Origin of the sequence: Jiangella alkaliphila (assembly GCF_900105925.1) — a bacterium.
GTDB classification, from domain to species: Bacteria; Actinomycetota; Actinomycetes; order Jiangellales; family Jiangellaceae; genus Jiangella; species Jiangella alkaliphila.
Genome location: NZ_LT629791.1, coordinates 4,677,698 through 4,904,538, shown reverse-complemented (window position 1 = coordinate 4,904,538; position 226,841 = coordinate 4,677,698). Strand labels below are relative to the sequence as shown.

At 72.9% G+C, this 226,841-nt stretch carries 205 protein-coding genes (2 of these 205 running past the window's edge); 132 read left to right on the top strand and 73 right to left on the bottom strand.

Features of this window, described 5'->3' with window-relative positions:
* Positions 1–689, bottom strand: partial view of a calcineurin-like phosphoesterase C-terminal domain-containing protein gene (locus BLV05_RS22400; protein WP_046772708.1) — the 5' portion only. 1,177 nt of this gene lie to the left of the window's left edge; the window shows 689 of its 1,866 coding nt (coding positions 1–689); it begins with the start codon at positions 687–689; its stop codon lies beyond the left edge, outside the window.
* Between the two features lie 234 nt (positions 690–923).
* Between BLV05_RS22400 and BLV05_RS22395 the strand changes: the two genes are divergently transcribed.
* Positions 924–1,823, top strand: coding sequence for a siderophore-interacting protein (locus BLV05_RS22395; RefSeq protein ID WP_197683259.1), 900 nt, complete (start codon positions 924–926; stop codon positions 1,821–1,823).
* A 19-nt stretch (positions 1,824–1,842) separates the two neighbouring features.
* Here the strand turns inward: BLV05_RS22395 and BLV05_RS22390 are convergent, their stop codons facing one another.
* Positions 1,843–2,424, bottom strand: coding sequence for a dihydrofolate reductase family protein (locus BLV05_RS22390; protein ID WP_046772709.1), 582 nt, complete (start codon positions 2,422–2,424; stop codon positions 1,843–1,845).
* A gap of 66 nt (positions 2,425–2,490) precedes the next feature.
* Positions 2,491–3,360: a helix-turn-helix domain-containing protein gene (locus tag BLV05_RS22385; RefSeq protein WP_046772710.1), complete on the bottom strand. Its 870-nt coding sequence runs from the start codon at positions 3,358–3,360 to the stop codon at positions 2,491–2,493.
* A 97-nt stretch (positions 3,361–3,457) separates the two neighbouring features.
* Between BLV05_RS22385 and BLV05_RS22380 the strand changes: the two genes are divergently transcribed.
* Entirely contained in the window at positions 3,458–3,667 is a 210-nt protein-coding gene (locus BLV05_RS22380; RefSeq protein WP_046772711.1) for a hypothetical protein, read from the top strand.
* On the opposite strand, the gene BLV05_RS22375 is transcribed toward BLV05_RS22380, so the two are convergent.
* Positions 3,643–4,437: an AraC family transcriptional regulator gene (locus BLV05_RS22375; RefSeq protein WP_046772712.1), complete on the bottom strand. Its 795-nt coding sequence runs from the start codon at positions 4,435–4,437 to the stop codon at positions 3,643–3,645. The genes BLV05_RS22380 and BLV05_RS22375 overlap by 25 nt on opposite strands.
* A 119-nt stretch (positions 4,438–4,556) precedes the next feature.
* Here BLV05_RS22375 and BLV05_RS22370 point away from each other — a divergent pair, with 119 nt between their 5' ends.
* Both BLV05_RS22370 and BLV05_RS22365 read left to right on the top strand, forming a co-directional pair.
* A complete protein-coding gene (locus tag BLV05_RS22370; RefSeq protein ID WP_052763156.1) occupies positions 4,557–6,224 on the top strand; it encodes an ABC transporter ATP-binding protein in 1,668 nt (555 codons plus the stop codon).
* Positions 6,217–7,899, top strand: a complete 1,683-nt coding sequence (locus tag BLV05_RS22365) for an ABC transporter ATP-binding protein (protein ID WP_046772713.1) — start codon at positions 6,217–6,219, stop codon at positions 7,897–7,899. Before BLV05_RS22370 ends, BLV05_RS22365 begins: the two co-directional genes overlap by 8 nt.
* Here BLV05_RS22365 and BLV05_RS22360 read toward each other — a convergent pair.
* Positions 7,892–8,629 (bottom strand): hypothetical protein, encoded by a 738-nt coding sequence (locus tag BLV05_RS22360; RefSeq protein ID WP_046772714.1) that lies wholly within the window; start codon positions 8,627–8,629, stop codon positions 7,892–7,894. The two genes, BLV05_RS22365 and BLV05_RS22360, sit on opposite strands and share 8 nt — an antisense overlap.
* A 66-nt stretch (positions 8,630–8,695) precedes the next feature.
* A complete protein-coding gene (locus BLV05_RS22355) occupies positions 8,696–8,971 on the bottom strand; it encodes a hypothetical protein (protein ID WP_046772715.1) in 276 nt (91 codons plus the stop codon).
* 146 nt (positions 8,972–9,117) lie between these two features.
* On the opposite strand from BLV05_RS22355, the gene BLV05_RS22350 reads away from it, so the two are divergent.
* The 3 genes from BLV05_RS22350 to BLV05_RS22340 all read left to right on the top strand — a co-directional run bounded on the left by BLV05_RS22350 (position 9,118) and on the right by BLV05_RS22340 (position 15,695).
* The gene (locus BLV05_RS22350; RefSeq protein ID WP_152691113.1) at positions 9,118–13,104 is read left to right on the top strand and encodes a metallophosphoesterase; all 3,987 of its coding nucleotides are present in this window, start codon (positions 9,118–9,120) and stop codon (positions 13,102–13,104) included.
* Positions 13,105–13,433: 329 nt separating this feature from the next.
* Complete coding sequence (locus tag BLV05_RS22345; RefSeq protein ID WP_083421359.1) at positions 13,434–14,573, top strand: glycosyltransferase family 4 protein; 1,140 nt, start codon at positions 13,434–13,436, stop codon at positions 14,571–14,573.
* A gap of 36 nt (positions 14,574–14,609) precedes the next feature.
* Positions 14,610–15,695, top strand: coding sequence for a fatty acid desaturase family protein (locus BLV05_RS22340; RefSeq protein WP_046772716.1), 1,086 nt, complete (start codon positions 14,610–14,612; stop codon positions 15,693–15,695).
* Positions 15,696–15,711: 16 nt separating this feature from the next.
* Here the strand turns inward: BLV05_RS22340 and BLV05_RS22335 are convergent, their stop codons facing one another.
* Positions 15,712–16,122, bottom strand: coding sequence for a RidA family protein (locus BLV05_RS22335; RefSeq protein ID WP_046772717.1), 411 nt, complete (start codon positions 16,120–16,122; stop codon positions 15,712–15,714).
* Between the two features lie 81 nt (positions 16,123–16,203).
* On the opposite strand from BLV05_RS22335, the gene BLV05_RS22330 reads away from it, so the two are divergent.
* Positions 16,204–16,575: a winged helix-turn-helix transcriptional regulator gene (locus BLV05_RS22330; RefSeq protein WP_046772718.1), complete on the top strand. Its 372-nt coding sequence runs from the start codon at positions 16,204–16,206 to the stop codon at positions 16,573–16,575.
* Here the strand turns inward: BLV05_RS22330 and BLV05_RS22325 are convergent.
* Positions 16,552–17,430, bottom strand: coding sequence for a LysR family transcriptional regulator (locus BLV05_RS22325; protein ID WP_046772719.1), 879 nt, complete (start codon positions 17,428–17,430; stop codon positions 16,552–16,554). The genes BLV05_RS22330 and BLV05_RS22325 overlap by 24 nt on opposite strands.
* 70 nt (positions 17,431–17,500) lie before the next feature.
* On the opposite strand from BLV05_RS22325, the gene BLV05_RS22320 reads away from it, so the two are divergent.
* The 7 genes from BLV05_RS22320 to BLV05_RS22290 all read left to right on the top strand — a co-directional run bounded on the left by BLV05_RS22320 (position 17,501) and on the right by BLV05_RS22290 (position 24,044).
* The gene (locus tag BLV05_RS22320; RefSeq protein WP_052763159.1) at positions 17,501–18,070 is read left to right on the top strand and encodes a class I SAM-dependent methyltransferase; all 570 of its coding nucleotides are present in this window, start codon (positions 17,501–17,503) and stop codon (positions 18,068–18,070) included.
* Positions 18,067–18,486 carry a hypothetical protein gene (locus BLV05_RS22315; RefSeq protein ID WP_152691114.1) on the top strand — a complete coding sequence of 140 codons (420 nt, stop codon included), beginning with the start codon at positions 18,067–18,069 and terminating at the stop codon, positions 18,484–18,486. The genes BLV05_RS22320 and BLV05_RS22315 overlap by 4 nt, the downstream gene beginning before the upstream one ends.
* A gap of 38 nt (positions 18,487–18,524) precedes the next feature.
* Complete coding sequence (locus tag BLV05_RS22310) at positions 18,525–19,031, top strand: MFS transporter (protein ID WP_152691115.1); 507 nt, start codon at positions 18,525–18,527, stop codon at positions 19,029–19,031.
* 35 nt (positions 19,032–19,066) lie between these two features.
* Complete coding sequence (locus BLV05_RS22305; protein ID WP_083421358.1) at positions 19,067–21,775, top strand: LuxR family transcriptional regulator; 2,709 nt, start codon at positions 19,067–19,069, stop codon at positions 21,773–21,775.
* 78 nt (positions 21,776–21,853) lie between these two features.
* The gene (locus BLV05_RS22300; RefSeq protein WP_046772721.1) at positions 21,854–22,537 is read left to right on the top strand and encodes an alpha/beta fold hydrolase; all 684 of its coding nucleotides are present in this window, start codon (positions 21,854–21,856) and stop codon (positions 22,535–22,537) included.
* Between the two features lie 82 nt (positions 22,538–22,619).
* The gene (locus BLV05_RS22295; RefSeq protein ID WP_046772722.1) at positions 22,620–23,429 is read left to right on the top strand and encodes an SDR family NAD(P)-dependent oxidoreductase; all 810 of its coding nucleotides are present in this window, start codon (positions 22,620–22,622) and stop codon (positions 23,427–23,429) included.
* 30 nt (positions 23,430–23,459) lie between these two features.
* Positions 23,460–24,044, top strand: a complete 585-nt coding sequence (locus tag BLV05_RS22290; RefSeq protein ID WP_046772723.1) for a TetR/AcrR family transcriptional regulator C-terminal domain-containing protein — start codon at positions 23,460–23,462, stop codon at positions 24,042–24,044.
* Between the two features lie 75 nt (positions 24,045–24,119).
* Here BLV05_RS22290 and BLV05_RS38240 read toward each other — a convergent pair whose 3' ends face one another.
* The 4 genes from BLV05_RS38240 to BLV05_RS22270 all read right to left on the bottom strand — a co-directional run bounded on the left by BLV05_RS38240 (position 24,120) and on the right by BLV05_RS22270 (position 30,118).
* Positions 24,120–27,008, bottom strand: coding sequence for an AfsR/SARP family transcriptional regulator (locus BLV05_RS38240; protein WP_157524283.1), 2,889 nt, complete (start codon positions 27,006–27,008; stop codon positions 24,120–24,122).
* Positions 27,009–27,033: 25 nt separating this feature from the next.
* A complete protein-coding gene (locus BLV05_RS22280) occupies positions 27,034–28,539 on the bottom strand; it encodes a tripartite tricarboxylate transporter permease (protein WP_046770504.1) in 1,506 nt (501 codons plus the stop codon).
* A gap of 9 nt (positions 28,540–28,548) precedes the next feature.
* Complete coding sequence (locus BLV05_RS22275) at positions 28,549–29,010, bottom strand: tripartite tricarboxylate transporter TctB family protein (RefSeq protein ID WP_052762754.1); 462 nt, start codon at positions 29,008–29,010, stop codon at positions 28,549–28,551.
* An 82-nt stretch (positions 29,011–29,092) separates the two neighbouring features.
* Positions 29,093–30,118, bottom strand: coding sequence for a tripartite tricarboxylate transporter substrate-binding protein (locus BLV05_RS22270; RefSeq protein ID WP_046770503.1), 1,026 nt, complete (start codon positions 30,116–30,118; stop codon positions 29,093–29,095).
* A gap of 135 nt (positions 30,119–30,253) precedes the next feature.
* On the opposite strand from BLV05_RS22270, the gene BLV05_RS22265 reads away from it, so the two are divergent.
* Together BLV05_RS22265 and BLV05_RS22260 are read left to right on the top strand one after the other, a co-directional pair.
* A complete protein-coding gene (locus BLV05_RS22265; RefSeq protein WP_046770502.1) occupies positions 30,254–30,949 on the top strand; it encodes a response regulator transcription factor in 696 nt (231 codons plus the stop codon).
* A gap of 3 nt (positions 30,950–30,952) precedes the next feature.
* Positions 30,953–32,359, top strand: a complete 1,407-nt coding sequence (locus BLV05_RS22260) for a HAMP domain-containing sensor histidine kinase (protein ID WP_046770501.1) — start codon at positions 30,953–30,955, stop codon at positions 32,357–32,359.
* 586 nt (positions 32,360–32,945) lie between these two features.
* Here the strand turns inward: BLV05_RS22260 and BLV05_RS22255 are convergent.
* Both BLV05_RS22255 and BLV05_RS22250 read right to left on the bottom strand, forming a co-directional pair.
* On the bottom strand, positions 32,946–33,914 hold the full coding sequence (locus tag BLV05_RS22255) for a TAXI family TRAP transporter solute-binding subunit (protein ID WP_152690895.1): 969 nt from the start codon (positions 33,912–33,914) through the stop codon (positions 32,946–32,948).
* Between the two features lie 39 nt (positions 33,915–33,953).
* Positions 33,954–35,201: an MFS transporter gene (locus tag BLV05_RS22250; protein WP_046770500.1), complete on the bottom strand. Its 1,248-nt coding sequence runs from the start codon at positions 35,199–35,201 to the stop codon at positions 33,954–33,956.
* A gap of 208 nt (positions 35,202–35,409) precedes the next feature.
* Between BLV05_RS22250 and chvE the strand changes: the two genes are divergently transcribed.
* From chvE to mmsB, 3 genes are read left to right on the top strand one after another with little or no spacing between them, the layout of a single operon-like run.
* On the top strand, positions 35,410–36,549 hold the full coding sequence (chvE, locus tag BLV05_RS22245; RefSeq protein WP_046770499.1) for a multiple monosaccharide ABC transporter substrate-binding protein: 1,140 nt from the start codon (positions 35,410–35,412) through the stop codon (positions 36,547–36,549).
* A gap of 10 nt (positions 36,550–36,559) precedes the next feature.
* On the top strand, positions 36,560–38,101 hold the full coding sequence (gene mmsA, locus BLV05_RS22240) for a multiple monosaccharide ABC transporter ATP-binding protein (RefSeq protein WP_046770498.1): 1,542 nt from the start codon (positions 36,560–36,562) through the stop codon (positions 38,099–38,101).
* Complete coding sequence (gene mmsB / locus BLV05_RS22235) at positions 38,098–39,357, top strand: multiple monosaccharide ABC transporter permease (protein ID WP_046770497.1); 1,260 nt, start codon at positions 38,098–38,100, stop codon at positions 39,355–39,357. Before mmsA ends, mmsB begins: the two co-directional genes overlap by 4 nt.
* A gap of 126 nt (positions 39,358–39,483) precedes the next feature.
* Here mmsB and BLV05_RS22230 read toward each other — a convergent pair whose 3' ends face one another.
* Positions 39,484–41,586, bottom strand: coding sequence for an RICIN domain-containing protein (locus BLV05_RS22230; RefSeq protein ID WP_046770496.1), 2,103 nt, complete (start codon positions 41,584–41,586; stop codon positions 39,484–39,486).
* 131 nt (positions 41,587–41,717) lie between these two features.
* Here BLV05_RS22230 and BLV05_RS22225 point away from each other — a divergent pair, with 131 nt between their 5' ends.
* From BLV05_RS22225 to BLV05_RS22175, 11 genes are all read left to right on the top strand, one after another.
* Positions 41,718–42,740, top strand: a complete 1,023-nt coding sequence (locus tag BLV05_RS22225; RefSeq protein ID WP_046770495.1) for a LacI family DNA-binding transcriptional regulator — start codon at positions 41,718–41,720, stop codon at positions 42,738–42,740.
* 89 nt (positions 42,741–42,829) lie between these two features.
* Positions 42,830–44,098 carry an ABC transporter substrate-binding protein gene (locus BLV05_RS22220; RefSeq protein ID WP_046770494.1) on the top strand — a complete coding sequence of 423 codons (1,269 nt, stop codon included), beginning with the start codon at positions 42,830–42,832 and terminating at the stop codon, positions 44,096–44,098.
* 5 nt (positions 44,099–44,103) lie between these two features.
* Positions 44,104–45,063 carry a carbohydrate ABC transporter permease gene (locus BLV05_RS22215; protein WP_197683257.1) on the top strand — a complete coding sequence of 320 codons (960 nt, stop codon included), beginning with the start codon at positions 44,104–44,106 and terminating at the stop codon, positions 45,061–45,063.
* Positions 45,060–45,890: a carbohydrate ABC transporter permease gene (locus tag BLV05_RS22210; RefSeq protein WP_046770493.1), complete on the top strand. Its 831-nt coding sequence runs from the start codon at positions 45,060–45,062 to the stop codon at positions 45,888–45,890. Before BLV05_RS22215 ends, BLV05_RS22210 begins: the two co-directional genes overlap by 4 nt.
* A complete protein-coding gene (locus BLV05_RS22205) occupies positions 45,887–47,116 on the top strand; it encodes a family 1 glycosylhydrolase (protein WP_046770492.1) in 1,230 nt (409 codons plus the stop codon). Before BLV05_RS22210 ends, BLV05_RS22205 begins: the two co-directional genes overlap by 4 nt.
* Positions 47,117–48,631 (top strand): arabinosylfuranosidase ArfA, encoded by a 1,515-nt coding sequence (gene arfA, locus BLV05_RS22200; RefSeq protein WP_046770491.1) that lies wholly within the window; start codon positions 47,117–47,119, stop codon positions 48,629–48,631. It begins immediately after the preceding gene.
* A 4-nt stretch (positions 48,632–48,635) separates the two neighbouring features.
* Entirely contained in the window at positions 48,636–48,941 is a 306-nt protein-coding gene (locus tag BLV05_RS22195) for an antibiotic biosynthesis monooxygenase (RefSeq protein WP_046770490.1), read from the top strand.
* 465 nt (positions 48,942–49,406) lie between these two features.
* Positions 49,407–50,150: an SOS response-associated peptidase gene (locus BLV05_RS22190; protein WP_046770489.1), complete on the top strand. Its 744-nt coding sequence runs from the start codon at positions 49,407–49,409 to the stop codon at positions 50,148–50,150.
* 74 nt (positions 50,151–50,224) lie between these two features.
* On the top strand, positions 50,225–50,635 hold the full coding sequence (locus BLV05_RS22185; RefSeq protein ID WP_052762751.1) for a DUF7144 family membrane protein: 411 nt from the start codon (positions 50,225–50,227) through the stop codon (positions 50,633–50,635).
* A gap of 17 nt (positions 50,636–50,652) precedes the next feature.
* Positions 50,653–53,388: a cation-translocating P-type ATPase gene (locus BLV05_RS22180; RefSeq protein WP_046770488.1), complete on the top strand. Its 2,736-nt coding sequence runs from the start codon at positions 50,653–50,655 to the stop codon at positions 53,386–53,388.
* Positions 53,389–53,392: 4 nt separating this feature from the next.
* On the top strand, positions 53,393–54,313 hold the full coding sequence (locus tag BLV05_RS22175) for a PPK2 family polyphosphate kinase (protein WP_046770487.1): 921 nt from the start codon (positions 53,393–53,395) through the stop codon (positions 54,311–54,313).
* Here BLV05_RS22175 and BLV05_RS22170 read toward each other — a convergent pair whose 3' ends face one another.
* The gene (locus BLV05_RS22170) at positions 54,314–55,060 is read right to left on the bottom strand and encodes a metallophosphoesterase (RefSeq protein WP_046770486.1); all 747 of its coding nucleotides are present in this window, start codon (positions 55,058–55,060) and stop codon (positions 54,314–54,316) included.
* On the opposite strand from BLV05_RS22170, the gene BLV05_RS36645 reads away from it, so the two are divergent.
* Positions 55,059–55,361, top strand: a complete 303-nt coding sequence (locus BLV05_RS36645; protein ID WP_160312774.1) for a hypothetical protein — start codon at positions 55,059–55,061, stop codon at positions 55,359–55,361. The two genes, BLV05_RS22170 and BLV05_RS36645, sit on opposite strands and share 2 nt — an antisense overlap.
* A gap of 128 nt (positions 55,362–55,489) precedes the next feature.
* A complete protein-coding gene (locus BLV05_RS22165) occupies positions 55,490–55,870 on the top strand; it encodes a VOC family protein (protein ID WP_052762750.1) in 381 nt (126 codons plus the stop codon).
* On the opposite strand, the gene BLV05_RS22160 is transcribed toward BLV05_RS22165, so the two are convergent.
* The 5 genes from BLV05_RS22160 to BLV05_RS22140 form a co-directional block, all read right to left on the bottom strand.
* Positions 55,867–56,046: a hypothetical protein gene (locus BLV05_RS22160; protein WP_046770484.1), complete on the bottom strand. Its 180-nt coding sequence runs from the start codon at positions 56,044–56,046 to the stop codon at positions 55,867–55,869. The genes BLV05_RS22165 and BLV05_RS22160 overlap by 4 nt on opposite strands.
* A gap of 72 nt (positions 56,047–56,118) precedes the next feature.
* Positions 56,119–57,561 carry an MFS transporter gene (locus tag BLV05_RS22155; protein ID WP_046770483.1) on the bottom strand — a complete coding sequence of 481 codons (1,443 nt, stop codon included), beginning with the start codon at positions 57,559–57,561 and terminating at the stop codon, positions 56,119–56,121.
* A 98-nt stretch (positions 57,562–57,659) separates the two neighbouring features.
* Entirely contained in the window at positions 57,660–58,475 is an 816-nt protein-coding gene (locus tag BLV05_RS22150; protein WP_046770482.1) for a mycofactocin-coupled SDR family oxidoreductase, read from the bottom strand.
* A gap of 64 nt (positions 58,476–58,539) precedes the next feature.
* Positions 58,540–59,511, bottom strand: a complete 972-nt coding sequence (locus tag BLV05_RS22145; RefSeq protein WP_046770481.1) for a serine hydrolase domain-containing protein — start codon at positions 59,509–59,511, stop codon at positions 58,540–58,542.
* Positions 59,512–59,572: 61 nt separating this feature from the next.
* Entirely contained in the window at positions 59,573–60,586 is a 1,014-nt protein-coding gene (locus BLV05_RS22140; protein WP_046770480.1) for a PIN domain-containing protein, read from the bottom strand.
* Positions 60,587–60,692: 106 nt separating this feature from the next.
* Between BLV05_RS22140 and BLV05_RS22135 the strand changes: the two genes are divergently transcribed.
* Positions 60,693–60,974 (top strand): hypothetical protein, encoded by a 282-nt coding sequence (locus BLV05_RS22135; protein WP_046770479.1) that lies wholly within the window; start codon positions 60,693–60,695, stop codon positions 60,972–60,974.
* 9 nt (positions 60,975–60,983) lie between these two features.
* Here BLV05_RS22135 and BLV05_RS22130 read toward each other — a convergent pair whose 3' ends face one another.
* Positions 60,984–61,943 carry a GlxA family transcriptional regulator gene (locus tag BLV05_RS22130; RefSeq protein WP_046770538.1) on the bottom strand — a complete coding sequence of 320 codons (960 nt, stop codon included), beginning with the start codon at positions 61,941–61,943 and terminating at the stop codon, positions 60,984–60,986.
* 105 nt (positions 61,944–62,048) lie between these two features.
* Between BLV05_RS22130 and BLV05_RS22125 the strand changes: the two genes are divergently transcribed.
* From BLV05_RS22125 to BLV05_RS22115, 3 genes are all read left to right on the top strand, one after another.
* The gene (locus tag BLV05_RS22125; RefSeq protein ID WP_046770478.1) at positions 62,049–62,843 is read left to right on the top strand and encodes an alpha/beta hydrolase; all 795 of its coding nucleotides are present in this window, start codon (positions 62,049–62,051) and stop codon (positions 62,841–62,843) included.
* Positions 62,840–63,628 (top strand): MBL fold metallo-hydrolase, encoded by a 789-nt coding sequence (locus tag BLV05_RS22120; RefSeq protein ID WP_046770477.1) that lies wholly within the window; start codon positions 62,840–62,842, stop codon positions 63,626–63,628. Before BLV05_RS22125 ends, BLV05_RS22120 begins: the two co-directional genes overlap by 4 nt.
* 208 nt (positions 63,629–63,836) lie before the next feature.
* Positions 63,837–64,808, top strand: a complete 972-nt coding sequence (locus BLV05_RS22115; RefSeq protein WP_046770476.1) for an aldo/keto reductase — start codon at positions 63,837–63,839, stop codon at positions 64,806–64,808.
* A 185-nt stretch (positions 64,809–64,993) separates the two neighbouring features.
* Here BLV05_RS22115 and BLV05_RS22110 read toward each other — a convergent pair whose 3' ends face one another.
* Complete coding sequence (locus tag BLV05_RS22110; protein ID WP_082155481.1) at positions 64,994–65,338, bottom strand: PaaI family thioesterase; 345 nt, start codon at positions 65,336–65,338, stop codon at positions 64,994–64,996.
* A 4-nt stretch (positions 65,339–65,342) separates the two neighbouring features.
* On the bottom strand, positions 65,343–66,179 hold the full coding sequence (locus BLV05_RS22105) for a helix-turn-helix domain-containing GNAT family N-acetyltransferase (RefSeq protein WP_046770474.1): 837 nt from the start codon (positions 66,177–66,179) through the stop codon (positions 65,343–65,345).
* A 102-nt stretch (positions 66,180–66,281) separates the two neighbouring features.
* Between BLV05_RS22105 and BLV05_RS22100 the strand changes: the two genes are divergently transcribed.
* The 3 genes from BLV05_RS22100 (at position 66,282) to BLV05_RS22090 (ending at position 68,710) form a co-directional block, all read left to right on the top strand.
* A complete protein-coding gene (locus tag BLV05_RS22100; RefSeq protein ID WP_046770473.1) occupies positions 66,282–67,601 on the top strand; it encodes an FAD-dependent oxidoreductase in 1,320 nt (439 codons plus the stop codon).
* Between the two features lie 84 nt (positions 67,602–67,685).
* Positions 67,686–68,018 carry an ArsR/SmtB family transcription factor gene (locus BLV05_RS22095; protein ID WP_046770472.1) on the top strand — a complete coding sequence of 111 codons (333 nt, stop codon included), beginning with the start codon at positions 67,686–67,688 and terminating at the stop codon, positions 68,016–68,018.
* Positions 68,015–68,710 carry a cation diffusion facilitator family transporter gene (locus BLV05_RS22090; protein WP_046770537.1) on the top strand — a complete coding sequence of 232 codons (696 nt, stop codon included), beginning with the start codon at positions 68,015–68,017 and terminating at the stop codon, positions 68,708–68,710. The genes BLV05_RS22095 and BLV05_RS22090 overlap by 4 nt, the downstream gene beginning before the upstream one ends.
* Here the strand turns inward: BLV05_RS22090 and BLV05_RS22085 are convergent.
* Complete coding sequence (locus BLV05_RS22085) at positions 68,707–69,360, bottom strand: arsenate reductase ArsC (protein ID WP_046770471.1); 654 nt, start codon at positions 69,358–69,360, stop codon at positions 68,707–68,709. The genes BLV05_RS22090 and BLV05_RS22085 overlap by 4 nt on opposite strands.
* 25 nt (positions 69,361–69,385) lie before the next feature.
* Positions 69,386–70,057 carry an arsenate reductase/protein-tyrosine-phosphatase family protein gene (locus tag BLV05_RS22080; protein WP_046770470.1) on the bottom strand — a complete coding sequence of 224 codons (672 nt, stop codon included), beginning with the start codon at positions 70,055–70,057 and terminating at the stop codon, positions 69,386–69,388.
* Positions 70,058–70,105: 48 nt separating this feature from the next.
* Here BLV05_RS22080 and BLV05_RS22075 point away from each other — a divergent pair, with 48 nt between their 5' ends.
* Complete coding sequence (locus BLV05_RS22075) at positions 70,106–70,786, top strand: aquaporin (protein ID WP_046770469.1); 681 nt, start codon at positions 70,106–70,108, stop codon at positions 70,784–70,786.
* An 11-nt stretch (positions 70,787–70,797) separates the two neighbouring features.
* Complete coding sequence (locus BLV05_RS22070; RefSeq protein WP_046770468.1) at positions 70,798–72,195, top strand: FAD-dependent oxidoreductase; 1,398 nt, start codon at positions 70,798–70,800, stop codon at positions 72,193–72,195.
* Here BLV05_RS22070 and BLV05_RS22065 read toward each other — a convergent pair.
* Entirely contained in the window at positions 72,182–72,976 is a 795-nt protein-coding gene (locus BLV05_RS22065) for an NAD(P)H-binding protein (RefSeq protein WP_082155480.1), read from the bottom strand. The genes BLV05_RS22070 and BLV05_RS22065 overlap by 14 nt on opposite strands.
* A gap of 37 nt (positions 72,977–73,013) precedes the next feature.
* Complete coding sequence (locus BLV05_RS22060) at positions 73,014–73,463, bottom strand: SgcJ/EcaC family oxidoreductase (RefSeq protein WP_046770467.1); 450 nt, start codon at positions 73,461–73,463, stop codon at positions 73,014–73,016.
* Positions 73,464–73,577: 114 nt separating this feature from the next.
* Here BLV05_RS22060 and BLV05_RS22055 point away from each other — a divergent pair, with 114 nt between their 5' ends.
* Positions 73,578–74,366: a hypothetical protein gene (locus BLV05_RS22055; protein ID WP_052762747.1), complete on the top strand. Its 789-nt coding sequence runs from the start codon at positions 73,578–73,580 to the stop codon at positions 74,364–74,366.
* Here BLV05_RS22055 and BLV05_RS22050 read toward each other — a convergent pair.
* From BLV05_RS22050 to BLV05_RS22020, 7 genes are read right to left on the bottom strand one after another with little or no spacing between them, the layout of a single operon-like run.
* Complete coding sequence (locus tag BLV05_RS22050) at positions 74,355–74,861, bottom strand: DUF1269 domain-containing protein (RefSeq protein WP_052762746.1); 507 nt, start codon at positions 74,859–74,861, stop codon at positions 74,355–74,357. The genes BLV05_RS22055 and BLV05_RS22050 overlap by 12 nt on opposite strands.
* Positions 74,858–75,445, bottom strand: coding sequence for a hypothetical protein (locus tag BLV05_RS22045; protein WP_046770466.1), 588 nt, complete (start codon positions 75,443–75,445; stop codon positions 74,858–74,860). Before BLV05_RS22045 ends, BLV05_RS22050 begins: the two co-directional genes overlap by 4 nt.
* 5 nt (positions 75,446–75,450) lie before the next feature.
* The gene (locus BLV05_RS22040) at positions 75,451–77,289 is read right to left on the bottom strand and encodes a glycoside hydrolase family 15 protein (protein WP_046770465.1); all 1,839 of its coding nucleotides are present in this window, start codon (positions 77,287–77,289) and stop codon (positions 75,451–75,453) included.
* Entirely contained in the window at positions 77,286–77,585 is a 300-nt protein-coding gene (locus BLV05_RS22035; protein WP_046770464.1) for an SHOCT domain-containing protein, read from the bottom strand. The genes BLV05_RS22040 and BLV05_RS22035 overlap by 4 nt, the downstream gene beginning before the upstream one ends.
* Before the next feature lie 13 nt (positions 77,586–77,598).
* A complete protein-coding gene (locus BLV05_RS22030) occupies positions 77,599–78,036 on the bottom strand; it encodes a DUF6325 family protein (protein ID WP_046770463.1) in 438 nt (145 codons plus the stop codon).
* Positions 78,037–78,071: 35 nt separating this feature from the next.
* Positions 78,072–78,539 carry a DUF6069 family protein gene (locus BLV05_RS22025; protein ID WP_046770462.1) on the bottom strand — a complete coding sequence of 156 codons (468 nt, stop codon included), beginning with the start codon at positions 78,537–78,539 and terminating at the stop codon, positions 78,072–78,074.
* Between the two features lie 20 nt (positions 78,540–78,559).
* A complete protein-coding gene (locus BLV05_RS22020) occupies positions 78,560–78,760 on the bottom strand; it encodes a hypothetical protein (protein ID WP_046770461.1) in 201 nt (66 codons plus the stop codon).
* Between the two features lie 304 nt (positions 78,761–79,064).
* Between BLV05_RS22020 and BLV05_RS22015 the strand changes: the two genes are divergently transcribed.
* The 4 genes from BLV05_RS22015 to BLV05_RS22000 all read left to right on the top strand — a co-directional run bounded on the left by BLV05_RS22015 (position 79,065) and on the right by BLV05_RS22000 (position 83,853).
* Positions 79,065–81,608, top strand: coding sequence for a LuxR C-terminal-related transcriptional regulator (locus BLV05_RS22015; RefSeq protein ID WP_152690894.1), 2,544 nt, complete (start codon positions 79,065–79,067; stop codon positions 81,606–81,608).
* A gap of 133 nt (positions 81,609–81,741) precedes the next feature.
* On the top strand, positions 81,742–82,140 hold the full coding sequence (locus tag BLV05_RS22010; protein WP_052762745.1) for a DUF6325 family protein: 399 nt from the start codon (positions 81,742–81,744) through the stop codon (positions 82,138–82,140).
* Positions 82,137–82,361, top strand: coding sequence for a hypothetical protein (locus tag BLV05_RS22005; RefSeq protein WP_046770458.1), 225 nt, complete (start codon positions 82,137–82,139; stop codon positions 82,359–82,361). The genes BLV05_RS22010 and BLV05_RS22005 overlap by 4 nt, the downstream gene beginning before the upstream one ends.
* 4 nt (positions 82,362–82,365) lie before the next feature.
* Positions 82,366–83,853, top strand: coding sequence for a hypothetical protein (locus BLV05_RS22000; protein ID WP_152690893.1), 1,488 nt, complete (start codon positions 82,366–82,368; stop codon positions 83,851–83,853).
* A gap of 11 nt (positions 83,854–83,864) precedes the next feature.
* Here BLV05_RS22000 and BLV05_RS21995 read toward each other — a convergent pair whose 3' ends face one another.
* Together BLV05_RS21995 and BLV05_RS21990 are read right to left on the bottom strand one after the other, a co-directional pair.
* Positions 83,865–85,490 carry a SulP family inorganic anion transporter gene (locus BLV05_RS21995; protein WP_046770457.1) on the bottom strand — a complete coding sequence of 542 codons (1,626 nt, stop codon included), beginning with the start codon at positions 85,488–85,490 and terminating at the stop codon, positions 83,865–83,867.
* A complete protein-coding gene (locus BLV05_RS21990; RefSeq protein ID WP_046770532.1) occupies positions 85,487–86,164 on the bottom strand; it encodes a GAP family protein in 678 nt (225 codons plus the stop codon). The genes BLV05_RS21995 and BLV05_RS21990 overlap by 4 nt, the downstream gene beginning before the upstream one ends.
* Before the next feature lie 250 nt (positions 86,165–86,414).
* Here BLV05_RS21990 and BLV05_RS21985 point away from each other — a divergent pair, with 250 nt between their 5' ends.
* Genes BLV05_RS21985 through BLV05_RS21970 form a run of 4 tightly spaced genes read left to right on the top strand, consistent with a single transcriptional unit; the run spans position 86,415 to position 91,909 of the window.
* Positions 86,415–88,133, top strand: coding sequence for a SulP family inorganic anion transporter (locus tag BLV05_RS21985; protein WP_046770456.1), 1,719 nt, complete (start codon positions 86,415–86,417; stop codon positions 88,131–88,133).
* Between the two features lie 39 nt (positions 88,134–88,172).
* Positions 88,173–90,494: an arylsulfatase gene (locus BLV05_RS21980; RefSeq protein ID WP_046770455.1), complete on the top strand. Its 2,322-nt coding sequence runs from the start codon at positions 88,173–88,175 to the stop codon at positions 90,492–90,494.
* 19 nt (positions 90,495–90,513) lie between these two features.
* A complete protein-coding gene (locus BLV05_RS21975; protein ID WP_046770454.1) occupies positions 90,514–91,005 on the top strand; it encodes a DUF1269 domain-containing protein in 492 nt (163 codons plus the stop codon).
* Positions 90,989–91,909 (top strand): formylglycine-generating enzyme family protein, encoded by a 921-nt coding sequence (locus BLV05_RS21970; RefSeq protein ID WP_082155479.1) that lies wholly within the window; start codon positions 90,989–90,991, stop codon positions 91,907–91,909. The genes BLV05_RS21975 and BLV05_RS21970 overlap by 17 nt, the downstream gene beginning before the upstream one ends.
* Positions 91,910–92,018: 109 nt before the next feature.
* Here BLV05_RS21970 and BLV05_RS21965 read toward each other — a convergent pair whose 3' ends face one another.
* Positions 92,019–92,444 carry a DUF7144 family membrane protein gene (locus tag BLV05_RS21965; RefSeq protein ID WP_046770453.1) on the bottom strand — a complete coding sequence of 142 codons (426 nt, stop codon included), beginning with the start codon at positions 92,442–92,444 and terminating at the stop codon, positions 92,019–92,021.
* A gap of 116 nt (positions 92,445–92,560) precedes the next feature.
* On the opposite strand from BLV05_RS21965, the gene BLV05_RS21960 reads away from it, so the two are divergent.
* Entirely contained in the window at positions 92,561–92,911 is a 351-nt protein-coding gene (locus tag BLV05_RS21960) for a hypothetical protein (protein WP_046770452.1), read from the top strand.
* A 33-nt stretch (positions 92,912–92,944) separates the two neighbouring features.
* On the opposite strand, the gene BLV05_RS37775 is transcribed toward BLV05_RS21960, so the two are convergent.
* The gene (locus BLV05_RS37775) at positions 92,945–93,244 is read right to left on the bottom strand and encodes a DUF1905 domain-containing protein (RefSeq protein WP_046770451.1); all 300 of its coding nucleotides are present in this window, start codon (positions 93,242–93,244) and stop codon (positions 92,945–92,947) included.
* A gap of 264 nt (positions 93,245–93,508) precedes the next feature.
* Between BLV05_RS37775 and BLV05_RS21950 the strand changes: the two genes are divergently transcribed.
* The gene (locus tag BLV05_RS21950) at positions 93,509–95,227 is read left to right on the top strand and encodes a sensor histidine kinase (protein ID WP_046770450.1); all 1,719 of its coding nucleotides are present in this window, start codon (positions 93,509–93,511) and stop codon (positions 95,225–95,227) included.
* Here BLV05_RS21950 and BLV05_RS21945 read toward each other — a convergent pair.
* On the bottom strand, positions 95,209–97,602 hold the full coding sequence (locus BLV05_RS21945; RefSeq protein WP_046770449.1) for an HAD-IC family P-type ATPase: 2,394 nt from the start codon (positions 97,600–97,602) through the stop codon (positions 95,209–95,211). The two genes, BLV05_RS21950 and BLV05_RS21945, sit on opposite strands and share 19 nt — an antisense overlap.
* Before the next feature lie 22 nt (positions 97,603–97,624).
* Positions 97,625–98,329: a response regulator gene (locus BLV05_RS21940; RefSeq protein ID WP_046770448.1), complete on the bottom strand. Its 705-nt coding sequence runs from the start codon at positions 98,327–98,329 to the stop codon at positions 97,625–97,627.
* A gap of 50 nt (positions 98,330–98,379) precedes the next feature.
* On the opposite strand from BLV05_RS21940, the gene BLV05_RS21935 reads away from it, so the two are divergent.
* Positions 98,380–98,754, top strand: coding sequence for a pyridoxamine 5'-phosphate oxidase family protein (locus BLV05_RS21935; protein ID WP_046770447.1), 375 nt, complete (start codon positions 98,380–98,382; stop codon positions 98,752–98,754).
* 79 nt (positions 98,755–98,833) lie between these two features.
* On the top strand, positions 98,834–100,072 hold the full coding sequence (locus BLV05_RS21930; protein WP_046770446.1) for an MFS transporter: 1,239 nt from the start codon (positions 98,834–98,836) through the stop codon (positions 100,070–100,072).
* 91 nt (positions 100,073–100,163) lie between these two features.
* On the opposite strand, the gene BLV05_RS21925 is transcribed toward BLV05_RS21930, so the two are convergent.
* The 5 genes from BLV05_RS21925 to BLV05_RS21905 all read right to left on the bottom strand — a co-directional run bounded on the left by BLV05_RS21925 (position 100,164) and on the right by BLV05_RS21905 (position 106,060).
* On the bottom strand, positions 100,164–100,472 hold the full coding sequence (locus tag BLV05_RS21925; RefSeq protein WP_046770445.1) for a hypothetical protein: 309 nt from the start codon (positions 100,470–100,472) through the stop codon (positions 100,164–100,166).
* Between the two features lie 128 nt (positions 100,473–100,600).
* On the bottom strand, positions 100,601–102,880 hold the full coding sequence (locus tag BLV05_RS21920) for a glycoside hydrolase family 3 N-terminal domain-containing protein (protein WP_046770444.1): 2,280 nt from the start codon (positions 102,878–102,880) through the stop codon (positions 100,601–100,603).
* Between the two features lie 7 nt (positions 102,881–102,887).
* A complete protein-coding gene (locus tag BLV05_RS21915; protein WP_046770443.1) occupies positions 102,888–103,721 on the bottom strand; it encodes a carbohydrate ABC transporter permease in 834 nt (277 codons plus the stop codon).
* Positions 103,718–104,602, bottom strand: coding sequence for a carbohydrate ABC transporter permease (locus BLV05_RS21910; protein WP_046770442.1), 885 nt, complete (start codon positions 104,600–104,602; stop codon positions 103,718–103,720). Before BLV05_RS21910 ends, BLV05_RS21915 begins: the two co-directional genes overlap by 4 nt.
* 117 nt (positions 104,603–104,719) lie before the next feature.
* Positions 104,720–106,060, bottom strand: a complete 1,341-nt coding sequence (locus tag BLV05_RS21905) for an extracellular solute-binding protein (protein ID WP_046770441.1) — start codon at positions 106,058–106,060, stop codon at positions 104,720–104,722.
* A gap of 140 nt (positions 106,061–106,200) precedes the next feature.
* Between BLV05_RS21905 and BLV05_RS21900 the strand changes: the two genes are divergently transcribed.
* From BLV05_RS21900 to BLV05_RS21830, 15 genes are all read left to right on the top strand, one after another.
* The gene (locus BLV05_RS21900; protein ID WP_046770440.1) at positions 106,201–107,220 is read left to right on the top strand and encodes a LacI family DNA-binding transcriptional regulator; all 1,020 of its coding nucleotides are present in this window, start codon (positions 106,201–106,203) and stop codon (positions 107,218–107,220) included.
* A 104-nt stretch (positions 107,221–107,324) separates the two neighbouring features.
* Complete coding sequence (gene asnB / locus BLV05_RS21895) at positions 107,325–109,172, top strand: asparagine synthase (glutamine-hydrolyzing) (protein WP_046770439.1); 1,848 nt, start codon at positions 107,325–107,327, stop codon at positions 109,170–109,172.
* 90 nt (positions 109,173–109,262) lie between these two features.
* Positions 109,263–110,825, top strand: coding sequence for an amidase family protein (locus BLV05_RS21890; protein ID WP_052762742.1), 1,563 nt, complete (start codon positions 109,263–109,265; stop codon positions 110,823–110,825).
* Positions 110,826–110,986: 161 nt separating this feature from the next.
* Positions 110,987–112,282 carry an ammonium transporter gene (locus BLV05_RS21885; protein WP_046770438.1) on the top strand — a complete coding sequence of 432 codons (1,296 nt, stop codon included), beginning with the start codon at positions 110,987–110,989 and terminating at the stop codon, positions 112,280–112,282.
* Positions 112,283–112,286: 4 nt separating this feature from the next.
* Complete coding sequence (locus BLV05_RS21880) at positions 112,287–112,625, top strand: P-II family nitrogen regulator (protein ID WP_046770437.1); 339 nt, start codon at positions 112,287–112,289, stop codon at positions 112,623–112,625.
* Positions 112,559–115,033, top strand: coding sequence for a [protein-PII] uridylyltransferase (locus BLV05_RS21875; protein ID WP_152690891.1), 2,475 nt, complete (start codon positions 112,559–112,561; stop codon positions 115,031–115,033). Before BLV05_RS21880 ends, BLV05_RS21875 begins: the two co-directional genes overlap by 67 nt.
* Positions 115,034–115,500: 467 nt before the next feature.
* Entirely contained in the window at positions 115,501–115,965 is a 465-nt protein-coding gene (locus BLV05_RS35960) for a hypothetical protein (protein WP_152690890.1), read from the top strand.
* Positions 115,962–116,978, top strand: coding sequence for a phosphate ABC transporter permease subunit PstC (gene pstC / locus BLV05_RS21865; protein ID WP_046770435.1), 1,017 nt, complete (start codon positions 115,962–115,964; stop codon positions 116,976–116,978). The genes BLV05_RS35960 and pstC overlap by 4 nt, the downstream gene beginning before the upstream one ends.
* 4 nt (positions 116,979–116,982) lie before the next feature.
* A complete protein-coding gene (pstA, locus tag BLV05_RS21860) occupies positions 116,983–118,281 on the top strand; it encodes a phosphate ABC transporter permease PstA (protein ID WP_063932594.1) in 1,299 nt (432 codons plus the stop codon).
* Entirely contained in the window at positions 118,278–120,050 is a 1,773-nt protein-coding gene (locus tag BLV05_RS21855; protein WP_197683253.1) for a phosphate ABC transporter substrate-binding protein PstS, read from the top strand. Before pstA ends, BLV05_RS21855 begins: the two co-directional genes overlap by 4 nt.
* The gene (locus BLV05_RS21850; protein ID WP_052762741.1) at positions 120,047–122,632 is read left to right on the top strand and encodes a hypothetical protein; all 2,586 of its coding nucleotides are present in this window, start codon (positions 120,047–120,049) and stop codon (positions 122,630–122,632) included. Before BLV05_RS21855 ends, BLV05_RS21850 begins: the two co-directional genes overlap by 4 nt.
* Before the next feature lie 306 nt (positions 122,633–122,938).
* Complete coding sequence (locus tag BLV05_RS21845) at positions 122,939–124,012, top strand: hypothetical protein (RefSeq protein ID WP_152690889.1); 1,074 nt, start codon at positions 122,939–122,941, stop codon at positions 124,010–124,012.
* A gap of 103 nt (positions 124,013–124,115) precedes the next feature.
* On the top strand, positions 124,116–125,099 hold the full coding sequence (locus tag BLV05_RS21840) for a hypothetical protein (RefSeq protein ID WP_052762739.1): 984 nt from the start codon (positions 124,116–124,118) through the stop codon (positions 125,097–125,099).
* 107 nt (positions 125,100–125,206) lie between these two features.
* Positions 125,207–126,682, top strand: coding sequence for a WxL protein peptidoglycan domain-containing protein (locus tag BLV05_RS21835; protein ID WP_052762738.1), 1,476 nt, complete (start codon positions 125,207–125,209; stop codon positions 126,680–126,682).
* Positions 126,679–127,641: a sortase gene (locus BLV05_RS21830; protein WP_082155473.1), complete on the top strand. Its 963-nt coding sequence runs from the start codon at positions 126,679–126,681 to the stop codon at positions 127,639–127,641. Before BLV05_RS21835 ends, BLV05_RS21830 begins: the two co-directional genes overlap by 4 nt.
* 250 nt (positions 127,642–127,891) lie before the next feature.
* Here BLV05_RS21830 and BLV05_RS21825 read toward each other — a convergent pair whose 3' ends face one another.
* Positions 127,892–128,377 (bottom strand): hypothetical protein, encoded by a 486-nt coding sequence (locus BLV05_RS21825; protein ID WP_046770434.1) that lies wholly within the window; start codon positions 128,375–128,377, stop codon positions 127,892–127,894.
* Positions 128,378–128,466: 89 nt separating this feature from the next.
* Between BLV05_RS21825 and BLV05_RS37770 the strand changes: the two genes are divergently transcribed.
* From BLV05_RS37770 to BLV05_RS21805, 4 genes are read left to right on the top strand one after another with little or no spacing between them, the layout of a single operon-like run.
* Positions 128,467–129,327 carry an ATP-grasp domain-containing protein gene (locus tag BLV05_RS37770; protein WP_046770433.1) on the top strand — a complete coding sequence of 287 codons (861 nt, stop codon included), beginning with the start codon at positions 128,467–128,469 and terminating at the stop codon, positions 129,325–129,327.
* 50 nt (positions 129,328–129,377) lie between these two features.
* Complete coding sequence (gene thrS, locus BLV05_RS21815) at positions 129,378–131,351, top strand: threonine--tRNA ligase (protein WP_046770432.1); 1,974 nt, start codon at positions 129,378–129,380, stop codon at positions 131,349–131,351.
* A 2-nt stretch (positions 131,352–131,353) separates the two neighbouring features.
* Positions 131,354–131,860 carry an HIT family protein gene (locus tag BLV05_RS21810; RefSeq protein WP_231948584.1) on the top strand — a complete coding sequence of 169 codons (507 nt, stop codon included), beginning with the start codon at positions 131,354–131,356 and terminating at the stop codon, positions 131,858–131,860.
* The gene (locus BLV05_RS21805) at positions 131,851–133,323 is read left to right on the top strand and encodes a S10 family peptidase (RefSeq protein ID WP_046770521.1); all 1,473 of its coding nucleotides are present in this window, start codon (positions 131,851–131,853) and stop codon (positions 133,321–133,323) included. Before BLV05_RS21810 ends, BLV05_RS21805 begins: the two co-directional genes overlap by 10 nt.
* 138 nt (positions 133,324–133,461) lie before the next feature.
* Here BLV05_RS21805 and BLV05_RS21800 read toward each other — a convergent pair whose 3' ends face one another.
* Entirely contained in the window at positions 133,462–135,588 is a 2,127-nt protein-coding gene (locus tag BLV05_RS21800; RefSeq protein ID WP_046770430.1) for an elongation factor G-like protein EF-G2, read from the bottom strand.
* 210 nt (positions 135,589–135,798) lie between these two features.
* On the opposite strand from BLV05_RS21800, the gene pgsA reads away from it, so the two are divergent.
* The 5 genes from pgsA to pdxS are packed head-to-tail and all read left to right on the top strand — an operon-like array spanning position 135,799 to position 139,997.
* Positions 135,799–136,410 carry a phosphatidylinositol phosphate synthase gene (pgsA, locus tag BLV05_RS35955; RefSeq protein WP_046770520.1) on the top strand — a complete coding sequence of 204 codons (612 nt, stop codon included), beginning with the start codon at positions 135,799–135,801 and terminating at the stop codon, positions 136,408–136,410.
* Entirely contained in the window at positions 136,407–137,333 is a 927-nt protein-coding gene (locus BLV05_RS35950; protein WP_046770429.1) for a phosphatidylinositol mannoside acyltransferase, read from the top strand. Before pgsA ends, BLV05_RS35950 begins: the two co-directional genes overlap by 4 nt.
* Positions 137,330–138,469 (top strand): glycosyltransferase family 4 protein, encoded by a 1,140-nt coding sequence (locus BLV05_RS21790; protein WP_046770428.1) that lies wholly within the window; start codon positions 137,330–137,332, stop codon positions 138,467–138,469. The genes BLV05_RS35950 and BLV05_RS21790 overlap by 4 nt, the downstream gene beginning before the upstream one ends.
* Positions 138,466–139,008, top strand: coding sequence for a hypothetical protein (locus BLV05_RS21785; RefSeq protein ID WP_046770427.1), 543 nt, complete (start codon positions 138,466–138,468; stop codon positions 139,006–139,008). The genes BLV05_RS21790 and BLV05_RS21785 overlap by 4 nt, the downstream gene beginning before the upstream one ends.
* A 47-nt stretch (positions 139,009–139,055) precedes the next feature.
* The gene (gene pdxS / locus BLV05_RS21780; RefSeq protein WP_197683250.1) at positions 139,056–139,997 is read left to right on the top strand and encodes a pyridoxal 5'-phosphate synthase lyase subunit PdxS; all 942 of its coding nucleotides are present in this window, start codon (positions 139,056–139,058) and stop codon (positions 139,995–139,997) included.
* Positions 139,998–140,027: 30 nt separating this feature from the next.
* Here the strand turns inward: pdxS and BLV05_RS21775 are convergent, their stop codons facing one another.
* The gene (locus tag BLV05_RS21775) at positions 140,028–140,726 is read right to left on the bottom strand and encodes a hypothetical protein (protein ID WP_046770425.1); all 699 of its coding nucleotides are present in this window, start codon (positions 140,724–140,726) and stop codon (positions 140,028–140,030) included.
* The gene (locus tag BLV05_RS21770) at positions 140,723–140,977 is read right to left on the bottom strand and encodes a hypothetical protein (protein WP_046770424.1); all 255 of its coding nucleotides are present in this window, start codon (positions 140,975–140,977) and stop codon (positions 140,723–140,725) included. The genes BLV05_RS21775 and BLV05_RS21770 overlap by 4 nt, the downstream gene beginning before the upstream one ends.
* 90 nt (positions 140,978–141,067) lie before the next feature.
* Here BLV05_RS21770 and hrpB point away from each other — a divergent pair, with 90 nt between their 5' ends.
* Both hrpB and BLV05_RS21760 read left to right on the top strand, forming a co-directional pair.
* Positions 141,068–143,593 (top strand): ATP-dependent helicase HrpB, encoded by a 2,526-nt coding sequence (gene hrpB, locus BLV05_RS21765; RefSeq protein WP_197683249.1) that lies wholly within the window; start codon positions 141,068–141,070, stop codon positions 143,591–143,593.
* A gap of 94 nt (positions 143,594–143,687) precedes the next feature.
* On the top strand, positions 143,688–144,188 hold the full coding sequence (locus BLV05_RS21760) for an NUDIX hydrolase (protein WP_046770423.1): 501 nt from the start codon (positions 143,688–143,690) through the stop codon (positions 144,186–144,188).
* 2 nt (positions 144,189–144,190) lie between these two features.
* On the opposite strand, the gene BLV05_RS21755 is transcribed toward BLV05_RS21760, so the two are convergent.
* Complete coding sequence (locus BLV05_RS21755) at positions 144,191–144,766, bottom strand: TetR/AcrR family transcriptional regulator (RefSeq protein WP_046770422.1); 576 nt, start codon at positions 144,764–144,766, stop codon at positions 144,191–144,193.
* Between the two features lie 96 nt (positions 144,767–144,862).
* Here BLV05_RS21755 and BLV05_RS21750 point away from each other — a divergent pair, with 96 nt between their 5' ends.
* The 10 genes from BLV05_RS21750 to BLV05_RS21705 all read left to right on the top strand — a co-directional run bounded on the left by BLV05_RS21750 (position 144,863) and on the right by BLV05_RS21705 (position 153,632).
* Positions 144,863–145,912: an aldo/keto reductase gene (locus BLV05_RS21750; protein ID WP_046770421.1), complete on the top strand. Its 1,050-nt coding sequence runs from the start codon at positions 144,863–144,865 to the stop codon at positions 145,910–145,912.
* A gap of 47 nt (positions 145,913–145,959) precedes the next feature.
* Positions 145,960–146,568: a pyridoxal 5'-phosphate synthase glutaminase subunit PdxT gene (gene pdxT / locus BLV05_RS21745; protein ID WP_046770420.1), complete on the top strand. Its 609-nt coding sequence runs from the start codon at positions 145,960–145,962 to the stop codon at positions 146,566–146,568.
* A gap of 6 nt (positions 146,569–146,574) precedes the next feature.
* The gene (locus BLV05_RS21740) at positions 146,575–147,339 is read left to right on the top strand and encodes a YebC/PmpR family DNA-binding transcriptional regulator (RefSeq protein ID WP_046770419.1); all 765 of its coding nucleotides are present in this window, start codon (positions 146,575–146,577) and stop codon (positions 147,337–147,339) included.
* Positions 147,340–147,421: 82 nt separating this feature from the next.
* Entirely contained in the window at positions 147,422–147,946 is a 525-nt protein-coding gene (ruvC, locus tag BLV05_RS21735; protein ID WP_046770418.1) for a crossover junction endodeoxyribonuclease RuvC, read from the top strand.
* Positions 147,943–148,560: a Holliday junction branch migration protein RuvA gene (ruvA, locus tag BLV05_RS21730; RefSeq protein ID WP_046770417.1), complete on the top strand. Its 618-nt coding sequence runs from the start codon at positions 147,943–147,945 to the stop codon at positions 148,558–148,560. The genes ruvC and ruvA overlap by 4 nt, the downstream gene beginning before the upstream one ends.
* Positions 148,557–149,633, top strand: coding sequence for a Holliday junction branch migration DNA helicase RuvB (gene ruvB, locus BLV05_RS21725; RefSeq protein ID WP_046770416.1), 1,077 nt, complete (start codon positions 148,557–148,559; stop codon positions 149,631–149,633). Before ruvA ends, ruvB begins: the two co-directional genes overlap by 4 nt.
* Before the next feature lie 108 nt (positions 149,634–149,741).
* The gene (gene yajC, locus BLV05_RS21720; RefSeq protein WP_046770415.1) at positions 149,742–150,104 is read left to right on the top strand and encodes a preprotein translocase subunit YajC; all 363 of its coding nucleotides are present in this window, start codon (positions 149,742–149,744) and stop codon (positions 150,102–150,104) included.
* Positions 150,105–150,167: 63 nt separating this feature from the next.
* Positions 150,168–150,695 carry an adenine phosphoribosyltransferase gene (locus BLV05_RS21715; RefSeq protein WP_046770518.1) on the top strand — a complete coding sequence of 176 codons (528 nt, stop codon included), beginning with the start codon at positions 150,168–150,170 and terminating at the stop codon, positions 150,693–150,695.
* An 8-nt stretch (positions 150,696–150,703) separates the two neighbouring features.
* Positions 150,704–150,958: a hypothetical protein gene (locus BLV05_RS21710; RefSeq protein WP_046770414.1), complete on the top strand. Its 255-nt coding sequence runs from the start codon at positions 150,704–150,706 to the stop codon at positions 150,956–150,958.
* Positions 150,959–151,328: 370 nt separating this feature from the next.
* Positions 151,329–153,632: a RelA/SpoT family protein gene (locus BLV05_RS21705; protein ID WP_046770413.1), complete on the top strand. Its 2,304-nt coding sequence runs from the start codon at positions 151,329–151,331 to the stop codon at positions 153,630–153,632.
* 35 nt (positions 153,633–153,667) lie between these two features.
* On the opposite strand, the gene BLV05_RS37765 is transcribed toward BLV05_RS21705, so the two are convergent.
* Positions 153,668–155,674, bottom strand: a complete 2,007-nt coding sequence (locus BLV05_RS37765) for a DUF349 domain-containing protein (RefSeq protein WP_231948582.1) — start codon at positions 155,672–155,674, stop codon at positions 153,668–153,670.
* Between the two features lie 16 nt (positions 155,675–155,690).
* Positions 155,691–156,488: a peptidylprolyl isomerase gene (locus BLV05_RS21695; RefSeq protein ID WP_046770412.1), complete on the bottom strand. Its 798-nt coding sequence runs from the start codon at positions 156,486–156,488 to the stop codon at positions 155,691–155,693.
* A 152-nt stretch (positions 156,489–156,640) separates the two neighbouring features.
* Here BLV05_RS21695 and BLV05_RS21690 point away from each other — a divergent pair, with 152 nt between their 5' ends.
* Entirely contained in the window at positions 156,641–157,306 is a 666-nt protein-coding gene (locus BLV05_RS21690; RefSeq protein WP_046770411.1) for an MBL fold metallo-hydrolase, read from the top strand.
* A 4-nt stretch (positions 157,307–157,310) separates the two neighbouring features.
* Positions 157,311–158,573: a histidine--tRNA ligase gene (hisS, locus tag BLV05_RS21685; protein WP_082155471.1), complete on the top strand. Its 1,263-nt coding sequence runs from the start codon at positions 157,311–157,313 to the stop codon at positions 158,571–158,573.
* A gap of 111 nt (positions 158,574–158,684) precedes the next feature.
* Here the strand turns inward: hisS and BLV05_RS21680 are convergent, their stop codons facing one another.
* Together BLV05_RS21680 and BLV05_RS21675 are read right to left on the bottom strand one after the other, a co-directional pair.
* Entirely contained in the window at positions 158,685–159,914 is a 1,230-nt protein-coding gene (locus tag BLV05_RS21680) for an RNA polymerase sigma factor (RefSeq protein WP_046770410.1), read from the bottom strand.
* 15 nt (positions 159,915–159,929) lie between these two features.
* The gene (locus BLV05_RS21675; protein ID WP_046770409.1) at positions 159,930–160,538 is read right to left on the bottom strand and encodes a dihydrofolate reductase family protein; all 609 of its coding nucleotides are present in this window, start codon (positions 160,536–160,538) and stop codon (positions 159,930–159,932) included.
* A 124-nt stretch (positions 160,539–160,662) separates the two neighbouring features.
* On the opposite strand from BLV05_RS21675, the gene BLV05_RS37090 reads away from it, so the two are divergent.
* Entirely contained in the window at positions 160,663–162,198 is a 1,536-nt protein-coding gene (locus BLV05_RS37090) for an Rv2578c family radical SAM protein (RefSeq protein WP_046770408.1), read from the top strand.
* Positions 162,199–162,402: 204 nt separating this feature from the next.
* Entirely contained in the window at positions 162,403–164,163 is a 1,761-nt protein-coding gene (gene aspS, locus BLV05_RS21665) for an aspartate--tRNA ligase (RefSeq protein ID WP_046770407.1), read from the top strand.
* An 18-nt stretch (positions 164,164–164,181) separates the two neighbouring features.
* Here aspS and BLV05_RS21660 read toward each other — a convergent pair whose 3' ends face one another.
* Positions 164,182–166,137, bottom strand: a complete 1,956-nt coding sequence (locus BLV05_RS21660) for a ligand-binding sensor domain-containing protein (protein WP_046770406.1) — start codon at positions 166,135–166,137, stop codon at positions 164,182–164,184.
* Positions 166,138–166,196: 59 nt separating this feature from the next.
* Positions 166,197–166,622 carry a VOC family protein gene (locus BLV05_RS21655; RefSeq protein ID WP_046770405.1) on the bottom strand — a complete coding sequence of 142 codons (426 nt, stop codon included), beginning with the start codon at positions 166,620–166,622 and terminating at the stop codon, positions 166,197–166,199.
* A gap of 149 nt (positions 166,623–166,771) precedes the next feature.
* Between BLV05_RS21655 and BLV05_RS21650 the strand changes: the two genes are divergently transcribed.
* The 3 genes from BLV05_RS21650 to BLV05_RS21640 all read left to right on the top strand — a co-directional run bounded on the left by BLV05_RS21650 (position 166,772) and on the right by BLV05_RS21640 (position 170,227).
* Positions 166,772–168,412, top strand: coding sequence for an ABC-F family ATP-binding cassette domain-containing protein (locus BLV05_RS21650; protein ID WP_046770404.1), 1,641 nt, complete (start codon positions 166,772–166,774; stop codon positions 168,410–168,412).
* 129 nt (positions 168,413–168,541) lie between these two features.
* Positions 168,542–169,051: a Uma2 family endonuclease gene (locus BLV05_RS21645; protein ID WP_052762737.1), complete on the top strand. Its 510-nt coding sequence runs from the start codon at positions 168,542–168,544 to the stop codon at positions 169,049–169,051.
* A gap of 243 nt (positions 169,052–169,294) precedes the next feature.
* Positions 169,295–170,227: a ribosomal RNA small subunit methyltransferase A gene (locus BLV05_RS21640; protein WP_082155488.1), complete on the top strand. Its 933-nt coding sequence runs from the start codon at positions 169,295–169,297 to the stop codon at positions 170,225–170,227.
* Here BLV05_RS21640 and BLV05_RS21635 read toward each other — a convergent pair.
* A complete protein-coding gene (locus tag BLV05_RS21635) occupies positions 170,127–172,073 on the bottom strand; it encodes an NHL repeat-containing protein (protein WP_052762736.1) in 1,947 nt (648 codons plus the stop codon). The two genes, BLV05_RS21640 and BLV05_RS21635, sit on opposite strands and share 101 nt — an antisense overlap.
* The gene (locus BLV05_RS21630; protein WP_046770402.1) at positions 172,070–174,376 is read right to left on the bottom strand and encodes an outer membrane protein assembly factor BamB family protein; all 2,307 of its coding nucleotides are present in this window, start codon (positions 174,374–174,376) and stop codon (positions 172,070–172,072) included. The genes BLV05_RS21635 and BLV05_RS21630 overlap by 4 nt, the downstream gene beginning before the upstream one ends.
* Positions 174,377–174,570: 194 nt before the next feature.
* Between BLV05_RS21630 and BLV05_RS21625 the strand changes: the two genes are divergently transcribed.
* The 9 genes from BLV05_RS21625 (at position 174,571) to BLV05_RS21590 (ending at position 182,854) form a co-directional block, all read left to right on the top strand.
* Positions 174,571–175,833 (top strand): sugar ABC transporter substrate-binding protein, encoded by a 1,263-nt coding sequence (locus tag BLV05_RS21625; protein ID WP_197683247.1) that lies wholly within the window; start codon positions 174,571–174,573, stop codon positions 175,831–175,833.
* A gap of 42 nt (positions 175,834–175,875) precedes the next feature.
* On the top strand, positions 175,876–176,781 hold the full coding sequence (locus tag BLV05_RS21620) for a carbohydrate ABC transporter permease (protein WP_052762735.1): 906 nt from the start codon (positions 175,876–175,878) through the stop codon (positions 176,779–176,781).
* Positions 176,778–177,656 carry a carbohydrate ABC transporter permease gene (locus BLV05_RS21615; protein ID WP_046770399.1) on the top strand — a complete coding sequence of 293 codons (879 nt, stop codon included), beginning with the start codon at positions 176,778–176,780 and terminating at the stop codon, positions 177,654–177,656. Before BLV05_RS21620 ends, BLV05_RS21615 begins: the two co-directional genes overlap by 4 nt.
* Before the next feature lie 8 nt (positions 177,657–177,664).
* Positions 177,665–178,378 carry an amidohydrolase family protein gene (locus tag BLV05_RS21610; RefSeq protein WP_152690886.1) on the top strand — a complete coding sequence of 238 codons (714 nt, stop codon included), beginning with the start codon at positions 177,665–177,667 and terminating at the stop codon, positions 178,376–178,378.
* 5 nt (positions 178,379–178,383) lie between these two features.
* Complete coding sequence (locus BLV05_RS21605; protein ID WP_197683246.1) at positions 178,384–179,142, top strand: amidohydrolase family protein; 759 nt, start codon at positions 178,384–178,386, stop codon at positions 179,140–179,142.
* Between the two features lie 8 nt (positions 179,143–179,150).
* Entirely contained in the window at positions 179,151–180,335 is a 1,185-nt protein-coding gene (locus BLV05_RS21600) for a DegT/DnrJ/EryC1/StrS family aminotransferase (RefSeq protein WP_046770397.1), read from the top strand.
* 2 nt (positions 180,336–180,337) lie between these two features.
* Complete coding sequence (locus tag BLV05_RS35940; protein ID WP_152690885.1) at positions 180,338–180,685, top strand: hypothetical protein; 348 nt, start codon at positions 180,338–180,340, stop codon at positions 180,683–180,685.
* Between the two features lie 118 nt (positions 180,686–180,803).
* Positions 180,804–181,820 carry an NAD-dependent epimerase/dehydratase family protein gene (locus BLV05_RS21595; protein WP_046770396.1) on the top strand — a complete coding sequence of 339 codons (1,017 nt, stop codon included), beginning with the start codon at positions 180,804–180,806 and terminating at the stop codon, positions 181,818–181,820.
* Positions 181,820–182,854, top strand: a complete 1,035-nt coding sequence (locus BLV05_RS21590; RefSeq protein ID WP_046770395.1) for a dihydrodipicolinate synthase family protein — start codon at positions 181,820–181,822, stop codon at positions 182,852–182,854. Before BLV05_RS21595 ends, BLV05_RS21590 begins: the two co-directional genes overlap by 1 nt.
* 17 nt (positions 182,855–182,871) lie before the next feature.
* Here BLV05_RS21590 and BLV05_RS21585 read toward each other — a convergent pair whose 3' ends face one another.
* Positions 182,872–184,098, bottom strand: a complete 1,227-nt coding sequence (locus BLV05_RS21585; protein WP_046770394.1) for a response regulator — start codon at positions 184,096–184,098, stop codon at positions 182,872–182,874.
* 48 nt (positions 184,099–184,146) lie between these two features.
* Here BLV05_RS21585 and BLV05_RS21580 point away from each other — a divergent pair, with 48 nt between their 5' ends.
* Genes BLV05_RS21580 through BLV05_RS21570 form a run of 3 tightly spaced genes read left to right on the top strand, consistent with a single transcriptional unit; the run spans position 184,147 to position 186,844 of the window.
* Positions 184,147–185,412, top strand: a complete 1,266-nt coding sequence (locus BLV05_RS21580) for a DegT/DnrJ/EryC1/StrS family aminotransferase (RefSeq protein WP_082155468.1) — start codon at positions 184,147–184,149, stop codon at positions 185,410–185,412.
* Positions 185,409–186,125: an amidohydrolase family protein gene (locus tag BLV05_RS21575; protein WP_046770393.1), complete on the top strand. Its 717-nt coding sequence runs from the start codon at positions 185,409–185,411 to the stop codon at positions 186,123–186,125. Before BLV05_RS21580 ends, BLV05_RS21575 begins: the two co-directional genes overlap by 4 nt.
* Entirely contained in the window at positions 186,122–186,844 is a 723-nt protein-coding gene (locus BLV05_RS21570) for an amidohydrolase family protein (RefSeq protein WP_046770392.1), read from the top strand. Before BLV05_RS21575 ends, BLV05_RS21570 begins: the two co-directional genes overlap by 4 nt.
* A gap of 76 nt (positions 186,845–186,920) precedes the next feature.
* On the opposite strand, the gene thyX is transcribed toward BLV05_RS21570, so the two are convergent.
* From thyX to BLV05_RS21555, 3 genes are read right to left on the bottom strand one after another with little or no spacing between them, the layout of a single operon-like run.
* Entirely contained in the window at positions 186,921–187,706 is a 786-nt protein-coding gene (gene thyX / locus BLV05_RS21565) for an FAD-dependent thymidylate synthase (protein WP_046770391.1), read from the bottom strand.
* 4 nt (positions 187,707–187,710) lie between these two features.
* The gene (locus BLV05_RS36640; protein ID WP_046770390.1) at positions 187,711–188,463 is read right to left on the bottom strand and encodes an NAD-dependent epimerase/dehydratase family protein; all 753 of its coding nucleotides are present in this window, start codon (positions 188,461–188,463) and stop codon (positions 187,711–187,713) included.
* Between the two features lie 32 nt (positions 188,464–188,495).
* Positions 188,496–190,889 carry a ligand-binding sensor domain-containing protein gene (locus BLV05_RS21555; RefSeq protein ID WP_052762734.1) on the bottom strand — a complete coding sequence of 798 codons (2,394 nt, stop codon included), beginning with the start codon at positions 190,887–190,889 and terminating at the stop codon, positions 188,496–188,498.
* A gap of 165 nt (positions 190,890–191,054) precedes the next feature.
* Between BLV05_RS21555 and BLV05_RS21550 the strand changes: the two genes are divergently transcribed.
* Genes BLV05_RS21550 through BLV05_RS21535 form a run of 4 tightly spaced genes read left to right on the top strand, consistent with a single transcriptional unit; the run spans position 191,055 to position 198,474 of the window.
* Entirely contained in the window at positions 191,055–193,412 is a 2,358-nt protein-coding gene (locus BLV05_RS21550; protein WP_046770389.1) for an SMP-30/gluconolactonase/LRE family protein, read from the top strand.
* The gene (locus BLV05_RS21545; protein ID WP_152690884.1) at positions 193,409–196,102 is read left to right on the top strand and encodes an SMP-30/gluconolactonase/LRE family protein; all 2,694 of its coding nucleotides are present in this window, start codon (positions 193,409–193,411) and stop codon (positions 196,100–196,102) included. Before BLV05_RS21550 ends, BLV05_RS21545 begins: the two co-directional genes overlap by 4 nt.
* Before the next feature lie 34 nt (positions 196,103–196,136).
* Positions 196,137–197,087, top strand: a complete 951-nt coding sequence (locus BLV05_RS21540) for a dihydrodipicolinate synthase family protein (RefSeq protein WP_052762732.1) — start codon at positions 196,137–196,139, stop codon at positions 197,085–197,087.
* 37 nt (positions 197,088–197,124) lie between these two features.
* A complete protein-coding gene (locus tag BLV05_RS21535) occupies positions 197,125–198,474 on the top strand; it encodes a replication-associated recombination protein A (RefSeq protein WP_046770388.1) in 1,350 nt (449 codons plus the stop codon).
* Between the two features lie 8 nt (positions 198,475–198,482).
* On the opposite strand, the gene BLV05_RS21530 is transcribed toward BLV05_RS21535, so the two are convergent.
* The gene (locus BLV05_RS21530; protein ID WP_052762731.1) at positions 198,483–199,334 is read right to left on the bottom strand and encodes a Gfo/Idh/MocA family oxidoreductase; all 852 of its coding nucleotides are present in this window, start codon (positions 199,332–199,334) and stop codon (positions 198,483–198,485) included.
* 71 nt (positions 199,335–199,405) lie between these two features.
* On the opposite strand from BLV05_RS21530, the gene BLV05_RS21525 reads away from it, so the two are divergent.
* The 3 genes from BLV05_RS21525 to BLV05_RS21515 are packed head-to-tail and all read left to right on the top strand — an operon-like array spanning position 199,406 to position 202,691.
* On the top strand, positions 199,406–201,049 hold the full coding sequence (locus BLV05_RS21525) for a serine hydrolase domain-containing protein (protein ID WP_052762730.1): 1,644 nt from the start codon (positions 199,406–199,408) through the stop codon (positions 201,047–201,049).
* A 2-nt stretch (positions 201,050–201,051) separates the two neighbouring features.
* The gene (locus BLV05_RS21520; protein ID WP_046770387.1) at positions 201,052–201,723 is read left to right on the top strand and encodes a response regulator transcription factor; all 672 of its coding nucleotides are present in this window, start codon (positions 201,052–201,054) and stop codon (positions 201,721–201,723) included.
* Positions 201,720–202,691 carry a sensor histidine kinase gene (locus BLV05_RS21515; protein ID WP_046770386.1) on the top strand — a complete coding sequence of 324 codons (972 nt, stop codon included), beginning with the start codon at positions 201,720–201,722 and terminating at the stop codon, positions 202,689–202,691. The genes BLV05_RS21520 and BLV05_RS21515 overlap by 4 nt, the downstream gene beginning before the upstream one ends.
* A 99-nt stretch (positions 202,692–202,790) precedes the next feature.
* On the opposite strand, the gene BLV05_RS21510 is transcribed toward BLV05_RS21515, so the two are convergent.
* Positions 202,791–203,765 (bottom strand): helix-turn-helix transcriptional regulator, encoded by a 975-nt coding sequence (locus tag BLV05_RS21510; protein WP_046770385.1) that lies wholly within the window; start codon positions 203,763–203,765, stop codon positions 202,791–202,793.
* 95 nt (positions 203,766–203,860) lie between these two features.
* On the opposite strand from BLV05_RS21510, the gene BLV05_RS36635 reads away from it, so the two are divergent.
* The 10 genes from BLV05_RS36635 to BLV05_RS21465 all read left to right on the top strand — a co-directional run bounded on the left by BLV05_RS36635 (position 203,861) and on the right by BLV05_RS21465 (position 212,500).
* Entirely contained in the window at positions 203,861–204,301 is a 441-nt protein-coding gene (locus tag BLV05_RS36635; protein ID WP_046770384.1) for a VOC family protein, read from the top strand.
* Positions 204,298–204,852 (top strand): YdeI/OmpD-associated family protein, encoded by a 555-nt coding sequence (locus BLV05_RS36630; protein WP_197683245.1) that lies wholly within the window; start codon positions 204,298–204,300, stop codon positions 204,850–204,852. Before BLV05_RS36635 ends, BLV05_RS36630 begins: the two co-directional genes overlap by 4 nt.
* Positions 204,853–204,967: 115 nt before the next feature.
* On the top strand, positions 204,968–205,336 hold the full coding sequence (locus BLV05_RS21500) for a DUF948 domain-containing protein (RefSeq protein ID WP_046770383.1): 369 nt from the start codon (positions 204,968–204,970) through the stop codon (positions 205,334–205,336).
* On the top strand, positions 205,333–205,635 hold the full coding sequence (locus BLV05_RS21495) for a DUF6167 family protein (RefSeq protein WP_046770382.1): 303 nt from the start codon (positions 205,333–205,335) through the stop codon (positions 205,633–205,635). Before BLV05_RS21500 ends, BLV05_RS21495 begins: the two co-directional genes overlap by 4 nt.
* 2 nt (positions 205,636–205,637) lie before the next feature.
* Complete coding sequence (gene alaS / locus BLV05_RS21490) at positions 205,638–208,313, top strand: alanine--tRNA ligase (protein WP_046770381.1); 2,676 nt, start codon at positions 205,638–205,640, stop codon at positions 208,311–208,313.
* A complete protein-coding gene (gene ruvX / locus BLV05_RS21485) occupies positions 208,313–208,774 on the top strand; it encodes a Holliday junction resolvase RuvX (RefSeq protein ID WP_046770380.1) in 462 nt (153 codons plus the stop codon). Before alaS ends, ruvX begins: the two co-directional genes overlap by 1 nt.
* A complete protein-coding gene (gene mltG / locus BLV05_RS21480) occupies positions 208,767–209,918 on the top strand; it encodes an endolytic transglycosylase MltG (RefSeq protein ID WP_046770379.1) in 1,152 nt (383 codons plus the stop codon). Before ruvX ends, mltG begins: the two co-directional genes overlap by 8 nt.
* Positions 209,915–210,754, top strand: coding sequence for a shikimate dehydrogenase (locus tag BLV05_RS21475; protein ID WP_082155484.1), 840 nt, complete (start codon positions 209,915–209,917; stop codon positions 210,752–210,754). Before mltG ends, BLV05_RS21475 begins: the two co-directional genes overlap by 4 nt.
* On the top strand, positions 210,751–211,500 hold the full coding sequence (locus BLV05_RS21470; RefSeq protein WP_046770378.1) for a prepilin peptidase: 750 nt from the start codon (positions 210,751–210,753) through the stop codon (positions 211,498–211,500). The genes BLV05_RS21475 and BLV05_RS21470 overlap by 4 nt, the downstream gene beginning before the upstream one ends.
* A 34-nt stretch (positions 211,501–211,534) precedes the next feature.
* Positions 211,535–212,500, top strand: coding sequence for a zinc-binding dehydrogenase (locus BLV05_RS21465; protein ID WP_046770377.1), 966 nt, complete (start codon positions 211,535–211,537; stop codon positions 212,498–212,500).
* A gap of 111 nt (positions 212,501–212,611) precedes the next feature.
* Here BLV05_RS21465 and BLV05_RS21460 read toward each other — a convergent pair whose 3' ends face one another.
* The 5 genes from BLV05_RS21460 to BLV05_RS21440 form a co-directional block, all read right to left on the bottom strand.
* Complete coding sequence (locus tag BLV05_RS21460; protein WP_046770376.1) at positions 212,612–213,091, bottom strand: phosphatase domain-containing protein; 480 nt, start codon at positions 213,089–213,091, stop codon at positions 212,612–212,614.
* The gene (locus tag BLV05_RS21455) at positions 213,088–213,939 is read right to left on the bottom strand and encodes a polysaccharide deacetylase family protein (RefSeq protein ID WP_160312769.1); all 852 of its coding nucleotides are present in this window, start codon (positions 213,937–213,939) and stop codon (positions 213,088–213,090) included. Before BLV05_RS21455 ends, BLV05_RS21460 begins: the two co-directional genes overlap by 4 nt.
* Positions 213,940–214,023: 84 nt before the next feature.
* Positions 214,024–215,691 carry a substrate-binding and VWA domain-containing protein gene (locus tag BLV05_RS21450; protein ID WP_046770375.1) on the bottom strand — a complete coding sequence of 556 codons (1,668 nt, stop codon included), beginning with the start codon at positions 215,689–215,691 and terminating at the stop codon, positions 214,024–214,026.
* Between the two features lie 103 nt (positions 215,692–215,794).
* Positions 215,795–216,649: an ABC transporter permease gene (locus tag BLV05_RS21445; RefSeq protein ID WP_046770374.1), complete on the bottom strand. Its 855-nt coding sequence runs from the start codon at positions 216,647–216,649 to the stop codon at positions 215,795–215,797.
* Positions 216,646–217,623 carry an ATP-binding cassette domain-containing protein gene (locus BLV05_RS21440; RefSeq protein ID WP_046770373.1) on the bottom strand — a complete coding sequence of 326 codons (978 nt, stop codon included), beginning with the start codon at positions 217,621–217,623 and terminating at the stop codon, positions 216,646–216,648. The genes BLV05_RS21445 and BLV05_RS21440 overlap by 4 nt, the downstream gene beginning before the upstream one ends.
* Positions 217,624–217,731: 108 nt before the next feature.
* On the opposite strand from BLV05_RS21440, the gene BLV05_RS21435 reads away from it, so the two are divergent.
* The 3 genes from BLV05_RS21435 to BLV05_RS21425 all read left to right on the top strand — a co-directional run bounded on the left by BLV05_RS21435 (position 217,732) and on the right by BLV05_RS21425 (position 221,323).
* Positions 217,732–218,514, top strand: a complete 783-nt coding sequence (locus tag BLV05_RS21435) for a TetR/AcrR family transcriptional regulator (RefSeq protein ID WP_046770372.1) — start codon at positions 217,732–217,734, stop codon at positions 218,512–218,514.
* 109 nt (positions 218,515–218,623) lie between these two features.
* The gene (gene gndA, locus BLV05_RS21430) at positions 218,624–220,066 is read left to right on the top strand and encodes an NADP-dependent phosphogluconate dehydrogenase (RefSeq protein ID WP_046770371.1); all 1,443 of its coding nucleotides are present in this window, start codon (positions 218,624–218,626) and stop codon (positions 220,064–220,066) included.
* A gap of 21 nt (positions 220,067–220,087) precedes the next feature.
* On the top strand, positions 220,088–221,323 hold the full coding sequence (locus BLV05_RS21425) for a serine/threonine-protein kinase (RefSeq protein ID WP_046770370.1): 1,236 nt from the start codon (positions 220,088–220,090) through the stop codon (positions 221,321–221,323).
* Here BLV05_RS21425 and BLV05_RS21420 read toward each other — a convergent pair.
* Both BLV05_RS21420 and BLV05_RS21415 read right to left on the bottom strand, forming a co-directional pair.
* Positions 221,307–223,235: a vWA domain-containing protein gene (locus BLV05_RS21420; protein ID WP_083421355.1), complete on the bottom strand. Its 1,929-nt coding sequence runs from the start codon at positions 223,233–223,235 to the stop codon at positions 221,307–221,309. The two genes, BLV05_RS21425 and BLV05_RS21420, sit on opposite strands and share 17 nt — an antisense overlap.
* Positions 223,235–225,148 carry a vWA domain-containing protein gene (locus tag BLV05_RS21415; protein ID WP_083421354.1) on the bottom strand — a complete coding sequence of 638 codons (1,914 nt, stop codon included), beginning with the start codon at positions 225,146–225,148 and terminating at the stop codon, positions 223,235–223,237. The genes BLV05_RS21420 and BLV05_RS21415 overlap by 1 nt, the downstream gene beginning before the upstream one ends.
* 110 nt (positions 225,149–225,258) lie before the next feature.
* Between BLV05_RS21415 and BLV05_RS21410 the strand changes: the two genes are divergently transcribed.
* Positions 225,259–225,762 (top strand): DNA-binding protein, encoded by a 504-nt coding sequence (locus tag BLV05_RS21410; protein WP_231948580.1) that lies wholly within the window; start codon positions 225,259–225,261, stop codon positions 225,760–225,762.
* Positions 225,763–225,776: 14 nt separating this feature from the next.
* On the opposite strand, the gene BLV05_RS21405 is transcribed toward BLV05_RS21410, so the two are convergent.
* Entirely contained in the window at positions 225,777–226,655 is an 879-nt protein-coding gene (locus BLV05_RS21405) for an NAD(P)-dependent oxidoreductase (RefSeq protein WP_046772305.1), read from the bottom strand.
* An 87-nt stretch (positions 226,656–226,742) separates the two neighbouring features.
* Here BLV05_RS21405 and BLV05_RS21400 point away from each other — a divergent pair, with 87 nt between their 5' ends.
* Positions 226,743–226,841, top strand: partial view of a winged helix-turn-helix transcriptional regulator gene (locus tag BLV05_RS21400; RefSeq protein WP_046772304.1) — the 5' portion only. Its footprint extends 237 nt past the window's final position; the window shows 99 of its 336 coding nt (coding positions 1–99); it begins with the start codon at positions 226,743–226,745; its stop codon lies beyond the right edge, outside the window.

The window sequence follows — 226,841 nt, the reverse complement described above, 5'->3', positions numbered from 1 at the left end:
ACCTCGTCGTAGAGCGAGAGGTCGTCGCCGACCACGTCGCCGACGAAGAGGCTGCCGCAGCCCTGGTAGTCGTCGCGGCGGGAGAGGTCGCGAATGGCGCCCTTGCGGGCGTACTCGACCTCGGTGATGTTGTACGTCTGCAGGTCGCCGGCGATGATGCAGTTCAGGTCGCTGTCGTCGGTCAGGCGGCTCTCGACCAGCGGGAAGTTCACCGCGTCGGGGATCGGGCCGGTCGGCTCGATGCCGCCGTAGCGCAGCTCGGGCGAGCCGGCGGGCAGGTGGTTGTAGTGGAACTGCGCGACGTTGGAGTCGTCGACGGGCACCTGGTAGCCCGCGGGCTGGGTGACGAAGACCGTCATGTTGTCGTGGACGGGCAGCTGGTAGCGGCCGCGCGAGTCCGTGGTCACCACGTCACGCCCGTTGGAGACCTCGACGCCGCGCAGGCCGCGCTCGTTCCGGTCGTGGTGGCTGTCGCGGTCGCGGTCGTTGAAGACGGTGCCGTTCAGCACCGTGGGGTCGGCGGGGCCGTCGTCGCTGCGGACGACCTCGATCTGGCCGCGGTAGGCGGTGTCGTCCCAGTCCTGGTACCGCCCGGACGCCGCGGCGCCGGGCGTCGCGACAGTCGCCGCGACGGCGGCGATGCCGGCGAGGCCGGCCACCGCGGCGAGGACGCGATCTCTCGAAGACATGCAGGGTTCTCCCGGGTGTCGTCGGGTGTGCCGGCCGGACCCGGCCGGCACACCCGCGACCCTTCCGGATCATCCGGAACATCCCGGTAACGCAGCCCGACCAGACCGTGACCGCCGGGTTGTCTTCGGGTCGTCACGCCGGTAGCGGGACGGCAGGACCCGCGGCGTCGCGCCGCCACACGTTGGCAGGTTAGGCTTTCCTCACTTCTGTCGTCGTAGGTTCGAGGAGTGCGGATGGCCGTCGGTGCCGACCTGCCCATGCGGTTCTTCCGAGCGGAGGTGGTCGAGGCCCGGCCGATCTGCGCCGACATGGTGCGGGTCGTGTTCGGCGGGCCGGACCTGAGCGGGTTCGCGTCGACCCAGGTGGGCGACGAGTACCTGCGCATCTTCTTCCCGCCCGAGGGTGCGGAGCCGGTGCTGCCCGTGATCCACCCCGACGGCCGCTGGACCTACCCCGACGACGCCGAGCCGTCGCCGATGCGCACGTACACGGTCCGCGACTTCCGCCGCGGCCGCGGCGAGCTGGTCATCGACTTCGTCGTGCACGACGGCGGGGTGGCGGCGGCGTGGGCACAGCGGGCGGCGCCGGGCGACGTCGTCACCGTCAACACGCCGACCGGCATGTACGACCCGCCCGCCGACCTGAGCTGGCAACTGCTGCTGGCCGACGCCGCGGGGCTGCCGGCGGCGACGCGGATCCTGGATGCGGTGCCGGACGGCGTCCGCACCCGCGCGGTGCTCGAGGTGCCGTCACCGGCGCATCGGGTCGAGCTGCCGGGCGGCGCGGGCGTCGAGGTGGTGTGGCTGTACGGCGGCAACGGGCACGGCCCCAGCCGGCTGTCCGGCGCGCTGCGCACGGCGGAGCTGCCGAGGGGCAGCGGGTACGTCTGGGTGGCCGGCGAGACCGCGGTGCTGCGCGACGCCCGCCGCTACCTGCGGCACGAGCTGAAGCTGCCGCCGTCGGCGTACAAGGTGGTCGGCTACTGGACCGACAACGGCGAGGAGTACAACCGCCGCCTGGCCGCCCTCGACGAGGCCACCCAGCAGTGGTTGCTCGCGCCGTGGGAGTCCAGCGCCGACGAGGAGGAGCAGGAGGACGAGTACATCGCCCGGCTGGAGTCGCTCGGCCTCTAGCGCCGACCGCTCGGATCGGTCAACGGCGCACCGGATAGCGCAGGTGAAGCACCCGGTTGCCCTGAATCACCACGTCGGGATCCTCCAGCAGGTGCTGCGCGTCGACCGACCCGAAGTAGCGCTTGCCGGACCCGAGCACGACGGGTACGACGTCCATGCGCACCTCGTCGACCAGGCCCGCGGCAAGCGCCTGGCCACCGACGTCGCCGGCGGCGACCTCGACGATGCGGTCACCCGCAAGCTCCTGCGCCTTGGCCACGGCTGCCTCGACGCCGTCGACGAAGTGGAACGGCGCCTCGGGGTCCCAGCCCTCGGGCGCCGGCCGGTGCGTCACGACGACCACGTGGTCGATCCCGCCCGGAGGCTTCCCGTCCCAGCCGTCGGTCAGGTCGAAGACGTGGCGGCCGGCGATCGTCACCCCGATCTGGTCCCAGTACGCCCGGGTGTGGTCGTAGGACACCTGCGACACCTTCACCTCGCCGCTTTCATCCAACGGGACGTCACCGCTGGTCAACCAGTCGAACAGCGGCCCGGGCTGGTCGTTCTCGTCCGCGACGAAGCCGTCCACCGACACCGAGGCATACATGACTACGTTGCCCATGGGGCTCTCCTCTGCTTTGTGATGCCCCCATAGTGGCGTGTCGTGAGCTGTCGCTCTTGTAAGAAATCAATCGGCCGGCAGCGGCCAGCCGTACAGCGTGTGGCCGGGATGTTCGCGCAGGAACCGCCGCCGGACTTCGACGTACCGGGTCGGCGTGAGCCCGGTGAACTCGCGGAACTCGTGGCCGAAGTGGGCCTGGTCGAAGTAGCCCGCGCGAGCGGCGAGATCGCCCCAGTCGATCGGTTCGGCGGGGTTGATCGGGAGCACGGTGGCGGTGAAGCGTTGGGTGCGGGCCAGCCGCTTCGGTGTGACGCCGACGAGCTCCTTGAACCGCTGTGCCAGATGAGTGCTGCTGACACCGGCTGCCACGCTCAGGTCGCCGATCGCCACCGTCCCGCTGGTGGCCGCGATGACGCTGCTCGTATGGCGGACCAGCCCCAGGCCGGCGGTCTCGCATAGCCGTCGCATCAGCTCTTCCTCGAGCAGCGTCAGCATCTCGTGCGGTCCGTCCGCCGTGGCCAGCCGGTCTCGCAGGTCAGCAATGGCGGGCCGGCCCCAAACCTGCTCGATCGTCACCGGCCGGTCACACAGCTCCGCCGCGGGCATCGGCAGGAACGGCGCCAGCCCCCATGGCTTGACGTGCACGCCGACGGAACGTGTCCGGGGTGGGTAGCCGAACTCCAACGCGCGGGTGGGCATGGTGACCACGCAGCCGTCGGCGTACTCGGCCGTCTCGAGGTCGGTGCCGGCGCGGATGCTGAACGGCGCCCCGAGGTTGACGATGAGCAGCGCCGACGGGCTCGGCGGCAGCAACAGCCGGGCGTACGGCGGCGCACCCTCCAGGTAGTAGAGGTCGTCGATCAGCCCGTCCAGTGGCGGTCGCGGCGCTCTGGACACGTACTCCACGCGCCCAGTATCGCCGACCCCCGCCGACATCACCCCTCCGCGCTCTCACCCGGACCGGAGGAGGCGGGCGGGCGGCGACGGGGCGAACCTGGCCACGGACACTCGCGCAACGGTGAGGGGAGCCGTGATGACGTGGCCGATCGCGGCGAAGCTGCGCTACATCGACGAGACGCTGAGCTGGCTGGCCGACTACCGCCGCCGCTGCGACGACCCCGGTGAGCTGCTGCGCATCCACACCGCGATCGACGGCTGGCTGGACGAGCGGATCGGGCTGATGCGCCGGGCGGAGCGGCTGGGCCTGGCCGGCGGCCCTCAGGAACCGAGCAGCGTCGCGTAGCTGCCGGGCGTCCGGCCGAAGTGCCGGCGGAAGGCGTTGATGAACCCGTTGACGCTGCGGTAGCCGACCCGGCCGGCGACCGCGGCCACCGGCAGCCGGTCAGCCAGCAGCGGCAGCGCCGCGCGCAGCCGCACCTGGGTGCGCCAGTCGGTGAACGTCATGCCGGTCTCGGCGACGAACGCGCGGCGCAGGGTCTTCTCGCTGACGTGCAGGGCGGCGGCCCACTCGTGCAGGCTGCGGGGGTCGCCGGGGGAGCGGACCAGCGCCTGCGCCAGCTCGCGCGCCCGCCCGGCCGCCGGCATCGGGACGTCCGCCGCTGGGCCGGCGCCGGAGTGCAGGAGGCCGGGGTGCACCAGGCCGGGGCGCAGCAGGTCGGCCAGCAGCGCGCGGGCCCGCTGGGCGGCCGCGTCGGGCAGGTCCGGCCGGGCGAGGTACAGCATGACCTGCCGCAGCATCGGGTCGGCGGCGACGACCGTGGTGGTGGTCCAGGTGATCGGGCAGTCGGCCGGCCACAGGTAGAGGCAGTAGAGCTGGGTCGGACGGGTCGCGCGCAGCGCGTGCGGGGTGCCGGCCGGGATCCACACCGCCTGCGATGGCGGCAGCAGCCAGCTCCCGCCCGCCTCGACCACCAACTGGCCGTGCGCCACCCAGGACAGCTGGTGCTCGGCGTGCTCGTGGGTGGTGAAGCCGGTCTGCCGCGGGAGGTCGAAGCGGGTCAGCCAGAACTCCTCGGCGCCGTCGAGTCCGCCGCCGAACGAGCGCGCGAACACCAGACCTCCGACCGTCGACGTCCGCGGCGTGATGTGAGGCGACCGCTGGGTTGGACCACTACCAGGTTAGCCGAACCTAACCTGACGGTGACGCCCGACCCCGAGAGGACATCGCTGCGATGGCGGACCAGACCCGCGCCCCCGGACGCCGGCTGCTGCGGGAGATCTTCTGCCAGCGCCGGCGCGTGCTCGTGACCGGCCTGCTCTGCGGCCTGGCCGGTCAGCTCGGCTACCTGGCCACGCCCGCGCTCGTGCAGCGCGCCGTCGACGACGGGCTGGACGCGGGCGCGGCGGGCCGGACCGCCGGGTGGGCGCTGGCCGTCGTCGGGCTGGCCCTGCTCGTGCTCGTCGGCGGGACGCTGGGCGAGCGGCTGACCCGGCACGCGGCCAACGTGACCGCGCTGGACCTGCGCGAGCGGCTGCTGGACCGGGCCGGCGCCGCCGACGGCGCCGTGACCGCCCGGTTCGAGCGCGGCGACCTCGCCTCCAGGGCCGAGCGCGACGTCCTGACCGTCGCCGACTGGGTCGACAAACTGACGTACTGGACGCTGTCGCTGAGCACGATCGTCGTCGTGGTGCCGGCGATCGCGACGCTGCATCCGCGGCTGCTGGTCGTGACGGCCGCGATGGCGCCGCTGGTCGTCGCCACCCAGCTGATCTTCCCGCCCCGGTTCGCCGCCGCGGCCGAGAAGCTGGCCGGCGCGCACGCCCGCCGGGCCGGCGCGGTCGAGGAGCTGCTGTCCGCGGCCGGCGCGGTGCGCGGGCTCGGCGGCACCGGCCGGCTGGTCCGCCGGCACGCCGACGCCAGCGGCGAGGTCACGGTGCACACGCTGACCGTCGCCCGGGTGGCCGCCTGGTGGGCGTCGGTGCCGCCGTCGGTGCCGCGGCTGGCGATCGCGGCCGGCCTGGCGACGGGCGGGCTGGCCGTGCTCGACGGCGGGCTGAGCATCGGCGGCCTGATCGCCTACACGTCCTGGATGACGATGCTGACCATCGCGCTGAGCTTCCTGGTGCTGCTGGTGTCGAACCGGCGCGAGGCCGAGGTGTCGGGGACGCGGATCGCGGCGGTGCTGGATACGCCGTCGCCGCGCGGACCGGCCGGCGCTGCCATTCTCCCCGAACGCGGCGACCTGGTGCTGGACGAGCTGTCCGCCCGCACGGGCAGCGGCGGCGAGCCGACGGAGCCGCTGCGGCTGACGGCCGCGCCCGGCGAGCTGGTCGTGCTGCGCGGCCCGGTCGGCAGCGGCAAGTCGTCGCTGCTGCGGGCGGTCGCCCGGCTGGACGATCCCGCGGCGGGCACCGTCCGGTTCGGCGGCGCCGACGTCGCACGCGCGGACCGGATGGACTGGTGGGCGAGGATCGGCTACGTGCCGCAGCGGCCGCTGGTGCTCACCGGCACCATCGCCGACAACGTCAGGCTCGGCCGCGCGGCCGGCGACGACGAGGTCGCCTGGGCCTGCCGGGTGGCCGGCGCCGACGGGTTCGTCCGCGCGCTGCCGGCCGGGTACGAGACGGCGGTCGGCGAGCGCGGGACGACGTTGTCCGGCGGGCAGGTGCAGCGGCTGGCGCTGGCCCGCGCGCTGCTCGGCCGGCCGCGGGTGCTGCTGCTCGACGACGTCACCTCGGCGGTCGACGTCGGCACCGAGCGGGCGATCCTGGACCGGCTGCGCACCGAGCTGCCCGACACCGCGATCGTCGCCGTGTCGCACCGCACGCAGTTCCGGGACCGGGCCGACCGCGTCGTCGACCTCCAGGCCCCGATAACGGTCGGGAGCATCGATGGCTGAGGAGCCCGTGCTGGAGGAGGCGCCGCCCACCCGCGGCGTGTACCGGCGCTTCGCCGCCGTGGCCCGGCCGTACCGGCGCGAGGCGTTGCTCGCGCTGGCCGTCAGCGTGCTCAGCGCCGGCGCGCTGGTGTCGATGGCGCCGATCATCGGCCGGGCGATCGACGAGCTGGTGCAGCGGTCGCGGTCCGGGCTGTTCACCGCGGTCGCCGTGCTGGCGGTGGTCGTCGTCGCGCGGATCTTCCTGCTGCGCACGTCCGAGGTGTTGCTGACGCGGACCGGCGAGCGGGTGGTGCGCGACCTGCGCGACACCGCGGTCGCCCGCATCGCGTCGGCGCCGCTGCGGTTCCTCGAGTCGCACCGGGTCGGCGACCTGCTGCAGCGCACCACGGGCGAGGTCGCCACCGTCACCGACTTCGTCCGCCAGCAGCTGCCCGACGTCGTCAACCTGTCGCTGTCGCTGCTGCTCACGCTGGGTGTGCTGCTGTCGTACTCGCCGCTGCTGACGTTGATCACGCTGGCCGTGACGCTGCCGGCGACCTGGCTGGTGATCCGCTGGTTCCGGCGCGACGCGAAGGCCGCCTACGGGCGGGTGGCGGCCGACCGCGCGGGCATCGCGGCGACGTTCACCGAGACGCTGGCCGGCCGCGAGACGCTGGACCTGACCGGCGGCATGCCGGAGCGGCGGCGCCGGTTCGCCGCCCAGGCCGAGGCCCTGCGCGCCGCCGAGGACCACACCGTCGACGTCGAGCTGCGGCTGCGGCTGATCGGCTTCCTGGAGGGCCTGTCCATCGCCGTCCTGCTGGTCGCCGGCGCCTGGCTGGCGGGGGAGGGCAGGCTCACCATCGGGACGGTCGCGGTCTTCGTGCTGGCGATGGCGAACCTGTTCGAGGGCGTGCTGCGGCTGTCGCAGGTGTTCGGCGAGCTGCAAGCGACCGCCGTCAGCCTGGCCCGGTTGCTGGACCTGCTGGACCGGACGGCGGACCGCTCGCCCGCTTCCGGCGCGACCCTGCCCGACGCCGGCGACCTCACCGTCCGCGGCGTCCGCTACGCCTACCGGCCCGGCACTGACGTGCTGGCCGGTGTAGACGTGACGTTCCCGCACGGCGCGCACGTGGCGATCGCGGGCCCGACCGGCTCGGGCAAGAGCACGCTGGTGAAGCTGGCCAGCGGCCTCTACCGGCCGGACGCGGGCACGGTCGTGTTCGGCGGCGTCGACCTCGCCACCGCGACCGAGGCGGAGGTGCGGCGGCGGATCGTCCTGGTGCCGCAGCAGGTGCACCTGGTCAGCGGCACGCTCGCGGACAACCTCGCATTGGTGCCGCACGACCCGGCCCGGGCGGAGCTGCTCGACGCCGTCGACCGGCTCGGGCTGACGTCGTGGCTGGCCGGGCTGCCGGACGGGCTGGACACCGTCGTCGGGCCGTACGGGTCGGCGCTGTCGGCCGGCGAGCAGCAGCTGGTCGGCATCGTCCGGGCCGCGCTGGTCGACCCGGCGGTGCTGATCCTCGACGAGGCCACCGCCGACCTCGACCCCGACGTCGCGGCCAGCATCGAGACCGCCGTCGACCGCGTGCGGGCCGGGCGGACGCTGATCCTGGTGGCGCACCGGCCGGAGACGATCGCCCGCCACGCGGCCGTCGTCAGGGTCGACGCCGGGGTGGTCGCGCTCAGCTGACGTGCGGGTGGAACAGCACCGGGTGCAGCAGCTGGGCGAGCTCGTCGACGGTGTCCAGCGGCCGGGCGAAGTCCAGCCGTACCCAGCGCCGTCGCGGCCGGCCGGTGTCGACGGTGAACCCGTACCGGTCCAGCCGGGCCGCGCGCGGGTGCTCGGCCTCGATCCCCGCCGACCCGAGCGCGGTGCGGAACCACGGCTCCAGCTCGTCGACGTGGTGGTCGGCGAGGTCGAGCAGCAGGTCGCGCTCGGCCTCGTGCAGCGGGTCCGGCTCGGCGGCGGCGTACTCGGCCGGGTCCAGCGGGCCGCCGCCCTGGTCGCTGACGAGGTGGACGCCGGTCAGGTGCAGCCGGTACAGGACGGCCTCGGTGCCGACGCCGAGCAGGCTGGGCAGCGGGTTGGCCGTGGCGAACTCCAGCGCGGCCGCGGTGCTGCTCTCACCGGGGTCGACGGGGTGCAGCCGGCCGCTGGCCCGGGCCCGGCCGAGGCTCGGCGCGTCGGCGGACGGCGGAACGTCGTCCACGCGGAGCACGCCGCCGGGCCCGACCGGGCCGCGTGCCCGCAACGCCTCCCGCAGCCCGCCGGCGGCCGGGACCAGCAGCAACGGTTGCCCGGCGTGATCGGTGCCGTGCCGGACCGGGAGCGGCACCGCGACGTCGTCGAGGAAGAGCAGGCCGGGCAGGCGGCCGCGCAGCAGCGTGCGGGCCCGCTCGGCGGGCGAGGGGCAGGTCATGGCCGCCTCCAGATGCGTCGAAAGGAAAGGCTAACCTAACCTGTCGACGCGGGATGCGACAGCCTCTCAGCCCATCGTGGCGAGGAACACGAAGAACACGATCAGGCCGGCCAGCAGTCCGAGCACCCCGCCGGTGAGCGCCCGCGCGCCGTCGTCGGTGAGGCCCCGCTCGGCGCGGTCCCACCCGATCAGGCCCAGCGTGATGGCGACGACGGCCGCGGGCAGCGCGACGAACTCGCCGACGATCGGGACGAACGCGAAGACCAGCGCGAGCACGCCGGTGAACAGGGCCGGGCCGCCGAGGCCGCGGGGACGGGGCTTGGTGGCCGGGTCACCTTCCATGCACACAGCTTCCCATGCCGGGATGACGGCCAAGGGTTCACGAAACGGTCACCGCCGTTTCGTTGCGCGGCTCGGTGAGCGTTCCCGGCGATCGGGACAATCCAGGGCGCTCCACCCACACCCGCCCTCGAGAGACAGGCCCGCCGATGACGCTGCCCCCACGTCCCGGAAGACGGAAGAGAAGGGCCGCGCTGGTCACGGCCGCGCTTGCCGCCGTCCTCGTCGGGGTCACCTGGCCCGCCTCCTACGCGGTGACGGCCGCGCAGGACGCGCCGGCCGAGACCGCCGAGGAGAACCGGGACGCGGACGCGCAGCCGCCGACGCTGGCACCGGCCGACGGCGCGTTCCTGGAGGGCACCGTCACCGTCGCGTCCGAGCCGGTCACGGCCGACGACGACGTCACCAGCCTCGCCATCGACGGCACGCCGGTCCAGGGCACGCCGACGGTCGGCGTGTCGACGCTGAGCTTCGACGTCGGCAGCAACTCGACCGAGGCCCGCTACCGCAACTACGTGCTGATCAACGGCGACCACCGGATCGACCTCGGCGACGCCGTCAACCAGCGGGTCAGCCTGGACATCCCGAACGAGCACCTCGTGCCCGGCCAGAACACCGTCGAGGTGTTCGCCGGCACCATCAGCACCGACTGCGGCATCAACCACGACGACTTCGTGCTCTCGGAGTTCACCCTCGACCTGCTCGGCGGGGCCGCCGACGGCGACGCCAACGAGTTCACCTACGCCTTCGGCGACGGCTCCTGCGGGACGAACACCTCGCTGCTGCTCGAGGCCGAGCTGACCTTCGTGATCGACGGCGACCCGCAGGGCACCACCGGGCTGACCGCCGAGGTCGACACGACGACGCTGGCCAACGGCCCGCACGAGATCGTCGCCCGGACCGCGTCCGGCGCCGCCACCACGCACGCCGTCACGGTGAACAACGCCGCGACCGGCGCCCCGCACGTCCAGCCCGCCGACGGCACCCTCGCCGCCGGCACCCAGCCGGTGATCGCGTCGTTCCCCGCCGGCACGCCCGGCGCGGTGCCGTCGCTCACCGTCGACGGCGCCGAGCCGGTCACGAAGCCGACCCTGGGCGCGGGGGTGTCGACGTTCAGTTTCGACGTCGGCACGAACTCCCTCGACGTCAGGTACCACAACCACCTGCTGGTCAACGGCAAGCGGCTGGACCTCGGCGGCGACTACGTGAGCCGGCGGGTCGACTTCCCGATCCCGAACCAGTACCTGGTGCCGGGCGACAACGTCATCACCGTCGTCACCGGCGGCCGGCAGGAGGCCTGCGGCGTCAACCGCGACGACTTCGGCATCGCGAACCTGGCGCTGACCGTCGCCGACGGCACCGCGGCGGGGCAGGACATCGCGCCGTCCTACGCGATGGGCGACGGGAGCTGCGGCACCAGCACGACGGCGCTGCGCGAGGTCGAGCTGCACTACGTGATCGACGCGCCGGCCGCGCACGTCCGCCCGACCCTCGGCTCGGGCCTGGCGGTCTTCGCGTTCGACATCGCCACCAATTCGATGGAGACGCGCTACCGCAACCACCTGCTGGTCAACGGCATGCGGCTCGACCTGGGCGGCGACTACGTCAGCGAGCGCGTGGAGATCACCGTCCCGAACGAGTGGCTGGTGCCCGGCTGGAACACCATCGACCTCGTCACCGGCACGTTCCCGACCGGCTGTGGCAACAACCGCGACGACTTCGTCGTCTCGAACGTCACGCTCACCCCGGCGGAGGGGACGGCGACGACGCAGCTCCCGCAGCCCAGCTACGGGATGGGCGACGGCGACTGCGGCTCCACCGTGAACCCGCTGCGCGAGGTCGACCTGCACTTCCTCGTCGACGCGCCGGCCCGCGGCATCCGCGCCGACCTCGACACCGCGGCGCTGCCCGACGGCGAGCACACCATCGCCGCGTCGTCCACCACCGGCGAGGTCGCGACCCGGCTGCTGGTCACCGACAACACCGCGCCCGAGGTGACGGCGAGCACGCCGGCCGCCGGCGAGACGATCACATCGGCGGTCGTGCTGGACGTCCAGCTCGACGACGACTCCGGTGTGCTGTCCGGCCCTGAGGTCGCGCTCGACGGCACCGAGGTCGCGCTCGGCGCCCCGATCGGCCCCGGCCTCACGCCCGGCGAGCACACGCTGTCCGTGACCGGCACCGACGTCATGGGCAACACCGCCGTCCGCGAGATCGTCTTCGCCAGCGCCGGCATCCCGGACGTCCCGGCCGAGCTGGCCCCGGCCTCCGGCGCCACCGACGTCGGCGAGGCCGTGACGCTGTCGGCCCGGGTGGCCACGCCCGGCGGCGGCGACGTGACGACGTCGTTCGCGCAGGCCGAGGTGGCCACCGCGAACAGCGCCTGGCAGGGCAGCACGGCCACCATGCCGACGACCCTGCGGGTGCCGGGGGAGCGGCCGGCCCAGACGAACGCCCTCGCGCCGCTGGACGGGCGCACGCTCGCCGCGCCGACCAGCCGCGACATCACCTTCCAGCGGTTCGACATCCGGGTGCGCAAGAACGTCGACGCACCGTTCGTGCGCTGGGAGGGCGTCGCCGACCCGGAGCGGCTGGTGACGCTGCACGCCTGGAACACCGAGACCCAGGCGTGGGACGCGCTCGCGACCGCCCGCGGCGCCGTCGAGGCCAACACCGAGCTGTCCGCGACCGTCGAGGCCAAGTACGTCGACCGCAACCGGGTGAACGTCCTCGTCACCGCTCAGGACCCGTTCGCCGACGACATCGAGCCGGGCGACCCGAACGGCTTCGCCGACCCGGACACGTACGACTTCTCCATCGTCCACTTCACCGACACCCAGTACATCTCCGAGGGTGCGGTGGAGCAGGAGACCCCGGAGGAGCGGGCCGTCTGGGCGTCGGCCTACCAGGGCATCGTCGACTGGGTCGTCGACAACGCCGACGAGCGGAAGATCGCCTACGCCGCGCACACCGGCGACATCGTCGAGAACAACACCCGGCCGCCGCTGGACGAGCCGATGCGCCAGCAGGTCATCGGCGAGTTCGAGTTCTCGTCCGAGCAGCAGGGCGTGCTCGACGGCGCCGGCATCCCGAACGGCGTCATCGCCGGCAACCACGACAACCAGTCCGGCCGCGAGACCGGCCCGGAGGCGCTGTACAACCAGTACTACGGGCCGGACCGGTACGCCGCCGCCGACGACCAGTGGGAGCACGCGGAGTACGGCGGCCCGTGGCGCGAGGGCGACAACCAGAACCACTACGACCTGTTCTCGGCCGGTGGCCTGGACTTCGTCGTCGTCGGCCTCTCCTACGGCGTCGACCGGGAGGAGGCCGAGTGGGCGAACTCGATCTTCGAGCGGTTCCCGGACCGCAACGGCATCCTGCTCTCGCACGACTACCTGGTGCCGTCGACCAGCCCGGACGGCCGCGGCGCCGGCTTCTCCGGCCCGGACGGCGCGATGCTGTTCCGCCGCGTCGTCGAGCCCAACCCGAACGTGTTCCTGGTGCTGGCCGGCCACGAGCACGGCGTCGGGACGAACATCAAGCCGCAGGTCGGCGGCGAGATCAGCCGCGGCGTGGTGGAACTGCTGGCGGACTACCAGTTCTACACGGTGTCCGCCGACCGGCTCGGGCTGACCGAGATCGGCGGCTACGAGCCGGACGACCAGCTGCAGTTCGGCGCCAGCTTCTTCCGGCTGCTGCAGTTCGACGTCGACCGGTCCGAGCTGATCGTCGACACGTACTCGCCGCTGCTGGCGGACTTCGGCGCGACCGAGTTCGACACCAACGGCCGGTACAACGGCACCGAGGACAACATGGTGCTGCCGGTCGACCTGCAGACCCGCACGACCACGTTCCAGACCGACGCGATCGCGCTCTACACGCCGGCCGAGCCGCTGGGTGAGGTCACGGTGCCGTCCGGCGAGATCGCCTCGGTCGAGTGGGCAGGGCTGCGCCCGGCCACGACCTACGCGTGGATCGTCACCGCGCACAGCGCCGGCGGCGGCGTCACCGCGTCCGAGCCGGCCGTCTTCACGACGACCGACGCTCGCGGCCGGCCGCAGGCGTGGGGGCCGAGCGCGCCGCTGTACCCGTACTTCGCGCCGTTCGAACCGGAGGAGACGCCAGCCGAATAGTCCTGCTCCGACGGGGTCGCCCGCGGCTCGCGCTTGCGGCCGCAGGCGACCCCGTCACCGTCGTTCACCCGCCGTTCGTGCTGGTAGTGGGGCCGCACGTGCTACTCTCCCAATAGCTGTGATCGTTGTTCCATCGAACGTTGCGGGATGCGCCGCTGCCCGGTCGTCGGGTGTTTCAGCGTTGACGTAGTTGTCCCCTCACGCACGGTCGGATTCGCGCGGGTCCACCATCTCGACCCGTCGTCGCGACCGGGCTCGCAGCCGCGGTCGTCGCGGATCGCGCCCTGTTCGAGCCCGGCACACACCGACCCCCATGGGTGGTACACACGTTGATCTCCTTCATCTGGTCTCCGGGAAACCCGCTGCCGGCCGGCACCGGCGGCTCGGAGAACTACACCGTCGGCCAGGTCCGAGAACTCAACCGGCGCGGCGTCCCCGCGCAGGTCGTCACGGTCGGCCTCGGCACCGCCGACGGCCGCGACGACTTCACCGACATCCCGTTCCTGTCGCTGCCGACGCTGGCCGGCGTCGGTGAGCTCGACGGCACCGTCGTCTTCGTCAACGAGCCGCACCCGGTGCCGACCCGGACGCCGTCGTTCCTGATCCTGCACAACCCGCCGCCGATCCGGGAGCGGGAGTGGGCCTTCGCCGCCGACGGCACCAGGGACCGCACCATGATCGCCACCAGCCGTTACTCGGCCGAGCTGTGGGCCCGCTTCCTCGACGTCGACGTCGCGACCATCAGCGTCGTGTACCCGTTCGCCGAGCCGTGCTTCGCCGCACAGCCGCGGCCCGTCAACATCAGCGGGTCGACCCGGGTGCTGTACGCCGGCCGGCTGAGCCCTGAGAAGGGCATCTACACCCTGATGTCGACCCTGCACATCGACATCATCGACCAGGACCTCGACCTCGTCTTCATGGCGACGACCGCCGGCGCCGACAAGCCGCAGGGCAAGATCATCGGGCGCCTGCTCGACGCGCACCCGCGCATCTCCGTCGTCCCCACCCGCAAGTCTCCGGCCAGGATGGCGGCGCTGATGGCCGACCACGACATCGTCGTGATGCCGTCCAACAGCCAGTACTGGCACGAGACCTTCGGCATCGTGTCGATCGAGGCCCAGCACGCCGGCTGCCGGGTCATCGCCTCCGACGACGGCGGCCTGCCCGAGACCGACTGCGGCGGCGTGACCCTGGTCAAGCCGGACGACGCCGAGGCGCTGGCCTGGGGCATCCGGGCGGCCGTCGCGGCCGGGCCACTCTCTGACACCACACGCCGCGATGCCGGGACGAGGTTCACCGTCGGACAGTCGGTGGACACGCTCCTGAGCGTCCTGGCTCAGCCGCGGCCGATCCCGCCGGCGACCATCGTCCGGCAACTCGAAGACCTGATCGCCGCACCGTCCGCGGAACCGCCGCGACCGCGGGCCGTGCTGACCGACGAGCGGGATGACATCCGCACCGCGGGGTAAAACCATGACAGCGGCGCCGGCCTCAAGGAGACCCACATGACCACCATCTCGCCGAGCGCGACCGCCGATCCCGCGAGCGACGCCGCGCCGAAGCGCGTGCGGCACGTGAGCACCTACACCGAACTGGCACAGCAGGTGAAGGAGGCAGGGCTGCTCCGCCGCGCCTACACCTACTACTGGTCCAGGATCCTCGGCGCCGTCGCCGTCTTCGCCGGCATCTGGGTCGCGTTCGCCTTCCTCGGCGACTCCTGGTTCCAGCTGCTCCTCGCCGCCGGGCTGGGGGTCGTGCTCACCCAGATCAGCTTCCTGGGCCACGACAGCGCGCACCGGCAGATCTTCCGGTCGCACCACTGGAACGACTGGACGTCGCGGGTGCTGTCGGGGCTGTTCGCCGGGCTCAGCCACGGTTGGTGGGTGAGCAAGCACAGCCGCCACCACGCCAACCCGAACAAGGAGGGCTCCGACCCCGACATCGGGCCCAGTGCGTTCGCCTTCACCCCGGCCATCGCGCAGGCCCGGCGCGGGCTGGCGGCCAAGCTCACCCGGTGGCAGGGGTACTTCCTCCCGTTCGTCCCGTTCATCGGCGTCGCCCTGCACATCGCGAGCATCCAGCGACTCGTCGGCAAGCAGCCGCTCAAGCACCGCTGGACGGAGATCGCGTTCATCGCCGCCCGGCTCGGCGGCTACATCACCGTGCTGCTGCTCGTCCTGCCGCCGGGCAAGGCGGCCGCCTTCTTCGCCGTGCAGATGCTGGTGTTCGGGCTGCTGCTCGGCAGCGCCTTCGCGACCAACCACGTCGGCATGCCGATCGTGCCGCCGGACATGAAGATCGACTTCCTGCGCCGCCAGGTGCTGATGTCGCGCAACATCAGCGGCGGCAGGTTCACCACCTTCGCCATGGGCGGGCTCAACTACCAGATCGAGCACCACCTCTTCCCGAACATGCCGCGGCCGAACCTGCGCCGGGCGCGCGACCTCGTCCGGGCCCACTGCGTCAAGCACGACGTCCACTACACCGAGACGACGTTCTTCGGCGCCTTCCGCGCGATCAGCCGCTACCTCAACGACGTCGGCCGCATGCCCGACCCGTTCGGTTGCCCGCTCGCCACCCAGCTGCGCTGAGAGCGCGCGGCCGGCCTCAGTCGATGACCGCGTACGCCTCGACCTCGACGAGCACGTCCGGCTCGAACAGGTAGTCGACGCCGATGGCGGACAGTGGCGGCAGCGGCCGCGGCAGCCCGATCTCGTCGGCGACCTTCTCGATGCCGGCCGTGAACGCGTCGTACGTCTCCGCGTTCCAGCCGACGATGAAGAACCGCAGCCGGACGACGTCGGCGAAGGTCGCGCCGGCGCCGGCCAGGCCGCGGGCGGTGTTGCGCAGCGCCTGCGCGAGCTGCCCGGCGAAGTCGCCGGTCGCGACGGGGCTGCCGTCGCCGTCGCGGGCGATCTGGCCGGCGACGTGCACCTGGCGGCTGCCGGTGCCGACGGACACGTGGTGGTACGGGACCGGCTGGAACATGCCGTCCGGGGTGAGCACCTGTACGGTCATGGGGAGTTCCTTTCGCGTGGTCAGAACGGGTATCTGATGTCTACCTGGTGTCCGGAGGGAACTTCAACGAGACTAGGTGTCATGACGGAAACCCCGCAGGTCACCGGGCGGCACCGCGAGCTGCTCGACCAGGTCCTCGACAAGTGGTCGCTACACGTGCTGGACCGGTTGTGCGAGGGGCCGCTGCGCTTCAACGGGCTGCGCCGCGCGATCCCCGTCGTCACGCAGAAGTCGCTCACGGCCGCGCTGCGCCGGCTCGAGCGCAACGGCATGGTCGAGCGGGTCGTCGTCAGCACCCGGCCGGTCGCCGTCGAGTACCGCATCACGCCGCTCGGCAAGACCCTCCAGGACCTCATCGACGCGCTGCTGCTCTGGACCGCCGACAACCTCCCCGACGTCGAGCGCGCCCGCGCCCGCTTCGACGACGCGTCAGCGGTAGCCGGCGGCGAGTGACGTCAGCACCGTCAGCATCGCGGTCGCCGCGGGCGTGCGCACGGCCGGCGGCAGGACGGCGGCGAGGACGCGCCGCCGCGGCAGGGTGGGCGACGTCGGGCGCAGGGCGACGTCCGGGCGGACCGCCGAGGCGGCCAGCGTCGACATGATCGTGACGCCCATGCCGGCCGCGACCAGCGCCTGCTTGCCCGTCCAGTCGTCGCAGGTGAAGCCGATGCGGGGCGGGCCGCCCAGCGTCTTCTCGAGGACGTCGAGCGGGCCGAGGCAGTCGGGGTGGCTGCCCTCGATCCAGGTCTCGCCACGCAGCTCGCGCAGCGGGACGGTCGTGCGGCCGGCCAGACGGTGCGTGGACGGCAACGCGATGCGGTGGTCCTCGTCGAGCAGCGGCACGAGGTCGACGTCGTCGCCGGCCTCGTCCCAGGACGTGAGCAGCGCGACGTCGACGGCGCCGGTGCGCAGCTCGCCCGGCCCGGCCTGGACCAGGCCCACCTCGACGCCGGGGTAGAGCTCGCTGAACCGGCGGATCGCCGCGGGCACGAACTCGGTGTTGGCGCTGGGGAAGGCGGACAGCCGGACGTGCCCGCTGCGCAGCTGCGCGAACGCGCCGAGTCGCGCCTCCAGCCCGGCCAGCCGGCCGAGGATCGCGCGCGCCTCGTCGATGGCCAGGACCCCGGCCGCGGTCGGGACGACACCACGCGGCAGCCGGCGGAACAGCCGGACCCCGGCCCGGCGCTCGAGCGAGGCGATCTGCCGCGAGACGGCCGGCTGCGTCATCGTCAGCGCCTCGGCCGCGGCGGAGAACGAGCCCCGCTCGGCGACCTCGGCCAGCACCCGCAGCGACCACGTGTCGAGCATGCGTCGAGCGTATACCTGGTCTGTCCGACCTGCAGTGGTGCTCATGGCGGATCCGCCGCACGGTGGAGCCATGGACTTCATCGACACCCACCTGCCACCCGCACCGGCCCGGATCCTCGACGCCGGCTGCGGCGACGGCGCCCTGGCCGACCGCCTGCGCGAGCGCGGCTACGACGTCACCGCCATCGACATCGACCCGGAGCGGGCCCGGCCCGGCGTCCGCACCGCCGACATCTGCGACTTCCGCGACGACCCGTACGACGCGGTGGTCTTCGCGCTGTCGCTGCATCACGTCGACGACCTCGGCCGGGCGCTGGACTCGGCCGCCGCGCTGCTGCGCGAGGGCGGCCGGCTGCTCATCGACGAGTTCGCGCACGAGCGGGCCGGCACCGCCATCGCCGACCTCTTCTACGACCAGCCCGGCTCGCTGTCGCGCTGGCGCGACGAGCACCGCGACCTGCACACCGGCGCGGCCATGGTCGACGCCGTCGCCGGCCGGTTCACCATCGCGTCGCTGGCGAGCGTCCCGTACCTGTACCGCTACCTCGAGGACGAGACGCTGCGCGACACCGAGTCGGTGCTCGGCCTGCAGCTCGTCGGCCTGCAGCCGGCCGACGTCCCGGCGGGGTGGCGGCCGTGATCGTCGACGTCGACGTCGACGTCGGCCGCGTGCAGCGGCGCACGATGGCGCTGCTGCTGGCCAGCCAGGTGCTCGGCAGCATCGCGGTGACGGTGACGTTCGCCGTCAGCGGGATCCTCGCGGCGGAGATGTCCGGCTCCACCGGCGCCGCGGGCCTCACCCAGGCCACCCTGACGGTTGGCGCGGGCGTGTCGTCGTACCTGCTGGCCGCCTGGATGAACCGGCGCGGCCGCCGCTGGCCGGGCCGTTCCTGTTCGACCTCTCGTGCGCGGCGATCGCCGGGCTGCTCGTCTTCGCCCTCCTGCGCCCGGACCCCCTCCTCGTCGCGCGCGACACCGGCCGCGTCCCGCCGCCGGACATCACCGGTGCCCAGGGCGCCGGGAGGTCGCGGTTCGCCGCCGTCGCACCGGCCGTAGCCGGCCTCGTCCTCGCGCACGCCACGATGGTCGCCGTCATGGTGATGACGCCGGTGCAGATGCACCACGAGGGCGGGTCGCACACGGCGATCGGCGCGGCCATCTCGGTGCACTTCCTCGGCATGTACGCGTTCGCGCCGCTGTCCGGGCTGCTGGCCGACCGCGTCGGGGTGCGCCCCGCGCTGGTCGCCGGTGGCACCATCCTGCTGATCTCGTCGGCGGTCGCGGCCGGCTTCGCCGGATCGGCGGCCTACACGCACGGGCTGGGGCTGTTCCTGCTGGGCCTGGGCTGGTCGGTCTGCACGGTGGCGGCGTCGGCGCACATCGCGGCCAGCTCGGCGGGCGACACGCGCATCCAGGGCGCCGCCGACACCGCGATGACGCTGGTCTCGGCCGGCGCGGCGCTCGCCGCCGGGCCGATCATGCTGGTCTGGGGCTTCGTCGGACTGCTCGTCCTGGCCACCGTCCTCTCCGCCGGCGTCCTCGTCGCCTCCACCCGGGTCGGTCCGCTCAGAAGGCCCGCGGGGTGGGCTTGCGGACGATGATCGGTGGCTCGTAGCTTGGCGCAGGGGGGTGAGCCATGCTGTTCGGGCGCGAGGCGGAGCTGGGCCTGATGGCCGCCTTCGCCCGCGGCGCACCGGAGTTCGGGCCGGTGCTGCTGTTCAGCGGCGAGCCCGGGGCCGGCAAGACCGCCCTGCTCGACGCCGGCGCCGAGCAGGCCGAGCGGGCCGGACGGCGCGTGCTGCGGGCCACCGCGCTGGAGTACGAGGCCGACCTCACCTACGGCGCGCTCAACCTGGTGCTGCACCCCCTGCTCGACCAGCTGCCGGCGCTGGACGAGGCGCACCGCCACGCCGTCGCCGTCATCTGCGGGCTCGAGCCGGGGCCGCCGCCGGCCCAGCTGCTGGCCGGCGCCGCGGCCCTGGCGCTGCTGACGCGGGTCGCGGCCGACCGGCCGCTCATGCTGGTCGTCGACGACGCGCCATGGCTGGACCTCGCCAGCGCGATGGCGCTCGCGTACGTCGCCCGCCGGCTCCGCGACGCCGCCGTCCGGCTGCTGGTCGCGGCGCGGTCGGAGCTGGAGAACGTGTTCGTCCGCAGCGGGTTCGACGCGCACGTCCTGCCGCCGCTGTCGGAGCGGAGCGCCGACGCCCTGCTGGCCGACCGGTTCCCGGCCCTCCCGGCGAACGTGCGGCGGCGCATCCGCGCCGAGGCGCTGGGCAACCCGCTCGCGCTGCTCGACCTCCCGGCGGCGCTGGACGCCGACCCGCGGCCGCTCACCGACACGCTGCCGCTGACCGAGCGGCTGACCGCCCTCTACGCCCGGCGGCTGCGCGACCTGCCCGGCGGCACCCGGGAGCTGCTGCTGTTCGTGGTGCTCGCCGGCGCGGAGAACAGCATGACGCTGGAGCAGTGCACCCGGATGCCCACCGGCCAGGACGACCTCGCCCCGGCCGAACGGGCCGGCATCGTCCGGCTCAACCCGCGGTCGGGCCGGCTGGAGTTCCGCCACCCGCTGCTCCGGTCGGCCGTGGTCGAGCTGTCGGCCAGCGAGGAGCGGCGGCACGCCCACGCCCTGCTCGCGGAGGCGTTCCGGCTGGACCCGCAGCGGCGCGCGTGGCACCTCGGGCAGTCCGCTTCGGGGCCGGACGAGGACGTCGCCCGGCTGCTCGAGGCCGTCTCCGGCGACCTGCTGCACGCCGGGAACAGCACGCGCGCCACCGCTGCGATGCTCCGCGCGGCGGAGCTGAGCCCGGCCCGCGCCGACCGCGCCCGTCGGGTGGCCCGCGCCGCCTATCTCGGGTCGCACGTGACCGGCCAGCTACAGGCCGGCCCGCGGCTGCTGGTCGACGCCCAGCCCGAGCCGGACGGCGCGCCGTCACTGGCCGCGGTGACGGCGGCGGCCTACCAGCTGCTCAACGGCGAGGGCGACGCGTCGAGCGCACAGCGGCTGCTGGTCGCGGCGCTCGACGCACTGCCCGGCCCGCTCGACGCCGCCGACGACCCGACCGTCGAGGCACTGCACACCCTGGTGGCCGTCGGGTTCTACGCCGGCCGGGCCGAGTTCTGGGCCGACACCCACCGGCAGTTCGCCCGCGTCCTCCCGGAGCTGCCGGAGCTCCTCGCGCTGCTCGACGTCGCCTTCGGTGACCCCGCGCGCGGCGACGTCTCCGTCGTCGGCCGCCTCGACGCCGCCCTCGACGGGCTCCGGTTCAGCTCGGACCCGGTGCGGATCACCCGGGTCGCCACCGCGGCCGCCCACCTCGACCGGGTGGGCCGCGCCCGCGAGCCGCTGTGGCGGGTCATCGACGACGGCCGCCGCGGCGGCGCGGTCGCGAAGGAGATCGAGTCGCTGTTCCTGATCGGGCTCGACGCCTGGGTCCGAGGCCGGTGGGACGAGCTCGAGCAGGTCGTGGACGACGGCCTGCGGCTCTGCGACGAGCTCGGGTACGCGCTGACGGCGGCGCCCGGGCGGTATCTGCGCGCGATGGCCGACGCCGCCCGGGGCCGCGAGGCGGTCGCCGACGAAGCGGCCGAGCAGCTGCTGCTGTGGGCGGCGCCGCGCCGGCTCTACACGCTGGCCGCGTACGCCTCGCACGTGCGCTGCCTGCTGCAGCTCCCGCACGGCCGGTTCGAGTCGGCGTACCGGCACGCGGCCTCGGTCAGCCCGGCCGGCACCCTGCAGCCGTTCCTGCCGCACGCCGTCTGGCTGGTGTTCGACCTGGTCGAGGCCGCGACGCGGTCGGGCCGGACGGCGGTGGCCGCCGCGCACGTCCGCGCCGCCGAGGAGGCCGGGCTGGGCCTGCTCTCGGATCGCCTCGGCCTGCTGGTCGGCGCCGCCGGTGCGCTCACCGACCCCGCGGACTGGCGCGACCGCTTCGACCTCGTGCTGGCCGCGTCCGGCGCTGAGCGCTGGCCGTTCGACCGCGCCCGGGTCCAGCTCGTGTACGGCGAGCAGCTGCGCCGCGCGCACGCGCCGGCCGATGCCCGGGCCCAGCTGGCCGCCGCCGTCGACGCCTTCCGCGACCTGCGCGCCGCGCCGTGGGCCGGCCGGGCGGTGCGCGAGCTGCGCGCCGCGGGCGGCATCGACCCGGGCGGAGACGAGCTGACGCCGCAGGAGGCCACCGTCGCGCGGCTCGCGGCGACCGGGCTCACGAACAAGGAGATCGCGGCCCAGCTCTACCTCTCGCCGCGGACCGTGTCGACGCACCTGTCGCGGGTGTTCCCGAAGCTCGGCATCGGCTCGCGTGGCGCGCTGCGCGACGCCCTGGAACGCCGGCGCCACTGAGCTACGTCATCTGACGGATTCCGGCGGCCGGCGCGCTGCCTAGGTTCGATCGTGTCCACACCGATCGAAGGAGTCACCATGAGTCCCACCATCGTCCTCGTCCACGGCGGGTTCGTCGACGGGTCCGGCTGGCGCGCCGTCTACGACGAGCTGCGCGCCGACGGCTTCGACGTCCGCGTCGTGCAGAACCCCACGAAGTCCCTCGCCGACGACGCCGCGACCACGCGCGACGTGCTCGACAGCATCGACGGTCCGGTCGTGCTCGTCGGCCACTCCTACGGCGGCGCGGTCATCACCGAGGCCGGCACGCACGACGCGGTGGCCGCACTGGTGTACATCACGGCGTTCGTGCCCGACCAGGGGGAGTCGGTGAACTCGCTGCTCGCGACCTTCCCGGCCGACGGCCCGCAGCCGCCGATCATGCCGCCGGTCAACGGCTACCTGTTCCTCGACCGGGCCGAGTTCCACGCCGCGTTCGCCGGTGACCTCTCCGCCGAGGACGCGGCCTTCCTGGCCGACTCGCAGGTGCCGTGGGGCGTCGACGCACTGGGCGGCGCCGTCACCGAGGCGGCCTGGCGGCTGAAGCCGAGCTGGTACCTGCACGTCAGCGAGGACCGGATGATCCCGCCGGCCGCCCAGGCGTCGATGGCCGAGCGCACCGGCGCGACCATCGTCGAGACGCCGGGCAGCCACGCCGTCTACGTCTCGCGGCCGACGGTCGTGGCCGACCTCATCCGCGCCGCGGCGGCGAAGGCCGGCTGAGTGCCCTCTTGACATTTTGGTCAGTGACCAAGTTTACTCGAACGAAGAGAACTTGGTCACTGACCAAAACAAGGAGGTCACCATGTCCAGCAAGACCTGGCTCATCACCGGAGCGTCCAAGGGCTTCGGCCGCGAGTGGACCGAGGCCGCGCTCGAGCGCGGCGACCGGGTGGCGGCACTGAGCCGCTCCGCCGGTGCGTTCGACGACCTGGCCGCGAAGTACGGCGACGCCGTGCTGCCGCTCCAGGCCGACGTCACCGATCGGGCCGCCGTCGCCACGGCCGTACAGCGGGCCGTGTCGCACTTCGGCGGGCTCGACGTCGTGGTCAACAACGCCGGGTACGGCCTGTTCGGCACGGTCGAGGAGGTGACCGAGCAGCAGGCCCGCGACCAGCTCGACGTCAACCTGCTGGGGCCGCTGTGGGTCACCCAGGCCGCGCTGCCGCACCTGCGCGCCCGGGGGAGCGGCCACCTGATCCAGGTGTCGTCGATCGCCGGCGTGTACTCGCTGCCCGGCCTGGGGCTTTACCACGCCTCCAAGTTCGGGCTGGAGGGCTTCACCGCCAGCCTCGCCGCCGAGGTGAAGGCGTTCGGCGTCAAGGTCACGCTGGTCGAGCCGGCCGGCTACGCCACCGACTGGGCCGGCCCGTCGGCGGTGCACGCCGAGCGGTCCGCCGTCTACGACGACGTCCGGGCCGCGATGGCCCGGCCGGCCGGGAAGCGCGGCGACCCGGGCGCCACCCGTACGGCCATCCTGCGGGTCGTCGACGCCGAGGAGCCGCCGCTGCGGATCTTCTTCGGGCCGGCGCCGCTGCCGCTGATCAAGCAGGAGTACGCGGCCCGGATCGAGGAATGGGAGCGCTGGGACGACGTGTCGCGAGCGGCGTTCTGACCGGTCGCCGTGCGCTAGGGTCTGAACGCCATGCGCTGGACTCAGGACGACGTCGTTGCCGCCGCGTTCACGACGCTCGAGGCCGACGGGCTGGAGAAGCTGTCGCTGCGCGGGGTCGCTCGCACACTCGGCGCCCACCTCAACTCGGTCAGCTGGTACGTCAAGACCAAGCAGTCGCTGATCGACACCATGGCCGACGCCATCGTCGGCGCCGTCCGCACCGACGACCTACCGGCCGACCCCGTCGAGCGGGTGCGCACCCTCGCCGGCCGGTACCGCGCGTCGATGCTGGCGCACCGCGACGGCGGCCGGCTGGTGGCCGGCACCCACACCGGCACCGGCAAGACCCTGCACGTCGCCGACACCATCGTCGGTTCGCTGCTGGAGGCCGGCTACGCCGAGGCCGACGCCGCCCGGCTGTGCTGGGCGGTCGTCTACTTCACCATCGGGCTCACCCAGGAGGAGCAGACGCCGTCCGACCCGCCCGAGAGCAAGCTCGAGCGGCTGCTGGACGGCAGCTACCCGGCGCTGGCGCGGGTCGGCCCGGAGCTCATGGTCGCCGACTCCTTCGACGCCCGGTTCGAGTACGGCATCGCCCGGTTGCTACGGCTCTAGGGTGTGTCTCCCAAGTCGCCGCGCAGTAGGCCATGGACTTGGGAGACACACCCTAGCCGCGGCCAGGCGACGAGGTCACGGCTGCGGCGTGGTGACGAACTGCCTGAACAGCGCGTCGGCCCAGGGGGTGCCGCGGAGTCCGGCCTGGTCGGCGAGGCGGGTCGCCTCCGCGACGCAGGCGTCGGCGCTGTGGAGGTCGCCGCGGGCGCGGTGCGCGTGGGCGAGCTCGATCAGCGCCTCGCAGGTCCACTGGACGTTCCCGTAGTGAAGTCCGATGAGGTGCTGCAGTCCTGCGGCGGCGGTGTCCAGGCTGTGCTGCCCGGCCAGCCGGCGGGCTCGGGCGAGCAATAAGGTCGACCGGGCGATCCATTGGCTGGCGTGCATCTCCCGGGCCGCCGTGACGGCGCGTTCGGCGGCGGCGACCGCCTCGATCGGCCGCTCCGCCACGAGGTGGACCTCGATCTCGGCGGTCAGATCGTGGTACTCCGGGATCGAGCCCGGCTCCGGCACGTGCAGTGCGCGCGCCGCCGCCAGCGCCACCTGGGCCGCGGCGGCATCACCGCTGCGCGCGAGCAGATCGGCGAACGTGACCTGGCAGCGGCTGCGGAGCATGTCCGGCAGTGCGTCGGCAGCCGCCATGCACTGGCGCATGAGCTCGAGGGCGGCGGCGTAGTCGCCCAGCTTGCCGTGCAGGACGGAGAGGTTGTTCAGCAGAGCTGCCTCGCCGTACCGGTCGCCGAGGCGCCGCCAGATCACGATCGCCTGCGCGGCCGCCTCGTCGGCCTCCGCCAGCCGGCCCTGGTCGGACAGCCCCGAGGCGAGGTTGTGCCAGGCGGCGCCGACGTAACGGTCAGCGGCCGGCGGCAGCGGCGCGACGGTGATGAGGCGGAGCAGCTCCTCGGTATCGTGTCCGGCACCGCAGCACTCGTAGAGCAACTTGTCGAGGTTGACGGCCAGTGCGGCGGCCTCGAGCGCCTGGTTCTCGTCCGGGGAGGTCAGGGCGTCGCGGGCCAGGCCGGTGAGCAGCGCTATGCGGGGGTGCAGCCAGGCGTGGACGTCACTGTGTTCGGCGAAGATGACCCCGTCGGCGTCGATGGTGGCGACGATCGGGTGGTGTGGGCGGTCGCCGGGGCGGAGCCGGTCGTTCGCGTTGGCTGCGGACGCGATCGCTTGGCGCAGTGCCCGCCGGACAGCTGCGGCGTCGCGGTGCCCCGGGCGGTCGCGGAGGTAGCTGCCGATGAGGTCGTGCCAGCTGTAGCACCCGGGTACGGCTGGTTCGAGTAGGCGGATGTCGCTGAGGTGTTCGAGCAGGTCGCGGGCCTCGATGGGGTCGGTTTCCCAGAGGGCGGCGGCGGTTTCGATGTCGACGAGGTCGGCCGGGAGGGTGCCGAGGGTGTGGAAGCGGGTGGCGTCGGTGGGGTCGAGGGTGCTGGTGGTGGCGTCGAGGACGGCTTGGACGGAGTGGCCGTCCAGGCGTAGTTCGGCCAGCCGGCCGGGTCCGGTGAGCCGGTCGCGCAGGTGCGCGAGCGGCCAGGCCGGGCGGGTGGCGAGGCGGCCGCCGATGATGTGCAGCGCCAGCGGGGAGCCGGCGCAGGCGTGGATGATGGCGGCGGTGGCGTCGGGTTCGGCGGCCAGTCGGGCGGCGCCGGCCAGGGTGGCGAGTAGTTCGTGTGATTCGGCGGTGGTGATGGTGTCGAGGTCGAGGGTGAGGTTGGCCGGGACGGCGATGCGGCGGCGGCTGGTGACCAGCACGGCGCAGTCGCCGGCGCCGGGCAGCAGGTCGGTGATCTGGTCGGCGGAGTGGGCGTCGTCGATGACGATCAGCAGCCGCCGTCTGGCGCAGAGGGAGCGGAACAGGGCGGCGCGGTCGGCCAGTGAGGCGGGGATGTCCGCGCTCGTGGTGCCGAGGTCGCGCAGGAAGGTGCCGAGCAGGTCGCGGGCCGGCACGGCGGTGCCGCTGTTGCTGCCGGCGGTGTAGAGCTGCCCGTCGGGGAAGCGGGCGCGGGCCCGGTGGGCGGCCTCGATCACGGTGGTGGTCTTGCCGACGCCGGCGGGTCCGGACACGACGGCGACGCGGACCCGGTCGGCGGGGCGGTCCAGCAGCGCCGCCAGCTCGGCCAGTTCGCGGCGGCGGCCGACGAACGCGGGGGAGCCGGCCGGCAACTGGGCGGGCGGCTCGGCCACCGGTCCGGCTCCCGCCGTCGCCGGGGGTGTCGGGTCGAGCAGGTCCGGGTCGGCGGCGAGCATCCGCTGGTGCAGCTGGGTGGCCTCGGCGCCGGGGTCGATGCCCAGGCCGTCGCGCAGCACACCGACCAGGTCGGTGAACGTCGAGAGTGCCTCGCCTTGGCGGCCGGTGCGATACAGCGCCAGCATCAGGTGGCACCAGGTCCGTTCGCGCCACGGATGCTCCGCGGTGAGGCGGCGCAGCGACGCGATGAACGCCTCGTCGAGGTCGCCCAGGCGCAGCCGCAGCTCGTTGCGCCGTTCGGCGACGTTGAGGATCTCGTCGAGCAGCGCCGGCCGTTCGACCTCGGCGAGCTGGTCCACCCCCAGCCCGGACAGCGGAGCCCCGGTCCACAAATCGAGAGCCTGGCTCAACGCGTCGAGTTCCTCGCGTGGCGATCCGGTGTCGGTGTCGACGAGACGGCGGAACCGGTACAGGTCGACCCGGTCCGGGTCCAGCTGCAGCCGCAACCCGTCCCCATGGGCGACGACCGCGTCGCGCCCGATCACTTCCCGCAGCCGGGAGGCGTAGGTCTGGATCGCCCGGCGCGGGCTGGCCGGCAACTCGTCGGGCGACCACAACAACTCCGCGATCACGCCGTAGGACACCGGCACGTTCAACCGCAACGCGAGCGCGGCCAGCACCGCGGCCGGGCGGCGGGCCAACGCGACGCGCTCCGTGCCCTGGAGCACCTCGACCGGGCCGCCCAGCAGACGGACGAAAACCTCCGACTCGGGCACAGCCCCGAGACTACCGGCGGCGGTGTCAGTCGTCCTCGACAAAGACTTCTTCCCGCTTGCGGCGGATGGCGGGCAGCACGGCGACTACCAGGGCGCCGAGGGCGAGGGCCAGCAGCACCGCCGAGATCGGGCGGGTGACGAACACCGAGGGATCGCCGCGGGAGATGATCAGCGCGCGGCGCAGGTGCTCCTCCAGCAGCGGACCGAGCACGAACCCCAGCAGCAGCGGAGCCGGCTCGCAGCCGCACTTGATCAGGACGTACCCCAGCACCCCGAACACCGCGACCGCGTAGACGTCGAAGGCGTTGAAGTCCAGCGAGAAGGTGCCGATGGCGGCGAACACGACGATCGCCGGGAACAGCCACTGGTACGGGATCGCCAGCATCCGCACCCAGAGCCCGATCAGCGGCAGGTTCAGCATGACCAGCAGCAGGTTCCCGATCCACATCGACGCGATCAGGCCCCAGAACAGCGCCGGCTGCTCGTCGATGACGTTGGGCCCGGGCGTGATGCCCTGCACGATGAACGCGCCGATCATCAGCGCCATCACCGGATGCGCCGGCAGGCCCAGGGTCAGCAGCGGGATGAACGACGTCTGCGCCGCGGCGTTGTTCGCCGACTCCGGTGCCGCCACGCCCTCGATCGCGCCGCGGCCGAAGCGCTCCGGCGTCTTCGAGATCCGCTTCTCCACCGAGTACGACGCGAACGCGGCCAGCACGTGGCCGCCGCCCGGCAGCACGCCCAGCAGCGAGCCCAGTCCCGTCCCGCGCAGGACCGGCCCCACGATGCGGCGAAGGTCCTCGCGGCTGGGCCACAGGCCGCTGACGCGCCGGACCAGCGCCGTCCGCGTCTTCTCGTTCTCGAGGTTGCGCAGGATCTCCGCCACGCCGAAGACACCGACGGCGACGGAGACGAAGTCCAGGCCGCCGAAGAGCTCGCGTGCGCCCATCGTGAACCGCGGCGTCCCCGTGTAGATGTCCTGCCCGACGGTCCCGAGCAGCACGCCCAGCGTGATCATCGCCAGCGCCTTCAGCGTCGAGCCGCGGGCCAGCGCGATCGAGGCGATCAGGCCCAACACGACCAGTGAGAAGTACTCCGCCGACCCGAACTGCAGCGCCGCGCGCGCCAGCGGCGGCGCGAACACCGCCAGCACGACCGTCGCGACCGTGCCGGCGAAGAACGAACCCAGCGCGGCGGCAGCCAGGGCCGGGCCGGCTCGTCCCTGCCTGGCCATCTCGTGGCCGTCGATCGCGGTGACGGCGGCCGAGGACTCACCGGGCAGGTTGATGAGGATGGCCGTCGTCGAGCCGCCGTACTGCGCCCCGTAGTAGATGCCGGCCAGCATGATCAGCGCGGGCACCGGCTCCAGGCTGAACGTGATGGGCAGCAGCATCGCGATCGTCGCCGTCGGGCCGATGCCGGGCAGGACGCCGACCGCCGTCCCCAGCACGACGCCGAGCAGGCAGTACAGGACGTTCTCGAGCTGGAACGCGGTCTCGAGGCCGAGCGCGAGGTTGTCCAGCAGGTCCATGCACACCCCCTAGAACGTGAGCCAGGGCCCGAACAGGGGCAGGCGCAGCTGCAGGCCGACGACGAAGATGAGCGTGCTCAGCCCGGTGAGCCCGGCGGCGACCGCGACCGCCGTCAACGGCTTGATCCGGTAGCTGGCCAGCGCGGTGAGCAGCGCCGTCACGAAGACCGCGGGCAGGAACCCGGCCCGGCGCACGGTGAGGCCGAAGAACACCAGCGCGGCCACGATCATCACCACCGACCGCCACGGCACGGCACCCCACGAGATGTCCTCGCCGGCCAGCAGGCCCTTGGCGACGACGCCGAGCCCGAGCAGGGCGAGGATGCCGCCGACCACGAGCGGGAAGTAGCCGGGCCCCATGCGCAACGGCGTGCCCAGCTCGTAGTCGAGCGAGGCCACCACGAAGATCAGGCCGATGCCGGCGAAGATCGCGCCGGCCAGGATGTCCGGGCCGGATCGATGACGCTCCACCGCGTTCACCTCCAGGGCGACAGGGAAGTAGGACGGTGGGTGGCCCGCTCGCGGACCGGGCCGCCCACCTGCTCGGACGGGGTCAGGACTGCTCGACGCCGGCGTCGGCGATGACCTGCCCCCAGCTCTCGATCTGCTCCTCGAGCCGGGCCCGGTGCGCATCCGGCGTGGCGTCCGCCTCGGGCACCGGCGCGGTGCCGAGGTCGGCCAGCTGGTCGATGACACCCTGGTCGGCCAGCGCCACCTTCAGCGCGTCGGACAGCTGCGTGACGATCTCCTCCGGCGTCCCGGCCGGCACGTACAGGCCGTGCCAGACGCTGATCTCCAGCTCCGGCAGCCCGGCCTCCTCGGTCGTCGGCAGGTCGGGCAGGCTCGCGACCCGCTCCGGCGTCGTGACGGCATACGCCTTCACCTCGCCGGCCGCGATCTGGCCGGACGTGTTCGTGGTCTGGTCGCACATGAAGTCGACCTGCCCGCCGACGAGGTCGGTGAGCGCCGGGCCGGTGCCCTCGTACGGCACCTCCTGCACCGTCACGCCGATCGCGTCCTGGAACAGCAGCCCGCACAGGTGCGACGCCGCGCCGATGCCGGCGTTGGCCAGCGTGACGGAGTCGGCGTTGTCGGAGACGTGGTCGATGAGGTCCTCGAGCGTCTCCGGCTCGAAGTCGTTACGGGCGACGATCGTCATCGGGACGTCGGTGACCAGGCCGATCATCTCGAAGTCTTCGAGCGGGTCGAAACCGAGGTCCTGGTAGAGCGCGGGCGCGGTCGACATGCCGATGTGGTGCATCAGGACGGTGTAACCGTCGGACTCGGCGTTGGCGACCTCGCCGGCGCCGACGGTGCCGCCGGCGCCCTCGACGTTCTGGACGACGATCTGCACGCCCAGCTCCTCCGATATCGGCTCGGCGATCAACCGCGTGACGGTGTCCGTCGGCCCGCCCGCGCTGAACGGGACGACGAAGGTGATGCTCTGGTCCGGGTAGCCGGCGGCGTCGCCACCGCCACCGCCGTCGCCCGTGTCGCCGTCCTCCGCGCAGGCCGCCGCGAGCGACACGGCGGCGACGGCGGCGAACAGGCGCACCGCGGGCTTCCTGAGGGTCGTCATCGACCTGACCTCCTCGTCAGCGTCGGGGGTTGTGGGCGACCATTCTTGGCAAGAATGCGCTGGCGTTGTGTCAGAGAAATCTGAAGAAAATCCGGACCCGGATACAGCCGCCGGGAATCCGTAAGATGCACGGGTATGCGGATCACCGTCGTCGAAGATGACGACCGCGTGGCGCGGGGACTCGTCACCGTCCTGACCCAGGCCGGCTTCGACGTCCACCGGGTGGCCACGGCGGCCGATGCCGTGCGCGCCGAGCCCGCCGACGTCGTGCTCGTCGACCTCGGGCTGCCCGACGGCGACGGCCTGGACGTCATCCGGCAGCTGCGCGACCAGCCCGAGACCGCCGTCATCGCCGTCACGGCCCGGTCCGAGGAGCACGAGCGGGTCCGCGGCCTGCGCACCGGCGCCGACGACTACATCGTCAAGCCGTTCGGGGTGCCCGAGCTGCTGGCCCGCATCGACGCCGTCCTGCGCCGCACCCGGGCCGCCCGCGCGCAGACCCACCCGGACCAGCCGCTCGAGCTGGCCGGCATGCGCATCGACCCCGGCACCCGCGAGGTGACGGTGCACGACGCGCGCGTGGTGCTCACCCGCAAGGAGTTCGAGCTGCTCGTCCTGCTGGCCCGGCGGGCGCCGAACGTCGTCAGCCGCGACGTCATTCTCGACCAGATCTGGGGCGTGTCCTGGGAGGCGTCCACCCGCACCCTCGACACCCACATCGCCGCGCTGCGCGGGAAGCTCGGGCCCGGCGTGCCCATCCGCACCATCCGCGGCGTCGGCTACCGCCTGCTGGCCGAGCGCGTGGCCGACCAGCCGGAGCTGATCGGCTAACGCGTGCGCCACCGTCTCCTGGCCGTCCTCGTCCCGCTCGCGGTGCTCCTGGTCGGCGCGCTCGGCGTGCCGCTGGGCATCACCGTCGCCGAGCGCGAGCTGCAGGAGACCTACGTCGACCGCCTCAACGACGCCGGCCGGTTCGCGTCGCTGGCCGAGACCGCGCTGTCCGGCAGCCGCACCGAGGCGCTGGACCAGGAGCTGGAGCGCTACCACGAGCTCTACGGCATCGCCGGCGCCCTGATCGCCACCGACGGCGCCGTCATCCTCGGCGCCGAGGAGCAGTTCGCCGCGGCCCGCGGCGACAGCGACACCATCATCCAGGCGGCGCTGGCCGGCGCCCGGTCCGAGCCGTCGCGCGACATCTGGCCCTGGCAGGACTCCCGGCTGGTCGTGGCCGAGCCGGTCGGCCGCGACAGCGAGGTGGTGGGCGTCGTCGTCACGGTCTCCGACCTCGACCGCACCCGCGAGCGCATCGTCACCCGCTGGGCGCAGCTGGCCGGCATCGGGCTGCTGCCGCTACTCGCGCTGGTGGCGGTGGCCTGGCCGGTGTCGAGCTGGATCCTGCGGCCGGTGCGCGAGCTGGACACCGCGACGGCCGGCATCTCCCGCGGCGACCTCACCATCAGGGTCGACGCCGGCGGCGGCCCGGTCGAGCTGCGCCGGCTGGCCGGCTCGTTCAACACGATGATGGACGCCGTCGAGCACTCCGTCGAGCGGCAACGGGCCTTCGTCGCCGACGCGTCGCACCAGCTGCGCAACCCGCTGACCAGCCTGCGCCTGGTCGTCGAGAGCCTGCGTCCGCACCTGAGCGGCGACGGCGGCCGGCAGGCGCACGACGTCGCCGTCGACGAGCTGCGGGCCATGCACCGGATGCTCAACGCGCTGCTGGCCAGCGCCCGGATGGAGAGCATGCGCACCGCCGAGCCGGTCGACCTCGACACCCTGCTCGAGACCCGGGTCGACCGGTGGCGCGCGCTGACCTCCGTCGAGGGCCAGTCGCTGCGGGTGGACGTCACGCCCGGGCTGCTGCTGCTCGAGCCGCCGGGCGGGCTGGGCAGCATCCTCGACGAGCTGATCAGCAACGCGATGCGGCTCTCCGACGCGTCGGTGGTCGAGGTGGCGGCGCGCCCGGCCGGCCCGTCGGGGCTCGTCGAGGTCGTCGTCCGCGACGACGGGCGCGGCATCGACCCCGCCGACCGCGAGCAGGCGCTGCGCCGCTTCTGGCGCGCGCCCCGGCACCAGAACGTGCCCGGCACCGGCCTGGGGCTGGCGATCTGCGCGGAGCTGGTGGCCCGGGCCGGGGGAGAGCTGCGGCTCGACGACGGCCTCCCGCGCGGCGACGGCGGCAACGGCCTCGCCGCCGTGGTCGCCCTGCCCGTCGCCCCCGAACCACCAACGGCACACTGAATCAGGGCGAACGGCACGAATGGTCCGGGCTGTGCCCGGTTCCTCCCCGTCCCCCGGATGGTGGCGGTCGTCTTCGATATCGGGGGCCGTGGTCTGGGTGTGTCGAGGACGGTTTGTGCCATCGAGGACGACTGTCGCTATGGAGGACGACCGGGCGGGTCCTGGTCTGGTGTGACGTCGTGGTCTGCCGTGACGCGAAACGGCGGATTCGGGGCTGGTGGCGTGACTGGGGACCAGGACGTGCCGGCAGACCAGGACCCCGGCGTTCACCAACCTGGGTGTGAGGCGCGTCCTGGGTGTGAGGCGCGGTTTCGGGCTCGATACGGGTGTTCGGCGCGCGTGAGACCCAGGACGCGCCTCACACCCAGGAAGCCAATGGTGCAGAGCCAGGCGAACGGCGCGAATCCGGCGGGCTGTGCCCGCACTTCCCCCGTCCCCCTGATAGCTGCGGCTAAGAAATGGGCAGCAGGGGGACGGCCTACGGCACGAACCGGCGCACGTCGGCCCGGCGCACGTTCACCCAGCCCACGTCCACCTCTGGCGGCGGTTTGAGCCGACCTTCTCCATGATCAACTCGGCGTGGGGGTCAGCGTTTCTGGTTGCGGAACCAGGCGGCGGCGCCGGGGTGCAGGGGTACCGGGCCGGTGGAGATGCCGGTGCGGACGTTGATCTGCCACGCCTCGGGGACGGGTTCGGCGGTGGCGTCGGCGCGGTCGCCGTCGGTGGCGAGGGCCTCGGTGTCGGTGAAGATCGTCTCGGTGATCGCCTCGACGAGGTCCGCCGGGACGTCGTCGCGGACCAGCAGGATGTTGGGGACGGCGACGGTGCCGGTGGCGGGCACGCCGTCGTAGGCGGTCGACGGGATCGCGGCCGGCACGTACGGGCCGGGGTAGGTCTGGGCCAGCGCGCCGGCCTCGCGGTCCAGCGGGACCAGCCGGATCGGCCGGGTCGCGGCGAGCTGGCTGACGGCCGGGGTGGGCACGCCGCTGAGCGAGAACATGGCGTCCAGGTCGCCGCGGACCAGCTCCTGCGCCGAGACGGCCTGCGGGTTGTTGGAGCCGGCCACGTCGACGCCGCTCAGCGACAGCAGCCGCCGCGACGTGAACTCGGTACCCGAGTCGCGGGCGCCGAGGCCCACCCGGGCACCGGCGAGGCCGGCCAGCGCCGTCACGGGGGAGTCCGCCAGCACCACGAGGTGCAGGTGGCTGTCGTACAGCCGGCACAGCGCCGACAGCCCCGCGGGCGACTCGTCGCTGCCGGCCGGGAAGACGGCGTCGAGGCTGGTCAGGCCCAGCTCGACCTCGGCGTCGAGCAGCATCCGGATGTTGTCGGTGGACGCGCCGCTGGGCACCGTCGTGACCCGCGCGCCGGGCACGCGGGCGGTGATCCGCTCAGCCAGCGCACCGCCGATGCGCCGGTACACGGCGCCGGCCGGCCCGGTCGCCAGCCGCAGCTCGACGTCGTACTCGGTCCGGCTCGACGAGCACGCGCCGAGCAGCGCCGTCCCGGCCGCGGCGGCCAGCACCGTGCGGCGGCGCACCGCGTGAGCGTCCACCCGGCCTCCTGCCCGACGTCGCGGCTGTGGCCGGGGAGTCTAGCGGCGCTTCGCCCACACGCCGGAGACCAGCCACGACGCGAGCAGGATCGCGCAGGTGACGAAGCCGACGATGCCGGTCCAGCCGTACGCCGCGAAGGCCAGCCCGCTCAGCGACCCGCCGAGGCTGCTGCCGGCGTAGTACGCGGTCAGGTACAGCGCGGACGCCTGGGCCCGGCCCCGGACGGCGCGATGCGTGACGGCGGTGCTGGCGGTGGCGTGCGCGCCGAAGAAGCCGACGGTGAACAGCACCAGCCCGGCGACGACGCAACCGAGCAGGTCGGGCCAGGTCAGCAGGATTGCCAGCTGCGCGAGCAGCACGCTCGCCCACAGCACCGCCCGCCGGCCCAGCCGGTCGCCGAGCCGCCCGGCCACGCCCGCCGACACCGAACCGGGGACGTAGGCCAGGAAGACCAGGCCGACCGCGGTGGCCGACAGCGCGAACGGCGCGGCCAGCAGCCGGTAGGGCAGGTAGTTGTACACCGTCACGAACGCCGCCATCAGCACGAAGCTCAGCCCGAACAGCCGCAGCAGTACCGGGTCGCGCAGCTGCTCGGCCACGTAGCGCGGCGCGGCCACCTCGGCGCCGCGCCGCCGCTCGCGGCCGGTCTCGGGGCCGGTCTCGGGGCCGGTCTCGCGGGTCGGCAGCAGCCACCAGAACGCCGCCAGGCAGGCCGTCGCGAACACCGCCGTGACGGCGAACGCGGGCCGCCAGCCGAGCAGGTCCGATACCGCCGCGGCGATGAGCCGCCCGGACAGCCCGCCCATCGTGTTGCCGGCGACGAGCAGCCCGACGGCGCCGCCCAGCGCGGACGGGTGGATGATGCGCCCGAGGTAGGCGATCGCCAGCGCGGGCACGCCCGCCATCGCGACACCTTGCGCCGCCCGCAGCACCAGCAGCACCGGGAACGACGGCGCCAGCGGCACCAGCAGGGCGAGCACCGTCGCAGCAGCCAGCGACACCGTGATGACCCGCGACGTGCCCCACCGCGCCGACGCCGCACTCATCGGCAGCAGCGACACCGCGATCGCGCCCGTCGCCGCGGACAGCGCCAGGCTGGCGGTCGCGGCCGAGACGTCGAACGCGTCGGAGAGCTGGGGGAGCAGCGCCTGTGCCCCGTACAGCAGGGCGAACGTGCCGGCGCCGGCGAGGAAGGCCGCCGCACTGGCCCGCCGGTAGCCGGCCGAGCCCCGTCGGTACCCGCCCGGCGGCGGCTCGGCCGCGGCGGCACCGCGCGCGGCCGGCATGAGGCCGACCCTAGATACAACCGCCCGCCGGGGCTGCGCCGGCGACGTGTGAAATTCGACTCACGGGAGGTCCGAACCACTTCCGACAAGCCTGTTATCGGATCGTGACAGCCCTGTCGCGAAACTGCTGTTAACGTTCACAAACGGCATATTCCGGACGTGATCCATTGACGGGTCGAGCGGCCCGTTTCCGCAAGGGAGGGGCCTAGTGAAGACACGAGTCAAAGCGCTGGTCGGAGGCGCGTTGCTGGCCCTGACGCTGGTGGCGTGCGGCGGTGAGGGCGCGGGCGGCGAGGACGACGGGTCGGCGGCGCCGGAGGAGCGCACGATCGGCGTCTCGATGCCGACCCAGACGTCGGAGCGGTGGATCGCCGACGGCGACTCGGTGGAGGAGCAGCTCGAGGAGCTGGGCTACCAGGTCGACCTGCAGTACGCGAACGACGACATCCCGACGCAGTCGCAGCAGGTGGACCAGATGATCACCCAGGGCGCGGACGTCCTGATCATCGCCGCCATCGACGGCACGGCGCTGAGCAGCCAGCTGCAGGCGGCCGCCGACGCCGACATCCCGGTCATCGCCTACGACCGGCTGATCCGCGACAGCGAGAACGTCGACTTCTACGTCAGCTTCGACAACTACCGCGTCGGCGTCGCCCAGGCCGAGGCGCTGCTCACCGGGCTGGGCCTGCAGACCGCCGACGGGCAGCCGGGCGACGCGGCCGGGCCGTTCAACATCGAGTTGTTCGCCGGTTCGCTGGACGACAACAACGCGCACTTCTTCTTCGACGGCGCGATGGACACCTTGCAGCCGTTCATCGACGACGGCTCGCTGGTGGTGAAGTCCGGCCAGCTCGACATCGAGCAGGTCGCCATTCTGCGCTGGCAGCAGGAGACCGCGCAGCGGCGCATGGAGGACCTGCTGACGGCCAGCTACAGCGACGGCTCGCGGGTCGACGGCGTGCTGTCGCCGTTCGACGGGCTGTCGCGCGGCATCATCACGGCGCTGCAGAACGCCGGCTATGGCGCCGCCGCGAGCCCGATGGCGGTGGTGACGGGACAGGACGCGGAGATCGCGTCGGTGAAGCTGATCGCCGACGGCGTGCAGAACTCCACCATCTTCAAGGACACCCGGCTGCTGGCCGAGCAGGCCGTCGCCGCGGCGGAGGCGTTCCTGGCCGGCGAGGAGCCCGAGGCCAACGACACCGAGACGTACGACAACGGCGTCAAGGTGGTCCCGTCGTACCTGCTGCCGGTCGAGACCGTGTATGCCGACGACATCGCGCCGATCCTCGTCGACTCCGGCTACTACACGGCCGAGGAGGTCGCCGCCGGCCAGACGGACGGGTGAGGGCGCGGCGATGAGCGACACGATCCTGGAGATGCGCGGCATCACCAAGACCTTCCCCGGCGTGACGGCGCTCGAGGACGTCTCGCTGGTGGTGCGGCGCGGTGAGATCCACGCGATCTGCGGCGAGAACGGCGCCGGCAAGTCGACGCTGATGAAGGTGCTGTCCGGGGTGCACCCGGCCGGCTCGTACGACGGCGACATCGTGCTCGACGGGACCGCGCCGGCGCGGTTCCACGGCATCCGCGACAGCGAGGCCGTCGGCGTCGTGATCATCCACCAGGAGCTGGCGCTGGTGCCGCACCTGTCGGTCGCCGAGAACGTCTTCCTCGGCAACGAGCGCCGCGGCCGGGGCGGGCTGATCGACTGGAACCGCACCAACGCCGAGGCCGCCGCGCTGCTCGCCTCGGTCGGTCTGGACGAGATCCCGGTCACCCCGGTCGCGCAGCTCGGCGTCGGCAAGCAGCAGCTGGTCGAGATCGCCAAGGCGCTGTCGAAGGAGGTGCGGCTGCTGATCCTGGACGAGCCGACCGCCGCGCTCAACGACACCGACTCCGCGCACCTGCTCGACCTGCTGCGCCGGCTGCGCGACCAGGGCATCACCTGCATCCTCATCTCGCACAAGCTGGCCGAGGTGACGTCCATCGCCGACGCCATCACGGTGCTGCGCGACGGCCGCACCGTCGAGACCCTGCGGGCCGGTGACGGGGACGTCTCGCAGGAGCGGATCATCCGCGGCATGGTCGGCCGCGACCTGGAGAGCTTCTACCCCGACCGCGTCAGCGAACCGGGCGACGAGGTGCTGCGGGTCGAGGACTGGACCGTCTGGCACCCCACCCAGGACCGCAAGGTGGTCGACGACGTCAGCCTGCGGGTGCGGGCCGGCGAGGTCGTCGGCATCGCCGGGCTGATGGGCGCCGGGCGCACCGAGCTGGCGATGAGCGTGTTCGGACGGTCCTACGGGCGCGACGTCAGCGGCCGGCTGTACGTGCGCGGCCGTGAGGTGCGCGCGCGGTCGGTGGCAGAGGCGATCGACAACGGCATCGCCTACGCCACCGAGGACCGCAAGAAGTACGGCCTCAACCTCATCGAGGACGTCCGCCGCAACATCTCCGCGGCGGCGCTGCGCAAGCTGGCCAGCCACGGCTGGGTGGACGGCAACGAAGAGATCCGGGTCGCCGAGGAGAGCCGGTCCTACCTCGGTATCCGCGCGCCCAGCGTGATGACCTCCGTCGGCACGCTGTCGGGCGGCAACCAGCAGAAGGTCGTGCTGGCCAAGTGGCTGTTCGCCGACCCGGACGTGCTGATCCTGGACGAGCCGACCCGCGGCATCGACGTCGGCGCCAAGTACGAGATCTACACGATCATCAACCGGCTGGTGGCGGCCGGGAAAGGGGTCCTCGTCATCTCGTCCGAGCTGCCCGAGCTGCTCGGCGTCTGCGACCGCATCTACACGCTGGCCGCGGGCCGGCTCACCGGCGAGCTGCCGGTCGGCGAGGCGACCCAGGAGAACCTCATGGCACTGATGACCAAGGACAGGGAGGGCGTCGCATGACGAGCACCCAGCGGCCGCCGGCCGGCGAGCGCGGCGACCGCGCCGAGCCGGAGAGCGCCCAGGCCGCCGCCCTGCACACCGGCACCAGCAACCTGCGCACGCTGGTGACCCGCAACGTGCGCCAGAGCGGCATCTACGTCGCGTTCGTGGTGATCGTCGCGCTGTTCGCGATCCTGACCGACGGCGTGCTGCTCAGCCCCGGCAACATCACCAACATCGTGCTGCAGTACTCCTACATCCTGGTGCTGGCCATCGGGATGGTGATCGTCATCATCGCCGGGCACATCGACCTGTCCGTCGGGTCGGTGGTGGCCCTGACCGGCGCGGTGTCGGCGGTGCTGGTGATCGAGCAGGGCTACGCGTGGTGGATCGGCATCCTGGCCGCGCTGCTGGTCGGCCTCGCCGTCGGCGCCTGGCACGGGTTCTGGGTCGCCTACGTCGGCATCCCGGCGTTCATCGTGACGCTGGCCGGCATGCTGCTGTTCCGCGGTCTGACCCTCCAGGTGCTGGACAACATCTCGCTGTCGCCGTTCCCCTCGGAGTACCAGCGGGTCGCCAGCGGCTTCCTCAACGGCCTGTTCGGCGGGCAGGGCTACGACGCGTTCACGCTGTTCATCGGTGCGTTCGCGGTGGCCGGCTACGCCGTCAGCGGGTTCCGCACGCGCGTCGCGCGGATCCGCTACCGCCAGCCGGTGGAGTCGTTCCCGCTGTTCGTCGCCCGCGTGCTGGCCGTCGGCGCCGTCGTCATGTATTTCGCCTGGCAGCTCGCGCACGCCCGCGGCCTGCCGATCGTGCTGATCATCCTCGGCGTGCTGGTCATCGCGTACGCCGTCGTCACCAAGCAGACGGTGTTCGGCCGGCAGGTCTACGCGATCGGCGGCAACCTGTCCGCGGCGCTGCTGTCCGGCGTGCGGGTGCGGGCGGTGAACTTCTGGATCTTCGTCAACATGGGCTTCCTGTCCGGCGTCGCCGGCGTCATCTACTCGTCCCGGTCCAACGGCGCCCAGCCAGGCGCCGGGACGATGTTCGAGCTGGACGCCATCGCGGCGGCGTTCATCGGCGGCGCGGCGGTGACGGGTGGCGTCGGCACCGTCGTCGGCGCGATGGTCGGCGGCCTGATCATGGCCGTCATGAGCAACGGCATGCAGCTCATGGGCGTCGACCAGTCGGTGCAGTCGGTCGTGAAGGGCCTGGTGCTCATGCTCGCGGTCGCGTTCGACATCTGGAACAAGCGCCGAGGCGGCGCCGCCCGCTGACGGGCGGCCGCGCTGGCCGAGGTGCACCCCGTCGTCCTGGAGATATCCCCACGCGTGAATGGTTGGCGGTTTGGTGGTGCCAGAGCACCACCAAACCGCCAACCACTGCCGTTCGGGCGCAGCAGCCTACTGGATGCCCTCGCGCCTCAGCCGCCACTGCTGGCACTGGCAGGAGCCGCTCGTCCACTGCTGGGCGACGGCGCCGTCGGCGGTGGAGCTGCCGGCGATCTCGAGGCTCTTGCCGCTGTTGGCGTTGGCCAGGCGCCACCAGCCGCCGCTGAGCAGCGTCGGCACCCAGGTCTGCGTGGCGTGGCCGGTCGGCCCCCACTGCGCGGCCTGGACGCCGTCACCCAACGCGGCGCCGGGGATCTCCAGCAGCTTCCCGCTGTTCGCGTTGGCCAGCTGGACGCCGCCGGCGACGGTGCGCAGGTTCCACACCTGGGTGGCGTGGTTGGTATCGCCCCACTGACCGGCACCGGCGCCGTCGGTCGTCAGCGCCGACAGGATCTCCAGGAACTTGCCGCTGGTCCGGTTGACGACGCGGAACTGCGGGTCCAGCGGCGCCGACGTCCGGTAGACGTGCAGCACGTCGAGCTCGGCGAACGAGGTCGCCTTGGTGAAGGTGATCGTGTTGACGCCGGCGTTGAGGTTCACCGTCTGCTGCGCCCACAGATAGCGGCCCCAGTCGACCGTCGGCGGGTAGGAGATGGCGGTGGCCGACCCGCCGTCGACGCTGACGGAGTGGGTGCTGGTGCTGCCCATCCCGTTGGCGTAGCGCACGTTCAGCCGGTACGACCCGGCGGCCGGCACCCGGACGGTGAACGTCACCGAGCTGCCCGCGTTGTTGATGTTGCCGACCTTCTGCCCGTTGGACGCGTCGTGGTGGGTGACGAGGGACGCGTCCACCCGGGCGGCCCGTTCGGCCTCGTACTGCTGGGCGTCCAGCGGGATGGTGCCGACGCGGACGTCGTTGTAGGTGGTCGACGGGTTCTCGACGTTGGTGGCGTGCACGAGCGTGCGGCCGTCGACGCTGGTGTGGAGGCCCTGCGCGAAGCCGCTGAACGCGCCGCCCTGGGTGTCGGTGGAGTCGTAGGTGACGGCGTACGGCAGCCGCTCCCACGGACCCTCGCCGAGGTTGTAGTTGACGTAGAAGTGCTGGCCGGTGTTGATGTTGCCGCTCGCGTCCAGCGACCACTTCGACGACACGATGACCATGCCGTTGGGCCCGCCGCCGGGCACCCATCGAACGAACGGCGACGACCCGATGCCGCGGCCGTCGGCCAGCCGGATCGGCGTGCCGATGCTGGACTCCGGGCTCCAGTTCAGGCCGTCGGGGGAGATCTTGTAGTAGGCGGGCGCGGTGTTCTGGCTCAGGCTCGGCCGGTTCACCACCTCGAACGTGGCCAAGTAGCGGCCGTCGGGCAGCTTCGTGACGGTGATCATCCCCGGCCGGTCGCTGCTGTTCGGCGGCGCCGAGACGTTGACCAGCGGGCCCCAGGTCTGCCCGCCGTCGGTGGAGCGCCGGTACGACACCGCCTGCAGCACGCCGTTCGCCTTCTGCCGCTCGTCGGAGAAGTAGGCGACCAGCCCGCCCTGGCCGTCGACGGCCAGCGCCGGCTCCCAGACGGTGGTGGTGGTCGATGTCGGGCTGGGGTCGTAGACCGCCGGCCCGCCGGTGTCGATGGTGCTCAGGAAGGACCACGTGACGCCGCGATCCTGGCTTTTGTACACGACCAGCCGGCTGCTGGACCGGTCGGCCGGCATGATCATCCCGGACAGCAGGATCGTGCCGGCCGGCAGCGAGCCGACCTGCTGCGGCAGCTCGTACAGGAACGGCTGCGCGGTGCGGGTCAGCGTGGGGAAGGTGGCGCTGGGCGCGACGTCGGCGATCTTGCTCCAGCTGGTGCCGTCGTTGGTGCTGCGGTGGATGGGGTAGACCTGCACGCCGCCGACCAGCACCAGCTGGTCGAACGTCACCAGCTGGGTGCCGTTGGCGGAGCCGTTGTGCTTGAGCGTGATGACCTTGGCGTAGGTGGTGCCGACCGGCCGGTTGCCCTCGGGGTCGAAGGACGTTCCGGCGGCGGGGGAATAGACGAGGGCGCCGTTGCCGGTCGTGACGGCGGTGGCGGCGGGGTCGGGCGCTGCGGCCAGGGCGGCCGAGGCCAGTGCGGCGACGGCGGCGAGGGCGGCCAGCGCACGGCGGCGTGGGCTGCGGACTTCGGTGGACATGACTCTCCTCTGACGGGGCGGGCACAGTCATGCAACGTTGTAAGGTCACCTGCTCATACAACGTTGTAACACCGGTGTGATCAGCACCCTAGAGTTGGGTCAGCGCTCGTGTCAACGGCTACCGTGTGTCCATGACAGCGACGCTGCGTGACGTCGCCCGGCTCGCGGGCGTGTCGTTCAAGACCGTGTCGAACGTCGTCAACGACCATCCGTATGTCGCCGACGCCACGCGCGCCAAGGTGCAGGCCGCCATCGACGAACTGGGCTACCGGCCGAACCGCCAGGCGCGCAGCCTGCGCTCCGGCCGCACCGGCGCCATCGGCCTCGCGGTCCCCGAGCTGAGCCTGGCCTACTTCGCCGAACTGGCCGACGAGGTCATCACGGCGGCCGAGAAGCGCGACGTCGTGGTCGTCATCGAGCAGACCGGCGGTGACCGCCGGCGCGAGCTGGACGTGCTGTCCGGGTCGCGGCGGCAGCTGACCGACGGGCTGCTGTTCAGCCCGCTCGGCCTGAGCAACGCCGACCGCGGCCTGCTCACCGTCGACTTCCCGCTGGTGCTGCTGGGCGAGCGCATCTTCGACGGCCCGGTCGACCACGTGACGATGGAGAACGTCGACGCCGCCCGCGCCGCCACCGACCACCTGCTCGCTCTCGGCCGCCGGCGCATCGCCGCGCTGGGCGCGCACGAGGGCGAGGTCATCGGCTCGGCCGGGCTGCGGCTGAGCGGCTACCGCGCGGCGCTCGAGGCGCGCGGCCTGGCCTACGACGAGGCGCTGGTCGTCGACGCCGGGCCGTGGCACCGCTTCAACGGCGCCGAGGCCATGCGGGCGCTGCTGCAGCGCGGCGTCGAGTTCGACGCGGTCTTCGCGCTCAACGACGAGCTGGCGCTCGGCGCGCTGCGGGTCATGCAGGAGCAGGGCATCAGGGTGCCGGGCGACGTTGCGATCATCGGCTTCGACGACGTCGACGAGGGCAAGTACTCGCTGCCCAGCCTGAGCACCGTCGACCCCGGCCGGCGCGAGATCGCCCGGCTGGCCGTCGAGGTGCTGCTGGAACGCATCGAGAAGGGCCCCGACGAGCCTCGGCGCGAGCTGCGCTCGGCGTTCGAGATCGTCGAGCGCGAGTCGACAGGCGCCCTCCAGTCACAGGGCTGAGCCCGCTTGACATCTTCCGCGGCGTTCCCCATCCTGGGTCTTACAACGTTGTAAGGTCATGATCATCTCACTGTGGAGAAGGACCGGACATGACACGCAACCGCCTCACCTTGGGACTCGTCCTCGTCCTGGCCGCCGGTCTGACCGCCTGCGGCAGCGACGACGACTCCGGCGGCGCGTCCGCCGGCGGCCCCGTCGAGCTCACCTTCTGGCACGGGTACACCGAGGCCGACGGTGACGTGCTCGAGCAGCTCGTCGACGACTTCAACGCCTCGCAGGACGAGGTCGTGATCAGCACCGAGATCAACCCGTGGGACGTCATCGACGACACGCTGCTGCCGGCGCTCTCGGCCGGGAACGGCCCCGACATCGTCGCGATGCCGGCCGAGCGGCTGCCCGTCTACGCCGACCGCGGCGCGTTCGTCGAGCTGGACGAGTTCTACGACGACCCCGAGAGCAACACCGCCGAGCTCAACCCGGGTGCGGTCGACATGGTGACCGTCGACGACACCCGCTACGGCATCCCCAGCGGCTTCGTCCCGCTGGCGATGTTCTACAACAAGGCGCTGTTCGCCGCCGCCGGCATCACCGAGCCGCCGGCCACCTGGGACGACTGGGTCGAGACGGCCCGCGCGCTCACCATCGACCAGAACGGCGACGGCACGCCCGAGCAGTACGGCGTCGCGATCCCGGACCACGCGACGGTCGCGAACGGCGTCTGGCCCAGCCTGTTCTACGGCGGCGGCGGCGACATCGTCGACGGCGGCACCGACGTCGTCATCGACTCGCCGGAGAACCTCGCCACGCTGGAGTACTGGTACCAGGCGATCGCGGTCGACAAGATCTCGCCGACCGGCGTCGACGGCATCGCCGGCGACGGCCTGTTCAGCAGCGGCAAGGCCGCGATGTACCTGGGCGGGCCGTGGATGGCGTCGATCTCGGAGGAGAACGGCATCGACTACGGCATCGCGCCGGTCCCGGCCGGCCCCGAAGCGCAGGCCGCGTCCGCCATCGGCGTCTCGCTGGCCATCACCGAGCAGGCCGGCGACGACGCCGTCGAGGCCGCCGAGCGGTTCTTCAGCTTCTTCCTCGACGACGAGAACGCGGTCACGTGGTCGCTCGGCTCCGGCTGGCCGCCGCTGCGCACCGACGTCCCCGCCGACGCCGTCGCCGAGAACCCGGTCGTGGCCGCGCTCACCGAGCAGGCCGAGTTCGGCCGGCCGCTGCTGCCCGGCGTGGTGAACAGCGTCGACGTGCTCACCGCCGTCGACGAGCTGACCCAGCGCGCGATGGCCGGCGAGGACATCGCCGGGCTGCTGTCCGAGGCGCAGGCCGAGATCGAATCGGCCGTCGGGTAGGTCTGGTGTCCCTCACCGCACCACGACGGCGCTACCGGCCGCCCGCGCCACTCGGCGGGCGGCGGGTGGCGCCCCGGGCCGGACGGGGCCGGTCCGGCCGCCGCACCGCCACCGCGCTGGCGTTCCTCGGCCCGGCCCTGCTCATCCTCGTCGTCTTCGTCGGCTGGCCGATGCTGTCGGCGCTGCGGACGTCGTTCACCGACGCCAGCGGCTTCGGCGAGGCCGAGTGGGTCGGGTTCGACAACTACGTCCAGGTGTTCACCGACCCCGACCTGTTCGACGCTGTTCAGAACACGCTCTGGTACACGGTGCTGTTCACGCCGACGGCGGTCATCGCGGCGCTGGCGCTGGCGCTGGTGTTGAACAGCCCGGCGCTGCCGTTCCGCGGGTTCTTCCGCACCGCGCTGTTCATCCCGTTCGTGGTGTCGCTGGCGGTCGCCGCCTACGCGTGGACGTACCTGATCGACCCGCAGGTCGGGCTGCTCAACCACTGGCTCGGCGGCCTCGGCATCCAGCTGGGCAACGTCCTCGAGGACCCGCAGCTGGCGATGCCGGCGGTGGCGCTGGTCGCCGTCTGGAAGAACTTCGGCTTCTACCTGGTGATCTTCCTGGCCGGGCTGCAGGACATCCCCGGCACGCTGTACGAGGCGGCCCGCGTGGACGGGGCGGGCGTGTGGCGGCGGTTCCAGCACGTGACGCTGCCGCTGCTGTCCAACACGATGGCGTTCGTGCTGGTGTTCGCGATGATCGCGGCGCTGCAGGCGTTCGACCAGATCTACGTCATGACCGGCGGCGGGCCGTACGGCAACACCCAGACGATCGTCATGGAGATCTACGAGTCCGGCTTCCGCCGGCTGGAGCTCGGCTTCGCGTCGGCGCTGTCGTACGTACTGCTGATCGCGACGCTGCTGCTGAGCGTCGTCCAGTTCGTGTTCTTCGGCCGCCGCGAGAAGGACGCCCAGTGAACGCCGCGCGGGTCCGTCCCGGCACCGTCCTCGGCACCGTCGCCATGCTGGCGGTGACGGCGGCCGTGCTGCTGCCACTGGCCATCATCGTGCTCACCGCGTTCAAGCCGGTGTCGGAGGTGAACGCGTTCCCGCCCACGCTGCTGCCGCAGGACTGGACACTGGACAACCTAACCCGCATCGTCGACGAGCTGCCGTTCACGCGGCTGGTGCTGAACAGCTTCCTGTTCGCCGGCGGGGTGACGGCGTTCGCGCTGGTCTTCGACTCGCTGGCGGCGTACGCGCTGGCCCGCATCGACTTCACCGGGCGGCGGACGCTGCTGATCGCGATCATCGCGACGCTGATGATCCCGTTCCAGGCCACTCTGGTGCCGGTGTACCAGCTGGTCAGCGACCTCGGCTGGGTGAACACGTTCGCCGGGCTCATCGCGCCGCGGGCCGCCGACGCGTTCGGCATCTTCTTCCTGCGGCAGTTCTTCCTGGCGCTGCCGCGCGACCTCGACAACGCCGCCCGCATCGACGGCGCGTCGGAGTTGCGCATCTTCCGCAGCATCGTGCTGCCCAACGCCGTCCCCGCGCTGCTGACCTTGGCGATCTTCACGTTCGTCAACAACTGGAACGACCTGCTGTGGCCCCTGATCTTCACCACGGAACGCGAAATGGGCACCATCACGTCCGGGCTGACGCTGCTGACCGGGCCGGGCGGCATCGTCCCGTACGGCGTCATGATGGCCGGCGCGCTGGTGGCGATCCTGCCGCTGGTCGTCGCGTTCCTGCTGGTGCAGCGGCGGTTCATCGAGAGCATCGCGACGACGGGGATCAAATGACGTCTTGGCACAAGGATGGCGCGCTGCACTTCGCGCTGGGCGTCGAGGACACCTTCGTGCCGCAGGAGCGGCCGGGCGAGCGGGCCATCGACGAGTACGAGCTGACCCAGCACTACGAGTTCTGGTCGTCCGACCTGGGCCTGGCGTCTGACGCCGGGGCGACGCTGCTGCGCTGGGGCGTGCCGTGGTACCGCGTCAACCCGGCGGAGGGCCGGTGGGACTGGTCGTGGCTGGACCGCGTCGTCGACCGGTTCGCCGAGCTGGGGCTGCGGCCCGTCGTCGACCTGCTGCACTACGGCACGCCGCTGTGGCTGGACGGCCAGTTCGCCCACCCCGACTACCCGGCGCACGTGGCGGAGTACTCCGCACGGGTCGCCGAGCGGTACGCCGACCGCGTCACCGACTACACGCCGGTGAACGAGCCGATGATCCACGCGCTGTTCTCCGGCGAGTACGCGTACTGGCCGCCGTACCTGTCCGGGCCGGACGGCCTGGCGACGATGGTGCGCCAGCTGGCCCGCGGGTTCGTGCTGGCGCAGCGGGCGATGCGCGACGTGCTGGGGGAGCGGGGCGTGTTCGTGCACGTCGACGCGGGCATGCGCTACGACGGCGACGACGCGGCGCTGATCTCGCGGCTGCGGCGGCACGTGCACCTGGTGGAGGATCTGGTGACCGGCAGGGCGGCCGACGGCCTCGGCGACGAGGACCTCGCGTGGTTCGCCGAGCACGCCGTCCGGCCCGACGTCATGGGCGTCAACTACTACCCGCGGCACTCCACCGAGGTGGTCTCGGCGCGTGAGCCGCACGGCGGCGGCTTCCGCGACCCCCGTCCCACCCGCGACGACGGCGTCACCGGCATGGAGGAGCTGCTGCGCGCCGCGCACGAGCGCTACGGCGTGCCCGTCGCGCTCACCGAGACCTGCGTGACGGCGAGCGTCGCCGAGCGGCTGGCCTGGCTCGACGCGTCCGTCGAGTCCGTGCGCCGGCTGCGGGCCGGCGGCGTCCCCGTCGCGGCCTACACGTGGTGGCCGGTGTTCGACATGTACGAGTGGACGTACCGCCATTCCGCCGAGCCGCGCGAGGCGCACCGCCTGACGATGGGCCTCTGGGAGCTGTCCGAGCGCGACGGCGTCCTGCACCGCGTCGCCACCCCGCTGGTCGAGCGGTTCCGCGAGCAGGCGCACGACCCGCTGAACGCCGTACCCGTCAAGCACAAGGAGAGCTGAGTGCCGCACGCATCGCTGACCGTCGATCCCTCGTTTGTCGTCGGTGCCGTCGACCGGCGCCTGTTCGGTTCGTTCGTCGAGCACCTGGGCCGCGCGGTGTACGACGGCATCTACGAGCCGGCGCACGCCACGGCCGACGAGGACGGCTTCCGCAAGGACGTCATCGAGCTGGTCCGCGAGCTGGGCGTGTCGACCGTCCGCTACCCGGGCGGCAACTTCGTCTCCGGCTACCGGTGGGAGGACGGGGTAGGCCCGGTCGCCGACCGGCCGCGGCGGCTCGACCTCGCCTGGCACTCGCTGGAGACCAACGAGATCGGGCTGGACGAGTTCGCCCGCTGGTCGGCGAAGGCCGGCACCGAGCTGATGCTGGCCGTCAACCTCGGCACCCGCGGCGTGCAGGAGGCGCTGGACCTGCTGGAGTACGCGAACGTCCGGTCCGGATCGACGCTGGCCGATCTGCGCGTCGCCAACGGCACCCCCGACCCGCATGGTGTCGTGCTGTGGTGCCTGGGCAACGAGATGGACGGGCCGTGGCAGCTGGGCCACCGCAGCGCCGACGACTACGGCAAGCTGGCCGCCCAGACCGCGCGGGCGATGCGGCAGCTCGACCCCGGTGTGCGGCTGATCGCGTGCGGCAGCTCGAACCGGCAGATGCCGACGTTCGGCGCGTGGGAGCGGACCGTCCTGGAGCACACGTACGACGAGATCGACTATCTGTCCTGCCACGCGTACTACCACGAGACGCCCGGCGACCTGCCCGGTTTCCTGGCGTCGCCGGTCGACATGGACCGCTTCATCGAGTCCGTCGCCGCGACCATCGACCACGTCCGCGCGCTGCGTCCGGGCCGCCGTCGCGTCGACATCTCCTTCGACGAGTGGAACGTCTGGTACGTCGACCGCTACCACGACGAGGACAAGGTCACCGACCCGCAGGTCTGGCCCGTCGCGCCGCGCATCCTGGAGGACTCGTACACCGTCGCCGACGCGGTCGTGGTGGGCGGGCTGCTGATGTCGCTGTTGCGCCACGCCGACCGCGTCACGGCGGCGAGCATGGCCCAGCTGGTCAACGTCATCGCGCCGATCATGACCGAGCCGGGCGGCCCGAGCTGGCGCCAGACCACGTTCTTCCCGTTCGCGACGACGTCGCGGCTGGCCCGCGGCGAGACGCTGTCCGTGTCCGTCGCGGGTCCGACGTACTCGACCGCCGCCTACGGCGACGTCCCGCTGGTCGACGCCGTGGCCACCCACGACGCGGCGGCCGGGTCGACCGCGGTGTTCCTGGTCAACCGCTCGGTCGACGCGTCCGCCACGGTCTCGGTGGACGTCTCGCGCGCTCCGGGCGCCACGTCGGTCGCCGAGGCCGTCACCCTGTGGGACGACGACCCGCACGCCCGCAACACCCTCGACCAGCCGAACCGGGTGGGCTTGCGGCCGACCCCGTCTGCCGTGGTCGACGGGGGAGAGCTGCGGGTGACGCTGCCCCCCGTGTCGTGGACGGCGGTCTCACTAGGCTGAGAGCGTGACCGCTGAGAACACCGCCACGACGGTCGAGCTGACTCGCTTCCGCGTCCTGCCCGAGAACACCGACGCACTGCTGGCCGCTCGGCCCGCCATGCTCGCCGACTTCCGCGCCGACCGCGCCGGCTTCCTCGACGCCGTCCTCGTCCGCCTGTCCGGCGACGAGTGGCTCGACATCGTCACCTGGCGCTCGCCCGAGGACTTCGCCGCCTCACGGGCCAAGGGCGCCAACCGGCCCGGCATCGAGGCATTCTTCTCGGCGATCGCCGAACTGGTCTCCGCCGAGGAGGGCACCACCGCCCCATGATCATCAACCTTTCGTGCTGCTACCACAGCACAAAAGGTTGATGATCATGGGACGGTCGGCACCTCGCTCGCCTGGGATGCACGTCACTCGCCTGGCGGCTGCGTCATGACCGGGTCGGACGCAGATGGGGTACCTCTGGCGGGTGAGGTGCACCAGCGGCGGGTGAGGTGCATGGGTTGGCGGGCGGCCGGAGGCGGCCTGAGGACCGGAACCAACAGCGGAGCCGGTCGCCGGAACACCACCCAGGAGGGTGAGGGGCTAGCGGAGCCAGGAGAAGCAGGCTGGAAGCCAGGCCCAGTCTTGGGCGGCCCCCTGACGCTGCTGTACCGGTGGCGCGGGAGGTCGGGTCAAGCGGTCATCGTCGCGCGAAGCGCTCCATAGTCCGCTTGAGGCGGCCTCCCGCGCCCCCGACAATGGAAAGCAGCAGGGGGCAGGCACAACACGTCGGTGGGGGACAATCGGGGGATGTGCGGACGCTACGTCGCTGACGCGTCGATCGACGACCTCGCGGCCGAGTTCGACGCCATCGCCGAGGGCGCGGTCGCGGAGCTGATGCCGTCGTACAACGTCGCGCCGACCGATCGCGTGCCCGTCGTGCTGGAACGCACCGACGAGGCGCCCGAGCGGACCCGGCAGTTGCACGCGGCGCGCTGGGGGCTGATCCCGTCGTGGGCGAAGGACCCCGGCGCCGCCGCGACGGTGATCAACGCGCGTATCGAGACCGTCGCGGACAAACCGGCGTTCCGCGGCCCGGTCGCCCGCCGCCGCTGCGTCGTCCCGGCCCGCGGGTACTTCGAGTGGCAGCGGGGGACCGGCCGGGCGAAACAGCCGTACTTCATCCACCCGACGGGCGGCCTGCTGGCCATGGCCGGCGTGTTCGAGTGGTGGCGCGACCCGTCGGTGCCGGCCGAGGACCCGGACCGCTGGGTGCTGTCGGCCAGCGTCTTGACGACCGCGCCGGTGCCGGGGCTGTCGCACATCCACGACCGGATGCCGGTGTTGCTGACGCCGGCGGAGATCCCGGACTGGCTGGACCGGAGCAACGACGACGCGGCGGCGCTGCTGGACCTCGCCCGCGCGGCGGCCGGCCGGGTCGGCGCCGGCCTCACCGCGCGCCCCGTCGGCCCCGACGTCGGGAACGTCCGCAACAACCATGCCGGCCTGCTGGCCGAGCACGTGCCCGCGCAGGCCGACCTGCTCGGCTCCTGACCCTCACCCCGCGCGGGTGAGGCCGCGCCCCGGCCGCGGGTGGACGATGGCCCGGCAGACCGGGGGAGGGCGTCATGACCAGCATCTACGAGCCGTCGCGCACGCGGGCGGGGTCGTGGGCCGAGGCCGGGCTCAACTTCGCGGCGACGATGATGATCCTGCTCGGCATGTTCCAGGGCCTGGAGGGCCTGACCGCGCTCATCGACGAGAACTTCTACGCGGGCGTGCCGGAGTACGCGTACGACATCAGCGTCGGGGCGTGGGCCTGGATCCACCTGATCATGGCGCTGCTGCTGATCATCGCGGGGTTCGCGCTGTTCGCCGGCAGCCGGGTCGCGGCCGGAGTGGCGATGGCGCTGGCCGGCCTGTCGGCGATCGCGCACTTCGTGTTCCTGCCTTACTACCCGGTGTGGTCGGTGGTGGTCATCGTGCTGTGCGTGTTCTCGATGTGGGCGATCGTCCGCTCCGGCGTCTTCGTCCGCTGACGGCGGGTGGCGCGACGATGAGCACCACGGCCACCACCACGTCCTCCGCCGAGGACCGCACCGAGTGGTATCGGATCTCCGCGATCGACGCCTGCCGGCAGCTGCGCGTCGACCCGGGCGTCGGCCTGACCACGGCCGAGGTCGCCGAGCGGCGGTCGACGTACGGGCCGAACCGGCTGGCCGAGGCCGCGAAGGAGCCCGGGTGGAAGGCGTTCCTGCGCCAGTACCGCGACCTGATGCAACTGGTCCTCGTCGGCGCGGCCGTGGTGAGCATCGTCGCGCTGCAGGACGTGTCGACCGGCCTGGTGGTGCTGTCGCTGACGGTGGTCAACGCGATCATGGGGCTGCACCAGGAGGGCAAGGCGGCGCAGAGCGTCGCGGCGCTGAGCAAGATGCTGATCATGACGGCGCACGTGCGCCGGGACGGGCAGATCCTGCAGATCCCGGCCGAGGAGCTGGTGCCGGGCGACATCGTCAGCTTCGAGGCCGGCGACAAGGTGCCCGCGGACGGCCGCATCCTGCTGGCGGCGACGCTGGAGATCGAAGAGGCCGGGCTGACGGGTGAGAGCACCCCGGTCTCGAAGACCATCGCCCCGGTCGCCGGCGTCGACGTGCCGCTGGGCGACCGCATCGACATGGCGTACATGAACTCGCAGGTCACCCGCGGCCGCGGCGAGATGGTCGTCACCGCGACCGGCATGGGTACCGAGGTCGGCCACATCTCCGGCATGCTCAGCGGCGTCGAGCAGGAGAAGACGCCGCTCACCAAGCAGCTGGACCAGCTGACCGTGCTGATCACGATCATGGCCGCCGGCGCGCTGGTCGCGATCATCCTGCTCGGCCTGGCCCGCGGCGAGGACTTCGACTCGCTGTTCCTCGTCGGCATCAGCCTGGCCATCGCCGCCATCCCGACCGGGCTGCCCGCCGTCGTGACGATGCTGCTCTCGATGGGCACCCAGCGGCTGGCCACCAAGGGCGCCATCGTCAAGCGGCTGCGCTCGGTCGAGACGCTCGGCTCGACGTCGGCGATCTGCTCGGACAAGACCGGCACCCTGACGCTGAACCAGATGACGGCGCGGGCGCTGGTCGTCGCCGGCCGCCGGTTCGACGTCGACGGCGAGGGGTACTCGACGCAGGGCCGCATCATGCGCGTCGCCGGGTCCGGGGAGGGGACGCTGGAGCCGTTCCTGCTGCCGATGGCGCTGGCCAACGACGCGGTGATCCGTGACGGCGCCTGCATCGGCGACCCGACGGAGGGCGCGCTGGTCGTGCTGGCGGAGAAGGGCGGCCTGGACGTCGAGGAGACCCGGCGCAGCATCCCGCGCGTGGCCGAGGTGCCCTTCGACACCGAGTACAAGCTGATGGCGACGTTCCACGAGCAGGAGGAGAACGGCCGGCGGTTCATTCGCTGCCTGGTCAAGGGCGCACCCGACGTGCTGCTGGCGCGGTCGTCGCGGTACCTGGCCGGCGACGGGTCGTCGCTTCCGCTGACCACCGGCCCGGCCGGGACGGCCAAGGTGCTGGCCGAGAACGACCGGCTGGCCGGCGAGGGGATGCGGGTGCTGGCGGTGGCCCGGCGCGACCTCGAGCGCAGCGAGTTCGACGCCGCGTCCGACCTGCTGGGCGCCGTCACCGACCTGGAGCTCCTGGCCCTCATCGGCATCGTCGACCCGCCGCGCAAGGAGGCCAGGGACGCGATCGCGGAGTGCAAGCGGGCCGGGATCCGGGTCCGGATGATCACCGGCGACCACGCCACGACAGCGGCCGCCATCGCCGGACAACTGGGCATCGAAGGACGCGCCCTCACCGGCACCGAGTTCGCCGCGCTGTCCGACGACCGCCTGGACCGCGAAGTCGGCGAGATCGGCGTCGTGGCCCGGGTCGCGCCGGAGGACAAGGTCCGGCTGGTGGGCGCGCTGAAGAAGCAGGGCAACGTGGTCGCGATGACCGGTGACGGCGTGAACGACGCGCCCGCGCTGACCCGCGCCGACATCGGCGTCGCTATGGGGATCACCGGCACCGAGGTGACCAAGGACGCGGCGGAGATGATCCTCACCGACGACAACTTCGCGACGATCGTCACCGCCGTCGAGGGCGGGCGCGGACTCTACGACAACCTGATGAAGTACGTGCGCGTCCAGATGATCATGCTGGCCGGGTTCATCCTGACCTTCCTCGGCGCCGGGATCTTCACCATCGCGAACGGCACCCCGCTGCTGCCGCTGCAGATCCTGTGGATCAACTTCGCGATCGACGTGCTGCTGGCCGTCGGGCTCGGCTTCGACCAGCCGACGCCCGGACTGATGGACCGTCGTCCGCGCCCGCCGGACGAGCCGGTGATCCGGCCGGCCATGGGCGTGCGGCTGGCCATCGACGGGCTGCTGATCGCGATCGGCACCCTGGTGGTCGTCGCCGTCGGCGAGGACCAGTACAGCCTGGCCGTCGCGACCACGATGGGACTGACCGCGATCTCGCTGCTGCACATCGTCGCGGCGCTGGAATGGCGCGACCCGCTACGGACGATCTTCACCCACGACACGCTCGCGAACGGGCGGTTCATCCGGCTGGTGCTGGTCGCGGGGGCGCTGACGTTCGTCGTCACCGCGATCGGCGCCTTGCAGCGCATCTTCGACACCGTCGAGTTGACGGCGACGCAGTGGGGGATCTGCCTGCTGGCGCCCCTGGGCTACCTGGTTCTGGCCGAGATCGAGAAGCTGATCGTCCGCCGCCGGACGGCGTCGGTACAGGGGTGAGGACATGGACAGACGCGGCCGCATCGTCGACGGGCTGCGCGTGCGGCCCGGCACACCCGCCGCGCTCGCGGAGCGCGACACCCGCTGGTCCGCGGGCGGTGAGCTGGGGGAGCTGACGGAGCCGCAGCTGGCCGCCGCCGCGCGCGCGTTGTTGAAGGAGGGCGTGTCCGACCTGTCCGACGCGCAGGAGCTGCTGTGGGCCAGCGACCGGTACGCGATGCTGATCGTGTTCCAGGCGATGGACGCGGCCGGCAAGGACTCGGCCATCGAGCACGTCATGTCCGGCGTCAACCCCCAGGGCGTCGATGTGGTCGGCTTCCGCAAGCCGTCGGCCGAGGAACTCGACCACACGTACCTGTGGCGCATCGCCAAGGCCGTGCCCGAGCGCGGCCGCATCGGCATCTTCAACCGGTCGCACTACGAAGAGGTCATCGCGCTGCGCGTCCACCCGGAATGGCTCGACGCGCAGAAGCTGCCGGACGGCGACCGCGGACCGGGCTTCTGGGCGGATCGCTACGACGACATCAACGCCTTCGAGCGGCACCTCGACCGCAACGGCACCAAGATCGTCAAGTTCTTCCTGCAGGTGTCGAAAGACGAGCAGCACCGCCGCTTCATGGCCCGCCTCGACAACCCGGACAAGGAATGGAAGTTCAACGCCGCCGACGTCGAGGAGCGTGCGCTGTGGGCGGATTACCAGGCCGCTTACGAGAGTGCCATCTCCGCCACGTCCACGGCGTGGGCGCCCTGGTACGTCGTGCCGGCCGACCAGAAGAGCGTCACGCAGGCCCTGGTCGGCGCCGTCATCCTCGAGACCATCGGTGGGCTGGACCTGCGCTGGCCGGTCGTCACGGACGCGGCGCGCGCGGAGAACGCCCGCGCCCGCGAGGTCCTCGAGGCCGAGACGGTGACGCCGCGCGGCTGATCAGGCGCCCAGCGCGAGATGGTGCGTGCGCAGGCCGAGCTCGTCGACGACGTGGACGAGGAGGGCGGCGGGCTCGGGTGACGGCGTCAGCGGCACGTCCGCGCGCAGGTCGAGCCGGGGCCGCCACGACAGCGCGGGCGCCGACACCATCGGCACCGTGCCGTCCAGCCGCGTCGCGATGTGACGGTGGTCGTGGCCGCACAGGACACCGGCGACCACCGGGTGCCGGGCGACGACGGCCCGCAGCGCCGCCGCGTCGGTGAGCGGCCACTCGGTGTCGAGCTGGGCGAGGCCGGTGCGGAACGGCGGGTGGTGCAGCGTGACGAGGACCGGGCCGGACGCCGCCGCGAGCAGGCCGTCCAGCCAGGCCAGCTGCTCGGTGCCGAGCGTGCCGGACGAGCTGTCCAGGCCGGCCAGCGTCACGCCGCCGACGGTCTCGGTCCACGCCGCCGGCGAGCCCGCACCCGGCGTCGCGCCCAGCAGCTGCGGCAGCTCGTCGCGCAGCACGGCGGGGTCGTCGTGGTTGCCGGCGACCACCAGGCAGCGCACGCCCAGCGGCTCGAGCAGCGCCGACAGCCGCCGGTACTCGTCGGGGGTGCCGTGGTCGGTGAGGTCGCCGGTGATCAGCAGCAGGCCCGGCCCGGGCCGGACGGAGCCGAGGGCGGCGGGCAGTGCCGCGAGGGCCGTGGCGAGCGCGGCGTCGTGGTCGCTGCCGACGTGGGTGTCGCTGGCGTGGGCGAGAATCATGGACGGCAGACTAGAGGTCCAGCTCGGACCGGCCGAACTTCTCCCGCAGGAACCGGCCCTGGTCGCCGAGTGCCTGGACGGCGCGCGAGTGCACGGCCGCGCGGATCCGCTCGCTCTCCCGCTCGAGGATGCCAAGCTGGTTCTGCAGCTCGTCGTGCGCCGCGCCTGCGCGCAGCTGGCGGGGGAGGTCGAGGTAGCGCTGGATCGAGGTCGGCAGGTAGTCGCCGATGATCTGCTCGACGGTGTGCGCCTGGTCCGGCGCCCCGGCCAGCTCGTCCCAGCGGCCGACGATGACGCCTGAGCCCCGTCCGCCCCGCCGCGCCCCCCGTTGATCATGGAGAAGGTCGGCTCAAAACCGCGGTGGGAGCCGACTTTTTCCATGATCAACAGCTAACGTCGGCGGCAAACGGCGAGAGAAAGGGCGGCGGCGTGGCGATCACGCGCATCATCCCGGAGCTCCGGAGCCAGAACCCGCGTGCGACGGAGGAGCTCTACTGCACCGTGCTCGGGCTGGAGGTGAACATGCGCGACGAGGAGTCGGGTTTCCTCATGTTCGGGTCACCCGACACCCCGGCCGCCCAACTGGTCGTCAATGACAACGGCCACGAAGGGCTGCCGCCCGGATTCGCCATCGACGTCGGCAGCCCCGCCGAGGTCGAGGCGATTCACGCGGCGATCCTCGAGCGCGGGCTGCCGGTCGTCGAACCGCTCACGACGAAGCCGTGGGGCATCCGCCGGTTCTCCTTCGTCGACCACAACGGCGAGCGGATCACGGTGATCGCCCACACCGGCGACGAGGCCGCGCGCTAGCTCGCCGTGATGCTCCAGCGGCCGACGTCGCGGTAGGCGGAGTCGTAGATCGCGGAGCCGTCGCCGGGCTTCAGCTCGTAGTGGTGCAGGTTGCCGCCCCAGTAGCGCAGGACGCGGCCCAGTTCCTTGGCGGCGTCGTCCATCCCGTCCAGGCTCACCTCGAGAACGAACTTCATGCTTCTATCGTCTCATTGAAGTCCTTTTTGAGACTTTGGCCACGAGACGGCCAGGTTGCGCTGCGCCAACCCTCAACTGGGGACCGGGATGGATTCCGGGCGGCGGTGCCGGACGCCGTGGAGAGCGGCGATGACGGCGGTCACCGCGGCGGCGATGCCGGCGATGACGAACGAGAGGACGTAGCCGTCGATCCGCGGGATGGACGTGTTCGCGATCAGCTGGGAGGTCAGGATGGCCGCCGTCGCCGCGCTGGCGATGCTGCCGCCGGCCGTGCGGACCAGCGAGTTGATGCCGCTGGCGATGCCGCTCTGACTCATCGGGACGTGCTCGACGGCGATCGTGCCGAGCGCGGCGTAGGCGATGCCGAAGCCGATGCCCTGCACGCCGCTGAAGATCATGATGTCCAGCGGGGTGTCGTGCCGCACCGCCAGCCACACGTAGGCGACGGCGGCGAACGTCGCGCCGACGGCCAGCGTGAACGCCGCGCCGAGCCGGGCCTCGAACCGTCCGGCCAGCACCGAGAAGAGCAGCATCGTCACCGTGCTCGGCAGCAGGTACAGGCCGACGTCGATGACCTCGCCGCTGAGCCCGTAGCCGGCGACGGCGGACGGCGTCTGGATGAGGTTCGACACGAGCGTGAACCCGGCGAACATCGAGAAGCCGAGCAGCACCGACGCCAGGTTCGCCGACAGCGACCGCGGCCCGCTCAGCAGCCGCAGCTGCACCAGCGGCTCGCGGACCCGCTGCTCCACCAGGACCCAGGTAGTGGTCAGCACGACGGCCGCGGCGAACAGGCCGAGCGTGCGGCCGTCGGTCCAGCCCCAGGTGTTGCCCTGGCTGATCCCCAGCAGCAGCGTGACCAGCAGGCCGGCCAGCAGCAGCGCGCCCACGACGTCGGGCCGGCCGCCGGGCCGCGTGCCGGTCGACGAGGTGAACGCGAGCACGAGGATCAGCGCGAGCAGGCCCATGCCGGCGGAGATCCAGAACACCGGGTGGTAGCTGCTGGTGCGGTCGGCGATGACGCCGGTGACGAGCATGCCGGCGCTGCCACCGACGCCGAGCGTCGCGCTGACGATGCCGATCGAGGCCATGACCCGCTCGCGCGGGAAGGTGTCGCGGATCATGCCGATGGCCAGCGGGATGACCGCCGACGCCGCGCCCTGCAGGGCCCGGCCGGCGATCAGCACGCCGAGCGAGTCCGACAGCGCGCACACCACCGAGCCGGCCACCAACAGCGCCATCGTCACCATGACCATGCGCTTCTTGCCGTACATGTCGCCGAACCGCGACAGCAGCGGCGTCGCGACCGCCCCGGCCAGCAGCGTCGCCGTGAACACCCAGGTGACCGACGTGACCGACGTGCCGAACGCCTGCTGCAGCCGCGGGAGCAGGGGCAGCACCAGAGTCTGCTGGAGGGAGACGACGAGCCCGGCGCCGCCCAGTGCCAGCAGTGTCAGCCCCGGGGTCCGGGTCCGGCGGGTCTCCGGACGATCGTCGACGACCGTGGCTGTCATGCGGGCTCCTGCCGTACCGGGAGTGAGTGAGCGGCACGGCGGCGGCGACGTGCTACGTCAGCCTACTCGTTTGGTTGCCTGTTGCAACCATATATCGGTCAGAAGTGAGCGGCGCCACCATCGATGGACAGGTGCTCGGCGCTGATGAACGCGGACTCGTCCGAGGCGAGGAACACGACGGCCGCCGCGATCTCCTCCGGTTCTGCCGCCCACTTGGGCAGGAACGGCGTGCCCATCTGGTTGAGCGGCGGGTTGGTCTCGCCGGCCCGCTGCAGCTCGGCCTGCATGTCGCCGGAGCCCATCGGGGTGTTCACCGCGCCCGGGTGGATGCTGTTGACGCGGATGTTGTGGCGGCCCAGCTCGGCGGCGAACGCGCGCGTCATGCCGGTGACGGCGTGCTTGCTGGCGGTGTAGTGGATCATGAACGGCTGCATCTTGGCGCCCGCGTACGAGCTGGTCAGGATGATCGAGCCGCCGCCGGCCGCGATCAGGTGCGGCGCGCCGGCCATGACGGTGTTCCAGACGCCGAGCACGTTGGTGTCCATGACCGCGCGGAACTCGTCGACGCCGATCTGGTCCCACGCGTGCGGGATGCAGATGCCGGCGTTGGCGACGACGATGTCGAGGCGGCCCAGCTCGCCGGCGGCGCGGTCGGCGAACGCCTTCAGCGCGTCGTGGTCGCGGACGTCGCCGCGCTCGGCGATGATGCGCCGGTCCTCGGCCTCGACCAGGCGGACGGTCTCCTCGAGGTCGGCCGGCGTGGGGGAGTCGTACGGCACGCCCGGCAGTTCGCCGGCGAGGTCGACGGCGACGATGTCCGCGCCCTCCCTGGCCAGCGCCACCGCGTGCGCGCGGCCCTGCCCGCGGGCCGCCCCGGTGACGAAGGCGACCTTGCCCTCGACGCGTCCAGTCATCGTTCGTTCCCCTCTCCGAAGCCAGGCGAGCGCCTTATGGCACCCAGTGCCATAGTAGTCCGGGTCAGGGCGGGGTGAGCAGCCGGAAGCCGGCGCCGTCGACGGAGACGGCGGTGGCGGAGAGGACGGCGACGCCGGCGTCGGCCGCGCGGTCCAGCCCGACCCAGGACCGGAACCCGCCGGACCCGCCGTTGTGCCAGGTGATCTCGCGGCCGCGGAGCTTCGTCGTGAGCCAGCCGGCGCCGATGCGCGCCCCGGTGCCGAACCGGGCGACCGGCTCCAGCGCGGCGACACCGGGCGCCGTCCCGTCGAGCAGTGCTTCGAGCAGCCGGCCGAGGTCGCGGATCGACGCGCGGACGCCGCCGGCCGGTCCGAGCGCGGCGTTGGCCCACGGCTCGCGCGGCTGCCCTCGCCGGCCGTGCCCGGCCAGCGCCGTCTGCCGCAGCTCGGACGCGTCGGCCGGGACGTAGAGGCCGGACAGCTCGAGCGGCCCGGCCAACCGCTGCGCGACCAGCTCCGCGTACGTCGTGCCGGCCGCGGCGGCGACGGCGTGCCCGAGCAGCTCGAAGCCGATGTTGGAGTAGCGCGGCTTGACCCGCCGGCGGACCCGCACGCCGCGGGCCTGCCCCAGCAGCTCGTCCAGGCTCTCGCGGTACGGGTTGGTGCCGTGCCGCCACAGCTGGAACGTGCGCCGCCAGGGTTGCGCGGCGGACGGCAGCCGGGGGAGTCCGGCGCGGTGTGTGCTCAGGGCGTCCAGCCGCGCCCGGGCGACGGGCGTGCCGTCCAGCGGGAGCAATTCGCCCAGCGTGGTGCCGGGCCGGACCTCGCCGCGCGCCAGTGCGTCGGCGTAGAGCAGCCCGGTCAGGCCCTTGGACACCGAGGCGAGCTCGAAGTCGGAGTCGAGGTCCGCGCCGTGCGCGGCCATGCGGATGGCGGACGGGGTGACGACGGCGGCCGCGGCGGCCGGGTGGCGCCGGCCGAGCAGCTCGGCCAGGCGCAGTCCGAGCTGGGCGTCGCCGTCCACTCGTGGGCTCATGCCGTCAACATAGGTTGACGGCGTCCTGGTTGTCAACCAAGGATGACACGACTCGGTCCGGTCAGGCCGGGACGGTGAGCAGGTAGTCGTCGGCGCCGTCGTCCCAGCGCAGCTCGATGGCGCCGTTGGTGGCGGCGGCGCGGACGAACTGGAGGAAGCTGCGGAACCCGAGCGCCTGCTCGCTGAAGCCGGGCCGGACCCGGCGCAGCTGGTCCTTGAGCCCGGACAGCGCGGCCCGGCCGTTCTTCGCCGTCAGGTCCTGAACGACGGAGCGGAGCAGGTCGAACGCCTCCTGCTGCCCGTCCAGCGCCGGCAGCAGGACCTCGGGGTCGCCCTTGGTGGGGCCGTCCGCCAGCTCGACGACGTGCCGCTCGGCCAGGTGCCGCAGCAGCTCGCCGAACGCCCGGAAGCCGTGGTCGGCCTCGTTGAAGGTCGGGTCCTTGCGCAGCAGCGTGCGTTTCAGCGTCGACGCCGTCACCTGGCCGCCCGTGCGCTGCAGGCCTGCGACGCTCTGGGCGACCACACCGGCGAGGTCGTCGAGGTCGCGGTCGGCGCGGTCGGGGATCGGCTCGGCCGCGGCGGTCACCGCCGGTGCGGGCTCGACGCCCTCGAGGTCGTCGTAGTACAGGAACTCGTCGCAGGCCGGCGGCAGCAGAGCGGACGTCGACTTGCGGATGCCGACGCCGATGACCCGCTTGTTGAGCTCGCGCAGCTTGTACACCAGCGGCGTGAAGTCGCTGTCGCCCGTGCAGATGACGAACGTCGACACGTAGTCGCGCACGAACGCCAGCTCGACCGCGTCGACGGCCATCTTGATGTCGGCGGCGTTCTTGCGCGAGGCGCCCATCCGCTGCGGCATCTCGATCAGCTCGACGTGCGAGCGGGTGAGCATGCGCCGGTCCTCGTCGAAGTAGGACCAGTCGGCGTAGGCCCGCCGCACGACGACCCGGCCGCGTTCGGCCAGCGCGTCGGCGATCGGGCGCACGTCGAAGGCCAGGCCGCCCAGGTCCTCACGGGCGCCGATGGCGAGGTTCTCGTAGTCCAGGAAGAGGGCGATGCGATCTTCGTCGTCCACACCGGCAGGCTACGCCTCCACTGCTCTGGGGAGACACAGATCTGAAGCCGTGATGAAGACGTGGCTCCCTAGAGTCGGTCTCGCTACCGATGACCAGGAGGAACGCATGCTGAAGAAGTTCACGGGCCTGCTCGCCGCCGCGGCGCTGAGCGCCGCCACACTGGCCGGCGGCGCGACCGCGGCTACGGCCGCCACGACGCAGGCCGAGCCGGCGCCGTCGTCGGGCCCGATCACCGCGATGTCGTGGCACCGCTCGCCCTACTACCCGAACGCGGCCACCTGCATGGCGGTCCTGGCTTCGCAGCGCGCCGCCGGCGTCCCCACGATGCCGGGCACCGGGCCGTGCTACAGCTCCGCGCAGGGCTACTTCTTCTGGTACTGGCGCTGACGCGCGTCCCTAGCGTGCCGAGGTCGCCGGCATGCCGCCGCGGAAGGTGTCGCGATAGGCGCGCGGCGTCGTGCCGGCGTAGGTCAGGAAGTGCCGGCGCATCGACTCCGTCGAGCCGAACCCGGCGGTGTGGGCGATCTGCGTCACCGTCAGGCGGGAGTCCTCGAGCAGGGCGCGGGCCCGCTCGACCCGCCGGCGGGCGATCCAGACGGACAGGCTGTCGCCGGTCTCCTCGCGGAACCGGCGCACGAGCGTGCGCTGGCTCATGTGCGCCTGCGCCGCGACGTGGCCGAGGCTCAGCGGCTCGGCGAGGTGCTCGTCGAGCCAGTCGAGGACGGGTGAGAGCGGGCCGGACGGGCGCGGCCCGGACTTGACGTACTGGGCCTGCCCGCCCGTGCGGTGCGGCGGGCTGACCAGCACGCGCGAGACGTCGTTGGCGTAGGACTGGCCGTGGTCCTGGCCGAGTACGTACAGGCACAGGTCGGCCGAGGCGAGCATGCCGCCCGACGACAGGATCTGCCCGTCGTCGACGTACAGGGCGTGCTCGACCAGGTCGGCCCGCGGGAACGCCGCGCGGAACTCGTCGGCCAGCGCCCAGTGGGTGGTGACGCGGCGCCCGTCCAGCACACCGGCCTGCCCGAGCACGAACGCGCCGGCGCACAGCGAGACCAAGCGGGCGCCGTCGGCCGCGGCCCGGGCGACGGCGGCGAGGACGGCCGGGTCCTGCGGCGCCCAGGGCGCCTCCAGCCCCGGCACGACGACGGTGTCGGCGCCGGTGATCCAGTCGACCGGCTTGAGGTCGCTCATGGTGAACCCGAGCGACGTCGGCGTGGGCGCCAGGCCGCAGACCCCGATCTCGTACGGTGGCTCGGGCTCGTCGCGGATCTTCGAGAACACCGACGGCCGGCGGCCGAACGCCTGCACGGCCACTGCCAGGTCGAGGACGAACGTCCCGCCGAGGACGATCATGGCCACCCGATGACGTCCCAACTCCTACCCCCCGTGGCCGGAATCGTGGCAACTCTGGCGCTCAGCGTAGTGCCTGGCCAGCGGGTTGCCCACGATGATCGGGGGATGGAACCGGACACCATCGTGCTCGTGCACGGCTTCTGGGTGACGCCCCGGAGCTGGGAACACTGGATCACCCACTACGAGGCCAAGGGGTACACCGTCATCGCGCCGGGCTACCCGGGCTTCGAGGTCGAGGTCGAGGCCCTGCGCGAGAACCCGCAGATCATCGTCGACGTCACCGTCCCCGCGCTCATCGAGAAGATCGAGGGGATCCTCCGCGAGCTGGACCGTCCGCCCATCATCATGGGGCACTCGGCCGGCGGCGCGTTCACCCAGATCCTGCTCGACCACGGCTTCGGCGCCGCCGGCGTGGCGATGAACTCCGCGCCGACCGAGGGCGTGAAGGTGGTGCCGTTCTCGCAGGTCAAGTCGACGTTCCCGGTGCTGAAGAGCCCGGCGAACCGGCACAAGGCCGTCGGCCTGACGGCCGAGCAGTGGCACTACGCGTTCACCAACACGTTCACCGAGGAGGAGTCGGCGGCGCTGTACGAGCGCTACCACATCCCGGCCAACGGCGGCATCCTGTGGGGGAGCGTGCTGGCCAACTTCCAGCCCGGCCCGCAGGAGACCTGGGTCGACTACAAGAACGACGACCGCGCGCCGCTGCTGTTCGTCTCGGGCAGCGAGGACCACATCATGCCGCCGGCGATCCAGCAGTCGAACCTCAAGCACTACAAGTCGAACACCGTCACCGAGATCCGCGAGTACGAGGGCTACGCGCACCTGCTGCCCGCCCAGAAGGGCTGGGAGCAGATCGCCGACGACGTCCTGGCCTGGGCCGTGGAGCACGCTCGTTGATCCTCACCCACATCGGCGGCCCCACCGTCCTCGTCGAGCTGGACGGCTGGCGGCTGCTGACCGACCCGACGTTCGACCCACCCGGAGAGCGCTACTCCTTCGGGTGGGGGACGTCGTCGGTGAAGCTGACCGGGCCTTCGGTTGCTCCTGATGAGGTGGGCGCGGTCGACGTCGTGCTGCTCACCCACGACCGCCACGCCGACAACCTCGACCGTCTCGGACGGTCCATACTGGCGTCGGCCGGCACGGTGGTGACGACGGCGTCGGGAGCGCGGCGGCTCGGCGGCGGGTCCGTCCGCGGCCTGGCCGCGGGGGCGTCGACGGTGCTGCCGGGAGGCGACGTCCGGCCGGACCTCTCGGTGACGGCGACGCCGGCCCGGCACGGCCCGCCGCTGTCCCGTCCGATCGCCGGCGACGTGATCGGCTTCGCCCTGCGCCTGGGCGACGCGCCGGCCGTAGCGCTGTGGATCACCGGCGACACCGTCCTCTACGGCCCGCTCCGCTCGACGGCGACGTCCCTGCCAGTCGACGTCGCCCTGGTGCACGTCGGCGGGGTCCGGTTCGGCCTCACCGGCCCCATCCGCTACACCATGACCGGCCGCGACGCGGTCACCCTGATCGGCCTCACCCGCCCCCGCGTCGCCGTCCCCGTCCACTACGAAGGCTGGTCCCACTTCGCCGACGGCCCCTCCGGCCTCGACGCCGCCCTCGCCGCCGCCCCGGACGACGTCCGCGCCCGCGTCCGCCGCCTCGACCCCGGCGTCCCGACCTCGGTCGACGACTGACGCTCCCGGCCCCTCCTGACCGGCCCGAGCCGGTTGATCATGGAGAAGGTCGGGCTTCCGGGTCGGAGAAGCCCGACCTTCTCCATGATCAACCCGGCTGGTTCAGTCCTGGGTGTGCGCCATGATCGGCTGCGGCGCGGGACTGAGCGCGGCGGACGGCGGTGGGAGAGGATGGACCCGTCGCAGCCACGATGACGGGAGCGCGGACATGGAGTACACCCGGCTGGGCGGCTCGGGGCTGAAGGTGAGCCGCATCGCGCTCGGCTGCATGAGTTTCGGTGACCGGTCCGGCGGCGAGGGCTGGACGCTCGACGACGATGCGGCGGAGCCGATCTTCCGGCAGGCGCTGGAGCTCGGCATCACGTTCTGGGACACCGCGAACGTGTACTGGAACGGGTCGTCCGAGGAGATCGTCGGGCGGGCGATCAGGCGCTACACCCGGCGCGAGGACGTCGTGCTGGCGACGAAGGTGTTCTTCCCGATGCACGACGGCCCCGGCGGCTCCGGGCTGTCCCGCCGGGCGATCATGGAGCAGATCGACGCCTCGCTGCGGCGGCTCGACACCGACTACGTCGACGTCTACCAGATCCATCGGTTCGACCCGGACACGCCGATCGAGGAGACGATGGAGGCGCTGCACGACGTCGTCAAGGCGGGCAAGGCCCGCTACATCGGCGCGTCGTCGATGTGGGCGTGGCAGTTCGCGAAGTTCCAGTACACCGCCGACCTCGGCGGCTGGACCCGGTTCGTGTCGATGCAGAACCAGTACAACCTCATGCAGCGCGAGGACGAGCGAGAGCTGTTCGGACTGCTGGCCGACCAGGGCGTCGGCAGCATCCCGTGGAGCCCGCTGAGCCGCGGCCGCCTCACCCGGCCGTGGGCCGAGCGGACCGTGCGCGGCGAGTCCGACTCGCTGCTGCGCGAGCGCTACACCGAGGCCGCCGACAAGCCGATCACCGACGCCGTCGAGCGGGTCGCCGAGGCGCGCGGCCTGCCGATGGCGCAGGTCGCGCTCGCCTGGGTGCTGCGCAACCCGGCCGTCAGCGCGCCGATCGTCGGGCCGACCAAGCCGCACCATCTGCCCGACGCCGTGGCGGCACTCGACGTCGAGCTCAGCGACGACGAGGTGAGCGCGCTGGAGGAGCCGTACACGCCGCGGCTGCCGAGCGGCTTCTCCTGACGTGCCCCGGCGGCGGGTTGCACGGTGGCGGCCACGGGACCGGCCCGGCTGGGTGCGCTCCGGTGGGCCTGGGGCGGCGGGGGCCTGCAGTCGTTCTGACGCCTTTGCAATGAGCACCTATACGCACCACTCCGCCACTCCGCCGGTGGTGCGTATAGGTGCTCATTGCAAAGCGCCGCAGGAGATCAGCCGAGCAGCGCGTACACCGTCGATGCCTTCGCGACGGGGCGGTCGTCGCCGTCGGCGGTCATGGTGACGTCGACGAAGGCCAGGGTGCGTCCCCGCTTGCTGACGCGAGCCGTCACGAACACGTCCGCGCCCATGACCGGCCGCTGGAACGTCGTCGACTGCTGGACGGTCGTCATCGGGCCGTAGCCACCGCGGGCGGCGCTCAACGCGATGACCGTCGCGGTGTCGGCGGCGGCCATGAGCGCCTGCCCGGACAGCGCGCCGCCCTCGCGGGCCAGGCGGTCGCTCCACGGCAGCCGCAGCGTCGCGTCGCCGTCGGCGGGGCTGAGCGCAGCGGTCATGCGCTCATGATGCCCGCCGCTCCAGCAGAACGGTGTCGTGCCAGCCACCGTCGCGCTGCGCGATGCGCTCGCGGACGCCGACGGTGCGGTAGCCGGCCTGGTGGTGCAGGGACAGGCTGGCCCGGTTCTCGGTGAACACCGACGTCTGCAGCGTCCACAGCCCGTCCGCGTCGGCCGCCGTCACCTGCCGCCGCAGCAGCGCCTTCCCGACCCCGCGGCCGCGCGCGCCGTCGGCGACGTAGACGGACGTCTCGCCGACGCCGCGGTAGCAGTCGCGGGTGGAGACGGGGGCGACTGAGGTCCAGCCGACGACGGCGCCGTCGATCTCGGCGACCCAGCGGTGCCCGGGCAGCCACTTCGCCGCCAGCCGCGTGCTCGGCGGCACCGACGTCTCGAAGGTGGCGATGCCGGTGTCGATGCCCTCGCGGTAGATCCGCCGCACCGCCGGCCAGTCCGCGTCGTCGAGCGCCCGGACGGTGACGTCGGCCGGGACGTCGTCGGGGCAGCACGGGCGGGTCGCGCCGACGCTGCCCATGACGACGTCGGCCATGTGGGGGAGACCGGTGCAGCACGCCTCGTTGACGGTGACGCGCGTGCTGGTGCCGACCTTCGACACGTGCACGAACCGGGCGGCCGCGAGTTTGCGCACGTGGTGAGAGCAGGTCGACTGGCTGACGCCGAGCTGTTCGGCCAGCTCGCCCACGGTCAGGCCGCCGTTCGAGGTGGCGACGGCGTGCAGCAGCCGGACTCGGGTGGGGTCGGAGAGCGCGGCGAAGCACTCGGCGTAGTCGGCGGCGGAGTCGGCCGGGAGCAGCGCCGCCGGGGCGGCCAGGGTCGTCATGCGACGCAGTCTATCGACAGATGTCGATGGTTGCGAGGATCGACACTCGTCGATAGAGTCGGCACCAGTCCATCGACGTTCTTCGATGAAAGTGAGTGGCTCATGACGGATCCGGTGGTGGTGGCCGGCGGCGGCCCGGTGGGGCTGGCGGCCGCGGCCGAACTGGCCGAGCGCGGTCTCGAGGTCGTCGTGTACGAACGGGGCGCGAAGGCCGGCGCGGCGGTCGCGGAGTGGGGCCACGTCCGGCTGTTCTCCGCGTGGCCGGAACTGGTCGCGCCGGCGGCCCGGCGGCTGCTCGAACCGACCGGCTGGACCCCGCCGCCGCCCGACGTGTACCCGACCGGCGCCGAGTGGGTGCGCGACTACCTGGCCCCGCTGGCCGCCGCGCTCCGCGACCGGGTGCGCACCGGCGTCGAGGTCGTCGGCGCCGCCCGCACCGGCCGCGACCGGATGGTCGACGACGGCCGCGACAGCCAGCCGCTCACCGTCCACGTCCGCCACGCCGACGGTCGCGAGGAGCGGGTGCGCGCCGGCGGCCTCGTCGACGCGTCGGGCACCTGGACCGCGCCGAACCCGCTGGGCGGCGACGGCCTGCCCGCACTGGGGGAGCGCGCCGCCGCCGCGGCCGGGCGGCTGACGTACCGCATCCCGCGCACGGCGCCCGGCGGGCACGTCGTCGTCGCCGGGAGCGGACATTCCGCCCTGACCGCCCTCGTGTCCCTGACCAGGCACAACAGTGACACAACGGTGACGTGGATCCTGCGGCGCGGTGGCATCGGTGACACCTTCGGCGGCGGCGACGCGGATGAGCTGCCGGCTCGCGGACGGCTCGGCCGGCAGGCTCGCGCGGCGGTCGAGGCCGGCGGCGTCCGGGTCGTGACGGGGTTCCGCACGGCGGCGGTCGAGGCGGGGGCGGACGGACGCCTGACGCTGACGTCCGAAGACGGCCGTACCGTCGACGCCGTCGACCACGTCGTCGCGCTGACCGGGCTGCGGCCGGACCTGAGCTGGCTGTCGGAGCTGCGTCTGGAGCTGGACCCGGCGCTGCAGGCGCCGACTCGGCTGGCGCCGCTGATCGACCCGAACGTGCACTCCTGCGGCAGCGTGCCGCCGCACGGTGTCCGCGAGCTGGCCCACCCCGAGTCCGGCGTCTACCTCGCCGGCATGAAGAGCTACGGCCGCGCGCCGACGTTCCTCGCGCTCACCGGGTACGAGCAGGTCCGCAGCATCGCCGCCGCGTTCGCCGGCGACCACGCCGCCGCCGAGCGGGTCGAGCTGGTGCTGCCCGAGTCCGGCGTCTGCGGCGGGTCGGGCGGGTTCGACGGCGACGGGGCCGGCGGCTGCTGCGGGGCCGCCGCCACGGCGGAGCCCGAGCTGCTGCAGCTGAGCTCGCCGGCGCGGGTGCCGTCCGGTCGCAGCTGACCGCCGCTAGTCACCCCGCGACCACGCATACTCTCTCCACCGGCCGGCTGCCGGGAGTACAGCGATTGCTGTACTGTCCGTCGCATGACCACGGTGACGGCGTCGCACACCGACGCGCTGGCCCGGCTCGGGTACGCGCTGTCCGACGGAACGCGGGCGCGGATCCTGCTGGCGCTGCGCGACGGGCCGGCGTTCCCGTCCGACCTCGCCGACGAGCTGGGGGTGTCGCGTCAGGTGATGTCGAACCAGCTCACCTGCCTGCGTGGCTGCGGGCTGGTCGAGGCGACGCCGGAGGGGCGGCGGACGCGGTACCGGCTGGCCGACGCCCACCTCGGCGCGGCGCTGGGCGAGTTGCTGGAGCTGGTGCTCGTGGTCGATCCGGACTGCTGTGGGCCCGAGGGGTGCTCCTGCCGATGAGCCTTCCCATCACGCCGCTGACCGATCCGCGCCGGCGCGAGGTGCTGCGCCGACGGGTCCGGCTGATCGTCGCGACCACCATCGGCTACAACGTGGTCGAGGCGGTCGTCGCGATCTCGGCCGGCGCGGCGGCGTCGTCGGCCGCGCTGATCGGGTTCGGGCTGGACTCCGTCGTCGAGGTCGTGTCGGCCGCCGCGATCGCCTGGCAGTTCGCCGGGCGCGACCACGAGACGCGCGAGCGGACGGCGCTGCGGATCGTCGCGTTCTCGTTCTTCGCGCTGGCCGCGTACGTCGGGTTCGAGGCGGTCCGCGCCCTCGTCGGCGGCGCCGACGCCGACCACAGCACCGTCGGGATCGTCCTCGCGGCCGTCAGCCTCGGGGTCATGCCGGCGTTGTCCTACGCCGAGCGGCGCACCGGGCGCGCGCTGGGCTCGGCCGCTGTCATCGCCGACTCGAAGCAGACGCTGATCTGCAGCTACCTGTCGGCGGTGCTGCTGACCGGCCTGGTGCTGAACTCGGCGCTCGGCTGGTGGTGGGCCGACCCGCTGGCGGCGCTGGTCATCGCCGGGTTCGCGGTCCGTGAAGGGCTCGAGGCCTGGCGCGGCGACGCCTGCGCGACGACGGCCGGCGCGCTGCTGCGCGACCCGGAGGCGGACGGCTGCGGACCGGACTGCGACTGCTGCGACGGCTAGCGAGCCCGCACGCCGACCTCGTCCAGCAGGGTGAGCACTCGCCGCTCGATCTCGTCGCGGATCGGCCGGACGTCCGCGAGGTCCTGGCCGGCGGGGTCGTCGAGGGTCCAGTCCTCGTAGCGCTTGCCGGGGAAGACGGGGCAGGCGTCGCCGCAGCCCATGGTGACGACGACGTCGGCGGCCTTGACGATCTCGTCGGTCCAGGGCTTGGGGAACTCGCCGGAGATGTCGATGCCGCGTTCGGTCATGGCGGCGACGGCGACCGGGTTGATCCGCTCGCCGGGCTCGGAGCCGCCGGACCACGCGACGGCGTCGTCGCCGGCGTGGTGCTGGAAGAAGCCGAGCGCCATCTGTGACCGTCCGGCGTTGTGCACGCACAGGAACAGCACGGTGGGCCGGCCGTCGTGGCTGCGTCCCTCGACCCGGGCCAGCGCGGTGAGTCGCTGGCGGGCGAAGCGTTCGGCCAGCAGCGGCAGGAAGTTCGCGACGACGGCGCGGCCGGCGAACTGGTCGTAGGACGTGTGCAGGAACCGCTCGATCGTCTCCTGGCCGAACGTCCCCTCGAAGTCGCCGGCCAGCCGGGTGGCGGCGGTGGTGAGGGCGTACTGCTGGTCCAGGGTGATCGGTTCGCGTTCGCCGGTGTTCGTCATGACGGTTGCTCCTCTCGGGTGCCCCTCAGGTGGCCGCGAGGCGTGCGGCGAGTCCGTCGACGCGGTGGGCGAGCGTGCTGACGGTGGCGTCGAAGGCGTCGTCGGTGCCGACGCGGACGGGGTCGGGGATGGACCAGTGCAGGCCGCCGAGGTCGCCTAGCTCCTCGTGGGCGTGGTCGCAGACGGTGATGACGAAGTCGTCGGCGGCGGCGATGTCGGCCAGGCGACGCGGCCGGGTCGCCCGCAGCGCGAAGCGGTGCCGCCGGGCCGCGGCGGCGGCGCCGGGGTCGACGCGGCCGGCCGGGTGGGTGCCCGCGGACGCGGCGGGGATCTCGCTGGCCCGTCGCCAGAGCGCGGCGGCGAGCTGTGAGCGGGCGGAGTTGGCGGTGCAGACGAACACGACCCGGTGTGCCTCGCCGGCGGCGCCGGGCACGAGGCCGTCGAGCGCGCCGGGCGTGAGCCGGACGTAGCTGCGCCGCCGGTCCGCCTCGGACCTGGTGCGCGTCAGCAGCCCCGCCGATTCGAGCGTCCTGAGGTGATGGGCCAGCAGGTTCGACGGCATGCCCAGGTCAGCCTGCAGCTCGCCGGGGGAGCGGTCGCCGAGGCTGAGGACGTCGACGATGTGCAGCCTGGACGGGTCGGCCAGCGCCGCGTGCTTGGCGGCGCGCCGCTCCAGGGCAGTTCGCTCAACGTTCATTGTCTCAATCTTGACTGAGTTAAAGCGAGCCGTCAAGCTGACGCCGTGATGCATCGACGCTTGCTCGCCGAGTTCCTCGGCACAGGTCTGCTGGTCGCTGTCGTGGTCGGCTCCGGGATCGCCGCCGAGCGGCTGTCCCCGGACGACGTGGGCCTGCAGCTGCTGCAGAACAGCACGGCGACCGTGCTGGGGTTGGCGGTGTTGATCCTGCTGTTCGGGCCGGTGTCCGGCGCGCACTTCAACCCGGTGGTGTCGGTGGCGGACTGGTGGCTGGGCCGCCGGTCGGGCGGCGGGCTGTCCGGCGCCGAGCTGGCGGCGTATGTGGTCGCGCAGGGTGCCGGTGGGATCGTCGGGGCGCTGCTGGCGAACGTCATGTTCTCCGTCGACGCTGCGATGGCGACGACCGAGCGCACCGGAACCGGCCTGCTGGCCGGCGAGGTGGTCGCGACGGCCGGGCTGGTGCTGCTGATCTTCGCGCTGGTCCGTTCCGGCCGTGCCGCGGTGGTCGCGCCGGCGGTCGGCGCCTACATCGGGGCGGCGTACTGGTTCACCAGCTCGACGTCGTTCGCCAACCCGGCCGTCACCGTCGGGCGGATGTTCACCGACACCTTTGCCGGCATCGCGCCGTCGTCGGTGCTGCCCTTCGTCGGCGCCCAACTGGTGGGTGGCGCCGTCGGCGTCCTGCTCGTCCTCGTCCTGTACCCCGTGCCCACACCCGTCCGCATCTGAGAGGAACGCTCGTGCACATCGTCGCCATCGGCGGGAGCGACGCCGGCATCTCCGCCGCGCTGCGCGCCCGCGAGCTGGACCCGTCCGCGGACGTGACCGTAGTGGTCGCCGACGCCTACCCGAACTTCTCCATCTGCGGCATCCCGTACTACCTCTCCGGCGAGGTGGGCCACTGGTCGAACCTGGCCCACCGCACCCACGCCGACCTCGAGGCGACCGGGATGCGGCTGCGGCTGGACACGCTGGCCACCGCGATCGACGTCGGCGGGCGGCGGCTGGCGCTGCGCGAGAGCGACGGCAGCGAGACGACGCTGGACTACGACGAGCTGATCGTCGGCACCGGTGCGCTCCCGGTGCGCCCGCCGATCGCCGGCCTGGACGAGCTGGGCGCGGCCGACGGGGTGCACGTGCTGCATTCGATGGGCGACACGTTCGCGCTGGAGCGGAGCCTGGACCGAATCGAGCCGTCGACGGCGCTGATCGTCGGCGCCGGGTACGTCGGGCTGGAGATGGCCGAAGGCCTGACCACGCGCGGGATCGCCGTGACGCAGGTGGAGATGCTGCCCGAAGTGCTGCCGACCGTCAACCCGGAGCTCGGCGCGCTGGTTCATGCCGAGCTGGACCGGCACGGCGTCACCGTCCACACCAGCGCGACGGTCACCGCGATCTCCCGCGGCACGTCCGGCCTGCACGTCGACGGCGCCGGCCCGGACGGCGAGCCGCTGGCCTGGGACGTCGACCTCGTCCTCGTCGTGGTGGGCGTGCGGCCGGACACCGACCTGCTCGTGGCCGCCGGGGCGCGGACCGGGCCGCGCGGCGCCGTCGTCGTGGACGAGACCATGGCCACCGGGCTGCCGCACGTGTGGGCCGCCGGCGACTGCGTCGTGACGCATCATCGTCAGCTCGGCGTCACCTACCTGCCGCTGGGCACCACCGCGCACAAGCAGGGCCGCGTCGCCGGCGAGAACGCGCTCGGCGGACAGGCCGGGTTCGCCGGCAGCCTCGGCACCCAGGTCGTGAAGGTGTTCGACCTGGTGGCCGCCCGCACGGGACTGCGCGAGCACGAGGCGGCTGCGGCCGGGTTCGCGCCGGTCAGCACGACCGCCACCCCGGACGACCACAAGGCGTACTACCCGGGTGCGCGGCCGATCGCCATCCGCATCACCGGCGACGCCGGCACCGGCCTGCTGCTCGGCGCCCAGCTCGTCGGGCCGCGCGGCACCGAGACCGCCAAGCGCGTCGACACCTACGCCACCGCGCTGTTCCACGGCATGACCGTCGACGCCTTCAGCGAGCTCGACCTGTCGTACACCCCGCCGCTCGGGTCACCGTGGGACGCGACCCAGCTGGCCACCCAGGCGTGGGTCCGCGAGCACCTGCTGCCGGCGCAGGTCGTCAGCCGCCGGTGAGCGCGGCGACCTCGTCGCTCACGGTGGCCCAGCGGCCGAGCCGGATGGACTCCAGCATCGTCGCGTAGGCGTGCGCCCACCAGGACGTCTCGCCGCCGTCCAGCAGGGCGGCGACGTACTCGGCCGGTGGGACATCGACGTAGCGGGCGCCGGGCTCGAGGGCGGCGACGATCTCGGCGAGGTCCAGCGCCGCGGGGCCGGTGAGGTCGTGGTGCCGGTTCGACGGCGGGCGCAGCGCCAGCGCGGCCAGCGACCGCCCGACGTCGGCCCGCGCGACCAGCGACACCCGGGCGTCGCCGGCCGGCAGCCGGACCTCGTCGCCGCGCCGTGCGCCGCGGACCAGCCCGGCGAAGAACTCGGTGTACACCGAGGCGCGCGCCAGCGAGAGGCCGCAGCCGCTCGCGGCCAGCAGCTCCTCGGTGTGCCCGTTGGTGACCGCGTAGCAGAACGGCGACTCGACGTCGACGTCCAGCCCGCTCAGCGCGACGACGTGCCCGACCCCGGTCTCGGCGGCGGCCCGCACGACGTTGACGTGGTGCAGCATGACGGTGGCCGCGTGGCCGTCGCTGGACACGAAGACCAGCGTGTCGGCGCCCTTCAGCGCCGCGTGCAGCGACGCCGGGTCGCCGTAGTCCGCCGCCGCGACGGTCACGCCGGCCGGCGGGACGTACCTGCTCGACGGGCGCACCAGCGCGACCACCTCGTGGCCGGGCTCGGCCGCCAGCAGCTCGGCGACCTGGCCGCCCACCCGTCCACTCGCCCCGGTCACCGCGATCCGCACCCCACGACCTTAGGCGACCGCGTCTGCGGCGCTGTGATCAGGAGGCGGCGCCGAACACGGGCCGGCCGGGCGCGACGTCCTCGTCGTCGGGGACGCCGATGTTCTGGCAGGCGGTGAGCAGCCAGCGGCCGTCCTCCTTGGCCATGATCCAGAGCGGCGAGCCGACGTCGAGGCCGTCGGGGGTGGTGTAGACCTGGCGCAGCTTCACGGCGGCGACGTCGGGGCGGATGAACAGGACGTGCTCCAGTTCGAACCGCATCGACATGCCCCGCATGCCGCCGGGGAGGACCTGGCGGGTGAACTCGGCGATCTCGTCCAGCCCGTACAGCCGCTTGCCGCCGCCAGTGGTCCAGATGGCGTCGGAGCGGAACAGGGCCAGGAACTCGTCGGGCAGCTCGTTGTTCTGCGCGTGCTCGACGGTGTCGATGACGTGGCGGATCGCGTCCAGCTCGGCCTCGGCGGCCACGGTGTCGATGTCTGTTGTCATACCACCAGCTTGCTACCTCAACCGAAGTTGAGGTCAAGTGGGCGACCGGCATCACCCGGTTCGGGTGGGGCCGGGCCGCCGCCCGCACGCGAGGATCCGGAGGGGGGTGGTCTCATGAGCGAGACGACGCTGCCGATCATGTCGAGCCGGCGGTTGGGGGAGTTGCTCCGGCTGCTGAAGGAGGCGGACACGGTCGAGCTGAAGCTGAGCGTGCCGGACGCGGACCAGCGCTCCGCGGTCACGGAGCTGGGGATGGACCCGCTCGACGCGCAGATCCGGCAGGTGGTGTTCTTCGATACGCCGGACCTCGTGCTGGACGGCGCCGGGGTGGTGGTCCGGGCCCGGCGGGTGCAGCGCCGGCCCGGCGACGCGGTGGTGAAGCTGCGGCCGGTGGAGCCCGGACAACTGTCGCCGGGGCTGCGCCGGTCGCCGGACTTCGGGGTCGAGGTCGACGCGATGCCCGGCGGCTCGTTCGTCGCCTCTGGGCGGCTGAAGGCGCCGCTCGACAACGCCCACGTCACCGACGTGCTGGCCGGGCGGCGGCCGATCCGCAAGCTGTTCACCAAGCAGCAGCGTGAGCTGTTCGCCGCGCACGCCCCGGAGGGCATCGAGCTGGACGACCTGCGCCCGCTCGGCCCGATCCCGATCATGAAGCTCAAGTTCTCGCCCGGCGAGTACGGCCGCCGGCTGGTCGCCGAGCTGTGGTTCTACCCGGACGGCACCCGCATCCTCGAGCTGTCCACCAAGTGCCAACCCGGCGAGGCGCTCAACGTCGCCGCGGAGTCGCGGGCCTTCCTCGGCGAGCACGGCATCGACGTGGGCGGCGTGCAGCAGACGAAGACCCGGACGGCGCTGAGCTACTTCTCCGGGCAGCTCACCGGCAGCGGCGCGTCAGGACCCTGACTCCGGCTCGGCGGCGACGACGGCAGCGGCGGCCTCCGCGCTGACGGCGTGCCGGGCGATGGTGCGGTACCCCTCGATCCCGGCCTGCAGCCGTTCGATCATCCGGTCCTCGGCGACCGCGATGATGGCGGACGTGCCGGGCTGGAGGCTGTCGCCGACGGTGCGCAGGTCGTCGTCCTGGAAGCCCTTGTCGCGCAGCTTGCCCCAGATGCCTCCGCCGGCCGCGCCGACCGCGGCCGAGACCAACAGGCTGGGCGGGAAGATCAGCCCGACGATCCCGCCGGCGACGGCGCCGCGCTTGGCCCACGTCTTGCCGCCGGGGTCGGCGGTCTCCTGGAACGTCACCTGGCCGTCGGCGCGGCGGACGACGACGGCGGCGTCGATCAGGTCGATCGACCCCTCGCGGTCCATGGCGCGGAAGTCCTTCAGGGCCTCGCCGGCCTCGTCCTCGGTGCCGAAGGCGGCCACGAAGACCTCGATGGTGCTGTCACTCATGATGGTGTCCCTCCCGTGCGGGTCTCTTGGCAGGCCGGCGCGTCGTCGAAGGCCTGCCGGAGCGTGTCGTCGGCCGCCGACAGGAAGCCGGCGACGGTGTCGCCGAGCGTGCTGAGCGCCTGGCCGGTCTGCGTCAGCCCGGCCTGCGCCTCGGACAGCGCGGCGGTGAGGCCCTCGGCGCTGGTCGCTCCGGTGAGGCCCTGCAGCGCCTGCCCGACGGCGTCCAGCCCGGCGCGGACGTCGTCGGCGTCGTCGGCGAGCTCCTGCCGAGCGTTCTCGACGGCCTGATCGGCGCCGTCGGGCACGTCCTCGATGGCCTCGGAGAGCTCGTCGGCGCCGTCCTGGACGTCGCCGGCCCGGTCCTCGAGCTCCGAGCGCAGCTCGTCCAGCGACTCCTGCGACAGCGAGTCGACGTTCAGCCCGTCGGTCAGGCCGCGCAGGTCGTCGCCGAGGTCACTCCACGCCGAGCAGACGTCGTCGGCCCACGACGTCTCGGCGGACGCCTCGTCGCTGCAGCCGGCCAGCAGCAGCACCGACGCCGCCACCGCCGCCCCGAGCCGCCGCCGTCGCCGCGCCCCGCTCACCCCGCTCACCGCTCCAGCCGCTGGTCGAGCGTCGTCGCCGCCGTGATCAGCGCCAGGTGGCTGAAGGCCTGCGGGAAGTTGCCGAGCTGCTCGCCGGTGCGGCCGATCTCCTCGGCGTACAGGCCGACGTGGTTGGCGTAGGTGAGCATCTTCTCGAAGGTCAGGACAGCGTCGTCCAGCCGCCCGGACCGCGCCAGCGCGTCGACGTACCAGAACGTGCACATCGAGAACGTGCCCTCGTCGCCGCGCAGGCCGTCCGGCGAGGCGGCCGGGTCGTACCGGTACACCAGGCTGTCCGACACCAGCTCGCCGTCCATCGCCGCCAGCGTCGAGTGCCACCTCGGGTCGCGGGCGTCGACGAAGCCGACCAGCGGCAGGTAGAGGTTGGCGGCGTCGAGCACCGACGTGTCGTAGTGCTGCACGAACGCCTGCCGCTGCTGGTTCCACGCGCGCTCCATGACCTGCTGGTAGATCGCGTCGCGGTGCGCCCGCCAGCGGGTGACGTCGGCCGGACGGGCGTGGCGGTCGGCCAGCCGCAGCGCGCGGTCGAAGGCCACCCACGACATCACCCGGCCGTAGGTGAAGTGCTGCCGGCCGCCGCGGGTCTCCCAGATGCCGTCGTCGGGCTGGTCCCACGCGTCGCACAACCAGTCCAGCAGCGCGGTGACCCGCTGCCAGCCGGCGTGCGTCACCGGCAGCCCGTGGGTGGCGGCGAGGTGGACGGAGTCCAGCGCCTCGCCGAAGATGTCCAGCTGCAGCTGGCCGGCGGCGCCGTTTCCGACCCGCACCGGCCGCGAGCCGCGCCAGCCGTCGAAGTGGCCGAGCTCCTCCTCGGACAGGTCGGACGAGCCGTCGATCCGGTACATGATCTGCAACGGCGGCGCGCCGCCGTCCGCGGGCAACGGCGCCCGGACGCGGTCGCTCAGCCAGTTCAGGAACGCGCCGGCCTCCTCGGTGTAGCCGAGGCCGAGCAGCGCATGGATCGACAGCGACCCGTCGCGCACCCACGTGTACCGGTAGTCCCAGTTCCGCTCGCCGCCCGCCTGCTCCGGCAGCCCGGCGGTCGGCGCCGCGACCAGCGCGCCGGTAGGCCGGTACGTCAGCAGCTTGAGCGTGATCGCGGACCGGTCGACCCGCTCGCGCCAGCGGCCCCGGTAGGTGGACCGGCCGACCCAGCGGCGCCAGAACTCGCGGGTCTGCTCGAACAGCGCGAGGAGCTCGTCGCGGCCGGGCTCGCGCGGCGGGCCGTCCGGCGCCGTCTCCAGCACGACGCCGCCGATCTCGCCGGCCGACGCGGTGAGGACCGCGTGCACGCCGGCGGCGTCCTCCTCGACCCGCATCCGGTCCTCGGGCCGGAGGTTCGCCCGCCGGGCCACGTGCAGCGCCAGCTCGGTGCCGTCGGAGCCGTGGAACAGCACACCGGCCTCGGTGATCTCGGTGGTGTGGGTGCCGCGGCCGTAGTCGAACCGCGGCTCGACGTCGATGGCGACGCGCATCTGGCCGCGGACCACGCGCAGCAGCCGGACCAGCCGGTGCCGGTCGGTGGCCGCGCCGTCGATCACCGGCATGAAGTCGACGATCTCGCCGACGCCCTCCTCGGTGAGGAACCGCGTGATGAGGATCGCCGTCCCGGGCAGGTAGAGCTGCTTGCTCACCCAGCCGTCGCTGGCCGGCGCGATCCGGAACCGCCCGCCGCGCCCGGCGTCCAGCAGCGACGCGAACACGCTGGGTGAGTCGAACCGGGGCGTGCAGAACCAGTCGACGGTGCCGTCGGTGGCCACGAGCGCGGCGGTCTGCAGGTCGCCGATCAGCCCGTGGTCCTCGATGGGCGGGTAGCCGGTCATCCGCCCAGCAACCGCGCCTTGGCCGCGGTGAACTCCTCGTCGGTGAGCACGCCCTGAGCCTTGAGGTCGGCCAGCCGGGCCAGCTGGTCGGACAACGAGTCCTCGGCCGGCGCGGCCGGCGCTGGCGCGGGCGCGGCGGGCGCGGGCGGCGGCTGGGCGGCGTAGGCCGCCTGCGCCTGCTGCTCGTACTCCTGACCTTGCCAGCGCTGGGCCTGGCGGCGCGACACGCGGTTCGACACCGCCGTCGCCGTGCCGGCCACGACCGCCGTCCGGGCCATCCCGCGGAGCAGTCCCATCGCGATCGCCCCCTCAGCCGAGGTCGAGGCCGCGCAGCGCGCGGGCGGCCGTCTCGGCCGGGATGCGGGCCTGGTCGACGACGTCGCCGCCGGCCCCGCGGACCGCGTTGACGAACGGGATCGCCCAAGTGTTCTCGACGACGAGGACGGCGACGGAGTTGCCCGGCGGCAGCGCGGCCGCGACCTCCTCCACGTCCTCGGCGTCGAGCAGCCCGCCGCCGAGCTGCCCGTCGAGGTCGGCGAAGGCCGGTTCCAGGTCCGGCCCGAGCCCGGCCAGCTCGACCGAGCCGACGACGCCCTCGTCATCGCGGTACACGAACATCAGGTCCACGATCCGGACCAGCCCGTTCACGACGAGGTCGCGCATCGCCGGCACGATCTCGCCCTTGAACCGGTTGCCCGGGAACCTCAGCATCAGCACATCGACCGGTCCCACGTCCACGGTGTCCATGCGGCCCAGCCTCCGCCGCGGGACCACCGGCCGCCTCACCCGTCCGGGGTGAGGGGCCTCCGCCGGCTCGAGCTGCGCGCCACCGACGAGACCAGCGAGCCGATCGCTATCCCGAGCACCAGGTTCAGCCCGGCCGTGGCCAGCTGCGCGTCGAGGTCCGCGCCGGACGTGAACGGCGCCACGACGCCGATCACCGTCGCCAGCGCGATCACCCAGCCGAGGAACCGCAGCGGCTGCGGCGTCGTCAGGAGCAGGACGTGCGCCAGCCCGGTCGCCAGCAGCGCCGCCAGGGCCGCACCGGCCGCGTACCAGCCGGTGCTCGCGTCGCCCCAGGTGCCCTCGCCCTCCGGCGCGAGGACCGGGATGTCGAAGACGCCGCGGACCAGCACGATCCCGACGATCGCGATGAGGGCGGCGATGACGGCGGTCGCGGCGCCGCCGGCCCAGAGCCGGCTCGCGACGACGGCAGGTGGTCCGGACCGGTTGGCGGGGTAGCTGGTCATCGGCACGGCCTCCTCGGGCCTCAATCGGGCAGCTTGCGCATCTCCACGACCGTCAGCCCCAGGGCGTCCAGCCGGGCGAGCACGCCCCGCAGGTCCGCCCGGTCGCGCACCGGCCCGAAGATCGACGTGCCGCCGGCCGGGCCGTCGGCGACGCCGAACTCGGGGAACGCCGCCCGGACGGTGTCGGAGACGCGTCCGGGGACGAGGAACTCGTAGCGCATGTCGATGCGCCCCCAGGCTTCGGAGCGGGACACGTCCCACCTTCGCCGTCCGGGGGCCGGGACGGCTCACCCGCACGGGGTGAGGGGTGCGTCGGCGCGCCGAAACCCGTCCGAGGTGAGGGGCCCTGAGCAGGGTCGAGATCGACCATTCGCCGCTACTGTGAAGATCGTGGTCGTAGCTGCCCCCCACGCGGGGCGTGCGAGGATCCTGGAACAGAAGCTGCGGGTTCCTCGGATGCCGGCCAGCGTGGTGCCCCGCACCCGACTGCTTCGCGGCCTGGGGTCCGCGGAGGAGGAGGGGCGTGTGCTCGCCCTCGTCTCGGCCCCGGCCGGCGCGGGGAAGACCATGCTGATGTCCCAGTGGTGGCAGCGGCAGCGCTCGGCCGGCGTCCCGGTCGCCTGGCTGGCACTCGACGAGCATGACGACGACCCGTACGTGCTGTGGTCGGGGCTGTTGCGGGCGTGCGGACGGGCGGTGCGCGGCGTCGACGCGGCCGCCGAGGTGCGGCTGGCCGCGCTGACCCCGCCGGCCGACGCCGGCAACCGGGGCTTCCTGACCGCGTTCGCCGAGGCGGTCGACGCGCTGCGGGCGCCGATGTGGGTGCTGCTCGACGACGTGCACGTCATCGCGTCGCCGCACGGGCTGGCCTGCCTGGCCGGGCTGATCCGGTATCGCCCACCGGGGCTGCGGCTCATGCTCGGCAGCCGGTTCGACCCGCCGCTGCCGGTGGCCCGGATGGTGGTCGACGGCCAGGTGGCGGAGGTGCGCGCGGCCGACCTGGCGTTCGACCGCCACGAGGCCGGCCAGCTGCTGCGCCGCCGGCACCTCGAGCTGACCGATCCGGACATCGCGCTGCTGCTGGAGCGGACCGAGGGCTGGGCGGCCGGGCTCAGCCTGGCGGCGCTGTCATTGGCGTCGCAGGAGGACGTCACCAAGTACATCGCCGGGTTCGCCGGCGACGAGCGGCCGCTGGCCGACTACCTCGTCGCGGAGGTGCTCGACGCGCTCTCCGCTGACACCGTCGACCTGCTGCTGGCGACCGCGGTGGCCGAGACGCTCACCGCCGACCTCGCCAGCCGGCTGTCCGGCCGGGCCGACGCGGGCGCCGTCCTGGCCCGGCTGGCCCGCGACAACGCGCTGGTGGCGCGGGTGGGCCGGGCGCCGACGACGTACCGCGTGCACGGCCTGCTGCGCAGCTTCCTGCTGGCCGAGGGCAACCGGCGCGACGTCGTCGCGCAGCGGCGGCACCACGTCGAGGCGTCGCGCTGGTTCGCCGACCACGGGCTGCCCGCGCTGGCGCTCGACCACGCCGCCGCCGGTGGTGAGTGGCCGCGCACCGCCGAGCTGGTCGACCGGTACGGGCTGCGGCTGCTGCTCTCCGGCGACGCGGCGCAGCTGACGGCGACGGTCCGGCGGCTGCCCGACGACCTCGTCACCGAACCGGTGACGGCGCTGGTCGCCGCGCTGGCGGCGCTGCACGGCGGCGCGCTGGCGGTGGCCCGCCGGCACATCGACCTCGTCGGCCGCGACCCGACCGTGCACGCGTCGCCCCGGCTGCGGCTGCTGCACACCACCGCGCTCATGTACGAGGCCCGGCTGCGCGGCGACCGCGGCCCGAAGCTGCTGGAGCTGCTCGCGCTGAGCGACGAGCAGGCGCCGGGCGAGCCGGACCTGCTGCTGCTCGCCGCGGTGAACCGGGGAATCCTCCGGATCTGGTTCGGCGAGCACACGGCGGCCGAGGAGGACCTGCGCGACGCGCTGCGGATGGCCCGCCGTGACGGCCGCGACGCGCTCGCGCTGGAGTGCTTGTCGTACCTCGCGGTGAGCGCCGCGGCGCGGGGTGACGCCGACACCGTCGACCGGCTGATCACCGAGGCGATCGACTTCGCCGCGCGGCGCGGCTGGGCGGCCACCGGGCGGATGCCGCCGGTGTACCTGCTGGCGGCCGGTGCGGCGTACGAGCGCATGGACGACGCCGGGACCCGGCGGTACCTGTCGCTGGCCGGTGCCGTCGACGCCGACCTCGAGCCGGAGGTCGAGCTGTCCGCACGGCTGCTGCGCGCCAGCCTGGCGGCCGCGGAGACCCCGAACCGGCACGACGCGGTCCGGCTGCTGCGCCGGGCCTGGCCGTACGACGACACGGCGCTGCCGCCGCTGAGCGCGTCCTTCTTCAGTCTGACGCAACTGCGGCTGGCGCTGGCCGCGGGCGACCGCCCGGCGGCCGTCGAGGTGCTCGGCCGGGCCGAGCGGCTGCTGGGGGAGTCCGGCGACGTGCTGGTGCTGCGCGCGCTGGCACACGCGCACGACGGCCGCAAGGCGGCGGCCCGGGCGGCGCTGCAGCCGGTGCTGGCCGGCACGGCGCGGTGTCACCTGATCGGGTCCGAGGTCACCGGCTGGCTGCTGTCGGCGCACTTCGCGGCCGAGCTGGACGAGCCGGCACGGGCGCACGACGCGCTGCTGCACGCGTTGGAGCTGGCCGAGCCGCGGCGGATGTACCGGGAGTTCGTCGCCGCGTCGGGCCGGGTCCGGTCGCTGCTCATCCACGGGGAGGGGAGGTTCGGGCGGTACGAGGCGTTCGTGCGCTCGGTAGTGGCGCTGTTCGGCGACGGCGGCTTGGACGGCGTCGGCGACTTCCATGTCGCGGCGGTGTCCGGCGAGGCTCTGACGGCACGCGAGCTGGAGCTGCTGCGCGACCTGCCGTCGCTGCTGTCGCTGGAGGAGATCGCCGGCGCGCACGTGCTGAGCGTCAACACCGTCAAGACACATCTCAAGGCGATCTACCGCAAGTTCGACGTCGGCAGCCGCCGCCAGGCCGTCGACCGGGCACGGGAGTTGGGACTGTTGTAGCGCGGCTCACCCGCTGGGGGTGAGGCGCGGAGGATCATCGACGAGCAGGCTGTGGGCACGCTGTTGGGCGGGCTGGGGGAATGGGGTGGTGCATGGCCACACGCAGACGGGGGCTGCGATGAGGTTCCGGCCGGTGGAGGTGTTGATACTGACGTTTCCCGGCGAGCGGGTCGACCCGCTCGCCGTCGAAGCGTTGCGCGGCGTCGTCGACATGGGCGACGTCACGCTGCTGGACATCGTGTTCGCCACGCGCGAGGCGAACGGCGACCTGCGGGTCGTCGAGTTCGCCGACGGCGCTGACACGTTCGGCTTCGGCGGGGTGGAGATCGCCGAGGGCGAGCTGGTGAACGACGAGGACATCGCCGTGGTCGCCGACGCGCTGGCGCCGGGGCACTCGGCGGTGCTGATCGCGTACGAGAACACCTGGGTGCGGCGCGTCTCGGAGGCGATCCGCGACGCCGGCGGCCAGGTGGCGCTGCATGTCTTGATCCCGTCGGAAGCTGCCGACGACGTGTTGAGGGGGAACCCATGACCGGACGATTCGACCGGCCCGGACTGCTGGGCGCGGTGACGCGAGCCGCGATCCTGGACGGGACCGCACAGGTGATCACGAACGTGGTGACGCACTCCACCGCCCGCCGGCCGGCTCCGGCGGCTCCGGGCGCGGGTGCGCCTGGTGCCGGTGCGCCGGAGGTGGACCGCGCGGACCGGCCCGGACAGCGGCTGGTGGCGGCCCGGCCGGGCGGAGACTGACTCGATGGCCGGCGAGCCCCGCCCACCAGACGTTGATCTTGGAGAAACCGCGGAATCAACCGGGCAAAAGGGACCGCAACCCCGCGAGAACTCCAAGATCAACTCGGCGGCGGCCGGGGGTGAGAGGGCGCTCGGTGACGAGGAGCGGGCCGAGCTGGAGCGGCTGCGCTCCGAGGTGACGCGGCTGCGGGCGGCGGGTCCGCCCGGCGCCGACGCTTCGGCGGGCGGCTCCGGCGGCGCGTCGCCGGGGGAGACGGCGGCCGGGACGGGCTCCGGCGGCGGACGCTGGCGGGCGGTGGTCGCACCGATCCTGATCGTGCTCGGCTGCCTGCTCGCGATCCCGGCGACCGCGGCGGTGTGGCTGGACTCCGTCGTCACCGACACCGACCGGTACGTCGAGACCGTCGGCCCGCTGGCCCGCGACCCGGACATCGAGCGGGCCGTCACGAACCGCGTCACCGCCCGGCTGATGCAGGAGATCGACGTGCCGGCGGTGGTGAATGAGGCGTCGGCCCTGCTCGCGTCGCAGGGCGCCCGCCCGCGGCTGACGTCGACGCTCAACGACCTGGCCGGGCCGATCGACGGGGCCGTCCAGGGCTGGGTGGGCGACCAGGTCGGCGCCGTCGTCGCCAGTGACCGGTTCGCCGACGCCTGGACGCAGGCCAACCGGGTCGCCCACCAGGCGCTCCTGGCGGTACTGACAGGCGAGAACGAGAACGGCGCCGTCCAGGTCGAGGGCAACACCGTCAGCATCCAGCTGGCGCCGGTCGTCGAGGACGCGAAGCAGCGGCTCGTCGATGCGGGGTTCCAGCGCGCCGGGTCGATCCCGGCGGTGGACATGCAGCTGACGCTGTTCCAGTCCGACGACGTGGAGACGGCGCAGGCCGGGTTCCGGCTGATCGACCGGCTGGGCACGTGGCTGCCGGTCATCGCGCTGGGGCTGATCGCGGCCGGGGCGCTCGTGGCCCGCGGCCGGCGGCGGGCGCTGATCGGCGCCGGGATCGGGCTCGGGCTGGCGATGCTCGCCCTCGGCGCCGCGCTCACCGTCGTCCGGCCGGTCTACCTGGGTGCGCTGCCGGCGTCCGTGGACGACGCCGCGGCGGGCGCGCTGTTCGACCAGGTGGTGTCGCTGCTGCGGACGACCCTGCGCACGGTGCTGGCGGCCGGGCTGGTCGTGGCGCTGGTGGCGTGGCTGACCGGGCCGTCTCCACAGGCGGTCGCGGTGCGTCGCGGCGTCGCGCGGCTGGGCTCCGTCGGCACCGGCTGGGGTTGGCGCGACTCGCCGGCGGTCGGCTGGCTGCGCGAGCACAAGCGGCCGGTGCAGGTGGCCGTCCTGGTGGTCGCGGCGCTCGTGTTCGTGTTCTGGAACTACCCGAACGCCGGCGTGGTGCTGTCGATCCTGCTGGTCGCGGGTGTGTTGCTGGCGGCGCTCGAGCTGGCGACGGGCCAGGTGGCGGCGCGACCCGGACCGCCGGCCGCCCGGCCGTCGTAGGGGATGGACGGTCAGGTGGCGGCGTCGTCCGGACCCTCGGCGACCAGGCGCTCGTAGGCGTCGACGGCGGCCCGCACCGAGGGGTGCACGCGGCCGCCGTCGCGCCAGGACGGCCAGGCCGCCGTGCGCCGCGCCTTCACCAGCGCCGCCTCCGGGACGGCGGCCACCCAGAGAGCGATGCCGTCCCTGGCCAGCTGCTGCTCGGTCGCCGCGAAGGCGTCCATCACCGTCACCGACGTGTCCAGCGTCGCGCCGAGGTCCAGCAGCAGCACCCGCGGAGGCGGGTCGGCCGTCGTCGCGCGGCGTACCAGTTCCGTCTGAACGGTGCGCACGTTCATCGTGTAGAGGGCGCCCTCGATCCGGACCACTAGCAGTCCGGGTAGTGGCGACTCCTGAAATAGGAGTGGATGGTTCAGTCGGCGTAGGACGAGGTAGTAGGTCAGGAGCACTCCTGCAAGAACACCCACCAGCAGGTTCGTCACCAGCGCGAGCAGCCCCGTCGCCGCCGCGACCCACACCTCGGCCCGATCGATCCGGGCGATGCGGCGCAGCTCGTCGACGTCGAGCAGGCCGGTCACCGCGACCACGACGACGGCGGCCAGCGTGGCCTCCGGCAGGTCGCTGAGCACCGGCGCGAGGAACAGCGCCGCGGCCACGGCGACCGCGGCGGTCACTAGCGAGCTGAGCTGGGTCCGGGCGCCGGCGCCGACGTTGACCATCGTCTGCGAGAACCCGCCGGCCGGCGGCGCGGTCGCGACGAACGCCCCGGCGACCGCCGCGGTCCCGTTGGCGAGCAACTCGCGGCCGGTGCCGATCGGCGGGTCGGCCGGCTCGCGGGTGCTGCGGCCGACGGCGATCGTCTCCATGAACGCCATCAGCGCGATGGCCAGCGCGTACGGCAGCATCGTCGTCGCGCCGTCGAGCGGCGGGACGGCCGGGACGGGCAGGCCGCTCGGCACCTCCGGGATCAGCTCGACGCCGCGCGCGGGCAGGTCCGCCCACGCTGTCGCCGCGATCCCACCGGCGACGGCGAGCAGCGGGCCGGGCACCCGCGGCACCCACCGGTGCACCGCCCACAGCCCGGCCAACGTCAGAGCGGCGAGGACGACGGTGGCGCGGTTCGCGTCGTCGAGGTGCGTCACGATGTGCCCGATGCCGCGCAGGAACCCGTCCGGCCCGGCGTCGATGCCGAGCAGGTGCGGCAGCTGGTCGACGATGATCGTCAGCCCGACGCCCACCTTCAGCCCGCTGACGACGGTGTCCGAGATCGCGTCGACCACCCAGCCGAGGCGGAGCAGCCAGAACAGCAGCAGCGCCAGTCCGGTGAGCAGCGTCAGCGTGCTGACCGCGGCCATCGCCTCGTCCGGGTCGTCCGGCGTGCCCGCGGCGGCCAGCGCCAGCCCCGCCAGCGCGACGATGGTGGACGTCGTGCTCATGCTCAGCTTCCGGGCGCCGCCGAGCAGCGCGTACGCCACCATCGGCACGATGCACGTGTACAGGCCGACCTCCACCGGCAGCCCGGCCACGCCCGCGTACCCCATCGCCTGCGGGATCACCACCGCGCCCGCCACGACCCCCGCGACGACGTCGGCGCGGACCGCGGCGGTCGTCCTGGCGGGGACGGCGGCGCTGGTCACCCGGACAGCCCGGCGATGCCGTCGCCGACCAGCTTGGCGCCGATCACCAGCAGCACGACCGTCAGCACGGCCGCGTTGTTCCGGGCCAGCCACGTCTTGAGGTCGGCCAGCATCGCGTCGGCGCGCTCGCCCAGCACCCACGTGAGCACGACCGGCAACCCGACCCCGAGCGTGCCGAGAACCACGAACACCGCCAGCGCGACCGCCTGCTCGCCGGCGCCGATGCCGGTCTGCGCGATGGCCGCGCCCGCCGCGACGGTGAGCATGAGGTTCTTCGGGTTGACGGCGGACAGCGCGGCGCCGAGGCCGCATGAGCGGACGGCCGACCAGGAGTCGAGCGCCGCCATCCAGCCCGGCAGCTCCGGCTCGGCGTCGCCGATGGGCCGTTGCCGCCAGGTCCGGACGGCGAGGAGCAGGACGAGCAGGCCGAGCGCCAGCTTCAGCCAGCCGACCCAGTCCGCCGGCTCGCCGCCGTCGGCCGGATCGGCAGCGGCCGCCGCCAGCAGCACCACCGTCCCGGCGACGGCCAGGCCGGCCAGCCAGCCGATCAGGAACGCCGGCCCGGTCACGCGGCCGCGGCGGCTGCTCAGCATCAGGACGACCGCGACGATCGGCAGCGGGCTCAGTGCCACGCCCACCCCGAGCGGCAGGACCGCCCCGATCGCCTCGCCCATGCCCGCCTCCACCCGCCCGAGTCCCGGCCATCGTCGCGGCGGCCGGCCAGGCGCGGCGTCACCCGAACGGGGTGACCCCCCGCCCACGTTGATCTTGGAGTTCTTCGGCCATCTACCGGACATTTCGCCCCGTGAATGCCGAACAACTCCAAGATCAACGTCGCGGGGTGCGGGGGCGCGGGGCGGGGGAGGGCGGCGTCACCCGAAGGGGGTGAGGCAGCGGCCGCCGGTCGGAGCCGACGATGGCCGCATGCCGGCGTGGTTGTTGGGGTCGTTGCGCGGCTACCGGCGGTCGTGGCTGCGCCGCGACCTGGTGGCCGGGCTGACGGTGTGGGCGGTGCTGATCCCGGAGTCGCTGGCCTACGCGTCGATCGCCGGGGTATCGCCGGTGGTGGGGCTGTACGCGGCGATCCCGGCCCTGATCCTGTACCCGCTGTTCGGCAGCTCCCGGCACCTGGTCGTCGGGCCGATGTCGGCGACGGCGGCGTTGTCGGCGGGAGTGGTCGGCGGGATCGTGTCGAGCGGATCCGGGGACTTCCCCGCTTATACGGCGGGCCTGGCGCTCGCGGTCGGTACGCTGGCGGTGCTGGCCGGGCTGCTGCGGCTGGGCTTCCTGGCCAACTTCGTCTCCGAACCGGTGCTCAAGGGCTTCATCGTCGGGATGGCGCTGGTGATCATCGTCGGGCAGTTGCCGAAGCTGTTCGGGCTCGAGGGCGGCGAGGGCAACTTCTTCCAGAAGCTCTGGGCCGTCCTGACGTCGCTCCAGGACGCCAACGGCTGGGCCGCGGCCGTCGGCGGACTCTGCCTCGCACTGGTGCTCGTCCTGCGCCGCACGGCGCCGCTGGTCCCCGGATCGCTGGCGGCGGTCGTCCTCGGCATCGTCCTGTCGGCCGCGCTGAACCTGCAGGACCGCGGCGTCGCCGTCGTCGGGGACATCGAGGCGGGGCTGCCGGCGCCGAACGTGCCGGACCTGGCCGCGGCCGCGGACATCCCGCTGCTGCTGTCGGGCGCGGCCGGGGTGATGCTGGTCGGCTTCGCCGAGGGCCTCGGCGCGGCCAAGACCTACGCCCGCCGCGACGGCTACCGGATCGACGCCGACCGGGAGCTGGCCGGGCTGGGCGCGGCCAACCTCGGCGCCGGGTTCCTCAACGGCATGGTGGTGAACGGCAGCCTGTCGAAGACGGCGGTCAACGGCGGCGCGGGCGCGCGGTCGCAGGTGTCCGGCTGGACGGTCGCCGCGCTGACGGTGCTGACGTTGCTGCTGCTGACGCCGCTGTTCGCGGACCTGCCGGAGCCGGCGCTGGCCGCCGTCGTCATCGCGGCGGTGATCGAACTGGTCGACGTCGGCGGGCTGCGGCGGTTGTACGACGTCAACACGGCCGCGCTGACCACCATCTACGGCCGGGCCGCGCGGGCGGACTTCATCTGCGCCTCCGGCGCCCTGCTCGGCGTCCTCGTCTTCGACACGCTGCCGGGCCTGCTCATCGGCGTCGTGCTGTCGGTGATCCTGCTGCTGGCCCGGACGGCGCACCCGCACGTCGCCGTGCTCGGCCGCGTCCCGGGCGGCCAGTGGGTGGACCTCGCCCGGGAACCGGGGAGCTCCCCGGCTGACGGCGTCGTGGTGGTTCGGGTGGAGAGCGGGCTGTACTTCGCCAACGCCGACGCGGTCCAGGAGCGGCTGCTGGAGCTGGCCGCCGCCGACGGCGTCCACGCGCTGGTGCTCGACGCCGCCACCGTCCCGTCCGTCGACGTCACCGCGGCGGGGATGCTCCGCGACACCGCCGCCGAGCTGCGCGCTCGCGGCGTAGAGCTGCTCGCCGTCGGCGACGTGGGGCAGGTGCGCGACGTGCTGCGGCGGACCGGCGCGGCGACGGTGCTGAACCGGCTGTACCCGACGGTCGACGCGGCGGTCGCGGCGACCTCACCCGGAGAAGGTGAGGCCGCCGGCGACGGCGCCGCCCGACGATGAGCAGACGGGGGACGACGGGGGCGACAGCGAGGGGGACCCATGGCCGAGCGGTTCGACGGCGTCATCAACCTCGACATCCGCGACTCCGTACCCGACTGGACGCCGTTCCTGGCCCGCCGGGCTCCGGAGGGCGCGCCGAACGTCCTGGTCATCCTTTACGACGACACCGGGCAGGCGGCGTGGTCGCCGTACGGCGGACGGATCGAGATGCCGACGCTGGACCGGCTGGCCGCGAACGGGCTGACGTACAGCCAGTGGCACACGACCGCGTTGTGCGGGCCGACCCGGTCGTGCCTGCTCACCGGCCGCAACCACCACCAGAACGCGTTCGCGACGATCGCCGAGTCGGCCACCGGCTTCCCCGGCAACCACACGCACATCCCGATGGAGAACGCCTACCTGGCGCAGGTGCTCGGCGACGCCGGCTGGAACACGTTCTGGGTCGGCAAGAACCACAACGTCCCGGTCGACGAGTTCGCCATGGGCGCGTCGAAGCGGAACTGGCCGATCCGCCGCGGCTTCGACCGGTTCTACGGCTTCATCGGCGGCGAGACCAACCAGTGGTACCCCGACCTCGCCGAGGACGACCACTACACCGAGCAGCCGTACCTGCCCGAGGACGGCTACCACCTGTCCAAGGACCTCGCGGACAAGGCGATCGAGTTCGTCCGCGACAGCCGGCAGACCGCGCCGGACAAGCCCTGGTACCTGTTCTACTGCCCGGGCGCCAACCACGCGCCGCACCATGCCCCGCGCGAGTGGATCGACAAGTACCGCGGCGCCTTCGACGCCGGCTACGAGGCCTACCGCGAGTGGGTCCTGCCGCGGATGAAGGCGCGCGGGATCCTGCCGGACGACACCGAGCTGACCCCGATGAACCCGATGCCGGACGGCACCACCAGCCCGCAGGACGCCGTCCGGCCGTGGGACTCGCTCAGCGCGGACGAGCAGCGGCTGTTCAGCCGGATGGCCGAGGTCTACGCCGCGTTCTCCGAGTACACCGACCACGAGACCGGCCGGCTGATCGACTACCTGGACGAGTCCGGGCAGCTGGACAACACCCTCGTCTTCTACTGCGCGGATAACGGCGCGTCGGGGGAGGGCAGCCCGAACGGCTCGGTCAACGAGAACAAGTTCTTCAACGGCTGGCCGGACACCATCGAGGACAACCTGCCGATGATCGACCGGCTGGGCGGCCCGGACACCTACAACCACTACCCGACCGGCTGGGCGATGGCGTTCTCGACGCCGTACCGCATGTTCAAGCGGTACTCGTACCAGGGCGGCGTCTGCGACCCGCTGGTGATCTCCTGGCCGAGCGGGATCAAGGCCCGCGGCGAGGTGCGCGACCAGTACCACCACGCGATCGACGTCGTGCCGACGATCCTCGACTGCTGCGGCGTCGAGCTGCCTGACACGGTGCTCGGGTACGCGCAGACGCCGCTGCCGGGCGCGTCGATGCGGTACAGCTTCGACGACGACGCCGCGCCGACGAACCGGCGCACACAGTACTACGAGATGCTCGGCACCCGGGCGCTGTGGCACGACGGCTGGAAGGCCGTCGCCGTCCACGGCCCGATGCCGTCGGACCTCGGGCACTTCGCCGACGACCGGTGGCAGCTGTTCCACACCGACGCCGACCGCGCCGAGGCGCACGACCTCGCCGACGAGCACCCGGAGAAGCTGCGCGAGCTGGTGGACCTCTGGTTCGAGGAGGCCGGCAAGTACGACGTGCTGCCGCTCAACGACCTCGGGGTGCTCGACTACATCACCTACGAGTTCCAGGCGCCGGCACCGGCCGGCGGCACGTACACCTACTACCCGGGCACCGCCGACGTGCCGGAGCGTTCGGCCGCCAGCACGCACGGCGTCTCGTACCGGATCCTCGCCGAGGTGGAGCTGACGGCGTCGGCGCAGGGCGTGCTCCTGGCGCACGGGTCGCGGTTCGGCGGCCACACGCTGTTCGTCCAGGACGGCCGGCTGCACTACGTCTACAACTTCCTCGGCCTCGCGCCGGAGCAGGAGCTGGTCTCCGGCGCGCTGCCCGACGGCCGGCACGTCCTCGGCGTCGAGTTCGCCAAGGAGCGGACCGGCGAGCACGGCGAGTCGCACGGCACCGCCACGCTCTACGTCGACGAGACGGCGGTGGCCAAGGGCGCGCTGCGCACCCAGACCGGGCACTTCGCGCTGTGCGGCGAGGGCCTGTGCGTCGGCTACGACGGCGGCGACGCCGTCACCCGGCAGTACCCGCAGCGGTTCCCGTTCACCGGCGGCCGCATCGTGAAGGTCGAGGTCAACGTGGCCGACGACCGCTATCTGGACCTCGAGCGGCAGCTCAACGCCGCTCTCGCCCGCGACTAGCACACAAGGAGACCCGCTCATGGCCACGTTCACCGTCTGGAAGTTCGACGACCCCACCGCCGCCGACCGCTCCGTCACGCTGCTGGAGTCGCTGCAGAAACAGGAGCTGATCCAGGTCCACGACGCCGCCACGGTGTCCTGGGAGCCGGACAAGAAGAAGCCGAAGACCCGCCAGCTGTCCAGCATGACCAGGATCGGCGCGCTCGGCGGGGCGTTCTGGGGGATGCTGTTCGGCCTGCTGTTCTTCGTCCCGCTGCTGGGCGCGGCGGTCGGCGCGGCCGCCGGCGCGCTGGGCGGGTCGCTCAGCGACGTCGGCATCGACGACGACTTCATCCGGCAGACCCGCGATAAAGTCACCCCTGGGACGTCCGCGCTGTTCGTCCTCACCAGCGGCGCCGTGCAGGACAAGGTCCTCCAGGCGTTCGAGGAGTCCGGGCTGCGGGCCGAGCTGGTCCAGTCCAACCTGACCATGGAGCAGGAGGAGAAACTCCGGGATGCCTTCGCCGAGTGACCCGGCGCCGTGCTGTGCGGCCGCCCGCGAGCCGCACCTGGTGGCGGTGCCGTCGCTGACGGCGCCGCCACCAGCCGCGTCGGCGCCCGGCGGCGCGATGGTGACGCTGCCCGGCGGCGCGTTCCTCATGGGCACCGACGCCGGCGACGGCTACCCGGCCGACGGCGAGGGCCCGGTCCGCGAGGTGAGGCTCGAGCCGTTCCGCATCGACGTCACCACGGTGACGAACGCGGCCTTCGCCGAGTTCACCGAGGCCACCGGCTGGATCACGCTGGCCGAGCGGTTCGGCACGTCGTTCGTCTTCGCCGGCCTGCTGCCCGGCGACCACCCGCCGACCCGCGGCGTCGCGGCGGCGCCGTGGTGGCGTGAGGTGTACGGGGCCGACTGGCGGCACCCGGAGGGCCCGGCGTCGGGCATCGACGAGCGCATGGACCACCCCGTCGTCCACGTCACCTGGCGCGACGCTCGCGCCTACGCCCGCTGGGCGGGCAAGCGGCTGCCCACCGAGGAGGAGTGGGAGTACGCCGCCCGCGGCGGGCTGGTGCAGAGCCGCTACCCGTGGGGCGACGAGCGCGAGCCCGGCGGCGAGCACCGCATGAACGTCTGGCAGGGCAGCTTCCCGGCGAAGAACACCGCCGCCGACGGCTTCGTCGGCACCGCGCCGGCCGACGCCTACCCGCCCAACGGCTACGGCCTGCACAACATGACCGGCAACGTGTGGGAGTGGTGCGCGAACTGGTTCGACCAGCGCGACCCCGCGCGGGCCGGCGCCAAGGCGATGCGCGGCGGCTCCTACCTGTGCCACGACAGCTACTGCTTCCGCTACCGGGTCGACGCACGCAGCTCCAACACGCCTGACAGCTCGGCCGGCAACATCGGCTTCCGCTGCGTCGCCGACGAGTGAGTCCCACGCCCGCGGCCCTCACACTGCCGATGGTTGGCAGTTTGGTGGTGCCATAGACCCACCAAACTGCCAACCATCGCGGCGGGCGAGCCCGCAACGCCGTGCGCCGTCACCTGGCGCTGAGGATGCCGGACCTCGCGATCGCCCAGATCACGAACACGTTGATCGCGATGATCAGCAGCGACCAGAACGGGTAGTAGGGGATGAAGAAGAAGTTGCTGATCGCGCTCACGGCGGCGAGCCCGATCGCCACCCCTCCGGCGACGCTGCTGCCGGTGAACAGGAAGAAGCCGGCCAGGGCGATGAGGACGCCGATGATCAGGTGCACCCAGCCCCATGCGGTGATGTCCAGGTCGAACGTGTAATTGGGCAGCACGACGTAGAACTCGTCGTCGATGATCGCCGCCAGTCCCTCGAGCGCCTGGAAGACGCCGATGATGATCATCATCGTCGCGGCGAAGATGACCCCGCCGGACGCCCAGCCGGGCGGCTCGGACCGGGTCGACTCGGTCGGCGACGTGCGGAAATCGGTCATGACTCCTCCTGCGAGCTGACACGGGGACGTCCCCGCATCTCACGATCCCGATGCGGGGACGGCCCCGGCATCACCCACCAGGGGTGATACCGCCGCCGGCCGATAGAGTGACCGATATGTCCGGAGACGAGCCCGCGGGGGAGACCGAGCCCGACCGCGTCCGGACGCCGCCGCAGCGCCGGCGGTCCGCCGCTCGCGCGGTGCCCGCCCTGCTGACGGCGCTGGCCGAGGGCTTCCTGCGCGACTCGATGATCATCGGCACGGCCGCGCTCGGACTGTTCGTCGCCGCCGGCGGGCTGCTGGCGGGTTCGGCCGGTCAGGGGGTCACCGGCGTCGTGGGCGGCGTCGGCGGGGCGGTCCTGGTGCTCGTGGCCGTTGCCAAGCACTGGTCGATCGGCCGGCAGTGGCTCACCGTCGCGATCGTGCTGGCGGTGCAGATCGGGCTGATCGCCGTCTGGACCTCCTGACCTGTCTCGACGGCGGCCCGGCGGCCCGGCGGACTACTCGCGGAGGGTCAGCTCGACCGTCAGCGTGTCGCCGTCGTCGAGCCTCTCGGCGGTCCGTACCGCCTTCTTGACCGGCAGCACGTAGCAGCCGCTCTTCGCGTCGGGGAAGATCGACGTGGACCAGGACGTGCCGCCGACCCGCACGCCGACCTTCAGCGAGCCGAACCCCGGCCGCGGCGGGCGTGGACGAGCGCGGATGTCGGCCGAGACCTCGGACGGCACCGTGACGAACACCCACGAGGCCTCGCCGCCGTAGGCCCACAGGTCGCCGTCGAACGTGTACGCCTGCTGCACCGGGCCAGTCTGGCAGCCGCCACTGACAGCCCGGGCGCGACTCGGGGCCGGCACCCCCGACCGGCCCCGAGCCTTCCCCCGCGGTGCGGCCACGTGCTCCGCCCGTACCCAGTGCACCGCGCCCGGGGCGCTCGCGGACCGGGCGAAGGTCGGCCTCCGATGGGACCAAGGTCCCGGCCGGGCCGGGCCCTCTGACCGCGCCGTCCTCGACATCGCTGCTGCTCGATGCGACACTGACCCCGGGCGGCAGGGGGTTGATCGCGCGTGTATGAGTCTGAGCACCTCCTCCCGAAGGTCCCACTCGATCAGCTGCTGGCCGAGGTGCAGGCACGGCTGCAGGCGGTGGTGGCCGCCAGGGACGGGGTGCACGCACTGCTCGAGGCCGTGGTGTCGATCGGGCGGGAGCTGGAGCTCGAGGCGGCGCTGCGCCGCATCGTCGAGGTCGCGATCGACCTCGCCGACTGCCGCTACGGCGCGCTCGGCATCATCGGCGACGACGGCCAGCTGTCGCAGTTCATCCCGATCGGCGTGACGGCCGGCGAGATCGCCCACATCGCGGAGTGGCCGCACGGGCGCGGCCTGCTCGGCCTGCTGATCAAGGAACCGAAGCCGCTGCGGCTGGGCGAGATCGCCGAGCACCCCGAGTCGTACGGGTTCCCGGCGGGGCACCCGCCGATGCGCAGCTTCCTCGGGGTGCCGATCCGGGTCCGCGACGCCGTGTTCGGCAACCTGTACCTGACGGAGAAGAACGGCGGCCGCGACTTCGACGAGCAGGACGAGACCGTGGTGACGGCGCTGGCCACGGCCGCGGGCATCGCCATCGAGAACGCCCGCCTGTACGACGCCAGCCGCCGCCGCGAGACCTGGCTGGACGCGTCGGCCGAGGTCACCCAGGCGCTGCTGTCGGGTACCGAGCTCGACGACGCGCTGGCGCTGATCGCCTCGCGCGCGCGGGCCATGTCGTCGGCGCACGCGGCGATCGTCGTCGCGCCCGACGATGGAGCGGCCGGGCTCATGCGGGTGCTCACGGCCGACGGCGACCACGCCGGCGAGCTGGACGGACTGCGGTTCTCCGCCGGCGGCACGCTGTCCGAATCGGTGCTGCGGACCGGTGAGCCGCGGGTCGTCGCCGAGATCCGTGCGGGCGCCGAGCCGGCGCCGCTGCTGGACCGGCTGCCCGCCGGGCCGGCGGTGCTGGTGCCGCTGGGCGCACCGCCGCGGCTGGTGCGCGGCGTGCTGGTGCTGGTCAGGCGGCGCGGCGAGCAGCCGTTCGCCGGTCCGGCGGTGCGCATGTTGCAGGCCTTCGCCAGCCAGGCCGCGGTCGGGCTGGAGCTGGCCGACGCCCGCAAGGACGCCGAACGGCACGGGCTGGTCGACGACCGCGAGCGCATCGCCCGCGACCTGCACGACGTCGTGGTCCAGCGGCTGTTCGCCAGCGCGATGAGCCTCACGGCCGCCGCCCGGCTGATCGACCGGCCGGACGTCGCGACGCGGGTGGAGCGCACCGTCGACGACCTCGACGCGACCATCCGGCAGATCCGCTCGACCATCTTCGCGCTGCAGTCGGCCAACGAGGACGTCATCGACACGCTGCGCGGCCGGCTGGTCGCCGTCGTGCAGTCGGCGGGGGAGCAGCTCGGGTTCGCGCCCGGCCTGCAGCTGATCGGCGAGCTGGACAACGCCGTGCCCGACGACGTCGGCGACCAGCTGGTGCCGGTGCTGCAGGAGTCGCTGTCCAACGTCGTGCGCCACGCCAAGGCGTCGCGGGCGAGCGCCGTCGTCGAGCTGTCCGGCGGCCGGCTGCGCGTCACCGTCACCGACAACGGGGTGGGGTTGCCGCCTGAGCACCACAGCAGCGGCCTGGCCAACCTGGCCGAGCGGGCCGGGCGGCTGGGCGGCACGTTCACCGCTGAGCCGGCCCCGGAGGGCGGCACCGAGGTGTGCTGGGACGTCCCGGCCGGCGCTCAGTCCGCGACGGCCTGACGCTCGCGGGCGTCGCGGCCGCTCCACGCCCAGACCAGCTCGACCAGCACGACGCCGACGGCCGCGCAGATCAGCCCGATGACGGTGTACCCGGTGTTGCTGGGGTCGAGCAGGAACAGGTCCTGGGTGAACGGCAGCACGAACATCAGCGCCGACGACGACGCCATGAGGACCACCAGCGCGATCTTCCACGGCGCGTAGGGACGGGCGACGATGGCCAGCACCCACAGCGCGATGATCGTCAGCGTGATCAGCGCTGTGGTGGTGGACTGCGTGCGCGCCTCCTCACCGGCGTCGGCGCCTTCGTAGGTGAGAATGTAGGCGACGAAACACGCCACCCCGATGACGATGCCGGCCGGCACCGACGTGCGCATCACCCGGCGGACGAAGCCCGGCCGGGCCCGCTCGGTGTTCGGCGCCAGCGACAGCACGAACGCCGGCACGCCGATGGTGAACCAGCCGGTGATCGTGACGTGCCGCGGGTAGAACGGGTACGGCAGCGCGTCGAAGCCGACCAGGCCGGGCACACCGACCATGAACGCCAGCAGCACCGAGTAGACCGTCTTGGTGAGGAACAGCGTGGCGACCCGCTCGATGTTGCCGATGACGCGGCGGCCCTCGGCCACGACGTGCGGCAGCGTCGCGAACTTGTTGTCGAGCAGCACGATCTGCGCCACCGACCGGGTGGCCGGGCTGCCGGCGCCCATGGCCACGCCGATGTCGGCGTCCTTGAGTGCGAGCACGTCGTTGACGCCGTCGCCGGTCATCGCGACCGTGTGCCCGCGCGACTGCAGCGCGCCGACCATGGCCCGCTTCTGGTCGGGCGTGACGCGGCCGAAGACGGCGTTGTCGTTCAGCACGTCGGCCAGCGCCTCGCGGTCGCCGGGCAGCGTGCGGGCGTCGACGGTGTGCGTGGCGCCGGGCAGCCCGAGCGACCCGGCGACCGCGCCGACGGAGGCCGCGTTGTCGCCGGAGATGACCTTGACGGTGACGTCCTGCTCGGCGAAGTACGCGAGCGTGTCCTTCGCGTCGGGGCGGACCTTCTGCTCCAGGACGACCAGCGCCGCCGGCGTGACGGCGCCGGGCGCGCCCACGGCGTCGACAGGCCCGTCGGAGCGGCCGAGCAGCAGCACCCGCAGCCCCTGCGCGCCGGTGCGCTCGGCGTCGTCGCGGGTGGGGTCGCCGGCCGGCAGCAGCACGTCGGGTGCGCCGAGCACCCAGTGACCGTTCCCGTCGAAGCTGGCGCCGCTCCACTTGCGCGCCGACGAGAACGGCGCGACGCCGGTGACCCGCCAGCCGGGGTCGTCGGGGTGCGCCTCGGCGATGGCCTGCAGGCTGGCGTTGGGCCGCGGGTCGGCGGCGGCCAGCGCGCCCAGCGCCGTCCGGACGCCGGCGGGGTCGCCGTCGAGGTCGCGCACCTCGGCCAGTCGCATGGCGTTCTCCGTCAGCGTGCCGGTCTTGTCGGCGCAGACGGTGTCGACCCGGGCCAGCCCCTCGATCGCGGGCAGCTCGTTGACCAGGCACTGGCGCCGGCCGAGCCGCACCACGCCGACCGCGAACGCGATGGACAGCATGAGGACCAGGCCCTCGGGCACCATCGGCACCAGCGCCGCCACCATGCCGTTCAGCGCGTCGGGGAGGTCCTGGTCGCCGGACAGCTGGTTGTAGATCGACAGCGCGCCGGCCGGGATCAGCAGGTAGGTGATGAACCGCAGGATGGTGTTGACGCCGTTGCGCAGGTCGGAGTTGACCAGGGTGAACCGGCTGGCCTCCTCGGCCAGCTTGGCCGCGTACGCCTCGCGGCCCACCTTGGTGGCGCGGTAGGCGCCGTTGCCGGCCACGACGAAGCTGCCGGACATCACCGGGTCGCCCGGGTGCTTCACCACCGGGTCGGACTCGCCGGTGAGCAGCGACTCGTCGACCTCCAGCGCGTCGGCCGCGACGACCTCGCCGTCGACGACGACCTGGTCGCCCGCGCTCATCTCGATGACGTCGTCGGCGACCACCTCGTTCGGCGCGAGGTCGACGGTGGCGCCGTCGCGTCGGACCCGCGGCCGGGCCTGCCCCACGATGGTGAGGCGGTCGAGGGTGCGCTTGGCCCGCATCTCCTGCACCAGGCCGACGACGCTGTTGGCGACGATCATCCCGCCGAACAGGCCGTCGAGCAGCGAGCCCGTCGACAGCACGATCAGGAACAGCACCAACAGGATCGCGTTGATACGGGTGAAGACGTTGGCGCGGACGATCTCCCAGACGCCGCGGCTGGCCCGGGCCGGCACGTCGTTGGTGCGACCGGCTGCGACGCGCTCTGCCACCTCCGCCGTCGTGAGCCCGCGTGCGACGTCGGCGGGCAGGGTCGTCCGGTCGGAGGTCATGGGAGGACCCTATCGGCGCGCGTCAGCGGCCGGGATGGTCTTTGGCCGCGGCCTTGAGCTGCGCCGACAGCGCCGCCGCCTGGGTGCGCCGGCTCAGGTCGAGCTTGGCGAGCAGGTTGGAGACGTAGTTCTTGATGGTCTTCTCGGCGAGGAACATCCGCTCGCCGATCTGCCGGTTCGTCAGGCCCTCGCCGATGAGGTCGAGGATGCGCCGCTCCTGGTCGGTCAGCGCGGCCAGCGGGTCGGCGCGGGTGGCGCGGTCGCGCAGCCGGGCCAGCATGCGGGCCGTGCTCTCGGGGTCGATCAGCGACTTGCCGTCGGCCAGTGCCCGGACCGCGCCGATGAGGTCGGTGCCGTGGACCTGCTTGAGGACGTAGCCCGCGGCGCCGGCCATGACGGCGTCGAACAGCGCGTCGTCGTCGGCGAACGACGTGAACATGAGGCACTGCAGTCCCGGCAGCCGCGAGCGCATCTCGCGGCAGACGGTGACGCCGTCACCGTCGGGGAGGCGGACGTCGAGGATGGCGACGTCGGGCTGGAGGGCGGGGATGCGGGCCATCGCCTGCTCGGCGGTGCCGGCCTCGCCGACCACCTCGATGTCGGGTTCGGTCTCCAGCAGGGCGGAGACGCCGCGGCGGACCACCTCGTGGTCGTCGAGCAGGAAGACGCGGACGACGCGGTCGGTGCTCACGGTGCCGACGCTACTGCGTCCCGCGGGCGCCGTCATGGGACCTTCGTCCCTTCCGGCCAGGGCCGTTCGGGAGGAGCGTGGATCGGGTGCTTCCCTCGACCCCTGCCGGCCCGGGTGGCGCGGATCCACTGGACCGGCCTACCTGTTATGCGCTCCTCGCGCGCGCCCCGATCGGCCGACTGGTCTTCACCGAGGGCGCATTGCCGGCGATCGAGCCGGTCGTGTTCGAGCTGGACGGCGACGACGTGGTGGTGCGGTTCGGGCTGACGCCGTCGCTCCCGCCCGCCGACCGGCTGGGCGTCGTGGCGTTCCAGGCCGACGAGTACGACCCGGTCGCGCGCACCGGCTGGTGCGTCGTCACGATCGGGCGGTCCACGGCGGAGGGCGACGGCCTGCGGATCAGGCCCGAGATCGTCCGCGGCCGGCGGATCGTGCCGTCAGGGGAGCCGGCCGCCGCATGAATGCGGCGTGAAGCAAGGCTGAAGACGTCCGTCCCTATCGTGGCGACCGGGCCGGTGCGGTGCCGGTGCGGGAGGGCGGATGGCCGGCTGGCGCGAGGTGTTCGGCGTCCCCGAGTTCCGTACGCTCTGGCTGGCTCAGACGCAGTCGCGCGTCGGCGACCAGCTGGCCCGGGTGGCTCTGGCGCTGCTGGTGTACGAGCGGACCGACTCGGCCGGGCTGACGGCCCTGGTCTACGCGCTGACGCTGCTGCCGCCGCTGGTCACGGCGCCGCTGCTGGCCGGGCTGGCCGACCGGTACTCGCGCCGGACGGTGATGGTGGCCGTCGACGTCGCACGGGCGGCGTTCGCCGGGCTGATGGCGATCCCCGGGATGCCGCTGCCGCTGCTGGCGGCACTCGTCGTGGCGATGACGTGCCTGCAGCCGCTGTTCGCCGCGGCCCGGAACGCGACCCTGCCGTCCGTGCTGACCGGCGACCGGTTCGCCGTCGGGCTGGGCATCGTGACGGCGACCGATGGGCTGGCCCAGGTCGCCGGGTTCACCGCCGGCGGGCTGGTGGTGGTGTGGGCGGGCGGGCCGAACGTCGCGCTCGCCGCCAACGCCGTGACGTTCCTGCTGTCGGCGGCGCTGCTGCGGTGGGGGCTGCGGCCGCACCGGCCCGGTGGAGCCGACGGCGTGCCCGCGCGGCGGCCGTCCGGGTTCGCGCTGGCCGGCGTGCGGCTGGTCGTCGGTGACCGGCGGCTGCTCGGGCTGGTGTCGCTGATCTGGCTGTTCGGCCTCTACCTGGCGCCGGAGGCGTTGGCGGCACCGTACGCGGCCCAGATCGGGGCCGGTACGTCCGCCGTCGGGCTGCTGATGGCGGCCGACGTCGCGGGATCGGTCGTCGGCGCCGCGCTGGTGACCCGCGTGCGGCCGCCGTGGAGGGATCGGCTGACGGTGCCGCTCGCCGTCGCGGCCGGGCTGCCGCTGGTGGCGACGGTCGCCGGCCCGCCGTTGCCGGTGACGGTGGCGCTGTGGGCGCTCTCCGGTCTGCTCGCGACGTACATGGTGCTGGCGCAGGTGACGTTCACCGAGGAGCTGGCCGACGAGGTGCGCGGGCGCGCCATCGGCTTCGCGTCGGCCGGCCTGCAGTCCGCGCAGGGCGTCGGCGTCCTGCTGGCCGGAGGTCTGGCGGAACTGATGCCGCCGTCGGTGGCCGTCGCCGCGTGCGCGGCCGCCGGTTCGCTGGGTGCGGTGCTGATCTGGGCGACGCTGCTGCGCGCCCGCGACGGCACCGGCCCGGCCGTTCGTCGAACAGAGGAGAGGAGGAACCATGCGTGATCGCGAGCTGCAGCGCAGCTGGGACTGGGAGCACTGATCCCGTCCGCCGAGGTCGCGCCCCGGGCGGAGTCTCGCCCGGGGCGCGACCCGGTCATCGGGCCAGCCGCTCCAGCCCGTCGAGCACCGGCGCCTGCGCCGGCCACACGTCCACCGTCAGCGCGCCGCCGTCGCCGAAGGTGAAGGTGAAGAACCCGCAGCAGGCGGTCTCGCGGGCGGCGAGGTCGCGGGCCGTCGCGAGCACGGCGGGGTCGTCCTCGAGCGTGAGCCGCAGCCGGGTGGGCGAGACGCGGTCCGGCTGTCGGGCGGAGCGGGCGAACAGGTCGGCGAACTCGGCCAGTCGCAGCGGCCGGTCCGCCGACGGCAGCGTGCACGAGTCGGGGATGAACGAGGCGTTGTCCATGTCCCGACGGTAAACCCGTACCCACGTACCGGATGCAACCTCCTTCCGCCCGCCGCCCCGAGTTGATCTTGGAGTTGTTCGGCCATCTATCGGGCATTCCGGACCGCAATTGCCGAAGAACTCCAAGATCAACGTGCTGGGTCCACGCGGGCGGGGGTGGTGAGCACGCGGGGGCCGTCCAGGACGCGCAGCCGGCCGGTGACCTCCAGCTCGGCGGCGACCGGGAGGTCCTCGCTGGATCGGCCGGCGGCCAGGGTGAACGTGCCGGGCTCGACGACGCGGCGCAGGTCCAGGCCGGTGAACGAGGTGCGGTCGGCGTGGACGGTGAACGTGACGCGGCGCGCGTCGCCGGGCGCCAGCGGGACCCGCCGGTAGCCGATCAGCTCGCGCACCGGTCGGACCGTCTGCGCGACGTGGTCGGTGAGGTAGAGCTGGACGATCTCGGCGGCCGGCCGCGCGCCGGTGTTGCGCACCGTCACCGTCACGTCGACCCGGCCGTCCGACGGCATCGACGACGCGCTGAGCGTCAGCGCCTCGTACGCCACCGTCGTGTACGACAGCCCGTGCCCGAACGGGTACAGCGGCGCCGGGTCGAGACTGGAGACGCCGTCGGTGCGCTGGTCCAGCGGCGCTGCCCGGTAGGTGGGCAGCGACGACGACGGCGTGCGCGGGACGGCGACCGGGAGCCGGCCGCTCGGGTCCACCCGCCCGGACAGCACGCCGGCGATCGCGGCGCCGCCCTCCTCGCCCGGGAAGAACGCCTGCACGACGGCCGCGCACCGGGGCGCCAGGTCGCCGAGCGCGTACGGCCGCCCGGACACCACGACCAGCACCACCGGCGTCCCGGTGTCCAGCACCGCCGTCACCAGGTCCGCCTGGACGCCCGGCAGCGTGAGGTCCGGCGCGTCGCAGCCCTCGCCGGACGTGCCGCGTCCGAACAGCCCGGCGAGGTCGCCGACCGCGACGATCGCGACGTCCGCCTGTGCCGCCAGCGCCACCGCCGCGGCGAACCCGGACCGGTCGTCGCCGGTGATCGCGGCGCCTTGCGCGTGCGTCACGTCCGCGCCGGCGTGCTCCACGCGAAGCGCGTCCAGCAGCGTCGGCACCGCGATGCCGAGGTCGTCGCCGCCCTGCTTGGCCAGCACGTGGTTCGGGAAGGAGTAGCAGCCGAGGAACGTGCGCGGCTCGACGGCGGTGGTCCCGACGACGGCGACCCGGCCCGGCCCCGGCGCGAGCGGCAGCGTCCCGTCGTTGGACAGCAGCACGACCGACCGCTCGGCCAGTCGGCGGGCCAGCGACCGGTTGCCGGGGGAGTCGAGGTCGACGCCGTCGTCCGCCCGCGGCGCCCAGTCGGGGTCGAGCAGGCCGAGCCGGGCCTTCTGCAGCAGCACCCGGCGGGCCGCGTCGTCCAGCACCGCCTCGGGGACGGCGCCAGAACGGACCAGCGCAGCGAGCCCGGCGAAGCCGACCGTCTCGGGCAGCTCGACGTCCACGCCGGCGGCCAGGGCGAGCGCGCCGGCGCCGTCGTCGTCCGCCGCGATCCGGTGCGTCCGGCGCAGGAACGGGACCGCCCAGTAGTCCGAAACGACGGTCCCGTCGAACCCCCACTCGTCCCGCAGTACCGACGTCAGCAGCGTCCGGCTGGCCGTGGGCGGGGCGCCGTCGACGGCCGCGTAGGACGGCATCACCGAGCCGGCGCCGCCCTCGCGGATCGCCAGCTCGAACGGCGGCAGCAGCACGTCGGCCAGCTCCCGCGGGCCCATCGCGACCGGCGCGTGGTTGCGCGCCGACCGTGACGCCGAGTAGCCGGCGAAGTGCTTGAGCGTCGCCACGAGCCCGGTGGACTGCAGGCCGCGCACGTACGCCGTCGCCACTGTCGCGACCAGGTACGGGTCCTCGCCGATCGACTCCTCGACCCGGCCCCAGCGGTAGTCGCGGACGACGTCGAGCACCGGCGCGAGTCCTTGGTCGACGCCGACGGCGCGCAGGTCGCGGCCGATCGCGGCGGCGACCTCCTCGACCAGGTCCGGGTCGAAGGCGGCGCCCCAGGCCAGCGGCGTCGGGTAGACGGTGGCGCCGTACGCCGTGAACCCGGTCAGGCACTCCTCGTGCGCGATGGCCGGGATCGCGAACCGCGACGCCTTCTGGATGCGCGTCTGCCGCTCGCGCAGGTCCGCGACGCCGTCCGCCACCGAGACGGGCACCGTCCCGAACACCCGGGTGAGGTGGCCCAGCCCGTGCTCGATCGCCGCCTCGAACGATTGCGGCCCGGTCATCTCGCCCTCCATCGGCGCGACGTCGCCGCCCGGTTCGTCCGGCCGGAACCAGAAGCTGCCCAGCTGGCCGGCCTTCTCCTCCGGCGTCATCGCGGCCAGCAGCGCGTCGACGCGCTCGGTCTCAGCGGTCATCGAATCCTCACTTACCGAAGCCGGCGGTCAGGCCGGACACCAGCTGGCGGCGGCCGACGATGAACGCGGCCAGGACGGGGAGCGCGGACAGGGTCACCGCGGCCAGCACCGCCGGCACGTTGACGGCGAATTGGCCCTGGTAGGTCCACAGCGACAGCGGCAGCACGCGCACCGACGAGCTCTGCGTCAGGACCAGCGGGAACAGGAACCCGTTCCACACCTGCAGCGCCTGGTAGATGCCGACGGTCAGCAGCGCCGGCCGGCTCAGCGGCAGCACCAGCGCCAGCAGGATGCGCCCGTGCCCGGCGCCGTCGGCGCGCATCGACTCGAACAGCTCCGCCGGGATGTCGCGGACGAAGTTGACGATGATCAGCACGCTGATCGGGATGGCGAACGCGATGGCCGGCAGCACCAGTGCGACCAGGCTGTCGTACAGCCCGAGCCGCACGATCAGGTAGTAGACCGGGATGATCGTCGCCTGCACGGGGATCGCCAGGCCCAGCAGCACCAGCCGCAGCGTGCCGCGCGACAGCGGCGTCCCGGAGCGGACCAGGTAGTACGACGCCATCAGCGACACCGTCAGGATCACCACCACCGACGCGACGGTGACGACGAGGCTGTTGGTCAGGTAGCGCAGGAAGTCGTTCTCCAGCACCAGCCGGTACGCGTCCAGCGTCGGGTCCGCGGGCGGCAGCAGCGGGTTCTCGACGTAGTAGTCCTGCTGCCGGCGCAGGCTGGTGAGCACCAGGTAGTAGACCGGCACGATCGTCACGACGACCCACACCAGGCCGCCCAGGGCGCCCAGCACGTTCGGCGTCTCGCGGATCCGGCGCCGGCTCATGCCGCGCCCGCCTGCTGGCTCTGCATGCGGCTCGAGCCGGAGACGCGGCTGAGGAACAGCGACAGCGCGAGGCCGATCGCCACCAGGATCACGGCGATGACGCTGGCCGGGCCCATCTGGTAGCTGCGGAACCCGGTGAGGTACATGTCCAGCGGCAGGATCCTCGTCGCGTCGCCCGGCCCGCCGCCGGTCAGCACGAACACCAGGTCGAAGTACGTCAGCGAGCCGACCAGCATCAGCGTCGACGACGTCACGATCGTGTAGCGCAGCTGCGGGAGCGTCACCCACCGGAACTGCTGCCACCGTCCGGCGCCGTCCAGCGTCGCCGCCTCGTACAGCGACGCCGGGATCTGCCGGACGCCGGCCTGGTAGAGCAGCGCGTGGAACGGGACGAAGCACCAGCCGACGACGAAGATCACCGCGTAGAGCGCGAGGTCCGGGTCGCCCAGCCAGTTCGTCGACAGCGTGCCGGGGGAGAAGGCGCGGGACAGCCCGAAGTTCGGGTCCAGCAGCGACCGGAACACGATGCCGATGGCCGCCGACGAGAACAGCAGCGGCAGGAAGTACAGCACCGCGAAGGCCGCCCGGTAGCGCTGCCGTCCGGCGGTGAACACGCCGAGCAGCAGCGCGACCGGCGCCTGGAACAGGAACGACACGACCACGAACACGACGGTGCGCCCGAGCGCCTCGCGGGTGGCCGGGTCGGTGACGGTGTCGATCCAGATGCTCGTCCCGGCCCAGCGCGGCGTGCCGAGCCCGTCCCACTCCATGAACGACAGGACGGCGACGCCGCCGAGGGGGAGCAGTGCGAACAGGGCGAAGAACGCGAGCGCCGGTACGGCCAGCCAGAACGACGGGCCCTTCGACCGTCCGCATTCCACTCCTCATGTGTCGCGCCGCGCACATCCTGCCTGTCCAGCCCTCCATCGGTGACGGGCCGACGACTCGTGGGAGCCTCCGGCCCCCAGTCGCCGCCGGCGTGCACGGCGCTCGACGGGTCAGAGCGTGGCGTTCATCGCGTCGACGAACTGCTGCGGGGTGATCTCGCCGAGGAAGATCTGGCTGAGGTTCGTCAGCAGCTCCTGCGCCTGGTCGGCCGGGAGCGCCTGGTCCCAGGAGAGCTGGAAGTGCGGCGCGTCCTGCACCAGCCCATAGGCGAAGCCGAGGTACTCGGCGTCGTCGCTCTGCGCGATCTGGTCCTCCAGCCCCGCGACCGGCGGGACGCTGCCGGCGTCGAGCATGGCGGTGAGCTGGTCGTCGTCGTAGACGAACTCGTTGAGGTAGTCCAGCGCGGTCTGCTGCGCCGCGTCGTCCGCCGAGGCGGAGATCGACCAGAAGTTGGCCGGGTTGCCGACGATGTTCGCCGGGTCGCCGCTACCGTCCTCGATCGTCGGGAACGTCGTGAACCCGAGCGCGGACGTCGCGAACTCCGGGTTGTCGGTGTGGAAGGTCGCGTAGACCCAGCTGCCCTGCAGCAGCATGGCGGCGCGGCCGGTGTGCACCAGCGCGGCGTCGGCGCTCTGGTCAGCGGCGACCGACGCGAACGCGTCGCCGAACCCGCCGGCGTCGACCAGCTCCTGGATCTTCGTCAGCGCCTCCGTGATCGCCGGGTCGGACCAGGCGTCGGGTGTGCCGTCGAGAACCGCCTGGAACACCTCGGGGCCGCCGATGCGGTCGGTGAGGTACTGGATCCACATCAGCTCCGGCCAGACGCTCTGCCCGGCCAGCGAGAACGGGATGATGCCGGCGTCGCTGAACGTCGCGACCGCGTCGAGGGTCTCCTGCCAGGTGGTCGGCACCTCGATGCCGGCCTGCGCGAACAGGTCCTCGTTGTAGTAGAGGACGACCGGCTGGACGTCGTTCATCGGGACCGCGTAGGTGGTGCCGTCGATGGCGCCGTTCTGCGCGACGGACGGCATGACGCGGTCGACGAGCGCCTGGGTGTCGGCGCCGATGTCGACGACCTGGTCGTTCGCGACGTAGTCGGCCAGTGTGCCGCCGGTCCAGTTCATGACCAGCGTCGGTGCCTCGCCGGATCCGACCGAGGTGCGGATCTTCTCCTTGTACGCGTCGTTCTCGAACTCCTCGACCGCGATCGGCTGGTCGTCGTGCTCGCCGTTCCAGCGCTCGAACGATGCGGCCGTGACGGGCCAGCCGCCGCCGGTGAGGATCCAGGCGCTGGCGGCGCCGCCCTCGGTTCCGTTCTCATCGCTGCCGCTGGTGCTGTCGTCGCTGCCGTCAGTGGAGTCGCCGGGGCTCGCACCCCCGCACGCCGCGAGTGTGAGCGCCGTGGCGGCGAACGTCGCTGCCGTCACGGCACGGAGTCTGATGTGCCTCATTGCGCCATCCTGTCCTCGTGAAGCGGCTGGGTCCGAAACAGTTGCGACGTTGTTTCGGATGCGAGGGAGCGTAACGAGGCGGGTCGATGGCGTCAATGCCCTCTTGACAGGGAGTGTGTGCTCGAAATAGTTTCGGACGTATGCGAAGAGAGCGGCCGACCCTCGACACCGTCGCGCAAGCCGCCGGGGTGTCGAAGGCGACGGTGTCGAAGGTGCTCAACGGGCGCGGCGACGTCGCGGCGGCGACCCGGGAGCGGGTGCACGAGGCGATCGGGTCGCTCGGCTACGTTCCCAGCACCGGCCGGCGGGTGCACGACACCACGCCCACCGTCACCGTCCTGTTCGACGCGTTCGTGAACCTGTACTCGGCGCAGGTGCTCTCCGGCGTGGTCTCCGCCGGCAACGAGCAGGGCGTCGACGTCGTCGTCACACACCTGGCCGGGTCGTCGGCTCTGACGCCCGGCTGGTTCCGCGGGCTGTCCGCCAAGGGACATCACGGGCTGATCGTCGTCACGACCGAGGTTCGGCCCGACCAGGTCCGCGCCTGCGCCGACGCCGGCCTCGGCCTGGTCGCCGTCGACCCCGTCTCGATCGACCCCAGCACGACCGACCAGCTGGTCAGCGTCAGCGCCACCAACTGGTCAGGCGGGCTGCAGGCGACCGAGCACCTGCTCGGGCTGGGGCACCGGCGCATCGGCTTCGCCGGCGGCCCGCCCGCGTCGCGGCCGGCGCAGCAGCGGCTGCACGGTCATTTGGCGGCGTTGAGCAGCCGGGATGTCGTTCTCGACGACTCCCTGGTGCTGCAGGTCGGCTTCAGCCACGAGGACGGCCGCGCAATGGCCGGGCGCCTGCTCGACCTCGCCGACCCGCCGACGGCCATCGTCGCCGGCTGCGACGCGTCCGCCCTGGGCGTCATGGAGGAGGCCCGCCGGCGCGGCCTGCGCCTGCCGGAAGACCTCAGCATCGTCGGCTTCGACGACACCTACGCCGCCGCCTGGACGTCGCCCCAGCTCACCACCGTGCGCCAGCCCATGCGCGAGATGGGCCGGGTCGCCCTGCGGACGCTGCTGGGGCTCGCCCAGGGCCAGCGCCCCGAGACCCACCACTTCGAGCTCGCCACGACGCTGATCGAGCGCAGCTCCACCGCGCCGCTGCGCTGATCACCGATTCTCGTCGAGCGAAGATCTCCCCCTGGCTCGCTCTCCGGCGTGGGGATGTCATGGACACCACGTCTGAGCCGGGACTTCCGACGAGAGAAGGCGACGTGTGCGGCATCGCGGGATGGGTGTCATATGACTCGGACCTGAGCGCCAGCCGGGACATTGTCGACGCCATGGTCGCGACCATGGCGCGCCGCGGACCCGACGACTCCGGCGTCTGGCTACGGCACGACGTCGCGCTCGGTCATCGCAGACTTGCGGTGATCGATCTGGACGGCGGCAAGCAACCCATGACGTTCGATACCCCGAACGGCACCGTGGCGCTCACGTACAGCGGCGAGGTCTACAACTACCTGGAGTTGCGCCGCGAACTGCTCCAGAAGGGCCACCGGTTCCGGACGCGGAGCGACACGGAGGTCGTGCTGCACGGCTATCTGGAGTGGGGCGACGGCCTCGTCGACCATCTCAATGGAATGTTCGCCTTCGCGATCTGGGACGACCGGGACTCCCGCCTGCTGTTGATCCGCGATCGCCTCGGCGTGAAGCCGCTCTACTACTATCCGACGCCGGACGGCGTCCTCTTCGGGTCCGAACCCAAGGCGATTCTCGCCCACCCGTCGGTCAGGAAGGTCGTCGACCTCGATGGTTTACGCGGCCTGCTGTCGCACCGTCTCTACACCAAACCGCCCGGGTGGTCGCTGTGGAAGGGGATGAGCGAGGTCCTTCCCGGCACGATCGTGTCCGTCGAGTCCGGTGGCATCAAGAGCCGCACGTACTGGCGGCTGCAGCCGTCGGAGCACCGCGACGACCGTGAGACGACGATCGAACACGTACGAGAGCTCCTGGACGACATCGTCCGGCGACAGCTCGTCGCCGACGTGCCGCGGTGCGTCCTGCTCTCCGGCGGCCTCGACTCCAGCACCATCACCGGTCTCGCCGCGCGGCACCTGGACGACGACGGCGATTCCTTGCGGACGTTCTCCGTCGACTTCGCCGGGTACGAGGAGAATTTCACCCCGCAGGAAGGTTGCGAGGCGCCCGACTCCCAGTTCGTCCGCGAAATGGCTGCCTATCACCAGCTGAACCACGAGGTGGTCATGCTGGACCCGGAGATGCTGAAGGATCCGGCCGTGCGCCGAGCCGGCATCGCGGCCCGCGACCTGCCGACAGGATTCGGTGACCTCGACACCTCGCTGTATCTCCTGTTCGACGCCATCAGCGCCAACTCGACCGTCGCCTTGTCCGGAGAATCGGCCGACGAGGTGTTCGGCGGCTACCTCTGGTTCCACGACGAAGCCGCCCAACGGGACGCCACCTTCCCCTGGATCTCGTTCATCCGGTCCCGCGTGGGCGACCCGCTCCCATGGGTGTCCGAGGACCTGCGGCGCAAAACGGAGCTTGACGACTACATCGACGAGCTCTACCGAAGCGCGGCGGCCGAGGCCGGCCACCTCGACGACGAGAGCGAGACGGAACGGCGCATGCGCACAGTCTTCTATCTGAGCGTCGCCCGCTTCGTGCGCTATCTGCTCGACCGGAAGGACCGCCTGTCCATGTCCGTCGGCCTGGAGGTGCGCGTGCCGTTCTGCGACCATCGCCTCGTCGAGTACATCTACAACACGCCGTGGGCGCTGAAGACCTTCGACGGCCGGGAGAAGAGCCTGCTCCGTGCGGCGAGCGGAGAGGTCGTCCCGCGTTCGATCCGCGATCGGAAGAAGGCGGCGTATCCGCTGACGCAGGACCCCGGCTATCTGCGAAGCATCCAGGACCAGGCGCGGGATCTGCTCGGCGAATCGTCCAGCCCGGTGTTCGAGCTGGTCGACCGGGCGTGGCTGACGCGGGCCGCGACGGCGGAGGTCTCGGCGGCGCCCGCCGACACGCGATTCGGCATCGAGGCGGCCCTGGACCTGCATCACTGGTTCGATCTCTACCGGCCACGTCTCGAGCTCTGACACCGGGACGTCGGTGGCGTGCCCTCCGGCACGCGTGATTCAATCATCGAAACAACCGTTTCGCCTGAATCACCGCGTCCGGAGGTCGGCATGTTCATCGTGCCCGAGTCCGATGAGCTCCAGCGGGTCGCCCGGTCGCTCGGCTTCGAACTGGCCGGTCACGAGGTGGCGACCTATCAGCGACTCGTGGCCGACGGTCTCGAGGTGCTCGACGACTTCATGAACCTGCGGCTCCAGGAACCGCCGCCACCGGCGGCCGACGTGCGGCGGGGAGTGCCCTACAGGCCCGACGCGGCGGAGGATCCGTTGAACGCGTGGGTGCGGAAGTGCTCGTTCGGCGGCGACGCCGCGGGCGCCCTCGCCGGGAGGACCGTCTCGTTCAAGGACACCATCGTGGTCGCTGGCATCCCGTCGACGCTGGGGTCGCACGGTGTCGACCACCTGATGCCCGACTTCGACTCCACGGTCGCGCGGCGGGTCCTCGAGGCGGGCGCGACGGTCGTCGGGACGAACGCGGTGGTCGGCGGCTTCGGCGAGGTCAGCGACGCCCGGCGCCCGAAGAACCCGCACGACCCGACCCGGCTGGCCGGTGGGACGTCGTCCGGCGGCGCGGTCGCGGCAGCGGCCGGCGAGGTCGACATCGCCTTCGGCGGTGACCAGGGCGGCTCCGTCCGGATCCCGGCGGCGTGGTCGGGCGCGATCGGCCTCAAGCCCACGTTTGGCCTGGTGTCCCACTTCGGGGTCGTGTCGGACAACGACCCGACCGTCGACCACGTCGGGCCGATCGCCCGCAGCGTCGAGGACATCGCGGCCGCGTTGGACGTCGTCGCGGGGTACGACGGCCTGGACCCGCGTCAGGGGCGGCACATCCCGGACGCCGTCGACACCTCGTCGACCCTGGCCGACGGCGTCGACGGGCTGACCATCGGGCTGCTCGACGAGGCATTCCTCGACGCCGATCCGGAGGTGGCCGCGGTCGTGCGGTCGGCAGCGGTCGTGTTGCGAGCCGCGGGCGCGAAGATCGTTGACGTCTCCGTACCGGAGCATCTGGCCGTGACGCCCGCGTACGCGGCGCTGACGCTGGACGGCAGCCACGCCGTCGGCCGGGCCGGCATCTCCGCGCTGGGGGAGACGTACTACCCGCCCTCACTCGCCGCGGCACTCGGCCGGTCGTGGCGCATGGAAGTGGAGCGCTATCCCGAACGCCGGCTGCAGCGCCTGCTCGGCGAGCTCAGCGCGCGCGTCTTCGAGGGCAGGCTCTACGCCAGGGCGCAGAACGTGCGGCCCACCTTCGTGGCGGCCTACGACCGGGCCCTGGTCGACGTCGACGTCCTGCTCATGCCGACCTGCCTGACGACGGCGCCGGTGTTCCGCGAGCGGCCGCGGTTCCCGGCGAACCTGCAGCCGGCCGGGGGCGACGGCGAGGGCGACGGAGACCGCGCCATGGGTCTGCCGGGCCTGCGCAACACCCTCCAGTTCAACTACACGGGGCATCCGGCGTTGACCATCCCGTGCGGACGGTCGCAGGGCCTCCCGGTGGGCATGCAGCTGGTCGGCCGCTACCTGGAGGAGGCCGTCCTGCTGCGGGCCGGCTACGCGTTCCAGCACTCCGTCCGATTCGACGAGCTGATCGCGGTCGAGGCGGCCGGTTGAGCCTCGGGCGCGCGCTGTTCACGTACTCGTAACGCAGGAGTGGCCCATGTCACGTGGCCGTAATGGCCGCCGCACGCCCGAGTAACGACGGGTCGCCACCATCACAGGGACGTGGCCGGCCTGTGAACGGGCCGGCGTTCCGACTCGGCTAGGAGCCAACGATGCCCGAACTCAGCGCGGGCGATACCGCGTGGGTGCTCACGAGCGCGGCTCTCGTTCTGCTCATGACCCCTGGACTGGCCTTCTTCTACGGCGGCATGGTGCGCGCCAAGGCCGTCCTCAACATGCTCATGATGAGCTTCCTCTGCCTGGCGATCGTGCCGGTCGTCTGGGTGCTGTGGGGCTACTCGCTGGCGTTCGACGGCAGCAACGGCAACCTCATCGGCGGGCTGGGGAAGTTCGGCCTCGACGGCGTGGGCGTGGACAGCATGGCGGCGGCGCCGATCCCGGAGTTCGCCTTCGTGGCGTTCCAGGCGGTGTTCGCCATCATCACGGTCGCGCTGATCAGCGGCGCGGTCGCGGAGCGTGCGTCGTTCCGGGGGTGGGCGCTGTTCGTGCCGCTCTGGGTGACGATCGTGTACTTCCCGGTCGCCAACTGGGTGTGGGGCGGCGGCTGGATCTTCGACCTCGGCGCGCTGGACTTCGCCGGCGGCACCGTCGTGCACATCAACGCGGGCGCGGCGGGCCTGGCCCTGGCGCTCGTGCTGGGCAAGCGGGTCGGCTGGCCGAAGCAGCCGATGCGGCCGCACAACCTGCCGTTCGTGCTGCTGGGGGCCGGCCTGCTGTGGTTCGGCTGGTTCGGGTTCAACGCCGGGTCGGCGCTGGGCGCGAACGGGCTGGCGTCGGCAGCGTTCGTGAACACCATGGTGGCGACGGCGGCGGCGGTGCTCGGCTGGCTGCTGGTCGACGTCGTGAAGCAGAAGCACTCGACGACGCTGGGTGCGGCGTCCGGCGCGATCGCCGGCCTCGTCGCCATCACGCCGGCCTGCGCGTTCGTCAGCCCGGTCGGCGCGATCGTCATCGGCGTTGTCGCGGGCGCGGTGTGCGCGCTGTGCGTCGGGCTCAAGTACCGGTTCGGCTACGACGACTCGCTCGACGTGGTCGCGGTGCACCTGGTGGGCGGGGTCGTCGGCACGCTGATGATCGGCCTGCTGGCGTCGGCCGACTTCACCGGTGAGGCCGAGGGCCTGTTCTACGGTGGCGGTGTGGATCTGCTCTGGCGGCAGGCGGTGGCCGCGGCCGTCGTCATCGTCTTCTCCTTCGTGGTCGCGTTCGCGCTCGGGAAGATCATCGACCGGACGGTCGGGTTCCGGGTGAGCGAAGAGGAGGAGGTCGACGGCATCGACCTCGGCAGCCACCTCGAGACCGCCTACGAGCTGACCTCGACGTCGGCCGGCCTCACGCGCGCCCAGCCCGCGCCGGCCCCCGTCCGCACCGAGACCACGCAGGGAGCGTGACCCGATGAAGGTCGTCACCGCTGTTATCAAGCCGTTCAAGCTCGACGAGGTCCGCAAGGCGCTGGAGGCGTTCGGCGTCAACGGCATGACCGTCACCGAGGCCAGCGGCTACGGCCGCCAGAAGGGGCACACCGAGGTCTACCGGGGCGCCGAGTACACCGTCGACCTCGTGCCGAAGGTGCGCCTGGAGGTGCTGGTCGACGACCTCGACGTGGACCAGGTGCTGGGGGTCGTCGCCGAGGCGGCCCGGACCGGCAAGATCGGCGACGGCAAGATCTGGGTCACGCCGGCCGAGGCCGTCATCCGGGTGCGCACCGGGGAGACCGGGCCGGACGCGCTCTGAGCACCACCACCGCGCGGTTCGTGGCGCTGCGCCGGGCGATCGTCGACGACGACCGCCTCGGCGCGGCGCAGCGGGCCAAGACGCTGTCCGAGCTGGCCGACGGGTGGCTGGCGCGGCTGTTCGCGGACGTGCCCGACGCGGCGCGGCGCGGGTACGCGCTGGTCGCCGTCGGCGGCTACGGGCGGCGCGAACTGCTGCCCGGCAGCGACCTCGACGTCGTGCTGCTGGTCACCGGCCGCGGCGACCCAGGCGCCGTCGCCGACGCCGTGTTCTATCCGGTGTGGGACGCCGGCCTGGCGCTGGACCACTCGGTCCGCACGCTCGGGCAGGCGCTCGACGTCGCCGCCGACGACCTCAAGGCGGCGCTCGGGCTGATCGACGCAAGGCACGTGGCCGGCGACGAGGCCTTGACGGACGAGCTGCGGGCCGGCGTCCGCGACGGCTGGCGCAAGCAGGCAGCCGTCAGGCTGCCGGAGCTGGCGGCCATGTGCCGCGACCGCGCGGCGAGTGTGGGCGAGCTGGCGCACCTGCTGGAGCCGGACCTCGTCCAGGCCTACGGCGGGCTGCGCGACACGCTCGCGCTGCGGGCGGTGACGGCGTCGTGGATCGCCGACCGCCCGCGCACCGCCGGCGTCGACCTCGCCCGGCAGTGGCTGCTCACCGTCCGCGACGCGCTGCACCGCACGACCGGCCGGCGGCAGGACCGGCTGCTGTTCGAGAACCAGGACGACGTCGCCGCCAAGCTCGGGCTGCCCGACGCCGACCCGCTGCTGCGCCGCGTCGCCGAGGCCGGCCGCAGCATCGCCTACGCCTCCGACGTCACCTGGAGCGACGTCGAGCGGACGCTGGCCGGCCGGAAGCGGCGCGGACGGCGCCAGCAACTGGTCCGCCGCGCGCTGGCCGACGGCGTCGACGAGTACGACGGCGAGGTGGTGCTCGGCCGCGATGCCGACCCGGCGCACGACGCCGTCCTGCCGCTCCGGATGGCCGCCGCCGCGGCGCAGGCCGGCCTGGTGCCCAGCCCGACGACCTTGGCGCGGCTGGCCGGCGAGTGCCCGCCGCTGCCCGAGCCGTGGCCGGCACCGGCCCTCGACGCGCTGGTCAGCCTGCTCGGCGCCGGTCCGGGCATCGTGCCGGTGTGGGACGCGCTGGAGGCGGCCGGGCTGGTGGTGCGCTGGTTCCCGGAGTGGGAACGGATCCGCTACCGCCCCACCCGTACGCCCGTCCACCGGCACACCGTCGACCGGCACCTCGTCGAGACGGCTCTGGTGGCATCGCGGCTGACCCGCCGGGTGGCCCGGCCGGACGTGCTGCTGCTGGCCGCGCTGGTGCACGACCTCGGCAAGGGCGTGCCGGGCGACCACTCCGCGGCGGGCGAGCCGATCGCCGCCGGTCTGGGCCGCCGGGTCGGGCTGAGCGACGACGACGCCGCGACGCTGGGCCGGCTGGTCCGGCACCACCTGCTGCTGCCCGAGACGGCGACCCGGCGCGACCCGGACGACCCGGCCACGCTCGCGGCGGTCGTCGACGCCGTCGGGACGCGCGAGTTCCTCGACCTGCTGGCCTGCCTCACCGAGGCCGACGCCACCGCCGCCGGTCCGATCGCGTGGTCGCCGCTGCGGTCCCGGCTGGTCGGCGACCTGGTCGAGCGGACCCGCCGGGTGCTGGCCGGCGCCCCGCCGCCGGAGCCGGGCCGGCTGACGGCTGAGCAAGCGGCGCTGGCGGCGCAGATCGCGCTGACAGTGGAGCAGACGGTGCCGGCGGAGCGGGACGGGAGCGCCCCGAGGTCCACGTCACTGGCCGTCCAGGTGACCCCGCCGGACGACGCTACAGGGCTGAGCACCGTCACGGTCGTCGCACCGCAGGGCCAGCACGTGCTCGGCGCCGTCGCCGGCGTGCTGGCGCTGCACCGCCTCGACGTCCGGTCCGCCAGCGCGTACACCGCGGGCGCCGCCGTCGTGCTCGTCTGGCGGGTGGTGACGCGCCGGGGCAGCGGCCCGGACGAGGTCAGGCTGCGCGAGGACGTCGCCCGGGCGCTCGGCGGCAGCCTGGGCCTGGGGGAGCGGCTGGCCGCGCGCGCCGCCGAGTGGCGCGGCCGGGTCATCGCACACGCCCGCCCCCAGGTCGAGCTGCTCAGAGACGTCTCGGCGGACGCGACGGTGCTGGAGGTGCGGGCGCACGACGAACCCGGCCTGCTGCACCGGCTCGCGACGGCACTGAGCGGACCGGGCGTCGTCATCCGGTCGGCCGTCGTCGGGACGCTCGGGTCCGAGGCGATCGACGTCTTCTATCTGGTCGACGGGGCCGGCGCACCGTTGGAGGCGGCGGCCGAGGAGACCGCCGTCGCCGCGGCCCGATTCGCGTTGACCGGCGCGACACATGACACGGACGGCGTCGACAAGCCCTAGGGTGTGTCTCCCAAGTCCGTGGCCTACTGCGCGACGCCCAGGCGGCGCCTCGCTGCGTTCTCGTCAGTCGTCATAGAACCCCGCTATGCCTCCTTCCTCGGCCTTGCGAGGCATCCACCTGGACGCCGCTCGCTACGGCCGAGACTTGGGAGACACACCCTAGGCTGCGATCCCATACCGAGTTCCGCTAGTATTCAGGAATTACATCGCCACGATGTAAAGCCAAACCCCAGGTCAGCACTCATCTCGATCTTGGCTGATGAGCTTTCCAGCACCATGACGAATTGTCGCCGGAATGGTCGGGAAAAGAGGTAGATCCTCTTCACTTGGCGCATGTCTGGCGTACACGTTGGCCTGGTTGAGATGCAACACATACCCAGGAGAGTCACCCCCGAAGGCGCGGCTCGCGCCCGAGATCTGACGGATCACCGGCTGTGGCGCGTCTGCCACGTCGAGGGGGTGGCGTGGTGCGGTCGGCTCGATTCATCTTCCTTGCCCTGCACGACCCGGACCGATCGCGCAGTCCCAGCTGGGGCCGCAACAGCGATCCGGCTCCGGCCCGGCGTCCAGGAGCGCCGGCGGTGTGCTTCGCCTGGCTGCTGGCGTCGCCGAACAACCGGGAACTGGGCCGCAGCTTCCGCGTCTGGGACAGCTATGCGGCCGGCCGCTCGGACGTCGGCATCCTGCAGCAGGGCGTCGAGCAGCTCGAGACGTCCATGGCGACCGACACCGCCACCGGCATGTGGACCTGGCGGGTCACGCTGGGGGACCGGCCGGTCGCACGCTCCGGGCGCATGTACCACCGCGAGCGCGAGTGCCGGTACAGCCTGCGGACGTTCCTCGCGGCGGTGCCCGGCGCCCAGTTGGTCGAGGGCGTCCGCCAGGTCGAGGGCCGCGGCCGGCCCGACCGGAGCAGCGTGGGCTCGCTGTGACCGAGGCACCACCCCACGAGGCCGCCGGCGCGGCTGATGGACCGCGCCGGCTGACCACGGTCACCGGCCGGTCCGACCAGATCTTCGGCGGCGTGTCGCGGCTGGCCGGGTTCGTCGTCCTCGCCGTCATGTCGCTGGTCGGCCTGTTCCTGCTGTACCGCGGCTGGCAGGCGCTGTCGGCCGACGGCGTCCGCGCCTTCGTCACGACGCGGACCTGGGAGCCCGACTCGCACAACTTCGGCATCGCCGCCGTGCTGGTGCTGACCATCATGATCGCGCTGGTCGCGATCACGATCGCGGTGCCGCTGGCGACCGGGGCCGCGCTGTACATCTCCGAGTACGCGCCGCGGCGGTTCAAGCAGACGCTGATCAGCATGGTCGACCTGATGGCCGCGGTGCCGAGCATCGTCTACGGCATCTGGGGCGTCTACCTGCTGCAGCCGCACGTCATCGGGCTGTCGCGGTGGCTGGCGACCTGGCTGGACTGGATCCCGTTCCTCCAGGTCGACGCGTTCGACCCGGACGACCCGCTGCTGTCGATGTCGGTCTTCACGGCGTCGACGTTCATCGCCGGCATCGTCGTGGCGCTGATGATCACCCCGATCATCTGCTCGATCATGCGCGAGGTGTTCTCGCAGGCCCCGCCCGGCGAGCGGGAGGGCGCGTACGCACTGGGCGCCACCCGATGGGGGATGATCCGCTCCGTCGTGCTGCCGTTCGGGACCGGCGGCATGATCGGCGGGTCGATGCTCGGCCTCGGCCGGGCGCTCGGTGAGACGATCGCCGTCTACCTGATCATCTCGCCGGTCTTCGAGATCCAGACCAACATCCTGCAGACCGGGTCGAACTCGATCTCGGCGCTGATCGCGCTGCGGTTCGGCGAAGCCACCGAGTTCGGCATGTCGGCCCTCATGGCGGCCGGCCTGACGCTGTTCCTCATGACGCTGGTCGTGAACTTCGCGGCCTCGTCGATCGTGGCGCGCACCCGGTCCGGAGCGGCGAGCGAGGCGTGAACCGATGACCGTCACCACCATGCCCGAGTCCGCTCCCGGCGAGGTCACCACGGCCGACGCCCCGGCGACGACGGAACGGCCGCCGCAGCTGCCGCCGGCTCAGAGCGAGGCCCTGCGCCGGACGTCGCCGCTGCGCCGCACCGACATCCTGGCGCTGATCGGGTCGGCGATCGCCGCGCTCGCCGTCACCACCTTGTTCTTCTCGCTGCTGACGCCGTTCGACGGCGTGATCGGCTACGTGGTCGTCGCCTACGTGCTGTTCCTCGCGTTCTACGCGCTGCTGGTGTCGTACGACGAGAGCGGCCCGGCCGTGCGCGACCGGCTGTCGACGGTCGTCATGCACAGCGCCGCGATCGTGGTGCTGACGGCGCTGGTCTCCGTCGTCGCGTTCACGTTCTGGCGCGGCCGCGAGCCGATGACGCACTGGAACTTCTACACGCAGGACCTGCGCGCCGCCGGGCCGCTGGAGGGCCTCGAGGTCGGCGGCGTCCTGCACGGCATGGCCGGCACGCTGATCATGATCGCCATCGCGATCGTCATCACGGTGCCGCTGGGGCTGGTCTGCGCGGTGTTCCTCAGCGAGTTCCCGGGCCGCTACAGCCGGTTCGTCCGCACCATCGTCGAGGCGATGACCGCGCTGCCTTCGATCGTCGCCGGCCTGTTCATCTACGCGACGGTGGTGGTGACGCTCGGGCTCGGCTTCTCCGGGTTCGCCGCCGCCCTGGCGCTGTCGGTGATGATGCTGCCGATCGTCATCCGCGCCGCCGACGTCGTACTGCGGCTGGTGCCGGGGACGCTCAAGGAGGCCTCTTACGGGCTGGGCGCCGGGCACTGGCGCACCGTCTGGCACGTGACGCTGCCGACCGCGCGGTCCGGCCTGACGACGTCGGTCATCCTCGGCACCGCGCGCGGCATCGGCGAGACGTCACCGGTGCTGCTCACCGCCGGCATGACGACCCACCTCAACCTCAACCCGCTCGAGGGCCCGATGGTGTCGCTGCCGCTGCTCACGTTCGACCTGGTGCGCTCGCCGGAGCCGGCCTACATCTCGCGCGGCTTCGGCGCCGCCGCGCTGCTGATGATCATCGTGCTGGCCCTGTTCGTCGCCGCCCGCATCGTCGGCGGCCGCGGCCCGGGCCAGCTGACCCGACGGCAGCAGCGGCGGCGCATGGCCGCCTCGCGCCGTGAGGCCGGGCGGTACGCCGATCGCGACCGCCGGCACGCTCTCCCGACCGGACCGGGCGAGAACAGCATCGACGGCCTGCCCGAGTCCGGTGCGGGCGAGCCGGGAGGATCGCGATGAGGTTCGGGATGCTGGCGCGGGTCGCGGGGGCCCTCGCCGCCACGGCGCTGATCGGCGCCGCGGTGCTGTCGGGCGCAAGCCCGGCGACCGCCGAGACCGGGTACACGACGGTGAGCGGGTCGGGCTCGACGTGGAGCCAGAACGCGATCGCGCAGTGGGCGCGCAACGTCCACCAGTACGGCCTGACGATCAACTACTCGGGCGTCGGCTCGTCGGCCGGGCGCCAGCAGTTCGGCCAGGGCTCGGTCGACTTCGCCGTCTCCGAGATCCCGTACGGCCTGCGCGACACCGGCACCCAGAACTCCGACCCGCCGCCGGCGCGGAGCTACCGGTACATGCCGATCGTCGCCGGCGGCACCGCGCTGATGTACAACCTGTCGATCGGCGGCGAGCGGGTGACGAACCTGCGGCTGTCCGGCGAGGTCATCACGAAGATCTTCACCGGCGTCATCACGATGTGGAACGATGCCGAGATCCGCGAGGACAACCCGCAGCTCGCGCTGCCGGCCCGCCGGATCGTCCCGGTCGTCCGCTCCGACGGCTCCGGCACGTCGGCGCAGTTCTCCATGTGGATGTCCTCGGAGTACGGCGCGCTGTGGAACGACTACTGCGAGCGGGTCGGACGCGACACCCCGTGCGGGCAGACGTCGTACTACCCGACGGTCGACGGCATGGTGGCGCAGTCGGGCTCCAACAACGTCGCCGGCTACGTCGCCCAGGCGCACAACGAGGGCGCCATCACCTACGTGGAGTACTCGTACGCGCTGAACGCCGGGTTCCCCGTGGTGAAGGTGCTCAACCGGTCCGGCTACTACGTCGAGCCGACGCCGTACGCCGTCGCCGTGGGCCTGCTGGGCGCACAGATCGAGGACGACGACCCCGAGTCGGAGACCTACCTCACCCAGAACCTCACGAACGTGTACCGCAACGCCGACGAGCGCGCCTACCCGATGTCGTCGTACTCCTACATGATCATCCCGGATGAGATCGAGTACGGCTTCAACGAGGACAAGGGCCTCACGCTCGGCGACTTCGCCTACCACTTCCTCTGCGAGGGCCAGAACGCCGCGCCCTCGCTCGGCTACTCGCCGCTGCCGATCAACCTGGTCGAGGCCGGGTTCGCGCAGGTCCGCGAGATCCCGGGAGCGCGGACGGCGCAGCTCAACGTCGCCGACTGCAACAACCCGACGTTCTCGACCGACGGTTCGAACACGCTGGCCGAGATCGCGCCGTACCCGGCGGACTGCGACAAGCAGGGCCCGGTGCAGTGCGCGACCGGCACCGGCGGCGCGGGTCCCGGCGGTGACGAGGGCGGCGACGAAGGAGGCGGCGGTGACGCCAGCGGTGCGACCGGGGCGGACGGCGGTGGCGCCGAGGGCGGCACCGCCACCGGAGCCGAGGGCGGGACGGCGGCCGGTGACGGGGGCGCCGCCGAGAGCGGTGCCGAGGGCGCGACCAGTGGAGACACCGCCGGCGCCGAGGGTGCGGCCGACACCGGCACGGACACCGGCGACGGCGGCGCGGTGGACCGCGCGCCCGTCGTCGACCCGGACACCGGCGAGATCATCGCCGGCGCCGACTCCGGCACCGACGCCGGGGGAGACGGCGACCCGAACGCCGCCAACGTCCCGACCGTCATGGCCGCCGCGAGCGGCTGGGGGCTGCCGCAGACCCTGATGCTGATCGCCGGCCTGTCGCTGCTCGTCGTCATCGTCGCTCCACCACTGGTGCTGCGCGCGCTGCGTCAGCACCCCGGGAGCACGTCGTGACGAGGATCCTCTGGACCCGGCTGGCCGCCGGTCTGATGCTGTTCGGCCTGGCGGTCACGCTGCTCGTGCTCGGCCCGCCGCGCGAGGTGGCGCAGGCGGCCGAGGACGAGCCGACCGAGTCGGCCGTGACGGTCAGCGGCGGCGAAGGGCCCTACGACGACTTCTCCGACCTGCGGGTCACGGTGTCGCAGACGCGGAACCTCACCACGCAGGGCATCACGATCAGCTGGACCGGCGGCGCGCCCACGGCGCCGGCGAAGACGTTCGAGTCGAACTTCGTGCAGATCATGCAGTGCTGGGGCGAGCCGGACGACCCGAACCTGCGCGAGACCTGCCAGTTCGGCGGCGGCGTCGAGCAGCCGCTCAACGTCAACCAGGGTCTCGGCGCGGAGACCGGCCGGCGCAGTGTCCAGGTGGACGACCCCATCGAGACCTACGAAGGCATCCCCGCCGGCGGTGTGGCCCGGCTGCCGTTCCGGTCCGCGCGCGGCGGGCTCTACTACCCGACCGAGGACTCGTCGGGCGGCCAGGAAGAGCTGCCGGACGGGTTCGACGGACGCCTCTCCGAGCTGTTCACCATCAACACCACCAACGAGATCCCGTGGGCCGTCACCGCCGGCGACGGCACCGGCCGCGTGACGATGTGGCTGCAGACGGACAAGGAGTCGCCGCACCTCGGCTGCGGCCGGGTCACCGAGGCCGCACCGGACGGGCAGCGGTGCACGCTGGTCGTCGTCCCGCGCGGGACGCACAACGTGGACGGCACCGACCCGTCGTCGGCGATCAACAGCTCGCCGCTGTCGGCGTCCAACTGGGCCGCGCGCATCGTCGTCCCGCTCGAGTTCGAGCCGCTGGGCGGGTACTGCCCGCTCGGCGCCGTGCAGACCCCCACGGTCGGCACCGAGCTGGTCGCCGAGGCCATGACGTCGTGGCAGCCGGCGCTGTGCGACGACGAGGTGACGTACGGGTACTCGTCCACGGGCGACCTCGAGGCCGTCAACCAGCTGCTCAGCGGCTTCGACGGCGCGCCCGGCCTGGCCTTCACCATGGACCCGGTGGTCGGCGCCGAGGGCGACCCGGCGATCGTCCACGCGCCCATGGCGATCTCCGGCCTGACCATCGCGCTGCAGATCGACGTCAACCCCAAGCTGTTCGCGTCGCCCGAGGTCGAGGCGCTGTGGGGCACCCAGGTCGACGAGCTCAAGCTGACGCCGCGGCTGGTGGCGAAGCTGCTCACGCAGTCGTACCAGGCCGACGTGCCGGGCGGCGGCGGAGGCGGGCTGGAACACCTCAGCAGCGGCGACGGCGTCGAGAACCCGATCTACATCACCTACGACCCGGAGTTCGTCGAGCTCAACCCGATCTTCGCGAACTTCCCGACGTCGGCCAGCGGCCCGAAGGGCCTGATGGTGACGCTGGGCAACGCGGCGTCCAACCGCGAGGTCTGGCGGTGGATCCTCGCCGACGAGGAGGCCAGGGACTGGCTCGGCGGCGAGCCGGACGAGCACGGCATGATCGTCAACCCCACCTACGAGGTACTCGGCCTGGACGAGACGGCGCCGCTGAACTTCCCGAAGTCCGACCCGGCCTGCGACCGTCCGCCCAACGCGCCCGAGGACCAGCTCTACTGCTCGCTGGACCTGCGGCCCTACATGGGCAGCAACAGCGAGGTGGCGCAGCGGGTGCTCCGGGCGCACGTGCCGGACCGGACGGTGTGGCAGGACCAGAACCCGCCGTTCGGCTACATCGCGGCGCCGCCGCGCACGGTCGGCAAGCGGTGGACCATCGGCCTCACCGACACCGCGTCGTCGGCGCGGTACGGCCTGTACGTGGCCAGCCTGCGCAACCAGGCCGGCGAGTTCGTCGCGCCCACGCAGGAGAGCCTCATCGCCGGCGTCGAGGCGATGGTGGACAGCGACGTGCCCGGCGTGCTGGAGATCGACCCGGAGGCGGCCGACCCGGACGCCTATCCGCTCACCATGGTCACCTACGGCGCCGTCCGCGTCGACCAGGAGCCGGAGGCGCTGACCAACTACGCCCGCCTGCTCGAGTACGCGGCCGGCGAGGGGCAGCAGCCCGGGTCGCAGCGCGGCCAGCTGCCGAAGGGATACGTGCCGCTGCCGGCCGACCTGCGCGAGCAGACCCAGCAGGCGGCGGCGGAGCTCGAGGCGCTCGCCTCGGCCACATCGACGCCCACGCCGACTCCGACGCCCACCGCGACCACACCGCCGCCCGGGCCGGGTCCCGGGGGCGGTCCCGCTCCGCTCCCGTCGGGCGACGGCCCGCCGCTGGTCCCGAACGTGCCGCAGGGGCCCGGCGACGACTTCTTCCCGCCGCCCCCGGACGACAGCGGCCCGAGCGCGTCGCCGTCGCCGGGAGCGCCCGTGCCGGCTCCGAGCCCGACGCCGTCGCCGACACCGACGGAGACGTCCACGCCGGTCGCGCGGTCGAGCAGCACCCCGGGCACCGACGCGGGGATAGCGCCGTATGTGCTCATGGTGGCGCTGCTCATCGGGGCGGCGGCCGCCGTCGCCGGACCGGCCCTGACAAAGCTCGGCGCGCGATTCACCGGAGCGGCCTGAACAAAGTCACCTGGGGGAGAGAACATGGGCGGAATCGACGACTGAAGAGCGGCTGCCGGAAATGCCGCAAAACGTTGCTGCACCCATTGTGAGCTGCACATTCGTTCCCGATACGAGTCATTCATCTGGCGTAAACGTTGGCGAGAGGTAGCCGCCCCAACGTTTCCGTGCCGTCTCTCGTTCGCCCCGGAAGATCACGCCACTATCGAATCGAAATGCCCAGTAGTACATCCCTGTGGAAAGGGGAGCAATTCAGTGAAGCGTCAGAATCTCGCCCGTGTGGGCGCCGCGCTGGGGGCCGCTGTCATGGCTCTCGGTCTCGCGGTCGGCCCGGCGTCGGCTGACCCGGACCCGGTGACCGACTACCGCCAGCTGGCCGGTGCCGGTTCCGACACGACCCAGGACGTGCTCAACGGCCTGGGCCTCGCCGTCGGCGGCGGTGACGTGATCGCGTCGTGGGACGCCCGCGGCACGGCCACGATCACCACCAAGGCCCCGGCTCAGAACGCGAACTGCCAAGCCATCGTCCGCCCGAACGGCTCCGGCCAGGGCCGGACGGCGCTGCGGGCGTCCGAGGGCGACGGTCAGTGGAACGGCCGGAACATCACGGGCTGCATCGACTTCGCGCGGTCCTCCAGCGCGCCGTCGAGCCCGAGCACGACCGGCAACTACACCTACATCCCGTTCGGTGTGGACGCGATGACCTACGCGGTGCACAGCAACGCCGTCAGCGACCTCGGCTTCCCGACGAACCTGACGCGGCGCCAGCTCGAGGGCATCTACAAGTGCGTCATCACGCGGGTGAACGGCATCGAGGTCAACCCGCTGCTGCCGCAGTCGGGCTCGGGCAGCCGCGCCTTCTGGCTGTCGCAGGTCGACATCCTCGAGGACGAGCTGTCGTCGTACCCGTGCATCGACCAGCGGAACAACACCATCCAGGAGCACGACGGCCGCGTACTGCAGTGGGACCTGGACGACAACACCGCTGACATCGTGCCGTTCTCGGTGGGCCAGTACATCGCGCAGGGCAACGCGGGCGAGACGCACGGCGGTGTCCTGATCGACGTCGAGAACCGCCGCGGCAGCGCGGTCCTCGGCCGCATCAACGGCGTGGCGCCGACCACCGGCCCGGTGGCCGACCCGGTGCTGAACACCACCTTCCCGATCGTGCGGGACGTCTACAACGTCGTCCCGACGCACGACATCGAGGGTGGCGCGCCCGATGCCGCCATCGTCAGCACCTTCGTGGGCGCCAACTCGGCGGTCTGCCAGGCCCGGGCAGTCGTCGAGGCCTTCGGCTTCGGTTTCCGGACCACGTCGGTTCCCGGTGACCCGCTGAAGCTCTCCTGCGGCGCCACCACCCTGCGCGCCAACAGCTGACGCGCGGCCGCACAGACCCTCGCGGGCGCGCCAGGACGGGCGCCCGCGAGTGGGGCCGGCACGGGGCCGGCCCCGACCATCACCTTCGAAGGGAAGGTATGTCATGCACATGTCGAAGAGGGCGCTGGCGCTCGCGGCCACCTCGGTGGTCGTCGGCGTTGTCGGTGCCGGCCTCGCGGCCGCTCCGGCGAACGCGGCTGTGCTCGGCGACGTCACGTTCTCGGCGTCCAGCGGCAGCATCAACGACGGCCCGTTCCTCGAGTGGGCGCGGTCCTCCGGCCCGTGCCCGACGGCGTTCTCGCAGGGCGCCTCGCTCGACGTCGTCATCGACGTCAACGGCAACGGCTCCATCGACCTCGAGAACGAGCGCTTCTCGCTCGGCCCGACCCTGAATGAGGGCGGTTACGACACGGTCCCGTTCATCCAGGTCAACGGCATCGCGGGCACCGCCCGGACGCTCGAGACCCGGCTGCAGGGCCGCAAGGGCACCTTCGAGATCCGCATCAGCTGCCTCTCGGAGCAGTTCACCACCTCGCCCGACTATTACCGGACCGAGATCATCGTCGAGGGCGACACGTGGCGCCTCAACGAGGACGTCGACCCGGAGCCGGTCGAGGGCACGCAGGAGATCACCACCACCGTCGAGCAGGGCGAGGGCCAGCTCACCATGACGATCGGCGACGACGCGCAGGTCACCCTGCCGGCGCCGCAGCTCGATGGTGACCGGCTGTCGTCCGAGGGCGACCTCGACCCCGTCACGGTCAGCGACACCCGTGCGGGTGCGCCCGGCTGGGACACCACCGCCCAGGTGAGCGAGTTCTCGACGGGGTCCGCCGCGTTCGAGGGCAAGTACCTCGGCTGGACCCCGGCGGTCGTCTCGTCGACGGCCACCGGTGTCGTCGCCGGCGCCACGGTCGCCCCCGGCTTCAGCGAGGGCACCGGTCTCTCGGAGCCGCGTCAGCTCGCTGGCGCGCCCGCGGGCAGCGGTACCGGTTCGTCGCAGCTGGGCGCGGGTCTCTCACTGGAGATCCCGTCCGACACCGCGGCCGGCACCTACACCGCCACGCTGACCCTGACCACGATCTGAGTTCGATCGGGCCGGTCGTCAGCACGCCCGGGGGTGGATCCGGCACGTCGCCGGGTCCACCCCATGGGTGCGTGTGCGGCCCGGTGAACAGAATTGGAGCACCTGCGATGGCCAGAGCCCTTCGCGCCAACCCGTCCCGGTCGCGCCCCGGTCGTCTCGCCGGGGCGCTCGCTGCCGTTCTGGCCTCTGCCGCGGTCGTCGCGGCACCGGCAGCAGCCGAACCCACGCCGACGCCCACCCCGTCCGCACCCGCCGAGGAGCCCGCCGCGGGCTCGGTCAGCTGGTCCGTCCAGCCGTCGTCCGCGAGCGGCCCGGACGGCCGGACCTCCTTCACCTACGAGCTCGACCCCGGCGCGACCGTCTCCGACGTCGTCCGGGTGAACAACTTCAGCGACACCCCGCAGGTCTTCCGCGTCTACTCGCAGGACGCGATCAACACCCCGGAGGGCAGTTTCTCGCTGCTGGAGGGGACCGAGACGCCGGTCGACGTCGGGCTGTGGGCGGCGGTGAGCCATGACGGGGTCGAGGTGCCGCCCGGCGGCTTCGTCGACCTGCCGTTCACGCTGACGGTGCCGGCCAACGCGACGCCGGGCGACCACGCCGGCGGCATCGTCGCGTCGCTCACCGACGTCGTCACCGAGGAGAACGACAACCAGGTCCTGGTCGAGAACCGCGTCGGGACCCGCATCTACCTGCGCGTCGGCGGCGAGCTGGCGCCGTCGGTGCGTATCCAGGCGGTGTCCGCGTCCTTCTCCAGCGGCTGGGTGCCGTTCACCGGCGGCGACCTGAGCGTCACCTACGAGCTGGAGAACACCGGCAACGTTCGGCTGACCGGGTCGCAGCTGGTCGACGTCGAGGGGCCGCTGGGCGTCGGGCTGGCGTCCGTCCATCCGGACGACCTGCCCGAGCTGCTGCCCGGCCAGAAGTACACCGTCACGACCGAGGCGAGCGGCGTGCAGCGGCTCGGCCGGGTGAGCGCCCGGGTGTCGATCGACCCGGCGTCGCTGAACGTGCCCGAAGGCAGCCCGGAGCCGCCGGACGTGTCCGGCGTCGCGTCGGTGTGGGCGGTGCCGTGGCCAGAGCTGGTCCTGCTGCTGGTCGTCGTCGCGGTGCTGCTGTTGCTGCGCCGCCGGTCGCGTGGGCGTCGCCGGCGGGCGGCGGACGCGATCGCGGCGGCGGAGGCGCGTGGCCGGGCCGCGGCGGCCGCTGAGCTGCAGGCGCCGCAGGCTCAGCGGGTGATCGCGGTGGTCGTCGCGGGTGTGCTGGCGCTGGTGGGTCTTCTTGCGCCCGCCGCGGTGGCGAGCGAGGACCCGCCCGGGCCGGGCGAGATGGACGTGACGGTCACGGTGCCGTCGCCCTCGCCGACGGGGTCCGACACCGGAGCGGAGCCGGGGTCGGAGTCCGGCGGCGCCGGTGGGGCCGCGGGCGGTGCCGGCGAGTCGGGCGACGAGGACGGCGGGCCGGGGGAGCACCCGCCGACCGGCGCCGACGTCGCAGGCTGGGTCCTGGTCGGCGGGCTGCTGGTGGTGTTCGGCACGCTGATGGTGCGGTCGATGCGGCGCACGGGGGAGGCCGCGGCATGAGCGCCCCGCCGGACGTCCCGGTGGCACCGGCTCCACCCGCGCCGCCGTCGAGGCTGCCGCCCGTGCAGCCGCCGGTGATGCCGTCGGTCCCGCCGGTGGTCTCGTCGGGCATCGGCGAGGCGCTACGGCTGCCCGGCCTGGCGCTGACGATCGTCGCCGTGCTGCTGCTCGGCTTCGTCGCGCAGCTCGGCCTGTTGTCGCAGCTGGGGCACGAGCGGGCGCAGGAGCTGGCGTTCGACGAGTTCCGGGTGCAGCTCGCCGACGGCACGGCGCCGATCGGCCAGCTGAACGCGGACGACGAACTATGGCCGCTGGGGACGGCGATGGCGGTGCTGGAGATCCCGGCCCTCGACCTGCACGAGGTGGTCTTCGAGGGCACGACGTCGAGCGTCCTGCAGGACGGCCCTGGTCACCGCCGCGACACCGTGCTCCCTGGGCAGGCCGGCACCAGCGTGATCCTGGCCCGCCAGGCGACCTACGGCGGCCCGTTCGGGCGGCTGGACCTGCTGCAGCCGGGCGAACCGTTCACCGTCACCACCGGCCAGGGGGCGCACACCTACCACGTGACCGGCGTGCGCCGCGAGGGCGATCCGCAGCCGCCGCCGCTCGCTGCCGACGGCGGGCGGTTGACGCTGGTCACGGCCGGCGGTGATCCGTTCCGGCCCGACGACGTGCTGCGGGTCGATGCCGAGCTGGTCAGCGACCCCGTGCCGACGCCGTCGCGGCCGTTCCGGTCCGCGGATCTGCCGGAGCAGGAGCAGGCGATGAAGGGTGAGCCGGGCGGCTGGGTACCGGTGATGCTGTGGGCCCAGGGGATCGCGGTCGCCGCCGTCGGCGTGGCGTGGGCGACGGTTCGATGGGGGAAGGCGCAGGCGTGGACGGTGGGTGTGCCACTGCTCGGGGGCTTGGGGATCGGGTTGGCCGACGCCGTGGCCGTACTGCTGCCGAATCTGATGTGACGTTGGTCCAGCCCCCTGCTGCTCTCCATTGTCGGGGCGCCCCGGGCGCGGATCGAGGCTCGTCACTCGCCGCGGGTGCACCTCACCCGTCTGAGGTACCGGTTGCGGGTCCATTCCGGTCGCGGTGCGATCGTCTGGCGGGTGAGGTGCGGTCTAGGCGAGCGAGGTACACCCAGGAAAGCGCTCGCCCGCCCTCGCTCCCGTGATCATCGACCTTTTGGGCTGGTATCACGTCGCAAAAGGTTGATGATCATGGGGTGGGGCGGTCGGAGTAGCGGCGGCGGCGGACGCGGTAGACGGGCTTGGGGAGGGGGCGGCCGCCGGGGAGCTCGTCGGCGCGGCGGCCGCTGATCAGCTGGTAGGCGATCGGCCCGGCCACGGGGAGGCCGACGATCGAGACGACGACGGCGACGATCGTCGTCAGGCCGTTGGGGAAGACGAGGCCGGCCAGCCAGATGAGGCCGCCGGCGAACGTCGCGTAGATGACGGCGCCCAGGGTGGTCGCGCCGGCGGCGGCGAGGATCACCTTGCGCACGGACCACGACGACTGGTTGTTCACGGCCATGAGGAGCAGGCCGGGCAGCATGCCGACCGCCAGTCCGCCGATCGACGCCGGGACGATCCAGGCGGGCTCGATGTCGAGCAGGCCGGAGTCGCGGGCCGCCATGCCGGCGAAAGCCCCACCGGCCGCCGCGCCGCCGATGAACAGGACGAGGCCCAGCACAGTCACGACCACGGGCGGCGAGTCTACGAGGCTCCTCGGTGTCAGTATCGACGGGTATCGTCGGGCCTGTCGCCTGCGAAGACACCGGAAGGAGCCGAACCATGCCTCGTGTCGCCCTGGTCACCTGCGCGGAGCTGCCCGACCTCGACACAGACGACCAGCTGGTGGTCGAGCCGCTGCGGTCGCTCGGCGTCGACGTCGAGACGCCGGTGTGGGACGACCCCGCCGTCGACTGGGCGGCGTTCGACCTGGCCGTGCTGCGCAACCCGTGGGACTACGCCCGCCGCCGCGAGCAGTTCCTCGCCTGGGCGCACGCGGTGCCGCGGCTGCTGAACCCGGTGAAGGTGGTCGAGTGGAACACCGACAAGGTGTACCTGCGCGAGCTGGCCGCCGCCGGGCTGCCGGTCGTCCCCACCACCTGGCTCACGGCCGGCGACGCCGCCGACCTGCCGCACGAGGGCGAGTACGTCGTCAAGCCGTCGGTCAGCGCGGGGTCGGCCGACACCGGCCGCTACGACCTCGCCGACGACGCGCAGCGGGCCCTCGCCGTCGCGCAGGTGGAGAAGCTGGTGGCGCGCGGGTCCACCGTCATGCTGCAGCCGTACCTCAGCGCCGTCGACACCGCCGGCGAGACCGCCATGCTGCACATCGGCGGCGCGTTCAGCCACGCCATCCGCAAGGGCGCCTTGCTCGACGGGCCCGACCTGCGCGACGGGCAGCCGCTGTGGAGCGAGCAGATCGAGCCGCGCGAGCCGACGGCCACCGAGACGGAGCTGGCCCGGCGCACGCTCGACGCCATCCCGGGCAGCGACGCCCTGCTGTACGCCCGCGTCGACACCATCCCGGGCCCCGACGGCGCGCCCGTCATCCTCGAGGTCGAGCTGACCGAGCCGAGCCTGTTCCTGGCCACGTCGCCCGGCGCGCCGGAACGCCTGGCGCGGGCGATCGTCGCCCGCATCTAGCCGGTAGCATCGACCCGGCCCAGAACACCCACAGCAACCGAGGAGCAGTCGTGTCCGAACAGATCCGTATCGTCGTCGCCGGGAGCGAGCGACAGGTCGATGCGGGCACGACGGCGGCCAGCCTATTCGCCGACGACCCCACGGTCATCGCGGCGCGGGTCGGCGGGACGCTGGTCGACCTCGCCCGGGTGCTGGCCGACGGCGACGACGTCGAGCCGGTCGAGATCAGCTCGCGCGACGGCCACGACATCCTGCGCCACTCGACGGCGCACGTCATGGCGCAGGCGGTGCAGGCGCTGTACCCCGAGGCCAAGCTGGGCATCGGCCCGCCGGTCGAGAACGGCTTCTACTACGACTTCGACGTCGCCGAGCCGTTCACCCCCGACGATCTCAAGAGCATCGAGAAGAAGATGCAGCAGATCGTCAAGGAGCGGCAGTCGTTCGTCCGCCGCCCGGTCAGCGACGACGAGGCCCGCGCCGAGCTGGCGGCCGAGCCGTACAAGCTCGAGCTCATCGGCCTCAAGGGCGGCAGCGCCGAGCAGGCCGCCGAGGGTGCGTCCGCCGAGGTCGGCGGCGCCGAGCTGACCATCTACGACAACGTGAAGCCCGACGGCGAGCCGGCCTGGAAGGACCTCTGCCGCGGCCCGCACCTGCCCACCACCCGCAACATCCCGGCGTTCAAGCTGATGCGCGTCGCCGCCGCCTACTGGCGCGGCAGCGAGAAGAACCCGCAGCTGCAGCGCATCTACGGCACCGCCTGGGAGAGCCGCGACGCGCTCAAGGCCTACCTCGACCGCCTCGCCGAGGCCGAGCGGCGCGACCACCGCAAGCTCGGCCGCGAGCTGGACCTCTACAGCTTCCCCGACGAGCTGGGCTCCGGCCTGCCGGTGTTCCACCCCAAGGGCGGCGTCATCAAGCGCGAGATGGAGGACTACGTCCGCCGCCGGCACCTGGAGGAGGGCTTCCAGTACGTCGGCACGCCGCACATCACCAAGCAGGGCCTGTTCGAGACCTCCGGGCACCTGCCGTACTACGCCGACGGCATGTTCCCGCCCATGGAGCTGGAGGGCAGCTCGTATTACCTCAAGGCGATGAACTGCCCGATGCACAACCTGATCTTCCGCTCCCGCGGCCGGTCCTACCGCGAGCTGCCGCTGCGGCTGTTCGAGTTCGGCTCGGTGTACCGGTACGAGAAGTCCGGCGTGGTGCACGGGCTCACCCGGGTGCGCGGCATGACGCAGGACGACTCGCACTCGTACGTCACCCAGGAGCAGGCCGCCGACGAGATCAAGCACCTGCTGAGCTTCGTGCTCGGCCTGCTCAAGGACTTCGGGCTGGACGACTACTACCTCGAGCTGTCCACCCGCGACCCCGAGTCCGACAAGTTCATCGGCACCGACGAGCAGTGGGAGGTCGCCACCCGCACGCTCGAGGAGGTCGGCAAGGCCTCCGGCCTCGAGCTGGTCCCCGACCCGGGCGGCGCCGCCTACTACGGCCCGAAGATCTCGGTGCAGATCCGCGACGCCATCGGGCGCAGCTGGCAGATGTCGACCATCCAGCTCGACTTCAACCAGCCGGCCCGGTTCGAGCTGGAGTACCAGGCCGCCGACGGGTCGCGGCAGCAGCCGGTCATGATCCACTCGGCGAAGTTCGGCTCCATCGAGCGGTTCATCGGCGTGCTGGTCGAGCACTATGCGGGCGCGTTCCCGCCCTGGCTGGCCCCGGTGCAGGCGGTCGGCATCCCGATCGCCGACGAGCACGTGCCGTACCTCGAGACCGTCGCGGCGAAGCTGCGTGACGCGGGCATCCGGGTCGAGGTCGACGACTCCGACGACCGCATGCAGAAGAAGATCCGCAACGCGCAGAAGCAGAAGATCCCGTTCATGCTGATCGCCGGTGACGACGACGTCGCCAAGGACGCGGTCTCCTTCCGCTACCGCGACGGCAGCCAGAAGAACGGCGTGCCGGTCGACGACGCGGTCGCCGAGATCGCCGACGCCGTCCGCCGCCGCGTGCAGGTCTGACCGTGCCCGAGACCGACCGCCTGGAACGGCTGTGGACGCCGTACCGGATGGCCTACATCACCGGTGAGCCGGGCAACGGCCGCGACGGCGACGGCTGCCCCTTCTGCGAGATCCCGCGCAGGTCCGACGAGGACGGGCTGATCCTGCGCCGGGGCGAGACGGTGTACGCGGTGCTGAACCTGCACCCGTACAACCCCGGCCACCTCATGGTCGTCCCGTACCGGCACACCAGCGAGTTCGAGACGCTCACCGACGACGAGTCGCGGGAGCTGACGTCGATGACGCAGGACGCCGTGCGCGCGGTGCGGGCGGCGTCCCAGCCGCACGGGTTCAACGTCGGTCTCAACCTCGGCGGCGTGGCCGGCGGCTCGCTGGCGTCGCACCTGCACCAGCACGTCGTGCCGCGGTGGAGCGGCGACGCCAACTTCATGACCGTCCTCGGCAACACCAAGATCATGCCGCAACTGCTCGCCGACACCCGAACCCTGCTGGCGGAGGCCTGGCCGTGACCGACCCCGACCCGAAGCCCAAGGACGACGACGTCGCGCATCTCGAGGACGAGCTGGTCACCACCCACCATGTCCTCGACACCCCGGACGGCCAGCTGTCCTACACGGCCAAGGCCGGCCGCGTCGTGCTGTGGGAGGACAAGGTCGAGGACGACGTCTGGAAGGGCCGGCGCCCGCGCGCCCAGGTCGGCCTGACGGCGTACACCCTCGACGACGCCGACCCGGGCACCCGGCCGGTGACCTTCGCGTTCAACGGCGGACCTGGCTCGGCCAGCGTCTGGCTGCACCTCGGCGTGCTGGGACCGCGCCGCGTCGTCATGGGCGACGTCGGCGACCTCGCGCCGCCGCCGTACGGGCTGGCCGACAACCCCGAGTCGCTGCTCGCCGTCAGCGACCTCGTCTTCATCGACCCCGTCTCCAGCGGGCGCTCCCGGGTCGTGGACGGGCAGAAGGCGGGCGACTTCCACGGCTTCACCGCCGACATCGAGTCCGTCGGCGAGATCATCCGCCAGTGGGTCACCGCCGAGGGACGCTGGCTGTCTCCGAAGCTGCTGGCGGGGGAGTCGTACGGCACCACGCGCGCGTCGGCGCTCGCTCAGCACCTCCAGGGCGCCGGCATGTACCTCAACGGGCTCATGCTCATCTCCTGCGTCCTCAACTTCGGCGCGCACGACTTCAAGGAGGGCAACGACGCCGCCTACGCGCGGTTCCTGCCGTTCTACGCCGCGACCGCGCACTACCACGGCCGGCACCCGGGCCGGGAGCTGCGCGACGTCGTCGCCGAGGCCGAGGAGTACGCCGCCCGCGACTACCTCTACGTGCTGGCCCGCGGGTCCCGGCTGGGCGCCCAGGAGCGCGCCGACGCCGTCGCGACCGTCGCCCGCCTCACCGGGCTGAGCGAGGACTATGTCGACCGCGCCGACCTGCGCCTGGAGCACTGGCGCTACTTCACCGAGCTGCGCCGCGCCGACGGCCTCAGCGTCGGCCGTCTGGACTCCCGGTTCACCGCCCCCGCCGCCGACGGGATCGCCGACGGCATGGACGCCGACCCGTCGATGGACGCGATCCTCGGCCCGTACGCGACGGCCTACCAGCACTACGCGCGCGCCGAGCTGGGCGTCGAGGACACCTCCCCGTTCCATGTGTTCGGCCCGGACGTCAACGGCAAGTGGAGTTACAAGGAGTTCGAGAACGCGTCGGTGTCCGTGCTCGACCGCCTCTCCCGCGCGATGCGGCAGAACCCGCACCTGCGCGTCCACGTCGCGTTCGGCTATTACGACGGCGCGACGCCGTTCTCCTGTGCCGAGGACGACCTCGCGCACCTGAACATCCCGGCCGGGCTGCGCGACAACATCGAGCGCCGGTACTACGAGGCCGGCCACATGATGTACGTCCACGAGCCCAGCCGGCTGCGTCAGAGCGCCGACCTCGCCGACTTCGTCCGCCGGGCCACCGCGTCATAGCCGTACCCGGGCGCCGGGGGCCGCTGAGTGCCACCCCGCTGTTGATCATGGAGAAGGTCGGGTCCCGAAGCGCCGGGAAGCCGACCTTCTCCATGATCAACGGGCCGCGGCGGGCGCGGCGGACACCTGGGGCTGGGCCTAGCCGTCGGCCGTCACCTTGGCGGCGAGGTTCTGCGGCATCGCCTCGTACCGGGCGTAGCGCCGGGTGAAGGTGCCGGTGCCGTGGCTCATCGCGCGCAGGTCGATGGCGTACCGGACGATCTCCGTCTGCGGCACGTCGGCGCGCACCACCGTCCGCCCGGACCCGACCGCCTCGGTCCCGAGCACCCGGCCGCGCCGCCCGGCGAGGTCGCCCATGACCGAGCCGACGTAGTCGTCGGGGACCATGACGGACAGCTCGTCGACCGGCTCGAGCAGGTTCACGCCGGCCGCCGACGCCGCCTCGCGCAGGGCCAGGCCGCCCGCGGTCTGGAAGGCCATGTCGGACGAGTCGACGCTGTGCGCCTTGCCGTCGTACAGCGTGACCTTGATGTCGACCATCGGGTAGCCCGCGACGGTGCCGCGCTCCATCTGCGCCCGCACGCCCTTCTCGACCGACGGGATGTACTGGCGCGGGACGGAGCCGCCGACGACCTTGTCGACGAACTCGAAACCGCCGCCCTCGGGGAGCGGCTCGACCTCGATCTCGCAGACGGCGTACTGGCCGTGGCCGCCGGACTGCTTGACGTGCCGGCCGCGGCCGCTCGCCTTGCCGGCCAGCGTCTCGCGCAGCGGCACCCGCAGGCCGACGGTGTCGACGTCGACGCCGTGGCGGGTGCGCAGCCGGTCCAGGACGAGGTCCGCGTGCGCCTCGCCCATCGTCCACAGCACCAGCTGGTGCGTCTCGCCGTTGTTCTCGACCCGCAGCGTCGGGTCCTCGGCGACCAGCCGGGACAGGCCCTGGACGAGCTTGTCGTCGTCGGCCTTGGCGGACGGGACGATCGCGAACGGCAGCAGCGGCTCGGGCATCGACCACGGCCGCATGAGCAGCGGGTCGTCCTTCGCGGACAGCGTGTCGCCGGTCTCGGCGCGGGACAGCTTGGCGATCGCGACGATGTCGCCGGCGTGCGCCTCGGCGACCGGCCGCTGCGTCTTGCCGAGCGGGCAGGACAGCGCGCCGATGCGCTCGTCCTCGTCGTGCTCCTCGTGCCCGCGGTCGGCCAGGAAGTGGCCGGAGACGTGCACCGTCGCGTCGGGGCGCAGCGTGCCGGAGAAGATCCGGACCAGGCTGACGCGGCCCACATAGGGGTCCGACGTGGTCTTGACGACCTCGGCCAGCAGCGGGCCGGCGGGGTCGGCGGCGATGCCCTCGCGCGGCGTGCCGTCCAGCGACGTCACCTCCGGCAGCGGGTGCTCCGACGGCGCCGGGAAGCCGCCCGCGATGACCTCCAGCAGCTCCTGCGTGCCCAGGCCGGTCGCGGAGCAGACCGGGACGACCGGGTGGAACGAGCCGCGCGCGACCGCCCGTTCGAGGTCGTCGACCAGCACCTTCAGCTCGATGTGCTCGCCGCTGAGGTAGCGATCCATCAGCGACTCGTCCTCGGACTCCTCGATGATGCCCTCGATCAGCTCCCCGCGGGCGCCCTCCAGCAGGGCGGCCTCGTCGGCCGACGGGTCGCGCTCGGTGCGGCCGCCGTCGTACGCATAGACCCGCTCGCTGAGCAGGCCGACCAGGGAGTCCGTCCCGCTGGTCAGGTAGAGGGGCAGCACCTTGTCGCCGAAGCCGTCGCGGATCGCGGCCAGCGTGCCCGCGTAGTCGGAGCGGGGGTGGTCCAGCTTGGTGAGGACGACGGCACGCGGCATGCGGACCGCTTCGCACTCGGCCCACAGCAGCCGGGTGGTGCCGTCGATCGGCTCGGCCGTCGACACGACGAACAGTGCGCAGTCGGCGCCGCGCAGCCCGGCCCGCAGATCACCGACGAAGTCGGCGTAGCCGGGGGTGTCCAGCAGGTTGATCTTGGTCTGCTCGTACAGCAGCGGGGCGAGCGCGAGCCCGACCGAGCGCTGCTGGCGGACCTCGCTCTCGTCGTGGTCGGTCACGGTGGTGCCGTCCTCGACCCGGCCGGCCCGGTGGATCGTCCCGGACGCGACGAGGAGGGCCTCGACGAGCGTGGTCTTACCGGCTGAGGTCGGGCCGACGAGAGCGACGTTGCGCACGTCGACCCCGTCGGCCGGAGGTACACCTCCGGCGTCGCCCTGCTCTCCTGTCTGGTGCCGTGTCGCCATGCGCCAGCCTCCTGCCTCGCAGGCGACGCGCGGCCCGGCGGTACCAGCGCCTCGTTGCGCCGCCGCGGATCGTAGATGTGGTGATGGCCACTTTGGTGCCCGAGGCGTGGATGCGCAAGGGTGATCGGCATATCGCCAGTAGCATGGCGGCGCCGGATGCTGCTCATCCAGCGGACCGGTTTCGGACATCTGGAGTCGAACGGACGGGCGATGCTCGACAAGTACACCCGGGTCTATTCGACCCGCATCCTGACACCCGCGGCGCGCGGGATGCTGCGGCTGGGGCTGGGCCCGGATGCGGTGACGGTCATCGGCACGCTCGGCGTCGTCGCCGGTGCGGTGATCTTCTACCCGCTGGGGGAGTTCCTCTGGGGGACGCTGTTCATCACGGCGTTCGTGTTCTTCGACAACATCGACGGCATCATGGCGCGGCTGCAGGGCCGGACGAGCAAGTGGGGGGCGTTCCTCGACTCCACGCTGGACCGCTTCGGCGACGCCGCGATCTTCGGCGGGCTGGCGATGTGGTTCGCCGGCGACGGCGACAGCCTGCGCATGGTGGCGCTGCTGATCGCCTGCCTGACGCTGGGCGCCGTCGTCTCCTACGCGAAGGCACGGGCCGAGAGCCTCGGCTACACCGCCGGCGGCGGCATCGCCGAGCGGGCCGACCGGCTGGTCGCGATCCTCGTCGTCACCGGGTTGGTCGGCCTGTTCGACCTGCCCGTCGTCGTGCTCGAGGTGCTGCTCTGGCTGCTGGCGGCGGCCAGTGCGTGGACCGTCTGGCACCGCGTCCGCACGGTGCAGCGGCAGGCGGCGCTGGAGTGAGTGCGTTCAGCGACTGGCGGCAGTACTGGCTCTACAGCACGGGCTGGAAAGCCGTCCAGCACATGCCGGAGAAGGCGGCGTACCGGTCGTTCCGGACCATCGCGGACTTCTTCTGGCGCCGCGAGAGCCCGTCGGTGCGCCGGCTGGGGCTGAACCTGGCCCGCGTCGGCAAGTACGACCCCGAGGAGCTGCGCGAACTGACCCATCTCGGCGCCCGCTCGTACATGCGGTACTGGTGCGACGCGTTCCGGATGTCGGAGTGGAGCCACGAGCGCATCCTCGAACGGGTCCGGGTGGTCGACGAGCACCACTTCCGCGACGCCTTGGCCGCCGGGCGGGGCGTCGTCGTGCCGCTGCCGCACATGGGCAACTGGGACTGGGCCGGCGCGTGGGCCTGCCTCACCGGCGCCCCGCTGGCGACGGTGGCCGAGCGGCTGCGCCCGGAGCGGCTGTACGAACGGTTCGTCACCTACCGCGAGGCGCTCGGCATGACGGTGCACCCGCTGGGCGGCGAGGGTGTCATGAGCGCGCTGGCCGAGCACCTGAACCGCGGCGGGCTGGTCTGCCTGCCCGCCGAGCGCGACCTGTCCCGCCGCGGCGTCCCCGTCACGCTGTTCGGCGAGCCGACCCGGATGCCCGCCGGTAGCGCGATGCTGGCGCTGCGCACCGGGGCCGCGCTGATCCCCGCCACGCTCTCCTACGAGGGCCGCGAGCCCGACCACGGCCTGGTCGTCCGGTTCCACGAGCCGATCGAGCCGCCGCAGGAACGCGGCGAGCGGCTGGCCACCATGACGCAGCGCATCGCCGACGCGTTCGAGATCGGCATCGCGGCCAGCCCGCAGGACTGGCACATGACCCAGCGGCTGTTCATCGCCGACCTCGACGCGAACGACCCGCGACGGGCGCACCCGGTGGCGCCGTGAAGGTCGGCATCGCCTGCCCGTACGCCTGGGACGTCCCGGGCGGCGTCCAGGTGCACATCCGCGACTTCACCGAGGAGTTGACCCGCCGCGGGCACAAGGTCTCCGTCCTGGCGCCCGGCGATGACGACGACGACCTGCCGTCGTACGTCACCACCGTCGGGCGGCCGCTGGCCATCCCGTACAACGGGTCGGTGGCGCGGGTCGCGTTCGGGCCGCGCATCGCCGCGCGGGTGCGCCGCTGGCTCGTCGACGGCGAGTTCGACGTCGTGCACGTGCACGAGCCGGCGTCGCTGTCGCTGGGCCTGATCACGACGTTGTGGGCCGAGGTGCCGATCGTCGCGACGTCGCACTCGGCGATGCGCCGGTCCCGGGCGATGAGCGCCGCGCAGGGCATCCTCAAGTCGGCGTTCGAGAAGTTCACCGCCCACATCGCCGTCTCCGAGGAGGCCCGGCGCACCGTCGTCGAGCACCTGGGCGTCGACGCGGTGCTGATCCCCAACGGGCTGTACGTCGACCGGTTCGCCGTCGAGCCGCGGCCTGAGTGGCGCTCGCCCGACGGCACGCTGTCGTTCCTCGGCCGCCTCGACGAGCAGCGCAAGGGCCTGCAGGTGCTGCTCAAGGCCTGGCCGGCCATTCAGGAGGCGTTCCCGCGGGCCCGGCTCCTGGTCGCCGGACGGGGCGAGATCGACGACATCCGCCGCGGCATCGCCCCCCGCCACCGCGACGCCGTCGAGTTCCTCGGCGGCGTCAGCGACGAGGACAAGGCCGCGATGCTGGCCAGCAGCGACATCTACGTCGCGCCGCACATCGGCGGCGAGTCGTTCGGCATCGTCCTCGCCGAGGCGATGGCCGCGGGCGCGCCGGTGCTGGCCAGCGAGCTGGAGGCATTCCAGGCCGTTCTGGACAACGGGCGGCTGGGCGCGCTGGTGCCGGTCGGCGACGCTGGGGCGCTGGCGGACGAGGCGATCGCGCTGCTCGGCGACCCCGCGCGCCGGGCACGGTACCGCGCGGCCGCGTCACTGGGGGTGCGCCGCTACGACTGGGCCCGGGTCGCCGACGAGGTGCTGGCGGTCTACGAGATGGCCGTCGCGGTCGGGTCCGGCGGTCACACCTTCAAGCTGCCGGGGCTGCCGTGAACTGGGAATGGCTGTTCGTCACGATCGCCGTGCTCGCCGCCCTCGGCGTCTACCTGTCGTGGACGGCCGGGCGGCTGGACCGGCGGCACGCCCGGCTGGCGGCGTCGCTGGCCGTCCTGGACGCCGAGCTGCTGCGCCGGTCGGGGTCGGTGCTGGACCTCGCGACCGCCGGCCTGCTGGACCCGGCGACGTCCGTCGCGCTGGCTGACGCGGCGTCGCGGGCACGGACGGCTTCTGAGGGTGCGGAGCGGTACCAGGCGGAGAGTGATCTGACCGCGGTGTTGACGGCCGTGCTGGACGATCCGGCCGACCTGGAGCCGCTGCGCTCGGATCCCGCCGCCGAGGCGGCGCTGGACGAGCTGGGGATGGCCTGCCGCCGGGCCGCCCACGCGCGGCGGTTCCACAACGAGCTGGTGCGCGGGTCCATCAGGCTGCGGCGGAAGGCACTGGTCCGGTGGCTGAGGCTGGCCGGCTATGCGCCGATGCCCCAGACCGTGGAGCTGGACGACACCGTCCCGCGCGGCCTGGCGGGGGAGTAGCCGGAGGGCAGGCCGCGGGGCAGAGGCGTCACGGGCGAGGCCGTACCATGGTGCTGTCCGTCCGTCCGTCGACTCATGAGGTTCGAGCAGTGTCCGAAGAGACGCAGTCCACCGTCGGTACCGCCCGGGTCAAGCGGGGCATGGCCGAGATGCTCAAGGGTGGCGTGATCATGGACGTGGTCACCGCTGACCAGGCCCGCATCGCCGAGGACGCCGGCGCCGTCGCCGTCATGGCGCTCGAGCGGGTGCCGGCCGACATCCGCGCGCAGGGCGGCGTGGCGCGCATGAGCGACCCCGACCTCATCGACGGCATCATCGGCGCGGTGTCGATCCCGGTCATGGCGAAGGCGCGCATCGGGCACTTCGTCGAGGCGCAGGTGCTGCAGAGCCTGGGCGTCGACTACATCGACGAGTCCGAGGTGCTCACGCCGGCCGACTACGAGCACCACATCGACAAGTGGAAGTTCACCGTGCCGTTCGTGTGCGGCGCGACGAACCTGGGCGAGGCGCTGCGCCGCATCGCCGAGGGCGCGGCCATGATCCGCTCCAAGGGCGAGGCCGGCACCGGCGACGTCTCGAACGCGACGACGCACATGCGGCAGCTGCGCGACCAGATCGCCCGGCTGTCGTCGCTGCCCGAGGACGAGCTGTACGTGGCCGCGAAGGAGCTGCAGGCGCCGTACGAGCTGGTCCGCGAGGTCGCTCAGGCCGGCAAGCTCCCGGTGGTGCTGTTCACCGCCGGCGGCATCGCCACCCCGGCCGACGCCGCCATGATGATGCAGCTGGGCGCTGAGGGCGTCTTCGTCGGCTCGGGCATCTTCAAGTCCGGCGACCCCGCGCGACGCGCCGAGGCCATCGTCAAGGCCACCACGTTCTACAACGACCCCGACACGCTGGCCAAGGTGTCGCGCGGCCTCGGCGAGGCCATGGTCGGCATCAACGTCGCCGACGTGCCCGAGCCGCACCGGCTGGCCGAGCGCGGTTGGTGAGCTAGCCCGGGCAGCCTGCTGGAGGCCTGATCAGCTCAGCGGGACGATCCCGGTACGCCCCGCCCAGGTGCCGTGCTCTGAGAGCGGGCGGAAGCGGAATGTCGCGAACTCGTGGTGGAAGTCACGGCGCCGACGTTCGACCATGGCGTCCGCGTGTCGTCGGGCTGCGGGAAGGTCGGAGCGACCGTGCACCATCTCCTCCATCTCGCGCACGGTGCGCCACACGGAGAACGTGGAGATCGTGCGCGGCGGCCGGAAGGCGGCCAGGGCGAGCGTGGTGCCGGGGTGGTCGCGCACCTGACGTTCGACGGGCTTTCCCCACCGCAGGAACCGGGGCACCTCGGGCAGACGCATCCGCGCGACGGTCACCGCGACCACGGGTTCGTCCCGGTCCCAGTCGCCTGCTCGGGCGGGCAGACCGGGCAGGGCCGCCAGCCGGGACCAGCGGCGCAGGTACTCCAGGCGGACGTGCCAGCCGGTCGCCAGGTGGCGGCCGAGGACGTCGTCGGACAGGAAGCCGTCCACGGCGTCCTCGTCACGCCACTGTGCGAAGACCGCGATCCGGCGTAGCTGCAGCCGGCCCGGGGAGACGGTGGGCGCCCCCAGGCGCATGAGGGCCAGGCACTCGGCGTGGTCCAGTCCAGGTGTGGTGGTGCCCGACGGCGGTCGCAGCAGCGCGCGTGCCGTCACGGCGGCCGGCATCTCGGTGAGGTGAAAGGTGTGGATCATCGGGCGTGCTCCATCTTGTAGTGCAGACGCATCATCCAGGTGCGCCGCAACCGCAGCTCGTGGTCGGTGCGGAGCACCCCGTACGGGTCGCAGTACAGGCGGAAGGTCTCGTGGAGCGGGACGCGCGCCGCGAAATCCCGTCCGCCGTCGTGCACGACGACGTACGCGCCGTCCTGCCCGAATCGCCCAGGGGGCGACCCGAGGACGAGTCGCCAGAACTTCCGGGACCCGAGGTCCAGCAGATGGTTCACGACAACACATCCTTCCAGGGGGGGTCCGCCGTTGAACTCGCCTGCGGGCGGGTGAGGTGTTCCGCGGTGGTGGTCGGTTACCGTCGGGGCGTGCTGCTGCCTGAACCGTCGGTGCCCGGGGCGGAACTGCCGGTCCGGGCCGTTCTGCCCGCCACGGTCGATGCGGTGCGGTCGCGCGGTACCGCGGTGCTGGTCGCGCCGCCCGGATCGGGGAAGACCTCGCTGTTGCCGCTTGCGCTGGGTGACGCGCTCGGGGGCACGATCATCGTCGCCGAGCCGCGACGGATGGCAACCCGCGCGGCCGCGGCTCGGCTGGCGACGCTCGTCGGCGAACCGCTCGGGCAGCGGATCGGCTACGCGATGCGCGGTGAGCGCAGCGGCGGCAGTGGACTCCGGGTCGAGGTGGTGACGACGGGGCTCCTCGTACGGCGTCTGCAGCAGGACCCGGAGCTGCCGGGTGTCACCGCGATCGTGATCGACGAGTGCCACGAGCGGCACCTGGATGCCGATCTGCTCCTCGCGCTCTGCGTCGACATCCGGGCGAACCTGCGGGAAGACCTGGCGATCGTCGCGACCTCGGCCACGGCGGACACGGTCAGGCTGAGCCGCGCACTGGGCACGGACGTCCCGGCGCCCGTGATCACCGCGTCTGCTGCGCTGTTCGACGTGGCGATCGAGTGGGCCCCGCCACCGGTCCCCGTGCCGCTGCTTCCCGGCGGGCGGATCGACCCCCGCCTGCTGGATCACGTCGCGGCCGTCGTCCGGCGCGCACTGACCGAGAACGACGGCGACGTCCTCGTGTTCGTCCCGGGGGAGGCCGAGATCAACGGTGTGACTCGCCGGCTGGCCGGTCGGAACGTCCTGCCGTTGTTCGGTCGCCAGTCCCGGGCCGAGCAGGACCGCGCGCTGGCGCCCGCTGCCACCCGTCGGATCGTGGTCACGACGTCGGTCGCGGAGAGCTCGCTGACCGTGCCCGGGGTCAGGGTCGTGGTCGACTCGGGTCTTGCCCGGGAGCCGCGGACCGATCAGTCCCGTGGCCTCGGTGCGTTGGTCACCTGCCGGGTCTCGAGATCGTCAGCCGACCAGCGGGCGGGGCGCGCCGGGCGGGAGGCGCCTGGCCGGGTCTATCGGTGCTGGTCCGCCACCAGCCACGCCCGTCTCGACGAGCATGCGGCGCCGGAGATCGCGACCGCCGACCTGGCATCCTTCGCCCTCGCGCTGGCGGCGTGGGGTGCGCCCGCCGGTGACGGTCTGACCTTGATCGAGGCGCCGCCGGTGGTGGCGATGACCGCGGCCACCGAACTGCTGAGCGGCTTCGGCGCCCTTGACGACGCCGGCCGGATCACCGAGCGGGGCCGGCGGATGACGGCGGTCGGGGCGCATCCTCGGTTGGCTCGTGCATTGCTGGACGGGACGCCGCGGGTCGGTGCCGACCGGGCACGCGAGATCGTCGCGATGCTCTCGGACGACTCCGGCCGCGACCTCGGGGACGATCTACCGGCCCGCTGGCGAGCTCTTCGCCGTGGCGACGATCGCGGTGCCACGGCCCGCTGGCGAGAAGAGGCGGAGCGCCTCGGACGAGGCACGACGGCCGACAACCCGCCGGGTGGGGCGGCTGGCCGGGGGACGCGCGGAGTACCGGACGATCTTGCGGTGGGGATCGTGGTGGGGCTGGCGTACCCGGACCGCATCGCGCGGGCCCGGGGGACCGACTCGGCGACGTACCAGATGTCCGGCGGTACGGGTGCTGCGCTGGATCCGCAGTCGCCGCTGCGGACCACGACCTGGCTGGCGATCGCGGTCGCCGACCGGGCACCCGGGAGCGCCGACGCCAGGATCCGTTCCGCGGCGCCGATCGACCAGCAGACCGCGCGAGACGTCGCCGGCGACCTCGTCTCGACCAACGACCAGATCCGCTGGGACGACGGCCGGGTCGTGACGCGACGCGTCGAGGCGCTCGGCGCGATCGTGCTCAACGACGTCCCGTTGGCAGAGCCTGACCCGCTGCTCGTCCAAGCGGCAGTCCGCGACGGTATCCGGCGCAGGGGCCTGTCCGTGCTGCGCTGGTCGGAGGCCGCACTCGCCTTGCGGGAGCGGCTCGCGTTCTGCCACGCCCACCTCGGCGCCCCGTGGCCCGCGGTCGACGACGAAGCACTGCTGGCCGATCTCGACGAATGGCTGGGTACCGAGCTCGCCTCGGTGCGAGGCTCGCGCGATCTTGCCCGCATCGACGTGGCTTCGGCGCTCCGGCGACTGCTGCCATGGCCTGCTGCCGCCCGGTTCGGCGAACTCACACCGGAACGGCTCCAGGTCCCGTCGGGCTCCGAGGTCCGACTCGCGTACCACGGTGCCGAGCCGCCGGTCCTCGCGGTGAAGCTGCAGGAGGTGTTCGGCTGGACCGTCACTCCAGCCGTCGCGGACGGTCGTGTCCCGGTCGTTCTGCACCTGCTGTCGCCCGCACGACGCCCGGTCGCGATCACGAGCGATCTCGCCTCGTTCTGGGCGCAGGTCTACCCCCAGGTCCGAGCCGACCTGCGAGCTCGCTACCCCCGCCATCCGTGGCCGGAGGATCCGCTCACCGCCGTCCCGACCGGACGGGCAAAACCTCGCCGGTGAACCGAGCTGCCTTGGTCGGATACGTTGGCGTCTTGTGCTCCCACAGCGAGATCGAGGCAGAGCTGGCCGGCCGAGCACGACTGGTGACCCTGCCATGGTGACGCCCCGGCCCGAGCCCGAGCATCGGCGCGCCGCCCGGGTGATCGTCGTCGACGAGGCCGGGCGCGTGCTGCTGATGCGCGGCTACGACCCCGCCGACCCGTCGAACGTCTGGTGGATCACGCCCGGCGGCGGGCTGGAGCCGGGCGAGGACGAGCGGGCCGGCGCCGTCCGCGAGCTGTTCGAGGAGAGCGGGCTGCGGGTCGGGCCGGACGAGCTAGCCGGCCCGGTCGCCGTCCGCACCGCGTTCTTCAGCTTCATGGGGCGTCCGTACCGCCAGGACGAGGTGCTGTTCTTCGCCCGGCTGACCGGCGCGACGGACGTCGACGGGTCCGGGTGGACGGACATCGAGCGGGCCTCGGTGACGGAGCTGCGCTGGTGCGCCGCCGACGAGGTCGAGGCGCTCGGGGAGCCGGTGTACCCGCCGGCGCTGCCGTCGATCGTGCGCGGCCTGGTCGGCCACGGCTGGGACGGCACGACGCGCACGGTCGGCTGACGTCAGTGGTGCGGGCGCATCCCGTCGAAGATGATGGCCAGCGTGCGGTCGCGTAGCCCGTCGTCCCAGCCGCCGTGCTGGGCCGCCAGCGAGGCGCCGGTGAGCAGCGCCATCAGCTCGGGCATGGTCAGGTCGTCGCGGACGGCGCCGGCTCGGCGGGCGCGCGTGAGCAGGGTCTCGTTCGCGCGGAGCATCTCCGCGTGGATGTCGTCCGAGCCGGCCTCGATGTCGATGCCGGCATCGGCCAGCGCCTCGGCGAAGGTCTTCTTCGTGCGTGCCTCGTCGATGACGCGCACGAAGTAGCCGAACAGCGCCGCGCCCGGGTCGTCGGCCGTCGCCAGCGCGGTCGCCTCGTCGATCATGCGGCGTTGCCTGGCGGCCACGATGGCCTGGTAGAGGGTCTCCTTGGTGGGGAACTGCCGGTAGATGGTGCCGACGCCGACACCGGCCTCGCGGGCGATCGTGTTCATCGGCGCCTCGAGCCCGTCCCTGGCGAGCACCACCTCCGCGGCGTGCAGCACCCGAGCGCGGTTCCGGCGCGCGTCGGCCCGCATCGGCCTGCCGTGGTCGTCCGTCATGTCCCCGCATCTCCACGTGCTTGACAACCGGAATTCAGATTCCGTATGTTCAAAGCGGAATCCAAGTTCCGGATCATAGCGCGAAGGGACGGACGAGTGGAATACACCACGCTGGGACGCTCGGGGCTGAAGGTCTCGCGGGCATGTCTGGGCGCGCTCAACTTCGGCACCACGGGCGGTGGCTTCGGCGGCGGGCTGGTCGCCTGCGACGAGGACGAGGCGGGCCGGATCGTCGGCGCCTTCCTGGATGCCGGGAACAACGTCATCGACACCGCGGACAACTACAACGCCGGCCAGTCCGAGGAGGTGGTCGGCAGGGCGGTGCGCGGCCGGCGCGACGACGTGGTGGTCGCCACCAAGGCCGGCATGCCGCACGGAGCGGCGCCCAACAGCAGGGGCCTGTCCCGGGGCCACCTGACCAGGGCGCTCGACGCCAGCCTGCGGCGGCTGGGCACCGACTACGTCGACCTCTACCAGTGTCACCTGCCGGATGGCAGTACGCCCATCGAGGAGACGATGGCGACGCTCGAGGGGTTCGTCCGCGCCGGCAAGGTGCGTTACCTGGGCTGCTCGAACTTCACCGCCGCGATGATCGTCGAGGCACAGTGGGCCGCTTCGCGGCTGGGCGGCCCGCCGTTCGTGGCGCTGCAGGCCCAGTACTCCCTGCTCCAGCGCGAGATCGAGGCCGAGATCCTGCCCGCATGCGCGCGTCACGGTCTCGGCACGCTCGCCTACAGCCCGCTCGGCGGGGGCGTGCTGGCCGGACGGTACCGGCGGGACGCGGAACCGGAACCGGACTCCCGGATCGGCCGGCTGCTCGCGATGCCCGAGCCGGCGGCGCACCGGTCCGCCGAGGAGATGTTCAACGAGCGTGCCCTGGACATCGCCGACGAGGTCGGCAAGGTGGCCGCCGAGATCGACGCGACGCCGGCGGCAGTCGCGCTGGCCTGGCTGCTCGGCCGTCCGGGGGTGACGTCGGTGATCATCGGCCCGCGCAGCCTCGACCAGTACGCTCGAAGCGCCCCGGGGTTCGAGCTGGAGCTGCCGGCGGAACTGACCGCTCGGCTCGACGCGGTGTCCGCGCCCGGCAACCTGCCGGTGACCGGCGCGCCGGTGCTGGAACGCTGGAGGTCGGCCGGCGGATAAAATCGAGCTGTCAGTGTCATCGTCAGCGACGAGAGGTCGATCCAACCGTGTCGCAGCCCGTTGTGGGAGTGCTCGCCCTTCAGGGCGACGTCCGCGAGCACCAGCGCATGCTGGCCGAGGTCGGCGCGGCGAGCACGCCGGTCCGCACACCGGACGAGCTCGACGCCGTCGACGCGCTCGTGCTGCCCGGCGGCGAGTCGACCACCATGTGGCGGCTGGCCCGCACGTTCGGGCTGCTCGAACCGCTACGGCAGCGGGTGGCCGGCGGGCTGCCGGTGTACGGGTCGTGCGCGGGCATGATCCTGCTCGCCGACCGCATCGAGGGCGGCGTCGCCGGCCAGGAGACCGTCGGCGGCATGGACATCACGGTGCGCCGCAACGCCTTCGGTCGCCAGGTCGACTCCTTCGAGGCCGACCTCGACTTCCCGGCGCTGAGCGAGCCGGAGCGGCCGCTGCACGCGGTGTTCATCCGCGCGCCCTGGGTCGAGAAGGTCGGCGACGGCGTCGACGTCCTCGCCCGCGTGGCAACGGCCGACGGCACCGGTAATATCGTCGCGGTCCGGCAGGGACGGCTCCTGGCCACGTCCTTCCACCCGGAACTGACAGCGGACGCGCGTGTGCACGCGCTCTTCCTCGACATCGTGAAGGAGGCTTGACCCCAGATGTCCGGCCACTCCAAGTGGGCGACCACCAAGCACAAGAAGGCCCTGGTCGACGCGAAGCGGGGCAAGCTCTTCGCCAAGCTGATCAAGAACGTCGAGGTGGCGGCCCGTACCGGCGGCGGCGACCCCGCGGGCAACCCGACGCTCTACGACGCCATCCAGAAGGCGAAGAAGTCGTCGGTCCCCAATGACAACATCGACCGCGCGGTCAAGCGCGGTTCCGGCGCCGAGGGCGGCGGGGCCGAGTACCAGACGATCATGTACGAGGGCTACGGCCCCAACGGCGTCGCGGTGCTCATCGAGTGCCTCACCGACAACCGCAACCGCGCGGCGTCCGAGGTCCGCGTCGCCATGACCCGCAACGGCGGCTCCATGGCCGACCCCGGCTCGGTCTCGTACATGTTCGACCGCAAGGGCGTCGTCGTCGTGCCGACGGCCCAGGAGGGCGGCCGCACGATCACCGAGGACGACCTGCTCGAGGCCGTGCTCGACGCCGGCGCGGACGAGGTCGAGGACCTCGGCGAGGCGTTCGAGATCCGCAGCGAGGCCACCGACCTCGTCGCCGTCCGCACCGCCGTCCAGCAGGCCGGGCTCGACTACGACTCCGCCGAGTCGTCGTTCGTGCCGTCGGTCAGCGTCCCGCTCGACGAGGACGGCGCCCGGAAGATCTTCCGGCTCATCGACGCCCTCGAGGACAGCGACGACGTTCAGAACGTGTGGGCCAACTTCGACGTCTCCGACGACGTCATGGCGGCGGTCGGCTGACGCTGCGGCGCGTCTGCACGGGGCGCCGAACGGCGCCCGGTATGGTCGGCACCGAACTGGTGTTCGGTGAGAGGTGTGCTGCATGCGGGTGCTGGGAGTCGATCCAGGGCTGACGCGGTGCGGGCTCGGCGTGGTCGAGGGGTCGCCCGGGCGGCCGTTGAACCTCGTCGCCGTCGACGTCGTCCGCACGCCCGCCGACGCCGAGCTGGGGCACCGGCTGCTCGCCATCGAGACGGCGCTCGAGGAGTGGCTGACGCGGTACCGGCCCGACACCGTCGCCGTCGAGCGGGTGTTCAGCCAGCACAACGTCCGCACCGTGATGGGGACGGCGCAGGCCAGCGGCGTCGCGACCCTCGTGGCGGCGCGCCGCGGCATCCCCGTCGTCACGCACACGCCCAGCGAGGTGAAGGCCGCGGTCAGCGGCAGCGGCAAGGCCGACAAGACGCAGGTCGCGTTCATGGTGACCCGGCTGCTGCGGCTCGACGCCCAGCCCAAGCCGGCCGACGCCAGCGACGCGCTCGCGCTGGCCATCTGCCAGGTGTGGCGCGGCGCGGCACAGAACCGGCTGCAGGCCGCGGTCGCCGCGGCGGGAAGGGGACGACGATGATCGCTTACGTCCGTGGCCAGGTCACGGCGGTCCGGCCGACCGAGGCCGTCATCGACGTCGGCGGGGTCGGGCTGGCGCTGCACTGCACGCCGTCCACGACGTCCGCGCTGCGGCTGGGCGAGGTCCACCAGCTGGCCGCCAGCCTCGTCGTCCGCGAGGAGTCGCTGACGCTGTACGGCTTCGCCGACGAGGACGAGAAGGCGGTCTTCGAGCTGCTGCAGACCGCCAGCGGTGTCGGCCCGCGGCTCGCCCAGGCGATGCTGTCGGTGCACTCGCCCGACGACCTGCGCCGCGCCGTCGCCACCGAGGACCTCGTCGCGCTGACGAAGGTGCCCGGCATCGGCAAGAAGGGCGCCCAGCGCATCGTCATCGAGCTCAAGGACAAGCTCGGCGTGCCCGGCAGCGGCCCGTCGCTGACGGCGGTGCCGTCCCGCCCGGCGCCCGGCTCGGCCGACTGGCAGGTCCAGGTGCACGAGGCGCTGCTCGGCCTCGGCTGGTCCACCCGCGAGGCCGACCGCGCCGTCGACAACGTCGCGGCCGACCTGAACGGCGACGGCGACCACGACGTCTCGGTGCTGCTGCGCAAGGCGCTGCGCCACCTGGCCAGGACATGAGCGTCCCCGACGACCACGTCACCCGGCTGGTGGGCGGCGACGCCGACCAGGAGGAACGCACCGTCGAGGCGGCACTGCGGCCGCGCACGCTGGCCGAGTTCGTCGGGCAGGAGCGGCTGCGCGAGCAGCTCTCGCTCGTCCTCGACGCCGCCCGGGCGCGGGGGAGAAGCGCCGACCACATCCTGCTGTCCGGCCCGCCCGGCCTCGGCAAGACCACCCTGGCGATGATCGTCGCCGCCGAGATGGGCGTCCCGCTGCGCATCACCAGCGGCCCGGCCATCCAGCACGCCGGCGACCTCGCCGCCATCCTGTCCTCGGTCAACGAGGGCGACGTGCTGTTCTTCGACGAGATCCACCGCATGGCCCGGCCGGCGGAGGAGATCCTCTACACCGCCATGGAGGACTTCCGCGTCGACATCGTGGTCGGCAAGGGTCCCGGCGCGACGGCCATCCCGCTGGAGCTGCCGCACTTCACCATGGTCGGCGCCACGACGCGCACAGGGCTGCTGCCGGGGCCGCTGCGCGACCGGTTCGGGTTCACCGGGCACCTGGAGCTGTACGAGCCGGCCGAGCTGGAGCTGGTGCTGCGCCGGTCGGCCGGGCTGCTCGACCTCGAGCTGAAGGGCGAGGGCACGGGCGAGATCGCCGGCCGGTCCCGCGGTACGCCGCGCATCGCGAACCGGCTGCTGCGCCGGGTCCGCGACTTCGCCGAGGTGCGCGGCAACGGCGTCATCACCGGCGACGTCGCCCGCGCGGCCCTGAAGGTGTTCGCCGTCGACGAGCTGGGGCTGGACCGCCTGGACCGCGCCGTGCTGACGGCGTTGTGCAAGAGCTTCGGCGGGGGACCGGTCGGGCTCGGCACGCTCGCCGTCGCCGTCGGCGAAGAGCGCGAGACCGTCGAGGAGGTGGCCGAGCCGTTCCTCGTCCGGGCCGGACTGCTGGCGCGGACCCCGCGCGGGCGCGTCGCGACCCCGGCCGCGTGGAGCCATCTCGGCCTGGCCCCACCTGCGCAGACGGCGTTCGGACGCGGGTTCGACGAACCCGATCTGTTCTCGGCCGCCGACGGTGCGTGAACCTGCCGCCCCGACGCGGGTAGACTCGTACTTTCGGCGATCACCGGATCGCCGAACGCCGCACGGTGCCCGTAGCGGGGTGCCCCTGGAAGGAAGCCTGTCCCCATCATGGAAGCACTGCTGCTGCCGGTCCTGCTGATCGCTGTCTTCTACTTCCTGCTCATCCGGCCGCAGCAGAAGCAGCGGCGTCAGATGGCGGAGCTCCAGCAGTCGGTCCAGCCCGGGACGAAGGTCATGACGACGGCCGGCCTGTTCGCCACGGTCGTCGAGGTCAACGACGACGAGGTCGTGCTCGAGGTCGCGCCGGGCGTGCACAGCCGCTACGTGCGCCGCGCCATCGCCAACGTCGTCCAGCCCGAGGAGCCGGTCGTGCCGGCCACCCCGGCCGACGACGTCATCGACGACGCGCCGACGCACGAGCCCGTCCAGGCCAAGGGCGAGGACCGCACGAACGGCGACGACATCCGCTGAGCGGGCCGTGTGCGTCCGGCTCGCCACGCGATAGCCTCTGACCTCGTGACGAAGCCGCCGGCGATCGCCGACTCCGACCGCGACCTGCTGCTCTCCTACATCCGCGACGTCCCGGACTGGCCGGAACCCGGCGTGACGTTCAAGGACATCACGCCGCTGCTGCGCGACCCGGCCGCGTTCGACACGATGATCGAGCTGCTCGGCGCGGTCGGCGGCGAGGACGTCGACGTGGTCGTAGGCATCGAGGCGCGCGGGTTCATCCTGGGTGCGCCGGTCGCGCACCGTCTCGGCGCCGGCTTCGTGCCCGTGCGCAAGCAGGGCAAGCTGCCGTGGAAGACGTCCGCGGCCAGCTACTCCCTGGAGTACGGTGAGGCGACCATCGAGGTCCACGTCGACGCCTTCAAGCCGGGCGAGCGGGTCCTCGTCGTCGACGACGTGCTGGCCACCGGCGGCACCGTGCGCGCCACCGTCGACCTCGTCCGCGGCGGCGGCGCCGACGTGGTGGGCGTCGGGATCCTCATGGAGCTCGGCTTCCTGAACGGCCGCGACAAGCTCGCGGACGTCAACATCCAGTCCCTGCTCGTCGTGTAGGCACGGACGTGGAGGCGGCGGCGCTGTTCCTGGCGCCGTTCGTCCTGTCGCTGCTCGCCGCCCTCGTGGTGCGACGCTGGTGGGCACTGATCGTCCCGGTGGTCGCCGTGCCGCTCTACTACAGCGGCCTGCGCTACGGGTGGTGGGGCGGCGGCGTCGGCGACGGAGCCTGGGTGCTGCTGGCCGCGTTCCTCACCCTGGTCGCGGTGGCCGGCTGCGCCGTCGTCATCGGCCTGTTCCGCCTCCTCGCCCGCCGCCCATGATCATCAACTTTTGCGCTGCCGTGGAGCCTGTTGCGCTCTCGGCGGTCGACGCGCTGGAGCCGGAGATCTTCCTGCCCGCGTCACGCGCCGACGGCCCGGTGCCGCCCTTGGCAAGGCTGGTCGTCGTGACGGCGCCCGATATGCCCGGCCTGGTGCGGCGACCAGGCTGGCCAAGGCGATCGGGCGTCGCGGCGAGAACGGCGGCCGCCGAAGATTCTTCGGCAACGCCCGCCACCGCACGCCATTCCGCAACAGGCTCCATAGCGGCACAAAACGTTGATGATCATGGGCGCCATGACGCTGAGTTACCCGCCGGGAACAGCGACCCCCTAAACTGTGTTGTGTCCTTACCCGGGACGAGAGGGGGCCTGTGGCCGAGCAGACTGTTCCCAGCGGCGCGCTGACCCCGGTCAGGGTGCGGGCGAGGCTCGCCCGCCTGACCGCCCAACGACAGCAGTCCGACCCCGCGCTGGAACCGCTGTTCCGGATCATCCGGGCCAACCATCCGAAGGCCGACCTCGAGGTCATCGAGAAGGCCTATCGCACCGCCGCGCGCGCCCACAGCGGGCAGAAGCGCAAGAGCGGCGACCCGTACATCACCCACCCGCTGGCCGTCACGACCATCCTGGCCGAGCTGGGCATGACGCCGCCCACGCTGGCCGCGGCGCTGCTGCACGACACCGTCGAGGACACCGACTACGGCCTCGACCAGCTGCGCGGCGAATTCGGCGAAGAGATCGCCATGCTGGTCGACGGCGTCACGAAGCTCGACAAGGTCAAGTACGGGCAGGCCGCGCAGGCCGAGACTGTCCGCAAGATGGTCATCGCCATGGCCAAGGACATCCGCGTCCTGGTCATCAAGCTGGCCGACCGGCTGCACAACGCCCGCACGTGGCGTTACGTGCCGAAGGAGTCGGCGCGGCGCAAGGCGCACGAGACGCTGGAGATCTACGCACCGCTGGCGCACCGGCTGGGCATGAACACCATCAAGTGGGAGCTCGAAGACCTCTCGTTCGCCACCCTGCATCCGAAGGTGTACGACGAGATCGTGCGGCTGGTGGCCGAGCGGGCGCCGTCGCGCGACGACTACCTGGCGTCGGTCATCGACCAGGTGCAGGGTGACCTGCGGGTGTCGAAGATCAAGGCGAACGTCTACGGCCGGCCCAAGCACTATTACTCGATCTACCAGAAGATGATCGTCCGCGGCCGCGACTTCGCCGACATCTACGACCTCGTCGGCATCCGCGTGCTGGTCGAGTCGGTGCGCGACTGTTACGCCGTCCTGGGCATCGTGCACGCGCGCTGGAACCCGGTGCCGGGCCGGTTCAAGGACTTCATCGCGATGCCGAAGTTCAACATGTACCAGTCGCTGCACACCACGGTCATCGGGCCGGGCGGCAAGCCGGTCGAGCTGCAGATCCGCACCCACGCCATGCACCGCCGGGCCGAGTACGGCATCGCCGCGCACTGGAAGTACAAGGAAGACTCCAACTCCAGCCGCGAGACCGACAAGCAGATCAACAACAACGGCGACAACGCCGGCAACGACATGACCTGGCTGCGTCAGCTGCTGGACTGGCAGAAGGAGACCGAGGACCCGGGCGAGTTCCTCGAGTCGCTGCGGTTCGAGATGGAGTCCAACGAGGTCTTCGTCTTCACCCCGAAGGGCGACGTCGTCGCGCTGCCCGCCGCGGCCACCCCGGTCGACTTCGCCTACGCCGTCCACACCGACATCGGTCACCGCACCATCGGCGCGCGGGTCAACGGCCGGCTGGTGCCGCTGGAGTCCAATCTCGACAACGGCGACGTCGTCGAGGTGTTCACCTCCAAGGCGCAGGGCGCCGGCCCGAGCCGCGACTGGCTGACGTTCGTCACCAGCGCCCGGGCCCGCAACAAGATCAAGCAGTGGTTCTCGAAGGAGCGCCGCGAAGAGGCCATCGAGCACGGCAAGGACGCCATCGCCCGGGCCATGCGCAAGCAGGACCTCCCGCTGCAGCGGATGATGAGCCAAGAGTCGCTCAAGGCCGTCGCCGACGACCTGCGCTACCCCGACATCTCCGCGCTCTACGCCGCGGTCGGCGAGGGCAACGTGTCGGCGCAGAGCATCGTGCAGAAGCTCGTGCAGATTCTCGGCGGCGAGGAGGGCACCACCGAGGACGTCGCCGAGGCGGCCACCCCCGACCGGCCACGCCGGCGCAGCGGCGGCGACCCCGGCGTCGTCGTCAAGGGCGTCTCCGACGTGTGGGTCAAGCTGGCCCGCTGTTGCACCCCGGTGCCGGGCGACACCATCGTCGGCTTCGTCACCCGCGGATCTGGCGTGTCGGTGCACCGCGAGGACTGCGTCAACGTCGACGGCCTGCGGCGCCAGCACGGCCGCATGGTCGAGGTCGAGTGGGCGCCGACGGCGAACAGCATGTTCCTGGTGGCCATCCAGGTCGAGGCGCTCGACCGCGCCCGGCTGCTGTCCGACGTCACCCGGGTGCTGTCCGACCAGCACGTGAACATCCTGTCGGCCACGGTGTCCACCAACACCGACCGCATCGCCACCAGCCGGTTCACCTTCGAGATGGCCGACCCCAAGCACCTGGGCCACGTTCTCAAGGCGGTCCGTGGTGTCGAGGGCGTCTTCGACGCCTACCGGCTGACCAGCGGCATCCCGGCGCCGACGCACTGAGTTGAGCTAGGTGCGGCGACGCCGGGCGGCGCGCGTCAGCTGGTGAACTCCTCGAGCGCCTGCTGAGCCTGCTCGAGCCACGACTTGCGGGCCTCGATGGCCTCCTCGGCCTCGCGCAGCTTGCGGTCGTTGCCGGCCTCGCGCGCCTTCGCCGCCTTCGATTCCAGGTCGGCGATCGACGCCTCCAGCTGCGTCACCGTCGCCTGGGCGCGGGCCCTGGCCTCCGGGTTGGACCGCTGCCACTCGTTCTGCTCGGCCTCGCGGATGGCGTCCTCGACCCGGCGCATGCGGCCCTCGACCGACCGCATGGCGTCGCGGGGGACGTGGCCGGCATCCTCCCAGCGGTCCTGCAGGGCGCGCAACTGCTGGCGGGCGACCTTCCAGTCGGTGATCGGCAGCAGCGCCTCGGCGTTGGCGAGGATGCCCTCCTTGACCACGAGGTTGGCCTGCTGCTCGTCGTCGCGCTGGGACTGCTGCGCGGCGCGGGCGCCGAAGAAGGTGTCCTGGGCGGCCCGGAACCTCTTCCACAGGCTGTCCTCGACCCCCCGCGGCGCCGGGCCGGCGGCCTTCCACTGCGACATCAGCTCGCGGTAGCGCCGCGACGTCGGGCCCCAGTCGGTGGAGCCGCTGATCTCCTCGGCCTCAGACAGGATGCGCTCCTTGATGACGCGGGCCTCGTCGCGGCGCTCGGCCAGCTCGGAGAAGTGCGCCTTGCGCCGCCGGGTGTAGTGCGTCCGCGCCGACGAGAACCGGCGCCACAGCTCGTCGTCGGTGGCGCGGTCCAGCCGGGGCAGCGACTTCCACTCCTCGAGCAGCCCTCGCAACGTGTCGGCGCCGTTGCGCCAGTCGCTGCCCTCGGCGATGCTCTCGGCCTGCTGCGCGATCTGCTCCTTGCGCCCGCGCGCGTCCTCCAGCGCCTTGGCCCGGGCGGCCCGGCGCTCGGCCCGCCGCTCCGCGATGCGGGCGTCGAGCGCGTCCAGCCGGGTGGACAGCGCGGCGAGGTCGCCGATGGCGTGCGCCTCGGCCAGCTGCGCGCGCACCTTGGCGACACCCTGCGCGGTATCGTCGGGCGCCGCGGCGCCGGATTCCAGCCGGGTCTCCAGCAGGTCGACCTGGACGGCGAGATCCTCGTACTTGCGGATGAAGAAGGCCAGCGCCTCCTCGGGCTTGCCGACCTGCCACGAGCCGATGCTGCGCTCGCCCTCGGCGGTGCGGACGTACACCTCGCCGCTCTCGTCGACCCGGCCCCACTCGTTGGACGCCACGGTCGGCGCGGCCGGCCCGGTGGACTCCGCCGCGGGGGCAGCGGGGGTGGGGGCAGTCGGCGTGGGGACGCTGGGCGTGGGTGCGGGGTCGGCTGCCGTGGGCACCGGCGGAGCCGGGGTGGGCCGCGCGGGTGCCGCCTCGGCGGCGGCAGGCTCGGGCTCGGGGGGCGCCGACTCGGCGGCGGCAGGCTCGGGCTCGGGGGGCGCCGACTCGGCGGCGGGCTCCGCGGGAGCGGGCTCCGCCTCGGCGGGCTCCGGCTCGGCCGGGACGGCCGCCAGGTCGGCGGGCGTCGGCACGGCCGCCGGCTGCGCGGCCTCCGCTTCGGCGGGTGCGGGCTCAGCCTCGGCCGGCTCGGCCTCCGGCTCGGCGGGCGTCGCCTCATCAGGCGCCGCGTCGGTACTAGCGGGCTCGGCCGCGACGGGCTCCGGCGCGGCCTCCGCTTCGGCGGGTGCCGGCTCAGGGTCCGTGGGCGTTGCCTCGGCGCGTGCGGGCTCAGGCTCGGCGGACGCTGCGGGAGCGGCCTCCGGCTCGGCGGGCTCCGGCTCAGCCTGGACGGCCGTCGGCTCGGCCTCCGCTTCGGCGGGTGCGGGCTCAGCTTCGGCCGGCTCGGCCTCCGCTTCGGCGGGCGTCGACTCAGCGTCCGTGGGCGTTGCCTCGACGGTTTCGGGCGTCGGCGTCGGCTGGGCGGCGCCGGGGGACTCGGGGGCCGTGGGCTCGACCTCGGCGGCAGGGGTCACCGCGTCGTCGTGCTCGGGGCTACCAGTCGTGTTCGTCACGGTGTCCTCATCCGGGTCAGGCGGTGGCGACGGAGTCGAGGGTGACCGGGGTGATGGGCGCGCCATCCTCCGATCCGTTGTCGGTTCCAGCGTCGGCGATTCCAGTGATCACGTCCAGACCTGCGGTGATCTGGCCGAAAACGGTGTAGTCGGGCGGCAGCTGGGAGTCGCCGTACACCAGGAAGAACTGGCTGCCGTTGGTGTTGGGCCCGCCGTTGGCCATGGCCACCGTACCGGCCGGGTAGGTGGCGCCGTCGGTGTTCTCGTTGTCGTACTCGTAGCCGGGGCCGCCGGAGCCGGAGCCGGTCGGGTCGCCGCACTGCAGCACCTTGAGCGAGGCGGACGTCGTCAGGCGGTGGCAGGAGGTCGCGTTGTAATACCCGGCGGCGGCCAGGAAGGCCATCGAGTTGACGGTGCACGGCGCGCCGGCGTCGAGCGTCACGGTGACCGGCGCGCCGTTGATCGTCAGCGTCGCGGTGGTGGGCAGCGGCGTCGCGAGCGCGGCGGGGTCGATGGCGGGCGGCGTGCCGAGGTTCGGGACGGCCGACTCGCCGGCCGCGCGGTAGTCGCACACGCCGGTGGCGGTGTCGGCCGACGGGTCGGAGTCGGAACCGGCCGCGACGGGATCGTCGTCGCCGCCGAGCGCGCCCGACACCAGCAGCGTGCCCATGACCAGGGCCACCACGACGATGACGCCACCGACGACGAGGCCGAGCTTGCGCCGTCGCGCCGCCTCGGCGGCTCGCCGTTCCTGCTGGCGATCGTGGTGCTGGCGCGCGAGCTCACGTCGTCGCTGCTTGGCGCTCTGGGCCACCGGCCATCCTCCCGCTCCGTCGAGAAAACGTTCAGGAAGGCCGCGGCGACCCCCCTTCGCGTGTGTGGTACGCGGAGACAGTCTAGGCAGTACACGGCGGGAATCAGATAACGAGTTCGCGGCGATGACCGGCCCGCCGGTAACCTTCCTGGGTGCTCCTGCTCACCGTCGTCGCCCCCGTGCTGGGCACCAACTGCTACGTCGTGGCGGCCGGCGACGGCCGCGAGTGCGTGGTGATCGACCCCGGCATCGGCGTCGCCGAGCAGTTGGAGAAGGTGTTCGCCGAGCACTCCCTCGAGCCTGTGGCGGTCCTCGTCACCCACGGCCACCTCGACCACACCTACGCGCTGAGCGAGTTGTCGCAGGCCCGCGGCCTCCCCGTCCACCTGCACGAGGGCGACGCGTACCGGCTGGCCGACCCGCTCGGCTCGCTCGGGCCGCAGCTCGCGGCGCAGTTCGCCCAGTTCGGCGCCGACTGGACGCCGCCGGCCGACGTGCGGACCTTCGGCGGCGCCGAGACCGAGCTGGACCTCGCCGGCGTCGGGCTGCGCGCCGTCCACGCCCCGGGCCATACCGAGGGGTCGACGCTCTACCACGCGCCCGCCGACGGCGTCGTCTTCACCGGCGACGTGCTGTTCGCGGGCACGGTGGGCCGCACCGACCTGCCGGGCGGCGACGACGCGCTGATGCGCGCGACGCTGACCCGGCTCGCGTCGGACGACGGGCTGCCCGGACTCACCATCGTCCGGCCCGGCCACGGCCCGGCGTCGACCCTCGACCGGGAACGCGCATCCAACCCGTACCTGCGAGGACTGTAGACACGTGAACACACCGGAATTCCGCGCCCCCCGGGGCACCTTCGACCTCGTGCCGCCGCGCGGCGAGGCCATGCTCGCCGTCCGCGACGCCCTGGCCGCGCCGCTGCGCACGGCCGGCTACGGCTACGTCGAGACGCCCAGCTTCGAGGAGACGACGCTGTTCGCCCGCGGCGTCGGCGAGTCGACGGACATCGTCACCAAAGAGATGTACTCCTTCACCACCCGCGGCGGCGACGACGTCACGCTGCGGCCCGAGGGGACGGCGCCGGTGCTGCGCGCCGTCCTCGAGAACGGCCTGCACCGCGGCGCGCTGCCGGTGAAGCTCTGGTACTCCGGCTCGTACTACCGCTACGAGCGGCCGCAGAAGGGCCGCTACCGGCACTTCTCGCAGGTCGGGGCGGAGATCCTGGGCACCGAGGACCCGGCCAGCGACGCCGAGCTGATCGTCCTCGCCGTCGACGCCTACCGCGCGCTGGGGCTGACGGGGGTGCGGGTGCTGCTGAACTCGCTCGGCTCGCACGAGTCGCGGCCGGCGTACCGGGCGGCGCTGCAGGAGTTCCTGCGGAGGCTCGACCTCGACGACGAGACCGCCCGGCGGGTCGAGATCAACCCGTTGCGGGTGCTCGACGACAAGCGGCCGGAGATCCAGAAGGCGCTCACCGACGCGCCGGTCATCACCGACTTCCTGTCACCGTCGGACCGCGCGCACCACGCGACCGTCCGGTCGCTGCTGACCGCGGCGGGCGTGGCGTTCGAGGACGACCCGCGGCTGGTCCGCGGCCTCGACTACTACACCCGCACGCTGTTCGAGTTCGTCCACGACGGCCTCGGCTCGCAGTCCGCGGTGGGCGGTGGCGGCCGCTACGACGGCCTGTCCGAACTGCTCGGCGGGCCCGCCCTGCCCGGTGTCGGCTGGGCGCTCGGCGCCGACCGCACGCTGCTGGCCATGGAGGCCGAAGGGCTGCCGCTGCCGGGCGCCACCGGCGTCCAGGTGTTCGCCGTCCCGCTCGGCGAAGAGGCCGCGGCGTGGGCGTTCTCGCTGGTGACGTCGCTGCGACGGGAGGGCGTGACGGCCGACTTCGCCACCGGCGGCCGCGGCCTCAAGGGCGCCATGAAGGCCGCCGACCGCAGCGGCGCCAAGTACGCCGTCGTGGTCGGCGAGCGCGACCTTGCCGAGGGCGTCGCCCAGGTCAAGGACCTCGCGACGGGGGAGCAGCAGGCCGTCTCGGTGAACGGGCTGGTCACGCACCTCAAGCGGCTGGTCTAGCGGGCCGCCTTCTGCTGTTGCCTGCGTGCCTCACTCCGCCGATGGTTGGCAGTTTGGTGGTGTCATAGACCCACCAAACTGCCAACCATCGCGGCTGGTGGGAGGCGGGCGCTAGGCGAGCTCGTTGCGGCGGCGGGTGAGGTGGGCGGTCTGGGCGGTGTTGCCGGCCAGACCGATGGCCGCGTCGTAGGCCGCGCGCGCGTCCTGGCCGCGGCCCAGGCGGCGCAGCAGCTCGGCGCGGGTGGCGTGGAACAGGTGGTAGCCGGCGAGGTCGTCCCGGAGGCGGTCGACGGCGGCGAGAGCGACGTCCGGGCCGTCGAGCTCGGCGACAGCGATGGCCCGGTTGAGGGCGACGATCGGCGAGGGGTCGACGCGGACGAGCTGGTCGTAGAGGGCGACGACCTGGGACCAGTCGGTGTCGCGCATCTGGCGGGCGGACGTGTGCACGGCGTTGATCGCGGCGAGGATCTGGTAGCGGCCCGGCGCCACTCCAGTGGCGAGGCGCTCGCGCACCAGCCGGTGCCCCTCGGCGATCAGCGCCGCGTCCCAGGCGCCGCGGTCCTGCGCGTCGATCGTGACCAGGTCGCCGCCGGCGGAGAAGCGCGCGGTGTGGCGGGCCTCGGTGAGCAGCATCAGCGCGAGCAGGCCGGCCACCTCACCGTCGTCGGGCAGGAGGGCCCGGATCAGGCGGGTGAGCCGGATCGCCTCGGCGGTCAGGTCGTGCCGGACGGGGCCGGCGTCGGCGCCCGTCGCCAGGTAGCCCTCGTTGAAGATGAGGTAGAGGACGGCGAGGACGCCGGACACGCGGGCCGGGAGGTCCGCGGCGGACGGCACCCGGTAGGGGATGCGGGCCGCCTTGATCTTGGCCTTCGCGCGGGTGATCCGCTGGCCCATCGCGGTCTCCTGCACGAGGAAGGCGCTGGCGATCTCGGCCACGGTCAGGCCGCCGACCATGCGCAGTGTCAGCGCCACGCGAGACGGCATCGCCAGCGCCGGGTGACAGCAGGTGAAGATCAGCCGGAGCCGCTCGTCGTCGATGGCACCGAGCGGCTCGGGCGGGTCGCCGTCGAACAGCATCGTGGCCTCCTTCTGCTTCTCGTCGCGCTTGAGCTCGCGGCGGACGCGGTCGATCGCCTTGCGGGTGGCGGTGGTGGTCAGCCAGCCGCCGGGGTTCGGCGGCACGCCGTCGGACGGCCACCGCTGGACGGCGGTCCCGAACGCCTCGGCCGCCGCCTCCTCGGCGACGTCGAGGTCGCCGAAACGCCTGGTCAGGGACGCGACCAGCCGGGCCCACTCCTCGCGATGGGCCCGGGTGACCGCCTCCCGGACGTCGGACGTCATCGTCAGATCAGCTCCTCAGCCGGCGGCGTACTGGGGGCGCCCGGTGGGCCGGTAGACGTGGTGGGTGATGCCGTTGGTGAAGGAGCGGAAGTCAACCAGATCGAGCGCCGCGTCCGGGCCGGCGTCGGGGAACAGCCGGGTGCCCTGGCCGACGACCACGGGATAGGTGAACAGGGCGATCTCGTCGACCAGCCGATGGTCGAGGAGCCAGCGGACCAGAGCGCCGCTGCCGTGCACCTGCAGCTCACCCTCCCGCCCGGCCTTCAGCTCGCGGACGGCTCCCGCGACGTCGCCGGAGAAGACGGTGCTGCCCGCCCAGCGCGGGTCGGTCAGGGTGGTGGACGCGACGTACTTGGGCCGCTCGTTCAGGGCCTGCCCGATGGGCGCGTTCGCCATGTCCTCGATCGTGCCCCAGGAGCCGGCGAAGATCTCATAGGTTCGCCGGCCGAACAGGAACGCGTCGGCACGCTGGTAGACGTCGCTGAGGTACGTCTCGGCGTCGCCGCCGAACAGCGGCAGCGCCCAGCCGCCGCGCTCGAACCCGCCCCTGCGGTCCTCGTTCGACCCGCCCAGTCCCTGGATGACGCCGTCGACGGAGACGTTCGTGACAGTCGTCAGTTTCATGTCGGTCCCTTCCTCGGGCCGCCCCTTGTAGGCGGCCTCTTACCCCTTCCACGAACGCCGCCGCCCCGATCCGACACCGACTGGGGGATTTGCCAGCGCTCCGAACGTGTGTTCGAATAGATGGATGCGCTGGGAAGGTCAGGAGCTCGCCGTCACCGACGGGGCCGCGCTGCCGGGGTTGCAGCGGCTGTCCGGGCTGGTCCGCAGCGTGCGCACGCCCGAGTTCGAGGGCATCACGTTCCACGAGGTGACGTCCAAGTCGGCGCTGAACAAGGTGCCCGAGGCCTCGCACGTGCCGTTCCGGTGGACGGTGAACCCGTACCGCGGCTGCAGCCACGCGTGCACGTACTGCCTGTCCGGCTACGCGCCCATCAGCATGGCCGACGGCACCACCGTCCCGCTCGCGCGGGTGCGGCCGGGCGACCAGGTGCTCGGCACCCGGCGCGAGGGGCTGAGCCGGCGGCTGGTGCGCACCCAGGTGGTCGACCACTGGCGCACGTCCAAGCCGGCGTTCCGGGTCGAGCTCGACGGCGGCACCTCCATCGTCGCGAGCGGCGACCACCGGTTCCTGACGCTGGACGGCTGGAAGCACGTGGCGCCGCCCGGCGAGGGCGACCCGCCGCGGCCGTACCTCACCACCCGCGACCGCCTGATGGGCCTGCGCCGCAGCGTGGTCGGCGCGGCGGTGCGGGGCGAGGACGCGCTGGCGGTCAGCTACGTGCGGGCGATGGACGTCGAGCTGCCGATGTTCGACCTCACCACCGGCACCGGCGACTTCATCGCGCACGGCGTCGTCAGCCACAACTGCTTCGCCCGCAACACTCACACCTACCTCGACCTCGACGCCGGCGACGACTTCGACCGCCAGGTGATCGTCAAGGTCAACGTCGCCGACGTGCTGCGGCGCGAAGTCGGCCGGCGCGGCTGGGCCCGCGAGCACGTCGCCATGGGCACCAACACCGACCCCTACCAGCGGGCCGAGGGCCGGTACCGGCTGATGCCGGGCATCATCGAGGCGCTGGCCGGGTCGGGCACGCCGTTCAGCATCCTCACCAAGGGCACGCTGCTGCGCCGCGACCTGCCGCTGCTCCAGCGCGCCGCCGAGGACGTCCAGGTCGGCGTCGGCGTGTCGCTGGCGCTGCTCGACGAGGGGCTGCACCGCTCCGTCGAGCCCGGCACCCCAACGCCGAAGGCCCGGCTCGACCTCGTCCGCGCCGTACGAGCGGCCGGGCTGCCGTGCACCGTCCTGCTGGCGCCCATCCTGCCCGGCCTGACCGACTCCGAGGAGCAGCTGTCCGCGCTGGTCGCGGCGGTGGCCGAGGCCGGCGCGACGGGCATCAGCTACATCCCGCTGCACCTGCGGCCGGGCGCTCGCGAGTGGTACCTCGGCTGGCTGGAGTCCACCCGGCCCGACCTGCTGCCGCTGTACCGGCGGCTCTACCACCGCGGCTCCTACTCCGACCAGCGCTACCGCGACTGGCTGCGCGCCCGGGTCGAGCCGCACCTGAAGGCGTACCGGCTCCGCGGCGACGACGACGAAGACCTGGTCGACGACCGGCGGCGGCCACTGCACGGGAAGCGCTGGGGCACCCGGCTGACCCCGTCGGGCAGCGGAACCGAGGCTGCCACCGTCGTACCCGGCCAGGACCCCCTCTTCTGACGCACACCGCCCGCCGCCCGCCGCCGCCCGCCGTCCCTCCAAAGTTGATCTTGGAGTTGTTCGGCACATAGGGCCTGGAATGTCCGGTAGATGGCCGAACAACTCCAAGATCAACGGGGTTGGGGGAATCGCCTCGCCGTGGACGGAGCGGGTTCCGTAGGATCGGCTGGTCCACGTACAACGCACGATCCGAGAGGAACACCCGTGCTCCGCACCCACGAGGCCGGCACGTTGCGTGCCGGCCACGCCGGCCAGACCGTCACCCTCACCGGCTGGGTCGCCCGCCGCCGCGATCACGGGGGAGTGGCGTTCCTGGATCTGCGCGACGCGTCCGGGGTGGCGCAGGTGGTGGTGCGGGACGAGGCCGTGGCGCACGGGCTGCGCAACGAGTTCTGCATCAAGGTCACCGGGCAGGTCGGCCGCCGCCCGGAGGGGAACGAGAACCCGAACCTGCCGACCGGCGAGATCGAGGTCGTCGCCGAGGCGCTCGAGGTGCTCAGCGAGGCCGAGCCGCTGCCGTTCCAGATCGACGACCACGTCGACGTCGGCGAGGAGGTGCGGCTGAAGTACCGCTACCTCGACCTGCGCCGGTCCGGTCCGGCCACCGCGATCCGCCTCCGCAGTGCCGTCAACAAGGCCGCCCGCGACGTCCTGCTGGCCGAGGACTTCGTCGAGGTCGAGACGCCGACGCTGACCCGGTCGACGCCGGAGGGGGCGCGCGACTTCGTGGTGCCGGCCCGGCTGCGGCCGGGGTCCTGGTACGCCCTGCCGCAGTCGCCGCAGCTGTTCAAGCAGCTGCTCATGGTGGCCGGGCTGGAGCGCTACTTCCAGATCGCCCGCTGCTACCGCGACGAGGACTTCCGCGCCGACCGCCAGCCCGAGTTCACCCAGCTCGACGTCGAGCTGAGCTTCGTCGAGCAGGACGACGTCATCGCGCTGGCCGAGAAGGTGCTGACGGCGCTGTGGGCGCTGGTCGGCCACGAGATCAGCGCCCCGATCCCGCGCATGACCTACCACGACGCCATGGACCGGTTCGGCTCGGACAAGCCCGACCTGCGGTTCGGGCAGGAGCTCACCGAGGTCACCGAGCACTTCGCCAACACCTCGTTCCGGGTGTTCCAGGCGGCCTACGTCGGCGCCGTCGTCCACCCGGGCGGCGCGTCGCAGAGCCGCAAGGAGCTCGACGGCTGGCAGGACTGGGCCAAGGCGCGCGGCGCCCGCGGCCTGGCGTACGTGCTGGTCGGGGCCGACGGCGAGCTGGCCGGCCCGGTCGCGAAGAACCTGTCCGAGGACGAGACGGCCGGCCTGCCGAAGTTGGTCGGCGCGGTCCCGGGCGACGCCGTGTTCTTCGCGGCCGGACCGCGGCGGTCGTCGCAGGCGCTGCTCGGCGCGGCCCGGCTGGAGATCGGCCGCCGGGCCGGCCTCATCGACGAGAGCGCATGGGCGTTCACCTGGGTGGTCGACGCGCCGCTGTTCGAGCCGGTCGACGAGACCGACGACGTCGCCGTCGGGTCCGGCGCCTGGACAGCCGTGCACCACGCGTTCACGTCGCCGAAGCCCGAGTCGATCGACACCTTCGACACCGACCCGGGCAGCGCGCTCGCCTACGCCTACGACATCGTCTGCAACGGCAACGAGATCGGCGGCGGGTCGATCCGTATCCATCGCCGCGACGTGCAGGAACGCGTCTTCCAGGTGATGGGCCTGAGCCCGGACGAGGCGCAGGAGAAGTTCGGCTTCCTGCTCGACGCGTTCAAGTACGGCGCGCCGCCGCACGGCGGCATCGCGTTCGGCTGGGACCGCATCACGGCGCTGCTGGCCGGCTCGGACTCGATCCGCGACGTCATCGCGTTCCCGAAGACCGGCGGCGGCTACGACCCGCTGACGGCCGCGCCGGCGCCGATCACCGCGCAGCAGCGCAAGGAGGCCGGCATCGACGCCGTACCGGAGCAGCCCGGGAACTGACGCGACGCCGCCCGCGCCTCAGCCGAGGCGCGGGCGGATCGCGATGCTGACCAGGTCACGCCCCTTCAACGCGTAGAGGGCGCGGCCGTTGGGCGCGATGTTGAGCCGCGACCCGCCGCCGAACCAGTCGCTCGCGAGGCCGTCGACGATCTTCTTCGCCGTGAAGGGGACGAGGTCGATCCGGTACACGGCGTTCACGTCGCTGGTGTAGGCGGTGAAGCCGGCGATCAACAGGTCGCCGCCGCGCTCGCTGACCTGCATCGTCCGGGTGATCCTGCGCTGCACCAGGCTGTACTCGAACAGCACGCCGGTGTTGGTGATGCCGTAGACGGCCCGCGGGGTGTGCGCCAGGTCCATGATGGCGCCGATGCCCGGGAGCACCTCCAGTTCCCACGTCACCGTCCTGGTCCGCAGGTCGAACGCGGCCAGCTTGGCGGTGGGGGTGACGGGCGGCGAACCGAGGCCCTCCTGCGTACTGGTGCCCATGAACAGCGTTCCGGCGACGGCGGTCAGCGAGAACACCGTCTGCCGCTCGATGACCGGGCGGTAGGTGTCCAGCCGGCCGGTCCTGGGGTCGTAGAGGTCCAGGGCGCCGTTGGGGTGGCCGGGCTCGGGCTGGGTGGACATGGCGATCAGGCCGGTGGCGCGGTCGTAGGCCAGGTCCTTGGGCCGGTCCTGGTTCTGGCCGGTGCGGAACAGCAGCTCGGCCTCCGCGTCGCCGGCGCGGTGCGAGTAGAGCGCGGCCTGGGTGTAGATGCCGAGGTAGGTGGTGCCGTCGACGGTGATGGCAGTCTTCGGCTCGCCCGGGATGGGCAGCCGGGTGACCTCGCCCGAGGCCAGGTCGTGCAGATCGGCCCCGCTCTTGCCGCCGACGTAGATGACCTTGCCGTCGGAGTGCACCGACATCGGCGCCTCGGCGGCGGCGCGGAAGCCGCGCTGGACGTGGCTGACGTAGTCCATCGAGCCCGTGGCCGGGTCGTAGACGAAGATGCCGGGATCCTGCAGGCCGTAGATCCGCCCGCCGTGCTCGAGCAGGCGCACCGTCTGCGCCTCCGGGAACGGCACGCCCAGGACCTCCGGCTCCCCGCCGTCCACCGGCACGCGGTAGACCGTCCCGGTGGGGCGGCCGGCGAAGTAGACCCAGCCGTCGTGGATGAGGACGGCGACGGTGTACTTCTCGCCCGCGGCGCTCGCCTTGACGATCCGGTAGCTGCTGGGGTCGGCCTTGTCCAGGACGACGAGCTCGGCGGTGGAGTTGAGCCCGCCGGCGATGTGAGTGGCGCTGATGTGCATGCTGGAGACCCAGTCGCGGTCCAGCAGCTCGGCGGGTAGCAGCTCGCGCTTCTCGCCGGTCTGCCGATCGATGGCGATGAGGTGGGCGTTGGCCCCGATGCCGGCGTAGACGTGGGTGTCGTCGGCCTGGATGCTGCGCACGTAGGCCTCGCCGGGCGCGGGCTGGCCCAGGTCGCGGCTGGCGCCGGTGGCCGGGTCGTACTCGACCACGCGCCCCGGCTCGGACATGCCCATGTAGATCTTGCCGTCGGGGGAGGCGGCCATGGTCCAGATGAAGTGGTCGGGGTATTCGGCGAGCTTGCTCACCTCGCCGCTGATCGAGTCGATCCGGTAGAGGTCGGAGCGCGAGTGCGTGCCGACGTAGACGTCGGTGCCGACCTTGCACATCGCCCAGATGCCGATGCCCGTCGTGATCTCGACATGGGTGGCGATGGTGTCGGTGCCCAGGTCCCAGGCGCCGACGACGTTGGGGGCCAGTCCGCGCGAGCCCATGTAGAGGACGTCGCCGACGAACTCACCGTTGCCCAGGGGGCTGGCCACGCTGGCCGGGCCGAGGTCGGTGACGGTGCCCTCGGCGGGCGACGACGGCCGGGCCGAGGCCGGGAGGGAGGAGACGGCGGGAACGGCGACGGCCGCGCCAGTGGCGGCGGCTGCCTGGAGGAAGCGGCGGCGGGGGATCATGCGCGGATGGTATTACGGGCCTGACCGTAATGTCGAGAGCGCGAGATGCCGCGCCGGCGTCAGCACACGCAGAACTCGTTGCCCTCGGGGTCGGCGAGCACGTAGAAGTACTCGGTGTACGGGCCCCACGCGTCGTCGGCCTTGCGCAGGACGGTCGCGCCGAGGGCGGTGATGCGCTCGACCTCGGCGTCGACCTCGTGCGGTTCGGCGCGCCGGCCCGGCACCGACCGGACGTCGACGTGGACGCGGTTCTTGCCCAGCTTGGCCTCGGGCACCCGCTGGAAGTAGAACCGCGGTCCCTCGCCGGTGGGGTCCTCGGCGACGACGCGGGCGAGCAGGTCGTCCTCGGTGAGGCCGGACGCCAGCAGCTCGCGGCGCATCTCCTCGGGGTACTCCAGGCGCGGGTAGCCCAGGACGTCGGACCAGAAGTGGGCGAGCAGTCGCGGGTCGGCGCAGTCGACGACGATGTTGGCGATCTTCTGCACAGCAGCTCCTCACGGTCCGGGAAATCGCTTTGCCCGGGACAGTACCCACGTGGCATCCTTGACAGTGATGTGATCTGAACGCGTGACTCCGCCCGTGCCCGAGGTGCGTCCACCCGGCGGGCTCCCAGCAACCTCGTCGAGGTCGTCACGTGTCTCTCCTCTCCGTTCGCGCTCTCTGCATCGCCTACGCCGGCCGCCGGGTCCTCGACGGCGTCAGCTATGACGCCGCCGCGGGGGAGCGGCTCGGCATCGTGGGCGAGAACGGCGCCGGGAAGTCGACCCTGCTCCGGCTCTCGGCCGGGGTCGAGGCGCCCGACTCCGGCACCGTCGAGCGGCACGGCACGCTCGGCTACCTCACCCAGGAGCCCGACCTGCCGGCCGGCAGCACCGTCGACGGCGCCGTCGACGCCGCGCTGGCGGAGTTCCGCGTCCTCGAGCAGCGCATGCGCGCCGCCGAAGCGCGGCTCGCCGACGGCGACGAGTCGGTGCTGGACGAGTACGGCGACCTGCTGGCCGAGTTCGAGCACCGCGACGGCTGGGCCGCCGACGCCCGGGCCGCCCGCGCGCTGGCCGGGCTGGGCCTGGCCGAGATCGCGGGGGACCGGACGGTCGACACGCTGTCGGGCGGCCAGCGGTCCCGGCTGGCGCTGGCGCTGGCACTGGTCCGCGCGCCGGACGTGCTGCTGCTGGACGAGCCGACCAACCACCTCGACGACGACGCCATCGCCTTCCTCGAGGACGCGCTGAAGGAGTACCGCGGCGCCGTCGTCACCGTGTCGCACGACCGCGCGTTCCTCGACGGCGTGGCCACGTCGATCCTCGACCTCGACCCCGTCCTGACGGTGGAGCGCGACGGCACCCCGCACATCGGCCCGGCCCGCTACACCGGCGCCTACACCGACTACCTGGCCGGCAAGGCGGCCGCCCGGTTGCGGTGGGAGCAGGCGTACGCCACCTGGTCCGACGACGTCGACGAGGCGCGCGCGGTCGTCAAGCAGGACGCCCGCCGGGTCGGTCACGACGGCCGCGGCCGGCGCGACAACGACAAGTTCGCCGCGCATTTCGCCAGCCAGAAGGTCGACGCGGCCGTGTCGCGGCGGGTCCGCGAGGCCGAGGTGCGGCTGCGCCGGCTGGAGGAGCTGCGCATCCCGAAGCCGCCGCGGCTGCTCCGGTTCGACGCCGCGCTGGGCGCCGGCGTGCCCGACGGCGTGCTGATCGCCGTCCGCGACGTGAAGGTCCCGGGCCGCATCGCCGCCCGCGCGCTGGACGTCACCCGCGACACCCGGCTGATGATCACCGGCCGCAACGGCTCGGGCAAGTCGTCGCTGCTGGCGGTGCTGGCCGGGGCGCTGGAGCCGCAGACCGGCGAGGTGCTGCGGTCGCGGCGGCTGCGGATCGGCTGGCTGCCGCAGACCGGCAGCTTCCCCGACCTGTCGCTGACGGCGGTGCAGGCGTTCGCCGCCGGTCGCCCCGGCCCGGCCCCCGAGTACCAGGCCGAGCTGGCCGGCCTCGGCCTGCTGCCCGGACCGGCGCTGGGCATGCCGGTCGGCGCGCTGTCGGTCGGGCAGCAGCGCCGGCTCGCGCTGGCCCGGCTGCTGGTGACCCGGCCCCAGGTGCTGCTCCTCGACGAGCCGACGAACCACCTGTCGCTCGGCCTGGTGGAAGAGCTGGAGGCGGCGGTCGACGGCGCCGGCCTTGCGGTCGTCGTCGTGACCCATGACCGCTGGGCGCGGCGCCGCTGGCAGGGCGAACGCGCCGAGGTTGTCCACAACGAACTGCTGGTCGGCTAGTTGTCCACAATCCGGCGATTGCCGATTGCGGGACGTGGTGTCGCCATGAAGGCTGAGTGGCGACCGAGCCCGGAAGGGGGCACCATGACAACCATGATGGAGCGGCCACATGCGGTTGACGGATGGACCGTGGGTGACCTCGAGCACTTCCCCGACGACGGCCTGCGTTACGAACTCGTCGACGGGGCGCTGCTGGTGACGCCCGCACCGCTGGGGCCGCACCAGGACGCGGTCCTCGGGCTCGCCTTGCTGTTGGGGCCCAAGACGCCTGAAGACCTGAAGCTGTACATCGCACCTCGCGACTGGCAGCCGGACGACCGGACGTCGTTCCAGCCCGATGTCTTCGTGATCCGCCGGGAACACGACCAGGCGGCGCCCATCACGGCGCCGCTGAGTCTCGCCATCGAGGTGCTGTCTCGGAGCACGCGGCGCACGGACCAGGCCCTCAAGTACTCGACGTACGCCGAGCACGGCGTGGCGTCGTACTGGATCGTCGACCCGGTCGAGCCGTCCATCGTGGCCTACGACCTGGTCGATGGCGCGTACGTCGAGGTGGGCCGGGCCGCCGGCGACCAGAGCGTCACGCTCACGCAGCCGTTCGAGGTGACCGTCACACCGAAAGCGTTGGTGTCGGCGTGACCCGACCCGTTATGCTGGCGGCGTGGGAATGACAAAGAACGGCGCTGTGGCGTACTGGCGTCCCCGCCTGTCCGTCACGGCGTAGCTTCACGCACCGCCGGCTGACCGCGATCTGAAGCGGTCCGAGGCCGGCACACGGGAGCACGCCGCAGCCGCGTCCGTCCCTCGGTGATCACACCCGAGGCGCACGGCGCGGCTCTTCGACGTCCGCGTCCCCTCGTGATCTCGATTGGTGTGATGGCCATGCCGCGCCATTCCCGTACCCACCAGCGCTCCGGCCGCCCGAACCGCCAGAACGGCGCGAAGCGCGCCCCCGCGAAGACCGCCGCGCAGGCGCCCAACCACGCCGGCATCCACCTGCTCCGCGACCCGGCGGTCAGCGCCCGGATGGTCCGCTCGTCCGGCGCCGGGCCGGGCGACCTCGTCGTCGAGCTCGGCGCCGGCCTGGGCGCGCTGACCGGGCCGCTGGCCGCCACCGGCGCCCGCGTCATCGCCGTGGAACGCGACCCGCGGTTCGTCGCGAAGCTGCAGCGGCGGTTCTCCGACGACGACGGCGTGCGGGTGGTCGAGGCCGACGCGCGCACGGTCATGCTGCCGCACCGCCAGTACGCCGTGGTCGCGAACATCCCGTACGCGATCTCGACGGCGCTGCTGCGCCGGCTGCTCGACCCCGAGGGCACCTCGGTGCGGCAGGCGGACCTGCTGGTCGAGTGGGGGTTCGCCAAGCGGATGACCGACACGCACCCGCGCGACCTGGAGGTCGCGTGGTGGCGGGCCCGGTTCGAGCTCAGCATCGCCGGGCGGGTCGGTCCTGGCAGCTTCCGGCCGGCGCCGTCGGTCGACTCGGCGCACCTGGTGGTCCGCCGCCGCACGGACGTGTCCAGGCAGCAGGCCCGCCTGGCCCGGCGGCTGCTGCAGGACGCGTACCGGCAGCCGCGCCGGGCGGCGCGGGACGTCCTCGGGGCGCACGTGCCGAAGAAGCGCGCGCACCGGTTGCTCACGTCGACGGGCATCGACCCGCCGGCCGCCGCCGCGACGGTGCCCGCCGCCACCTGGCTGCTGCTCGCCGGCGAGCTCAGCGCCGATGCCGCGGATGCAGGTCGAAGCGGGCCAGCTCGCGGCCCGCAACCCCCCAAGCGGTCCAGCCGCGCTCGAACTCCAGCTGAGGAACGGTGAACCAGCTGGCGACGAGCGGCCCGGCCAGCTGCTCCGCGTCGTGGTCGGGGCGCAGCCGGTAGAGGTAGTCGCCGAAGTTGGTCGCCGCGAAGACCTGGTCGTTGTGCACGACGATCTCGCCGTAGCCGCTGATCCTGCCCTGCCTGACGACGGTGCGGGTGGCGAGGTCCATCGCGAACCAGGTGCCGCTCAGACGCTTGTACACGCCGTAGAGATATCCGTCGTGGACCTCGACGTGCTGCAGGCTGGCCTGCCCGGCGATCGGCTCGGTCCGCCACAGCACCGTCCGGGTCGCCAGGTCGAACGCGGCCACCTGCGCGGCCGGCTGGGTCGGTGTGGCGCCGCCGCCGCCCCAGGTGTCGCCGGCCAGGTACGCGACGCCGTCGTGCAGAGCGACGGACATGACGCTCTGGTCCTGCAGCAGGCCGACGTAGGCGTCCATCGCGCCGGTCGCGAGGTCCAGCACGGTCAGCGCGCCGTTCAGCCGGCCGGTCCCCGGCGCCGACGCGACGAGGAGCAGGCCGCGCTCGGTATCGAGCGCCAGCTCCCACGGACGCTGCTGGTCGTTCCCGAGCATGCCCAGCGACGTGACGGTGTCGGTCGCCGGGTCGATGCTGATCAGCTCGCCGCTCGGGTAGATGGCGCCCAGCACTCGGCCCTCGTGCGGCAGCATCGCCTTGATCTCGCCGTTCACCCGGATCCGGCGGGGCTCGACGCCGGCCCACGGCCGGTGCACGGTGACGTAGAAGTGTCCGCCGACGTACACGGCGCTGCGGTCGTAGCTGAGGTACTGGACGAGGTCGGGCCCGGCCACGTCGGTCTCGGTGAGGTCGAACGTCTCGGTGTCGCCGGTGGCGAGGTCGTGGAACCACAGCACCCCGCTGCCGCCGGCGCCCAGCAGCACCGACTCGTCGCGCAGCCAGAGGCCGCGGGTCTCGTCGCCGGCGTTGGCGACACCAGCGGGCTCGAGCGCGTCGCCCACCCGCCGGAACAGCGCGCCGGTGCGGCGCGCGACGCCCAGCAGCTCGCCCGACGGCGTCAGCGTCAGGCCGTCGATCATGGTCGAGGGCTCGGGCGGCGCGACGACCGTGTAGTCGGAGCCGTCGGGCGCGAGGTCCAGCACCTGGCCGCCGGCCGAGACGAGCACGCGGTCGCCGGTGGCGATGATCGCGTCGACCGACCCGGTGCGCTCCAGGTCCGCCGGGTAGATGTCGCGCATCGCCCCGGTGGCGCGGTCGACGGCGATGACGTGCCGCAGCGGCGTCGTGCCCACGTACACCGTCGTGTCGTCGGCGGCGACGACGCGGGCGAACTGGGTGTCGGTGGCGACCCGGCCGACCTTGCGCAGCACGCCGGTGTCCGGCCGGTACTCCCACAGCTCGCAGCGCGGCGACGTGCCGGCGTACACGGTGCCGTCGGGCGCCGTCGTCAGGCACCAGACGAAGCCGCCGGACGGCCCGATCGTGCCGAGCAGCTCGACCTCGCCGCTGACGGGGTCGTAGCGGTACAGGTCGGGGGTCGGGTAGGTGCCCGCGTACACCTGACCGCCCGAGATCGTGCACGCCCAGCCGCCGTCACCGCGGTCGAGGCGGTCGATGCGCGTCACGGTCCGGGCGGCCAGGTCGACGGTGACGACCTTGGGCGGGGTCTGGCCGCGGGTCACGAGGTAGCCGGTGTCGCCCTCGACCGCCATGCCCACGATGGCCGCCGTCACCGCCGCGGGTCCGAACAGCTCCGGTGCCGGCGAGCCGGCTGCGGCGGCGACCCCGGCGATGCCGGGCACCGCGGGCAGCGCACCGGCCGCGGCGACGGCGGAGAGGAAGGTACGGCGGCTGAGTTCGGTCATCGGGAACCTCGTTCCGGAGCGGTGACGGTGACGGTCTTGGACAGTTCGACGGCGCCCCGCGGCAGGGACGGGTGCGAGACGGCGGTGACGTCGGCGGTGACGGCCGCGGCGTCGGCCACGGTGCGGCGCAGCACGCAGCTGCCGTCCCCGCCGGTCACGCAGGAGGTCGTGGCCGCCGGGCGGTCGCCGGCCCGCCAGCCGGCGGTGACCCGGGCGCCGGCCAGCGGCGACCCGTCCGCGCCGAGGACGGTGACGGTGACCGACGCGCGCCACACCCGGGACCGGTCCGGGTCGCCCACCCAGGCCGACGAGGACGCCGCCGACACGTCTGCGAAGAGCTCGCCGGGGACGTCCAGGCGCACGAGGGTCCGGCCCTGGACGGCGAACAGCGCCGACCCGTCCGGCGTGGCGGTGACCGAGGCCGGGCCATACCACTCGCCGGCCAGACCCGTGTACACGGTCGAGACGACCGGCGCGCCCGGCTCGGGCCAGGTCAGCCGGAGGATGGACTTCCCGTCCGTCGTGTAGACCCCGGTGGCCGACGGCGTCAGGATCGACGCGTTCACGCCCAGTGCGTGCTGCCAGCGCAGCGTCCCGGTGGCCGGGTCGAGCCCGAACAGCAGCCCGGTGGACGTCAGGCCGACCAGCTCGGCGCCGATCAGCCGGAGGTCGCCGACGACGGTGGCCCCGGCCGGTGCCGGGATCGACCAGCGCACCGCGCCGGTGCCCGCGTCGACGGCGGCCACCTCGGCGCGGGTCGCGACCGGTGAGGTGCCGAGGCCGGTCTTGATGTCGCTGCCGATGTAGACGGTGTCGCCCTCGGCCGCGACGGCGGAGATCGTCTGGTCCTCGACGATGTCGCGGTAGACGTCCAGCTCGCCGGTGGCCGTGTCGTAGACCGCCAGCGCACCGCCGTAACGGCCGTAGTCGGGCTCGGTGCCGACGTAGAGCCGTCCGGTGCCGTCGTCGAGGAACGAGTCGCGCGGCCGGGTCTGCTCGTGGCCGATCTCCGCGAGCTGCCGCACCGGACCGGCGGTGGAGGGCAGCTCGTAGATCAGCGCCCTGGTGTAGACCGACAGGTAGACGGTGTCGCCGGTGGGCCACAGCGACTTCGCCTCGCCCGGGACGAAGACCCGGCTGCTGCCGCCGCGGGCGATGTCGTGGATCTGGACGCCGCCGGAACCGGACACGTACACGTGCTCGCTGTCGGCGGCGAGGGCCATCGGCCCTTCCGGGCTGGGGGTGACGCCGGCCGCGTCCAGCGGCAGTCCGGTGACGCCGCCGCCGGCCGGGTCGTAGGCGTAGGCGAGGCCGTCGACCAGGCCCCAGACCTGGCCGTCGTTGAAGGTGAGGCCGCTGGCCGCCTTCTCCGGCGCCGGTACGGCGAGTGCCTCCGCGGTGCCGGACCACAGATCGTAGCCGTACAGCGTCCCCGACGGCCGGGCGGCGAAGTAGGCCCGGCCCGGCTCGCCGCCGGTCACGGCGACGACGAACGTCTCGGCCGGCGCCTGGACCAGCTCGTACCGGGACGGGTCGGCGGTCTCGACGACGAGCAGCTGGCCGCGCGGCGAGACGCCGCCCAGCAGCACGCCCTCGTGCAGCGCCAGCGACGAGACGAAGGTGGCGCCGGCCAGGTCCGGGGGAGTGAGGTCGATGCTCTCGTGCGTGGCGCGGTCGATGCGCACCAGCGACGCGGCCGAGCCGATGCCGGCGTAGAGGTAGCGTTCGTCGGCCACCAGCGCGCGCACGTAGTCCTGGCCCGGCACGGTGACGCCCAGGTCGGTGACCGCTCCGGTGGCCGGGTCGTAGGCGAGGATCCGCCCGCCGGACGACTCGTACGTCCCGGCGTAGACGACCCCGTCCGGCGCCACCGTCAGCGCGTAGACGACCGCGCCGGAACCTCCGGCCGTGAGGATCTCCTCGACCTCGCCGCTGACGGTGTCGACGCGGTAGAGCTTGGCGGGCGTGTAGGTGCCGACGTAGACGTCGGTTCCGGAGACCGCGCTCACCCAGGCGCCCAGGCTGTCCGGCAGCGGGATCTGGCTGACCGCCTCGCCGCTGGCGGGATCGAGACCGATGAGGGCCGGCGGGTTGGCCTGCCGGGTCGAGAACCACAGCATGTCGCCGATGAATCCGCCCGAGCCGGTAGGCGTGGCGACGCTGGCCGGCCCGAGCGGCACCGCGGTCCAGGCCGCATCCGCGGCAGCGGGGGCCGGCGTCGCCGGCTCGGCCGTGGCCGCTGCGGGCGAGAGGACCAGGGCGAGCACGAGCAGGACTGCGGCGATCGGGGAGCGGCGGAGCATGCGGCCTCCTCAGCCTTGGCGTGCCCGCAGCGTAGTGAGCGCCCTATATTCGGTCAAGGCCGTTATTCTCCTGTGTCTTCACCCTGCATGGACGGGCCACGAGTGCGATTCGCGCGGCGCCTTGACGGTTGGCCTGGTCAGCTATAGTTTCGGCCCAGGCCGGTATTTGCCGGCCCTGGGCGAGGAGGTTTCCGGTGCGAGTTCGAGGTATGGCGGTCGGGTTGGCGGCGCTGTTGACCGTCGCCGCGTGCGGGGGTTCGGACGACGACGACACTGCCGGCGGTGGTGGTGGCTCGGCCGAGATCACGGTGTGGATGTACCCGGTGATCCCTGACCAGGACGCCAGCATCGAGTTCTGGGACCAGGTCGAGACGGACTTCGAGGCCGAGAACGAGGACATCGACCTGACGATCGAGCAGCAGCCGTGGGAGGGCAAGGACGAGAAGATCGCCACGGCGATCGCCTCCGGTCAGGGTCCCGACCTCGTGCTGCTCACGCCCGACCAGACGCTGCAGTACCAGGTGAGCGGCGGGCTGAAGCCGCTCGACGGCGCCGTCGAGGACGACCGCGACGCCTACCTGCCGAGCGCGCTGGACGTCGTCACGTTCGAGGACGAGCTGTACGGCGTCCCGATCTACCACACCAGCACCACCACGGCGTACAACATGGCGGCGTTCCAGGCCGCCGGCATCACCGAGCCGCCGGAGACGTGGGACGACCTGCTCGCCGCCGCGCCGGCGCTGGCCGCGAACGGCGTCGCCGTCATGGACTACTCCGGCTCGCCGGAGACGACCTTGAACCTCACCTTCTACCCGCTGCTGTGGCAGGCCGGCGGCTCGGTCTTCACCGAGGACGGCTCCGACGTCGCCTTCGACGGACCCGAAGGGCTCGCGACCCTGCAGTTCCTGCTCGACCTGCAGGAGGCGGGCGGGCTCCCGGCCGACGCGGCGACCAAGACGAACCTGGTCGACGGCGGACCGCTGACCACGGGCGGGGCGGCCATGACCTACGCCATCACACTGCCTGACGTCGTGCACATGCGGGCCGGCATCGGCGAGGAGAACGTGGTGGTCGGAGCGCCGCTGACCGGTGAAGAGCAGGTGAGCTTCGGCATCCCCGGTGTCCTGGCGCTGACCAGCATCAGCGACGAGGAGGAGGCGGCCTACGAGGTGGCGTCCTACATCGCCTCGCCGGAGGTCTCGGCCGCGCTGAACGCCGGCGCCGGCACCTTCCCGGCGCGCACCGACGTCGACGCGCCCACCGGCGACGACGCCCTGGCGACGTTCAGCGACGCGCTCCAGTACGCCCGCCCGGGTGAGGTGACGCCGACCGCACGTCAGGTCATGGCGGTGCTGTCGGCGCAGCTCCAGGCCGCGCTGCAGGGCTCGAAGTCGCCCGAGGACGCGCTCGCCGACGCCGCGTCGGAGGCGCGCGACCTGATCGCCCGTGGCGGCTGACGCCGCCACCGCTGACGCCCCATGGCGGGCGAGGAGAACCGTATGACGTTGGAACGCACGGCCGCTCCTCGCCCGACGTGGCGGCAGCGCGTCCGCGACCCCGGCTGGGGACTGATCTTCGTCCTGCCGATGCTGGTGCTGTTCGTGATCTTCCGGTTCGTGCCGAGCCTCGGCGCGGTCGGGATGAGCTTCACCGACTACCGGCTCAGCGGCGAGTTCACCTTCATCGGCGCGGAGAACTACCGCCGCCTGATCGAGGACGACCTGTTCTTCGACAGCCTGCGCGTCACGCTGCTCTACGCGCTGATGTACGTGCCGCTCACGCTGGTGGTGTCGCTGGGCACGGCGACGATGCTGCACCACGTGGTGCGCGGCCGCGGGCTGTTCCGGGGGCTGCTGTTCCTGCCGTACGTCACCTCGTTCGTCATGGCCGGCATCATCTGGATCTGGATCTACCAGTCCGACGGGCTGATCAACGGCGCGCTGGAGCGCATCGGCCTCGGGCCGGTGGCGTTCCTCACCGGCAACCAGGCGATGGTGCTGGGCTCGCTGGCCATCGTGTCGGTGTGGAAGAGCTTCGGCTACTCGATGCTCATCCTGCTGGCTGGGCTGAAGAACATCCCCGAGGACCTCATGGAGGCGGCGACGCTCGACGGCGCCGGCGCATGGGCCAAGTTCCGCCGCATCACGCTGCCGCTGCTGCGCCCGGTGATCTTCTTCGTGCTGGTCATCGAGACGATCGTGGCGTTCCAGGTGTTCGACACGATCTACGTCATGACCGGCGGCGGCCCGGCCCGAGCGTCGTACGGGCTGGTCTACATGCTCTACGACCAGGGCTTCAAGTTCTTCGACTTCGGCTACGCAGCCACCATCGGCGTCATGCTGTTCCTCGTGGTCCTCGTGATCTCCCTGGTGCAGCGCTACGTCCTGGACCGGGAGAACACGTGACCACGCTCACCGCACCCCCCGCTCCGGCGGCGACGGACCCGGCCGGCACCGGGCGCCGTCGCCGCCGGCGGAGCGGGGCGAACATCTGGCTGACCGTCCTGCTGATCCTGGCGTCGGTCTTCACCGTGGTGCCGTTCGTCGCCGTGATCGTGCTCGCGGTGACGCCCGAGGGCGCGCAGACGATCCCGCAGCGGTGGCCCGAGGAGGTGACGTGGGACAACCTGTCCGCCGTCCTGTCGGCGTCCTCGTTCCTGCGCTGGACGCTGAACTCGTTCATCTACTCGATCGTCTCCGTCGTGGTCATCCTGCTGACGGCGGCGATGGCCGGCTACGCGTTCGCCCGCAAGCGGTTCCCCGGCAGCAACGCGCTGATGTGGTCGTTCCTGGCGACGCTGATGGTGCCGGCCCAGGCCACGCTGATCCCGATGTTCGTGCTGGTGTCGCGGATGGAGGGCGTCAACACGTTCTGGGGGCTGATCGTGCCGACGCTGGCGAACTCGCAGGCGGTGTTCCTGATGCGCCAGTTCATCAAGGGGCTGCCGGACGACCTGTTCGACGCGGCGAAGATCGACGGCGCGGGGGAGTGGACGGTGTTCTGGCGGCTGGTGCTGCCGCTCACCAAGCCGGTCCTGGCGACGCTGGGCATCTTCGTGTTCCTGTGGCACTGGAACGACTTCCTGTGGCCGCTGGTGATCGCGCAGACTGACGACATGCGCACGCTGACGGTCGGGCTGTCGACCCTGAACGCCGAGACGGTGGCGCGGGCGCGCATCATGGCGTCGGCCGCGATCAGCGTCATCCCGTGCCTGGTCATCTTCGGCGTCCTCCAGCGGTACCTGGTGAACAGCATCGCGACCACCGGGTTGAAGGGCTGACTTTGCCGGTGCGGATCTTCGACGCCCACCGGCTGCTCGGGCCGGTGCCGGGCGACCACGTGCCGTCAGTCGACGTCGCGGGCCTGCTCGCGGAGCTGGACCACCTCGGCATCGACGGCGCCGCCGTCACCCCGAGCAACGGGCTGTACGGCGACCCGGCGCACGAGCGTCCCGGCGGCGACGACGCGCACGAGCGGCTGGTCAGCGTCCCGGTGATCCTGCCCGCGGTGCCGGGCGCAGGCTGGCCGGACGGCCCCGGCGCGGTCGTCGACGCCGCGCCGGCGATGGTGCGGGCCTGCCCGGTCAGGCACCGGTTCGCGCTCACCGGGCCGGTGGCGCTGCGGTGGTGGAACGAGCTGGCCGCGGCCGGCGTCCCGCTCGCGCTGGACGCGCTCGAGACCGGCCTGGACCGCGTCCGTGCGCTGGCCACGGCGGTGCCGGAGCTGCGGGTGCTGGTGCTCTCGCCGGGCTACCGGTCGCTGCGCGAGCTGGCCGAGCTGCTCGACGCCAACCCGGGCGTGTACGTCGAGACCGGGACGCTCGCCGCGGCCGGCGCCGTCGAGTGGCTGGCCCGGCAGGCCGGCGCGCACCGGCTGGTGTTCGGCACCGGCGCCCCGGTGTGGGACGACGCGGGGCCACGGTTCCAGCTGGACCACCTGCGGCTGCCGGAGGCGGACATCGAGCTGATCGCGTCCGGCTCGTTCGAGGCGGTGAGATCTTGACCCCGGTGATCGACGCGCACGGCCACGTCGGCGGCTGGGCGGACTTCTTCGTCCCGGAGCCCGGCGCGGCCTGGCTGGTGGACGTCAACACCGAGATCGGCATCGACGCCGTCGGCGTGTCGCACCTGGTCGCCGTCGGCCGCGACGTCGCCGCGGGCAACGAGCTGGCGCTGGCCGAGGCCGCCCGGCACCCGGGCCGCATCGGCGTCTGGCTGGTCGCCGACCCGCACCATCCGGACGCAGCCGCGCGGCTGCGCGACCAGCTGGACCGGCCCGGCGTCTGGGGCCTGAAACTGCACCCGGACACTCACCTGTGCGCCGCCACCGACCCGCGGTACGAGCCGCTGCTCGAGCTGGCCGCCGCGGCCGGCGCCACGGTGCTGTCGCACGGGCAGACGCGCTCGCCGTACTCCGACCCGGGCGACCTCGCCGAGCTGGCCCGCCGGCACCCCACGCTGCCGATCCTCGTCGGGCACGCCGGGCTCTGGCAGGACGGCTTCGACCGCGCCGCCCGGCTGGCCGCCGCGCAGCCCAACCTGTACCTGGAGATCTGCGGCTCCCGGCTGACCACCCGCTGGCTGGAGCGCCTGGTCGCCACTGCCGGCGCCGACCGGGTGCTGTTCGGCACCGACGCGTGCTTCCTCGACCCGCGGCTGGGCCTGGGGAAGGTCCGCCTCGCCCGGCTGTCCGACGCCGACCGCGCGCTCGTGCTGGGCGGCAACGCGGTCCGGCTGCTCGGCCGGCGCCTCACCCTCGCCTCGTAGGAGACGCCATGACGACACTCGCGATCGACGGCGGCGACCCGGTCCGCCGCGCACCCTGGCCGGCCTGGCCGCCGCCCGCGTCGGACGCGCAGCGCAAGCTGCTGGCCGAGGTGGTCGACAGCGGCCACTGGGGCGCGACGTCCGGGCCGCTGTGCGAGCAGCTGGCGGCCGAGTTCGCCCGGCGGCACGCCGCGAAGCACGGCATCGTGCTGACGAACGGGACGCTGGCGCTGTTCGTCGCGCTGCGCGCCGCGGGCGTCCGGCCCGGCGACGAGGTGGTGGTGCCGGCGTACACGTTCGTCGCCTGCGCCACGGCGGTGCTGCTGCTGGGCGCCGTGCCGGTGGTCGCCGACGTCGACCCCGCCCACCTGCACCTGACGGCCGGCACCGTCCGGCCCGCGCTGAGCGACCGGACCCGCGCCGTCATGCCGGTGCACCTGGCCGGCAGCCCGGCGCCGCTGGACGAGCTGCTGGCGCTGGCCGCGGAGCACGGCCTGGCGGTCGTCGAGGACAGCGCGCAGGCGCACGGCGCCGCGTACAACGGCCGGCCGGTCGGCGCGCACGGGACGGCCGGCACGTTCAGCTTCCAGTCCAGCAAGGCGATGACCGCCGGCGAGGGCGGCCTGATCGTCACCGACGACGATGACCTCGCCGCCCGCATCTGGTCGGCCTGCAACGTCGGCCGGGTCCGCGACGGCGCCTGGTACCACCACGCCGAGATCGGCTGGAACCTGCGCATGACGGAGCTGCAGGCGGCGCTGCTGCTGCCTTGGCTGGAGCGCCTGGACGACGAGGTCGCCGCGCGCGACGCGTTCGCCCGCCGGGTGGTCGACGGGCTGGCGGCCGCGGACCGGCCGGTCGAGGTGGTGCCACAGCCGCCGGGGACCACGGCCGACTCGCGGCACCTGCTGATGCTGCGGGCCGCGCCCGGCGTCGACCGCGACTGGGCCGGCCGTGCGCTGGCGGCCGAGGGCGTGCCCGTCGACGCCGGCTACCCCCCGCTGGGCGGCCTGGAGCCGCTGCGCGGGCAGGCCCGGGCGCTGCCGGCCCCGGGGGCGGAGGCGGCCGCCGCGACGGTGTTCTGGCTGCGCCAGCCGCAGCTCATGGCCGGACCGGACGGCGCCGACGACGTCGTGGCCGCGGTCCGGCGGGTCTTCGGCGACGTCAGGGCATTCCCGGCCCCACCCCGTTGATCATGGAGAAGGTCGGCTCAAAACCGCGCCGGGAGCCTCCTTGCTCCATGATCAACTTTGCTGGGTGCGGCGTGTTGCCTGGCCTGATTTCCGGCAGAACCGGGACGAACCGCGAGACGGCGTCCCTCAATGTGAGACTTTCGGTTGCGCCCGACCCGGCTTTCTGGCTGATCATGGAACCAGCGTTGTCCCCACCACTGCAGGGAGTGGCGATGGGTCAGAAGCTGGCTAAGAGATTCATGGTCGCGTTCGGACTGGGCCTGCTGCTGGCCCTGATCTTCGACCATTCCGCCGCGGGCTTCGCCGTGGGGTTCGCCATCGTCTTCGGGGCCGGACTGGCCGCCGAGTAACCACCCATTTCACCGCAAGTACCTGCCTTGACAGCACCGCTCTCCGCGCTCTTGACATTTTCACGTCCCGCAAATTACGGTCTGGACCGTAAGTACGTGAACACGGAGGGGTGCGCGGGTGCGGAGCATCGACGAGCTGGACGAGCGACTGTCGCGGCCACGGCCGGAGTTGGTGGAGGACCTGCGCCGGCTCGACGGCGACCTGGTGGTGCTCGGCGCGAGCGGCAAGCTGGGCGTCAGCCTGGTCAGGCTGGCCGTGCGGGGCGTCGAGGAGGCCGGCACCGGCGCCCGCGTCATCGCGGTGTCCCGGTACAGCGGGCCAGGCGCCCGCGAGGCCATGGAGGCGACCGGCGCGCAGGTCGTCGCCGCCGACGTGGCCGACGACGACGCCCTGGCCGCGCTGCCCGACGCCGCGAACGTCGTGTACCTGGTCGGCGCGAAGTTCGGCACCGAGGGCAACCAGTCCGGCACCTGGGAGACGAACGTCTACCTGCCCGGCCGCGTCGCCCGCCGCTACGCCGGCAGCCGCATCAGCGCGCTCTCGACCGGCAACGTGTACCCGCTGGTCGGGGTCGGCAGCGGCGGCGCCACCGAGGACGCGCTGCCCGGGCCGATCGGCGAGTACGCGATGTCCTGCCTCGGCCGCGAGCGGATCCTCGAGGCGGCGTCGCGGCGCGACGGCACGCCGATGGCGATCATCCGGCTCAACTACGCCGTCGAGATGCGCTACGGCGTGCTGGTCGACCTCGCCCAGACGATCGACGCGGGCGAGCCGGTCGACATCACGATGGGCAGCCTCAACCTGGTCTGGCAGGGCTACGCGAACGAGGTGACGCTGCGGGCGCTGCTGCACGTGTCGACCCCGCCGCTGCTGCTCAACGTCACCGGCCCCGAGACGCACAGCGTCCGCCGGCTGGCCACCGACCTGTCCGCGGCGCTGGACAAGCCGGTGACGTTCACCGGCGAGGAGGAGCCGACGGCCCTGCTGGCCAACGCGCAGCGCTGCCACGGGCTGTTCGGCTACCCGGACGTGGCGGTGCCCGAGCTGGTCGAGGCGACCGCGCACTGGGTCCGGGCCGGCCTGCCGACGCTGGGCAAGCCGACCAAGTTCCAGCGACGCGACGGGAAGTTCTGATGACCGCCCTGGACCGGTTCCGCGCCGGTGGCGTGATCCCCGCGCATCCGCTCGCCCTGGACGACGACCGCAAGCTGGACGAACGGCGGCAGCGGGCGCTCTCGCGGTACTACGTCGAGGCCGGCGCCACCGGCCTGGCGGTCGCCGTCCACACCACCCAGTTCGCCGTGCACGAGCCCGGCCGCGGCCTGCTCGCCCCGGTGCTGGAACTGGCCGCCGAGACCGCCGCCGAGTACCCCGAGCAGGCGCCCGTTCTGGTCACCGGCATCGTCGGGCCGACGGAGCAGGCCGTCGCCGAGGCCGAGCTGGCCCGCGACCTGGGCTACGACCTGGCGCTGCTGACGCCGTACGGCACCGGCGACGCCTCCGAGGACGACCTGCTCGCCCGCGCCCGCGCCGTCGGCGAGGTCATCCCGGTCATCGGCTTCTACCTGCAGCCGGCCGTCGGCGGCCGCGTCCTCGGCCGCGACTTCTGGCGGCGGCTGGCCGAGCAGCCCGCGGTGACCGGCGTCAAGGTCGCGCCGTTCGACCGGTACGCCACGCTCGAGGTCGTCCACGGCCTGGCGCTGTCCGGCCGCGCCGGCGACATCGCGCTGTACACCGGCAACGACGACCACATCGTCATGGACCTGCTCACGACGTACGAGCTGGACGGGCAGCGGATCGAGGTGGTCGGCGGCCTGCTCGGGCAGTGGGCGGTGTGGGTGCGCGGCGCGGTGGACGTCCTCGCCGCCGCGGGCCGCGCACGGGCCGGCGACGATGCCGCGCTGCGCGAGCTGCTCGCGCTGAACCCCGTCCTCACCGACGCCAACGCGGCCATCTTCGACGCCGCGCACGGGTTCCACGGCTGTGTGCCGGGCATCCACGAGGTGCTGCGCCGGCAGGGCCTGCTGGCCGGCCTGTGGTGCCTGGACGAGGCCGAGGTGCTCTCGCCGGGTCAGCTGAACGAGATCGACCGCATCTGGGCCGCGTACCCCCAGCTGCGCGACGACGAGTTCATCGCCGAGCGTCTGGACCGCTGGCTCGGCCCGTGACAGGTCCCAGCGCCATGTCACAGCGTGATGCGGTACAGCGTCAGCGGCCGCCCGATCGTCCCGGACTCCAGGCTGCCGGACCGTTCCGCACACCCCGCGAGCTCCAGCCGCTGCAGGATGCGGCGTGCCGTCCGCAGCTGCACGCCGAGCCCGTCGGCGACGTCGCGGGTGGTGAGCGGGCGGTCGTCGGTGGCGGCGGTGATGTCGCGGAGGCGGTCGAGCGTGCCGACGGACAGCCCGACCCGGCTGGCGACGACCGCCCGGCTCTGCGCCGCTTTGGGCGCCTCGGCCGGCGCGACGGTCTCGAGCAGGATGTCGACGTCGTTGCGCGACGACACGACGGCGGCGACGTCGCCGTGGCTGCGGGCCCGGGCCAGCGCCCGGCGGGCCAGCCGCTCGGCCTCGGCGCCGCTGTGCCCGATGCCGAAGCCGACGCGCACGACGTCGTGCCGCTGCCCGAGGCGGTGCAGGAACGGCAGCGCGGTGAACCCGCGCGAGGCGTCGTGCAGCGGCCCCCGGGTGGTCACGATCAGCGACAGCGTCTCGGAGTACTGCGACAGCGAGCCGCCGAGCAGCCCCACCTCGCGGGCGAGGTCGTCGAGCTCGGTGGCGGGGGAGACCTCGACCAGCCCGAGCGCGACCTGCGCGTCCTCCTGGATCTGGCTGGTCGCCGACAGCAGCAGCTGGCGCAGCGCCGCGCGCACCGACTGCCCGGACGGCGCCAGCCGGAACACCGGCAGGTGGCCGCTGAGCTCGTCGTGCACCGACGCCAGGCACGTGACGGCGACGGTGCCGTCGTGACGGGTGGCGTGGCGGCGGTGGAAGGCGGCGAAGTCGGCGGCCGTGGCGCCCGGCCGGTACGGCAGCGTGCGCACGTCGGAGACCGGCACGCCGGCGTCGCGCAGGGTGCCGTGCACCTGCGCGGGGTCGAGGGTGTCGACCGACAGCCGGGTGACGTCGTGGCCGTCGCGCAGCAGCCGTACCAGGGCTTCGAGCAGCGTCGATCCGCTGTAGTCGACGAACGCGGCCGGGCGGGTCAGCGCGTCGTGTGCGAGGGTGTACGGAACGATGCCGGTGAACAACCAGGCGTCGACCCCCGACGCGTGCGTCGTGACCATGGCGCTGGCCTGGGTCTCGTGGTCGTAGTCGAACCGGTGCACCCGCACCCCGGCCTGTTCTTCGCAGACCGTCGCGACGCTGTCGACCAGGTCGTGCGGGCCGACCACGCCGATGGAGGTGTCCATGGCGACAACTGTAGCCACCCACTCCAGATTTCGGGCTAGGCCGATACGATGAGTGTCACTCGACAGGAAGCAGGCGAGGCAGTGCGGACGCTGGCCATCGACGGTGGAACGCCGGTGCGGGCCGGGCGGCCGTTGCCGTCGCCCATGGAGCCGAGCGGGCGGACCATCGGCCCCGAGGAGGAGGCCGCGGTCCTGCGGGTCCTGCGCAGCGGCATGCTGTCCAGCGTGTGGGGCACCGAGGTGAACGCCCTGACCGAGGAGTTCGCGGCGCTCATCGGCACCCGCTACGCGGTGGCCTGCAGCAGCGGCACCGCGGCCATCCACCTGGCGGTCGCCGCCGTCGACCCGGAGCCGGGCGACGAGATCATCGTCCCGCCGATCTCCGACATGGGCTCGGTCACGCCGATCATCGCGCAGAACGCCGTTCCCGTCTTCGCCGACGTCGACCCGGTCACCGGCAACCTCGACCCTGACGCCGTCGCCGCGCTGATCGGCCCGCGCACCCGCGCCGTCGTCGCCGTCCACCTGTTCGGCAAGCCGGCGCCGGTCGCGCGGCTGCGCGAGCTCACCGACCGCGCCGGCATCATGCTGATCGAGGACTGCGCCCAGGCCTACCTCGCGCCGACCCGCCACGGCGGGCCGCTCGTGGGCACCGTCGGGCAGCTGGGCTGCTTCAGCCTGCAGCAGTACAAGCACATCACCACCGGCGACGGCGGCCTGGTCACCACCGACGACCCCGAGCTGGCGCTGCGGCTGCGCCGGTTCGCCGACAAGGGCTGGCCGCGCGAGACCGGCGAGCGCGCCTACCTGTCCTACGCGCTGAACTACCGGATGACCGAGCTGGTCGGCGCCGTCGCCCGCGAGCAGCTGCGCAAGCTGCCCGGCGTCGTCTCGCGGCGGCGGGCGAGCGCGGCGGAGTTCGCCGCCCGCGTGGCCGGGCTGCCGGGGCTGGTGCTGCCGCCCGACGACGGCGACCACGTCTACTGGTACCTCCCGCTGCTGGTCGACGGCCTGGACCACGGCGGGCTGGTGCGGTACGCGGAGGCGCTGACGGCCGAGGGCGTCCTTTCTCTGTCGGGCTACCTGGCGCGGCCGCTCTACGCCGAGCCGGTGCTGCGCAAGCCGCTCACGTACGGCGCGTCCGGCTATCCGCTGGCCGGGCGCGACTACCCGGACGGGCTCTGCCCGGTCGCCGAGGACCTCGTCTACCGGCGGCTCGTGGTGGTGCCGTGGAACGAGAACTTCACCGACGCCGACGTCGACGACATCGTCGCCGCGGTCACGAAGGTGCACACCGCGCTGGTGGCGTCGTGATCCTCGACGCCGACCTGCTGGCCGGCCGCGACGTCGAGACCGGCGTGCGGCTGCCCGGCCCGGAGCTGGCGGCGGCGCTGGAGCCGCTGGGCATCGGCGGCGGGCTGGTGACGTCGCTGCGGGCGCTGCTGTTCGACGCGCCGAGCGGCAACGACGAGGCCCGTGCGGTGGCCGCGGAGCAGGGCTGGCACGCGGCCGCCGGGGTCGACCTGCGCGACCCACTGACCGCGCTGGCGGAGGTCTCGCGGGTGGCGTCGCTCGGGGTGCGGGCGGTGCGGCTGGCGCCGGACCGGCAGGGCGTCCCAGTGTCGGCGCCCGGGCTGCTGGCGGTGGCGCGGGCCGCGGTCGGGGCGGGTCTGGTGCTGCTGGTCGAGGGCGACGTTCGAGTGTTCGGGCCCGCGCTGGCCGGCCTGGGCGCGTCGGCCGTCTTCGTCGACGCGCACTTCTACCACCTAGGCGACTTCGTGCTGCTGGCCCGCGACGAGCCCGGCTTCCACGCGTCGACCCGGCTGCTCGGCGACGTCGACGGCTGGGAGCGGCTGGCCGCCGAGGCCGGTGTGGAGCGGCTGGTGTTCGGCAGCCGGCCCGGCTGGTTCGAGGCGGCCGCCGTCGTGGACCGGCTGACGGTCTCGGGGCTGTCGTCGTCGGAGCGGGAGCTGGTGACCGGCGGGAACCTGCGCCGGTTGCTGGGGGATCCGGGGGTGACGGCGTGATCGTCGACGTGCACGGCCACTGGGGCCCGTGGTTCTTCCACACCGACGTCGCCGACCCGGCGGCGAACCTGCGCGTGATGGACGAGTGCGGCATCGACGTGCAGCTGGTGTCGTCGGTCGAGGCGGTGGTCTACGACCCGCTGACCGGCAACCCGGCGCTGGTGCCCGTCCTGGAGGCGCACCCGCGGCTGCGCGGCCTGCTGGTCGTCGACCCGCGCGAGCTGGACCTGGCGGCGGCGCAGCTGGAGTCGCTGCTGCCGACCGGTCTGTTCGTGGGCGCGAAGATCCACACCCACTATGCGGGCTCGCCCGGCGGCTCACCGGCGATGGCCGACGCTCTGCGGCTGCTGGCCGCGCACGACCTGCCCGTCCTGGCGCACACGTGGGGCGAGGAGCTCGTCGGCCTGGCCGACGTCGTCGCCTCGGTCGACGGCGCCCGCGTCGTCGCCGCTCACCTCGGCGGGCCGTCCTGGCGGCTGGCGCCGTCGGCGGCGGAGCGGACCGACCGGCTCTGGTTCGAGCCCTGCTGGTCGACGCCCGCGCCGGGCCGGATCCGCTGGGTGCTCGACCGCATCGGGCCGGAGCGGCTGATGTTCGGCAGCGACGCGACGCTCATCCACCCGGCGGTCACGCTGGGCGCCGTCCGGGCGGCGCGGCTCAGTGCCGCGGAGGAGGAGCTGGTGATGTGGCGCAACGCCGCCGAGGTATTCCGCCTCTGACGGTGAGCTGGCCCTCGCCGTCAAGGTCGAGTCACTACCGCCAGAGCAGCAGCAACTCGACCTTCACGCGAGCCGCTCAGACCTTGCGCCAGCCGGGGGTCCAGACGCCGTCCTCGACGGTGTAGTCGCCGAACAGGGCGGGCGCCTCCTCGACCATCAGCGCGCCGACCTTGCCGAGGATCAGCCGGATCTCCTCCTCGGCACCCGGCGCGGTGCGGTTCTCGATGACGTGGCGCAGCGTGCGGACGTTCGCCGTCCACACCATGCCGGTGCCCAGGCCCTCGGGGGCGAAGCGGCGCATGAAGGACGTCTTGTGCTTCTTCTCGCCGAACTTCACGCCCTCCTCGTCCAGCCCGAAGTGGCCGGCCATCCAGTGCTGGAACTCCTCCAGCTGGCCGAGCAGCGCAGTGGCGCGCTCCATCAGCTCGGGGTCCTCGCGGGCCCAGTCGGGGAACCAGAACGGGATGTCGTCGAGGCGGACGAAGCGCAGCGACTCCTGCGACACGGCGACGCCGGCGCGGTGGCGGACCAGCTCGTGGGTGGCCACCCGGCTGACGTTGTGCAGCACGAAGGAGAAGTTGACGTGCTCGAGGACGGAGCCGTGCGCGCTGGCCAGGATGTTGCGCAGGTACTCGGCCTGGTCGGTGCGGATGCGGCTGACGTTGGGGTTCAGCCCGGGCTCCCACGACCGGTAGCAGATGCGGCCGGCGAACTCGGCGAGGTTCTGCGCGTCGTCGAGGTCGCCGCGGTCGACCCGCTCCAGCCAGCTCTCACCGCCGACCTCTTTGAGATAGGCCGCGACCTCCTCGTAGTCGAAGTCGGGCCGGGCGATGAGGTGGACTTCAGGCTCTACGGTGCGCACGTCCTCAGTGTGCCAGCACTCGGCCCGGCACCCACCCCAAGGCGGCTTGCGTGTCGTCGGGACGGACGGAGACGCCGGCCACGTCGGCGGTCACGGTGAACGGCCGGTACGGCCCGGTCCACGCGAGCGCCCGGTCGATCGCCGCGGCGAGGTCGGCGGCGGCCAGCGGCGGGATCTGAGTGCTGGTGCCGTCGCGCATCCGCATCTCCCGCGGCGCGAACCCCTCGGGCGAGCGCCAGAGCGGCCAGTCGGCGTCCGGCGTCGGGAAGATCAGCCGCAGCGAGCAGGCCGGCAGCCCCAGCGTCGGCGACAGCGCCGCCACCACCTGCTCGCCGAGCCGTTTGGTCAGCCCGTACGGCTCGACGGAGTCAGGCGCGGCCGCGGGGTCGATCAGCCGGGTCGAGTAGTCGCCGAACACCGACATGGTGCTGATGTGAACGAACGACCGTGCTCCGGCCGACGCCGCCGCCGACAGCGCGAGGTGCAGCGACGCCACGTTCACCTCGAACGCCAGCCGGTTCGCGGCCGCGTCGTAGCCCTTGGCACGGGGGATCGCGGCGGCCATGTGCACCACGCCGTCGACCCCCTCGACCGCGGCCGCGACGTCGTCGGGGGAGCGGGCGTCGCCGGTCACCGACTCGACGCCGCCCACGTCGAGCGGGCGCTGGTCCAGCACCCGGACGGTGTGCCGCTGCGCCAGGTGCGGGACCACGTTGCTGCCGACCATGCCGGCGCCGCCGATGACCAGGACGTGCATGCCGCAGCTCCTCCGACGACTCGAATCAGGCGCTAAAGCGTCGCACACTGCCCGGAGCGGGCACCACGGATCCGGTTCGGGACGCCGTCGTCGGTGGGCGCCTCGGCGTTGCCCGCGCAGGCCAGCGACCCGAGAATCGTCGACCCGGAGATCACCGCGGCCGGCGCCGGGCCGTTGTTCACCGCCACCGCGCCCCGCACGGTCGCGCCGGAGATCACGACCGGTGACGCACCGTCCGCTGTCACCGAGCCGTACACCGCGCCGCCGTCGATGCGCAGGCCGGCGCCGCCGGTGACGGTCACCGACCCGAGCACGGTGGCGTCGTCGAGGCAGAGCGTGCCGGACGACGCCGTCAGCGCGCCGCGGTGTGTGCCGGTGAGCGTCGTCGTGCAGGTGGGCGTGAACCGGAGCAGCTCGTTGCCCGACGAGAGGTACACGTCGCCGGAGCTGTGTGCGGCCAGGTGCGTCGTCGTCCCGGTCCGCAGCTGCTCGGTGACCAGCGTCGACGGGTCGACCCGGACCAGCCGGTTGCCGGCCGGCGAGGCGTAGAGCAGGCCGTCGACGGGGTTGAGGACGAGGTCGCCGGAGCTGCTGCCGCTCGAGCCGAAGCTCAGCCGCTCGACCACCTCGGCGGCCTCGACGTCGATGGCGAACAGGCTGGTCCCGGCCAGGCCCCATAGCCGCCCGGTGTCGTCGAACGTCAGCGCCCCGATCGTCGGCTTGCCCTGCGCCGGGTTCAGCTCCCACAGCAGCCGCCGCTCGGCCACCGACCACGCGAAGACGGTCGCCTCGGGCTGCGTCGGCGGCGTGGCGCTCTGCCCGCCGTAGATGCTGGTGGCGCCGTAGACGACGCCGTCGCGGAAGGCGAGCGCGATGATGCTCTCGTCGTCGATCAGGTCGCGTTCGGCGTGCACCAGCTCGCCGCCGGCCGCGTCGTACAGCGCGAACACCCCGCCCAGCTCGCCGAGATCGGGCATGGTGCCAACGGCCAGGTGGTCGCCGGCCGAGGCCAGCGCGCGCGGCCGGATCTGCCGGTCGGCCTTGAAGTCGAACAGCCGTGCCGGGTTCTCGGCGGCGCCGGGCTCGGGCGACGGCGAGTACTCCGGGCTGTGCCACGGCAGCGCGGGGTCGTACGAGTACACCCGGGCGTCCGGGTAGGCGCCGATGTACAGCTTGCCGTCGTGCGACGTCATCGCCTCGCTCTGCGAGAACGTGTGGAACTCCTCGCGGACGCCTGTGGCGTGGTCGACCGCCGCGAAGCCGCCGTTGAGGAACCCGCCGGCGTAGACGCGCCGATCCGGGCCCTCGCTGAGCGCGGTGATGTCGATCGGCTCGCCCTCGATGGTGGTGGGGACGAACGACTGCGCGCCGGTGGTCGGGTTGTAGCGGAACATCATCCCGCGCCAGAGCAGCCCGACGAGGCTGCGGCCGGGGTAGTCGGGCAGCCCCAGCTCGGCCCAGCCGATGCCGCGGGTGTTCGCGACGCGGCCGGTGAACGGCATGCCGGTGCTCACCGTGCTGCCGTCGCGCGGGTCGTAGCGGACCAGCTCGCCGGCCACGATCAGGTAGACGCGGCCCTCGTCGTCCGGCGGCGACGGCTCCAGCCCGTGCGCGGTCTCGATGCTGTCGACCCACTGACCGGCGGCGATGTCCCAGACGTAGAGCGGGCTCGGCGACGCGGTCCCGTAGCGGACGTAGAGGTAGTCGCCGACGACGTCGACGTCGTAGGCCCACGCGGTCGAGACGTCCAGGCCGTCGGGCACCGGCAGCGCGGTGCTGGCGCCCGTCGCGCGGTCGACGGCGAAGACGGCGGCCGGGTTCTCGGTGCCGGCGAAGATCGTGTCGCCGTGCACGGCGACGCTGCGCGCGTAGGCGTGCGTGGGGGAGAGCCGGCCGTAGTCGCGGAACTCCCCGGTCACGGGGTCGTAGCCGAACAGCTTGCCGGTCGGCGACGTGCCGCCGTACACCTGGCCGTCGTCGGCGACCGTGACGTCCCAGACGAACGTCTCGCCGGCGATGGGGTTTCCGAGCGCCTCGACGCCGCCCGCCGCGGTCCACCGGTACAGGCCGGCCGCGCCGTAGGTGCCGACGTACACCGAGCCGTCCGCTCCGGCGTCGACCGCCCACGACCCGCCCGCGCCGGTCAGGTCGTACCGGCCCACCGCCTCGCCGGTCGCGGGGTCGACGGCGTTGAGGTGCGCGGGCGCGCCGGACGACGCGCTCCACAGCACCGGCGTGCCCTCCGGGCCGGCGCCGAGGGTGCCGCCGATCAGCAGCACGTCCTGCAGCGGCGTGCCGAGCGAGGTGATCTCGCCGGGCGCGGGCGCGTCGACGGGCTCGGCCTCGGCCGACGACGCCGCGGGCGCCACCGCCGCAGTGGTGAGGGCCAGCACGAGGACGGCCGAACCGGACAGGAAGGCTCTCATCGGGGGACCTCCGAGACGGCGGGACGGGGATCTGACCCCGGAGGCTATCGGCCGTTCGGATATCGGGCAAGGCCGAAATTGGTCCGGGTCTTGCCCTGGCGAGCGCAGCGCTGCCAAGATGACCGCCTAACGGGCCAGGCCGAAATCAACGTCCGAGGAGGATCCTTGAAGAGGCTGCAGCTGGTGGCGGTCGCCGCCGCGCTCGTCCTGACGTCGACGGTGCCGATGGCGGACGCCGCCGCACCCCCGGCTCCGGTCGTCGGGGCCGAGGAGTCCCTCGGGTATCCGATCGAGGGGCGGGTGCTGTCGCAGGAACAGTCCCAGGGGGTCGACGCCGAGGGGCGGCCGCAGGCGTACTGGGTGACCGCGGGCAACGAGGAGACCCCGGGCATGTTCCAGGTGACCGACCTGCGCAGCGGCGACGTCGTGTTCGCCGAGCGGCTGCCGGCCGGCATCAACAGCTGGGCCAGCACGTTCAGCGCCGCGGACGGCACCGTCTACTTCGGCATGACGGAGGGGCAGCTCTACTCGTGGACGCCGGGCGACGACGCGGTGACGGCGCTGGGCGTGCCGTTCCCCGGCGAGGGGATCTGGCGGCTGGACGCGGCACCCGACGGTGTCGTCTTCGGCGGCACCTACCCGGGCGGCGAGCTGTTCTCGTACGACCCGGCCACCGGCGAGTTCGCCAACCACGGCCAGGCGGTGCCGGGGGAGACCTACGCCCGCACGCTCGAGGCGGACGAGGACGGCGTCTGGGTCGGCACCCAGCCGCGGGCGCGGCTGACCCAGTTCGACCGCGCGACCGGTGAGTTCGCCCAGGTCGCGCTGCCGGCGCAGTACGCGACCCATGAGGTCGTCTACGACATGACGCTGGCCCGCGAGTACCTGCTGCTGCGCGTTCAGCCGTCGAACGACCTGCTGGTCTACGACACCGGCAGCGGCGAGTTCGTGAACATCGTCCCGGGCATCTCCGGCCGCGCCATGTCCGCGCCGGACCCGGCCGGCAAGTACGTCTACTTCCGCATCGCCTCCGTGGGCGTGGTCGCCTACGACCTGGACACCCACACGTACGCGCCGGTCGGCTGGGGGCCCAACGCGTTCCCGGGCAGCTGGGCGTGGGTCGACCTCGACGATCCGGAGTTCCCGGGCCTGTCGCTGGCGATGACGTATTACTACGGGCGCATCTACGTCTGGAACCCGGAGACAAGGGCCACCCGATACCTCGGCGAGACTGACCTGCAGGGTGCGCCGAACACCATCACCGAGCTGGGCACCGGCCCGGACGGCGCCGTCTACGTGGGCGCGTTCCTGTCGCCGCCGGGGATGGCCCGGTTCGACCCCGCCACCGGCACGACGAGCCTGCTGGCCGGCGCCGGTCAGGTCGAGGGGTTCGGCACGTACGGCGACCACCTGGTGTTCGGCCGCTACCCGAACGCCGGGCTGCTGGACTTCGACACGACCCGGCCGTGGAGTATGGGCACCAACCCCGGCCCGGCCGCCGTCATCGCCGACGAGCAGGACCGCCCGCAGGCGTTCGCGCAGGTCGGCGACCTGATGGCGGTGGGCAGCGTGCCGAAGTCGGGCCGGCTCGGCGGCGCACTGACGCTGTGGAACCCGGCCACCGGAGCGGTCGTGACGCACCGGAACGTGGTGCCGGACCAGAGCGTGGTGTCGCTGGCCGAGCGCGACGGGCTGCTGTACGGCGGCACGTCGGTCAACGGCGGCTACGGCATCGACCCGGTGGCCACCGAGGCGGAGCTGTTCGTGGCCGACCCCGCCTCCGGCGACGTCCTGCACAGTGTCGTGCCGGTCGCCGGCGGCCGCGCGGTCAACGGCCTGACCTTCGACGACGACGGCACGCTGTGGGGCGTCTCGGACGGGACGCTGTTCACCTACGACCCGGACGCACGCGCCGTCACCCGCGCCGAGCAACTGTTCCCGCACAGCACCGGCATGTACGGCCAGGACCGCGACCTGCACTTCCGCGACGACGGCTACCTCTACGTCACCAGCTCCGGCAGCCTGTGGCGGGTCGACCCGGAGGCCTGGACGGTCACCGAGCTGGCGTCGTCCGGCGTGAGTTCGCTGGCCGTGGACGAGGCGGGCAACCTCTACTACGCCCGCGGCGCCGCGCTGTACCGGTGGAACTTCGCGCTGCGGCCGCAACCGGTCTGCGACGTGACGGTGACCGGCCCGCACGCCGGCCCCGTCACCGTCCGGTCCGGGACCACCTGCCTCGACGGCGCCGCGGTCAGCGGGCCGGTGCAGGTCAGCCCGGGTGCGGTGCTGGTGGCGGAGGACTCGACGGTGCGCGGCCCGGTCAGTGCGGTCGGCGCCGGCGGCGTCATCCTCGACGGCGTGACGGTGACCGGCCCGGTGTCGGTGGTCGGCAGCGTCGGCGGCGTGTGGATCGTCGACACGACCGTGATCGGGCCACTCGCCTGCTCGGGCAACGATCCCGCACCGGTGCTGGAGAACGTCGACGTCACCGGCCCGGTGGCCGGCCAGTGCAGGGAGGCATGATGCGACGCTTGATCGCCTGGCTGACGGTGGTGCTGGTCGCGGCGGCCACGCTCTCGACCAGCGCGAGCGCGGCCGACTATCCGTCGTTCAAGGACCTCGGCGCGATGCCGCTGGACGCCGTCACCGCACCCGGCTCCGGCGTCGGCACCGGGCCGAACGGCGAGCCGTGGCTGTACCTGGTGTCGTCCGGCAGCCCGGCGGTGCTCAGCGTCGTCGACGCCCGCGACGGCAGCCGGGTGCACCAGTTCCCGCTGCCCGGGGCGTCCGGGTCGTGGGCGGTCGAGGTCGCCCCGAACGGTGACGTCTACGTCGGCACCTACGGCGAGGGCCGGGTGTACCGGTACCGGCCCGGCGCGGCCGCGGTCGAGAACCTCGGCGTGGCGGTGCCGGGCGAGACGTTCGTCTGGTCGATCACGACCGACGAGAACGGCGTCGTCTACGGCGGCACCGGGCAGTCGCGGGCGAACGTGTTCCGGTACGACCCGGCCACCGGCGTGACGACGAACCTCGGCTCGCTCGCGCCCGACGCCGATCCGCTGATCGTGCGCGGCATCGCCGCGGCCGGCGGCAAGGTCTACGCCGGCACGCACGCCGCCACGACCGTCGTCGAGATCGACCCGACCACGGGGGAGCGGCGCGACCTCGGGCTGCCGCCGGGCGCCGACCCGGCGGCCGGGGTGTACGACCTCGACGTCCGCGGCCGGCTGCTGTTCGCCCGGTTCAGCCTGTCCGGCTCGCCCGAACCGCTGCACGTCTACGACCTCGACGCGGGCGCCTGGGTGCAGGAGATCCCGGACGTCCATGGGCTGAACCTGTCGCCGGTCGCGGCGGACGGTCGCACCGTCTACTTCGTCCGCGACCAGACCCTGCACACGTACGACCTGGTGGACCGGACCTACGCGGCGACCGCCCTGACCGGGGTGAGCGACGTGCGGGGCTTCGGCTTCGTCGACCTCGGCGACCCGGACTGGCCCGGCGACACTCTCGTCGGGCTGAGCCACATCGGCGGCTACTTCGTCTACTCGCCGCAGACCGGGCGCTCGGAGCTGCGCACCGCGGACGCCGTCGCGGCGCCGGGCCCGGTCCGCTCGATCGCCGAAGGGCCGGACGGCCTGCTCTACGTCGGTACCTTCCTGGCCGGCGGGCTGGCCAGCTACGACCCGGAGACCGGCGCGAAGACCCAGTTCGCCGGCGAGGTCAGCCAGGCCGAGGGGATGGTCACCCACGACGGCGCCCTGTACGTCGGCACCTACCCGTGGGGCGACATCCTCCGCTACGACCCGGACCAGCCGGCCGAGCCGGGCGTCAACCCGAGGTCGGTGCTCAGGCTGTACGAGGACCACGGCCAGTCGCGGCCGTTCGCGCTGGCGTCGGCGGGCGACTACCTCGCCATCGGCACCGTCGCCAAGAACGGCTCGCCCGGCGGCGGACTGACGCTGCTGAACACGCGGACCGGCAAGTCCTGGTTCACCGACGTCGTGCCCGGCCACAGCGTCGTCGCGCTCACCTACCGCGACGGCATCCTGTACGGCGCCACGTCCGTCTACGGCGGCGTCGGCGGACCGCGGCCCACCGAGACCGACGCGGTGGTCTTCGCCTACGACATCGAGCAGCGGCGCAAGCTGTGGGAGGTCGTGCCCGTCCCCGGCGAGGGCGCCATCGGCGAGCTCGCCTTCGACGAGAACGGCAAGCTCTGGAGCCAGACGCCGGTGACGGTGTTCCGCATGGACGTCGAGACGCGGGAGGTCGAGGCGACGCGCACCTACGAGCCGTACCCGTGGGACACCATCGCGTACGCGCACGTCGGCTCGCGGGTCTGGTTCGACCCGTACGTCGACCAGCTCTACGTCGTCTCGCAGGCGAAGATGTTCACGATCGACCCGGTGACGCTGGACCGCGCCCGGGTGTTCCAGCCGTCCTCGTACGGCTTCCTGCACAACAACGGCAACGTGTTCATCGCCCGCGACCTGAAGTACTGGGAGTACACCCCGAGCGCCCGGCCCGCGGCGACCGCCGCCACCGCGACGGAATCCGTCCCCGCCGGGCGGCCGCAGACGGTCACCTTCTCCGGCCTCGGCCCGGGCGAGGAGGTCGAGCTGTGGCTGCGGCCGGACGCGCGGTCGCTCGGCACGGTGCGGGCCGACGCCACCGGCACGGCGCGGCTCACCTTCACCGTCCCGCTGGACCGCGCCGGCGAGCTGACCGTCGAGGCCCGCCGGCTCTCCACCCGGGGCGTGCTGAGCACGTCGTTCCAGGCCGCGGCGCCGCTGTGCGACGTCACGGTCGACGGTCCGCACGCCGTGCCGCTGCGCGCCGCGTCAGGCACCACCTGCCTGACCGGCGCGACGGTCTCGGGGCCGGTCGACGTGAGCCCGGGCGCGATGCTGACGGTCACCGACTCGACGGTGTCCGGCCCGGTGCGGTCCACCCGCGCCGGCGGCGTGGTGCTGTCCGGCGCGACGGTGTCCGGTCCGGTGACGCTGACCGGCAGCGCGGGCGCGGTGTCGATCACGGGGTCGGTGGTGAGCGGCTCGGTCTCGCTGGCCGGCAACACCGGCGGCGTCCGGTTCGCCGGGAACCGGGTCACCGGCGGGCTGTCCTGCTCGGGCAACGACCCGGCGCCGGTCCAGGACGAGCCGAACGACGTCACCGGACCCGTCCGCGGGCAGTGTTCCATTGGACGGCCGTGACCGGCGGCGGCTGGGGAATGGGTAGTCTGCATCGGTGGGCAACACGCGAGGTCCGGCGGAGCTGACGGGACGGCTGCGGTGGTCGCTGGTGGCCGCCGCGGCCACGCCCATGCGGGCCGACGGCAGCACCGACCCCGACGTCTGTGAGGCGTACTTCGGCCAACTGGTCCGGGGTGGCGCCGGCGGGCTGGCCGTCGCCGCGCACACCGGGCGCGGCGACCGGCTGTCCATTGCCACCAAGGCCGAGCTGGTCGGCCGCGCCGCCGCGCTGGACGTCCCCGTCCTCGCCGGCGTGGGCGGCAGCGCCGAAGGTCCCGAGCACGACCTCGAGTGGGCGGCCAGGGCGGGCGCGGCCGGCGCCGACGCGCTGCTGGTGTTCCCGCCCGCCGAGGCCGACCCGGACGCCGTCGTCGCACACCATCAGGCGGTCGCACAGGCGTCCGGGCTGCCGCTGGTCGCGTTCGACCTCTATACCCGGCCGTACCCGATCGAGACGCTGGGCCGGGTGCTCGACCTCCCCGACGTGTGCGCGTTCAAGCCGGCCAGGCTGCACGACGCCATCGCCTGCCAGGAGACCATCGCGGCCGCCCGGTCGCGCGGCCTGCTGGTGCTGACCGGCGAGGACCGCATGCTCGGCGCGTCGCTCATGTGGGGCGCCGAGGGCGCGCTGATCGGGCTGGCGGCGGCCGCGGTGCAGATCACCGTCGCGGCGGTCGAGACGTTCGCGGCGGCGGTGCACACGTCGAACCGCGACGCCGCCGCCCGGTTCCTGGAGGTGTCCGCGATCGTCGACGAGGTGGCCCGGGTGACGTTCCGGCCGCCGTACGAGGGCTACGTCCAGCGCATGCTGTGGCTGGCCGCAGACGAGGGCACCGTGCCGGCCGAGTTCGCCGTCGACCCGTACCGGCCCGGCGACCTCGACGACGCCGAGCGCGACGAAGTGGTCCGGGTGGTGCGGCAGTGCCGCGACCAGGTGCGCCGCTGACACGGGGTGTCAGCGTCAGCGCGTAAGGTCAACCCGCATGGAGCAGGATGGATTGTTCGGCGGCGCCCTGCCGTCGGTGCCCGCGGGCTCGTTGTCCGGCGCCGACGACGGCGTCGCCGGCAAGCCGCTGGCGGTGCGCATGCGCCCGCGCACGCTCGACGAGATCGTCGGGCAGCAGCACCTGCTCGGGCCGGGCACGCCGCTGCGCCGGCTGGTCGAGGACGACCAGCCGATGGCGCTGGTGCTGTGGGGACCGCCCGGCACCGGCAAGACCACGCTCGCCTACGTCGTCAGCCGGGCCACGCAGCGCCGGTTCGTCGAGCTGTCCGCCGTCACAGCCGGGGTGAAGGACGTCCGCGCCATCATCGACACCGCCCGTAAGGAGCTGGTGCGCACCGGCGCCGGCACCGTCCTGTTCGTCGACGAGGTGCACCGGTTCTCCAAGACTCAGCAGGACGCCCTGCTGCCCGGCGTGGAGAACCGGTGGGTGTCGCTGGTCGCGGCCACCACTGAGAACCCGTACTTCGCGCTGATCAGCCCGCTGCTGTCGCGGTCGCTGCTGCTCACGCTCGAGCCGCTCGACGACGACGCCATCCGCGAGGTCATGCGCCGGGCGCTGGCCGAGGAGCGCGGGCTGGGCGGCGCCGTCACCATCGACGACGACGCGCACGACCACCTGCTCCGGCTGGCCGGCGGCGACGCCCGCCGCGCCCTGACCTACCTCGAGGCGGCGGCCGGGGGAGCGGCCGACGGTGTCATCACCCTGGAGGTGGCCGAGAAGGCGGTCGACCGCGCCGCCGTCCGCTACGACCGCGACGGCGACCAGCACTACGACGTCACCAGCGCCATGATCAAGTCGATCCGCGGCAGCGACGTCGACGCCGGCCTGCACTACCTCGCCCGCATGGCCGAGGCCGGCGAGGACCCGAAGTTCCTGGCCCGCCGGCTGGTCATCCTGGCCAGCGAGGACATCGGCATGGCCGACCCCACGGCGCTGCAGACGGCCGTCGCGGGCGCCCAGGCGGTGCAGCTGATCGGCTGGCCGGAGGCGCAGATCACGCTGGCCCAGGTGGTCATCGCGCTGGCGCTGGCGCCGAAGTCGAACAGCGTGGTGAAGGCCATCGGCGCCGCCGTCGGTGACGTGCGGGCCGGGCTGGCCGGCGCGGTCCCGCCACACCTGCGCGACTCGCACTACGCCGGGTCGAAGAAGCTCGGCCACGGCACGTCCTACTCGTATGCCCACGACGACCCGCGCGGCGTCGTCGAGCAGCAGTACGCGCCCGACACCGTCGTGGAGAAGCAGTACTACGAGCCGGGCACGCGGGGCGCGGAGCGCGACTACGCCGAGCGCTACGCGAGACTGCGCAAGATCATTCGCGGCGAGTAGGCCCTGGTTCAGGAGAGGCGCGCCGTGATCGCGTCGAGCAGCGCGACCGGCGCCACCATCGCGGCCGCCTCGGCGTCCGACGGCGGCTCGCCCTTCGCGGCGACGGCCATGAACCGGTCCAGCACCGGCGCCAGGTAGTCGCGCGGCAGCGCCAGCTCGCGCGCGTCGACCCCGCCGGACCGCACGACGGTGGCGTGGAACGGGCCTTGCGCGGCGGTGAAGGTCAGCGTGGCGTGGGTGTCGCCGAGCGTCGTGAGCGCGGTGACGACGCCGTCGCCGGACCGCACGTCGACCGGGCCGAAGCCGTCCGCGTCGCCGGTCAGCTGCAGGGCCGCCTCGGCCAGGTGGACGCCGTAGAAGTACAGCCCGCCGGAGGGACCGGCGGGGTCGGCCGGCCCGGTGACGTGGACGGCCTTGGGGCGGTCGCCGGCCAGTTCGGCGATCGCGGGGACGAACCGCAGCGCCGACCCCTCGTAGAGCGGGACGCCGTGTTTCTTGGCCGCGTGGACGACGGCGGCCGCGTCGGCCGCGGATCCGGCCAGCGGCTTGTCGACGAACACCGGCAGCCCGGCCTCGATCAGCGGGACCGCCTCGGCCCGGTGCGCCCGGCCGTCGCGCGTGCAGATGAGGACCGCGTCGACGAGGCCGACGAGGTCCGCGGGCGCGCCGACCAGGCGGGGAACGTCCTCGGCGTTGCCGGCGCCGTTGTCGACGGCGGCCGCGGCGAGGGCGCGGTTGCGCTCGGTGTCGCCGCCGGCGAGCGCCACGACCCGGGCGTCGCCGTGCCGGTGCTCGACGTTGAGCAGACGGACGAACTGGTCGACGTGGCTGCTCTCCGTCCCGGCCACCCCGATGCGCATCACGGTGAGCCACCCTACGCGTCTGGGCTCGTTCACACGGCGTTCGCGCCCGGGTTCCTAACGTCGCTCTCATGACCAGATTCCTGCTGGGCGCCGCCGTGGCCGTCGTGGTGCTGCTCGCCGCGTGCACGTCCGACACCGACACCCCTGAGCGCGTCGCCGGCGATGGGTGCGACGCCGCGCTGAGCGCGTGGGCCGACGCCGGCTTCAGCGTCGCCGTCGCCGTCACCGCGGCCGGTGAGCCGGTGTGCGAGGCGGGCTACGGGCTCGCCGACCGCGACACCGACCGCCCGAACACCGCGGACACCGTCTTCGCGATCGGCTCGGTCACGAAGGCGTTCACCGCGGCGGCCGTCTTCGACCTCGCCGACCAGGGTCTGCTGTCCCTCGACGACCCGGTCGGCGAACTGCTGCCGGAGCTGACCGGGCCGGTCCGCGACGCCACGCTGCGGCAGCTGCTGGTGCACACGAGTGGGCTGAACGGCCAGGCCGGCGCCGACCACGAGCCGCTGAGCCGCGACGACGCGCTGACGGCCATCGGCGCCATGGAACCGGCGTTCGCGCCGGGCACCGACTACGTGTACACCAACGCCGGCTACACGCTGCTGGCGCTGGTGGTCGAGGAGGTGGCCGGCGGCTACCGCGAGCACGCGACGACGCGCATCCTCGACGGGCTGCCGTCGGCGGGCTTCTGGGACGGCGCACCGGCGGCGACGGGCGACCGCGCCGTCGGCTATCTCGACGACGGCGGCACCGGCCAGGCCGGCGACTTCGCCGGGCCGCACTGGGCGCTCGACGGCAACGGCGGCCTCGCCATGACCATGCCCGACCTCGCCGCCTGGACGCACGCGCTGTTCACCGGCGGCGTCGTGTCGGCCGAGTCGGCGGAGGCGATCGCCACGCCGCAGGTCGACCTCGGCGACGGCGCGGCCGAGACGCCCGGCTGGGTCTCGTCCGACGCATCCGCGTTCGGCGTCCCGTTCCTCGCCGCGGCCGGCGGGGGCGGCGACGTCGGCCACGACGCCGTGGTGGTGTGGGTCCCGGAGGGCGAACGCGTCATCGCGGTCGCGTCCAACGGGCCCGACGTCTCGGCCGAGGAGCTGCTGGCCGCGGCCGGCCCGGCGCTGGTGGCCGGCGACCCGGTCCCGGCGCCGGACGTTCCGGGCGGCACCGTCGATCCCGGCGCCGCCGCGGCTATCGTCGGCGACTACCGGCTGGACACGGGAGGTGCGTACCAGGTGACCCACGACGACGACGGGCTGCGCGTCGCCGCGCGCGGCGCCGACGCCGTCCAGGCGCTGTTCCCGCCCGATGACCCAGAGGCCGTCCGCGCCCACGAGCGGCTGGTCGCGGAACTGCTCGCGGGCGAGACCGATGCCGGCAGGGACGAGCTGGCCGCGCTGGACGAGGAGTTCGGGCCCGTCCGTGGGGCCGAGCCGGCCGGCACCGCCGTCATCGAGGGCGAGCTGCGCACGTACGTCACTCTCGACACCGGCGAAGGGCCGCTGCTCGCCTGGTACGCGCTGAACGACGACGGCGGCGTCGAGGGGGTGGAGGTCGGCACCGACCCGCCGGCGTTGACCCTGGTGCCCGACGGCGACGGGTTCCGACCCGCCGACCCGGCCGGGACCGGGCCCGACGTGACCGTGGCGTTCGCCGGCGACGCCGTGACGCTGACCAGCCCTGACGGCGCCGTCACGGCCCGGCGGGACTGACCATGCACATCCTGCTGGTCGAGGACGAGGCCGACCTGGCCGAGGTGGTCGCGCTGGGCCTGCGCAACGAGTCGTACGCGGTCGACCTCGCCGGCACCCGGGCCGAGGCCGAGGAGCTGCTGGTCACCACCGCCTACGACGTCGCCTGCCTCGACCTCGGGCTGCCCGACGGCGACGGGCTGGAGCTGCTGCGCCGGCTCGGCTCCGACCCCGACTTGCGGCGGCCGCGGCGCACCCTGGTGCTGACCGCCCGCGACGCCGTCAACGACCGCGTGGCCGGCCTCGACGCCGGCGCCGACGACTACCTCGTCAAGCCGTTCCACTTCGCCGAGCTGGTGGCGCGGGTCCGGGCGCTGGGCCGCCGCGGCGACGAGACCGGCTCGACGCTGCAGGTCGGCGACCTCGGCCTCGACCTCGCCGCGCACCGGGCCTGGCGCGGCGTCGAGGACCTGCGGCTCACCGCGCGCGAGTTCTCGCTGCTGCGCTACTTCATGCACCACCCCGGCGAGGTGCTGTCGGCCGAGCAGCTGCTCGAACACGTGTGGGACGTCAACGCCGACCCGTTCACCACGTCGGTGCGGGTGATCCTCAGCCGGCTGCGCCGCAAGCTCCGCGACCCGCCGCTGATCGACACCGTCACCGGCGCCGGCTACGTGCTGCGGGTGGCGCCGTGAGCCGGGCGTGGCGGTCGCTGCGCGTACGGCTGGCGGTGCTCGGGTTCCTGGCCATCTATCTGCCGGTGCTGCTGCTGTACGGCGTCACCGCCTACACCGAGTACGACGCGACGACCGAGGTGATCAACGGTGTCGAGATCACCACCTACTCGAACGTCACGTGGTCGCCCTGGGTCACCGGGACGGTGCTGGCGCTCGCCCCAGGGTCGGCGTACCTGGCGTGGTGGTGGTCCGGGCGCGCCGTGCGGCGGTACGAGGCGATGTACGAGCGGCTGCGGCACGCCGCCGACGCCCAGCGGCGGCTGATCGAGGAGACCAGCCACGAGCTGCGCATCCCGCTGTCGGTGCTGGCGACCAACGCCGAGGTGCTGCTGGCCCATCCGGCGCCGACGCTCGAGGTCTACCGCGACGGACTGGAGCGCTCCGGCCGGGCCGCGACCCGGCTGCGGGCGGTCATCGACGAGCTGCTGGTCGACGCCCGCGGCCGCGCCCGCACCATCGACCGCCAGCCGGCCGACGTCGCCGCCCTTGTCCGCGCCGTCGTCGACGACGCCCGAGTGGTAGCCGCGCCCGGCGGCGTGACCGTGACCGTGACGGCTCCGCCCCGGGTCGTGGCCGCGGTCGACGAGGCCACGGTGCGCCGCGCGGCCGCCAACCTGCTCGACAACGCCGTCCGCCACGCCCCGCCCGGCTCCGTCGTCGACGTCATGCTGGAGCGGCACGAGTCGGACCGGCGCGGTGACGTGCTGGCCATCGTGGTCACCGACCACGGGCCGGGCATCCCGTCGGCCGAGCTGGCGCACGTCTTCGAGCCGTTCTGGCACGGCGACGGGAGGGACGGGCCCGGCACCGGTCTCGGCCTGCCGATCGCCCGGCAGATCGCGCTCGCCCACGGCGGCGACATCACCCTCACCTCGCCCGGCCCCGCCGGCGACGGCTGCGTCGCCGAACTGACCCTGCGCGGCTGACGTCCTGTCCGACGACGCCAGTTCGTTACTGTGCCTGACCCGAGTTGATCATGGAGAAGGTGGGGTCCCAGCGCGGTTTTGAGCCGACCTTCTCCATGATCAACTCGGGTCAGGGGGTCGTCGTGTGGCGGCGGCGAGGTAGCGCTCGGCCAGCGAGCGGAGGTGGTCGCGCAGCTCCGGCGGGTCGAGCACCTCGAACCCGACGCCGAGGCTGCCGAGGTAGCCGGCGAGGTCGTGCCAGGAGTCGCCGCCGGTCTGGAGCAGGCAGCTGCCGTCCTCCAGTTCGGTGACCAGGCCGCCCATGGCGGTGATCTTGTCGCGGACGACGTCGATCGGCGCGTCCAGCCGGACCCGGGCCTGCTCGCGGTAGGCCAGCGACCCGACTCCGCGAAGGACATGCGCGACGGCGTCGCCGCCGGGCGGCTCGCGCGGGGCGAACCGCGGGCCGGTGGGGATCTTCGGCCGGATGCGGTCGGCCCGGAAGGTGCGCCAGTCGTCGCGGTCGAGGTCCCAGGCCAGCAGGTACCAGCGCCGCCCGGTGTAGACGAGCTGGTACGGCTCGGTCCGGCGCACCGTGGCCGCGCCGTCGTGGCCCGCGTAGTCGAACCGCAGCTGCTCGCGCCCGTGCACGGCCGCCGCGACCGCCGTCAGCACATCGGCGTCGACCCGGGCCCCCACGCCGGCAGCGGACGCCGTCGCGGATCGAAGGGCGTCGATGCGGTGGCGCAGCCGCGACGGCAGCGTCCGCTCCAGCTTGGCCAGCGCCCGCAGGGACGTCTCCTCGATGCCGGTGACGGAGCCCGCGGCGGCCGCGCGAAGCCCCAGCACGACCGCGACCGCCTCGTCGTCGTCCAGGATCAGCGGGGGCAGCGACGACCCGGCGCCCAGGCGGTAGCCGCCGGCCGGGCCGGTGGTGGAGTCGACCTCGTAGCCCATGATCCGCAGCCGCTCGATGTCGTTGCGCACCGTCCGCGTGGTCACCTCGAGGCGCGCCGCCAGCTCCGCACCCGACCACTCGCGCCTGACCTGCAGCAACGACAGCAGCCGCAGCAGCCGTACCGACGTCTCCAACATGGAGAGAACTCTGCCATCGATTGAGGAACCGCACGTTCCACAACCGCCGATAGCGTCGTTCTCATCAGCAAGCGAACAGGACGAAGGAGAGATCGATGAGCGTCGAACTGCGCGGCTTCTGCACCCTGAACTTCTACGCCGACGACATGGCCGCCGCCCGCGCCTGGTACACCGAGGTGCTCGGCCAGGAGCCGTACTTCGAGGCGACCGACCCGGCGTCCGGGGCCGTCGGCTACTACGAGTGGCGCGTCGGCGACCACCAGGACGAGTTCGGCGTCATCAACCGGGCGTGGCGGTCGCCGGCCGACCCGACCACGCCGGAAGCGCCCGGCGGAGCGGTGATGAACTGGCACGTCGACGACCTCGACGGCACGCTGGAAAGGCTGGTCGAGCTGGGCGCCACCGTCCACCAGCCGCGGGTCGACCGCACCGCCGGGTTCGCCAACGCCACCGTCGCCGACCCGTTCGGCAACCTCCTCGGCCTCATGTACAACCCGCACTGGAAGGCCATGGCCGACGGGACGGAGGAGGCGTGAGCGAGGTGCTCACGTTCGTGGACGCGGCCGGCTGGGACGCCTGGCTGGCCGCGCACCACGACAGCAGCGACGGCGTCGTCCTGCGGATCGCGCGGAAGGGCGCGCCGGGCCTGACGATCGGCGCGGCGCTGGAGGTGGCGCTGTGCCACGGCTGGATCGACAGCGTCCGGCGGCGCGGCGACGACCAGTACTTCCTGCAGCGCTACTCGCCGCGCCGCGACGGCAGCCCGTGGTCGGCGGTGAACGTCGCGCTGGTCGAGGAGCTGACGGCGGCCGGCCGGATGGGTCCCGGGGGACTGGCCCAGGTCGCCGCCGCCAAGGCCGACGGCCGGTGGGACGCCGCCTACGCCTCCCAGGCGACGGCGACGGTCCCGCCGGACCTCGCGGCGGCCCTCGACGCCGACCCGGAAGCGCGGACCGCGTTCGACGCGCTGACGAAGACCGGCCGGTACGCGATCCTGCTGGCGCTGATGAAGGCCCGCACCCCGGCGGCCCGCGAGAAGGCGCTGGGAAAGGCGTTGGCCGGGCTGCGGTCCGGTCGCCTACCCTGAATGACATGGGTGGTCTCAGGGCAGCAGCCGTCTCCTGGTCGTGACCGCGCCGGGTGATCCGGCGCGGTAGGGTCAGACGCTTGAGACGACCGTCCGAAGAGAGGCAGCTCCACCCATGTCCGTAGGCGAGATCGCCGGGTTGCTGGCCGCCGCCGCCCTGGTCGCGCTGGTCGGTTTCCTCGCCGTGCCGATCCTGAAACTGGGCCGCACGGTCGACGAGTTCACCCTCGTGGTGCGCGACATCCGCAAGGAGCACGTCGCCAAGACCGCCGTCACGGTCGACGAGACCAACGAGCTGCTGGCGTCCACCAACGCCCAGCTCCAGCGCATCGACGCCATCACGTCGAACGCGCAGACCGTCACCACCAACGTCGCCGCCATGTCGTCGCTGTTCGCGGCGACGCTCGGCGGGCCGCTGGTGCGCACGGCGGCGTTCACCTACGGCGTGCGCCGGGCCCTCGCCGCCCGCCGGAGCCGGCGATGAGCAAGCTGTTCTGGATCGCCCTCGGCGCCACCGCCGGGGTCCTCGTCGTCCGCCGGCTCACCAAGGCGGCCGAGAGCCTGACGCCCGAGGGCGCGGCCGACCGCGTCGCCGGCGGCTTGCGCAACGTCGGCGACGCCGTCCGTGGGTTCACCGACGAGGTCCGCGCCGGCATGGCCGAGCGCGACGCCGAGCTGCGCTACGCCCTGGGCATCGCACCCGACGGCACCGGCAAGCCCGGCGTCGCCGACCCCGACGCCGTCGACGACCTGTTCCACACGCACCCGAGAGGCACGTTCTGACCATGGAGACCGCCGAGATCCGCCGCCGGTTCCTCGACCACTTCGAGGGGAACGGCCACAGCGTCGTCCCCAGCGCCTCGCTGATCTCGCCCGACCCGTCGCTGCTGTTCACCGTGGCGGGCATGGTGCCGTTCATCCCGTATCTCACCGGGCAGCAGACGCCGCCGTGGCAGCGCGCCACCAGCGTGCAGAAGTGCATCCGCACCGGCGACATCGAAGAGGTCGGCAAGACCACGCGGCACGGCACCTTCTTCCAGATGAACGGCAACTTCTCCTTCGGCGACTACTTCAAGGAAGGCGCCATCTCCTACGCCTGGGACCTCATCACGAAGTCCCACGACGACGGCGGCTACGGGTTCGGCGAGGACAAGATCTGGGTCACCGTCTACCACGACGACGACGAGGCCGCGCAGCTGTGGAAGAAGGTCGCCGGGCTGCCCGACGAGCGCATCCAGCGGCGCGGCCTGCTCGACAACTACTGGCACACCGGCCAGCCCGGCCCGGGCGGCCCGTGCAGCGAGATCTACATCGACCGCGGCGCCGAGCACGGGCCCGACGGCGGCCCGGTCGTCGACGAGGACCGCTTCCTGGAGATCTGGAACCTGGTCTTCATGCAGGAGCAGATCACCGACGTCAAGGCGAAGGACGACTTCACCGTCGTCGGCGACCTGCCGTCGAAGAACATCGACACCGGCATGGGCCTGGAGCGCGTCGCCTACCTGCTGCAGGGCGTCGACAACATGTACGAGATCGACCAGGTCCGCCCGACGCTGCAGCGCGCGGCCGACCTCTCCGGCAGGCGGTACGGCGCCGACCACACCGACGACGTCCGCATGCGGGTCGTCGCCGACCACGTCCGCAGCTCGCTGATGCTGATCGGCGACGGCGTCACCCCGTCCAACGAGGGCCGCGGTTATGTGCTGCGGCGCCTGCTGCGGCGCAGCGTCCGGGCCATGCGGCTGCTCGGTGTCGAGGACACCACCATCCCCGAGCTGCTGCCGGTCGCGAAGGACTGCATGAAGGCGGCGTACCCGGAGCTGGAGTCCGACTTCGATCGCATCTCCTCCGTCGCGTTCGCCGAGGAGGAGGCGTTCCGCCGCACGCTGGTCACCGGCACGCAGATCTTCGACCTCGCGGCCGACGAGGCGAAGCGGGCGGGCGAGTTCGCGCTGCCCGGCGACACCGCGTTCAAGCTGCACGACACCTACGGCTTCCCGATCGACCTCACCCTCGAGATGGCGGCCGAGCAGGGGCTGAAGGTCGACGAGGGGCACTTCCGCCGGCTGATGACCGAGCAGCGCGAGCGGGCCAGGGCCGACGCGAAGGCAAAGAAGACGGGTGGCGCCGACACCAGCGCCTACCGGCAGCTGCGCGACGCCGGCCCGACGCCGTTCACCGGCTACGAGGAGCTCGAGACCGAGAGCCGGGTCCGCGGCCTGCTGCTCGACGGCATGGCCGTCCCGGGCGCCAGCGAGGGCGAGACGCTGGAGGTCGTCCTCGACCGCACGCCGTTCTACGCGGAGTCCGGCGGCCAGGACAGCGACGCCGGCGTCATCACCGGCGACGGCTTCGAGCTCGAGGTGCTCGACGTCCAGCGCCCGGTCAAGGGCCTGATCGTGCACCAGGTGCGGGTTCTCAAAGGCGAGGTCATCAGCGGCCAGGACGTCCACGCCAAGGTCGATCGCGAGTGGCGCGTCGGCGCCTGCCAGGCGCACTCCGGCACGCACATCGTGCACGCCGCGCTGCGCCAGGTGCTCGGCCCGCAGGCGCTGCAGAGCGGTTCCTACAACAAGCCCGGCTACCTGCGGCTGGACTTCGCGTGGGGGCAGGCGCTCGGCGCGCAGACCCGCAGCGAGGTCGAGGAGGTCGCGAACCTCGCCGTGCGCCGCGACCACGCGGTCTCGGCCACGTACATGCCACTCGAGCGGGCCCGTGAGGTCGGCGCGCTGGCGCTGTTCGGCGAGACGTACGACGAAGAGGTGCGGGTCGTCGAGATGGGCGGCGCGTGGTCGCGTGAGCTGTGCGGCGGCACGCACGTGGCGCACTCGTCCCAGGTCGGGCTGATCACGCTGACGGGCGAGAGCTCGGTCGGCGCCGGGTCGCGCCGGGTCGAGGCGTTCGTCGGCATCGAGGGCTTCCGCCACCTGGCGAAGGAGCGCACGCTGGTCAGCCAGCTGGCCGACCTGCTCAAGGTCCAGCCCGACCAGCTGCCCGAGCGGGTCGAGCGGCTCGTCGCGCAGGTCCGCGACGCTGAGAAGGAGCTGGCGAAGGCGCGCTCGTCCGAGCTGGGCGCCCAGGCGGCCGAGCTGGCGGCGTCCGCGCGCGACGTCTACGGCGTCTCGTTCGTCTCGCACACCGCGCCCGACGGCACCGCCGCCGACGAGCTGCGCTCGCTGGCGCTCGACGTCCGCGGCCGGCTCGGCGCCGAGCGGCCCGTGGTGGTCGCGGTGGCCGGCGCCGGTGAGAGTGGGCGGCCCAGCGTCGTCGTCGCCGTGAACGAGCCCGGCCGCGAGTGGGGCGTCAAGGCCGGCGCTCTGGTCCGGGTCGCGGCCCAGACCCTCGGCGGCGGCGGTGGCGGCAAGGACGACGTCGCGCAGGGCGGTGGCACCGACGCGAGCAAGATCGGCGACGCGTTGACGCAGGTGGAACACTCCATCGGCCAAGCCGTGACCGGCTAGTGAGGCGGGGCGCCAGACTGGGGGTCGATGTCGGGACGGTCCGCATCGGGGTCGCCTCGTGCGACCGCGATGGGCTGATCGCCACGCCGGTCGAGACGGTCCGCCGGGGGAAGGGCGATCTGCGGCGGATCCGCGATCTGGCGCACGAGTACGACGTGATCGAGATCGTGCTCGGATTACCGCGTAGTCTCGATGGGAAGGAGCACGCGGCGGCCGCGCACGCCCGGGCCTTTGGTGCCGATTTAGCCCGTTATGTGGCACCATGCCGGGTGCGACTGGTCGACGAGCGGTTGAGCACGACCGTCGCCGCGCGCGGGATGCGAGCCAGTGGTGTCTCGTCGCGTGCGGGTCGCCCGGCGGTGGACCAGGCCGCGGCGATGGTGATCCTGCAAGATGCGCTGGACGCGGAGCGTGCGACCGGTGAGCCGCCTGGAGAGGTGCTGACGGTAACGGATGAGTGACCTGTACACGTCGGAGGAGGAGATCGTCCGCCCCCGGCGTCAGCGGCGCCGCCGGCGCAAACGCAGCCGGTTCGGTTCGTTCGTGGCGGTCCTGGCCTCGCTCACCGTCATCGGTGCGGTGCTGGGCGGAATCTACTACGGCGGCAGCGCGGTGCTGAACAGCGTCGACGGCCTGTTCGGCGAGGCCGAGGACTTCCCCGGGCCGGGCACCGGCGAGGTACCGGTCACGATCGAGGACGGCGCGACGCTGCGGGCCATGGGCGCCACGCTGGTCGACGCCGGCGTCGTCGCCAGCCAGGACGCGTTCATCGCCGCCGCCGACGAGAACCCCGAGGCGCGCTCCATCCAGCCCGGCAACTACGTGCTGCGCAGCGAGATGACCGCCGCCGACGCCGTCGCCGCGCTGGTCGCCGGTGAGGGCGGCGCGCGGGTCTCGCTGCCCGAGGGCTACCGCGTCCGGCAAACCGTCGCGCGGCTGGCCGAGGTGTCCGGGTTCACCGCCGAGGAGCTGCAGGCCGCCGTCGACGCCGCGATGCTGCCCGAGTACGCCGAGGGCGAGGCCGAGGGCTTCCTCTATCCGGCCTCCTACGACCTCGGCGGCGAGGTCACGCCCGAGACGCTGGTCGCCGCGATGGTTGCCCAGTTCGAGCAGACCGCCACCAGCGTCGACCTCGTCAACCGCGCCGACGCGCTCGGCTACACGCCGCGCCAGATCGTCACCGTCGCCAGCATCGTGCAGCGCGAGGTGAGCAACGAGGAGGACATGCCCCGGGTCGCCGAGGTGATCTACAACCGGCTCAACGGCGCCTGCGAGGCGAACGGCGTGGTGCAGGAGCGGCTGCAGATGGACTCCACCGTCCACTACGCCGTCGACGACTACTCCAGCGTGTACACGACGCCGGAGATGCGCGAGGTCGACTCGCCGTACAACACGTACCGCGAGTCCGGCCTGCCGCCTGGCCCGATCGCGTCGCCGGGGGAGGCGGCGCTGGCGGCCGCGCTCAACCCGGCCGGCAACGGCGACTGCTACTTCGTCGCGGTGAACCTGGAGACCGGCGAGACGGCGTTCGCGGTCACGGCGGCCGACCACGACGCGAACATCGCGCGTCTGGACGCGTACTGCGAGGAGAGCGACCTGTGCTGACCCGCTGCGCGGTGCTCGGCTCGCCGATCGCGCACTCGCTGTCGCCGGTCATCCACCGCGCCGCGTACCGGCAGCTCGGGCTGGACTGGGAGTACACCGCGCACGAGGTCGGCGAGGCGGAGCTGCCCGCGTACGTCGGCGCGCTCGGCCCTGAGTGGCGCGGCCTCTCGCTGACGATGCCGCTCAAGCGGGCCGCGCTGGACGTCGCCACGACAGTGTCCGACGTCGCGGCGACCGTGGGAGCGGCGAACACGCTGATCCGCCGCGACGACGGCGGCTGGGACGCCGACAACACCGACGTCCCGGGCGTCGTGGCGACGCTGCGCGAGGCCGGTGCGGCGGTGGCCGCGCCGGTCTGCGTGTGGGGCGGCGGCGCGACGGCGGCCGGCGTGCTGGCGGCGCTGGCGTTCCTGGAGAGCGGGCCGGTGCATGTGCACGTCCGCTCGGAGGCGCGGGCCGGTGCGGCGCTGGCCGTCGCGGCCGCGCTCGGTCACCCGGCCGAGCCCGCGCCGTGGGCCGTCCTGCCCGCCTGTGCCGACGCCGGCGTGACGGTGTCGACGGCGCCGGCTGGCGCCCTGGACGAACTCTCGCGCCAGGTGGCGGCCGGCGCCGCCGCGGGCGCCGAGCGGCCGCGCCGGGTGCTGTTCGACGTCGTGTACGACCCGTGGCCGACGCCGGTCGCGGCGGCCTGGCAGGCGGCCGGGGGTGTCGTGGCCGGCGGCCTCGACCTCCTCGTCCACCAGGCGGCCGGACAGCTGCGGCTGATGACCGGCGCCGACGTCCCGGCGGACCTGCTGCGCTCGGCGGCGCTGGCGGCGATCGGCGCCCGCACGTGACCCTGGTGCTCGTGCTGGCCGCGGCCGGCCTGGTCGCCGGTGCGCTGCTGCCCCTGCTGATCGCCCGGATCCCGGACCGGCCGCCGGTCACCGTCCCGTCCGAGCCGGCGCCGGGCCCGGAGCCCGCACCGGAACACCTCTCGCCCGAGCTGGTCGAGGGCGGCCGCCCGCCCACCCCGATCCCGTACCGCGAGCTTGCCGCCGCGCCCCGGCTGGTCCTCTGGCTGGCGGTCGCGACGGCGGCCGTGTGGGCACTGCTGGCGCTGGCCCGGGACGGCGCGGCGAACGCGCCGGAGGACCTCCCGGCCTACCTCGTGGCCGGGCTGCTCGGCGTCGCGCTGGCCTACGTCGACCTGCGCACCCAGCTGCTGCCCGACTGGCTGAACCTGACGGCGCTCGGCGCGGCGGGCGCCTGGCTGACGGTCGCGGCCGCGCTCACCGGCGACTGGGGCGCGTACGGACGGGCCTGGGCGGCGGCCGGCGCGTGCCTGGCGTTCTACCTGCTGCTGGCGCTGCTGCGACCGGCCGACCTGGGGCTCGGCGACGTGAAGCTGTCGGCGTCGCTGGGGCTGCTGCTCGGCTGGGTCGGCTGGACGACGGTCGCGTCGGGGGTGTTCCTGGCGTTCCTGGCCGGCGCCGCGATCGGGATCGTGCTGCTGGCGGTGGGGCGGGCGGGCCGGCGGACGAGCCTGCCGTTCGGCCCGCCGATGCTCGTCGGCGCGCTGGCCGCCCTGCTGCTGGCTTGACCTCAACACTTGTTGAGGTTGAAGACTGGCGAGCATGCATGCCATCGAAGTGCGTGAGTTCGGCGGACCCGAGGTCCTCATCGCCCGCGAGCTGCCCGACCCCGTCGCCGGGCCCGGCCAGGTCGTCGTAGGGCTGGCCGCGGCCGACGTCATCTACCTGGACACGCTGCTGCGCGGTGGGTGGGGCGGGGAGCACTTCCCGATCAACCTGCCGTACGTGCCCGGCGGCGGGGGAGCGGGCACCGTCCTGACCGTGGGCGACGGTGTCGACCCCGCCTGGGTCGGCCGGCGGGTGCTGGCCCGCGGCGCCGGCGGCTACGCGGCGCGCATGGCCACCGACGTCGACCAGATCGTGCCGGTGCCCGACGAGGTCGGCTGGGCCGACGCGGCCGCCCTGCTGCACGACGGCGTGACGGCGATCGAGCTGCTCCGCCACGCGCCGGTCGCGGCCGGCGACACCGTCCTCGTCGCGGCGGCCGCCGGGGGAGCCGGGTCCCTGCTGGTCCAGCTGGCCAGCGGCTCCGGCGCCCGGGTCGTCGCGGGCGCCCGTGGCGAGCGCAAGCTGGCCCTGGCCCGCGAGCTGGGCGCCGACGTCGCCGTCGACTACTCCGAGGACGGCTGGCAGCACCGCGTCCGCGCGGCCACCGGCGGCGACGGCGTCAGTGTCGCGTTCGACGGTGCCGGCGGCGGGCTCGGCGGCGCGGCGTTCGACACCGTCGCGCCCGGCGGAAAGTTCGTCACCTACGGCACCGCCGGCGGCGGGTTCACCGAGATCGACCCCGAGCTGGCCGCCGCCCGCCGGGTCCAGGTGACGAACGCGCTGGCCAGGCAGCTGGAGCGGCCGGCCGTCCGCGAGCTGCTCGCCGAGGCGCTGACGCTGACCGCGGCCGGCCGCATCCGCCCGGCGATCGGCGCCACCCACCCGCTGGACCGCGCCGCCGACGCGCACGCCGCCCTCGAGGCCCGCGCGACGCTGGGCAAGTCGCTCCTGCTCACCTGATCCCCCACCCCAAGTTGATCTTGGAGTTGTTCGGCATTCACGGGGTGAAATGTCCGGTAGATGGCCGAACGACTCCAAGATCAACTTGGGGGCGGCGGGAGGGGGCCGCCCTCAGGTGCGGCCGTCGGCCTCTTGGGCGCTGAACAGCGTCGGGTCGGGGCGGCTCCACTCGACCTCGTAGACGGTGAACCCGGCCGCACGGGCGGCGGTACAGACGGCGGGGTCGTCGTCGACCAGCATGGCGACGTCGCGGTGGGCCGACAACCGGCGCAGCACGCCGACCTTGAACTGGCGCGCGGGCCGGCGGTCGTCGTCGGGGCGGAGCATGATCGTGCCGGCCGGCGCGCCGTTCTCGGCCAGCCACGACCGGGTGACGGCGCGGGTGCGCTCGGGCCGGCCGCTGAGGTAGACGACCTCATGCTCGTTCGCCAGCAGCGTGACCAGCTCGATGCCCTCGGCGTACGGCGTGTCGTCGCTCATCGCACCGAAGAAGCCAGCCCAGTTCTTCGGGCGCCGGTTCAGGTGGTGCAGCCGGTGCTGGACGTCGGCGAGGACGCCGTCGATGTCGACGACGGCGACGGGGCGGTTCATGAGTCTCCAGGCAGGACGTAGCGGTAGCCGGCGGCGTCGAGCCCGGTGAGGATCTGGTCCAGGGCCGCGACGGTCTGCGACCGGTCGCCGCCGCCGTCGTGCAGCAGTATGACCGATCCCGGCTCCACGTGACCCAGGACGTCCTGCACGATCGACGTCGCGCCCGGCCGCGACCAGTCCCGCGGGTCGAGGGTCCAGTCCAGCGGCTCGAGGTCGCGCTCGTCGAGGATGGGCGCGAGCTGCGGCTCGACGTACGTGCCGGGCTGGCGGAACCAGCGCACCTCGGTGTCGCCGCCGACGGCGTCGTCGAGGGCCTCGTCGGTCTCGTCGATCTGCTGCTCGATCTGCTCGCGGGTGCGCGCGGACAGCTGCTCGTCGTGGGTGTCGGTGTGGTTGCACAGCGCGTGCCCGGCGTCGACGACCTGGCGGACGACCTCGGGGTGCTCGCGGACCCGCTGGCCGACCATGCAGAAGACGGCGATGGCGTCGTGCTTCTCGAGCAGGTCCAGCACCTGCGGCGTGTAGACCGGGTGCGGGCCGTCGTCGAAGGTGAGCGTGACGGTGTAGTCCTCGGCGTCGCCGCCGGTGTCCGGGTTGGTCTCTCCGTCGCTGTCGCCGCCGTCGCTGTCACCGGAACCCGAGCCGGAGCCTGAGTCGCCCCCGGACCCGGACCCGCCGCCGGAGTCGTCCGACCCCGATCCGCCACCGGCGCCGGGCGAGGCGGACGGCGACTCCGACGGGCTCGCCGTCGGGTCGTCACCGCGCGTCTCGCCGTTCCCCGCCGCGACCGCGATGAGGCCGAGCAGGATGCCGATGAGGATGGTGGCCGGCCAGGACAGGTTGTTCACCGGTGCCACCTCCCTCGGGCGCCCATCGACCCATGATCATAGAGTTCGGCGGGGCCGAAACCGGACAGGCGCGCCACAGGTGCGTCAGCAGTTCGGGCGGCACTGCCGTTCGATCATGGCCTGGATGAACACGCTCTGGATGTCGCTGGGGTCCTCGGCGTGGTACGCGTTCGTGCCGGTGGCGGCGGAGATCTGCTGCAGCGCCTCCATGTCCGCCTCCGGCCCCATGCCGATGGTGATGATCGGCACCGGCGCGGCCGGGTCGAACTGCGCAGTGAGCTGGGTGAGCAGCGTCTCGAGGTCGATGCCGTCGGGGTCGTCCTCGTTGCGGCCGTCGGTGAGCAGCACCACCGAGTTGACCATGCCGGCCTGGTAGCTGCTGCGCATCTCCTGGAACGCCGCCAGCGCGGTGTCGTAGAGGCCGGTGCCGCCGTCGGCGATGGACGGCAGCGACTCGACGGCTGCGACCAGCGCCTCCTGCCGCGGCGTGCCGTCCTCGAGCTGCTCGTTCATGGGCCCGACGTCGACCAGCTGGACGTAGTCGTTGGGCGGGTCCTGCAGGATCGAGAACGCCCACAGCCCGACCGAGGCGTCCGGCGGGAACAGGCTCAGCGCCTCGAGCGCGGCGTCGCGGGTCAGCTCCATGCGGGTGGCGCCGCCGTCGACCTGCTCGTTCATCGACCCGGACACGTCGATGACGGCGAGCATGCGCATGTCCAGCGCGAGCGCCGCCCACTGCCGGGACAGCTCGGTGACCAGGGCGGGGTCGGGGGCGGGCAGCAGCTCAGGCATCGCCGGGCGAATGCCGTCGACCACCCCGGCGTCGGCCGCGGCGGTGCCGTCGGGGCTGCGGAAGCCGGCCTCGCGGATCGTCTCCTGCGCCTCCGCCGACCCGAGGTACGTGACGAACGCGGCGGCCGCCGACCGCGCGGCGGCGTCGTCCTCGGCGCCGGTCACCGCGAGTGCCGGGTAGTCGAACCCGAACGTGCCCTCGGCCGGATAGAGGGCGGCCAGCCGCGGCCCGGAGGTCTCGCGGTTGAACGCGACGACGGACTGCTCGGTCGCGGTGAACGCGCCCGGCGACTCCGCGGCCGCCGCGAACGCGTCCTCGACGGTGGGCACAGCGGCCTGCGAGACCTGCGTCATCACCTGGACCAGCTGGTCGCGGTCGACCTCCTCGCCCAGCGCGGTGCGGACGGCGACCAGGCTGGCCAGGCCCTCGTCGTTGGTGGCGGGGTCGGCGATGACGGCCGGCCCGTCGCCCTGCACCAGCGCGGCCCAGGAGATCTGCGCCTCGTCGCCGCCGACGGCCGCCGCGGCCTCCTCCGGCATGACGACGACCAGCGGCGACAAGGCGACGTTGGCCAGTTGCTCGGCGAGGCCCTCGTCGAGCGCCGGGCCGAACGCGCGGCTCTTCGGGATCCACAGGTCCGGCGCCTCGGCGTTGCCGAACGTCGCCACGGCGTCGGCCGTGCTGCTGGCGACGACGTCGACCTCGATGCACCGGTCACCCTGGCGGGGGTCGGTATCGGCGTACGTCGTGGCCAGCTCCGTCAGCACCGGCGTGATGGTCGCGTCGGCGGCGACGGTGACCGGCAGCGGCCCGTCACACTCGCCGTCGGCGGTGTCCAGCACGGAGGCGACGCCGAGTCCGGCCGCGCCGATCAGCGCGACGGCCATGACGGACAGGCCGAGCCGTCGCGGCCAGGGCGACGGCGCGGCAGGCCGGTGCGAGGCGTGGCGTCCTGGCATGGATGGCGGCTCCGGGCGGGTCGGTGGGATTGCAGACTAACCGGGAGCAATGAGACTCAGCTAATTGTGCGTCACACGTGTCACAGCTGAATTCGCCACCGCGTCAGCGACTCAGCTTCTGGTACCGGCGGATCGACAGCGGGACGAAGATCGCCAGGATGAGCAGCGGCCAGCCGACCGCCAGCAGCAGGCTGTGCTGGGCGGCCCACGAGTCGCCGCCGAGGCCGGGGTTGCCGAACAGCTCGCGCGACGCGGCCACCGTCGACGAGAGCGGGTTCCACTCCGACACCGCGCCCAGCCAGCCCGGCATCAGCTCCGGCGCGACGAACACGTTGGACAGCGCGGTCAGCGGGAACGCGGCCGGGAAGACGATGACGCCGACGGTGTCGGGGTTCGGCACGACCAGGCCGAGGTAGATGCCGATCCAGGTGATCGCGAAGCGCAGCAGCAGGATCAGCCCGACCGCGGCGAGGGCGTCGCCGATGCCGTTGCGCCACTGCCAGCCGACCAGCAGGCCGCACACCACCAGCGTCGTCATCTCCAGGACGGCGCGGATGAGGTCGGCCCCGCTGCGGCCCACGACCAGGGCCGACCGCGCCATCGGCATGGACCGGAACCGGTCGACCACGCCGCGGTCGACGTCGAACGCGATGCCCGTGGCGGTGGCCCCCAGGCCGTACAGCATGGTCATCGCGAACACGCCCGGGAGCAGGAACTCGCGGTAGTTGCCGCCGCCGGGCAGCCCCATGCCGCTGCCGAACACGTAGCCGAAGACCAGCACGAACATGATCGGCAGGCTGAAGTAGATGACGACCTCTTCGGGCGCCCGGACGACGTGCGCCATGTTGCGCTTCGTCATCGTCCAGCCGTCGGCAGCGGCCCAGCGCAGCCGGCCGAGCGGTGTGCGGGCCGGCGGGGGAGCGACGACGGCCGGGGTCGGCTGCAGTGCGATGCTCATGCGGCGGTCTCCTCGTTCGTGGCGGCCTGATGGCCGGTCAGGTGCAGGAAGGCTTCGTCGAGGGTGGGCCGGCGCAGGCCGATGTCCTCGGCGACGACGCCGGCGGCCTGGAGCTCGCGAACGGTGTCGGTGAGTGCGGCCATGCGATCGGCGACGGGTGCGCTGACCCGGCGGGTGTCGGCGTCGAGCTCGGGCTCGGCGGTGCCGATACGGGCGACGACGGCGGCGGCGGCGCCCAGCTGGGCGGCGTCGTGCACGACGACCTCGATGCGGTCGCCGCCGATGAGCGCCTTGAGCTGGTCGGACGTGCCCTCGGCGACGACGCGGCCGGCGTCGATGACGGAGATCCGGCCGGCCAGCTGGTCGGCCTCCTCCAGGTACTGCGTGGTGAGCAGGACCGTCGTGCCGCCGGCCACCAGCGAGCGGATCGCGGCCCACACGTCGTTGCGGCTGCGCGGGTCCAGACCGGTCGTCGGCTCGTCGAGGAACAGCACCTCAGGCGCCAGGATCAGGCTGGCCGCGAGGTCGAGCCGGCGCCGCATGCCCCCGGAGTACGTCCGTCCGGACCGGTCGGCGGCGTCGGTGAGGTCGAACTGCTCGAGCAGCTCGTCCGCCCGCCGCTTCGCCTGCCGCGCGCCCAGGTGGTAGAGCCGGCCGAACATCACCAGGTTCTGCCGGCCGGACAGCGTCTCATCCACCGCGGCGTACTGGCCGGTGAGGCCGATGCGGCGGCGCACCTCGTCGGCCTCGGTGACGACGTCGTGGCCCGCGACCCGCGCGCTGCCGCCGTCGAAGCGCAGCAGCGTGGACAGGATGCGGACGGCGGTGGTCTTGCCGGCGCCGTTCGGGCCCAGCAGCCCGTGCACGACCCCACGCTCAACCGTCAGGTCCAGGCCGTCCAGTGCGTAGCTGCTGCCGTACTGCTTGCGCAGCCCTTCGGCGGCGATCGCCGCGTCGCTCGTGGTCACAACCATCCTCCAGATAAACTGTTTATTGCGTATAGTGCTTGGTTTATGTTGTACACAGTTCTAGGATGGGCGTCAAGCGACCGACCTCACCGAGACCTCACCCGAAGGGGGAGCATGGCCACCGACCCGCGTCAGGCCGATCCGAACCGCACGCTCGACCTGCTGTGGGACGTGCAGGCGCCGCCGACCCGCGGGCCCAAGCCCGCGCTGTCGGTGCGGCAGATCGTCGACGCCGCCATCGCCATCGCCGACGCGGAGGGGGTGGCCGCGGTGTCCATGCGCCGGGTGGCCGACGACCTCGGATACACGACGATGTCGCTGTACCGGTACGTGCCCAGCAAGACCGACCTGCTCGACCTCATGGTCGAGCACGCCATGCACGTCGCCGATCTGCCGGCCGGCCTCACCGAGTGGCGCGACAAGCTGCGCTGGTGGGCCACCGACACCGTCGACCTCTACCGGCGCCGGCGCTGGGCCCTCGACGTCCCGCTGAACTCGCCGCCGATGGGCCCCAACCAGATCAAGCGCATGGAGCAGGGGCTGGCCGCGCTCGACGACACCGGGCTCAGCGGGGGAGAGATGCTCGGGATCCTCGTGGTGCTCAGCGGCTACGTGCGCGGGCACGCGCAGCTGGCCACCACCCTCGCCGACGTCGAGAAGCGCACCGGCACCTCGCAGGCCGTGTGGGACCAGGCCTACGGCCGCATGCTGACGACGTTCGTGAACCCCGACGAGCACCCGACGCTGGCCCGCATCGTCACCCAGGACGCGTTCGACGGCTACGCCGAGCCCGACGACGAGTGGCTGGGCGACGACTTCCGGTTCGGCCTCGATCTCGTTCTCGACGGCATCGCCCGGTACGTCGAGCGGCGTCAGGACGCGATGTCACCCGAGTGACGTCCTTGATGTCACCCGGGTGACAGGTCTGGCCGTCGGCCGGCTCGGCATACTGTGCGTAGTTGCGGCTCGGCCGCGTGAGGGCACCTCGGGACAGGAGCAGGCACAGATGGCTGGAACGGCACAGATCGGCGTCACCGGGCTCGCGGTCATGGGCCGCAACCTCGCCCGCAACTTCGCACGTCACGGCTACACGGTCGCGTTGCACAACCGCACGGCGAGCCGCACCCGCGAGCTGGTCGAGCAGTTCGGCGACGAGGGCACGTTCGTCCCGGCCGAGACCGCCGAGGAGTTCGTCGCCGCGCTGGAGCGGCCGCGCCGCCTGGTGATCATGGTCAAGGCGGGCGGGCCGACCGACGCCGTCATCGACGAGTTCGCGCCGCTGCTCGAGCCCGGCGACATGATCGTCGACGGCGGCAACGCGCACTTCGCCGACACCCGGCGGCGCGAGGCGGCGCTGCGCGAGCGCGGGCTGCACTTCGTCGGCACCGGCGTCTCCGGTGGTGAGGAGGGCGCGCTGAACGGCCCGAGCATCATGCCCGGCGGCTCGGTGGAGTCGTACGCGTCGCTCGGCCCGATGCTCGAGACCATCGCCGCGAAGGCCGACGACGGGTCGCCGTGCTGCACGCACATCGGGGCCGACGGCGCCGGGCACTTCGTCAAGATGGTGCACAACGGCATCGAGTACGCCGACATGCAGCTCATCGCCGAGGCGTACGACCTGCTTCGGCACGGCGCCGGCTACGAGCCCGCGCGCATCGCCGAGGTGTTCCGCGGCTGGAACGCCGGCCGGCTGGACTCCTACCTGATCGAGATCACCGCCGAGGTGCTGGCGCACGTCGACGCCGCCACCGGCAAGCCGTTCGTCGACGTCGTCCTCGACCAGGCCGAGCAGAAGGGCACCGGGCGGTGGACGGTGCAGATCGCGCTCGACCTCGGCGTCCCGGTCAGCGGCATCGCCGAGGCGGTGTTCGCACGGTCGCTGTCCGGCCACGCCGATCTCCGGGCCGTCGGCCGCGGGCTGGCCGGGCCCACGCCGTCACCGCTGCCCGCGGACGAGGCGGAGCGGTTCGCCGCGCAGGTCGAGGAGGCGCTGTACGCGTCGAAGGTGGTGTCGTACACGCAGGGCTTCCACCAGCTGCAGGCGGCGGGCGCGGAGTACTCGTGGACGCTGGACCTCGGCGCCATCGCCGGCATCTGGCGCGGCGGCTGCATCATCCGGGCGGCGTTCCTCGACCGCATCACCGCGGCGTACGCGAAGGACGCGGCGCTGCCCAGCCTGCTGGCCGATGAGCAGTTCGCGGGCGAGTTGGGCGCGGCGCAGGACGCGTGGCGGAACGTCGTGGCCACGGCGACGCGGCTGGGCATCCCGGTGCCCGGCTTCGCGACGGCGCTGTCGTACTACGACGCGCTCCGGGCGCCGCGGCTGCCGGCCGCGCTGACCCAGGGCCAGCGCGACTTCTTCGGCGCCCACACCTACCACCGCACCGACCGCGACGGCGTCTTCCACACGCTCTGGTCGGAGGGCCGCGACGAGGAGCAGCAGAGCTGAGTTGTCGCTAGGGTTCGATGCGTGGGAGAGGTCTTTGCGGGTCGCTACGAGCTGGTCGACATCCTCGGCCGCGGCGGCATGGGCGACGTCTGGCGGGTCTGGGACCTGCGCGAACGCGCGTTCCGGGCCGCCAAGCTGCAGCGGCAGTCCGACGGCGCGGCGCTGCTGCGCTTCGTCCGCGAGTCCTCGACCCGGGTCGACCACCCGCACGTCGTCGCCCCGGCCAGCTGGTGGGCCGACGACGGCCGCGTCCTGTTCGTCATGCCGATCGTCGCCGGCGGGTCGGTCGCCGTCCTCCTCGCCGACCACGGCGCGCTGGGGGAGTGGTGGGCGGCCACGCTCGGCGGCCAGCTGCTCGACGCGCTGGCCGCGGTGCATGCCGCCGGGATCGTCCACCGCGACGTCAAGCCGTCCAACCTGCTGCTCGAGGCGACCGGCGTGGGCCGGCCCGTGCTGCGGCTGTCCGACTTCGGCATCGCCGCCGGCATCGACGAGCCGCGGCTGACCCGGACGACCGAGGTCGTGCACACGCCCGGCTACTCGTCCCCGGAGGCCCGCCGCGGCGCCGACCCCGACCCGCGCCAGGACCTCTACGCCGCCGGGGTCGTGCTGATCGAGCTGCTCACCGGCCGGCGTCCGGGCGACGCGGCGTCGGCGGCGGTGCCTGCCGGGCCGCTGGCCGGCGTGATCGGGCGCCTGGTGGCGGCCGACCCGGACGCCCGGTTCCCGACCGCGGCGGAGGCGCGGGCGGCGCTGACGGCCGTGCCGGTCTCGCCGCCCGGGCCGGACGCCGAGCCGGTCGAGGTCTTCGACCAGCTGCCGCCCTGGCCGGCCGGCTGGGGTCCCGGCGGACCGGTCCCCACCGCGCCCCCTACTGCGCCCGCCGCCCCGACTGCCGTCCCGGCCCCGCCCGCCGCGGCCCCCGCTCAGACGTCCGACGCCCCCACCACACCGGCGCCGGACCCGACGCTCCCGGACCCGAGCACCTCGCCCACCCCTGACGTCTCACCGACCACCGGCGTCTCGCCCCCGTCGAGCTCTGCCATCGGATCCGAGGGCAGACCTCCATCGCGCGATGGTGCTCTGCCCTCGCTTCCGATGGCAGAGCTCCAGCAGGCCACGAAGACGCCCACGTCCGCGTCCCCGCCACCGGCCACGGCGCGCGGCTCGGCCCGTCGGGTGCCGTGGCCGGCGGTGGCGCTCGCCGTGGTCGGGGTCGGCCTGCTGGTCGCGGCCGTGGTCACGGCGTTGGCGTAGCCCGGTTCCGGCGCACCAGCCAGCCCGCTCCACCCAGCGCCAGCAGCCCGGCGGCGCCCAGCCCGACCGGCAACCACGGCAGGCCGGACCCGTCGTCCTCGCTGGTCAGGGCCTGGTTCTGGGTCGCCTCGTCACCGGAGCTCGGCTCGTCGCCCGGCGTGGCGTCCCCGCTCGGCTGGTCACCCGAGTCGCCGGAGCCGCCGCCGGACCCGTCGATCAGCGCCGAGTCCGCCGACGGGGGAGGGAGGCCGTCGACGTCGGCGTACTCCGGTGCGCCTTCGCCGGCCGTGCCGTTGGTCTTGAGGGTCAGGGTGTACGGCAACGGGTCGCCCGACGTGTCGAAGGAGACCTGGACGTAGCGCAGTCCGGGGATGCTCGCACCGGCGCCGCCGTTGCGGTTGAGGTAGCCGACGGTCTGGGACTGGGCGCCGATGGCGTAGGACGTCGTGCCTTCGGGGAACGCGCCCCACACTCCGCCCGTCCAGTTCTCGGGCTCTCTGGCGAGGAAGTCCACCATGGCGTAGTCCCGGACCGGGCCGGAGATCTGGACCGTGGGTCCGTGGGTGGCCAGGCCCTCGCCGGTCGGCAGCGCGCTGTCGAACTGCGCCTGCAGGTTCTGGCCCCAGTCGAGCGGAATCGCGACCACCTGCGTCTCGCCCAGGTTGATGTCGAAGGCGTAGGTGCCGTCGGACACCACCGGCGCGTTGGAGAGGGACGTGCCTGGCACCACGTCGGTCACGGCTTCGCCCGGCTCGATCGGAGTCCAGGCCGGCTCCTGGGGCCGGGGGAAGAGGTCGCCGCCGGACGGGTCGGCCAGCGGCGGCTCCTCGTAGACGACGATCTCGACCGGCTCGGCGGACAGGTCGCCCTTCAGCGGCGCGACCTCGACGTAGAGGACGTCGGCGGTGTTGCAGGGGTTGTCCGCGTTCTCGACCCAGCTCGTCGCCGACGTGTAGCCGAGCGTGCCCAACGGGAACGACGAGCCCTCGCTGCACAGGCCCAATGAGCCGGGATCGTCGCCAGGGTGATGGGTGCTCACGCTGACCCAGTCGCCCATGCTGCCGAAGGCGATGCTCCGGTGGGTGACGCCGACGTGGATGGTGCTGTTCGGAGCCGTCCGTTCGACCCGGTACCAGAGCCCGCCCTCCGCCGGGAAGGTGTCGAGGTACTGGCCGGTGGTGATGGTGGGCGCGTCGTCGGGTGTGGCGGTGCCCTGGACGAGGGTGCCGGTGAGGTCGAACGGGCGCGACGCGCGGGTGGTGGAGACGTCGAGGGAGCGGACGAGGTCGTCGGCGTCCTCGGCGTCGTAGTAGGTGCCGTGGCCGTTCTCGGCGATGCAGCGCAGCTTGTCCCGGGCGGTCTGGTCGACGTCGAGGCCGACGACGTCGATGCGCACGTCGACGCCGGCGCCGGCCAGTTCGGTGGCGACCGTGCACGGGTCGGGCTCGCAGGTGGGCTCGCCGTCGGAGACGAGCACGATGGTGCGCGGTCCTTCGGTGCCGAGGTCCTTGCCGGCCTCCTGCAGCGCATTGCCGATCGGGGTCTCGCCGTAGGGCTCGTACCCGTCGAGGGCGGAGGTGAGCTGGTCGCGGTTGCCGGTGCCGGGCTCGACGATCAACTGCGAGTCGGTGCACGCACCGGGGTCGTTCTGCGAGAACACCTCCGCCCCGTAGACCCGCAGGCCGACCTCCTGGTCCTCCGGCAACCCTCCGATCACCTCGCGCAACGCGTCCTTGGCCGCGTCGATCCGGGTCCCGCCGGACGGCGTCGCCTCGGCCATCGACCCGGACGAGTCCAGCACCAACATCATCCGGCTACCCGGATCAAGCGACTCCTCCGCGGCCTCCGACGGCAACACAGTGACGGCGACGACCGCTGCGGCGGTCGCTACTGCGGTGGCAAGGCGGATCATCACTCGCTCCCATCTGAGGTCGCCCGGTTGCGGCGGGCCAGCCAGCCCGCGCCACCCAGCGCCAGTAGCCCGGCGGCGCCGAGCCCGATCGGCATCCACGGCAGGCCGGAGGCGTCACCGCCCGAACCGTCGCCGGTGAGCGCCTGGTCCTCGGTCTCCTCGTCGCCCGGCGTGGCGTCGTCGCTGGGCTCGTCCTCTGCGGAGCCGCCGCCGGACCCGTCCACCAGCGCCGAGTCGGCGCCCGGGGGAGTGAGCCCGTCGACGTCGGCGTACTCGGGAGCGCCTTCGCCGGCCGTGCCGTTGGTCTTCAGCGTCAGGGTGTACTCCATCGGGTCGCCGGCGTCGGGGTAGGACACCTGGACGTACCGCAAGCCGGGGATGCTCGCGTCATTGCTGATCTCGGTCCGGTTCAGGTAGCCGAGGGTGAGCGACTGGGCCCCAACGCGGAAGGGCGATCCGCCCGCGATCGTGCCCCACAACAGGTCGGTCCAGTCATCGGGTGCGCTGCCGTAGAAGTCGACCGAGCCCGCCTCGCGCACAGGCCCGGAGATCTGGATGGTGGGTCCGACGCCCAGGCTCGTCTCGTCGGGCACGATGCCGTCGAGCTGCACCTGGACGTTCTGGCCCCAGTCGAGCGGGATCGCGACCACCTGCGTCTCACCTGCGTTGATGTCGAAGGCGTAGGTGCCGTCGGACACCACCGGGGAGTTGGAGATCGACGTTCCGGGCACGACGTCGGCGACCGGGTCCTCGACGTCCAGGGGCGTCCAGGCGGGCTGCTCGGGAGCGGCCACCAGGTCACGGCCGGAGGGGTCGGCCAGCGGCGGTTCCTCGTAGACGGCGATCTCGACCGGCTCCCCGGTGAACGGCTGCGGGCCGGAGTCGTCGACGTGGACGTAGATGACGTCGGCGGTGTTGCACTCACCCTCCGGGTCCGGGCTCCAGGTATTGGCCGCGGTGTAGCCGAGGTTGCCGAGCGGGAACGTGCTGGCGCTCGCGCACTCGGCTTCATCGGGGTTCACGTAGAGCCTGATCCATGCCCAGGAGCCGGAGTTCCCGATGTCGTCGGACTGGTGGGCGACGCCGACGTGGATGGTGCTGTTCGGAGGCGTCCGTTCGACCCGGTACCAGAGGCCGTCGTTGAGAGGCATCGTGTCGAGGTACTGGCCGGTGGTGATGGTGGGCGCGTCGTCGGGTGTGGCGGTGCCTTGGACGGGGGTGCCGGTGAGGTCGAACGGGCGGGAGGCGCGGGTGGTGGAGACGTCGAGGGAGCGGACGAGGTCGTCGGCGTCCTCGGCGTCGTAGTAGGTGCCGTGGCCGTTCTCGGCGATGCAGCGCAGCTTGTCCCGGGCGGTCTGGTCGACGTCGAGGCCGACGACGTCGATGCGCACGTCGACGCCGTCGCCGGCCAGTTCGGTGGCGACCGTGCACGGGTCGGGTGCGCAGGTGGGCTCGCCGTCGGAGACGAGCACGATGGTGCGCGGTCCTTCGGTGCCGAGGTCCTTGCCGGCCTCCTGCAACGCGTACCCGATCGGGGTCTCGCCGTAGGGCTCGTACCCGTCCAACGCCGACGTGAGCTGGTCGCGGTTGCCGGTGCCGGGCTCGACGATCAACTGCGAGTCGGTGCACGCGCCGGGGTCGTTCTGCGAGAACACCTCCGCGCCATAGACCCGCAGGCCGACCTCCTGGTCCTCCGGCAGCCCGCCGATGACCTCGCGCAACGCGTCCTTGGCTGCATCGATGCGGGTCCCGCCAGACGGCGTCGCCTCGGCCATCGACCCGGACGAGTCCAGCACCAACATCATCCGGCTGCCCGGATCGACCGACTCCGCGGCGGCCTGGACGGGCGCGACGACGGTGATCGCGGCGACGACCGCAGCGGCGGCCGCGAGGGCGGCGGCAAGACGTCCCATACTCACTCCCGAGCCGATTTGCAGTTGCAAACTCAGGTCGAGTCTGGACCGAAGAACGCGTGCGTGTCAACATGGTTCCAGCTTTACGGGTGCAAATGGTGGGAGGGCACGTGGCCGACGTCGACGCCAGTCGCGCGGCGCAGCGCGAGATCTACGGCGAGCCGCTGGGCGCCGTCGTCGATCGTTGCCGGGCGACGCTGGGCCTGACGCAGGGGAGGGTGGCGGCGCTGCTCGGCATCTCCGCGCCCATGCTGTCGCAGCTGGTGAGCGGGCAGCGGATCAAGCTCGGCAACCCGTCGGCGGTCGAGCGGCTGCGGGTCATGGTCGAGGCGACCGATGCCGTCGCGGCCGGGCGGCTGACCGTCGCCGAGGCCATCACGCGGATCGAGGCGGCCGGCGGGCCGGGGGAGTTGCTCACCGGCGCGACCACCCGGCGCGCGTCGACGCGCGAGACCGCCGAGCAGATCCAGAGCCTGTTCCGCCGCGTCGCGTCGGCGCCTGACTACCTCGCCGCCGCCGACCGCGTCGCGCCCGACCACCCGGAGATCGCCGAGCTGCTGCGCGTCTACGGCGCCGGCCGCACCGACGACGCCGTCGCGCACCTGCTCGGCTGAGCGGGCCTACGCGCCTACGCGGTCCGGAGCACCTCGGTGAGCGCGGCGATGCTGTCCTCTCCGTGACCGGCGGCCGCGGCCTTGCGCACCAGGTCGTGCAGCGGTCGCAGCCACGCGTCGTCGACCTTCGCCTCGCGGGCGAACTCGAGGTCCACGTCGGCCCCGGCCACGAACAGGTTCACCGACGACGCACCGGCGCTGTAGTCGCGGGCGTCGATCTCGGCGGCGAAGACGGGCACGATCTCACCGATCATCTGCAGCCAGCGGACGGCGTAGGGGACCAGGTCGGCGGCGGCGATCCCGCGGGTGCGGGCCGCGGCGGCGCCGGCGAAGAAGCCGACCAGCGCGGGCAGCAGCGTGGCGCCGACCGCGGACTCGTAGAACTTGGCGAGGTCAGGCTCGCCGCCCAGCAGGACGGTGTCGCCGCCGAGTGCCCGCAGCGTCGGCGCGTGCTCGGCGAAGACCTCCGCGTCGCCGGCGTAGTAGAGCAGCGTGCCGGGCCCGCCGACCGCCTCCGGCACGTCCTTGACCGCGCCGTCGAGGAAGCGGACGCCGTTGCTTGCCGCCCATTCGGCGAGCTCGCTGGCGTCGGCGGGCGTGCCGCTGTTGAGCGTGACCAGCGTGTGGCCGGCCAGCGTCGCCGTCGCGGGCTCGAGGATCCGGCGGGTGTCGTCGTACCCCGTCAGGCACGCGACGACGAGCGGGCTCGCCGCCACGGCGGCGTCGACGGTGCGTGCGTGCTGGGCGCCGGCGGCGACCAGCGGCGCGGCCTTCTCCGGCGTGCGGTTCCACACCGTCGTCGGGTGCCCGGCGGCGAGGAACGCGCCGGCCAGCGCGGCGCCCATCGAGCCGAGACCGAGGACGGTGACCGCGGCGGGTTCGTGGTGTGTCATGCCCACGATGCTGCGGGTTGCACCCACGGATCCACAAGTACCTACAATTCTGTTCGGTACCCACAGCCTTGTATGCAAGGAGGTCAGATGGCCGGGCGGACGTTCACCTGCGGACTCGACGCCGCAGTCGCCGTCATGGGCGGCAAGTGGAAGGGCCTCATCCTGTTCGCCCTCCAGGACGGCCCG

What these genes read in the sequence shown, in the direction of transcription:
- BLV05_RS22270 (WP_046770503.1), bottom strand. Translation starts at nt 30,118, where the DNA reads ATGACGACCCTCAGGAAGCCCGCGGTGCGCCTGTTCGCCGCCGTCGCC.
- BLV05_RS21405 (WP_046772305.1), bottom strand. Translation starts at nt 226,655, where the DNA reads ATGACACACCACGAACCCGCCGCGGTCACCGTCCTCGGTCTCGGCTCG.
- BLV05_RS22380 (WP_046772711.1), top strand. Translation starts at nt 3,458, where the DNA reads ATGACGTGGCCGATCGCGGCGAAGCTGCGCTACATCGACGAGACGCTG.
- BLV05_RS22030 (WP_046770463.1), bottom strand. Translation starts at nt 78,036, where the DNA reads ATGGACACCGTGGACGTGGGACCGGTCGATGTGCTGATGCTGAGGTTC.
- BLV05_RS21630 (WP_046770402.1), bottom strand. Translation starts at nt 174,376, where the DNA reads ATGCTCCGCCGCTCCCCGATCGCCGCAGTCCTGCTCGTGCTCGCCCTG.
- BLV05_RS21530 (WP_052762731.1), bottom strand. Translation starts at nt 199,334, where the DNA reads ATGCGCATCGGGGTGGCCGGGACGGAGAGCAGCCACGTCGACCAGTTC.
- mltG (WP_046770379.1), top strand. Translation starts at nt 208,767, where the DNA reads ATGAGTGACCTGTACACGTCGGAGGAGGAGATCGTCCGCCCCCGGCGT.
- BLV05_RS21590 (WP_046770395.1), top strand. Translation starts at nt 181,820, where the DNA reads ATGACCGCCCTGGACCGGTTCCGCGCCGGTGGCGTGATCCCCGCGCAT.
- BLV05_RS21890 (WP_052762742.1), top strand. Translation starts at nt 109,263, where the DNA reads ATGTTCATCGTGCCCGAGTCCGATGAGCTCCAGCGGGTCGCCCGGTCG.
- BLV05_RS22295 (WP_046772722.1), top strand. Translation starts at nt 22,620, where the DNA reads ATGTCCAGCAAGACCTGGCTCATCACCGGAGCGTCCAAGGGCTTCGGC.
- BLV05_RS21680 (WP_046770410.1), bottom strand. Translation starts at nt 159,914, where the DNA reads ATGACGTCCGACGTCCGGGAGGCGGTCACCCGGGCCCATCGCGAGGAG.
- BLV05_RS21415 (WP_083421354.1), bottom strand. Translation starts at nt 225,148, where the DNA reads ATGGGACGTCTTGCCGCCGCCCTCGCGGCCGCCGCTGCGGTCGTCGCC.
- BLV05_RS21640 (WP_082155488.1), top strand. Translation starts at nt 169,295, where the DNA reads ATGCCGCGCCATTCCCGTACCCACCAGCGCTCCGGCCGCCCGAACCGC.
- BLV05_RS22225 (WP_046770495.1), top strand. Translation starts at nt 41,718, where the DNA reads ATGACAGCGACGCTGCGTGACGTCGCCCGGCTCGCGGGCGTGTCGTTC.
- BLV05_RS22105 (WP_046770474.1), bottom strand. Translation starts at nt 66,179, where the DNA reads ATGACGACCCTGGCCGCCCCGGCGGCGCTGCTCCCGGCCGACTCCGCC.
- BLV05_RS22100 (WP_046770473.1), top strand. Translation starts at nt 66,282, where the DNA reads ATGACGGATCCGGTGGTGGTGGCCGGCGGCGGCCCGGTGGGGCTGGCG.
- BLV05_RS22155 (WP_046770483.1), bottom strand. Translation starts at nt 57,561, where the DNA reads ATGACAGCCACGGTCGTCGACGATCGTCCGGAGACCCGCCGGACCCGG.
- ruvC (WP_046770418.1), top strand. Translation starts at nt 147,422, where the DNA reads ATGCGGGTGCTGGGAGTCGATCCAGGGCTGACGCGGTGCGGGCTCGGC.
- BLV05_RS21495 (WP_046770382.1), top strand. Translation starts at nt 205,333, where the DNA reads ATGAGCAAGCTGTTCTGGATCGCCCTCGGCGCCACCGCCGGGGTCCTC.
- BLV05_RS21885 (WP_046770438.1), top strand. Translation starts at nt 110,987, where the DNA reads ATGCCCGAACTCAGCGCGGGCGATACCGCGTGGGTGCTCACGAGCGCG.
- BLV05_RS21510 (WP_046770385.1), bottom strand. Translation starts at nt 203,765, where the DNA reads ATGTTGGAGACGTCGGTACGGCTGCTGCGGCTGCTGTCGTTGCTGCAG.
- BLV05_RS35940 (WP_152690885.1), top strand. Translation starts at nt 180,338, where the DNA reads ATGGAGAAGGTCGGCTCAAAACCGCGCCGGGAGCCTCCTTGCTCCATG.
- BLV05_RS22180 (WP_046770488.1), top strand. Translation starts at nt 50,653, where the DNA reads ATGAGCACCACGGCCACCACCACGTCCTCCGCCGAGGACCGCACCGAG.
- BLV05_RS21855 (WP_197683253.1), top strand. Translation starts at nt 118,278, where the DNA reads ATGAGGTTCGGGATGCTGGCGCGGGTCGCGGGGGCCCTCGCCGCCACG.
- BLV05_RS22220 (WP_046770494.1), top strand. Translation starts at nt 42,830, where the DNA reads ATGACACGCAACCGCCTCACCTTGGGACTCGTCCTCGTCCTGGCCGCC.
- BLV05_RS21880 (WP_046770437.1), top strand. Translation starts at nt 112,287, where the DNA reads ATGAAGGTCGTCACCGCTGTTATCAAGCCGTTCAAGCTCGACGAGGTC.
- BLV05_RS22335 (WP_046772717.1), bottom strand. Translation starts at nt 16,122, where the DNA reads ATGACCGTACAGGTGCTCACCCCGGACGGCATGTTCCAGCCGGTCCCG.
- BLV05_RS21600 (WP_046770397.1), top strand. Translation starts at nt 179,151, where the DNA reads ATGACGACACTCGCGATCGACGGCGGCGACCCGGTCCGCCGCGCACCC.
- BLV05_RS22350 (WP_152691113.1), top strand. Translation starts at nt 9,118, where the DNA reads ATGACGCTGCCCCCACGTCCCGGAAGACGGAAGAGAAGGGCCGCGCTG.
- ruvB (WP_046770416.1), top strand. Translation starts at nt 148,557, where the DNA reads ATGAGCGTCCCCGACGACCACGTCACCCGGCTGGTGGGCGGCGACGCC.
- pdxS (WP_197683250.1), top strand. Translation starts at nt 139,056, where the DNA reads ATGGTGCTGTCCGTCCGTCCGTCGACTCATGAGGTTCGAGCAGTGTCC.
- alaS (WP_046770381.1), top strand. Translation starts at nt 205,638, where the DNA reads ATGGAGACCGCCGAGATCCGCCGCCGGTTCCTCGACCACTTCGAGGGG.
- BLV05_RS22050 (WP_052762746.1), bottom strand. Translation starts at nt 74,861, where the DNA reads ATGAGTGACAGCACCATCGAGGTCTTCGTGGCCGCCTTCGGCACCGAG.
- BLV05_RS22090 (WP_046770537.1), top strand. Translation starts at nt 68,015, where the DNA reads ATGAGCCTTCCCATCACGCCGCTGACCGATCCGCGCCGGCGCGAGGTG.
- BLV05_RS22110 (WP_082155481.1), bottom strand. Translation starts at nt 65,338, where the DNA reads ATGACCGCTGCGCTCAGCCCCGCCGACGGCGACGCGACGCTGCGGCTG.
- BLV05_RS21930 (WP_046770446.1), top strand. Translation starts at nt 98,834, where the DNA reads ATGGCCGGCTGGCGCGAGGTGTTCGGCGTCCCCGAGTTCCGTACGCTC.
- BLV05_RS22170 (WP_046770486.1), bottom strand. Translation starts at nt 55,060, where the DNA reads ATGATTCTCGCCCACGCCAGCGACACCCACGTCGGCAGCGACCACGAC.
- BLV05_RS22135 (WP_046770479.1), top strand. Translation starts at nt 60,693, where the DNA reads ATGCTGAAGAAGTTCACGGGCCTGCTCGCCGCCGCGGCGCTGAGCGCC.
- BLV05_RS22390 (WP_046772709.1), bottom strand. Translation starts at nt 2,424, where the DNA reads ATGGGCAACGTAGTCATGTATGCCTCGGTGTCGGTGGACGGCTTCGTC.
- BLV05_RS21585 (WP_046770394.1), bottom strand. Translation starts at nt 184,098, where the DNA reads ATGGACACCTCCATCGGCGTGGTCGGCCCGCACGACCTGGTCGACAGC.
- BLV05_RS22360 (WP_046772714.1), bottom strand. Translation starts at nt 8,629, where the DNA reads ATGACCTGCCCCTCGCCCGCCGAGCGGGCCCGCACGCTGCTGCGCGGC.
- BLV05_RS22230 (WP_046770496.1), bottom strand. Translation starts at nt 41,586, where the DNA reads ATGTCCACCGAAGTCCGCAGCCCACGCCGCCGTGCGCTGGCCGCCCTC.
- BLV05_RS21525 (WP_052762730.1), top strand. Translation starts at nt 199,406, where the DNA reads ATGACCAGATTCCTGCTGGGCGCCGCCGTGGCCGTCGTGGTGCTGCTC.
- BLV05_RS21635 (WP_052762736.1), bottom strand. Translation starts at nt 172,073, where the DNA reads ATGACCGAACTCAGCCGCCGTACCTTCCTCTCCGCCGTCGCCGCGGCC.
- BLV05_RS21915 (WP_046770443.1), bottom strand. Translation starts at nt 103,721, where the DNA reads ATGAGCCGGCGCCGGATCCGCGAGACGCCGAACGTGCTGGGCGCCCTG.
- gndA (WP_046770371.1), top strand. Translation starts at nt 218,624, where the DNA reads ATGGCTGGAACGGCACAGATCGGCGTCACCGGGCTCGCGGTCATGGGC.
- BLV05_RS36640 (WP_046770390.1), bottom strand. Translation starts at nt 188,463, where the DNA reads ATGCACGTCCTGGTCATCGGCGGCGCCGGCATGGTCGGCAGCAACGTG.
- BLV05_RS21445 (WP_046770374.1), bottom strand. Translation starts at nt 216,649, where the DNA reads ATGAGCATCGCACTGCAGCCGACCCCGGCCGTCGTCGCTCCCCCGCCG.
- BLV05_RS21985 (WP_046770456.1), top strand. Translation starts at nt 86,415, where the DNA reads ATGCCGGCGTGGTTGTTGGGGTCGTTGCGCGGCTACCGGCGGTCGTGG.
- BLV05_RS21990 (WP_046770532.1), bottom strand. Translation starts at nt 86,164, where the DNA reads ATGGGCGAGGCGATCGGGGCGGTCCTGCCGCTCGGGGTGGGCGTGGCA.
- BLV05_RS22395 (WP_197683259.1), top strand. Translation starts at nt 924, where the DNA reads ATGGCCGTCGGTGCCGACCTGCCCATGCGGTTCTTCCGAGCGGAGGTG.
- mmsA (WP_046770498.1), top strand. Translation starts at nt 36,560, where the DNA reads ATGAGCGACACGATCCTGGAGATGCGCGGCATCACCAAGACCTTCCCC.
- BLV05_RS22310 (WP_152691115.1), top strand. Translation starts at nt 18,525, where the DNA reads ATGGTGATGACGCCGGTGCAGATGCACCACGAGGGCGGGTCGCACACG.
- BLV05_RS22330 (WP_046772718.1), top strand. Translation starts at nt 16,204, where the DNA reads ATGACGGAAACCCCGCAGGTCACCGGGCGGCACCGCGAGCTGCTCGAC.
- BLV05_RS22145 (WP_046770481.1), bottom strand. Translation starts at nt 59,511, where the DNA reads ATGAGCCCACGAGTGGACGGCGACGCCCAGCTCGGACTGCGCCTGGCC.
- BLV05_RS21620 (WP_052762735.1), top strand. Translation starts at nt 175,876, where the DNA reads ATGACGTTGGAACGCACGGCCGCTCCTCGCCCGACGTGGCGGCAGCGC.
- BLV05_RS22325 (WP_046772719.1), bottom strand. Translation starts at nt 17,430, where the DNA reads ATGCTCGACACGTGGTCGCTGCGGGTGCTGGCCGAGGTCGCCGAGCGG.
- mmsB (WP_046770497.1), top strand. Translation starts at nt 38,098, where the DNA reads ATGACGAGCACCCAGCGGCCGCCGGCCGGCGAGCGCGGCGACCGCGCC.
- BLV05_RS22130 (WP_046770538.1), bottom strand. Translation starts at nt 61,943, where the DNA reads ATGATCGTCCTCGGCGGGACGTTCGTCCTCGACCTGGCAGTGGCCGTG.
- BLV05_RS22095 (WP_046770472.1), top strand. Translation starts at nt 67,686, where the DNA reads ATGACCACGGTGACGGCGTCGCACACCGACGCGCTGGCCCGGCTCGGG.
- yajC (WP_046770415.1), top strand. Translation starts at nt 149,742, where the DNA reads ATGGAAGCACTGCTGCTGCCGGTCCTGCTGATCGCTGTCTTCTACTTC.
- BLV05_RS22370 (WP_052763156.1), top strand. Translation starts at nt 4,557, where the DNA reads ATGGCGGACCAGACCCGCGCCCCCGGACGCCGGCTGCTGCGGGAGATC.
- BLV05_RS22365 (WP_046772713.1), top strand. Translation starts at nt 6,217, where the DNA reads ATGGCTGAGGAGCCCGTGCTGGAGGAGGCGCCGCCCACCCGCGGCGTG.
- BLV05_RS21740 (WP_046770419.1), top strand. Translation starts at nt 146,575, where the DNA reads ATGTCCGGCCACTCCAAGTGGGCGACCACCAAGCACAAGAAGGCCCTG.
- BLV05_RS21800 (WP_046770430.1), bottom strand. Translation starts at nt 135,588, where the DNA reads ATGGCGACACGGCACCAGACAGGAGAGCAGGGCGACGCCGGAGGTGTA.
- BLV05_RS22385 (WP_046772710.1), bottom strand. Translation starts at nt 3,360, where the DNA reads ATGTCGGCGGGGGTCGGCGATACTGGGCGCGTGGAGTACGTGTCCAGA.
- BLV05_RS21440 (WP_046770373.1), bottom strand. Translation starts at nt 217,623, where the DNA reads ATGGTTGTGACCACGAGCGACGCGGCGATCGCCGCCGAAGGGCTGCGC.
- BLV05_RS21775 (WP_046770425.1), bottom strand. Translation starts at nt 140,726, where the DNA reads ATGATCCACACCTTTCACCTCACCGAGATGCCGGCCGCCGTGACGGCA.
- BLV05_RS22075 (WP_046770469.1), top strand. Translation starts at nt 70,106, where the DNA reads ATGCATCGACGCTTGCTCGCCGAGTTCCTCGGCACAGGTCTGCTGGTC.
- BLV05_RS22020 (WP_046770461.1), bottom strand. Translation starts at nt 78,760, where the DNA reads ATGCGCTACGAGTTCCTCGTCCCCGGACGCGTCTCCGACACCGTCCGG.
- BLV05_RS21755 (WP_046770422.1), bottom strand. Translation starts at nt 144,766, where the DNA reads ATGACGGACGACCACGGCAGGCCGATGCGGGCCGACGCGCGCCGGAAC.
- BLV05_RS21535 (WP_046770388.1), top strand. Translation starts at nt 197,125, where the DNA reads ATGGAGCAGGATGGATTGTTCGGCGGCGCCCTGCCGTCGGTGCCCGCG.
- BLV05_RS22035 (WP_046770464.1), bottom strand. Translation starts at nt 77,585, where the DNA reads ATGGGACTGCTCCGCGGGATGGCCCGGACGGCGGTCGTGGCCGGCACG.
- BLV05_RS21460 (WP_046770376.1), bottom strand. Translation starts at nt 213,091, where the DNA reads ATGAACCGCCCCGTCGCCGTCGTCGACATCGACGGCGTCCTCGCCGAC.
- BLV05_RS22265 (WP_046770502.1), top strand. Translation starts at nt 30,254, where the DNA reads ATGCGGATCACCGTCGTCGAAGATGACGACCGCGTGGCGCGGGGACTC.
- BLV05_RS21960 (WP_046770452.1), top strand. Translation starts at nt 92,561, where the DNA reads ATGTCCGGAGACGAGCCCGCGGGGGAGACCGAGCCCGACCGCGTCCGG.
- BLV05_RS21545 (WP_152690884.1), top strand. Translation starts at nt 193,409, where the DNA reads ATGATGCGACGCTTGATCGCCTGGCTGACGGTGGTGCTGGTCGCGGCG.
- BLV05_RS22320 (WP_052763159.1), top strand. Translation starts at nt 17,501, where the DNA reads ATGGACTTCATCGACACCCACCTGCCACCCGCACCGGCCCGGATCCTC.
- BLV05_RS22205 (WP_046770492.1), top strand. Translation starts at nt 45,887, where the DNA reads ATGACGTCTTGGCACAAGGATGGCGCGCTGCACTTCGCGCTGGGCGTC.
- BLV05_RS21970 (WP_082155479.1), top strand. Translation starts at nt 90,989, where the DNA reads ATGCCTTCGCCGAGTGACCCGGCGCCGTGCTGTGCGGCCGCCCGCGAG.
- BLV05_RS22060 (WP_046770467.1), bottom strand. Translation starts at nt 73,463, where the DNA reads ATGACAACAGACATCGACACCGTGGCCGCCGAGGCCGAGCTGGACGCG.
- BLV05_RS22085 (WP_046770471.1), bottom strand. Translation starts at nt 69,360, where the DNA reads ATGACGAACACCGGCGAACGCGAACCGATCACCCTGGACCAGCAGTAC.
- BLV05_RS21920 (WP_046770444.1), bottom strand. Translation starts at nt 102,880, where the DNA reads ATGACCGCTGAGACCGAGCGCGTCGACGCGCTGCTGGCCGCGATGACG.
- BLV05_RS21420 (WP_083421355.1), bottom strand. Translation starts at nt 223,235, where the DNA reads ATGATCCGCCTTGCCACCGCAGTAGCGACCGCCGCAGCGGTCGTCGCC.
- BLV05_RS21835 (WP_052762738.1), top strand. Translation starts at nt 125,207, where the DNA reads ATGGCCAGAGCCCTTCGCGCCAACCCGTCCCGGTCGCGCCCCGGTCGT.
- BLV05_RS21660 (WP_046770406.1), bottom strand. Translation starts at nt 166,137, where the DNA reads ATGATCCCCCGCCGCCGCTTCCTCCAGGCAGCCGCCGCCACTGGCGCG.
- BLV05_RS21500 (WP_046770383.1), top strand. Translation starts at nt 204,968, where the DNA reads ATGTCCGTAGGCGAGATCGCCGGGTTGCTGGCCGCCGCCGCCCTGGTC.
- BLV05_RS22005 (WP_046770458.1), top strand. Translation starts at nt 82,137, where the DNA reads ATGACCGGACGATTCGACCGGCCCGGACTGCTGGGCGCGGTGACGCGA.
- BLV05_RS21675 (WP_046770409.1), bottom strand. Translation starts at nt 160,538, where the DNA reads ATGAAACTGACGACTGTCACGAACGTCTCCGTCGACGGCGTCATCCAG.
- BLV05_RS21965 (WP_046770453.1), bottom strand. Translation starts at nt 92,444, where the DNA reads ATGACCGATTTCCGCACGTCGCCGACCGAGTCGACCCGGTCCGAGCCG.
- BLV05_RS22175 (WP_046770487.1), top strand. Translation starts at nt 53,393, where the DNA reads ATGGACAGACGCGGCCGCATCGTCGACGGGCTGCGCGTGCGGCCCGGC.
- BLV05_RS22000 (WP_152690893.1), top strand. Translation starts at nt 82,366, where the DNA reads ATGGCCGGCGAGCCCCGCCCACCAGACGTTGATCTTGGAGAAACCGCG.
- BLV05_RS22160 (WP_046770484.1), bottom strand. Translation starts at nt 56,046, where the DNA reads ATGAAGTTCGTTCTCGAGGTGAGCCTGGACGGGATGGACGACGCCGCC.
- BLV05_RS36635 (WP_046770384.1), top strand. Translation starts at nt 203,861, where the DNA reads ATGAGCGTCGAACTGCGCGGCTTCTGCACCCTGAACTTCTACGCCGAC.
- BLV05_RS22150 (WP_046770482.1), bottom strand. Translation starts at nt 58,475, where the DNA reads ATGACTGGACGCGTCGAGGGCAAGGTCGCCTTCGTCACCGGGGCGGCC.
- BLV05_RS37770 (WP_046770433.1), top strand. Translation starts at nt 128,467, where the DNA reads ATGCCTCGTGTCGCCCTGGTCACCTGCGCGGAGCTGCCCGACCTCGAC.
- BLV05_RS22290 (WP_046772723.1), top strand. Translation starts at nt 23,460, where the DNA reads ATGCGCTGGACTCAGGACGACGTCGTTGCCGCCGCGTTCACGACGCTC.
- BLV05_RS21465 (WP_046770377.1), top strand. Translation starts at nt 211,535, where the DNA reads ATGCATGCCATCGAAGTGCGTGAGTTCGGCGGACCCGAGGTCCTCATC.
- BLV05_RS22280 (WP_046770504.1), bottom strand. Translation starts at nt 28,539, where the DNA reads ATGGACCTGCTGGACAACCTCGCGCTCGGCCTCGAGACCGCGTTCCAG.
- BLV05_RS21830 (WP_082155473.1), top strand. Translation starts at nt 126,679, where the DNA reads ATGAGCGCCCCGCCGGACGTCCCGGTGGCACCGGCTCCACCCGCGCCG.
- pgsA (WP_046770520.1), top strand. Translation starts at nt 135,799, where the DNA reads ATGCTCGACAAGTACACCCGGGTCTATTCGACCCGCATCCTGACACCC.
- BLV05_RS22040 (WP_046770465.1), bottom strand. Translation starts at nt 77,289, where the DNA reads ATGACCGGCTACCCGCCCATCGAGGACCACGGGCTGATCGGCGACCTG.
- pstA (WP_063932594.1), top strand. Translation starts at nt 116,983, where the DNA reads ATGACCGTCACCACCATGCCCGAGTCCGCTCCCGGCGAGGTCACCACG.
- BLV05_RS21845 (WP_152690889.1), top strand. Translation starts at nt 122,939, where the DNA reads ATGGCTCTCGGTCTCGCGGTCGGCCCGGCGTCGGCTGACCCGGACCCG.
- BLV05_RS21980 (WP_046770455.1), top strand. Translation starts at nt 88,173, where the DNA reads ATGGCCGAGCGGTTCGACGGCGTCATCAACCTCGACATCCGCGACTCC.
- ruvA (WP_046770417.1), top strand. Translation starts at nt 147,943, where the DNA reads ATGATCGCTTACGTCCGTGGCCAGGTCACGGCGGTCCGGCCGACCGAG.
- BLV05_RS22190 (WP_046770489.1), top strand. Translation starts at nt 49,407, where the DNA reads ATGTGCGGACGCTACGTCGCTGACGCGTCGATCGACGACCTCGCGGCC.
- BLV05_RS37090 (WP_046770408.1), top strand. Translation starts at nt 160,663, where the DNA reads ATGCGCTGGGAAGGTCAGGAGCTCGCCGTCACCGACGGGGCCGCGCTG.
- BLV05_RS21900 (WP_046770440.1), top strand. Translation starts at nt 106,201, where the DNA reads ATGCGAAGAGAGCGGCCGACCCTCGACACCGTCGCGCAAGCCGCCGGG.
- BLV05_RS22355 (WP_046772715.1), bottom strand. Translation starts at nt 8,971, where the DNA reads ATGGAAGGTGACCCGGCCACCAAGCCCCGTCCCCGCGGCCTCGGCGGC.
- BLV05_RS22340 (WP_046772716.1), top strand. Translation starts at nt 14,610, where the DNA reads ATGACCACCATCTCGCCGAGCGCGACCGCCGATCCCGCGAGCGACGCC.
- BLV05_RS21940 (WP_046770448.1), bottom strand. Translation starts at nt 98,329, where the DNA reads ATGACGGCGCCCGCGGGACGCAGTAGCGTCGGCACCGTGAGCACCGAC.
- BLV05_RS22055 (WP_052762747.1), top strand. Translation starts at nt 73,578, where the DNA reads ATGAGCGAGACGACGCTGCCGATCATGTCGAGCCGGCGGTTGGGGGAG.
- BLV05_RS22125 (WP_046770478.1), top strand. Translation starts at nt 62,049, where the DNA reads ATGGAACCGGACACCATCGTGCTCGTGCACGGCTTCTGGGTGACGCCC.
- BLV05_RS21580 (WP_082155468.1), top strand. Translation starts at nt 184,147, where the DNA reads ATGAGTGTCACTCGACAGGAAGCAGGCGAGGCAGTGCGGACGCTGGCC.
- BLV05_RS21840 (WP_052762739.1), top strand. Translation starts at nt 124,116, where the DNA reads ATGCACATGTCGAAGAGGGCGCTGGCGCTCGCGGCCACCTCGGTGGTC.
- BLV05_RS21520 (WP_046770387.1), top strand. Translation starts at nt 201,052, where the DNA reads ATGCACATCCTGCTGGTCGAGGACGAGGCCGACCTGGCCGAGGTGGTC.
- BLV05_RS22250 (WP_046770500.1), bottom strand. Translation starts at nt 35,201, where the DNA reads ATGCCGGCCGCGCGCGGTGCCGCCGCGGCCGAGCCGCCGCCGGGCGGG.
- BLV05_RS36645 (WP_160312774.1), top strand. Translation starts at nt 55,059, where the DNA reads ATGGACGGCAGACTAGAGGTCCAGCTCGGACCGGCCGAACTTCTCCCG.
- BLV05_RS22025 (WP_046770462.1), bottom strand. Translation starts at nt 78,539, where the DNA reads ATGACCAGCTACCCCGCCAACCGGTCCGGACCACCTGCCGTCGTCGCG.
- BLV05_RS21435 (WP_046770372.1), top strand. Translation starts at nt 217,732, where the DNA reads ATGGCCACCGACCCGCGTCAGGCCGATCCGAACCGCACGCTCGACCTG.
- BLV05_RS21925 (WP_046770445.1), bottom strand. Translation starts at nt 100,472, where the DNA reads ATGGACAACGCCTCGTTCATCCCCGACTCGTGCACGCTGCCGTCGGCG.
- BLV05_RS21760 (WP_046770423.1), top strand. Translation starts at nt 143,688, where the DNA reads ATGGTGACGCCCCGGCCCGAGCCCGAGCATCGGCGCGCCGCCCGGGTG.
- BLV05_RS22115 (WP_046770476.1), top strand. Translation starts at nt 63,837, where the DNA reads ATGGAGTACACCCGGCTGGGCGGCTCGGGGCTGAAGGTGAGCCGCATC.
- BLV05_RS21450 (WP_046770375.1), bottom strand. Translation starts at nt 215,691, where the DNA reads ATGCCAGGACGCCACGCCTCGCACCGGCCTGCCGCGCCGTCGCCCTGG.
- BLV05_RS22300 (WP_046772721.1), top strand. Translation starts at nt 21,854, where the DNA reads ATGAGTCCCACCATCGTCCTCGTCCACGGCGGGTTCGTCGACGGGTCC.
- BLV05_RS21975 (WP_046770454.1), top strand. Translation starts at nt 90,514, where the DNA reads ATGGCCACGTTCACCGTCTGGAAGTTCGACGACCCCACCGCCGCCGAC.
- BLV05_RS22305 (WP_083421358.1), top strand. Translation starts at nt 19,067, where the DNA reads ATGCTGTTCGGGCGCGAGGCGGAGCTGGGCCTGATGGCCGCCTTCGCC.
- BLV05_RS21905 (WP_046770441.1), bottom strand. Translation starts at nt 106,060, where the DNA reads ATGAGGCACATCAGACTCCGTGCCGTGACGGCAGCGACGTTCGCCGCC.
- BLV05_RS22185 (WP_052762751.1), top strand. Translation starts at nt 50,225, where the DNA reads ATGACCAGCATCTACGAGCCGTCGCGCACGCGGGCGGGGTCGTGGGCC.
- BLV05_RS21945 (WP_046770449.1), bottom strand. Translation starts at nt 97,602, where the DNA reads ATGACCTCCGACCGGACGACCCTGCCCGCCGACGTCGCACGCGGGCTC.
- BLV05_RS21555 (WP_052762734.1), bottom strand. Translation starts at nt 190,889, where the DNA reads ATGAGAGCCTTCCTGTCCGGTTCGGCCGTCCTCGTGCTGGCCCTCACC.
- BLV05_RS22080 (WP_046770470.1), bottom strand. Translation starts at nt 70,057, where the DNA reads ATGAACGTTGAGCGAACTGCCCTGGAGCGGCGCGCCGCCAAGCACGCG.